General features: G+C 64.2%; 181 protein-coding genes, 3 tRNA genes and 1 pseudogene (2 of these 185 cut by a window edge). 110 read left to right on the top strand and 75 right to left on the bottom strand.

The annotated features are described in order from the left end of the window. Positions 1–394: the 5' portion of a PAS and helix-turn-helix domain-containing protein gene (locus PAN31108_RS02580; protein WP_150667313.1), read on the bottom strand. It extends 152 nt beyond the left edge of the window; 394 of the gene's 546 nt are visible here — the first part of the coding sequence; it begins with the start codon at positions 392–394; the stop codon falls past the left edge of the window. Positions 395–620: 226 nt separating this feature from the next. Between PAN31108_RS02580 and PAN31108_RS02575 the strand changes: the two genes are divergently transcribed. Continuing rightward, positions 621–1,319 carry a CoA transferase subunit A gene (locus PAN31108_RS02575; protein ID WP_150667312.1) on the top strand — a complete coding sequence of 233 codons (699 nt, stop codon included), beginning with the start codon at positions 621–623 and terminating at the stop codon, positions 1,317–1,319. Positions 1,320–1,342: 23 nt separating this feature from the next. Next, positions 1,343–1,981, top strand: a complete 639-nt coding sequence (locus tag PAN31108_RS02570) for a CoA transferase subunit B (protein WP_150667311.1) — start codon at positions 1,343–1,345, stop codon at positions 1,979–1,981. 181 nt (positions 1,982–2,162) lie between these two features. Here PAN31108_RS02570 and PAN31108_RS02565 read toward each other — a convergent pair whose 3' ends face one another. Further along, positions 2,163–2,954: a 3-hydroxybutyrate dehydrogenase gene (locus PAN31108_RS02565; RefSeq protein ID WP_150667310.1), complete on the bottom strand. Its 792-nt coding sequence runs from the start codon at positions 2,952–2,954 to the stop codon at positions 2,163–2,165. 162 nt (positions 2,955–3,116) lie between these two features. Here PAN31108_RS02565 and PAN31108_RS02560 point away from each other — a divergent pair, with 162 nt between their 5' ends. From PAN31108_RS02560 to PAN31108_RS02490, 15 genes are all read left to right on the top strand, one after another. Next, positions 3,117–3,995 carry an alpha/beta fold hydrolase gene (locus PAN31108_RS02560; protein WP_150667309.1) on the top strand — a complete coding sequence of 293 codons (879 nt, stop codon included), beginning with the start codon at positions 3,117–3,119 and terminating at the stop codon, positions 3,993–3,995. 66 nt (positions 3,996–4,061) lie between these two features. Beyond that, positions 4,062–4,418 (top strand): RidA family protein, encoded by a 357-nt coding sequence (locus PAN31108_RS02555; protein ID WP_039397700.1) that lies wholly within the window; start codon positions 4,062–4,064, stop codon positions 4,416–4,418. A 47-nt stretch (positions 4,419–4,465) separates the two neighbouring features. Continuing rightward, on the top strand, positions 4,466–6,736 hold the full coding sequence (locus PAN31108_RS02550) for a RelA/SpoT family protein (protein WP_174994811.1): 2,271 nt from the start codon (positions 4,466–4,468) through the stop codon (positions 6,734–6,736). A gap of 185 nt (positions 6,737–6,921) precedes the next feature. Continuing rightward, positions 6,922–6,998: transfer RNA gene (locus tag PAN31108_RS02545), tRNA-Val, on the top strand. A 237-nt stretch (positions 6,999–7,235) separates the two neighbouring features. Further along, positions 7,236–9,143 (top strand): threonine--tRNA ligase, encoded by a 1,908-nt coding sequence (gene thrS / locus PAN31108_RS02540; RefSeq protein ID WP_150667308.1) that lies wholly within the window; start codon positions 7,236–7,238, stop codon positions 9,141–9,143. Between the two features lie 52 nt (positions 9,144–9,195). After that, the gene (gene infC / locus PAN31108_RS02535) at positions 9,196–9,714 is read left to right on the top strand and encodes a translation initiation factor IF-3 (protein ID WP_370819560.1); all 519 of its coding nucleotides are present in this window, start codon (positions 9,196–9,198) and stop codon (positions 9,712–9,714) included. Positions 9,715–9,891: 177 nt separating this feature from the next. Continuing rightward, entirely contained in the window at positions 9,892–10,089 is a 198-nt protein-coding gene (rpmI, locus tag PAN31108_RS02530; RefSeq protein ID WP_010806049.1) for a 50S ribosomal protein L35, read from the top strand. Positions 10,090–10,114: 25 nt separating this feature from the next. Then, positions 10,115–10,474 (top strand): 50S ribosomal protein L20, encoded by a 360-nt coding sequence (gene rplT, locus PAN31108_RS02525; RefSeq protein WP_058378172.1) that lies wholly within the window; start codon positions 10,115–10,117, stop codon positions 10,472–10,474. 138 nt (positions 10,475–10,612) lie between these two features. Beyond that, positions 10,613–11,626: a phenylalanine--tRNA ligase subunit alpha gene (pheS, locus tag PAN31108_RS02520; RefSeq protein WP_069343921.1), complete on the top strand. Its 1,014-nt coding sequence runs from the start codon at positions 10,613–10,615 to the stop codon at positions 11,624–11,626. Between the two features lie 86 nt (positions 11,627–11,712). Beyond that, entirely contained in the window at positions 11,713–14,151 is a 2,439-nt protein-coding gene (pheT, locus tag PAN31108_RS02515; protein ID WP_150667306.1) for a phenylalanine--tRNA ligase subunit beta, read from the top strand. Between the two features lie 62 nt (positions 14,152–14,213). Then, positions 14,214–14,606: an integration host factor subunit alpha gene (locus PAN31108_RS02510; RefSeq protein ID WP_044456146.1), complete on the top strand. Its 393-nt coding sequence runs from the start codon at positions 14,214–14,216 to the stop codon at positions 14,604–14,606. A gap of 79 nt (positions 14,607–14,685) precedes the next feature. Beyond that, positions 14,686–15,096: a MerR family transcriptional regulator gene (locus PAN31108_RS02505; RefSeq protein ID WP_150667305.1), complete on the top strand. Its 411-nt coding sequence runs from the start codon at positions 14,686–14,688 to the stop codon at positions 15,094–15,096. Between the two features lie 305 nt (positions 15,097–15,401). After that, positions 15,402–17,672 (top strand): bifunctional diguanylate cyclase/phosphodiesterase, encoded by a 2,271-nt coding sequence (locus PAN31108_RS02500; RefSeq protein ID WP_246183728.1) that lies wholly within the window; start codon positions 15,402–15,404, stop codon positions 17,670–17,672. 465 nt (positions 17,673–18,137) lie between these two features. Beyond that, the gene (locus PAN31108_RS02495; RefSeq protein WP_150667304.1) at positions 18,138–19,721 is read left to right on the top strand and encodes a sensor domain-containing diguanylate cyclase; all 1,584 of its coding nucleotides are present in this window, start codon (positions 18,138–18,140) and stop codon (positions 19,719–19,721) included. A gap of 173 nt (positions 19,722–19,894) precedes the next feature. Further along, positions 19,895–20,149, top strand: a complete 255-nt coding sequence (locus PAN31108_RS02490; RefSeq protein WP_150667303.1) for a hypothetical protein — start codon at positions 19,895–19,897, stop codon at positions 20,147–20,149. Between the two features lie 138 nt (positions 20,150–20,287). Here the strand turns inward: PAN31108_RS02490 and PAN31108_RS02485 are convergent, their stop codons facing one another. The 4 genes from PAN31108_RS02485 to PAN31108_RS02470 all read right to left on the bottom strand — a co-directional run bounded on the left by PAN31108_RS02485 (position 20,288) and on the right by PAN31108_RS02470 (position 22,345). Beyond that, positions 20,288–20,470, bottom strand: a complete 183-nt coding sequence (locus PAN31108_RS02485; protein ID WP_150667434.1) for a rubredoxin — start codon at positions 20,468–20,470, stop codon at positions 20,288–20,290. Between the two features lie 198 nt (positions 20,471–20,668). Then, positions 20,669–20,995, bottom strand: a complete 327-nt coding sequence (locus tag PAN31108_RS02480) for a hypothetical protein (RefSeq protein ID WP_150667302.1) — start codon at positions 20,993–20,995, stop codon at positions 20,669–20,671. A gap of 453 nt (positions 20,996–21,448) precedes the next feature. Then, on the bottom strand, positions 21,449–21,769 hold the full coding sequence (locus PAN31108_RS02475) for a hypothetical protein (protein ID WP_150667301.1): 321 nt from the start codon (positions 21,767–21,769) through the stop codon (positions 21,449–21,451). Between the two features lie 93 nt (positions 21,770–21,862). Beyond that, entirely contained in the window at positions 21,863–22,345 is a 483-nt protein-coding gene (locus tag PAN31108_RS02470; RefSeq protein ID WP_150667300.1) for a hypothetical protein, read from the bottom strand. Between the two features lie 306 nt (positions 22,346–22,651). Between PAN31108_RS02470 and PAN31108_RS02465 the strand changes: the two genes are divergently transcribed. Beyond that, entirely contained in the window at positions 22,652–22,885 is a 234-nt protein-coding gene (locus tag PAN31108_RS02465) for a DUF3717 domain-containing protein (protein WP_150667299.1), read from the top strand. A gap of 10 nt (positions 22,886–22,895) precedes the next feature. Here PAN31108_RS02465 and PAN31108_RS02460 read toward each other — a convergent pair whose 3' ends face one another. From PAN31108_RS02460 to PAN31108_RS02430, 7 genes are all read right to left on the bottom strand, one after another. Next, on the bottom strand, positions 22,896–25,532 hold the full coding sequence (locus PAN31108_RS02460; protein ID WP_150667298.1) for a sensor domain-containing protein: 2,637 nt from the start codon (positions 25,530–25,532) through the stop codon (positions 22,896–22,898). A 228-nt stretch (positions 25,533–25,760) separates the two neighbouring features. Continuing rightward, the gene (locus PAN31108_RS02455; protein ID WP_150667297.1) at positions 25,761–25,979 is read right to left on the bottom strand and encodes an RNA-binding S4 domain-containing protein; all 219 of its coding nucleotides are present in this window, start codon (positions 25,977–25,979) and stop codon (positions 25,761–25,763) included. 65 nt (positions 25,980–26,044) lie between these two features. Then, complete coding sequence (locus PAN31108_RS02450; RefSeq protein WP_150667296.1) at positions 26,045–26,623, bottom strand: TMEM175 family protein; 579 nt, start codon at positions 26,621–26,623, stop codon at positions 26,045–26,047. A 62-nt stretch (positions 26,624–26,685) separates the two neighbouring features. Continuing rightward, positions 26,686–28,272, bottom strand: coding sequence for a GGDEF domain-containing protein (locus tag PAN31108_RS02445; protein ID WP_246183727.1), 1,587 nt, complete (start codon positions 28,270–28,272; stop codon positions 26,686–26,688). Next, positions 28,269–28,859 carry a flavin reductase family protein gene (locus PAN31108_RS02440; RefSeq protein ID WP_150667295.1) on the bottom strand — a complete coding sequence of 197 codons (591 nt, stop codon included), beginning with the start codon at positions 28,857–28,859 and terminating at the stop codon, positions 28,269–28,271. The genes PAN31108_RS02445 and PAN31108_RS02440 overlap by 4 nt, the downstream gene beginning before the upstream one ends. A gap of 719 nt (positions 28,860–29,578) precedes the next feature. Beyond that, positions 29,579–30,055 carry an OsmC family protein gene (locus PAN31108_RS02435; protein WP_150667294.1) on the bottom strand — a complete coding sequence of 159 codons (477 nt, stop codon included), beginning with the start codon at positions 30,053–30,055 and terminating at the stop codon, positions 29,579–29,581. Positions 30,056–30,098: 43 nt separating this feature from the next. Continuing rightward, a complete protein-coding gene (locus tag PAN31108_RS02430; RefSeq protein WP_150667293.1) occupies positions 30,099–30,977 on the bottom strand; it encodes an IclR family transcriptional regulator in 879 nt (292 codons plus the stop codon). A gap of 298 nt (positions 30,978–31,275) precedes the next feature. Between PAN31108_RS02430 and PAN31108_RS02425 the strand changes: the two genes are divergently transcribed. The 7 genes from PAN31108_RS02425 (at position 31,276) to PAN31108_RS02395 (ending at position 38,236) form a co-directional block, all read left to right on the top strand. Continuing rightward, positions 31,276–32,370, top strand: coding sequence for an ABC transporter ATP-binding protein (locus tag PAN31108_RS02425; RefSeq protein WP_150667292.1), 1,095 nt, complete (start codon positions 31,276–31,278; stop codon positions 32,368–32,370). After that, the gene (locus PAN31108_RS02420) at positions 32,363–33,268 is read left to right on the top strand and encodes an ABC transporter permease (RefSeq protein WP_150667291.1); all 906 of its coding nucleotides are present in this window, start codon (positions 32,363–32,365) and stop codon (positions 33,266–33,268) included. Before PAN31108_RS02425 ends, PAN31108_RS02420 begins: the two co-directional genes overlap by 8 nt. A 41-nt stretch (positions 33,269–33,309) precedes the next feature. Then, positions 33,310–34,104, top strand: coding sequence for an ABC transporter permease (locus PAN31108_RS02415; protein WP_150667290.1), 795 nt, complete (start codon positions 33,310–33,312; stop codon positions 34,102–34,104). Between the two features lie 23 nt (positions 34,105–34,127). After that, positions 34,128–34,526 (top strand): (2Fe-2S)-binding protein, encoded by a 399-nt coding sequence (locus PAN31108_RS02410; RefSeq protein ID WP_150667289.1) that lies wholly within the window; start codon positions 34,128–34,130, stop codon positions 34,524–34,526. After that, positions 34,519–35,970 carry an FAD/NAD(P)-dependent oxidoreductase gene (locus tag PAN31108_RS02405; RefSeq protein ID WP_150667288.1) on the top strand — a complete coding sequence of 484 codons (1,452 nt, stop codon included), beginning with the start codon at positions 34,519–34,521 and terminating at the stop codon, positions 35,968–35,970. The genes PAN31108_RS02410 and PAN31108_RS02405 overlap by 8 nt, the downstream gene beginning before the upstream one ends. Beyond that, the gene (locus PAN31108_RS02400; RefSeq protein ID WP_370819553.1) at positions 35,963–37,108 is read left to right on the top strand and encodes an NAD(P)/FAD-dependent oxidoreductase; all 1,146 of its coding nucleotides are present in this window, start codon (positions 35,963–35,965) and stop codon (positions 37,106–37,108) included. The genes PAN31108_RS02405 and PAN31108_RS02400 overlap by 8 nt, the downstream gene beginning before the upstream one ends. A gap of 81 nt (positions 37,109–37,189) precedes the next feature. Beyond that, complete coding sequence (locus PAN31108_RS02395) at positions 37,190–38,236, top strand: ABC transporter substrate-binding protein (protein ID WP_150667287.1); 1,047 nt, start codon at positions 37,190–37,192, stop codon at positions 38,234–38,236. A gap of 126 nt (positions 38,237–38,362) precedes the next feature. Here PAN31108_RS02395 and PAN31108_RS02390 read toward each other — a convergent pair whose 3' ends face one another. Beyond that, positions 38,363–38,749: a BLUF domain-containing protein gene (locus PAN31108_RS02390; RefSeq protein ID WP_150667286.1), complete on the bottom strand. Its 387-nt coding sequence runs from the start codon at positions 38,747–38,749 to the stop codon at positions 38,363–38,365. 197 nt (positions 38,750–38,946) lie between these two features. On the opposite strand from PAN31108_RS02390, the gene PAN31108_RS02385 reads away from it, so the two are divergent. The 3 genes from PAN31108_RS02385 to PAN31108_RS02375 all read left to right on the top strand — a co-directional run bounded on the left by PAN31108_RS02385 (position 38,947) and on the right by PAN31108_RS02375 (position 42,012). Then, entirely contained in the window at positions 38,947–39,714 is a 768-nt protein-coding gene (locus PAN31108_RS02385) for a YoaK family protein (protein ID WP_150667285.1), read from the top strand. Between the two features lie 35 nt (positions 39,715–39,749). Next, positions 39,750–41,327: a GGDEF domain-containing protein gene (locus PAN31108_RS02380; RefSeq protein WP_150667284.1), complete on the top strand. Its 1,578-nt coding sequence runs from the start codon at positions 39,750–39,752 to the stop codon at positions 41,325–41,327. A gap of 283 nt (positions 41,328–41,610) precedes the next feature. Next, the gene (locus PAN31108_RS02375; RefSeq protein ID WP_150667283.1) at positions 41,611–42,012 is read left to right on the top strand and encodes a hypothetical protein; all 402 of its coding nucleotides are present in this window, start codon (positions 41,611–41,613) and stop codon (positions 42,010–42,012) included. Between the two features lie 11 nt (positions 42,013–42,023). Here PAN31108_RS02375 and PAN31108_RS02370 read toward each other — a convergent pair whose 3' ends face one another. Next, complete coding sequence (locus tag PAN31108_RS02370) at positions 42,024–42,269, bottom strand: hypothetical protein (RefSeq protein WP_039402924.1); 246 nt, start codon at positions 42,267–42,269, stop codon at positions 42,024–42,026. A 218-nt stretch (positions 42,270–42,487) separates the two neighbouring features. Here PAN31108_RS02370 and PAN31108_RS02365 point away from each other — a divergent pair, with 218 nt between their 5' ends. The 4 genes from PAN31108_RS02365 to PAN31108_RS02350 all read left to right on the top strand — a co-directional run bounded on the left by PAN31108_RS02365 (position 42,488) and on the right by PAN31108_RS02350 (position 48,559). Beyond that, positions 42,488–44,494: a DUF2849 domain-containing protein gene (locus tag PAN31108_RS02365; protein ID WP_150667282.1), complete on the top strand. Its 2,007-nt coding sequence runs from the start codon at positions 42,488–42,490 to the stop codon at positions 44,492–44,494. Further along, positions 44,484–44,969, top strand: coding sequence for a DUF934 domain-containing protein (locus PAN31108_RS02360; protein WP_150667281.1), 486 nt, complete (start codon positions 44,484–44,486; stop codon positions 44,967–44,969). Before PAN31108_RS02365 ends, PAN31108_RS02360 begins: the two co-directional genes overlap by 11 nt. Before the next feature lie 359 nt (positions 44,970–45,328). Then, a complete protein-coding gene (locus PAN31108_RS02355; RefSeq protein WP_150667280.1) occupies positions 45,329–45,982 on the top strand; it encodes a methylamine utilization protein in 654 nt (217 codons plus the stop codon). A gap of 3 nt (positions 45,983–45,985) precedes the next feature. Further along, complete coding sequence (locus tag PAN31108_RS02350; protein ID WP_150667279.1) at positions 45,986–48,559, top strand: putative bifunctional diguanylate cyclase/phosphodiesterase; 2,574 nt, start codon at positions 45,986–45,988, stop codon at positions 48,557–48,559. Between the two features lie 11 nt (positions 48,560–48,570). Here PAN31108_RS02350 and PAN31108_RS02345 read toward each other — a convergent pair whose 3' ends face one another. The 3 genes from PAN31108_RS02345 to PAN31108_RS02335 all read right to left on the bottom strand — a co-directional run bounded on the left by PAN31108_RS02345 (position 48,571) and on the right by PAN31108_RS02335 (position 50,157). Beyond that, complete coding sequence (locus PAN31108_RS02345) at positions 48,571–49,659, bottom strand: hypothetical protein (protein ID WP_150667278.1); 1,089 nt, start codon at positions 49,657–49,659, stop codon at positions 48,571–48,573. Between the two features lie 140 nt (positions 49,660–49,799). Further along, positions 49,800–49,876 (bottom strand) — tRNA-Pro (locus PAN31108_RS02340). Between the two features lie 14 nt (positions 49,877–49,890). Further along, complete coding sequence (locus PAN31108_RS02335) at positions 49,891–50,157, bottom strand: hypothetical protein (RefSeq protein WP_150667277.1); 267 nt, start codon at positions 50,155–50,157, stop codon at positions 49,891–49,893. A gap of 19 nt (positions 50,158–50,176) precedes the next feature. Between PAN31108_RS02335 and PAN31108_RS02330 the strand changes: the two genes are divergently transcribed. After that, the gene (locus PAN31108_RS02330) at positions 50,177–51,865 is read left to right on the top strand and encodes an AMP-binding protein (protein ID WP_150667276.1); all 1,689 of its coding nucleotides are present in this window, start codon (positions 50,177–50,179) and stop codon (positions 51,863–51,865) included. Positions 51,866–52,009: 144 nt separating this feature from the next. Here PAN31108_RS02330 and PAN31108_RS02325 read toward each other — a convergent pair whose 3' ends face one another. Beyond that, the gene (locus tag PAN31108_RS02325) at positions 52,010–52,783 is read right to left on the bottom strand and encodes a sulfite exporter TauE/SafE family protein (RefSeq protein ID WP_150667275.1); all 774 of its coding nucleotides are present in this window, start codon (positions 52,781–52,783) and stop codon (positions 52,010–52,012) included. Positions 52,784–53,375: 592 nt separating this feature from the next. Here PAN31108_RS02325 and gshA point away from each other — a divergent pair. After that, positions 53,376–54,965, top strand: coding sequence for a glutamate--cysteine ligase (gshA, locus tag PAN31108_RS02320; protein ID WP_281350028.1), 1,590 nt, complete (start codon positions 53,376–53,378; stop codon positions 54,963–54,965). A gap of 102 nt (positions 54,966–55,067) precedes the next feature. Here the strand turns inward: gshA and PAN31108_RS02315 are convergent, their stop codons facing one another. From PAN31108_RS02315 to PAN31108_RS02295, 5 genes are all read right to left on the bottom strand, one after another. Beyond that, positions 55,068–55,391, bottom strand: a complete 324-nt coding sequence (locus PAN31108_RS02315; RefSeq protein ID WP_150667273.1) for an AzlD domain-containing protein — start codon at positions 55,389–55,391, stop codon at positions 55,068–55,070. After that, positions 55,388–56,200: an AzlC family ABC transporter permease gene (locus PAN31108_RS02310; protein ID WP_150667272.1), complete on the bottom strand. Its 813-nt coding sequence runs from the start codon at positions 56,198–56,200 to the stop codon at positions 55,388–55,390. The genes PAN31108_RS02315 and PAN31108_RS02310 overlap by 4 nt, the downstream gene beginning before the upstream one ends. A 204-nt stretch (positions 56,201–56,404) precedes the next feature. Continuing rightward, positions 56,405–58,945 (bottom strand): penicillin-binding protein 1A, encoded by a 2,541-nt coding sequence (locus tag PAN31108_RS02305; protein ID WP_246183726.1) that lies wholly within the window; start codon positions 58,943–58,945, stop codon positions 56,405–56,407. Between the two features lie 218 nt (positions 58,946–59,163). Beyond that, positions 59,164–59,796: a LysE family translocator gene (locus PAN31108_RS02300; protein WP_150667271.1), complete on the bottom strand. Its 633-nt coding sequence runs from the start codon at positions 59,794–59,796 to the stop codon at positions 59,164–59,166. Between the two features lie 119 nt (positions 59,797–59,915). Next, complete coding sequence (locus tag PAN31108_RS02295) at positions 59,916–60,314, bottom strand: hypothetical protein (RefSeq protein WP_306440127.1); 399 nt, start codon at positions 60,312–60,314, stop codon at positions 59,916–59,918. A gap of 242 nt (positions 60,315–60,556) precedes the next feature. Between PAN31108_RS02295 and PAN31108_RS27135 the strand changes: the two are divergent. The 10 genes and pseudogenes from PAN31108_RS27135 to PAN31108_RS02250 all read left to right on the top strand — a co-directional run. Next, positions 60,557–61,087, top strand: a pseudogene (locus PAN31108_RS27135) (Tar ligand binding domain-containing protein); the annotation flags it as partial. A gap of 12 nt (positions 61,088–61,099) precedes the next feature. Then, positions 61,100–62,179, top strand: coding sequence for a methyl-accepting chemotaxis protein (locus tag PAN31108_RS26960; RefSeq protein WP_370819559.1), 1,080 nt, complete (start codon positions 61,100–61,102; stop codon positions 62,177–62,179). Between the two features lie 263 nt (positions 62,180–62,442). Continuing rightward, complete coding sequence (locus PAN31108_RS02285) at positions 62,443–62,850, top strand: hypothetical protein (RefSeq protein WP_150667269.1); 408 nt, start codon at positions 62,443–62,445, stop codon at positions 62,848–62,850. Between the two features lie 608 nt (positions 62,851–63,458). Continuing rightward, a complete protein-coding gene (locus PAN31108_RS02280; protein WP_370819552.1) occupies positions 63,459–66,314 on the top strand; it encodes a 2-oxoglutarate dehydrogenase E1 component in 2,856 nt (951 codons plus the stop codon). 89 nt (positions 66,315–66,403) lie between these two features. Next, on the top strand, positions 66,404–67,672 hold the full coding sequence (odhB, locus tag PAN31108_RS02275) for a 2-oxoglutarate dehydrogenase complex dihydrolipoyllysine-residue succinyltransferase (RefSeq protein ID WP_150667267.1): 1,269 nt from the start codon (positions 66,404–66,406) through the stop codon (positions 67,670–67,672). Positions 67,673–67,766: 94 nt separating this feature from the next. Continuing rightward, on the top strand, positions 67,767–69,209 hold the full coding sequence (gene lpdA, locus PAN31108_RS02270; protein ID WP_150667266.1) for a dihydrolipoyl dehydrogenase: 1,443 nt from the start codon (positions 67,767–67,769) through the stop codon (positions 69,207–69,209). A 99-nt stretch (positions 69,210–69,308) separates the two neighbouring features. Further along, entirely contained in the window at positions 69,309–70,406 is a 1,098-nt protein-coding gene (zapE, locus tag PAN31108_RS02265) for a cell division protein ZapE (RefSeq protein ID WP_150667265.1), read from the top strand. A gap of 688 nt (positions 70,407–71,094) precedes the next feature. Beyond that, positions 71,095–71,706 (top strand): DUF2939 domain-containing protein, encoded by a 612-nt coding sequence (locus tag PAN31108_RS02260; RefSeq protein WP_174994809.1) that lies wholly within the window; start codon positions 71,095–71,097, stop codon positions 71,704–71,706. Between the two features lie 102 nt (positions 71,707–71,808). Next, positions 71,809–72,231, top strand: a complete 423-nt coding sequence (locus tag PAN31108_RS02255; RefSeq protein ID WP_150667263.1) for a DUF2147 domain-containing protein — start codon at positions 71,809–71,811, stop codon at positions 72,229–72,231. A gap of 255 nt (positions 72,232–72,486) precedes the next feature. Further along, positions 72,487–72,969: a DUF2147 domain-containing protein gene (locus PAN31108_RS02250; RefSeq protein ID WP_150667262.1), complete on the top strand. Its 483-nt coding sequence runs from the start codon at positions 72,487–72,489 to the stop codon at positions 72,967–72,969. Between the two features lie 84 nt (positions 72,970–73,053). On the opposite strand, the gene PAN31108_RS02245 is transcribed toward PAN31108_RS02250, so the two are convergent. From PAN31108_RS02245 to PAN31108_RS02220, 6 genes are all read right to left on the bottom strand, one after another. Then, positions 73,054–74,475 carry a Tle-like phospholipase domain-containing protein gene (locus PAN31108_RS02245; protein WP_174994808.1) on the bottom strand — a complete coding sequence of 474 codons (1,422 nt, stop codon included), beginning with the start codon at positions 74,473–74,475 and terminating at the stop codon, positions 73,054–73,056. A gap of 338 nt (positions 74,476–74,813) precedes the next feature. Next, positions 74,814–76,052 (bottom strand): collagen-like triple helix repeat-containing protein, encoded by a 1,239-nt coding sequence (locus PAN31108_RS02240; protein WP_150667260.1) that lies wholly within the window; start codon positions 76,050–76,052, stop codon positions 74,814–74,816. 87 nt (positions 76,053–76,139) lie between these two features. Continuing rightward, positions 76,140–76,892, bottom strand: coding sequence for a MarR family winged helix-turn-helix transcriptional regulator (locus PAN31108_RS02235; RefSeq protein ID WP_150667259.1), 753 nt, complete (start codon positions 76,890–76,892; stop codon positions 76,140–76,142). Positions 76,893–76,981: 89 nt separating this feature from the next. Then, entirely contained in the window at positions 76,982–78,190 is a 1,209-nt protein-coding gene (locus PAN31108_RS02230) for a collagen-like triple helix repeat-containing protein (protein WP_150667258.1), read from the bottom strand. A gap of 316 nt (positions 78,191–78,506) precedes the next feature. After that, positions 78,507–80,216, bottom strand: coding sequence for a collagen-like triple helix repeat-containing protein (locus tag PAN31108_RS02225; RefSeq protein WP_150667257.1), 1,710 nt, complete (start codon positions 80,214–80,216; stop codon positions 78,507–78,509). A gap of 27 nt (positions 80,217–80,243) precedes the next feature. Beyond that, positions 80,244–80,564, bottom strand: a complete 321-nt coding sequence (locus PAN31108_RS02220) for a hypothetical protein (RefSeq protein ID WP_150667256.1) — start codon at positions 80,562–80,564, stop codon at positions 80,244–80,246. A 938-nt stretch (positions 80,565–81,502) separates the two neighbouring features. Between PAN31108_RS02220 and PAN31108_RS02215 the strand changes: the two genes are divergently transcribed. The 16 genes from PAN31108_RS02215 (at position 81,503) to PAN31108_RS02140 (ending at position 99,898) form a co-directional block, all read left to right on the top strand. Beyond that, positions 81,503–81,688, top strand: coding sequence for a Flp family type IVb pilin (locus tag PAN31108_RS02215; RefSeq protein WP_150667255.1), 186 nt, complete (start codon positions 81,503–81,505; stop codon positions 81,686–81,688). 232 nt (positions 81,689–81,920) lie between these two features. Then, the gene (locus PAN31108_RS02210) at positions 81,921–82,121 is read left to right on the top strand and encodes a Flp family type IVb pilin (RefSeq protein ID WP_150667254.1); all 201 of its coding nucleotides are present in this window, start codon (positions 81,921–81,923) and stop codon (positions 82,119–82,121) included. A gap of 55 nt (positions 82,122–82,176) precedes the next feature. After that, positions 82,177–82,656 carry an A24 family peptidase gene (locus PAN31108_RS02205; protein WP_217426273.1) on the top strand — a complete coding sequence of 160 codons (480 nt, stop codon included), beginning with the start codon at positions 82,177–82,179 and terminating at the stop codon, positions 82,654–82,656. A gap of 183 nt (positions 82,657–82,839) precedes the next feature. After that, entirely contained in the window at positions 82,840–83,316 is a 477-nt protein-coding gene (locus PAN31108_RS02200; RefSeq protein WP_150667253.1) for a TadE/TadG family type IV pilus assembly protein, read from the top strand. A gap of 181 nt (positions 83,317–83,497) precedes the next feature. Then, entirely contained in the window at positions 83,498–84,529 is a 1,032-nt protein-coding gene (cpaB, locus tag PAN31108_RS02195) for a Flp pilus assembly protein CpaB (RefSeq protein ID WP_150667252.1), read from the top strand. 196 nt (positions 84,530–84,725) lie between these two features. Then, positions 84,726–86,060 carry a type II and III secretion system protein family protein gene (locus PAN31108_RS02190; RefSeq protein WP_174994807.1) on the top strand — a complete coding sequence of 445 codons (1,335 nt, stop codon included), beginning with the start codon at positions 84,726–84,728 and terminating at the stop codon, positions 86,058–86,060. A 142-nt stretch (positions 86,061–86,202) separates the two neighbouring features. Beyond that, positions 86,203–87,528: a CpaE/TadZ family protein gene (locus tag PAN31108_RS02185; protein WP_150667250.1), complete on the top strand. Its 1,326-nt coding sequence runs from the start codon at positions 86,203–86,205 to the stop codon at positions 87,526–87,528. Between the two features lies 1 nt (position 87,529). Next, positions 87,530–88,903 carry a TadA family conjugal transfer-associated ATPase gene (locus PAN31108_RS02180; RefSeq protein ID WP_150667249.1) on the top strand — a complete coding sequence of 458 codons (1,374 nt, stop codon included), beginning with the start codon at positions 87,530–87,532 and terminating at the stop codon, positions 88,901–88,903. After that, complete coding sequence (locus PAN31108_RS02175) at positions 88,900–89,823, top strand: type II secretion system F family protein (protein WP_150667248.1); 924 nt, start codon at positions 88,900–88,902, stop codon at positions 89,821–89,823. The genes PAN31108_RS02180 and PAN31108_RS02175 overlap by 4 nt, the downstream gene beginning before the upstream one ends. 46 nt (positions 89,824–89,869) lie before the next feature. After that, complete coding sequence (locus PAN31108_RS02170) at positions 89,870–90,910, top strand: type II secretion system F family protein (RefSeq protein WP_150667247.1); 1,041 nt, start codon at positions 89,870–89,872, stop codon at positions 90,908–90,910. Positions 90,911–90,912: 2 nt separating this feature from the next. Further along, entirely contained in the window at positions 90,913–92,031 is a 1,119-nt protein-coding gene (locus tag PAN31108_RS02165) for a tetratricopeptide repeat protein (protein WP_150667246.1), read from the top strand. 101 nt (positions 92,032–92,132) lie between these two features. Continuing rightward, entirely contained in the window at positions 92,133–92,753 is a 621-nt protein-coding gene (locus tag PAN31108_RS02160; protein ID WP_174994806.1) for a DUF3613 domain-containing protein, read from the top strand. A 6-nt stretch (positions 92,754–92,759) separates the two neighbouring features. After that, positions 92,760–94,886 carry a pilus assembly protein TadG-related protein gene (locus PAN31108_RS02155; RefSeq protein ID WP_150667244.1) on the top strand — a complete coding sequence of 709 codons (2,127 nt, stop codon included), beginning with the start codon at positions 92,760–92,762 and terminating at the stop codon, positions 94,884–94,886. 284 nt (positions 94,887–95,170) lie between these two features. Beyond that, a complete protein-coding gene (locus tag PAN31108_RS02150) occupies positions 95,171–96,574 on the top strand; it encodes a sigma 54-interacting transcriptional regulator (protein ID WP_150667243.1) in 1,404 nt (467 codons plus the stop codon). A gap of 343 nt (positions 96,575–96,917) precedes the next feature. After that, complete coding sequence (locus tag PAN31108_RS02145) at positions 96,918–97,643, top strand: DUF2968 domain-containing protein (RefSeq protein ID WP_150667242.1); 726 nt, start codon at positions 96,918–96,920, stop codon at positions 97,641–97,643. A gap of 362 nt (positions 97,644–98,005) precedes the next feature. Beyond that, positions 98,006–99,898 carry a potassium transporter Kup gene (locus PAN31108_RS02140; protein ID WP_174994805.1) on the top strand — a complete coding sequence of 631 codons (1,893 nt, stop codon included), beginning with the start codon at positions 98,006–98,008 and terminating at the stop codon, positions 99,896–99,898. A 172-nt stretch (positions 99,899–100,070) separates the two neighbouring features. Here PAN31108_RS02140 and PAN31108_RS02135 read toward each other — a convergent pair whose 3' ends face one another. Then, positions 100,071–100,817 (bottom strand): hypothetical protein, encoded by a 747-nt coding sequence (locus PAN31108_RS02135; protein ID WP_150667241.1) that lies wholly within the window; start codon positions 100,815–100,817, stop codon positions 100,071–100,073. Between the two features lie 228 nt (positions 100,818–101,045). Next, entirely contained in the window at positions 101,046–103,391 is a 2,346-nt protein-coding gene (locus PAN31108_RS02130; RefSeq protein WP_150667240.1) for a Tex family protein, read from the bottom strand. Between the two features lie 129 nt (positions 103,392–103,520). On the opposite strand from PAN31108_RS02130, the gene PAN31108_RS02125 reads away from it, so the two are divergent. From PAN31108_RS02125 to PAN31108_RS02115, 3 genes are all read left to right on the top strand, one after another. Continuing rightward, positions 103,521–104,402, top strand: coding sequence for a hypothetical protein (locus PAN31108_RS02125; RefSeq protein WP_150667239.1), 882 nt, complete (start codon positions 103,521–103,523; stop codon positions 104,400–104,402). A 64-nt stretch (positions 104,403–104,466) separates the two neighbouring features. Further along, complete coding sequence (locus PAN31108_RS02120) at positions 104,467–104,670, top strand: YdcH family protein (protein WP_044456085.1); 204 nt, start codon at positions 104,467–104,469, stop codon at positions 104,668–104,670. A 142-nt stretch (positions 104,671–104,812) separates the two neighbouring features. Further along, positions 104,813–107,053, top strand: coding sequence for an ATP-dependent DNA helicase (locus PAN31108_RS02115; protein ID WP_150667238.1), 2,241 nt, complete (start codon positions 104,813–104,815; stop codon positions 107,051–107,053). Positions 107,054–107,182: 129 nt separating this feature from the next. Here the strand turns inward: PAN31108_RS02115 and PAN31108_RS02110 are convergent, their stop codons facing one another. Both PAN31108_RS02110 and PAN31108_RS02105 read right to left on the bottom strand, forming a co-directional pair. Further along, entirely contained in the window at positions 107,183–107,902 is a 720-nt protein-coding gene (locus tag PAN31108_RS02110) for a glutamine amidotransferase (RefSeq protein ID WP_150667237.1), read from the bottom strand. Positions 107,903–108,057: 155 nt separating this feature from the next. Continuing rightward, positions 108,058–108,885 carry an outer membrane protein assembly factor BamD gene (locus tag PAN31108_RS02105; protein WP_150667236.1) on the bottom strand — a complete coding sequence of 276 codons (828 nt, stop codon included), beginning with the start codon at positions 108,883–108,885 and terminating at the stop codon, positions 108,058–108,060. A gap of 21 nt (positions 108,886–108,906) precedes the next feature. Here PAN31108_RS02105 and PAN31108_RS02100 point away from each other — a divergent pair, with 21 nt between their 5' ends. After that, positions 108,907–110,046, top strand: a complete 1,140-nt coding sequence (locus tag PAN31108_RS02100; protein WP_174994804.1) for an RluA family pseudouridine synthase — start codon at positions 108,907–108,909, stop codon at positions 110,044–110,046. Continuing rightward, a complete protein-coding gene (gene pgeF / locus PAN31108_RS02095; RefSeq protein ID WP_150667235.1) occupies positions 110,027–110,848 on the top strand; it encodes a peptidoglycan editing factor PgeF in 822 nt (273 codons plus the stop codon). Before PAN31108_RS02100 ends, pgeF begins: the two co-directional genes overlap by 20 nt. A gap of 187 nt (positions 110,849–111,035) precedes the next feature. On the opposite strand, the gene PAN31108_RS02090 is transcribed toward pgeF, so the two are convergent. Beyond that, positions 111,036–111,218, bottom strand: coding sequence for a hypothetical protein (locus PAN31108_RS02090; protein WP_150667234.1), 183 nt, complete (start codon positions 111,216–111,218; stop codon positions 111,036–111,038). A gap of 204 nt (positions 111,219–111,422) precedes the next feature. Between PAN31108_RS02090 and phaC the strand changes: the two genes are divergently transcribed. From phaC to PAN31108_RS02050, 8 genes are all read left to right on the top strand, one after another. After that, positions 111,423–113,273: a class I poly(R)-hydroxyalkanoic acid synthase gene (gene phaC / locus PAN31108_RS02085; RefSeq protein WP_246183725.1), complete on the top strand. Its 1,851-nt coding sequence runs from the start codon at positions 111,423–111,425 to the stop codon at positions 113,271–113,273. Positions 113,274–113,369: 96 nt separating this feature from the next. Next, complete coding sequence (locus tag PAN31108_RS02080) at positions 113,370–114,551, top strand: acetyl-CoA C-acetyltransferase (protein ID WP_150667233.1); 1,182 nt, start codon at positions 113,370–113,372, stop codon at positions 114,549–114,551. A gap of 195 nt (positions 114,552–114,746) precedes the next feature. After that, complete coding sequence (locus tag PAN31108_RS02075) at positions 114,747–115,487, top strand: 3-ketoacyl-ACP reductase (RefSeq protein WP_150667232.1); 741 nt, start codon at positions 114,747–114,749, stop codon at positions 115,485–115,487. A gap of 162 nt (positions 115,488–115,649) precedes the next feature. Next, the gene (gene phaR, locus PAN31108_RS02070) at positions 115,650–116,237 is read left to right on the top strand and encodes a polyhydroxyalkanoate synthesis repressor PhaR (protein ID WP_044456077.1); all 588 of its coding nucleotides are present in this window, start codon (positions 115,650–115,652) and stop codon (positions 116,235–116,237) included. A 253-nt stretch (positions 116,238–116,490) separates the two neighbouring features. Beyond that, the gene (gene rimO / locus PAN31108_RS02065) at positions 116,491–117,858 is read left to right on the top strand and encodes a 30S ribosomal protein S12 methylthiotransferase RimO (protein ID WP_150667231.1); all 1,368 of its coding nucleotides are present in this window, start codon (positions 116,491–116,493) and stop codon (positions 117,856–117,858) included. Between the two features lie 23 nt (positions 117,859–117,881). Then, entirely contained in the window at positions 117,882–118,802 is a 921-nt protein-coding gene (locus PAN31108_RS02060; protein ID WP_150667230.1) for a sugar kinase, read from the top strand. A 274-nt stretch (positions 118,803–119,076) separates the two neighbouring features. Further along, a complete protein-coding gene (gene bktB / locus PAN31108_RS02055) occupies positions 119,077–120,258 on the top strand; it encodes a beta-ketothiolase BktB (protein ID WP_150667229.1) in 1,182 nt (393 codons plus the stop codon). Positions 120,259–120,310: 52 nt separating this feature from the next. Further along, a complete protein-coding gene (locus tag PAN31108_RS02050; protein ID WP_150667228.1) occupies positions 120,311–121,528 on the top strand; it encodes a cystathionine beta-lyase in 1,218 nt (405 codons plus the stop codon). A 263-nt stretch (positions 121,529–121,791) separates the two neighbouring features. Here the strand turns inward: PAN31108_RS02050 and serB are convergent, their stop codons facing one another. Beyond that, positions 121,792–122,607, bottom strand: a complete 816-nt coding sequence (serB, locus tag PAN31108_RS02045; RefSeq protein ID WP_150667227.1) for a phosphoserine phosphatase SerB — start codon at positions 122,605–122,607, stop codon at positions 121,792–121,794. Positions 122,608–122,909: 302 nt separating this feature from the next. On the opposite strand from serB, the gene PAN31108_RS02040 reads away from it, so the two are divergent. Together PAN31108_RS02040 and PAN31108_RS02035 are read left to right on the top strand one after the other, a co-directional pair. Next, the gene (locus tag PAN31108_RS02040; protein WP_150667226.1) at positions 122,910–129,128 is read left to right on the top strand and encodes a hypothetical protein; all 6,219 of its coding nucleotides are present in this window, start codon (positions 122,910–122,912) and stop codon (positions 129,126–129,128) included. Between the two features lie 1,123 nt (positions 129,129–130,251). Next, entirely contained in the window at positions 130,252–135,459 is a 5,208-nt protein-coding gene (locus PAN31108_RS02035) for a hypothetical protein (RefSeq protein WP_150667225.1), read from the top strand. A 57-nt stretch (positions 135,460–135,516) separates the two neighbouring features. On the opposite strand, the gene PAN31108_RS02030 is transcribed toward PAN31108_RS02035, so the two are convergent. Beyond that, positions 135,517–136,569, bottom strand: coding sequence for a GlxA family transcriptional regulator (locus PAN31108_RS02030; RefSeq protein ID WP_150667224.1), 1,053 nt, complete (start codon positions 136,567–136,569; stop codon positions 135,517–135,519). A 59-nt stretch (positions 136,570–136,628) separates the two neighbouring features. After that, positions 136,629–137,204, bottom strand: a complete 576-nt coding sequence (locus PAN31108_RS02025) for a cysteine hydrolase family protein (RefSeq protein WP_150667223.1) — start codon at positions 137,202–137,204, stop codon at positions 136,629–136,631. Positions 137,205–137,536: 332 nt separating this feature from the next. Here PAN31108_RS02025 and PAN31108_RS02020 point away from each other — a divergent pair, with 332 nt between their 5' ends. Both PAN31108_RS02020 and PAN31108_RS02015 read left to right on the top strand, forming a co-directional pair. Then, positions 137,537–143,206, top strand: coding sequence for a hypothetical protein (locus PAN31108_RS02020; protein WP_150667222.1), 5,670 nt, complete (start codon positions 137,537–137,539; stop codon positions 143,204–143,206). Positions 143,207–143,285: 79 nt separating this feature from the next. Next, entirely contained in the window at positions 143,286–149,465 is a 6,180-nt protein-coding gene (locus PAN31108_RS02015) for a hypothetical protein (RefSeq protein WP_174994781.1), read from the top strand. Positions 149,466–149,489: 24 nt separating this feature from the next. Here PAN31108_RS02015 and PAN31108_RS02010 read toward each other — a convergent pair whose 3' ends face one another. From PAN31108_RS02010 to mfd, 5 genes are all read right to left on the bottom strand, one after another. Beyond that, the gene (locus tag PAN31108_RS02010) at positions 149,490–150,515 is read right to left on the bottom strand and encodes an ornithine cyclodeaminase family protein (RefSeq protein WP_150667220.1); all 1,026 of its coding nucleotides are present in this window, start codon (positions 150,513–150,515) and stop codon (positions 149,490–149,492) included. 112 nt (positions 150,516–150,627) lie between these two features. After that, complete coding sequence (locus PAN31108_RS02005; RefSeq protein WP_150667219.1) at positions 150,628–151,656, bottom strand: threonine/serine dehydratase family protein; 1,029 nt, start codon at positions 151,654–151,656, stop codon at positions 150,628–150,630. 88 nt (positions 151,657–151,744) lie between these two features. Then, positions 151,745–153,031, bottom strand: a complete 1,287-nt coding sequence (locus PAN31108_RS02000; protein ID WP_150667218.1) for an MFS transporter — start codon at positions 153,029–153,031, stop codon at positions 151,745–151,747. Positions 153,032–153,337: 306 nt separating this feature from the next. After that, positions 153,338–154,552, bottom strand: a complete 1,215-nt coding sequence (gene argE, locus PAN31108_RS01995; protein ID WP_150667217.1) for an acetylornithine deacetylase — start codon at positions 154,550–154,552, stop codon at positions 153,338–153,340. A gap of 314 nt (positions 154,553–154,866) precedes the next feature. After that, the gene (gene mfd, locus PAN31108_RS01990; protein ID WP_150667216.1) at positions 154,867–158,331 is read right to left on the bottom strand and encodes a transcription-repair coupling factor; all 3,465 of its coding nucleotides are present in this window, start codon (positions 158,329–158,331) and stop codon (positions 154,867–154,869) included. Between the two features lie 109 nt (positions 158,332–158,440). On the opposite strand from mfd, the gene ispD reads away from it, so the two are divergent. Both ispD and ispF read left to right on the top strand, forming a co-directional pair. After that, complete coding sequence (gene ispD, locus PAN31108_RS01985; RefSeq protein WP_150667215.1) at positions 158,441–159,172, top strand: 2-C-methyl-D-erythritol 4-phosphate cytidylyltransferase; 732 nt, start codon at positions 158,441–158,443, stop codon at positions 159,170–159,172. Positions 159,173–159,243: 71 nt separating this feature from the next. Further along, positions 159,244–159,774 carry a 2-C-methyl-D-erythritol 2,4-cyclodiphosphate synthase gene (gene ispF, locus PAN31108_RS01980; protein ID WP_150667214.1) on the top strand — a complete coding sequence of 177 codons (531 nt, stop codon included), beginning with the start codon at positions 159,244–159,246 and terminating at the stop codon, positions 159,772–159,774. A gap of 331 nt (positions 159,775–160,105) precedes the next feature. Here ispF and PAN31108_RS01975 read toward each other — a convergent pair whose 3' ends face one another. The 4 genes from PAN31108_RS01975 to ompR form a co-directional block, all read right to left on the bottom strand. After that, a complete protein-coding gene (locus tag PAN31108_RS01975; RefSeq protein WP_150667213.1) occupies positions 160,106–160,633 on the bottom strand; it encodes a carboxymuconolactone decarboxylase family protein in 528 nt (175 codons plus the stop codon). A 59-nt stretch (positions 160,634–160,692) separates the two neighbouring features. After that, positions 160,693–161,241: a peroxiredoxin gene (locus tag PAN31108_RS01970; RefSeq protein WP_150667212.1), complete on the bottom strand. Its 549-nt coding sequence runs from the start codon at positions 161,239–161,241 to the stop codon at positions 160,693–160,695. A gap of 241 nt (positions 161,242–161,482) precedes the next feature. After that, positions 161,483–162,823, bottom strand: coding sequence for an ATP-binding protein (locus tag PAN31108_RS01965; protein ID WP_150667211.1), 1,341 nt, complete (start codon positions 162,821–162,823; stop codon positions 161,483–161,485). A gap of 180 nt (positions 162,824–163,003) precedes the next feature. Beyond that, positions 163,004–163,729, bottom strand: coding sequence for an osmolarity response regulator transcription factor OmpR (gene ompR / locus PAN31108_RS01960; protein ID WP_010808867.1), 726 nt, complete (start codon positions 163,727–163,729; stop codon positions 163,004–163,006). Positions 163,730–163,897: 168 nt separating this feature from the next. On the opposite strand from ompR, the gene PAN31108_RS01955 reads away from it, so the two are divergent. From PAN31108_RS01955 to PAN31108_RS01945, 3 genes are all read left to right on the top strand, one after another. Next, positions 163,898–164,224, top strand: coding sequence for a hypothetical protein (locus PAN31108_RS01955; RefSeq protein ID WP_150667210.1), 327 nt, complete (start codon positions 163,898–163,900; stop codon positions 164,222–164,224). A gap of 276 nt (positions 164,225–164,500) precedes the next feature. Beyond that, positions 164,501–166,033, top strand: a complete 1,533-nt coding sequence (locus tag PAN31108_RS01950) for a DUF1800 domain-containing protein (protein WP_370819558.1) — start codon at positions 164,501–164,503, stop codon at positions 166,031–166,033. A gap of 40 nt (positions 166,034–166,073) precedes the next feature. Next, the gene (locus tag PAN31108_RS01945; RefSeq protein WP_150667208.1) at positions 166,074–167,300 is read left to right on the top strand and encodes a DUF1501 domain-containing protein; all 1,227 of its coding nucleotides are present in this window, start codon (positions 166,074–166,076) and stop codon (positions 167,298–167,300) included. 22 nt (positions 167,301–167,322) lie between these two features. Here PAN31108_RS01945 and PAN31108_RS01940 read toward each other — a convergent pair whose 3' ends face one another. After that, complete coding sequence (locus PAN31108_RS01940; RefSeq protein ID WP_150667207.1) at positions 167,323–168,207, bottom strand: squalene/phytoene synthase family protein; 885 nt, start codon at positions 168,205–168,207, stop codon at positions 167,323–167,325. Between the two features lie 294 nt (positions 168,208–168,501). Here PAN31108_RS01940 and PAN31108_RS01935 point away from each other — a divergent pair. From PAN31108_RS01935 to PAN31108_RS26265, 6 genes are all read left to right on the top strand, one after another. Continuing rightward, a tRNA-Leu gene (locus PAN31108_RS01935) sits at positions 168,502–168,588 on the top strand. 188 nt (positions 168,589–168,776) lie between these two features. After that, complete coding sequence (locus PAN31108_RS01930; RefSeq protein ID WP_150667206.1) at positions 168,777–169,001, top strand: hypothetical protein; 225 nt, start codon at positions 168,777–168,779, stop codon at positions 168,999–169,001. Between the two features lie 299 nt (positions 169,002–169,300). Next, positions 169,301–170,665, top strand: coding sequence for a HipA domain-containing protein (locus tag PAN31108_RS01925; protein WP_174994803.1), 1,365 nt, complete (start codon positions 169,301–169,303; stop codon positions 170,663–170,665). Positions 170,666–170,973: 308 nt separating this feature from the next. Further along, complete coding sequence (locus PAN31108_RS26270) at positions 170,974–171,123, top strand: hypothetical protein (protein ID WP_174994802.1); 150 nt, start codon at positions 170,974–170,976, stop codon at positions 171,121–171,123. Between the two features lie 173 nt (positions 171,124–171,296). Continuing rightward, entirely contained in the window at positions 171,297–171,476 is a 180-nt protein-coding gene (locus tag PAN31108_RS01920) for a hypothetical protein (protein ID WP_150667204.1), read from the top strand. 39 nt (positions 171,477–171,515) lie between these two features. Next, a complete protein-coding gene (locus tag PAN31108_RS26265; protein ID WP_174994801.1) occupies positions 171,516–171,689 on the top strand; it encodes a hypothetical protein in 174 nt (57 codons plus the stop codon). A 186-nt stretch (positions 171,690–171,875) separates the two neighbouring features. On the opposite strand, the gene ndhC is transcribed toward PAN31108_RS26265, so the two are convergent. Continuing rightward, positions 171,876–172,235: an NADH-quinone oxidoreductase subunit A gene (gene ndhC / locus PAN31108_RS01915; RefSeq protein ID WP_150667203.1), complete on the bottom strand. Its 360-nt coding sequence runs from the start codon at positions 172,233–172,235 to the stop codon at positions 171,876–171,878. Between the two features lie 103 nt (positions 172,236–172,338). Beyond that, on the bottom strand, positions 172,339–172,653 hold the full coding sequence (locus PAN31108_RS01910) for a DMT family transporter (protein WP_150667202.1): 315 nt from the start codon (positions 172,651–172,653) through the stop codon (positions 172,339–172,341). Between the two features lie 212 nt (positions 172,654–172,865). Here PAN31108_RS01910 and PAN31108_RS01905 point away from each other — a divergent pair, with 212 nt between their 5' ends. Together PAN31108_RS01905 and azu are read left to right on the top strand one after the other, a co-directional pair. Then, the gene (locus PAN31108_RS01905; protein ID WP_150667201.1) at positions 172,866–173,564 is read left to right on the top strand and encodes a hypothetical protein; all 699 of its coding nucleotides are present in this window, start codon (positions 172,866–172,868) and stop codon (positions 173,562–173,564) included. Between the two features lie 226 nt (positions 173,565–173,790). Then, a complete protein-coding gene (gene azu, locus PAN31108_RS01900; RefSeq protein ID WP_246183724.1) occupies positions 173,791–174,351 on the top strand; it encodes an azurin in 561 nt (186 codons plus the stop codon). A gap of 64 nt (positions 174,352–174,415) precedes the next feature. Here the strand turns inward: azu and PAN31108_RS01895 are convergent, their stop codons facing one another. Both PAN31108_RS01895 and PAN31108_RS01890 read right to left on the bottom strand, forming a co-directional pair. Continuing rightward, complete coding sequence (locus PAN31108_RS01895; RefSeq protein WP_150667200.1) at positions 174,416–175,573, bottom strand: hypothetical protein; 1,158 nt, start codon at positions 175,571–175,573, stop codon at positions 174,416–174,418. Positions 175,574–176,036: 463 nt separating this feature from the next. After that, positions 176,037–176,768 carry a winged helix-turn-helix transcriptional regulator gene (locus PAN31108_RS01890; RefSeq protein WP_150667199.1) on the bottom strand — a complete coding sequence of 244 codons (732 nt, stop codon included), beginning with the start codon at positions 176,766–176,768 and terminating at the stop codon, positions 176,037–176,039. A gap of 228 nt (positions 176,769–176,996) precedes the next feature. Here PAN31108_RS01890 and PAN31108_RS01885 point away from each other — a divergent pair, with 228 nt between their 5' ends. Further along, entirely contained in the window at positions 176,997–178,421 is a 1,425-nt protein-coding gene (locus tag PAN31108_RS01885; protein ID WP_174994800.1) for a helix-turn-helix transcriptional regulator, read from the top strand. After that, a complete protein-coding gene (gene sctC, locus PAN31108_RS01880) occupies positions 178,414–180,513 on the top strand; it encodes a type III secretion system outer membrane ring subunit SctC (RefSeq protein WP_150667197.1) in 2,100 nt (699 codons plus the stop codon). The genes PAN31108_RS01885 and sctC overlap by 8 nt, the downstream gene beginning before the upstream one ends. 88 nt (positions 180,514–180,601) lie before the next feature. Here sctC and PAN31108_RS01875 read toward each other — a convergent pair whose 3' ends face one another. Continuing rightward, entirely contained in the window at positions 180,602–180,877 is a 276-nt protein-coding gene (locus tag PAN31108_RS01875; protein WP_150667196.1) for a hypothetical protein, read from the bottom strand. A gap of 323 nt (positions 180,878–181,200) precedes the next feature. Between PAN31108_RS01875 and PAN31108_RS01870 the strand changes: the two genes are divergently transcribed. Both PAN31108_RS01870 and PAN31108_RS01865 read left to right on the top strand, forming a co-directional pair. Further along, complete coding sequence (locus PAN31108_RS01870; protein WP_174994799.1) at positions 181,201–183,537, top strand: HrpF/NolX family T3SS translocon protein; 2,337 nt, start codon at positions 181,201–181,203, stop codon at positions 183,535–183,537. Between the two features lie 397 nt (positions 183,538–183,934). Beyond that, positions 183,935–184,633 carry a response regulator transcription factor gene (locus tag PAN31108_RS01865; protein WP_150667194.1) on the top strand — a complete coding sequence of 233 codons (699 nt, stop codon included), beginning with the start codon at positions 183,935–183,937 and terminating at the stop codon, positions 184,631–184,633. A gap of 71 nt (positions 184,634–184,704) precedes the next feature. Here the strand turns inward: PAN31108_RS01865 and PAN31108_RS01860 are convergent, their stop codons facing one another. From PAN31108_RS01860 to sctU, 11 genes are all read right to left on the bottom strand, one after another. Continuing rightward, the gene (locus PAN31108_RS01860) at positions 184,705–185,160 is read right to left on the bottom strand and encodes a CesT family type III secretion system chaperone (RefSeq protein WP_150667193.1); all 456 of its coding nucleotides are present in this window, start codon (positions 185,158–185,160) and stop codon (positions 184,705–184,707) included. Between the two features lie 188 nt (positions 185,161–185,348). Further along, positions 185,349–185,555: a hypothetical protein gene (locus PAN31108_RS01855; protein ID WP_246183723.1), complete on the bottom strand. Its 207-nt coding sequence runs from the start codon at positions 185,553–185,555 to the stop codon at positions 185,349–185,351. 116 nt (positions 185,556–185,671) lie between these two features. Further along, positions 185,672–185,911 carry a hypothetical protein gene (locus tag PAN31108_RS01850; RefSeq protein WP_150667192.1) on the bottom strand — a complete coding sequence of 80 codons (240 nt, stop codon included), beginning with the start codon at positions 185,909–185,911 and terminating at the stop codon, positions 185,672–185,674. Between the two features lie 103 nt (positions 185,912–186,014). Then, positions 186,015–186,908, bottom strand: a complete 894-nt coding sequence (locus PAN31108_RS01845; protein WP_150667191.1) for a hypothetical protein — start codon at positions 186,906–186,908, stop codon at positions 186,015–186,017. 95 nt (positions 186,909–187,003) lie between these two features. After that, entirely contained in the window at positions 187,004–188,065 is a 1,062-nt protein-coding gene (locus PAN31108_RS01840) for a hypothetical protein (protein WP_150667190.1), read from the bottom strand. Next, positions 188,062–188,322, bottom strand: coding sequence for a type III secretion system export apparatus subunit SctS (gene sctS, locus PAN31108_RS01835; RefSeq protein ID WP_150667189.1), 261 nt, complete (start codon positions 188,320–188,322; stop codon positions 188,062–188,064). The genes PAN31108_RS01840 and sctS overlap by 4 nt, the downstream gene beginning before the upstream one ends. A gap of 4 nt (positions 188,323–188,326) precedes the next feature. Further along, a complete protein-coding gene (gene sctR, locus PAN31108_RS01830) occupies positions 188,327–188,971 on the bottom strand; it encodes a type III secretion system export apparatus subunit SctR (protein WP_150667188.1) in 645 nt (214 codons plus the stop codon). Further along, entirely contained in the window at positions 188,968–190,164 is a 1,197-nt protein-coding gene (sctQ, locus tag PAN31108_RS01825; RefSeq protein ID WP_150667187.1) for a type III secretion system cytoplasmic ring protein SctQ, read from the bottom strand. Before sctQ ends, sctR begins: the two co-directional genes overlap by 4 nt. Continuing rightward, positions 190,161–191,129, bottom strand: a complete 969-nt coding sequence (locus PAN31108_RS01820; protein WP_150667186.1) for a type III secretion HpaP family protein — start codon at positions 191,127–191,129, stop codon at positions 190,161–190,163. The genes sctQ and PAN31108_RS01820 overlap by 4 nt, the downstream gene beginning before the upstream one ends. A gap of 50 nt (positions 191,130–191,179) precedes the next feature. Next, positions 191,180–193,102, bottom strand: coding sequence for an FHIPEP family type III secretion protein (locus PAN31108_RS01815; protein WP_150667185.1), 1,923 nt, complete (start codon positions 193,100–193,102; stop codon positions 191,180–191,182). Between the two features lie 13 nt (positions 193,103–193,115). Then, positions 193,116–194,243, bottom strand: a complete 1,128-nt coding sequence (sctU, locus tag PAN31108_RS01810; protein ID WP_246183722.1) for a type III secretion system export apparatus subunit SctU — start codon at positions 194,241–194,243, stop codon at positions 193,116–193,118. 188 nt (positions 194,244–194,431) lie between these two features. On the opposite strand from sctU, the gene PAN31108_RS01805 reads away from it, so the two are divergent. Genes PAN31108_RS01805 through sctT form a run of 8 tightly spaced genes read left to right on the top strand, consistent with a single transcriptional unit; the run spans position 194,432 to position 200,582 of the window. Next, positions 194,432–194,890, top strand: coding sequence for an HrpB1 family type III secretion system apparatus protein (locus tag PAN31108_RS01805; protein ID WP_174994798.1), 459 nt, complete (start codon positions 194,432–194,434; stop codon positions 194,888–194,890). Between the two features lie 21 nt (positions 194,891–194,911). Further along, on the top strand, positions 194,912–195,379 hold the full coding sequence (locus PAN31108_RS01800; protein ID WP_150667183.1) for a hypothetical protein: 468 nt from the start codon (positions 194,912–194,914) through the stop codon (positions 195,377–195,379). A 31-nt stretch (positions 195,380–195,410) separates the two neighbouring features. Next, complete coding sequence (gene sctJ / locus PAN31108_RS01795; RefSeq protein ID WP_246183721.1) at positions 195,411–196,217, top strand: type III secretion system inner membrane ring lipoprotein SctJ; 807 nt, start codon at positions 195,411–195,413, stop codon at positions 196,215–196,217. A gap of 11 nt (positions 196,218–196,228) precedes the next feature. After that, positions 196,229–196,876 carry a type III secretion protein HrpB4 gene (locus tag PAN31108_RS01790; RefSeq protein ID WP_174994797.1) on the top strand — a complete coding sequence of 216 codons (648 nt, stop codon included), beginning with the start codon at positions 196,229–196,231 and terminating at the stop codon, positions 196,874–196,876. Continuing rightward, the gene (gene sctL / locus PAN31108_RS01785) at positions 196,873–197,790 is read left to right on the top strand and encodes a type III secretion system stator protein SctL (protein ID WP_150667180.1); all 918 of its coding nucleotides are present in this window, start codon (positions 196,873–196,875) and stop codon (positions 197,788–197,790) included. The genes PAN31108_RS01790 and sctL overlap by 4 nt, the downstream gene beginning before the upstream one ends. Next, entirely contained in the window at positions 197,787–199,130 is a 1,344-nt protein-coding gene (gene sctN, locus PAN31108_RS01780) for a type III secretion system ATPase SctN (RefSeq protein ID WP_150667179.1), read from the top strand. The genes sctL and sctN overlap by 4 nt, the downstream gene beginning before the upstream one ends. Before the next feature lie 3 nt (positions 199,131–199,133). Next, a complete protein-coding gene (locus PAN31108_RS01775) occupies positions 199,134–199,649 on the top strand; it encodes a hypothetical protein (RefSeq protein WP_150667178.1) in 516 nt (171 codons plus the stop codon). 48 nt (positions 199,650–199,697) lie between these two features. Then, complete coding sequence (sctT, locus tag PAN31108_RS01770; protein ID WP_150667177.1) at positions 199,698–200,582, top strand: type III secretion system export apparatus subunit SctT; 885 nt, start codon at positions 199,698–199,700, stop codon at positions 200,580–200,582. 100 nt (positions 200,583–200,682) lie between these two features. On the opposite strand, the gene PAN31108_RS01765 is transcribed toward sctT, so the two are convergent. Further along, the gene (locus PAN31108_RS01765; protein WP_150667176.1) at positions 200,683–204,738 is read right to left on the bottom strand and encodes an FUSC family protein; all 4,056 of its coding nucleotides are present in this window, start codon (positions 204,736–204,738) and stop codon (positions 200,683–200,685) included. A gap of 610 nt (positions 204,739–205,348) precedes the next feature. Between PAN31108_RS01765 and PAN31108_RS01760 the strand changes: the two genes are divergently transcribed. Beyond that, complete coding sequence (locus PAN31108_RS01760) at positions 205,349–206,212, top strand: phage tail tip lysozyme (RefSeq protein ID WP_150667175.1); 864 nt, start codon at positions 205,349–205,351, stop codon at positions 206,210–206,212. Between the two features lie 376 nt (positions 206,213–206,588). Then, positions 206,589–207,737, top strand: a complete 1,149-nt coding sequence (locus PAN31108_RS01755; RefSeq protein ID WP_246183743.1) for an ABC transporter substrate-binding protein — start codon at positions 206,589–206,591, stop codon at positions 207,735–207,737. Between the two features lie 103 nt (positions 207,738–207,840). On the opposite strand, the gene PAN31108_RS01750 is transcribed toward PAN31108_RS01755, so the two are convergent. Further along, positions 207,841–208,746 (bottom strand): LysR family transcriptional regulator, encoded by a 906-nt coding sequence (locus PAN31108_RS01750; RefSeq protein ID WP_150667173.1) that lies wholly within the window; start codon positions 208,744–208,746, stop codon positions 207,841–207,843. Positions 208,747–208,861: 115 nt separating this feature from the next. On the opposite strand from PAN31108_RS01750, the gene PAN31108_RS01745 reads away from it, so the two are divergent. Further along, the gene (locus PAN31108_RS01745; protein WP_150667172.1) at positions 208,862–210,439 is read left to right on the top strand and encodes an MFS transporter; all 1,578 of its coding nucleotides are present in this window, start codon (positions 208,862–208,864) and stop codon (positions 210,437–210,439) included. A 47-nt stretch (positions 210,440–210,486) separates the two neighbouring features. Here the strand turns inward: PAN31108_RS01745 and PAN31108_RS01740 are convergent, their stop codons facing one another. Together PAN31108_RS01740 and PAN31108_RS26260 are read right to left on the bottom strand one after the other, a co-directional pair. Beyond that, positions 210,487–212,649 (bottom strand): TonB-dependent receptor, encoded by a 2,163-nt coding sequence (locus tag PAN31108_RS01740; RefSeq protein WP_150667171.1) that lies wholly within the window; start codon positions 212,647–212,649, stop codon positions 210,487–210,489. A gap of 235 nt (positions 212,650–212,884) precedes the next feature. Then, on the bottom strand, positions 212,885–213,259 hold the full coding sequence (locus PAN31108_RS26260) for a DUF2946 domain-containing protein (RefSeq protein ID WP_174994796.1): 375 nt from the start codon (positions 213,257–213,259) through the stop codon (positions 212,885–212,887). A gap of 329 nt (positions 213,260–213,588) precedes the next feature. On the opposite strand from PAN31108_RS26260, the gene PAN31108_RS01730 reads away from it, so the two are divergent. Both PAN31108_RS01730 and map read left to right on the top strand, forming a co-directional pair. Then, entirely contained in the window at positions 213,589–213,843 is a 255-nt protein-coding gene (locus PAN31108_RS01730) for a ParD-like family protein (RefSeq protein WP_150667169.1), read from the top strand. Continuing rightward, a complete protein-coding gene (map, locus tag PAN31108_RS01725; RefSeq protein WP_150667168.1) occupies positions 213,843–214,682 on the top strand; it encodes a type I methionyl aminopeptidase in 840 nt (279 codons plus the stop codon). The genes PAN31108_RS01730 and map overlap by 1 nt, the downstream gene beginning before the upstream one ends. Positions 214,683–214,768: 86 nt before the next feature. Here the strand turns inward: map and PAN31108_RS01720 are convergent, their stop codons facing one another. From PAN31108_RS01720 to PAN31108_RS01690, 7 genes are all read right to left on the bottom strand, one after another. Continuing rightward, positions 214,769–215,596 (bottom strand): hypothetical protein, encoded by an 828-nt coding sequence (locus tag PAN31108_RS01720; RefSeq protein ID WP_150667167.1) that lies wholly within the window; start codon positions 215,594–215,596, stop codon positions 214,769–214,771. A 304-nt stretch (positions 215,597–215,900) separates the two neighbouring features. Then, a complete protein-coding gene (locus PAN31108_RS01715) occupies positions 215,901–217,034 on the bottom strand; it encodes an HPP family protein (protein ID WP_150667166.1) in 1,134 nt (377 codons plus the stop codon). Positions 217,035–217,582: 548 nt separating this feature from the next. Next, positions 217,583–218,026 carry an RcnB family protein gene (locus tag PAN31108_RS01710; RefSeq protein ID WP_150667165.1) on the bottom strand — a complete coding sequence of 148 codons (444 nt, stop codon included), beginning with the start codon at positions 218,024–218,026 and terminating at the stop codon, positions 217,583–217,585. Between the two features lie 505 nt (positions 218,027–218,531). Continuing rightward, positions 218,532–220,082 (bottom strand): efflux transporter outer membrane subunit, encoded by a 1,551-nt coding sequence (locus PAN31108_RS01705; RefSeq protein WP_150667164.1) that lies wholly within the window; start codon positions 220,080–220,082, stop codon positions 218,532–218,534. 12 nt (positions 220,083–220,094) lie between these two features. Next, complete coding sequence (locus tag PAN31108_RS01700) at positions 220,095–223,280, bottom strand: efflux RND transporter permease subunit (RefSeq protein ID WP_150667163.1); 3,186 nt, start codon at positions 223,278–223,280, stop codon at positions 220,095–220,097. Positions 223,281–223,381: 101 nt separating this feature from the next. After that, on the bottom strand, positions 223,382–224,701 hold the full coding sequence (locus PAN31108_RS01695; RefSeq protein ID WP_150667162.1) for an efflux RND transporter periplasmic adaptor subunit: 1,320 nt from the start codon (positions 224,699–224,701) through the stop codon (positions 223,382–223,384). 27 nt (positions 224,702–224,728) lie between these two features. Beyond that, positions 224,729–225,595 (bottom strand): alpha/beta hydrolase, encoded by an 867-nt coding sequence (locus PAN31108_RS01690; protein ID WP_150667161.1) that lies wholly within the window; start codon positions 225,593–225,595, stop codon positions 224,729–224,731. 309 nt (positions 225,596–225,904) lie between these two features. Between PAN31108_RS01690 and PAN31108_RS01685 the strand changes: the two genes are divergently transcribed. The 3 genes from PAN31108_RS01685 to PAN31108_RS01675 form a co-directional block, all read left to right on the top strand. After that, complete coding sequence (locus PAN31108_RS01685) at positions 225,905–226,921, top strand: LysR family transcriptional regulator (protein ID WP_150667160.1); 1,017 nt, start codon at positions 225,905–225,907, stop codon at positions 226,919–226,921. Positions 226,922–227,472: 551 nt separating this feature from the next. Beyond that, positions 227,473–228,963, top strand: coding sequence for a hypothetical protein (locus PAN31108_RS01680; protein WP_150667159.1), 1,491 nt, complete (start codon positions 227,473–227,475; stop codon positions 228,961–228,963). 155 nt (positions 228,964–229,118) lie between these two features. Further along, positions 229,119–230,686, top strand: the 5' portion of a protein-coding gene (locus PAN31108_RS01675) for a hypothetical protein (RefSeq protein WP_150667158.1). Its footprint extends 238 nt past the window's final position; the window shows 1,568 of its 1,806 coding nt (coding positions 1–1,568); it begins with the start codon at positions 229,119–229,121; the stop codon falls past the right edge of the window.

The following is a 230,686-nucleotide window of genomic DNA, read 5'->3' as shown; positions in this document are numbered from 1 at the left end:
CGATTTCGCGCTCGCGGGCGGTGAGGGCGACGGCGACGCGGCGCGTGGCCGAAATGTCCTCGAAAGTCCAGAGGCCGGCCGCATGCGGGTCATTCATGTCGAGCGAGCGGCCCGTGACGTGGCACCAGAACAATTCGCCGCTCGCGCGTCGCATGATGCGCTCGTCGGAATAAACGCCCTGCGTGCTCATGATCGGGGGAATGCGCTCGCCGATGCGTTCGAACTCTTTCGGCGACGGGTACAGCACCTGAAAGGATTGGCCGATCAGCGTCTCGTGGTCGTAACCGAAAATCTTGCCGAGTTGGCGGTTACAGTCCTCGATGATGCGCTGGCGAGAGATGACCAGACCGACGGGTGCGATGTGAAAAGCTGTCTGGTAGTCGAACGTCGGCATGGGGGAAGTACGATCCGGTCGGGTCACGTGCCGGTTCGCCGCGGGCTGCGGCCCGGCGCGCGGGAAGATATGTAATTTCACGTATTGTGCCCCATTTGCGCGGCACCGTAAGCTCTGTGATTGCATAAGGCGCGTGGGCCGCGGAGTTTTGCAGGTCGGCGCAAGCCTCGCAACGCGCGAGAGCGCGGCATAATTTCAATTCTCAACCGAGGGAAAGGGACAAACGATGAACAAGGTATACGCCAGCGCCAAGGAGGCGCTCGCCGGCGTCGTCGCAGACGGGCAAACGCTCGCCGTCGGTGGCTTCGGCCTGTGTGGCATTCCGGAGGCCCTGATCGCCGCGCTGCGCGACTCGGGCGTCAAGGGGCTCACCTGTATCAGCAATAACGCCGGTGTCGACGGCTTTGGCCTCGGACTGTTGCTCGAGACGCGTCAGATCAAGAAAATGATTTCGTCGTACGTTGGCGAGAACAAGGAGTTCGAGCGCCAATATCTGGCGGGCGAACTCGAGCTCGAATTCACCCCGCAAGGCACGCTGGCCGAGAAACTGCGCGCCGGCGGCGCAGGCATTCCGGCGTTCTTCACGAAAACCGGTGTGGGCACCGTCGTGGCCGAAGGCAAGGAAACGCGGGAGTTCGACGGCCAGACCTATGTCATGGAGCGCTCCCTGCGCGCCGACGTCGCGCTGGTGAAGGCCGCCAAGGCCGATCGCGCCGGTAACCTCGTGTTCAATCGCACTGCCCGTAACTTCAACCCGGTGGCCGCCATGGCCGGCAAGATCACCATCGTCGAAGTCGAGGAACTGGTCGAGACCGGTTCGATCGATCCGGACGATGTGCACCTGCCGGGGATCTTCGTTCAGCGTATCGTGCTGAACGCGCATCCGGAAAAACGCATCGAACAGCGCACGGTACGTGCCAAGTAAGCGCCGAGATCAAGGAGAAAACCATGGCATGGAATCGTGATGAAATGGCTGCGCGCGCTGCGCGCGAGCTCGAAGACGGCTTCTACGTGAACCTCGGCATCGGTTTGCCCACGCTGGTGGCGAACCATGTGCCGGAGGGAATGGAAGTCTGGCTGCAATCGGAGAACGGCTTGCTCGGTATCGGCCCGTTCCCGACGGAAGAGGAAGTCGACGCCGACATGATCAATGCGGGCAAGCAGACGGTGACGACGTTGCCTGGCTCGTCGATCTTTTCGTCGGCCGATTCGTTCGCGATGATTCGCGGCGGCCACATCAACCTGGCAATCCTCGGTGCAATGCAGGTCAGCGAAAAAGGCGATCTCGCGAACTGGATGATCCCGGGCAAGATGATCAAGGGCATGGGCGGTGCGATGGACCTCGTCGCAGGGGTGGGCCGCGTGGTCGTGCTCATGGAGCACGTCGCCAAGGGCGATGCCCACAAGATCCTCAAGGCTTGCGATCTGCCGTTGACGGGCGTTGGGGTGGTCAATCGCATTATCACTGACCTCGGCGTGATCGACGTGACCCCGGACGGCCTGAAGGTTATCGAACTGGCGCCGGGTGTGACGAAGGAAGACATTTCGCAGAAGACCGGCGCATCGCTGGACACGAGCGCCGTCTGAGGTTGTGCCGAGTGCCGCGCGCGTCTCTTGCGCTCGGCTCGTGGGTGCAGGGCGCCGCACCGACGGCTGGGGGGTGCCCAGGCCGTTGCGTCCGGCAACCTGTGCAAGAAGGAAGTTGGGCGGTGAAACGCAAAATGGGCGGGGAATTCCCCGCCCATTTTGTTTTGGCGATACGGCAGACTTATTGTGCCGCCCAGCCACCATCCATATTCCATGCGGCGCCACGCACCTGCGCTGCGGCTTCGCTGCACAGGAAAACTGCGAGGGCGCCGAGTTGCTCCGGCGTCACGAACTCGCCGGAGGGTTGCTTTTCGCCAAGCAGCGAGCGCTTCGCCTCATCGCCGGAAAGCTTGTCGCGCACGGCGCGGTCATCGACCTGCTTCTGCACGAGCGGTGTGAGCACGAAGCCCGGGCAGATGGCATTTGCCGTCACGCCGGTCTGCGCGTTCTCCAGCGCCGTGACCTTCGTCAATCCCACGATGCCGTGCTTTGCCGCAACATAGGCCGACTTGCCTGCTGAGCCCACGAGCCCATGCACCGACGCGATGTTGATGATGCGGCCCCAGTTGCGCGTGCGCATGCCGGGCAAAGCAAGTCGCGTGGTGTGAAAGGCGGAGGTCAGGTTGATGGCGATGATCGCGTCCCATTTGTCCGTCGGAAAATCCTGAATTTCCGCAACATGCTGAATGCCGGCATTGTTCACCAGGATATCCACGCCGCCGAACTCGGACTCGGCGTACTGCATCATCGCTTCGATCTCGCTCGCGCGACTCATGTCGGCGCCGTGATATCCGACCCGTGTGCCGGTGTGGCCAGCCTTTGCCGCGGCGGCGGAAATGGCCGCACGTGCGGCATCGGCGTCGCCGAAACCGTTGGTGATGAGCGTGGCGCCCTGGGCCGCGAGCGCTTGTGCCATGCCCAGACCGATGCCGCTGGTCGAGCCGGTCACGAGGGCGATTTTTCCTTTCAGCATTGCATCGTCTCCGTGCGGGAGGAAGGTGGGGATGAATACGAGGTCGATGAGCGCGGCCGCAAGTTGCGGCGCAACGTGACTCATGAGTGGCCTCATTCTAGCTTACGGTTTGCGGCAAGCGCGGTAGAATTCGGGTCTGGAAACCGATCCGATGAGCCTGCTATGCCGAGCCATGTGCCGCGTCTGTCGAACGTTCAGTGTCTGAGTCCTTCGGGGTTGCATCGCATGGCGTATGCGGAGTGGGGCGACCCGGACAATCCGCGAGTGCTCGTCTGCGTTCATGGTTTGACACGATGCGGGCGCGATTTTGACGCGCTGGCGAATGCGCTGGCGAACGACTACCGTGTTGTGTGTCCCGACGTCGTGGGGCGAGGGCAGTCGTCCTGGCTGGCGAATGCCGCCGGTTATGGGGTGCCGCAGTACGTCTCGGACATGGTGACGCTGATTGCACGTCTCGGTGTCGCGTCGGTGGACTGGTTCGGCACGTCGATGGGGGGACTCATCGGCATGGGCCTCGCAGGATTGCCGGAGTCGCCGATTCGCAATTTGCTGCTCAACGACGTGGGGCCGCATATCGACGCGGCGGCGCTCGCGCGTATCGGTCAATATGTCGGCATTCCGAAACGTTTCGCGTCATTGGACGAGGGCGCGGATTACCTTTGGTCGATCTCGTCGGCGTTCGGGCCGCATACGCGCGAGGCGTGGCTTGCCTTGAGCGAACCGTTGCTTAAGGCCGATGGCGATGGTTATGTGCTGCGTTACGATCCGTCCATCGGTGCGGCGTTCGCCGCAGTGACGCCCGAGGCCATCGCGGCCGGTGAGGCCATGCTCTGGGCGTCCCTTGCGGCGTTTTCGGGGCGCACGCTGATCGTGCGGGGTGAGCAGTCGGATCTGCTCTCGCGTACGACACTCGAACAAATGCTGGCGCACGCGCAGCATGCGCGTGCCGTTGAAATTCCCGGCGTGGGACACGCGCCGACGTTTGTGCATGCGGATCAGATCGAGATCGCGCGCCGGTTTTTTGACGGATACGCCGACTGATATTCGCCCTGATGGCGAAATACGGCGGCTTATCCGAAGTCGGAAGAATACGAGGAGTCTTACATCATGGCAGTACAACGTTTTTACGTCGAGAAGCGCTGGTCGGACATGGCCGTGCACAATGGCACCGTCTATCTGGCCGGTCAGACCCCGGACGACCGCTCGCAGGACATGGCGGGCCAGACGCGCCAGGTGCTCGCCCACATCGATCGCCTGCTCGGTGAAGCCAATAGCGACAAGTCGCTGATTCTGTCCTGCCAGATTTTTATCTCGGACATGAAGTACTTCGGCGAAATGAATCAGGTGTGGGATGAGTGGGTGCCGGCGGGTAACGCTCCCCCGCGCGCCACGGTGCAGGCGTTGCTCGCCGACCCTGCCATGCTTGTTGAAATCGTGGTCGTGGCAGCTCAGCGCGAGAGCTGAGTGCACGGCCCGCAACATCCGGGGCGCTGGTCGCCCCGTGTTCCGACATGAACCAACATCAAGCACCGACATCCACAGAGTCGCTCTCGACGCCGGGTGTGGGTGAAGCACCTTTGCCCGCGACGCTCGACGCCGCCCTCGCGTTCGCCGCAACGCTGTGCGGGGAAAACGTGCTCTCTTCCGGCGAGCCGATCATGGCGCATGCGCGCGGCATGATCGCGATTCTCGATACGCTGCGTGTCGACGAGGCGACGCATCAGGCGGCGGCGCTGTTCTCCGCCGTTGAATTTCTTCCGGACCCGCAGGCTACGCTCACGCAGAAGTTCGGTGCGGAGGTGGCTGCGCTCGTGATCGACGTGCGCAAGCTGCAACGTCTCTCTGGCGCGGGCGCTCGCGCGGCGCAGGCGATGCCGTCCGACGGGCGGGATCGCGATGCCTCCGCCGAACGAAAGTCTCAGGTCGAAGGCTTGCGCAAGATGTTGCTGGCATTTGCGCAGGACATCCGTGTCGTGATGATCCGGCTGGCGTCGCGTCTGCAATCGCTGCGTTGGTACGCCGCCGAGAAGAAGGCGCCGCCGGAAGACATGCCTCATGAGGTCCTCGAGATTTACGCACCCTTGGCGAACCGTCTCGGCATCTGGCAACTGAAGTGGGAACTCGAAGATCTCGCGTTCCGTTTTCTGGAGCCGGTCACATATAAGCAGATCGCCAAGCTGCTGGAGGAAAAGCGCGTCGAGCGCCAGACATTCATCGAAGGCGCGATTCAGCGGCTTCAGGACGAATTGGCGCGCGCCGGTGTGAAGGCCGAGGTGTCGGGGCGGCCGAAGCATATCTACAGCATCTGGAAGAAGATGCGAGGCAAGGCGGTCGATTTTGCCGAGCTTTACGATGTGCGCGCGTTTCGCGTGATCGTCGACGATATCAAGGATTGCTACACGGTATTGGGCATCGTCCATAACCTTTGGCAGCCGATTCCGAAAGAATTCGACGATTACATCTCGCGTCCGAAACCCAACGGTTATAAATCGCTGCATACGGTGGTGATCGGTGACGACGGGCGGGCGTTCGAAGTGCAGATCCGTACGCACGAAATGCACCACTTCGCCGAGTACGGCATTGCAGCGCACTGGCGCTATAAGGAAGCCGGGCAGCGCGGTTACGGTGGGGCGTTTTCGGCGAACGAGGCTTACGACGAGAAGATCGCGTGGCTGCGTCAGTTGCTCGCGTGGAAGGACGATGTCGCGGATACCGTCGGTGCCGAGGGCGCAGTGCAGCCTTGGGAGCAACTCAAGCGGGCGACCATCGATGACCATATCTATGTGTTAACGCCGCAAGCCCGCGTGATTTCGTTGCCGCAAGGCGCCACCCCGGTCGACTTTGCCTATCACCTGCACTCCGAGCTGGGGCATCGCTGCCGGGGCGCGCGAGTCGATGGCGCGATGGTGCCGCTCAACACGCCGCTGCAGAACGGGCAGACGGTCGAGATCGTCACCGTCAAGCAGGGCGGGCCGTCGCGGGATTGGCTCAATACGCAGTTGGGGTATTTGCAGAGCCATCGGGCGCGTCAGAAGGTGCGTCAGTGGTTCAATGCCATCGACCTCGAAGAAACGATCGCCCATGGTCGGACGCTGGTCGACAAAACGTTGCAGCGTGAAGGCAAGACGTCTGTCAACCTCGAAGAGTTGGCGACACGCCTCGGCTTTCGCACGCCGGATGACCTTTACGCCTCCATCGCGAAAGACGAATTCAGTCTGCGGCATGTCGAACAGGCGTTGTCGGGCAATCTGCCGGGCCCCGAGCCGCGTGATGAAGATACGCTCGTCGCGAAGAAGAGCCTCGACACGAGCGTGGTGCAAGGCGCGAAAAGCGGTGTGCTCGTGGTCGGTGTCGGCGCGTTGCTCACGCAACTGGCGAAGTGCTGCCGTCCTGCGCCGCCGGATCCGATCGTGGGGTTCGTCACGCGTGGCAAGGGTGTGTCGATTCACCGTCAGGATTGCAGCAGTTTTCAGGCGATGAAGGCGAGGGCGCCGGAGCGTGTGATTCAGACGGCGTGGTCGTCCGACGTGCTCGAAGGGCGCGGCGTTGCAGCGTATCCGGTGGACATTCAGATCGAAGCGACGGACCGGCAGGGATTGCTGCGGGACATCTCCGAAGTGTTCTCCCGCGAAAAGCTCAACGTAACGGGGGTGAGCACGCAGTCGCGCGGGTCGCAGGCGTTCATGCAATTTACCGTGGAAGTGCGGGACGGCGGGCAGTTGCAGCGAGCGTTGGCCCAACTGACCGGGGTCGCGGGCGTGGTGTCGTCGCGTCGACGATAGGTGGTGCGAGCGCTGGAGGGCGGTCGGTTGCGCCGAGATTTTGTCGCAGTCGACTGGCCTTGCCGGGCGCGTTCTCGTGGCGCAACGACGCGTGAAACCCTTGGCGCATGCGGTTTTTCATCGTCAGGCACAATAATCGCTTGGCGATGCGACGAAACCTTGCTAGAATCTTGTTCTCTTGCAGTAGGCTCGTAGCTCAGTTGGTTAGAGCACCACCTTGACATGGTGGGGGTCGTTGGTTCGAATCCAATCGAGCCTACCAACGAAATTTAATGCATTACAGTCCGCGAAACCCCGCAGACACAGGCGCTGGAAAACACTCATGTTGAAGACTGCCCGAACTTTCACAGTGGTGAAGGTGCGACGTTAAGTCGAGGGTGTTTTTCGTCTGGATGCAAGGAATGAAGAGACGGCCTCGACGACAGTCGAGGCCGTTTTTTTTCGTGGTTTGCCGCGTGGCGTTGGCCGCGCGTGACGTTTTTGCGCATGGGAGTGCGACATGATTTCGGTACGTTTGCCTGACGGTTCGCAACGCCAGTACGAAGCCCCGCTCACGGTGGCGCAAGTCGCCGGCTCGATCGGCACGGGTCTGGCCAAGGCGGCCCTCGCGGGTCGCGTTGACGGCAAGCTGGTCGATACGTCCTATCTGATCGAGCGCGACGTGAGTCTCGCCATCGTCACCGACAAGGATGCCGACGGTCTGGACATCATCCGCCATTCAACGGCCCACTTGCTGGCGTACGCCGTCAAGGAACTGTTCCCCGAAGCGCAAGTCACGATTGGCCCCGTCATCGAAAACGGCTTCTACTACGACTTCTCCTTCCATCGTGCGTTTACGCCGGAAGACCTCGAAGCCATCGAGAAGAAGATGCACGAACTCGCCAGGAAGGACGAGCCCGTCACGCGCGAAGTCATGTCGCGCGACGATGCTGTGCGCTTGTTCATGTCGATGGGCGAGAAGTACAAGGCCGAGATCATCGAATCGATTCCGGCGACGGACGAAATCGGCCTGTATCGCGAAGGCAAGTTCGTCGACCTGTGTCGCGGCCCGCACGTGCCCTCGACGGGCAAGCTCAAGGTCTTCAAGCTGATGAAGGTCGCTGGCGCCTACTGGCGCGGCGATGCGAAGAACGAGCAGTTGCAGCGCATTTACGGCACGGCCTGGACGAAGAAGGAAGATCAGGACGCCTATCTGCACATGCTCGAAGAGGCGGAAAAGCGTGATCACCGCAAGCTCGGCCGTGCGCTGGATTTCTTCCACATGCAGGAGGAGGCGCCGGGTCTCATCTTCTGGCACCCGAAGGGCTGGACGCTCTGGCAGCAGGTCGAGCAGTACATGCGTCGCGTCTACCGTAACAACGGTTATCAGGAAGTGAAGGGGCCGCAGATTCTCGACCGCTCGCTGTGGGAAAAGTCGGGGCACTGGCAGAACTACAAGGACAACATGTTCACGACGGAGTCGGAGAATCGCGCTTACGCGCTCAAGCCGATGAACTGTCCTGGGCACGTTCTGATTTTCAATTCGGCGCTGCATAGCTATCGCGACCTGCCGCTGCGTTATGGCGAGTTCGGTCAATGTCATCGCAATGAACCGTCGGGTGGTTTGCATGGGCTGATGCGCGTGCGCGGCTTCACGCAGGACGACGGTCATATCTTCTGTACGGAAGACCAGATTCTCGACGAGTGCGTGAACTACACGGCGCTGCTGCATTCCGTCTATAAGGATTTCGGCTTTACGGACATGATCTACAAGGTCGCTACGCGCCCTGAGCATCGCGTCGGTTCGGACGAAAACTGGGACAAGGCCGAATTTGCGCTGATGGAGTCGCTGCGCCGTTCGGGGTGCGAGTTCGAGATCGCTGTGGGCGACGGGGCGTTTTACGGTCCGAAGATCGAATACACGCTCAAGGATGCACTGGGTCGTCAGTGGCAATGTGGCACGATGCAGGTCGACTTCTCGATGCCGGAACGCCTGGATGCCGAGTACGTGGCCGAGGACAACAGCCGCAAGCGGCCGGTCATGCTTCACCGCGCCATTCTGGGTTCGCTCGAGCGTTTCATCGGGATTCTGATCGAGCACCATGCTGGTGCATTGCCGGTTTGGCTCGCGCCGGAACAGGTGATCGTGATGAATGTCTCGGAAAAAACGGCCGATTACGCCCAAGAAGTGACGAAAAAGTTGAAAGAACAAGGGCTTAGGGCTCGGAGCGATTTGCGCAACGAGAAAATTAGCTATAAAATACGCGAGCACTTCTTGCAGAAAGTTCCCTATCTCGTTGTAGTCGGGGACAAAGAGCAGGAGGGAAATACGGTAGCCGTGCGTGCCCGTGGCGGCGTGGATCTGGGTGTGATGCCCGTTGACGCGCTCATCGAACGTCTTGCGCAGGATTGCGCATCGTTCCAATAACGCCTGTCGGACAGCGCGGCTAAATTTTTGACTTTTTTCGAGGATAAGCAACATCGCTACCGATAAGTCGCATCGCATCAACGGCGAAATTACTGCGCCCGAGGTGCGTCTAAATGGCGTCGACAACGAGCCGCTCGGCATTGTGAAACTGGCAGAGGCTTTCCGTCTGTCCGAAGAGGCTGATGTCGATCTGGTGGAAATTGCACCGACCGCGAATCCGCCGGTTTGCCGTCTGATGGACTACGGCAAATTCAAGTATTCGGAACAAAAGAAAGCGCACGAGAACAAGCTGAAGCAGAAGGTCGTCCAGATCAAGGAAGTCAAATTCCGGCCTGGCACCGACGACGGTGACTACAACGTCAAGCTGCGCAATCTGAAGCGTTTCCTCGAAGACGGCGATAAGACCAAGATCACGCTGCGTTTCCGCGGTCGTGAGATGGCTCACCAGGAAATCGGCGCTCGTATGCTGGAACGTCTGAAGACCGATCTCGAAGAGTTCGGTCAGCCGGAACAGATGCCGAAGATGGAAGGCCGTCAGATGATCATGGTCATCGCGCCGAAGAAGAAATAAGGCCGTGGCGGTGTCGAATGACGCCGCCGGGCAGTAAGCATTGCCGCCGTAGCCCGCGAGGGGTGCGGTAGCGATACAGGGTGCAGTTCGGCCCTGACAATAAGTGGTCTCAGGTTCTGAAAGGGGCGCGATTTTGGCGTCACACCTGTGATCATGTTAAAAACCCTGGAGTTTTTCATGCCCAAGATGAAAACCAAGAGCGGTGCCAAGAAGCGCTTTCGCGTGCGTCCTGGCGGTACCGTCAAGCGTGGTCAGGCCTTCAAGCGTCACATTCTGACGAAGAAGACCACCAAGAATAAGCGTCACCTGCGCGGTGCCGTCGGCGTTCATGAGTCTGATCTGAACTCCGTACGCGCAATGCTGCCCTTCGCTTAAACCCCGACTTAGATAGGAGAGAAACATGCCTCGAGTCAAACGTGGGGTCACCGCACGGGCCCGCCATAAGAAAGTCATCGCAGCAGCCAAGGGTTTCCGCGGCCGCCGCAATAACGTCTTCCGCATCGCCAAGCAAGCGGTCATGCGCGCCGGGCAATACGCCTATCGCGATCGCCGCAACAAGAAGCGCGTGTTCCGCGCTTTGTGGATTGCGCGTATCAATGCAGGTGTGCGTCAGCACGGTATGACCTACAGCGTGTTCATCGCTGGTCTGAAGAAGGCCTCGATCGAACTCGACCGCAAGGTGCTGTCCGACATGGCCATCAACGACAAGCCGGCGTTTGCTGCGGTTGTCGCTCAGGTGAAAGCCGCCGTCGCAGCCTAAGCTGTAGTTAGCGCATCGCGCGTTTCATTGCGCGCCTTACGCCAAGAGGGGGCTCTCATCGGAGCCCCCTTTTGTTTTTCGCCTGCCTTTTTGCTTGAATTTGCGGCCTTCGGACCGCCTAACTTGAGTCTGTAGCATATGGATCTGGAACTTATCGTCAGCGAAGCGCAGCGTGCATTCGCCGCCGCTCCCGACGCCGCCGCACTGGAAAACGAGAAAGCCCGCTTTCTTGGCAAGACCGGTCAGCTGACCGAGTTGCTCAAGGGCCTCGGCAAGCTCGATCCCGAAGCGCGCAAGACCGAAGGCGCACGGATCAATGCGGCCAAGCAACAGATCGAAGGCGCATTGCAGGCGCGCCGTCAGGCCATGGCCGATGCGCTGCTCGATGCGCGCCTGTCCGCCGAGGCTATCGACGTCACGCTGCCCGGCCGAGGCCTGGGCGCTGGCAGCCTGCATCCCGTGCTTACCACCTGGGAGCGCGTCGAACAGATTTTCCGCTCCATTGGTTTCGATGTGGCCGACGGCCCCGAGATCGAGAGCGACTGGTTCAACTTCACTGCGTTGAACAGCCCGGAAAATCACCCGGCTCGTTCGATGCAGGACACCTTCTACGTCGAGGGCAATGACGACGCCGGCAAGCCGCTGCTGCTGCGCACGCATACCAGCCCGATGCAGGTGCGCTATGCCCGCATGAACAAGCCGCCGATCAAGGTGATCGCGCCGGGACGTACGTATCGCGTCGACTCCGATGCTACGCACTCGCCGATGTTCCACCAGGTCGAAGGGCTGTGGATTGCTGAGGACATCAGCTTTGCCGACCTGAAGGGCGTGTACACCGACTTCCTGCGCAAGTTCTTCGAGCGCGACGACATTCAGGTGCGTTTCCGCCCGTCTTACTTCCCGTTCACGGAGCCGTCCGCCGAGATCGACATGCAGTTCGAGACCGGCAAGAACGCCGGCAAGTGGCTCGAAATTTCGGGATCGGGCCAAGTGCACCCGACGGTGATCCGTAACATGGGGCTGGATCCGGAGCGCTATATCGGCTTTGCCTTCGGTTCGGGCCTGGAGCGTCTGACGATGTTGCGTTACGGCGTTCAGGATTTGCGCCTGTTCTACGAGAACGACCTGCGCTTCCTGCGCCAATTCATGTAATCGATACCGGTAGCCCCTGGCTGGCGCGCATCGCCGCTGCCGCCGGGCTGCCGGAAGTGAAGACTTAACTGCGAGCGAACTGATCCATGCAATTCTCTGAATCGTGGCTGCGTACCCTGGTCGACCCGGATTTGTCGACGGACGCGTTGGCGCACGCCCTGACGATGTCGGGGCTGGAAGTCGAAGAAACCGATCCGGTTGCCCCGCCGTTTACCGGGGTGGTCGTGGCCAAGGTGCTCGAAGTCGCCCGTCATCCGGATGCCGACCGTCTGAACGTGTGTCAGGTCGACGCCGGCACGGGGGAGACGCTCACCATCGTTTGCGGTGCGCCGAACGTCGCACCGGGAATCAAGGTGCCGTGTGCAACCGTCGGGGCGGCATTGCCCCCGGCGGAAGCGGGCGGTGCGCCGTTCCAGATCAAGATCGGCAAGCTGCGTGGCGTGCAGAGCTTCGGCATGCTGTGCTCGGCGCGTGAGCTGAAGCTCTCGGAAGACCACGCCGGTCTGATGATCCTGCCGGAAGACGCGCCGGTCGGCATGAACATCCGCGAGTATCTGGATCTCGACGACACGGTGTTTGTCGTCAAACTCACGCCGAACAAGGCAGACTGCCTGTCGGTGCTCGGCGTGGCGCGTGAAGTCTCCGCCATCACCGGCGCGCCGCTCAAGGCGTTGCCGGGGCAGGGCGCTCAGCCTGCCACCCTCTCGGACACGCTGCCTGTGCGCATCAGTTCGCCGGACGGTTGCGGACGCTTCGGTGGTCGCATCATCCGCAACGTGAATGCCGCAGCGCCGTCGCCGCGCTGGATGGTGGAGCGCCTCGAGCGCGCCGGTCAGCGCAGCATCTCGGCGCTGGTCGACATCACCAACTACGTGATGCTCGAACTGGGGCAGCCGTTGCACGTCTACGATCTGAACCGTCTGCAAGGCGGGATCGACGTGCGCTTCGGCCGTGCGGGTGAGACGCTCAAGCTGCTCAACGAGCAAACCGTAACGCTCGACGAGAGTACGCTGGCCATCACCGACGCCAGCGGCCCGATCGGCCTTGCCGGCATCATGGGCGGCGATTCGACCAAGGCGGGGCTCGAGACGCAGAACATCTTCCTGGAAGGTGCGTTCTTCTTCCCGCAGGCGATTCAGGGCCGTGCGCGCAAGTACAACTTCACGAGCGATGCATCGCACCGCTTCGAGCGTGGTGTCGACTTTGCCGGCAACGTGCGTGCCCTGGAGCGGGCAACGCAACTCGTGCTCGACATTTGCGGCGGTCAGGCCGGCCCGCTGGAAGACCAGGTTGCGAAGCTGCCCGAGCGTCAGCCTGTGAAGATGCGCGTGGCGCGTGCCGTCAAGATTCTGGGGGTGCCCGTCTCCGAAGCGGAGATGAGCGCCATCTTCACGCGCCTCGGACTGCCGTTCACGTTGCAGGACGGCGTGTTCGAAGTCACGCCGCCGTCTTACCGCTTCGACATCGAGATCGAAGAGGATCTGATCGAAGAGATTGCGCGTATTTACGGCTTCGATCGCATTCCGGCCAATCCGCCGGTAGCGGCGAGCGAAATGCGTCCGACGCAGGAAGGCCGTCGCTCGCAACACGCGGTGCGTCATGCCGTGGCGGCGCGCGACTATCACGAGACGGTCGGCTTCAGTTTTGTCGACGTCGAGTGGGAAGCCGACTTCGCCGGCAACGACAATCCGATCAAGCTCCTCAACCCGATCGCCAGCCATCTCGCTGTGATGCGTTCCACGCTCATCGGCAGCCTGATCGCGACGGCCCGTTACAACCTGAATCGCAAGGCATCGCGCGTTCGCGTGTTCGAAATCGGCCGGACTTATCACCGTGACAACACGGTTGCGTCGGGCGAGTTGAGCGTTGGCGGTTATCGTCAGCCGCTGAGCGTTGCTGCGCTGGCCTATGGCCCGGTGCTCGAAGAACAGTGGGGCGCCCCCGCACGTCAGGTTGACTTCTTCGACGTGAAGGGCGACCTCGAGGCATTGCTGGCCCCTCGTACGGCGCGTTTCGTCAAGGCCGAGCATCCGGCTTTGCATCCGGGACGCAGCGCTGCGATCGAAATCGACGGCAAGCGCGTCGGCTTCATTGGTGAACTCCACCCGCGCTGGCAGCAGAAGTATGACCTGCCGCAGGCGCCGGTCCTGTTCGAAATCGAAGCCGAGGCGCTGTTCGGTCGAGACGTGGCGAGCTACGAGGACATCTCGAAGTTCCCGCCGGTCACGCGGGACATCGCGCTCGTGGTCGATCAGTCGCAGCCGGTTCAGGTGTTGCTCGATGCCATGCTTGCCGCGCGTCAGGACGACCCGGCATGCAGTGTGGTGCAATCGGTGCGCTTGTTCGACGAGTTCCGGCCCAAGGCGGGTACGGCATCGGGCTCCTTGGGGGCGCAGGACAAAAGCGTGGCGTTTCGTGTTACTCTGCAAGACCCCTCGGGTACGTTGCAGGATGAGACGGTCCAGGGCGCCATTAACGCACTGGTACAACGGGTAGAAGGGTTCGGCGCACGTTTGCGCGCCTGAAGCCCAGTAAAAATCCGGGTGCGAGTGGGTTATCGCACTGTCATCGCCATCGCGTGGGACGTATGAACGAAATGAATCCTGGTGAATTTGAAGCCATGCTCGCGGCGCAGCGCATCGCGCTGGGCCGCAGCGAAGTGAACGAGGTCTCGACCGAAGCGCCGACGCTGACCAAGGCCGAACTGGCGGAGTTGCTGTTCGAGCACGTCGGTCTGAACAAGCGCGAAGCGAAGGATATGGTCGAAGCTTTCTTCGAATCGATTCGCGACGCGCTTGAGTCGGGCGACAGCGTCAAGCTGTCCGGCTTCGGTAACTTCCAGCTGCGTGACAAGCCGCAACGGCCGGGCCGGAATCCGAAGACCGGCGAAGCGATTCCGATTGCGGCGCGTCGTGTCGTCACCTTCCACGCCAGCCAGAAGCTCAAGTCGATGGTCGAGTCTGGTGTTCTGAGCAAGTAATTCCCGGCCGCCGCATTCTGTGGCGGCCGCTGGTTTTTCGTCCGCAATTTAACCGTCGTCCCATTCCGCTAACGCCGCGATGGATCACGTTGTCTTGCCGCCGATTCCCGCCAAGCGTTACTTCACCATTGGTGAGGTGAGCGAGCTATGTGGTGTCAAGCCGCATGTGCTGCGCTATTGGGAGCAAGAGTTCACGCAGCTGCGTCCGGTCAAGCGACGCGGCAACCGACGGTACTACCAACACCATGAAGTTCTGCTGATCCGGCGAATCCGGGAACTGCTTTACGAGCAGGGCTTCACCATCAATGGCGCTCGTAATCGTCTGGAGGCGGATACGCCGCGCGGTGCGCGCGCGTCAAGCGCTGCCAGTGCCCAGGCGAGCGGGGCGACGGCTTCCGCCGAGGCGATTGGGATCGCTGGTGAGGGCGCGCTCGACGTGGGCGATCTGCGTCGCCGCCTCGAGTCCGTCATCGATCTGCTCAAATCCTGAGCAGGCGCGGTCAAGCACGCTTCAGACTGCCGCAGAATTCGGGATTCTCCTAATGCGGCGGGCGCGCAAACTTCCGTAATCCGAGATAAGGCACGCCGCAAGGCGGGGCGGCGCTCGTCCGGCATGATGAACGCCATACATCCCTCGATTGAGAGGACTTGGAACGACTTCCGGGTGCGGGGGGATTGCCTTACACTTGCCGGAAACACCGACGTCAATCAGTGACGTCCCTTGGATCCTCTTAATAAACGGGCCAATATCGACCTTATCGCGCGGGGGCGCGAGGGCTGAAAGGATCTCGACCTATGGCGGAACCGAGCATGATGGGAGCGCGGCGCGGACGTTGGGCGACTTCCTATCGCTCGATCGTCGCTATCCTGATTTTCGGTCTCCTGATTCTGGTCCTCCTGTGGACGGCCGTGCTTTGGCGCATCTCCATCGAGTACCGGGCGATTTTGCGCGATACGGCGGCGTCGGCCGCCACTGTCTCGACGGCACTGGAACAGCAGACCTTGCGGGCCATTCGCCAGGTCGACCAGATCACCCGCTTCGTGAAGTATGAATACGAGCGTCGTCGCAGCGATTTCGATCTGAAGCAGACGCTCGCCGACGGCATCGTGTCCGAGCGTTTTATGGTGCTCGTGAGCGTGGTGGACGCCAAAGGCAACATCGTCGCCGCGACGATGCCAGCAAGCGCGGGTGTGAATATTGCCGATCGCGAGCATTTCCGCGTGCATCTCGACGACGAGAGCGACGGCCTGTTCATCAGCCACCCGGTCTTCGGCCGCCTCTCGCGAAAATGGGTGCTCCAGTTCAGCCGGCGTCTGAACAATCCCGACGGTACGTTCGCGGGCGTTGTCGTGGTGTCGCAGGAGCCGAGTTACTTCACCTCCGATTTCTATACGAACGCCGTGCTTGGGCAGTACAGTCAGATCGCAGTCATCGCGGACGATGGCGCCTTGCTCGCGCGCAGCACCGGCGCGAGCGTCGCCATCACCGGGACCGGGGAGTTGCCGCCGTTTACCGCCGAACAACGCAATTCCGGCGTGCAGCGCGATCCGATCGACGGCGTCGAGCGCATTGTGGCGTATCGGCATCTGCGCGATTATCCGCTCGCGGTTCAGGTCGGGCTGTCGCTCGACGAGGAGCTGTCCGAGTACCGTCACGTGGAACGCGTCTATCTCACCATGGCGACGTTCATTTCGGTGGCGCTCGTCGTGTTCTTCGCGCTCATCGCGTATCTGATGCAGCGTCTGATCGGACGGGATCAACAACTCACCCGGCTGATTTCCTACGATGCGCTCACGGGATTGCCGAATCGCTATGCGTTGATGGAGTCGCTTCGCCGGACGCTGGCGAACCCGGAACGGCTGGGCAAAGTGGCGTTGTTGCACATCGATCTCGACAACTTCAAGAGCGTGAACGATACGCTGGGCCATTCGCAGGGCGACGAAATCATCCGGCAGGTGTCTGAGCGGTTTATCCCTCGGATGCCCGCCGGGGCCATGCTCGCGCGCTTCGCCGGCGATGAGTTCATGGTGTTGCTCGAAGGCGATGGCGCGCCCGAGCAAGCCGAGCCGCTGGGCGAGACGTTGCTCGCCGCGCTCAAGGCGCCGATGGTGGCCGATGGCACCTCGTTTGCGCTGCACGCCAGTATCGGCGTGACTTTCTGGACGAAGCCGGAAGAAACCGAAGCGGATCTCATCAAGAAAGCGGATCTGGCGATGTATTCCGCCAAGGAAGCCGGCAAGAGCGTGGTGCGCGTCTACACGCAGCAGATGACTTATCAGGCGCATCAGTTGGTTGTCTGGGAGCGTCAGATGGAACAGGCGCTGGCCAACGGCGAGTTCTTTCTCGCATATCAGCCGATCATCTCGCTTGGCAGCGATTGTGTGTGCGGGATGGAGGCGCTGATTCGCTGGCGTCATCCGGAGCGCGGGGTTCTCAGTGCGGGCGAGTTCATCCCGCTGGCCGAGACGACCGGCCAGATTGTCGCCATCGGCGAATTTGCGCTGACGCAGGCGTGCCGTCAACTCGTCGCCTGGCGGGATACGCCGATGGGGTCGCTACGTCTGGCCGTCAACGTGTCGTCGGTGCAGTTCTGGCGCGGGGATATCGGTGAGCTGGTCGAGCGTCTCGTCAAAGAGTACGCGATCGAGCCGCATCGTCTGGAACTGGAAATCACCGAGTCGGTGATGGTCAAGAACCCGGCGCTCGTCGAGATGAAGATCGAGCAGTTCAAGCGCGCCGGATTGCGCATTGCGCTCGACGACTTCGGCACCGGCTATTCGTCGTTGTCCTATCTGACGCGTTTCCCGGTGGACACGCTGAAGGTCGACCGCTCGTTCGTGGAATCGATTCCCGATTCGTCACGCTCGTGCCTCATGATTTCGAACATCGTCAATATTGCACGCTCGCTCGGCATCGATCTGATCGTCGAAGGCGTGGAGAACGATCGGCAACTCGATTGGCTGCGTCACTTCGTTCCTCTGAGTGCACAAGGCTATTTATTTTCCCGTCCGGTGGAAATTGAACAGCTGGATTCGCTAATTGCCCGATTTGGCATTTGCCGATAAAGAAGAGGTAAATGATAAACCTAAAACAGCGCTAGTTAATACGTTAAATAGGTATTCGTAATATTTCCAATGTTCGACAGTTTTTCATGTAGCACGATCGTCGGAGTGCTATAGAATCACTTCGTTCTCGCAAGGCTTTTGAAGTTGTATGAACGGATGGCCGTCAGTCTCAACCGACAGCAGATCGGGGCAGGGGCGGCGGGCTGTCAACAGCCTGCAATTGTCGGGGTGAACAATTGTCTGGCAGCAGGGATCCGAAGGCGCGGGGCGCGACAAGCCGGGGATCGGAAACGAGGAAAAGTGTTTGACGCGCAGACCAGAACTGGCGGGAATTCGCTGGCATAACGAATGCCGGTCGTGACCAGAAGTGCTGTCCGGGGAAGTGACAGAAACGCGACTCGATTGAAGCGGATGCTTTGCCAACGTAATAAGTGAAAAATATTAGAACGAGCGTTTGATTTTCGGATGAGGATAAGGCATTGGCTTTATGCCGCCTGCGTCTCGGTCGGCGTGCTGGTCGCCTGTTGGATCGCAGCCGACCGCACGGCCACGTCACTGGTTGGGGATAAGCTCGCGCAAAGCGTCGACGCCGGGGAAACGGTGGCCGATCGCGTGGCTGACGGCATGGTGCACGCCATCAACACGGACTTGTCGATGGTCAGAGCGATCCCGTCAACGCTGGCCGAAGTGGATTTGCTGCGCGACGTGCTGCCTGCTTCGGGAAGTCCGGCGGTGAGCGCAGATGCCGTCGCACGCGCCAACGAGTTCCTGCACGGGGCCCAGGGCTACTTCGGCGTGGACCGTGTCTGGGTGATCAACGCCAGCGGCATTTGCGTGGCGGCGAGCAACTATCGCGATGCGCCGTCGCCCCTCGGACGATCCGTGGCGGGCATGCCGTACGTGACGCGCGCATTGCTCGGTGAGCGCTTCGAGGGCTACGCCTCCGGTTGGGAACAGCAGGCCTCCGGCCTGTACTTCAGCGCCCCGATCTATCGCGACGGCTTGCTGATCGGCGTGGTGATGACCAAGATCGGACTCACGCGTTTGCGTCATTGGGTCGGCAGCGGCGAGTCGTTCATTACCGATGGCAACGGCGTGGTCATCATGGCTAACGACCCGCGCTTCGAGAACCGTTTCATGCTCGACGGCAAGCTCGGGTCGCTCTCCGACGACGAGCGGCTCGCGTTGTACCAGCGTAACTATTTCGCGCGCATGCCGATCACCCAGTTCAAGCGTGCGCCGGGGCGCTCGAACGCCTGGGTGCCGCAGGAACTGCTCGACCGGATGTCCGAGTTCAAGGAACTGCGCAAGCCCTACGTCATTGCGTCGCGCCCGAGTTCGAGCAACGATCTGGTCGTCTACGCGGTGGAGCCCGTCGAGACCTGGGATGCGCTGACGCGTCAGCACGCCAAGGATCTGGCGTTGTGTTTCTTGCTGTATCTGGGCGGCGTCGTGATCGTGATGCTCGTGGGCTGGACGTTTTGGCGCGAGCGCGTGCAGCATCGCCAGATGCGTCAATCGAACGAGGAGTTGCGGGCGGCGAACAATCAACTCGCTTTCGAAGCCAGTTACGACGAACTGACGGGCAGCCTGACGCGTCGCTATTTCTTCCATCGCTTCGAGCAGTTGCTGGAGGCCGCGCAGCGCAAGAACGAGCCGATGAGTCTCATCGTGGCCGATCTGGATCACTTCAAGTCGATCAACGACACCTACGGACACGCCATCGGCGATCAGGTGCTGTGCCGGTTCGTGCTCGTGTGTTCGTCGACGCTGCGCGGCGACGATCTGATCGGCCGCATTGGCGGTGAGGAGTTTGCGATTCTGTTGCCGGGCGCGAGCGAGCGCGATGCGCTGCGTGTGGCTGACCGGATTCGTGAACGTTGCAAACGCGAATCGCTGGAAGGCAGCGAGCCGCCGCTGCGCTTCTCGTCCAGCTTCGGGATCACGGAGTGGCAGGAGACGGATTCGCCGATGAACATGGTCGAGCGCGCCGACATGGCTTTGTACCGCGCCAAGCGTGCCGGGCGCGATCGCTGCTGGGTCTTCTGACGCAATCGCCGGATGTCCGTCGCCGTTACCAATGTCACGTTTGGTAACCAAAGAGCGCACACCTTCACCGCATTTTGCGGGAACCTGCATGTCTAACCGATCACGCGGATCAAGCAGGCGTGGCGATTTTTCCGCCACGCCGGATCCGGCGGGTTCGTGCAGGAGACATCATCGTGAAACGCATACTCATGTTGGCGGGCGGCGCTGCCGTCGCCACGTTGCTGGGCGGCTGTGTGGCGGTGCCTTATGGGGCGCCCGCATACGGTGGCGGATATTACAGCGGATACGATTACGCTCCCGGGTATTACGCACCGGGTTATGCCGTGGCACCCGCGCCGGTGGTGACGTTCGGTGTATCGGGCGGTTACTACGGCGGCGGTTACTCGCGCGGATGGGGACGGGGACGTGGGTGGGGCTGGCACCACTAGCGAATGGACACTAACGGGCACTAACGCGTGGCGCGATGCCCTCTCGGCCAGTCGGACCGTCAGCGGCGCGACTCCGGGGGCGGCACCATGAGATCGCCCGGGGTTGCCGGCATCGCCGATGCGCCCGGGCGTCTCGCCTCAGAACTCCGACAGCGCGAAATCTTCCTTCGACACATCGCACTCCGGGCAGCGCCAGTCGGCGGGCACGTCAGCCCAGCGGGTGCCCGGGGCGAGGCCGTCATCCGGTGCGCCTTCGGCTTCGTTGTAGATCCAGCCGCAAATCAGGCAAATCCAGCTCTTGTATTCAGTCGGGGTGTCCAGCGTGGTGGTCATGATGTCGGCTCAACAGGGAAAACTTGGGCGACCCGCATTGTAAGGCACGCGCGCGACATCGTCCTGCTCGCGGACGTGCGCCCGCGCGCAAAGTTAATCCAGATCAATTGAGCGAGAGGTGGACGCCCGGGTGGCACAGTACGCTGCGGGCGGAGATGCGCCGGCGTGTCACCGGCGCGGCAGCCGTCACCAGTGAATCTGGTTGAGGAAGATCGGCGCCATCTGGGCCAGAGAGTTGAGCAGCGACATGGCGGTGTCGCGATGCGAGACTTCCTTCCACAGCCGGCTTTCCTTGACCACGCGATCGCGGTCTTCCGACGTTTGCACGTCGGGCTCGCGCAATCGTTTGATCAGGTCGATGACGGACGCACGGTCGACGGTTTCGGTGACCGAGTGTCGCGCGAGCAATTCGTCCAGATGGACGCGCTCGGTTTGCGTGGCCGATGCGTCGGCAGCATCCGGCCCGGGCGTTGTGGACGTGGCGTTGACGGACGGCTTGTCGGATTGGGTCATACGGGACGTTCTCCTCGCGAAGTGTCGCATGACTCCATCATAGGCCGTTTCGCCGGTGCTGCGAACCCTCGCGTGCACGCGTTTCCGGGCACTGGTCGCGCGGCTTGCCACGACTTACTGTGACTCGACCCGGGGCGTCTGCTGCGATGGCATGCATCTTGTCATGCCGCGTTGCCCGATGGTTGCCCCATGTCAAAGTCGTGACAAACATGCCCAAAAGCGGGGCATCGAGCAGGCAAGCGCAGCACAGAAGCCGGACGAAACGTCAAGCGCAATAAATTTGTCCAATGCTGACGCCGAAACGGGCAATCCTCTTGACAGCCTGTAACCACGGGCGTTTTGTGAGGGTGATGTGAGGTTATCCAGTGAGTTATCCACAGAAGTTGTGGGTAACTTCAGGGGGACGGTGCGAAGGGGACGACGATGTCAGCGCCGTGACTCGCATGTGAATTGTCATCGAAACAACGGGCGCAGCATGAGCAAGGCGAAGAACAGCGCGACGCCGACCGGCAACAGGCCCGTGAAGAAGGCGGGCCATGGCGCACGTGCGCGGCGTCGTGCACCGAACGACGAAATGAGGCCTGCGCAAAGGCACAGCACGCCGACGCCCCAAGTGGGATTGGGGCTCTTGAGTACCCAGGCGGCCGCCGCCAGCAGACCGATCCATGCAAGCGGTATGGCGCCGGGCGGTGGCGGTGCGACGTCGACGGCGGCTGGTTTGACAGGACGGGCTTGGTGGGCGGTGTCTCGAGGCTCGGGGGTGTTGGCGGACATGAGGATGCTTGACTTGAGAGAGGGTAGGCGTGTCTGAACGCGAAGCGCACGACACGCGAAAGCCGCAGCATAGCAAACGTGCTGCTCGATCGCTCAGGAAGCCATGCTGTGCAAGGCGAGTGCACCGAGGTGTCGAGGCGGTCTCGTCAAGACGCCGACCGGTGCGTCCACATGCCAGACGGCTGTCGCATCGATATCGCGTGTCGGCGCAAAGGCAGGGGGCGTCGCGCACCGGTTGTCGAGATCGACGTACCGCTTGCGCACGGGCTGGCCGACGTGAGCGTCTTGCGCCGGTGTCCGCCGCGACGTGCGCGTCGCGCCCACCGAAGCCTCTGGCGTCATCGGTTCGGTGCGAACGGCGACGCAGGGTTGGTGAAACGCATCGAGGGGTGTCGCCGTGGCGGGCGGTATCGATTGCACTTGTGCGTGCGGCAAAGCGCTCACGGCCAGCAGCCCGAACGCGAGAAGTGTCGCGAGCGCGAGGTGACGCCACGCGGCACGCCGGGCTCGATCGACGGCGTTCACCCGAGTGCGGCGAGACCCGGAGGTGTGCGGTATGACATGTCTCGGCGGCATGATGGGCTCCGTCGGGGCAATCGTTGAGAGGGCGTGCTGCGTCGATATCGACCGGTCCCTGTCCCCGACGCCGCGTTTTCCTCTGCCGAAAGCCAGTATCGTGCCGGTGTCGCTAAGTCCATGATTTTCATAGACTTAGCGACGTCCTGACGCGAGACGGAACAACGCCTCCCCCATCAGGTGTTGCAGTTCCGAAACGTGCGCCTGAGAATCGACGCATGCGCGATGCCCTCATGAGGCATTCTCAGACTCCCTGAATACTGTATATAATCACAGTATTCCTTCCACGGCGAGACAAGATATCCCATGAAAACCAACTACTCCATCGCCGATATCGAACAGGCGATCAACTACTGGACGAGCCATCAGGCCGCCGACAGCAATCTGTCGCTGTGCCCGTCGGCACGCGCGTTGGCGAATGTCTATGGCGAGATGATCTATCGCCGCGAGACGAGCGTCGCCGCAGACACGCTCAACGGCGAGCAAAGTCAGGCTATCGAGACGGCCCTGCATCAGATGGAATTGGGGCTCACGCCCTGAGCGGGCGCCGTCAGGACTGAACGGGATTGGGGGTGTGCCGACGGGCCGACCATTGTGCGAGCCAGTCTTCGAGATCGCCGGCCGATAAGGCGGGGGAGAACAGATACCCCTGCGCTACGCGATAGCCCTGTGCGACCAGCAGATCGCGCTGTGCTTCGACCTCGACCCCTTCGGCTACTACGGTGAGGTGCAGATTGCGGCCGATGCTGATAATGGCATTGGTCAGCGCGCGTACCGTTTCGTCGCGCGTGATGTCGTGCACGAAGCTGCGGTCGAGTTTCAGTTCCGAGACCGGCAGCCGTCTCAAGTATCCGAGGCTCGAATACCCGGTGCCAAAGTCGTCCATCGAGAGCCGCACGCCCATACTGTGGACTTCTTCGATGATGCGCAGCGTGCTCGGGTTGTGATCCATCAGCACGCTTTCCGTGATTTCGACGGCCAGACACGACGGCGGCAGCTCATGGTCGGCGAGCGCCTCGGCGATCGTGCGCGGCAGATCGTGGTCGTGGAAATTGGTCGGCGAGAGATTGACCGACACGTTACCGATGCCGATGCCGCGCCGACGCCAGTCCGCCAACTGGCGGCACGATTCGCGCAGCGTCCAGGTTCCGAGTTCTCCGATCAGTCCGCATTCCTCCGCAAGCGCGATGAAACGTGACGGCGGCACATCGCCATGCTGCGGATGTTGCCAGCGCGTGAGCGCTTCCGCGCCGTACACCGAGTCGTCGAGCAGATTGATCTGGGGCTGATAGAACAGTTGCAGCTTGCCCAGACGCAGGGCGTCGCGCATGGCGGTCTCGAGTTCGAGGCGCTCCTGCGCGTGGATGTTCATGTCCTCGTTGTAGAAGCGCACGCTGCCCGGGCTCGTCATCTTCGCCTGATACATCGCCATGTCGGCGTGTTGCAGGAGGATGTCGAACTCGCGGCCGTGATTCGGGAACAGGCTGATGCCGAAGCTGCCCGAGGGGACCAGCGTTACGCCGTCGATCTGGCAGGGCGCGGTGAGGGCGCTGCGCATGCGTTCGATGGCGATGTCGAGCCGCTCGGGGTCGCATTCGGTGAGCACGGCGACGAACTCGTCGCCCGAGAGTCGCGCGACGATGTCTGCGCCCCGCAGCGCCCGGCGCAGACGTTGCGCGATCGTGCGCAGCAGCACGTCGCCTGCCTGATGCCCGAGCGAATCGTTGACCTGCTTGAAGCGATCCAGATCGATGAAGATGACGGCCATGCGCGTGTTCAATTCCGTCGCGCTCGCAATGGCCTGTGCGGCAAGCACGCCGAGCATGCTGCGGTTGGGCAGGCCGGTCAGACTGTCCGAGAACGCCAACTGGCGAATGCGGGTGCGCGATTCGTCGCGCTCGAAAGCGAGCTTGCACAGGTGAACGCATACGTCGACGAGCCGCTCATGCAGCGCGTCCGGGCCGCGCGCCGTGCGGTAATAGAACGCGAGCACGCCCAGCACGCGGCCGTCGTTCGCAATGATCGGCATGGCCCACGACGCCGCCAGTCCGAACTCGGCCGCCATTTCGCGGAAGTCGGCCCAGCGCGGATCGGTCGCGATGTCGGTCACGATCACGGGCCGCGCGAGAAACGCTGCCGTCCCGCAGGTCCCCACATTCGGCCCGATGGCGACTCCATCGATCATCTGATGATATTGCGCGGGCAGGCTCGGCCCCGCTTGCGGACGCAAGTGGCCCTCGGCGTCCACACGCACGACCGAGGCCATGACCTCGGGGGCGATCTGCTCCAGTTCGCGGCATACGAGCGTGAGCACTTCCACGAGCGGCGCATCGCGCACCATCGCGGCCAGCGCCTTGTGCTGCAACACTTCCTGAATCTTCGATTGCGTGATGTCGGTGAACAGCGCCACGGCGTTCAAGAGCTTGCCGTGCGGATCCAGAATCGGGTTCGTCACGACCGAGACCCATAGCGGCTGCTGCTGTGCGGTGCGCACAAGGACTTCGCAGTGACAGCTCCCGCCGTCGCGTGCGGCGACCAGACACCCCGAGAGGGCTTGTCGGACGTCGACTGCGGCGGCGTCGTCCGCGAGCTCGTTCAGCGAGGCCTGCGCGAACGGGGCATGCGCCGACTTGCCGACGACTTCGTTCGCGGCATAACCGAGCATGCGCGTGAAGCCCGCATTGACATAGCAAACGCTGCCCTTGGCATCGGTGATGAGTACCGCGTTGTCCGTCTCGTCGACGCCGAGCGAGAGCAGATGCAGGCGGGCGTCGTCGGCGGCCTGACGCTCCACGCGGGCCGTCACGTCCACGGCGAACTTGATCACGTGCGTGAGCTTGCCGTCGTCGTCGAACACCGGGTTGTAGGTGGCTTCGAGCCAGAGGGCGGTGCCGTCACGGCGAAGGCGCCGGACCTGATCCGTGTGCGCGCGGCGCGTACTCACGACCTGAGCGAGGGCGTTGCCGCAAGTCGCATCGGCCGGATCGCACAGCATGGTGTGGCGCTTGCCGATCAGCGCATCGCGTGTGTACCCGAAGACACCGAGGAGTTTGTCGTTGACGTCGACGATGATGCCGTCGGGCGTGAGGGTGAGCATGCCCAGCGAGCGGTCGAGTGCTTCGAGCAACGCTTCGCGCCCCGGTGCCTGTGTGGCGCCTGCGGCGGAAGGTGAACGGGGCACGACCATCGCAAGGGCCTCCTCGGACGTCCTGTTGACATTGTCGGGTGTGACGGGGGCTGACACGCCAAAATCGCTTTCAAGTATAGCGACCTGCGCAGGCAGGCCCATATGGGAGAAACCGGGAGAGTGTCGAGCTACGACCCTGTTCCGGGGCAAGACGGCAAGCGCAAAACCGGGTCGCCTGACGGTGTTGCGCGGTCGCCGGGACGCTGCCCGGCAGTTCGGTCAGGGCGTTCAGGCCGCCTTGACGCGAATGCGAACCCCGTTCGCTGCGACGGTCTGACCTGCACGGATCTTGCAGGTCTTGCGTGTTTCCAACTGGCCGTCGACGGTGACTTCGCCGTTGGCGACCATGACCTTGCCTGCGCCGCCGGAGTCGACGACGCCGGTGAGCTTGAGCAAGTCGTTCAGGGCGACGAACTCGCCCGTCAATTCAAAAGTTACGTTTTGCATAGTGGAGCGGATACTACGTAAAAACCCGATGCGCGTCGACTGCGGCGGCGCGTCGGGGCAGGCGTTCACGACTCGATCACGTGTTCGAGACGGCGATCCGGGATCAACCAGACGGCGGCCATCAGCGCATACAACGCCAGCGAAACCGCCGGCACCACGAACGCCAGCCCGATGGCCACGGCGTACACCACGACCGAGAGCTTGCCCTTGTAGTCGTGCCCCAGCGCGGCGGCGAGCTTCTTGTTACCGCCGTCGTGCACGGCCAGCAGGGCGCGCGACAGGATGAAGTGGGCAATGGCCGCCATGCAAAGCACCACGCCGTAGAGTGCCGTCGGCCACGCGGTGAAGTGGTTGTCGCCGAGCCAGTGTGTCACGAACGGAATCAGCGACAACCAGAAAAGCAGATGCAGATTGGCCCAAAGCACGCCGCCGGAGACGCGCTGCGCCACCTGGAAAAGATGGTGATGGTTGTTCCAGTAAAGACCGACATAGACATAGCTGAGAATGTAGGTCAGGAACGTGGGCGCCACCGGCATGAGGTCGGCGAGTTCGCTGCCGTGCGGGGCTTTCATTTCCAGCACCATGATCGTGATGATGATGGCGATCACACCATCGCTGAAGGCTTCGAGCCGGCTCTTGCCCATGGTTTTCGTCTATTCGTTGACTCGCTTCATTGACTCGCCGATGCTTCGGTGCGGTCGGGCTGTCACAGCGCAGCCACGCGGTTGCGACCGGCTTGCTTGGCGGCATACAGCGCGCGGTCGGCGCGTTGCAGCAGTGTGCCGAAGTCGGTGTCGTCCGGGGTGATGCTGCCCACACCGATGCTCGCGGAAAAACGTACGGGACCGGTGGCGTTGTTCGGCCCTGGCACGCTGGCGCCGTTGACCGCCGCCAGAATGCGCTCGGCAGCCTGCGTGGCACGGTGTGCATCGGTTTCGGACAGCAATACGGCGAATTCTTCGCCGCCCAGACGGCCGATCACGGTACTTTTACGCAGCGTCGCCCGCAATACCAGCGTCAGCTCGACGATGACGCGATCGCCGATCGCATGGCCCCAGGTATCGTTGATGACCTTGAAATGATCGATATCGAGCATCAGCACCGACAGGCGGCGCTGCTGCGCGCGGGCGAGCGCGAACAGGCGTTCGGCCTGCATCAGAAAGGCGCGGCGGTTGAGCAGCCCCGTCAGGCCGTCGCGCATCGCCATGTCGCCGAGTACCCGATTCACCCGGCGCAGTTCGAGTTCGTCGACGACCAGCGAGGACAAGTCGGCAAGCAGGCCGCGCTTCTCTTCGTCGAGATCGCGGGGGCGGCGGTCGATAACGCACAACGTCCCCAGCCGATGCCCTTCGGGCGTGCGCAACGGCGCACCGGCATAGAAGCGGATGTTCGGGTCGCCCGTGACGAGCGGATTGTCGGCGAAGCGCCGGTCGGCACGGGCGTCCGGCACGACGAGCACGTCGTCGCCGAGAATCGCGTGCGCGCAGAAGGCCATCGAGCGCGGGGTTTGCGGGGCGTCGATGCCGCGCCGCGCCTTGAACCACTGGCGCGACTCGTCGAGCAACGAGATGAGCGAGATCGGCGCGCCCAGTATATGAGATGCCAGCCGCACGATCCGGTCGAACGCCGGCTCGGGCGGCGTGTCGAGAATCTCGTAGCGGCGCAGCGCCGCAAGGCGCTCCGCTTCGTCGAGACCCACGCCAGTCGAGCGGGTCAGCGAGGACGCCGCCTGGCGTTGCGGACTCAGGCGGGCGCGGTTGACATCGGGTGAATCGGCGTCGGATGCAGTCATGTCGCGACGGTAGGGCAAAGCCCAGCGGGTGGACGACAGCAGTGCCGACGACACAGATTCTGGCCGTGGATCCGGCAACTGCACGAAATGTTCGAAAGACTCGAGTGTTCCGAAAAGCACGTGTTGCTCGGGTTGCACGTCACGCTCGACGTGCTGGCGTACAAACGCCGGTTTCACGGAAGGCCCGGGTGTCGCACAAGGCGCGAGCGATTGGGCGCGCAGCCAGGTCGACTCCCGATCGAAAACATCCGTGACGCTATCGATTCTGCCGCGCCCGAAGTCGCTTGGCAATCGCGACGGCACCGCGCCTGCCGCACTGCCCTTGCTTTGGGTCATGCCCGCTGAGTCTCCGGCGCCGCCCAAGTCGCTGATGCCGTCAATGCCTTGCAGGTCGGCCGCGCCCGTCCGCCAGCGCGCGAGCGCGTGCTGCGCCGTTTGCGCGGCGTGTGCAATGTCGTCGGCGTCGTCCGTGGCGTGGGGCTTGGGCAGGGTGTGGCTCATGAGTGGGGGGTGGATGCGCTGTCGGGTTGGATTTCGAACGCTTCGCCGGTCTCGAAGAAGTTGCCGCCGGCGATATAGTGCAGGCTGCGCGAGACGCCGGGCTCGAACTGCCAGTGCCCGTTGCGAAACGCGCGCGGATCGGCCCATGCGGCCACGACTTCGCCGAGAAACAGGTCGTAGCGATCCTGATTGTGCGGCTCGGGAATCACGCGGCATTCCAGCCACGCCAGGCAGCCGTCGATCAGCGGGGCGGCAATGTGCGAGCCTGCGAAGGCCGTCACACCGGTGCCTTCGGCAAATTTGTCGGTGTCCCGTCCGGAGACCGAACCGACGGCCAGCGTCTCGCGGGCGATGCGGCGTGCGGGCACGTTCAGCGAAAACTCGCCTGAGGCTTCGACCAGTTCGCGCGTGAGCGTATTGCGGTCGATCACGACAGCGACCTTCGGCGGCGAGAAATCCAGCGGCATCGACCAGGCGGCCGCCATGACGTTGCGACGCCCCGCGTGAGCGCTGCCCACGAGGACGGTCGGGCCGTGATTGAGCAGACGGTAGGCTTTCGGGAGTTCGACGGGCAGGTGTTCGGTCATGGCAGGCAATCCGTGCAATCGAGAGGCATGGTATTGATCGAGCGGCTCATGATAGCGCGGCGGCGCAAGGGCGGGCCGTGCGCGCAACGAAGGCTGGCATGCAAACGGGGGGGCGCAAGCCCAATAGAAAAAAGGCGGCCCGCAGGGTTAGCTGCGGGCCGTGCAAACGGCACGGTGCGGGGAGCGCGTGCCGGATCAGATGTGAGCGCAGTATTTCATGCGTTCGTCCCAGTCCGGTCCCCGTCCGATCCTGTGTGCTTCCCTGTGCTTCACGCCGGATCCGATTGCCGCCGTCAGCGCCGCAGCGCGCGCGTCGAGCCCGGGATGCCTGATATCCCCGGCATCCCTGACGGCGCGCCACATCGGCCATATCCGCCATATCCGCCATATCCATTTCCTGCCCTTACGAATTGCGCCGCTCGGGACGTTGTCGCATTAAGATGCGCCAACGTCAAAATGGGAGTCCGTATGCGCAGGCTGATCGTCACTGCCTTGTTGGTCGGGGCGACAGGGATGCAGGGGTGTGCCACCTCGGTCCAAACGTTCTTGTTGGGCACCGCCGTCGGCGCTGCTGCCGTCGTTGGTGCGGCAGGGTGTTCGCTCGCCTGCCGCTAGCGCTGTGCGGCGTCTGTCGACGCCAATCGTCCGAGCCGCGTCCTGCGCGTGCCTGATCGGCGCGCCTTCCGGCACATCGCGAGCAAGCCTCGATCATGCCCCGATCACGCCCCGATTGTCCGGATCACCGGTTCGCAGTCGATGGGGAAATTGACCGAATTGGCGATGTAGCACTTCTCGTGCGCGGCGTGATGCAGGTGTTCTGCCAGTGCAGTATCGCCACCCGCGCGAATCGTGACGTGCGGACGCAGCACGATGCGCGTGAAGCGCCCCCCTGCGGCCGTCTCGATCATTGTGCCCAGTGCGTCGTCCCGGTACTGCTCGACCACGACGCCCGCTTCGGCGCACAGATGCAGATACCAGAGCTTATGGCAGGCGCTGGCCGACGCGACCAGCAGATCCTCGGGATTCCAGCGTGCCGCATCGCCGCGAAAAGCGGGGTCGGCCGAGCCGGGAATCGGTGGCTTGCCGTCTACGCGAATCTCATGATCGCGCCCGTATGCGCGATAGCCCGAGGTGCCGCTGCCCTGATTGCCGGTCCATTCCACATCGACACGGTACTCGTGTTCGCCTGATGTCATGACTTGTCTGCGTGCTTGTCTTGGTTGAGGGATCGCCGCCGTCTCAAGCCAGCGGTTCGGTCGTCAGTGCGCGCGTGAGACCGTGCATCGGGCGACGCATCGCGACATCGAAGGGATTGGTCTGCGGGCCGATCAGCTCGGCCTGACGCCGCAGCAATTCCACCACCATCGGCAGACGATCCTGCGACAGGCGCGCAGCCAGCGTGCCCACGCTCAGCGCGGCGACCGCGTGCCCGGTGCGATCGAACACCGGCACGGCGACCCCGGCCATGCCGTCGAGCACGCCGCTGTTGCTCCCGGCATACCCCAACTGGCGCACCCGTTCGATTTCGGTGCGCAGATAAACCTCGTCGAGCACCCCATAGCCGCGTAGTCGCGGCACGTTGAAGCGAATGATCTCCTCGCGCTCGGCTTCCGGCAGGAACGCCAGAATCGCAAGACTGCCCTGACCGACGCCCAACGCCACGCGTCCGCCGATATCGCCGGTAAACGAGCGGATGGGGAAGGGGCCTTCGCACATGTCGAGGCACACGGCGTCGAAACTGCTGCGCACGAGCAAAAAGATCGTGTCGCCAAGACTCGCGCAAAGTCGCAGCAGTGACGGGCGGCACAGCGTTCGCATGCCGCTCGGGTTGCCCGCCTGGGCGGCCATCGCGAAGAAGTCGATGCTTAGCCGGTAGAGCTTGGACGTCTCGTCCTGTTCTACCACCTGCTCGGCGATGAGGGCGTGAAGAATCCGGTGCACCGTGGCCTGGCTCAGGCCGACGGCCTTGGCGATGTGCGTGACGCGCTCGCCTTCGGGTTTGGCGGCGCCCAGTGCGCGAATGACGGCAAACGTGCGTTGCAAAATACCCGCACCGGCGGATTCTGCGGGCGAGGTGTCCTTCACGTCGGTTGTGCGTGGTGAATCAGAGGTGCTCATGGGGGTCTCTAGTATTCCGTCAAACGGAATATTAGCGTAAGCCAATATGGATTGAAAACTGGCATGGCACCGAGAAACCGGCAAAAACAACCAATAATCACCATAAATTAGGGATTATCCCGAGACGCTGACGCGAAACGAAAGCGGTTGTTCATCCGCCAAACATTCCGTGAAATGAAATAATATGAAAATTTATCTCATTTCGTGGAATCGTTATCTTGCGGCATGCAATTTGGCTCGCTACTGTTCGGTGCAATTGCATTTCATGTGGCGCGCGTGCGCCCCAAAGGTAGTGACCATGTCTTTTCTGACTTTGACGGATGTTTCCAAGACGTTTGGCGAGTTGAACGCTGTCTCGAACGTCAACCTCTCGGTGGAGAAAGGCGAGTTTGTCTCGCTGCTCGGGCCTTCGGGCTGCGGCAAAACCACCACGTTGCAGATGATCGCGGGCTTCGTCGAAGCCACCACCGGGCGCATTACGCTCGACGGGCGCGACATCACCAACATGCGGCCGAACAAGCGCGGGCTGGGCATCGTGTTCCAGAGCTACGCGCTGTTCCCGCACATGACGGTGGCGGACAACGTCGGCTTCGGTCTGGAAATGCGGGGTGTCGACAAGGCGGAGCGCAAGGACCGCATTCGCGAGGCGCTCGCACTGGTGCGGCTCGACGCCCTCGGCCATCGATTCCCGCGCGAACTCTCCGGTGGTCAGCGTCAACGTGTCGCGATCGCGCGTGCGGTGGTGATCGCGCCGCCCGTGCTGTTGCTCGACGAGCCGATGTCGAACCTCGACGCGAAGCTGCGCGAGGACATGCAGTTCGAGCTGCGCTCGATCCAGCGCAAGATCGGCACGACCACGATCATGGTCACGCACGACCAGTCCGAAGCGCTGTCGATCAGCGATCGCGTCGTGGTCATGGAGGCCGGTCGCATCACGCAGGTCGACACACCGTACCGGGCCTATGAGCGTCCGGAAACGCCGTTCGTCTCGCAGTTCATCGGCAAGGCGAATATGCTGGCAGGCCGTGTGGCGGCGCGCGACGGCGAGCATCTGCACATTGCGCTGGGCGCACAACTGACGCAGCGCACCGCACTCACGGATCTCTCTCCGCGCGACCGGAGCATGGCTGTGGGCGATGCCATCACCATGTGTCTGCGGCCTGAAAAGGTTCGCCTCTGCGCGCCCTCGGCGGGCCGTTTGTCGGCCACGGTGACGAGCCGTTTCTTCCTTGGCAGCCAGTGGCTGTATCGGGTGGACAGCGAACTGGGCGAAGTGCTCGTGTGCTGCCAGAACGAAGGCGGCGAGCCGTTGAACGAAGGGTCGCCGGTCGGTCTCGACTGGCATCCGGAATCGGTGCGCTTCGTTGCCGCAGGAGCTTGCACCCATGGCTGAGACCCTGCAAGTGCCGCACACGGACACCGCGCCCGCCGCGCGCGCGCCGTGGCAAGCCTATCTGCCGATGTGGGTGATGAGTGCGCCGGCCATGCTGCTGTTCGTGGCGTTGGTACTCATTCCGTTGCTGATGACGCTCGCGCTCACGTTTTATCAGTTCGATCCGGCAAGCGGTCCGATCGCGGCGTTCCAGTTCGAGAACTATAAGGAAGTGCTGTTCGACGCGTACTTCCACACGATCTTCCTGCGCACGTTCGGCATTTCGCTGACGGTGACGGCGATCTGCGCCGTGGTGGGCACGTTCGAGGCCTACGTGCTCTCGCGCATGGGCGATCCGTGGCGTTCGCTGTTTCTGCTGGTGATTCTCTCGCCGCTGCTCGTGTCCATCGTGGTGCGCGCGTTCGGCTGGAGCATGTTGCTGAGCTCCGGCGGCCTGATCAATCAGGCGTTCGGGCTGGTCGGCATGGGGCCGTTCAAGATGGAGTACACCAACTTCGCCATCGTCGTCGCGCTCTCGCACGTGATGCTGCCGTTCATGGTGATTCCGGTGTGGACATCGCTGCAACGTCTCGATCCGCAGACCGAGAACGCGGCGCTCTCGCTCATGGCGTCGCCCGCGACCACGTTGCGTCGCATCGTGCTGCCCCAACTGGTGCCCGGCATTCTCTCGGGCAGCCTGATGGTGTTCGGTCTGTCGGCCAGCGCCTTCGCGATTCCGAGCCTGCTGGGTGGCCGCCGTCTCAAGGTCGCCGCCACCGCCGTGTACGACCAGTTCCTGAGTTCGCTGAACTGGCCGCTCGGCGCGACCATCGCTGTCCTGCTGCTCGTGGCGAATCTGATCGTGATGCTGACGTACTACCGTCTGCTCGATCGCCGCTATTCGCGAAGCATGGGCTAAGGCCGTCCACGTCTGTCGCAGAAAAGAACACACTCGCCATCATGCGTAAAAACAGTCCCCTGGCGCTCGCGTTCCACACGCTCGTCATCCTCTTCGTGCTCGCCCCGATGATCATCGTGGTGCTGGTCGCGTTCACGCCGGAGCAAACGCTCTCGTTGCCCACGCGTGGTATTTCGCTGCGCTGGTTCCGCGCGATTCTCGACTATCCCGACTTCATCGAGTCGTTTTTCACCAGCCTGAAGCTCGCGTTCATCTCGGCCACGCTCTCGCTCGTGATCGCGTTGCCCGCCGCGCTGGCCATCGGCCGTTCACGCTTCCCGGGACGCAACTTCCTCAACGGTCTGCTGCTCTCGCCGCTGGTGATTCCGGGCCTCGTGCTCGGCATCGCGCTGCTGCGGTTCTTCGCGATGCTCGGTGTGACCGGCTCGTTCGGCGCGCTGATTTTCGCCCACATGATCATCGTGACGCCGTTCATCATGCGTCTCGTGCTCGCGTCGATCAGCGGTCTGGATCGCAGCGTCGAAAATGCAGCGGCCTCGCTGGGCGCCGGTTCATGGACGACGTTCCGCCGTGTGACCATGCCGATGATTCTGCCCGGCATTACCGGCGGCTGGCTGCTCGCGTTCATCAACAGCTTCGACGAACTCACCATGTCGGTCTTCCTCACGGCGCCGCAAACCGTCACGCTGCCGGTGCGCATGTACATGTACGCGACCGAATCGATCGATCCGATGATGGCGTCCGTCTCCGCGCTCGTCATTGCGGTGACGCTCGGCGCGATGCTGCTGCTCGACCGCATTTACGGCCTGAATCGCATTCTGATCGGCCAGCATTGAACGCGCGCTCACCGACGACTCCTATGTCCAGTTCTTCCCCATTCTCCCAATCGTCGCGCGCGGAAGGGCAGTCGGCCGGCCAGCCGCAGATGATGCGTCTGGCCGAGACCTCCCGCTCGACGGTCACGTTCTATATCGACGGCCAACCGGTGCAGGCGCTCGCGGGCGACACGCTGCTTACCGCCATCCTCACGTATCAGCGGCACGTGCGCATCAGCGAGTTCAGCGGCACGCCGCGTGCGGGCTTCTGCCTGATCGGCGCTTGTCAGGATTGCTGGGTGCGTTGCGAGACGCCGCCCGCCGGTGGTGGCGACGCCCAGCTCTCGCGGCTGCGTGCCTGCTCGACGACGGTGCAGGCGGGCATGCGTATCGTGACGCGCGCTGCCGACGTCGACGAAATCCACGGAGGCTCGCATGACTGAGCGCGCCGAAAGCCGCAACGCCGCCGATGGCACGAGCGTCGTGATCGTCGGCGCAGGCCCCGCAGGCATTCGTGCGGCGCAGACGCTCGTCGCGGCGGGGGTGCGTCCGGTGGTGCTCGACGAGAACATGCGCTGGGGCGGCCAGATCTACCGTCAGCCGCCTGCCGACGCAGGATTCGCGCGCAGCAAACAGGCGTTGTACGGCTTCGAAGCCGCCAAGGCCGACGCCGTCCACCACGCGATGGCGACGTTATTGCCGCACGTCGACTACCGTCCTGAAACCCTCGTGTGGGCCTGCGATCCGAAGCGGCTCCACACGATGCATGGCGGCCGCGAAACGGCGGTGCCGTTCAGCCATCTGATCATTGCCAGCGGGGCGACGGATCGCGTGCTTCCGTTGCCGGGCTGGACACTGCCGGGGGTATACACCCTCGGCGGCGCGCAGGTCGCGCTCAAGGCGCAGGGCTGTGCGATCGGCGAGCGCGTCGTGTTCGCCGGCACCGGACCCCTGCTGTACCTCGTGGCGTACCAATATGCGAAAGCCGGGGCGAACGTCGCTGCCGTGCTCGACACCAGCGCGTTCGTCGCGCAGGCAAAGGCCGCGCCGCGACTGCTCAATCAGCCATCGACGTTTGCCAAGGGCGTGTACTACGTGGGATGGCTGCGTGCACGCGGCGTGCGCATCGAAACCGGCGTGACGCTCGACGGCATCGACGGCGCCGCAGGCGTGCGCGCGATTCGCTGGCAGCGCCATGGCCGGGAGCATTCGCTCGAATGCAGCGCCGTGGGGCTGGGCTACGGCCTGCGTCCGGAAACGCAACTCGCCGATCTGGCCGGTTGCCGATTCGTCTTCGACGAACTCAACCGCTGCTGGCTGCCCGAGCGCGATGCGGCCGGCCGCAGTTCGCAGCCGGGGATTTATCTGGCAGGCGACGGCGCAGGCATTGCCGGCGCCGACGCCGCCGAACTCGCCGGACGCCGCGCCGCACTCGCGCTCATCGAAGACCTCGGCGTTGCTGCGCCCGTCATGCCGGATGCGCCCGACGCCGCCGCCATCGAGCGCAAGCTCGCGAGCATCCGGCGCTTTCGCGAAGGCATCGAGCGAGCGTTCGCCTTGCCCGACGATCCGGCCGTGCACTGGCCCGACGACATGCTCGTGTGCCGATGCGAAGAAGTCACCGCGCGCACGTTGCGTGACTGCGCCCGTCTGGACGGCGTGACCGAAATCAACCGCCTCAAGGCGCTCACGCGAGTGGGCATGGGCCGCTGTCAGGGCCGCATGTGTGGCGAAGCGGCGTGTCATGTGCTGGCTGAGGCGAGCGGGCAGACGCTGGCCCAGGTGGGACGTCTGCGTGCGCAGGCGCCGATCAAACCGATTCCGATTGCCCCGATGCTATTCGACGAGAATGTCGCCGTGATCCCCGAGGAGGCGCGCGATGAGTGAGGTGCGTAAGCCTTTGCATTACGACGTGGTGGTCGCCGGGGGCGGGTTGGTGGGCGCGTCGGCCGCGCGAGCGCTGGCCGAGCGTGGCCTGAAGGTCGCGCTGTTCGAGCGACGCTATTGCGGCGCGCAGGCCAGCGGTGTGAACTACGGCGGCGTGCGCTGCCAGGGGCGTTCCGAAGCACAATTGCCGCTCGCGATGCGCGCGCGCCGGATCTGGGATCGTCTGCCGGCGCTCATCGGGATCGACGGCGAATTCGTGCGCTCGGGCCACTTGCGTCTCGCGCGTCGCGAGAGCGATCTCGAACCGCTCGACCGGTGGTCCGCGATGGCCGCCAACTACGGGCTGTCGACCACCGTGTTCCGCGGGGCGGAGTTTCGTCGGCGCTTTCCATGGCTGGGCGACGGCGCCGTCGGCGGCTCGCTGTGCATGACCGACGGTCACGCGAACCCGCGTCTGGTCTCGCCGGCGTTCGCCCGCGCGGCACGCGCACTTGGCGCGCACGTGCGCGAACTCACCCCGATTACCTCGATCGCGCATGATGGTGTGCGCTTCCAACTGACGGCGCAGCCCGAAGCGGGCGACGCCCTGCATGTGAGCAGCGACTGGTTGCTCAATACGTCCGGCGCATGGGCGAATCACATCGCCGGCACGTTCGGCGAGCGCGTGCCGATGCATGCCATCTATCCGAACATGTGGGTGACGGAGCCGTTGCCGAAATTCGTCGGCCACAATCTCGGCGTCTACGGCGGCGGCGTATACGCGCGTCAGGTCGAGCGAGGCAATTGCGTGATCGGCGGGGGGCGCGGTACCGGCAACGGCGAATACGCCCAGCCGTCGGCCGACACCACGCGTGCAGTGATGCGCGAGGCGTGCGCCTTGCTCCCGGCGTTGCGCAACGCGTTGCTGATTCGCACCTGGAGCGGCGTGGAAGGCGAGACGCCCGACGACAACCCGATTATCGGCATGAGCCGCACGACACCGCGTCTGGTGCATGGCTTCGGCTTTTCGGGCGGCGGTTTTCTGCTGGCGCCCGGTGTCGGCGAAGTGCTGGCCGATCTGGTCACGCAGGGCGAGACGGCCACGCCGATCGGCGCCTTCGCCGTCGACCGGTTCGCGAAAGTCGGCGTGGCCGCTTGAGGAGCCCCGGACATGCCCGACGTTCAGCGTCCGTCCACAACTTACCTTCCTAATCCCCTGGAAAACGCAAGGAGAACCACGATGAAGCTATCCCGTAAGGTCGTCATGTGCGCTGCGGCGCTGGCATTAGGTGCGAGCAGCGCCGCCTGGTCGCAGTCCAAAACGCTTTACATCGGCATGAATGGCGGCCCGATGGAAAAGGCTTACACGAGCCAGATCTTCCCGGAATTCGAGAAGGCCAACAACGTGAAGGTCGTGGTGGTGCCGGGGACGTCGTCGGACGTGCTCGCCAAGCTGCTTGCCAACCGCAACAGCCCGCAAATGCATGTCGTGTTCCTGGACGACGGCGTGATGGCGCGCGCCATCGGCATGGGCGTGTGCCAGAAGCTCGACGATTCGCCCGTGCTCAAGGAGTTGCTGCCCTCGGCCCGTGTGAAGGACGACATGGGCGCCGGCGTGCAACTCGGCATGACCGGTATCGGCTATAACACCAAGCTCTTCAAGGACAAGGGCTGGGCCGCCCCGACGTCGTGGACCGACTTCGCCGATCCGAAGTACAAGGGCAAGGTCGTGTTCCAGTCGGCCTCGAGCAGCACCTTCGGTCTGCACGGTTTCCTCGCGCTGAACCGCATCTGGGGCGGCAGCGAGACGAACGTCGAGCCGGGCTTCACGAAGTGGGCGTCGACCGTCGGCCCGAACGTCGTCGAGTACATCCCGAACTCGGCCAAGCTCTCGGAAATGATCCAGACCGGTGAGGCCGCGATCTTCCCGCTGACCCCGACGGCCGTCAGCGATCTTCAGGACAAGGGCATCCAGGTCGGCTACGTCGCCCCCAAGGAAGGCGCCGTGCAGTTGCTCGTCGACCTGTGCGTCGTGAAGAACAGCCCGGATAACGCCATGGCGCAGAAGCTCGCGCAATACCTGCTCTCGGCCAAGGGACAGTCGCTGGCTGCCGCTGCCGGCGCCTATATCCCGACCAATTCGCAAGCGACCATTCCGCCGTCGATGCAAAAGCGTCTGGGCAAGCTCGACGACTTGACCAAGAATATCGCGACGGTCGATTGGGAGGCCATCAACCAGCGCCGCGCCCAGTGGGATCAGCGCTGGAACCGCCAGATCGAGCAGTGATAGTATGGGCTTGCGCCGCCACCTCGTCTAGTGCGCAGTGCAAGCCCCCGAACGAACGACGCCGGGCACCTTGGGGTGGCCCGGCGTCGTCGTTTCTGCGGTGTCGTGCGGTGAGGCGCGTTTCGGCTACATCACGTCGGCCTTCGCGGCGAGCCGGTGGAAGGCCCCGATCAACTGCTCATGATCGGTCGGCATCAGCAGCGCATGAGCGGGTTCGTCGAGCATCAGGTAGCCGAGGCCCCAGGAGGAGAAGGCGCCGAGTTGGCGCGGCGTGCCGTCGAGCAATACCTGAATCGCGCAATGGTGGCGCGACGCCTCGATGCGCGCACGGGCGTCGGCGATGGCGCGAGCCGGTCCTTCGATGTACTGATAGAAAGTCGTGCCGTCGTAGAGCAGCACGCCGGTCACGCCATGGGTGTCGTTGAAACCCCGGGAGTGAACGATGATTTTCGAGAGCGCGACCGGATCGAGATCCGGCAACGCCCGGCTAATGTATGCGTAGCACTCGCTCATTGTTTTTGGTCTCTCCCCCTCTAAGGCCCGATACCCGCCTTGACACGCCTTTAAGCGCCTTTAAGCGCCAGCGAATCGGAACGTCGGCACCTCGGCACCGCGGCACCCCGGCATCAGGGCGGTGCGATATTGACGTCGACTTTGCGTCACCGCGCATTAGAATACTCCAAGTGCGATGCCCGGGAAGCTCATTCGCCATGCCAATCAATTATCTACGCGGTTTCACCCAGCCGGTGCGCACGGACGCGGCGAACCGGCGTTTGGGGTGCTCGCTCGCGTTCGTGGCCGGGGCGGCCAACGCCGGCGGTTTTCTGGCCGTAGGTCAGTACACGTCGCACATGTCGGGCATCGTGGCGTCGCTGTCGGACAATCTCGTGCTCGGCGAAGTCTTGCTGGTGCTCGCCGGGTTGAGCGCTTTGCTCGCGTTTGTGCTGGGCGCGGCCACGTCGGCCGTGCTGATTCATTGGGGGCGGCGGCACCACACGCACAGCGAATACGCCGCGCCGCTCATGTTCGAGGCGGTGCTTCTGCTGACGTTCGGCATGATGGGGGCCAATCTCGAGGCGCACCGGCTGTTTTACGCGCCGGCGACCGTCGGCTTGCTGTGCTACGTGATGGGGTTGCAAAATGCGATCATCACCAAGATTTCCCGGGCGGAGATTCGTACCACGCACGTCACCGGTCTTGTCACCGACATCGGGATCGAGCTGGGCAAAATGGGCTACTGGAACCGGCCTGGCGTGGCGCAGGATTTGCCGCACGTGGCGGGCGACCGGCAGAAGCTGCGCCTGCTGTGCGCCTTGCTGGGCATGTTCTTTCTGGGTGGACTGGCGGGCGCGCTGGGCTTCAAATACTTGGGCTTCGTCGCCACGATTCCTCTGGCGGTCGTGTTGATCATGCTGGCCATCGTGCCGCTGCTTGACGATTTCTCGCATCACTCTCGCAATACAAGGCATCCTCATTAATCCACTGGTCGATTATCCCTGTCGGGCCATTCGCTATGACCACACCTTCGGGCATTCCCGGTTTGCGGCATTGGGTCGGAGAGCGGCTACGCGCGCTGTTCGATAAATTCGACGACTATCCGTCGATGATCGGCGTCATCGGCACCGCGATTGCCATCGCGATTCTGCTCGGCGTCTCGCTGCTGTTGCGTGCCGACCGGCAGGCGCGCTATGCGCACGCGCTCGAACGCGCGCAAAGCGTGGCGTCGGTGGTGGCCACGAGTCTGGGCGGCAATATCGCCATCTATGATGCCCTGCTCAAGGAGATGGTCCGCGAGGCCGAAGACCCCACGACGCCGTTGTTCCCGGAGCGCGTGCGCGATCGGGTGCGCTTTGGGCAGACGCTGAGCCGCGATTTCCTGGACGACGCCTACGTCGTCGACAAGACGGGGCAAATCGCGGCGCCGCTGGATGGGGCGCCGACCGTGACAGTGAACGTAGCCGACCGCGATTACTTCCGCTCGCACGCCGCCAGCCCGTCGCTCGGGCTATACATTTCGCAACCTTACGAGTCGCGCACCCACGGCGGCGTGCTCTCGGTGGCGCTCACACGGCGTATCTCGTCCCCCGACCATGCGTTCTCCGGCGTGGCGGTGCTGGCGTTGCGGCTCGACCACCTCGGCGCATTGGTGAGCGATGTCGATTCGGCCGATCTGCGTTCCATCGACGTGGTGGAAGAGAAGGGGACGGTGCTGGCCTGCGCGCCCTGTGCGGGGGCGCGGCCCGGCGCGCTTGTGACCTTGCCGGGCGATGCCGCGCGCAATGGCGACCTGACGGCGGCGCTGTCGTTTCCCCGGGGCATGGACGCTGCGGATTACCGATCGGTGCGCGTGCCGGGCGCGTCGATGTACGTCGTGGTCACGCCGTCGACACAGGCGCTCATGCGCGAGTGGCAACGACAGATGTGGATATTGAGTACGATTGCGATCGCATGCGCTGCAACGCTGATCGCCGGTTCCTGGCTGCTGGCGGCAGCGATCCGCACTCGGGTGAGCGCCGCGCAACGGCTCATGAGTCTGAGTGTGACCGACGGCCTCACCGGGCTGGCCAACCGTCGGGCGCTCGACACGAAACTTGCCGCCGAGTGGCGACGGGCGAAGCGCTCGGGCAGTCCGCTCTCGATTCTGTTCGTGGACATCGATCATTTCAAGCATTTCAACGACACTTACGGCCATTCGGTCGGCGACGACGTGCTGCGCGCCGTCGCCAAGAATATCGGGGGCCATGTGCGGCGCGACAGCGATATGGCGGCGCGCTACGGGGGCGAGGAGTTCGCGGTGGTGCTGCCCGATACCGATGCGCAGGCGGCCGCCGTGATGGCCGAGCAGGTGCGGCGCGACATCGAACGTCTGCACATCAATCACGTGGGGAGCGCCACGGGCATGGTGACGGTCAGCGTCGGCGCGGCGACCGGTGTGGCCGACGAGTGCGACAGCGCGCAGGCCATTCTCAAGGCGGCGGACGAGCAGCTTTTCGTCGCCAAGCAGAGCGGCCGTAATCGCATCAGCACGGTGGTGCTGCGGGCGAGTTCATCCGCCGGCGAGGCCCCGGACACCACGCCCACATCGACTTAGGAGACGCTGCCCGATGTCCAGGTGTCGGCCGCACGGATCCCATCACCCGCGCCATCGCGGATCTCTTCCCGGATCTTATGCAGGCAGGCGCGCGTGATCGCGTTGCACCGCCTGACGCGGCGATGCCATCGGATGACGCAATCGAATGCCCCCCGAGTCGTCACAGGCGCAGTGGCAACTGTGATGAATACAAGGCGACAATGCGCATGGCTGCTGAGACAATTCAGCTATCGACCGACATGCCTTGATTCGCCGACACCTGATTCGCCAAAGGGCAGCCAACATGAATCGCACTCCGTATCCGTACAGCATCCAATACAGCAACGCCTATCGCATCAGGTGTTTCGCGGCCTGTCTGTGCCTGGCCGGCACGCTGGTCTTTGGCCAGGCTCACGCCCAGTCGTATCTCGGCGCGGGCGATCTCGGCAGTATCCGTGAGTCGAACCAGACGCCTGCCGTGAGTCCCGCCGTGGCGGCGCTCGGGGGGCAGACCGCCGCCGTTACCGATGCGCACGGCGCGAGCGCCAGCATCAACCGCACGGCAAGCGAGCGCAACGGCGCATCCACCGGACCGAGCCCTCAGGAAGTGCTTGGGCAGCGTCGGGCGCTCGACACACGCGATATGCAGCATCCGCGCCAGACCCAAACGTTCGACAGCATCGCCCGGCCGTCCCGGCCGGAGTGAGGCGGCGAGCGTCAGTCGGCCATTGCGGGAATGGCGCCCTCCTGGAAGAGGACACGCGGCGCGTCCATCGTGCCGTCTTCTTCGTCGACCAGCACTTCGTAGGCGGCGATACCGGCGAATCCCGAGGCCATCGACTGCGCGATACGTACCGCGCCGAATTCCGTGCTCGCCTGACGCAGCTCGCCGGGTTGCAACACGCCGTCTTTGTTCTTGCGATATGGCACGACGATGAACTTGATGGATTTGGCGTCGCTCATGGTGTCCCTCTCGAGGAAGTTGAATGATGGGGAATGTAGCATGAGGACTGTATAAAAATACAGTGGTCGGAGACGATTTTTTGCCAAACAACATCCCGTAATGCCTACATAACTAGTCAATATTCGTATATTCCATCGCCTCTTGATAGCCTGTGGTTCTAATCGCGAATTGTTTCCCACCAACTCGCGACCAAAATGACAAGTATTGAGAGCATCGAATGAATGCAGGCAATCTGATTTCGGCGAACCGACTCAAAGACGGTCTGGTCGTCTGGCTGGACGAGCAACATCACTGGGTGGACGATCTGACGCAGGCGCACGTGTTTGATGCGGACGGTCTCGATCGGGCGCAAGCCGCCGCCAAGGCCTCTGTCACGGCCAATCTCGTTGTGGATCCTGTGCCGCGTCCGGCCGAAATCGGCGAGGCCGGCCCGGTGCCGGTGGACTTCCGGGAGCAACTGCGCTCGCGCGGCCCGTCGGTGCGAGAGGACCTCGGCAAGCAGGCAAGCGGCGAAGGCGTGCATGCGGCGCTTGCCGACGCGCCCGCGCTGAGCGTTGCCCCAGAACATGCCGGGATCTATCGCTACGATCCGTCGGAGCGCGAATACCTCAAGGACCGCGCAAAGGAGTTCGGCCAGCAAGTGGCTCGCCGCCTGAGCGGCGAACTGAGCGAAGACGACTTCAAGGTCTACCGTCTGATGAACGGCCTGTACCTGCAACTGCACGGTTACATGCTGCGTGTGGCGATCCCGTATGGCACATTGAGCGCGGTCCAGTTGCGTCAGCTCGCATTCGTGGCGAATCGCTACGACAAGGGGTACGGCCACTTCACCACGCGTCAGAACCTGCAATTCAACTGGCCGACGCTGACCGACTCGCCGGACATTCTGTCGGCGCTGGCGGATGTCGACCTGCACGCCATTCAGACGAGCGGCAACTGCATCCGCAACGTGACTACCGACCAGTTCGCCGGTGCGGCGAAGGACGAAGTGGTCGATCCGCGCGTGTACGCGGAAATTCTGCGTCAATGGTCGACGGACCATCCCGAATTCACCTATCTGCCGCGCAAGTTCAAGATCGCGATTACCGGCGGTCAGACGGACCGGGCCGCAGTGCGGTTTCATGACATCGGCATTCTGGCGCGCACGAACGAGCAGGGCGAAGTCGGGTTCCAGATTTATGCCGGTGGCGGTCTGGGCCGAACGCCGATCGTCGGCACGCTGGTGCGGGAGTGGTTGCCCGAGGCCGACCTGCTGCGCTTTGTCGAGGCGATTCTGCGCGTGTACAACGCGCTGGGCCGTCGCGACAACATTTACAAGGCGCGCATCAAGATCCTCATCAAGGAAATGCAGCCGGCGAAGTTCATCGAGATGATCGAAGAAGAGTTCGCCCGCATCGCTCAGACGCATCGTCCCCTGGCAGACGACGTCATCAAGGCAATCGGCGAGCGCTTCGTCGTGCCCGAATTCGCGACGCTGCCGGCGCAATCGAGCGTGTTTGCGCAGGCTTACGAAAGCGATATCGCCTTCAAGCACTGGGTTGACGCTTGCACGCATGAGCACAAGGTGCCGGGCTATATCAGCGCTGTCGTGTCGCTCAAGCCGGCCGCCGGTATTCCGGGCGACGCCAGCGCGCAGGAGATGCTCGTGCTGGCCGATCTGGCGGACCAGTATTCATTCAGCGAATTGCGCGTGACGCACGAGCAGAACCTCGTGCTGCCGCACGTCAGGCTCGACGATCTGTATGCGCTTTGGGCGCAATTGAAGGCTGCGGGACTGGCTACGCCGAACATCGGCCTGATCTCGGACGCCATCGCCTGCCCGGGGCTGGACTACTGCGCGCTCGCCAATGCACGATCGGTGCCGGTGGCGCAGCGTATCGCATTGCGCTTCACCGAAGCGCAGCAGCGCGACATCGGTCCGGTGACGCTCAACGTGTCCGGCTGCATCAACGCTTGCGCGCATCACCATGTGGCGCACATCGGGATTCTCGGGGTGGACAAGGCGGGCAAGGAAAACTATCAGATCACGCTGGGTGGCTCGGCGGACGACAACGCGGCCATTGGCAAGATTCTCGGCCCGGGCGTGTCGTACGAGGCGGTGCCCCAGGTGATCGAAAACATTCTCGAACGCTATCTGGAACTGCGTCACGAGGGTGAGCGCTTTATCGATACGCTGGGACGTGTCGGCGCGGAAGCATTCAAGGGAGCTTTGCATGTTGATTGATCGTAACGGACTGCCGGCCGAGGACGTCTGGACCTATCTTGGCGCAGATGCGCAATTCTCGCCGGACGCCGCGAACCCGATCCGTAGCGAAAGCGTGCTGCCGCTCGACGCATGGCTGGCCGCGAACGAGCAGGGCGTGGCGCCTGCGGGCATTCGTGTGCAGGGTCATGACGACCCCGAGCGCATTGCCGCGCTGCTGCCGCAACTCGAACTCGTCGTGATCGAATTCCCGAAGACGCGCGACGGCCGTGGCTTCACGCTGGCGAAGGTCCTGCGCGACAAATGGAATTTCCATGGCGCGATTCGCGCGGCTGGCCCGTTGCTGCCCGATCAGCTGGCGATGTTGTGGGCCTGCGGCTTCGACAGCCTGCTCTCGCCGTCAGAGGTGCCGACGGCGCGCTGGCGCGAGGCGGCACTTGCCGCCCAGGTCAGGGCGGGGCGTCCGCGCACGTTGCTGGCCCGGCTGACGGCCTGATCGGCGCCGTTCCCCCGGGCGTAGGGGGATTCGGGGGGAAAGCCAGCGGGAAAAGAAAGGCACAAACGCGTTTAGCGCGTTTGTGCCTTTTTCTTTGGATGTCTCTTTGGGCGCCGCTCCGCTGCCCCGACGATCGGGGCGCGTGGCAATGGCATCTTCCGGCGTTTGGTCATGCATTTGGATTGACGGGGCGTTGAACGGCAACGACGGGATGCCTGACGGATACTGCGGCGACGGCAAATTGCTTAACGATGTGTAGGAATATTTCGGGGGTGTGCGTCGTTATGGAGGGGAGAGCCGAAGCCGTGCGCGCCGCGTCGGCAAAGCAGTGAAGGCGCGTTTTACAGAGCAATAAGATCATGAACGCAACAAGACGTCTGTCGCTGCGCGCGCTCCGGTCGGGCGGGCGCCTGGCGGTGTTGGCGCTGGCCTTGTCCGGCGCGGCCGCCCGGGCTCAGGATTTTCAGGTGCGCGACGCCAAGGGCCTCGTGCTGAGCGATGCCGTGGTCTACCTCACCCCGGAAGACGGCAAAGTGCCTGCCGTGCGCCCTGCGCCGGCCTCCATCGTGCAGAACCACAAGCGGTTCATGCCGATGATCACCGTCGTGCAGAAAGGCGCGGCTATCGACTTTCCGAATCGGGACGACATCGCGCACGACGTCTATTCCCTCTCCGATGCGAAGCGCTTCGAGCTGAAGCTCTATCGCGGCGGATCCAAACAGGTGGTGTTCGACAAGCCGGGGGTAGTGACCATCGGCTGCAACATCCACGACATGATGATCGCGTATGTCGTGGTCGTGGACACGCCGTATTTCGCAAAGGCGGGCGACGACGGGCGCGGCGAGTTGCCGAAGGTGCCTGCCGGGCGTTACCGGGTCGCCGTGTGGCACCCGCGACTGGGCAATACCCCCGCGACCGTGGTGGGCACGTTTCGCTTGCCGGGTGACGCTTCCACCGCCGCGCCCGGCGCCGCGCCGCCGCTTTCCCTGACATTGCCGCTGCATGGGGAGTGAGGCGTGTCGTTCATTCCCGCAGTTCTGAGATGGCGCAGCAAAGCGGTTCGCCTCGGTGTGAGCCTTGGATGGTACCGCCTGCGCACGAAAATCACGCTGGTGTTCGTCGCGCTGATTCTGGTGGTGCTGGCCGTGATTCAGATGACGGCCAGCCGTGCGCTCAACGATGCATCGACCGCGCAACTCGACGAGCAACTCGCCGTCGGGCAGCGGGTGTTTTGCCGTGCGTTGCAGACCAAGGCGGACGAACTCACGCAGGTCGCGCAGGTGGTGACGGCCGACTTCGGTTTTCGTGAAGCGGTGGCGTTGCACGATCCGGTCACGATGCACTCCGCGTTGGAGAACGTGCGTGAGCGTGTGCATGCCGATGTGGCGTTACTTGTCGATCTGAATGGCGAGGTGATCGCCGATTCGCGCATTTCAGGCGTGCGGGGGGCCGTGAAGGCGGAGAGGCGCCTGGCGGGGGGCGGGCGTGAGCGGGGGGGAAGCGGTGGAAGGGATTTAAGGGAAGCAAGGGACGCAAGGGACCTAAAGGATCTGAGCGACTTGAGACGCGACGGCGCGGACCCGGCTCAGCCGCGAACGTCGCAAGGGCGGTTCGGGGGCAGGGCGGGGGCTTCGGCGTCGTCGATCGGCATGCTTGACGCACGCGCCTACGAGTTGGTGAGCGTGCCGGTCAAGGCGCCGCTGATCATCGGGTGGGTGACGATGGGGTTCTCGCTCGACGATGCGTTTGCGCGCGACATGCACGAGTTGTCCGGGCTCGAAGTGTCGTTGGTGCACCGGGGCGTGTCGGGGCAGTGGGAGGTCGTGGCGAGCTCGTTACACGCGTCGGACCGCGCCGCGTTGCAGGCGGCGCTCACGAACGGCCTCTTCCATATGACGGAGGACGCAGGCATGACGCGCGTCGCAGGATACGCGCTCAAAGTGGTGAATCTTTCGGGGGACGGTGCGCCTGTCGTGGCGGTGTTGCAGCGGTCGCTGACCGAGGCGGCGGGGCCGTTCCGTCAATTACGCTCGACGCTGTTGTGGCTGACGCTCGGCGGCATCGTGATCTCGATTCTCGGCGCTGCGCTGATCGCGCGTAGCGTGACGCGGCCATTGGCGTCGTTCGTGGATCTGGCGCGGCGTATCGGCAAGGGCGATTATGCCGCGGCGATCGACATACGGCGTCGCGACGAAACCGGCGATCTGGCCCGCGCGTTCGATTCGATGCGCAATGCGATTGCGCTGCGCGAGGAGCGGATCACGGAACTCGCGTATGTCGATACGCTGACCGGCTTGCCTAACCGGGCGGCCTTCAGTGAACGCATGCAGACGGATATCACGCAGGCTTATCAGGGCGGTGCGCCGTTTGCGGTCATTCTGATGGACATGGATCGCTTCAAGGATGTGAACGACACGCTGGGCCACCACGTGGGCGACCGTCTGCTGTGGGAGGCGGGGCATCGGTTGAGTACGGCTTTGAAAGACTCCGGGTATCTCGTCGCGAGACTCGGAGGCGACGAGTTCGCGATCCTCGTGCGCGGCGGCGATCAGGCGGCGGCGCATCGGTGTGCAACGCGTCTGGCGAGTGCGCTCGACGCGCCCATCGTTGTGGAGGGGCAAACGGTCGATGTCGGCGCGAGCTTTGGCATTGCCGTGTATCCGGATCATGGCGCTGACATGCATACGCTGCTGCGGCGTGCGGACCTGGCGATGTACGTGGCGAAGCGGTCGAATCTGGGTGTGGCCGTCTATGAGCCGGATACCGAGAGCCGCGACCGGGATCGGTTGTCCCTCATGAGCGATCTGCGCCATGCGATCGAGCATGGCGGGTTGTATCTGTGCTATCAGCCGCAGGTAGACCTGTCGGACGGACGCGCGGTACGGGTGGAGGCGCTGGTGCGGTGGCGTCATCCGAAGCGCGGCATCGTACCGCCGGCGGAATTCATTCCGTTTGCGGAGCAGACGGGGTTCATCCGCGTGATTTCGCGCTGGGTGGCGGCGGAGGCGGTCGCCGCGTGCGCGGCGTGGCATGCGCGGGGCGTGGTGGTCGGCATGTCGATCAACCTGTCGGCGCGCGATCTGGTCGATACCGACTTGCCCGACTATCTGAAGCGCGTGTTGCGCGAGCATGCGTTGCCGCCGCATTGGCTGTGCGTGGAGATCACGGAGAGCGCGTTGATGGACGATCCCGAGCAGGCGCTGATCACAATGCAGCGTTTGCACCGCATGGGGGTACGGATCGCGATCGACGACTTCGGCACGGGCTATTCGTCGCTGTCTTATCTGAAGCGCATGCCGGTCGAGGAAATCAAGATCGACCGCTCGTTCGTCAAGGGCATGGCGCATGAGCAGAACGACGCCCTGATCGTGCGCTCCACGATTGCGCTGGGTCACAGCATGGGCATTCGTATCGTGGCGGAGGGCATCGAGGATGCGGTGACGCTGGAGACGCTGCGAGCGCTGGGATGCGATTACGCCCAGGGTTATTTCCTGAGCAAGCCGTTGCCTGACAACGAGCTGGAGACATGGGCGCTGGCGTGGCAGGCGGAAAATGGGGAAAAAGGAGAGGTTTGCGTCAGGGGGGGCTGAGTCGCCGGCGATCAGCCTTTGCAGAGTTTGCGCAGCATTTCCGGGGTCAGCCGCCGGTCGGCGCAACGCAGGCCGGCGCCGGCGGCCGCTACGGCAGATAGCGTAATCTTGTCTTCCGCGCGGAGATGGTCGATATCAAGGGCGTGCGCGGGGATCGCGTACCACCATTGCACCCCCGTAATCTGATTACGACCGGCCTGCGCTTCGGTAAGCGGCGCGACCGGTGCGTGGATGAACGACGTCGTCTTTTGGGACAGGTGCATATAGATGCGCTTCTGGTCGTGAACACCGACGGCCTTGTTCTTCAGCGTATTCATATCCTTGCCGTTCTCGATCAGATGCAGCACCCCCGCGCTGTCGATATAGGAGACGTCGACATCCTTGTTCATCTCGCCTTTGTGCTCGTCGGTGTATTTCGAACCGCTGAAGACGACCTCGTCTTTCGCGAGCTCGTCGGGATGCACATGAAGAATGGCATCCAGCTCGGAGGTAATGCCCTGGAAGGAAAGCGGGATGCCTCCCTGTTTGCTGATGCCATAAAAGGCATCGAAGTATTGCCCGCCGCCGTCGAACGGGCTGTAGTCCGCGGGCTGGCCGGGCAAATCGCTGGTGATCATGCCGAGCGTCTTTCCGATGCCGACCCAGTCGTAAGGCAGGTTGAGTCGCCGGGCCTGGGCCAGTTTCTCGGCCTGCTGGAGAAATCTGGCGGCGGTTGCGGGGTCGAAGATTTCGACAAGCGCCAGTTTTCGACAGATCAACTGGGCCTTTTTGGTATCGACGATGCCGATGAAGGCAGCGGCAAACGGCACGAGGTTCCCGGTAAAGGCATCCCAGTCGCTTGTCCAGGCCTGCCGCGATGTCTTTAACGTGTAGGTGTTTATTTTCTCCAGAATCTTCGGTCGCTCGTCTTCTTCCCGTTTCGAGCGCACTTCGGATTTCGCTTTGCGGATCTCTGCGTTGATCGCGGCGAGCAGCGCCTTCATGTTGTGGAACTCTTGGGTTTTCCACGTTTCGTCCAGCAGCGTTGTCAGCGCTTCGGTGGAGAACCGGCGCGTGTAGTCCGCGACCTGCTTTGCGCCTGAGAACTCCGGGTTTTGCATCAGGACCAGGTAAGTTTGCTCGGCGAGTGTCGGGCGTTAAGTCGGGCGTTACCCCGGCCCAGAGGGATTGAGTTTGCCCGGCCGATTGCGCCATAACGAAAAAACCCGCACAGCCAAAGACTGTGCGGGTTTTTCAATTCTGGTCGGGGCGAGAGGATTTGAACCTCCGACCACCTGCACCCCATGCAGGTACGCTACCAGGCTGCGCTACGCCCCGTGAGAGATGCATCGTTAAGAAGCATCGCTCGAAAGAACGCGATTATAGCAGAGCTTTTTGCGAGAAAGATAGGGGACGTGCGCGTTAAGCGCATCTTTTTTTGTTCGCGTCGCTGCTGTGCGCATCAACTCATTGAATCGTCGCTGTTTTTCGCGAGTCCCCGGCTCGCCAATCGCTTCATCCGTGCCGTCTTGCCGCGCGATATCCCCATGATGGTTATCCCGAATGTCGAATTCGAAGGGCCTCACGATAATGGAAATCTGCCCATGTCCATTGCCCATCGAGGCTCGGAGGCAAGCGATGCCGCACACCCAGGGATTCGGCGACGCGCGTGACCTTCTGCTCGCGCAGCGCGCCCACTACGACGTGGCGTACCGTGATTTCCGCTGGCCAGTCCTTACCCGCTTCAATTGGGCGCTGGATTTCTTCGATCCCCAGGCAAAAGGCAACGACAATGCCGCCCTATGGATCGTCGAGGAGGACGCTCGCGAGGTGCGGCTGTCGTTCGCCGACATGTCGGCACGCTCCAATCGCGTCGCCAACTTCCTGCGCGACCGCGGCGTCGCCCGGGGTGATCGGGTGCTGCTCATGCTGCCCAATCAGGTGGAACTGTGGGATCTCATGCTCGCCTGCATGAAGCTCGGCGCCGTCATGATTCCCGCGACCACACTGCTTGCTGCAAACGATCTGGCCGATCGCCTCGAACGCGGACGCGTGCGTCATGTCGTCACCACGACGCGAGACGCGCCCAAGTTCGCCAATTTGCCCGGCGACTACGGACGCATTGCCGCGGGCGATCACCCGCCCGATGGCTGGATACCGCTCTCGCCCGCTTACGAGGCATCCGACGAGTTCCACCCCGAGGGCGTCACGCTCGCGACCGATCCGCTGCTGCTGTACTTCACGTCGGGTACGACGTCGCGCCCCAAGCTCGTGCTCCACACGCACCAGAGCTATCCCGTCGGCCATCTCGCTACGATGTACTGGATCGGCCTGCAGCCCGGCGACGTCCACTGGAACATCAGTTCGCCGGGATGGGCGAAGCACGCCTGGAGTTGCTTCTTCGCGCCGTGGAATGCCGGGGCCACCATCTTCATCTACAACTTCTCGCGCTTCGACGCCCGCGCCGCCCTTGAGACGGCGGCGCGCTGCGGCGTGACGACGCTGTGTGCGCCGCCGACCGTCTGGCGCATGATGATCCAGGAAGACCTGACCCGTCACGCCGTGAAGTTTCGTGAGCTCATCGGTGCGGGCGAGCCGCTCAATCCCGAGGTGATCGATCAGGTCAGACGCGCATGGAACATCACGATTCGGGACGGCTACGGGCAGACGGAAACCTGCTGCCAGATCGGTAACTCGCCGGGACAGGCCGTCAAGGCCGGCGCGATGGGACGGCCGATGCCGGGGTATCGCGTTGTCCTGCTCGATCCCGATGGCAACGAAGCCGACGAGGGCGAGGTCGCGCTGGTGCTCACGCCGCGCCCGACCGGTCTCATGCAAGGGTATGAGGACGATCCGGACAAGACTGCCGACGCCATGCGCGACGGTTACTACCACACCGGCGACGTCGCCATGCGTGACGAGCGTGGCTATTTCACCTACGTCGGCCGCGCCGACGATGTCTTCAAGGCGTCCGACTACCGTATCAGTCCCTTCGAACTCGAAAGCGAAATCATCAAACACCCGGCGGTGGCCGAAGCCGGTGTCGTGCCGAGCCCGGACCCGGTGAGGCTGGCCGTGCCGAAAGCCTTCGTCGCACTACGCACCGGCTTCGAGGCGAACGACAAACTCGCGCTCGACATTCTGCGTTTTTGCCGCGATCAACTCGCGCCGTACAAACGCATTCGCCGCATCGAATTCTGTGACTTGCCCAAGACGATCTCCGGCAAGATCCGACGTGTGGAACTGCGCCGCACGGAAGAGGGGCGCAGCCTCGAACTGCGCCGCGACAGGGAGTTCTGGGACGTCGACTTCGCGGATTTGAAATGACGTGAGGCGATCCGTCCTGCACAGCCTCGCTTCGCCGTCGGCCAGCGCGGCGCGATATGGCGTGCACAACGGGGCGGTCGTACCATGGCGCGACGCAACGTGGCGCCCCCCGGCAGGCCGGCACCCGACCCCGAACCTGGCACCTCAGCGCATGTGCTGAATCACCAACTCTGCGCCGAGCATGGCGAGGCCCACGAAGAAGCTGTTCCGAAACACCGGCGCACTCACGCGGTTTCGTACCCACTGCCCGAGAAACATCCCGCCCAGCGCCGGGGCCAGCGCCAGCAGCGAGACGCCGATCGCATGCCCATGGAAGACGCCGTCGCGCGCCAGCCCTGCCGCCAGCGCGATCGTCGAGACAGTGAACGACAAGCCCAGCGCCTGCACGAGGTCGTCCTTGTCCAGTTCGAGCGCCTGAAGGAAGGGCACGGCGGGGATTACGAAGACGCCGGTCGCCGCCGTCACCAGTCCCGTGATCACACCGATGCCGCCACCGAGCGCGCTCACTCGTGAGCGGGACCACGCTGCCGGCACATGCAAACGTATCGCCGCCAGCCCGAGCGCCGCATAAACCAGCAGCGCCACACCCAACGCCATGCCCGCCAGATCGCCGCCATTGGCGAGCCATCCGCCCCCCATCCAGGTGCCGATACAGATGCCGAGCAGCATCGGCCACAGACGTCTGGCCAGTGCAGCGAAGCGTGGGCCTGCCAGCAGTTGCCAGATGTTGGTGACGAGGGACGGCACGATGAGAAGGGCGGCGGCCTCGGCGGTCGGCATCGCGAGCCCGAGCAGGCCCACGGCGACCGTGGGCAGTCCCAGCCCGATCACGCCTTTGACGAAACCGGCCAGCAGGAAGGTCACGAGCCCCAGAGCAAGCAGGGGCATGAGATCGGTGAGGGATTGCGTATTTATCATGACGCCAGTATCGGTGAGCGTCGATACGCCGCCAATGCGGCTTTCGCGCAGGGCGACTCAGGCGAATACTGAGGCTCTCGTTGACGTCGGCGCGCCGCTCATCAAGACGCGTCGTTGCCGGTCGTCGCTGCTCGTCACATGCCGTCGCATGTCGTTGCATGTCGTTGCGTGGCATTGAGGTCGAAGTTGAAGCCGATGTCGGGACGGGCTCCCGCGTGCGGCGCGGATCCCGACATCGACCCGTCGTTCCGGAACCCGGGCCGAGGTGGCGTCCGACGCGGTTTGGCGTTTTCAGTTATGCTCAGGCCAAATTCGCGCCGTGCCGCGCATCGTGCGTGTCCTCCGGAGTCCAGATTCCGGCGGTCGTGCCGTTGCCGTCGGCACCCCGTAGACCTCCGTATGCCGTTCGCCGTCGAAGCCCACACCGATCGTGACACCGTCATGGCGGATGTCGCCGGCGATAGCCATGCCAAAGCACTGCGCTTGTCCAGAGGGATGGAAGTTGGAAAACCAGAATCGCCAGAATCGCCAGAATGGCCAGAATCGTCAAAACGAACCCACCGCTCACGCCGGCCAAACCGACGCTCACGCGTTGCTCGACCAGCGTCTGGCGCGCCTCATGCAGCCCGCGCACCGGGATCTGCTCGGTCAGGGGCTGTCGGGCATCGAACGTGAAACGCTGCGCGTCGAAGATAATGGTGCACTCGCCCTGACGCCGCACCCGCGTGCGCTCGGCTCCGCTCTGACCAACGACGAAATCACCACCGATTACTCGGAAGCCCTGCTCGAATTCATCACGCCGCCGCAACGCGACGCCGCCGACGTCATCGCCCGTCTGGACGAAATTCACCAGTTCGCTTACCGCAAGCTCGGCGCGGAACTGCTGTGGAGCGATTCGATGCCGCCCGCGTTGCCGCCGGAAGCGGTGATCCCGATCGCCGATTACGGCACGTCGCACATCGGCATGCTCAAGCATGTCTATCGTCGCGGTCTGGCGCTGCGCTACGGCAAGCCGATGCAATGCATCGCCGGCATTCACTACAACTTCTCGCTGGCCGAACCGGTGTGGGAATTGCTGCGTGAGGCCGAAGGGTCGAAAGAATCCGCGCGCGACTATCAGTCCGCGCGTTATGTCGCGCTCATTCGCAATTTCCGCCGTTACAGCTGGCTGCTGATGTATCTGTTCGGCGCGTCGCCGGTGCTGCACGCCGAGTTTCTGCGCGGGCGCGATCACGGCCTCGATACCTACGACGAAGGCACGCTCGGCCTGCCTTATGCGACCAGCCTGCGCATGAGCGATCTGGGGTACCAGAACAGCGCGCAGTCGGAAGTCTCGCCGTGCTACGACTGCCTACCGAGCTATATCGACGCCCTTACGCAAGCCGTCAGCCAGCCGCATCCGGCCTACGAGGCGCTCGGGACGAAGCGTGACGGCGAGTGGATTCAGCTCTCGACGAATCTGCTGCAAATCGAAAACGAGTTCTACGCGACGATCCGTCCGAAGCGCGTGACGTACAGCGGCGAGCGCCCGGTGCAGGCGCTGGCGCGTCGCGGTGTGCAGTACGTCGAAGTGCGCTGTATCGACATCGATCCGTTCCAGCCGGTCGGTATCGACGTCGACACGGCGCGCTTCATCGATGCTTTCCTGTTGTTCTGCGCGCTGGAGCACAGCCCGTCATGCTCGAACGCCGAGAACGTGGAAAATCGCGATAACTTCGCGCATGTCGTGAAAGAAGGTCGCAAGCCGGGACTGGTGCTGCATCGTGGCGGCGAGGCCATCACGTTGTTCGACTGGGCCGAAGCATTGCTCGATCGCATCGACCGCACGGCCGCTGCGTTCGACGCGCAACGCGGCGGCGCTCATTATGCGCATTCGATGGCGCTGCAACGCGCCAAGGTGCAGGATGTGTCGCTCACGCCGTCCGCACGCGTGATGGCCGCGCTCGAACCGCTGCGCGGCACGAAGGGCGGTGCGTTTCAGGCATTTGCGCTGGATCAGAGCCGGCGTCATGCACAGACGCTGCGCGATATGCCGCTCGATGCGGCCGTCGTCGATCATTTCGAGACGCTCGCCCGCAAGTCGCTCGACGCGCAGGCTGAACTCGAACGCACGCAAGTCGGTGACTTCGATGCCTTCGTGGCCGCCTATCGTGCAGGAACGCTCGGCACGGTGAGCGTCTGACGGACATGGCGTCGAGCGTCGATCGCGCCTGACGAGGCGTCCACGGTATCCACGAAGCTCGACATCAGGGAATGGAAAAAGCGCTCGCGAGGCGCTTTTTTCTTATCCGAGCACGCCCAGTTGCCAGCCGAAGAACACCGCCAGTCCGGCACCGATCGTCAGCAACGGGTGGCGCGTTGCGGCACACACCGCGATCGCGACGAGGGCTGCCACGAGTTGTGGATTGCGCCACGTCAATTCGAGTCCGTTGCCATGGGGCGCCAGGGTCATCGGCACGATGATTGCCGTGAGCACCGTGACCGGAACGAACGACAGCGCCTCACGCAACCACTCGGGAAAGCGCACGCGATCGCCAAGCACGAAGATGCTGGCTTTGACCGCGAAGGTCACTGCCGCCATGCCGAGAATGGCCAGTACATAGTTCATTGCGAGGCACCTGCGCACGCTTGCTCTGCCCGCAGATCGGGACGCTCGTTTGCCTCGGCGCGCTCGCTCGGTGCGCCGGTGTCGGACTCCGGGGGCGGACGCGCACCGTCGCGACGCCGCGCATGCAGCGCCAGCATGCCCGCCGCAATGCCGAGCGCGACGGCGACGAGCAACCCGAGCTTGTAAGGCAGCCCCCGGCACAGATACGCCGCTGCGCCCGCTACCACCGTCGCGACGGCCCACGGCAGGCGCGCCATTTGCGGCACGATGATCGCGATGAACGTCGCCACCATCGCGAAGTCGAGTCCCAACGTTTGCAAACGCGGGAATGCTGCGCCGAACAGCAGGCCGGCCAGCGTCCACGCTTGCCAGTTCACATACATCGAGAGGCCCGAACCGAGGAAGTACCAGTGCCCCATCGGGTCGGCGCGATGCCGGTGGAAGTGGCTGCTTGTGACGGCAAAGGTTTCGTCCGTCAGCAGGAATCCGAGCACGGCGCGCCAACGCCAGTTCAGATGCCTGACGTGCGGCAGCAGGTTGGCGGCGTACAGCATGTGACGCAGATTGACGATCAGCGTCGTTGCCCAAAGCACGACGTAACCCACGCCGGTTGCAAACAGCCCGGCAGCGATGAACTGGCTGGAACCGGCGAACACTGAGAGCGACATGAGCTGGCCGTGCCACAGCGCAAGCGGCGTCGTGGCAACCAGCGCGCCGAAGATCAGGCCGAACGGGGCCGCACCGACGATCATCGGTACGGTATCGCGAGCGCCTGCGGCAAAGCTTGCCGCGCGGGACAGAACCGGCATGGTGAAACGTTCCTGAGTTGGGCGCAGTGGGAATACGTCGAATCCGCAGGATAGCGGTTTGCGTCCCCTGGACGCTTGTACGTTCTTGCGCTCGGCACGATCTCAGGCGCGCATGCATGTAAAAAACGGCCGCCTGACAGGCGGCCGTTGCGAAAACGTATCGAGCGTGGATGGCGAAGGCGCTGATGTCCTCCTGCCGGGGCTTCAGGGATGCTTGAACATATCGAGAATACGCGCTTTCTCGCTGGCATCGGCGCCGCCGGGCGAGGGCGGCTGACCTGCGGCGGGCGGCGGTGACGCCGACGACGGCGAATTGTTACCGAAGAACGGCAGCGAGAAGCCGCCGCCGTTATCGTCGATACCGATGCTCGCGACGAAGCCGTTGCCCGGCAGTTTGTCGGATTCGTACAGTTCGCCATTCACGACGCTCACGCCCTCGGGCATCGGCATTTGCTGTTGCGGCACGCCGTTGAGCGCCACGCCCATGTACTTGAGCCAGACGGGCAGCGCCAGTTGCGCGCCGAACTCGCGGCTGCCCAGCGTTTTGGGCTGATCGAAGCCGAGCCATGCCACGGCGACGAGCGTGCGCTGATATCCGGCGAACCAGCCATCGACGGCGTCGTTCGTCGTGCCGGTCTTGCCGCCGATGTCGGTGCGCTTGAGCACGTTCGTGCCCGAACCGGTCCCGCGTTGCGCCACCGATTGCAGCAGGCTGTTCATGATGTACGCATTCGGTGCGGAGATGGCGCGGGCGGCATTGACGCCCGCAACGACCGGCGTGGCCTTGTTGAGCACGTTGCCGCGCGCATCGCGAATCTCGCTGATGAGATACGGCGCGACACGATAGCCGCCATTCGCAAACACGGCGTACGCGCCGGCCAGTTGCAGCGGCGTGGTCTGCCCTGCACCCAGCGCCATCGGCAGATACGGCGGTACCTTATCGGCATCGAAACCGAAACGCGTAGCGTAGTCCTGCGTGTACTGTGTGCCGGCGAATTGCAGCAGGCGAATCGCCACCAGATTCTTCGAGCGTTGCAAGCCTTCACGCACCGTCATCGGACCGCTGAAGGCGTCGTCGTCATGCGGATCCCACGCCTGACCACCGGTCTGTGCGGGCGGCAGATTCAGCGGCCCGTCCATCACCATCGTCGCCGGGCTCACGCCTTTCTCGATGGCTGCCGAGTAGACCACCGGTTTGAAGGTCGAACCCGGCTGACGCCATGCCTGCGTCGCACGATTGAACTTGCTCTGGTTGAAGTCGAACCCGCCGATGAGGGCTCGGATAGCGCCGTCGTCCGGCGACAGCGAGACGAGCGAGCCTTGCACTTCGGGCAACTGCGAGATGCGCCACTTGCCACGTGCGTCCTTCATCACGCGGATGATCGACCCGGGGCGGATACGCACCTTCTCGCTCGCCCTGGGCGACAACGCGGCGGCGGCGAAGCCGATGCCGTCGCCGTTGATGACGGCCGCATCGCCCGACAGCGGCACGGCGGTGACTTGCGACGCGCTCGCCGCCACGACCACAGCAGCGACCAGATCGCCGTTTTCCGGATGTTCCAGCAGCGTGTCTTCGATCAGTTGCTGACGATCGGGCATCGCCGCAGGCAGTTCGACAAAACCCTCGGGGCCGCGATAGGCGTGGCGGCGCTCGTAATCGAGCACGCCGGCACGCACCGCTTCATAAGCCGCTTGCTGCTTCTTGGAGTCGAGGGTCGTGATGACGGTCAGGCCGCGTGTGTAGGCGTCGTCCTTGTATTCGTCGTACACCGCCTGACGCACCATTTCGGCGACATATTCGGCGTGCACGTTGTACTCGTTGCCGGACGTGCGCGTGCGAATCGGCTCATGCAGCGCGTCTTCGTATTGATTGCGCGAGATGTAGCCCAGATCGAGCATGCGCTTGAGGATGTATTCCTGACGAATCTTCGCGCGCTTCGGATTGACGATCGGGTTGTAGGCGGACGGTGCTTTGGGCAGGCCGGCGAGCATGGCCGCCTCGCCGAGCGTGATGTCCTTGAGGTCCTTGCCGAAGTAGATGCGCGCCGCGCTGGCGAAGCCGTAGGCGCGTTGGCCCAGATAGATCTGGTTCATGTACAGCTCGAGAATCTTGTCCTTCGACAGCGCGGACTCGATCTTGTACGCCAGCAGCATTTCGTAAATCTTGCGGGTAGCCGTCTTCTCGCGCGAGAGGAAGAAGTTGCGGGCGACCTGCATGGTGATCGTGCTGGCGCCCTGTGCTGCGCCACCGTGCAGCACGTCGGAGACGCCGGCGCGCAGAATCCCGATGAAGTCGACGCCGCCGTGATCGTAGAAGCGATAGTCTTCGATGGCGAGGACCGCCTTCTTCATGACGTCCGGAATCTGGTCGATGGTCACCAGACTGCGGCGCTCTTCGCCGAATTCGCCGATCAGCACGTTATCGGCGGTATAGACCCGCAGCGGCACCTTGGGACGGTAGTCGGTGATGACGTCGAGCGGCGGCAGGTTCGGGCGCATGACGATCAGCGCATAGCCGACGATCAGCGCCGCGACGACCGCCAACCCTGCCAGCGTGGCAAAGACGACCGCAATCGTGCCGAATCCTCGCTGGCGCCCGTGGCGGCTGGCGCGACCGGGCCGATCGGGACCGAGAGGGAAAGGCGAGGCGGCGTGGGGCGACTGCGCCAGGTGGGGAATGACGGGGGACTTGCGGTGCGCGTGATGCGACGGCGCACGAGGCGGCAAACAATGCTTCAAGGACATACCCAACGAAAAATGCAGGATGGGAACAGGCCGGCCGGCCTAGCGCTGCGTGGATCCCCGCCGCGCGGCGAAATCGAAGCAGTATGCCACGGCCGGGGCGTCACCCTCCAAAAAAATGGGAGGGGTGCACGCGTAGCAGACTGCGAAGTATTAGAACGGCAGGTGGGGCCGGCGTTCGCCGGTCCCCCGAGAAATCCCGGTCGGCGGCGCGGTAACGCTCAGCGCCGGGCTTCCGTCGCCATGCGCACGGCCAGCGCGCCGAGCATCCCGCCCATGAGGTAGCGCTGAATGCGCAGCCAGGCAGGGCGTTGACCGAGGAATCGCGAAATGGCGCCTGCCGACAGCGCGATGGACGCGTTCACCACCACACTGCCGACGATCTGCGTGGCGCCGAGCGCCAGCGACTGCGTCAGCACGCTGCCATGCTCGGGGTGGACGAACTGCGGCAGCAGCGCGAGATAGAGCATCGCAATTTTCGGATTCAGCACCGAAGTCAGCAGGCCCATCATGAAAAGACGGCGATTGCTGTCCTTGGGCAGCGTACTGACCTCGAACGGCGAGCGGCCACCCGGCTTGAGCGCTTGCCATGACAGCCAGAGCAAATAGATCGCGCCGCCGAAGCGCAGCGCATCGTAGGCGAACGGTACGGCGAAGAGCAGGGCCGTGATACCGAACGCGGCGCACAGCATGTAAAAGACGAAAGCGAGCGCCACGCCGCCGAGGGAGACGAGCCCGGCGGCAGGACCCTGACACAGCGAACGCGAGACCAGATACATCATGTTCGGTCCCGGCGTCAGGGCCATGCCGATGGCGACCAGAGCAAAGGCGAGCCAGGTGGAGGTATCAGGCATTGTATGGATGTCCCGAACGCGCGAAGCGTTCGCGGTATTGGATAAGGAGAGGTTGCAAGATACCACGCCTGCAAGGGGCTCGCCGGCTCGCCGGAGCGGCGCAGTTACACGGTAGGAATTCAGCCCAGCCGTTTGAGAAAAACGGTCATTTCCTTCTCGGCTTGGCGATCGCCATGCGCCTGCGCGGCAGCGATGCCGCGCGTCCATGCTTCTCGCGCGCCGTCCGCGTCACCGGCGCCTTGCCGCGCCTTACCGAGGAGCTTCCAGGCCGCCGTATAAGCCGGGTCGAACGCCACACAGTGCGCCAGATGATCCGCGGCGATGGCGAAATGCTGCCCGTCGAGATAGGCCTTGCCCAGGCCGAAGCGCAGCAGCGCGTTGTCTTTGCCTGCGGCCAACAGTTTCTCAAGTCCCTCGATCATGATCCGAATATATTGCGTATATATATAAAAAACGTAATACGATCCCGTTGACTCCCGCAATTCGCGCACAGTGACTTGCTGTTTTTCCAGTGCCATTCCCACGCGCTTTCGTTTCGGTCCGCAGCACGTCGCTTTCCGACCTTCGCGCATGAGCGGCGACTGATATCCATCCATCTCGCGCGGATCGGCATTCTGACTCACGGGCACGTAAATCACGGGCACGTAAACCCGCAGGACGCTTAAGTCTGACGTGAGATACGCCGATGTGACAAGTATGAACGGCCCGGCAGAGGTCGGACAGGGTTGAGGTAGCCACCACGTAAGACGGAGACGACAGCATGTTTCGAAGCTTTTCGATCAAGGCGCGCCTGGGCATCACGATGGCGCTGTTGGCGGTGTTATTGATTTTGCTGGGCGCGTTGGGTATTGCCGGTATGACGCGTACCGGTAATGCGCTTCGCGAGACGTATGCCAATCACCTCGCCGCCACCGTCGAGCTGGGTAAAGATAACGCGACGCTGGCACGCACGCGCGCCATTCTCGATCGCGTGGTGCTGCATCCCGAATCGCCCGACGCCGACAAGATCGCCGCGCGCGCGCGCAGCATGATCAAGGAGGCGAACGCGGCATGGGTCGCCTATCAGGCACTGCCGCATGGCGCGGAGGAACAGCGCCTGGCGGACGACGTCGCCGCGCGTCGCGCGGTGTTCTTCGATCAGGGCATGGAGCCGATGCTCGCCGCAATCGACGCGCGCGATCGCACCGCCATGGACGACATCACCATGAACGTCCTGCCCAAGCATTACGCTGCGCTCACCACGGCGAGCGACGCGCTGGCCGCCTACAAGTTGAAGCTCGGGCGAGAGACTTACGAGGCGTCGATGGTGGAACTCGTGGCGTTTCGCTGGCTGAGCATCGGTGCGACGGTGCTGGGCGTGCTCATGGCCATCGCCTGCTACTTCTCGCTGCGCGGCGCGATCATGCGTCCCCTGAAAGAAGCGCTGACGCACTTCGAGCACATCTCTGCGGGGCAACTCGACAACCCGGTGCACGTACGCGGCAAGGACGAGATGTCGATGCTCATGCGCGGTCTGGAGACGATGCAGTCGCGCCTGGCCGACACGATTCGCGGCGTGCGGCATAGCTGCGAAACGATGGCGACGGCGACTGCGGAAATTTCGGCGGGCAATACCGACCTGTCGGCGCGTACCGAGCAGCAGGCGGCGTCGCTCGAGGAGACCGCGTCGTCGATGGAGCAGTTGACGGCCACGGTGAAGCAGAACGCCGACAACGCTCGGCAGGCAAGCCAACTGGCGGTGAACGCTTCGGATATCGCCGCGCGCGGTGGTCAGGTCGTGGCGCGCGTGGTGGACACGATGCAGGGCATCTCGGCGAGTTCGTCGCAGGTCGTGGACATTATCGCGGTCATCGACGGCATCGCATTCCAGACCAACATCCTGGCGCTGAACGCCGCCGTCGAAGCGGCGCGTGCGGGCGAGCAGGGACGCGGCTTCGCGGTGGTGGCAGGCGAGGTACGCACGCTGGCGCAGCGCAGCGCGACGGCGGCTCGCGAAATCAAGGCGCTGATCGAGGCATCGGCACAGAAGGTGGCGGACGGCTCGTCGCTCGTCACGGAAGCGGGCCGCACGATGGATGAAATCCTGCAAGCGGTGCAGCGCGTGACCGACATCATGGGCGAGATTTCGGCGGCGTCCGATGAGCAGAGCGGCGGCATCGAGCAGGTGAATCAGGCCGTCACGCAGATGGATGCCGTCACGCAGCAAAACGCGGCGCTCGTGGAGCAGGCGGCTGCGGCGGCCGCGTCGCTGGAGGATCAGACGAACGCGCTGCGGGAGGAAATGGCGCGTTTCCGGCTCGGGGAAGAAGGGGCGGCGTCGGGCGGAGCAAAGCGCCCGGCGTTGCATGCCGTAGACGGCGCCACGCTGTCGCTGGCTGCCTGAGCCTTCAGGGAATCCCGGTGAGTCTCGTCACACTCGGCTGGCGTGGCGCGCTGATCGCAAGCTGAGAGCGGGTTGGGGCAGACGGAGTGCAGGCAGCGTGCAGGCAGAGTACAGGAGGCGTGCTGGATGCGTGAGAGCTGAAAGGCGGGCGAGGGCGCAGCCGATAGGGCGGTCGGGACGGCATCGGATGGGCGTGTTCATGGCGGTGGCGTGCCGAACCGGGTACCATTGCCCATCTTTTGCTCAGTTGAGGATGTCGAAGTATGAATCGAGTGGCGCTGATGGCGACGATGGCAGTGCTGGCCGGCGTGATGGCCGGTTGTGGCCCGATCAATCAGATGAGCCGGCCCGATCCGGTGACGGGGCGACTGCTCGATCAAGGCACCGATGCCGATCGCTTCATGGTGCTCAACTGCATCTATCACGGCTGGGGTGAACTGTCGCGTAACGTCGACTCGACATCGTACGCACGTGACGGCTGGGACCGTGTGCGCGTGTATGCCGGACCGGACAAGGAGGGCAAGGCGACGTACAACCCGTACGTCGATATCGCACAGGGCGGCTTCGGCGCACGCATCCAATACTTCGAGACGCCCGGCAGCCATCTCTCCCGCGACTACGAAAAAACGGTCAAACGCTGCCTCGTACCTTACTCGGGAAGCACGGACTGACGCGAGACGACGTCTGCCGCGCAAGGTTCGGCAGATTCCGCAGACTGCCCGAGATTCATGCGGACAAAGCCTTGGCGTGCAGACGCCGGGGCTTTTTGTTTATCGGGAAGCGCCCGGCCAGACACCCAACACCATGGATGGTCGTCTTTAGAAATTAAAATAATAAAAACCAATTCTTATATATTTATTTTCCATATCAGTGTAAAGGGGCACGATAAAGGCGTGCACCCGACGTGCGCCCGACGCGTAACGGAAATACGCGGTAAGGGTGCGTGATGACGGCATGTTGTCGGGCAAATCGAGGGCAGGTGATGTGAAATCGGGGTCGGATGCGCGCATGATCGCAACGAGGCGACCGACCGTTCTGCACCTCGCATGCGGTGCGTTGCGACCCATGCGGCGGACACCCCGCAAGTCCCCGTACGACGGCTTTCCGGGGCGGTGATCGCCGGGAAAACGTGCTATGCTCCACGCCGTGATTGATCAGGTCCTTCCAAGCACCACTTGATTCTCGCAATCCGCTAATCGGTCAGGCCGTGTCGCGGAAGGTTTCGTAACCCGCTATTTCTCGAGACACTCGTAGAAAAGGTGAGCGCAAAATGAGTTTGATGGAACAATTCCAAGCGAACTCGTACCTCTTCGGCGGCAATGCCCCCTACGTCGAAGAACTGTACGAATCGTATCTTGATAATCCGGCTTCCGTGCCGGACAACTGGCGCCAGTATTTCGACGCGCTGCAAAACGTTCCCGCTGTTGATGGTTCCAACGCCAACGACGTGGCTCACGCCCCGATCGTGGAGTCGTTCGCCCAGCGCGCCAAGGCCAATGCCTTCGTGTCGCATGCCGGCGCGTCCGATCTGGCCGTTGCCCGCAAGCAGGTGCACGTGCAGTCGCTGGTCGCCGCCTACCGCTTTCTCGGCGCACGCTGGGCCAATCTGGACCCGCTCAAGCGCCAGGAACGTCCGGCCATTCCGGAACTGGAACCCGCGTTCTACGACCTGACCGAAGCCGACATGGACAGCGTGTACTCGGCCGAGAACACGTACTTCGGTTTCGAACAAGCCAGCCTGCGCGATCTGCTCAAGGCGCTGCGCGACACGTACTGCGGCTCGATCGGCGCCGAGTACATGTACATCAGCGATCCGGTGCAAAAGCGCTGGTGGCAGGAGCGTCTGGAGAAGGTGCGTGCTACGCCTAACTTCACCGCTGAAAAGAAGAAGCACATCCTCGAACGCCTGACGGCCGCTGAAGGTCTCGAGCGTTATCTGCATACCAAGTTCGTCGGCCAGAAGCGCTTCTCGCTCGAAGGCGGCGAATCGTTCATCGTGGCGATGGACGAACTCGTGCACCACGCCGGCGGCAAGGGCGTGCAGGAAATCGTGATCGGCATGGCCCACCGCGGCCGTCTGAACGTGCTGGTCAACACCCTCGGCAAGATGCCGTCGGACCTGTTCGCCGAATTCGAAGGCAAGCACGTCGACGACCTGCCGGCCGGTGACGTGAAGTACCACAAGGGCTTCTCGAGCGATGTCTCGACGACGGGGGGGCCGGTCCACCTGTCGCTCGCATTCAACCCGTCGCACCTCGAAATCGTGAACCCGGTGGTCGAAGGTTCGGCCAAGGCCCGTATGGACCGTCGCGGCGAAGCCGACGCGGCCAGCGTGCTGGCGGTGCAAGTGCACGGCGACGCCGCTTTCGCAGGTCAGGGCGTCGTGATGGAAACGCTGAACCTCGCGCAAACGCGCGGTTACGGCACGCATGGCACGGTGCACATCGTCATCAACAACCAGATCGGCTTCACCACGTCGGATCCGCGTGACGCCCGCTCGACGACGTACTGCTCGGACGTGGTCAAGATGATCGAAGCGCCGGTGCTGCACGTGAACGGCGACGATCCGGAAGCGGTCGTGCTGGCCATGCAACTGGCCCTCGAATTCCGTCAGGAATTCAAGAAGGATGCTGTGGTGGACATCGTTTGCTTCCGCAAACTGGGCCACAACGAGCAGGACACCCCGGCGGTGACGCAGCCGCTGATGTACAAGAAGATCGCTCAACACCCGGGCACGCGCGCGCTGTACGTCGAGAAGCTGGTCACGCAAGGCGTGATCACGGCCGAAGAAGGCGAAGGCTTCGTGAAGGCTTACCGTTCGGCCATGGACGACGGTCATCACACGGTCGATCCGGTGCTCTCGAACTACAAGAGCAAGTACGCCGTCGACTGGGTGCCGTTCCTGAACAAGAAGTACATCGACAAGGCCGATACGGCGGTGCCGCTCGCAGAAATCAAGCGACTGGCCGAGCGCATCACGACCATTCCGGAAAACTTCAAGGTCCACCCGCTCGTCGAGAAGGTCATCAACGACCGTCGCAAGATGGGTGTCGGCGAGCAGCCGCTCGACTGGGGGATGGGCGAGCATCTCGCGTTCGCTTCGCTGGTTGCATCGGGCTTTGCCGTGCGTCTGACCGGTCAGGATGCCGGCCGTGGCACGTTCACGCACCGTCACGCCGTGCTGCACGATCAGAACCGTGAGCGCTGGAACGACGGTACTTACACCCCGCTGCAACACGTGGCGGACGGTCAGGCCAACTTCACGGTGATCGACTCGGTGCTGTCCGAAGAGGCGGTGCTGGGCTTCGAATACGGTTATTCGACCGCCGAACCGAACACGATGGTGCTGTGGGAAGGCCAGTTCGGCGACTTCGCCAACGGTGCGCAGGTCGTGATCGACCAGTTCATCTCGAGCGGTGAAGTGAAGTGGGGCCGCGTGTCGGGCCTGACGATGCTGCTGCCGCACGGCTACGAAGGCCAGGGGCCGGAACACTCGTCCGCACGTATGGAGCGCTACCTGCAACTGTGCGCCGATACGAACATGGAAGTGGTGCAGCCGACCACGCCGGCACAGATTTTCCACGTGCTGCGTCGTCAGATGATCCGTCAGCAGCGCAAGCCGCTGATCGTGTTCACGCCGAAGTCGTTGCTGCGTCACAAGGAAGCCGTGAGCGATCTGTCGGAACTCGTCAAGGGCGGTTTCCAGACCGTCATCGGCGAAGCCGACGCCGCGATCGACGCCAACAAGGTCAAGCGCGTCATCGCCTGCTCGGGCCGCCTGTACTACGACCTGATTGCTCGCCGTCGTGAAGAGAAGTCGAACGACGTGGCGATCGTGCGTGTGGAACAGCTCTACCCGTTCCCGCACAAGGCGTTCGAGAACGAGCTGAAGAAGTACGAAAACCTCACCGAAGTGGTGTGGGCCCAGGACGAACCGCAAAACCAGGGTCCGTGGTTCTACATCGAGCACCACCTGCTCGAAGCCATGAGCGCCGGTCAGAAGCTGGCATACGCCGGTCGTCCGGCATCGGCCTCGCCTGCGGTGGGCTACTACGCCAAGCACTACGAACAGCTCAAGTCGCTGCTCGACGTCGCTTTCGGTCGCAGCCTGAAGAGCGCGACTGTGGTGCAGTAACCGGTTAGGTCTTACAGCGGTCGTCCTCCCCCAGGGACGGCCGCTGCCGTATTTCCGAATTGAACGTTTATCGAATCCAGGATCCAGAAATGGCCATTGTTGAAGTCAAAGTCCCCCAGTTTTCCGAGTCGGTTTCCGAAGGCACGCTGCTCGACTGGAAGAAGAAAGTCGGCGAAGCATTCGCTCAGGATGAAACCATCATTGAAGTCGAGACCGACAAGGTCGTGCTCGAAGTGCCGGCCCCGGCGGCTGGCGTGCTCGTCGAAGTGTCCGCCTCCGCCGGCGACACCGTGACGTCCGAACAAATCATCGCCAAGATCGACACCGAAGCCAAGGCAGGCGCCGCCGCGCCGGTCGCCGCCAAGCCGGCTGAAGCCGCTGCGCCGGCCGCCGCTGCCGCCCCGACCGCTGCCCCCGCAGCCGGTGGTGCTTCGGGCAATATCGCCAGCCCGGCCGCTGCCAAGGTGCTGGCCGAGAAGAACCTGTCGGCCGGCGACGTCGCCGGTTCGGGCCGCGACGGCCGCGTGACCAAGGGCGACGCCCTGGCCGCCGGCGCCAAGCCGGCCGCCGTGGCCGCTTCGTCGATCCCGGCGCCGGCGCAACGCGCCGCACTGCCGTCCGTCGCCGCCCCGACCGGCCGCGACCAGTCGCTCGAAGGCCGTCCGGAGCAGCGCGTGCCGATGTCGCGCCTGCGCGCCCGTATCGCCGAGCGCCTGCTGCAATCGCAACAGACCAACGCCATTCTGACCACGTTCAACGAGGTCAACATGAAGCCGGTGATGGATCTGCGCAACAAGTACAAGGACAAGTTCGAGAAGGAACACGGCGTCAAGCTGGGTTTCATGTCGTTCTTCGTCAAGGCCGCCGTGCACGCCCTCAAGAAATACCCGGCCGTGAACGCCTCGATCGACGGTAACGACATCGTCTACCACGGCTACTTCGACATCGGCATCGCCGTCGGCTCGCCGCGTGGTCTGGTGGTGCCGATCCTGCGCAATGCCGACCAGATGAGCCTGGCCGACATCGAAAAGAAGATCGCCGAGTACGGCAAGAAGGCTGCCGACGGCAAGCTGTCGATCGAAGAAATGACCGGCGGTACGTTCTCGATCTCGAACGGCGGTGTGTTCGGCTCGATGCTGTCGACCCCGATCATCAACCCGCCGCAGTCGGCCATTCTCGGCGTGCACGCCACGAAGGACCGCGCGGTCGTGGAAAACGGCGAGATCGTCATCCGCCCGATGAACTACCTCGCCATGAGCTACGACCACCGCATCATCGACGGTCGCGAAGCCGTGCTGAGCCTCGTCGCCATGAAGGAAGCGCTGGAAGATCCGGCGCGCCTGCTGCTCGACCTGTAAGCGTTAGCGCGCACTGCGCGGTGTCGACCGACCATGCATCGCGTGGTCGGCGCGCCGCGCCTCCCCCTGCCGTCAACCTTCACTGAGTCTCAAAATGGCAAACAAAGAATTTGATGTAGTCGTTATCGGCGCCGGCCCCGGCGGTTATATCGCCGCGATCCGTGCCGCTCAACTCGGTTTCACCGTCGCTTGCGTCGAAAAGTGGACCAACCCGGCCAGCAAGATGGTGCTGGGCGGCACGTGCCTGAACGTCGGTTGCATTCCGTCGAAGGCACTGCTCGCGTCGTCGGAAGAATTCGAAAAGGTCGGCCATCACCTGGCCGATCACGGTATCACCACGTCGGATGTCAAGATCGACATCGCCAAGATGCTCGCGCGCAAGCAAGGCATCGTCGACAAGATGACGGGCGGTATCGAGTACCTGTTCAAGAAGAACAAGATCACGTGGCTCCAGGGACACGGAAAATTCGTCGCCAAGAACGACGGCGGTTATCAGATCGACGTGAAGCCGAACGATTCGGAAAAACCGACGGAATCGTTCACTGCGAAGCACGTGATCATCGCGACGGGCTCGAAGGCGCGTCATTTGCCGGGCATGCCGGTCGACAACAAGCTCATCTCGGATAACGAAGGTGCGCTTTCGTTCGATACCGTGCCGAAGAAGCTGGGCGTGATCGGCGCCGGCGTGATCGGTCTGGAACTGGGCTCGGTGTGGCGCCGCCTCGGTGCCGAAGTCACCGTGCTCGAAGCCATGCCGGAATTCCTGGCCGCCGCCGATGCCGGTGTGGCCAAGGAAGCCGCCAAGCAGTTCAAGAAGCAAGGTCTGGACATCAACGTCGGTGTGAAGGTCGGCGAAGTGAAGACCGGCAAGAACAACGTCACGGTCAACTACACGGACAAGGACGGCAAGGAGCACTCGCTCGAAGTCGATCGCCTGATCGTGTCGGTCGGTCGCGTGCCGAACACGGACGATCTGGGCCTGGGCAACATCGGTCTGGCGACCGACGAGCGCGGTTTCATCCCCGTGGACGACCACTGCCGTACCAAGCTGCCGAACGTCTACGCGATCGGTGACGTGGTGCGTGGCCCGATGCTCGCGCACAAGGCCGAAGACGAAGGCGTGCTGGTTGCCGAAGTCATCGCCGGTCAGAAGCCGCACATCGACTACAACTGCATTCCGTGGGTGATCTACACCTCGCCGGAAATCGCATGGGTCGGCAAGACCGAGCAGCAACTGAAGGCCGAAGGCCGTGAGTTCAAGCCGGGTCAGTTCCCGTTCGCGGCCAATGGCCGTGCGCTGGGTATGGGCTCGTCGGACGGTTTCGTGAAGGTGTTGGCCGATGCCAAGACCGACGAAATCCTCGGCGTGCACGTGATCGGCCTGAACGCTTCGGACCTGATCGCCGAAGCGGTCGTGGCGATGGAGTTCAAGGCGGCGTCGGAAGACATCGGCCGTATCTGCCATCCGCACCCGTCGCTGTCGGAAGTGATGCGTGAAGCCGCCCTCGATGTCGAGAAGCGTGCACTGAACAAGTAAGCCGTCTTTCGCTTACCTGTATGAACAAAGGCGAGGCAACTCGCCTTTGTTTTTTCCCGATTTCCTATGCCCCCCGGCGCGGGCTCGTCGCCGCACTGCATGAACGTTCGCGAATACTACCAACAAGAATTGGCCGCGCGCGGCTACAAGCCCGACGAGGCGCAGGAGCGCGCCGTCGAGCGTTTGCAGAAATGCTACGACGAGTGGGCCGCCTACAAATCGAAGCGCTCGAACGCGCTCAAGAAGTGGCTCGTCCACCCGGACCTGCCCAAGGGCGTGTACCTGTGGGGCGGGGTGGGCCGTGGCAAGAGCTTCCTGATGGACAGTTTCTACTCGGTGGTGCCGTTGCAGCGCAAGACGCGCCTGCACTTCCACGAGTTCATGCGGGAGGTGCACCATCAGTTGCAGGCGCTCAAAGGGCTGCCCGATCCTCTGGATGAACTGGCCAAGCGGATTGCCAAGCGCTATCGCCTGATCTGTTTCGACGAGTTTCACGTGTCCGACGTGGCCGACGCCATGATCCTGCACCGCTTGCTGGCCGAACTGTTCAAGAACGGTGTGCAGTTCGTGATGACGTCGAACTACCGTCCCGATACGCTCTACCCGGACGGCCTGCACCGCGACCGCGTGTTGCCCGCCATTCGCTTGCTGGAAGACAAGCTCGACGTGCTCAACGTCGACGCCGGTATCGACTATCGCCGCCGTACGCTCGCGCAGGTGCAGGTGTATCACTATCCGCTGGGCAACGATGCGAACCGCGCCTTGCGTGCCGCGTTCAGCGAGATTGCTGGTGTACCCGACGAGAGCCCGCTGCTGCACATCGAGCAGCGCGAACTCAAGGCGCTGCGCCGTGCCGGGGGCGTTGTCTGGTTCGACTTCCATACGCTTTGCGGCGGCCCGCGCTCGCAGAACGATTACCTGGAACTGGCGAACCGCTTTCACACGGTGGTGCTCTCGGACGTGCCGAAGATGACGCCCCGTATGGCCTCGGAAGCGCGCCGGTTCACTTGGCTCGTTGACGTCTTCTACGATCACAAGGTCAAGTTGCTGATGTCGGCGGAAGTGCCCGCCGAGGCCCTGTACACGGAAGGGACGCTGGCCAACGAATTTACGCGGACGGTATCGCGTCTGGTGGAGATGCAGTCGCTGGAGTACCTCGAAGCGCCTCGACGGGTGGTGGATACGTCGCTCACCTGACGCCGCCCGCGCCATGCCGTTGCGGGCCGCTCCGACAGCCGGAAGGCGCCGGATGTGGCTCGCAAGCGCCCCGCAGAGCCGTCCGGGCGTGACGCCACTGCGGGTCTGACGCGGTTCGGCGCAGGCTATCGGCCACGGTCCCCGCGCCCTCGCTGGCGCGAGTCCGGAGAGGGTTGGGGTGGGGGCGGCGGCGGTTGGCGGCGCTCGCGGATATGGTTATAGATGTCACCGCGCAAATCCCCCTGTGGACGGACTTCCTGCGGCGGCTGCCGTGACGGTCCGGACCGTGCGCCGCCATGGTTGTCACCGCGTCCGCCCGGACGTTCGGCGCCCTGCGCGAACCAGCCCTGAAAGAATCGGTTGTTCGACGACGACTGAGCCGTCGCGCTCAAAGACGCGCCGGCCAGTATGACGGCACTTAGTATCCGGACAAGTCGGGTGTGACGCATGGTGCCACCTCCTTGTCGGTTGAACTGCCCTGAATTGCCGCCCGTCGTGAGCGCCGCACCGGCCGGATAGGCGGTGGGCCCGGGTCTGTCATGACAATCACGAACGATTGCGGCTACGCTTCGAGAGTAAGAGGGCGGCGACTTGTGTGCTGTAAAGATTTGTAAAGCAATGTAAGCCGATAGGGGCGTGTCGTCATACGTCGCCTACCATGCGCTGTTTCGAATATCGGAGTCTTGTAATGCGTAAGCTTTCTGTCCTGGTGGTAGCACTGGTCGTGGTCCTCGGTCTTCTCTTCGGAACGCCGTATTACACGTTGTGGCGGGCGCGCGACGCCGCTCAGGCCCGCGACGCCGCTACGCTATCGTCGTACGTCGACTACCCGGCGGTGCGCGACAGTCTGAAAACGAGCCTGCATGATCAGCTCTCGCGCCAGATGGATAAACAGCGCGGTAACGCGTTGGGTTCGCTGGCGCTGGCGCTCGGTGGATGGGTGTCGGATCGGGTGGTCGAGGCCTTGCTGACGCCTGAAGCCGTGGCCGCCATGCTGCGCGGCGACAGCACCGGTCTGCCGCCGGCGCCGGGGGCGCCCGCACCGAGCGATGTCGTGCCGCCGCAAGCCCAGGCAAGCGTACCGCCGGCCGCGCCCGCGTCGCAGGCGAACAGCGGCGCGGCGACCTCGTCCGAGGGCCAGCCGGCGCGCACGACGACGCGCACCGAGTTTCAGGACTTCGACCACTTCCTAGTGCACGTGTCGCGCAGCGATCGTCCCGAGCGGGTGGTGACGTTCACGCTCACGCGTCGTAACCTCGTGCAGTGGCGTCTGACCGCGATTGCGCTGCCGCCGCTGTAACGCCTGCCACGCTGGCGGGCTTCGCGCCATCCCTCGTATCGGATAGCAATCGTGAGTGCGATTTTCAATGCGGTGTCCTGGCGACGCCTGTGTGTAGCCGCCATGCTGACGGGCAACGCGCTCGTCGCCGTGGCGTCCGCGGATTTGTCGACGCCGCTCGGCGTGTGGCGCATCGTCGATGAAACCGGCGATCCGAAAGCGCTCATCACTCTCTCGGAGAAGGATGGCGAGATCGTCGGTGCGCTGACCAAGAGCCTCGGTCGGCCCGACGGTCTGGAGCGCCGCTGCAACGAATGCACGGACTGGCGCAAGGGGAAGAAGCTCCAGGGGCTGCAAATCATCCGGGGGCTGCGTAAGGACCCCGACAGCGATGAATACGTCGGCGGGAAAATTCTTGATCCCGACAGCGGCAGCGAGTACGGCTGCAAGATGCGTGTCGTCGACGGGGGGCGGAAGCTCGAAGTTCGAGGTTATTTCGGCATCTCCCTGCTGGGCCGCACGCAGACCTGGATTCGCGAGCCGTAACGGTCGTCTCCGGCGGGACGCGGCGCCACGGTGGTGGTCGTGCACGAAGGCGAGGGGCGAGAGGTCGAGAGGGCAGAGGCATTCGCCGGCCTGGCGCGGTCTGGCGCAGCCTAGAGGACTTCCTCAGCACGACGTCACGCCTTTGGCGTAATCTGCAAAGCGACTCGCGCGTGAAAGCCCGGCGCTTGCGATGGGCGCGTCGCGGCTACGGTGAGTCCTACGACAATCAATTCCGTATCTGGGAGGATGACAATCATGATGCAGATTTCGAACGCGATGTCGTGGCGACGTCTGGGCGCGCATGCGCTCGTCGCCGTGGCGCTGCTGGGTGGCGTGGCCAAGGCGGCGATGGCTGCCGACGAGAATTCGCCGGTCGGCGTGTGGAAGACGATCGACGACAGCACGGGCAAGCCGAAGGCGCTCGTCACGATCTCGGAGAAGGACGGCGAGTACGTGGGGGTGATCACGAAGGGGCTCGGGCAGAACGACGATCCCGAGCGTGTCTGCGACAAGTGCACGGACGCCCGCAAGGGGCAGAAGATGCTCGGCATGCAGATCATTCGCGGCATCAAGAAAGACGGCGACGAGTATTCGGGCGGCTACATTCTCGATCCGGAGAACGGCAAGGATTACAAGTGCAAGCTGACCGTGATCGACGGTGGCAAGAAGCTCGACGTTCGCGGCTTCATCGGCATCTCGCTGATCGGCCGCACGCAGACCTGGATTCGCGAGCAGTAAGCCGGCCACGCTTCTCGCCCGTCACGCAAAGACCCGGACGCCTCGCGCTCCGGGTCTTTTCGTTTGGGCCATGCCGCTGCGGTCTTAGCCCGTCGCGCGTTGCATGGGATGCGTTTCGTCGCGCGACAGGCGTTGCTTCGGCAGCCGATCGAACAGCGAATGGATCATCTGCACCATCGAGTGTTTTTCGATGGCGCCCCGAATGCCTGAAATACCGGAGATGCCCGAGGCCGTGGACGGGTCGTCGTCCGGAATCGGCAACGGGTGACGTCCCGCGCGGGGCTGCGCTGGCGTGGCGAGCGGCACGCCGATGCGTTCTCCCACCGGCCGGGGGAGCGCCATGCGTGTCAGCCAGCTCACCGCCTTGCGCACGAGCGGAATATGCAGCGCCAGCGACTCGGCGCCTTTCATGGCGTCCTGCACGATCGACAAGGCCTCGCCATGAATGTGGTAGGCCTTGACGCGTGTCGATGCCGGCGTGGCCGAATGCCGCGCTACGGTACGGTTGTGCAGGCCGGCGGTGTCGAACGTCAGCCCCTTCGAGCCGGGCACCACCGACGCTTGCGCCGACGCAAGCCCACCGCCGAGCGAGTGCCCGGTGAACACCAGTTTCGAGGGCGCATGCTCCATCGCCAACGACTTGGCCAGATTGATGGCTTCGTTGTATTGCGGTGTCTCGAGTCCGAGCGCTTGTCGGATGTTCTCCTTCCAGTCGACGCCCGAACGGCCCGCGACGCCCATCTCCGTACCCCGATTCGCCACGATGAGCCGATCACCGAGGGCGTCGGAGTAGACCGCGCCGAAGTAGCCGGACTGTCCCGATCCATTGTGGTCGAAGTGGCGCTGCCGTTGCACGCGGGAAGGCAGGATATGCGGCACGGCCTCATCGAAGTAGACATCGTGATTCACGAGGGCGGCCGTCATGACATTGCGTTGTTCGAGCAAGTCTGCCGGGGTGTTCCGCAGACCTTTCGCCTCGATCCACGCATCGATTTCATCAACGCGTCGGGCGATCGCCACCAGCATCGACGTCTCTTGCGCCGAGTCGTGGGCGACCTGTGTGCCGACGAGCGGTGTCATTTGCGTCAGCACGTTGCGGTAGACCGCCGCTTGCAGTCGGGCAAGCGCACATGACGCCGAATCGCAACCCGAACGACGCGGTTCCTGCGCCGTGAACGAGGGAAATTTTCGCACCGCGTCGCGCCATACCTGCGTGAGGTTCAACAGGCGGTCGTTCAGGGAAAGCGGCGGGTCGGGCGGCGGGGCGGTGTCGTGCGACGTGTGTGAGCCGAGGCGTTGCAGCGTGCGGCGCCATTGGTCCGCTGCGACACGGCGCTCAATGACGTGATCGGACCACTGGCGCGGTGTATCCGGGACGTGGGCGTCGGCGAGCGGCACCGGCCTCGCCGCATTGTCGGGCGGCGAGGCAGCGGGTTCGTTGGCGGCCGATGAGGTGAAGACAGACGAGGAGAGCGCGGGGTTCAGTGCGCCAGTCAATGTGTGCATGGGGGTCATGGTTGCCACGGTAAAGCGCCCCTGCGTGTCACAACCCCGGCTTGTGGCCAGCGCATGATGCAGCGCAGAGGCGAAGGCGAGCGATTCTGCGTGACGCCGTGACCTCCGGGAAATCAAGAATGGCTCATCCGGCGGGCGGGCATCGCTCATGCCTCGTGCCAGGTCACGACGTCACCGGCAACGACAGCGGTAACGACAGCGGCAGCGCAACAACGACAACGCCCGGGCAGTGTCGCTTCACTGTCCGGGCGTTGCCGTCCTGCGCCGCCGTCAGCGCTTATCCGCTGCCGACGGTCCCCCTCGCGATCTTCAGACTTGCATGATGTGTTTCACTTGCCGAGTCCCCCGAGCAAACCGGTGACGGGCGACAGCAGTCCACCGGCGCTGCCGGCGTTCCCCTGCCCGGTGCTCGCGAGCGACGTCAGTGGTGTCGTGACGGTGCTCAGCAGCGTGGTGACGGGCGCGAGCGGGTTGCCGGCGCCACTGGTCCCGCCCGTGGCGCTTGTCACACCGCCCAGCAAACCGGTGACGGGTCCCAACGGATTGCTGCCCGACGATCCCGATGCATTCGTCACGCCGCCGAGCAGCCCGGTGAGTGCGCCGAGCGCAGACGCGCCGCTGGTCGTGGTCGGTGTCACGGTCGTATTGCCGACGTTCGCCAGCACGTTGCCCAACGCGTTCGGCGTCGTGTTGCCGGTGTTGCCGGTGTTGCCGGAGAGCAGTCCCCCCGCACTGGCGACGGTGTTGCCCAGCGCCATCAGCGGATTGCCGAGACTGGCCACCACGGCGTTCGGCGCGCTCGACTTCACCTGTGCGCCGGTCGAGTTCAGCGCACCGCCCAGCGTACCGAGCACACCTGCCAGCGGTGCGCCGAGGCCGGTCGTGTTGCCGAGCGTCTGGGTGGAGGAGACGACGGTATTCGCGATCGGTGTGATGGCCGAAGAGAGGGCAGCGGTCGCCTGAACGACTTGCGGGCTGTTCAAGGCTTGCGTGAGCGCCTGACCGCCCGTCACGCCGCCCTGACCGACGGTCGTGACAACCTGTCCGAGCACGCCGGTGAGCGTGCCGACCGGCGTGCTCGCGAGCGGGCCGCTGTTGCCGATGCCTGCGACGCCGCTGCCGAGCGACTTCGCGGCGTTGCCGAGATCCGAGACCACCGTACCGGTGCTGGCGAGCGTGGTGCCAACGGGATTGGCGCCTGTCTTGCCAAGCTGACCGAGGCCGTCGCCCACGCCCTTGCCCAGATCCGTGACGGCATTGCCGGTTTGCGAAATCGCGCCGCCAACGCCTTGCGTGACCTGCGGCGACACCCCGGGAATCGTGGTGTCGGATACCTGATTGCCGACCGCGCTCACGACGGAGCCGACCGAACTGACCACACCGTTGCTTGTGGACGGGTTCGTCGGATGGTTCGGGTCATTCGGGTTCGTCGGCGTATTCGGATTGTTGGGGTTCGTCGGCGTGTCTCCCGTCGCGCCGCTGCCGCCGCCTGAACTGGAGCAGCCGGTGACGCCGATCACGCCGGCGATCAGGGCGGTGAGCAACGCGGGACGCAGAAAATTCGTCATGACATCTCTCCTCGATGGGGCGGCGCCCTGGCTATCACGCGGTGATGCCGAGATGCGCCCATGCGCGTGGGCGCACGTCGCCCGGATTCAAGTTTTGGAAGACGTGCCGCGTGCGTTCGAGACGAGACCGGCGATGTCCTGGTCGGCCTCGAAGCGCAGACGGAAGGTTTCGCTCTTGAGCGTGCGAATGCTTTGCACCAGAAAGTCGTGAATGGCGGCGAGTTCGCTGTGGTCGTACGCCGCACTCACTGCCGTGAGCTCCCGTGACACCGACGACAGGAATTGCTCGATTTGCGCGCAGCGTTCCTGAATCGGGTGAATCATCACCATGCGGCGGTCATGCGGGTTCTTCTCGCGCTCGACGAAGCCCGCGCGCTCCAGCCGGTCGATCACGGTGGTGATGCCGCCGGAACTCACGCCCATGAGTTCGGCGAGTTGTCCTGCGGTGATCGATTCGAGTTCGAGAATCAGATCGAGCGCGTTCAGATCGGTGACGTTCAGACCGAGCTGCTCGGCCAACGCCGCGTGATAGAGCGCGGTGTACACGGCGAGCCGGCGTCCGAGCGAGCGGACGATACCGGCGACGAGATCGTTACGGTTCGTGTGTCGGTCGTTCATGGTGCCGGGCGTTCCATTCGTCCCGTTCATCCCGTTCATCCCATGCGTTGCATGGGCGGGTGCGGATGCCGGGGCACCGGCGTCGGCGCCCTCCGTGTTGTGGCGGTGGCTGCTGGCGTAACCGTTGCCGGTATCGCGCATTGCGGAGGGTTCGGAGACTGGCGAGGCGGCGTCGCCATGACCGCGCATCAGAACGCCGGTGTCGGATATGAAGCGGGCCATGGCATCTCCTTATCGATTCTTGTGGGTTGTGGTGTGGCCGGCGCAGGGCGCGCCGTGCCACTTACCGCATGCGCGCATGCGCGCGTGCGTTACTTGCCGAGGCTCGCGACACTGCCGAGCAGGTTCGTCACCGGCGCGAGCAAGCCCACGCCGCTGCCGCTGCCCGTGCTACCACCTGCGCCGCTCGTCACACCCGAGAGCAGATTGGTGACGGGGGCGAGGGGGCTGCTGCTGCCGCCCGACGTGGCGCCGCCCAGACCGCCGAGCAGGCCCGTTACCGGCGCCAGCGGGCTGCTGCCGCCGGCCCCACCTACGCCACCGAGCAGACCGGTCACGGGGGCGAGCGGACCGCTGCCGCCACCCAGCAGGCCGCTAAGCGAGCCGAGCGGGCTCGCTGCGCCGCCGCCCGCCGCGGTCGTGCCGAGGTTGCCCAGGAGCGAACCGAACGAGTTCGCGCCGCCGGTCGATGTGGGGCCGTAGGTGATGCCGCCGAGCGTCGCGACGGTCTTGCCTGTGGCGTCCACGGTGTTGCCGAGCGCCTTCACGATGCCGTTGGACGACGAGCCGCCGATGGTCGTCCCGACGGTGCTGACCGCGCCTCCGGCGGCGACGATCACGTTGTTCAAGGTGCCGCCCAGCCCTGTGGTGTTGCCGATCGCGCGCGTCGTATCAGAAACGGAGTTCGTGAGCGGATTGATTGCTGACGAAAGTGTCGAAGTGACTTGCGTCACCGGCCCACCCGAGAAGGCCTGGCCAAGGACGGCGCTGCCGGCGATGCCGCCCTGGCCGACCGTCTTCACCACGTTGCCGAGGGCGCTGGTGATACTGTCGACCGGCGTATTGGCAAGCGGGCCGCTCTTGCCGATCCCCTGAATGCCGTCGCCGAGCGACACGCCTGCCTGACCGAGATGGTTGACTGCGGGTGCAAGGCCTGCGGCGGTGATGCCGACGACGTCCGCTGACGTGCCGGTCTTGCCAAGACCGTTGCTGACCGCGTTACCGACGTCGCTCACTGCCAGGCCGGTGTTCTTGAGCGCATTGCCCGTGCCTTGCGTTGCCTGAGACGAGAGCAGCGGAACCGGAGTTGCCGCGACCTGTTCACCCAGCGCGCTCACGACGTTACCGGCCGAACTCACGACACCGCCCGCGCCGCCGGCGGTCGTGCCCACGGCGTTCGGTGTGCCCGTCACACCGGTCGAGGTTGCGCCGCTGCCGCCGCCGCCACTGGAGCAACCGGTCAGTGCGATGGCTGCGATGGCGGCCGAGGCCAGAAGGGTGCGTTGAAGTGCGTTGCTCATGATGTCTATCTCCCTTGGTCGATTTGAATGTTGGCTGGCGGGGGACCGCTCGATGACGCCGTTCTGTACTGCTGTTTCGTGTTGGGACTGACTGTCCGGTACCGCTACTTCCATTTGAGAAACCGGGGCCGCTCGCTGTGATGCCGTTGAACGTATGCGGCGTGTTGGGTGAGCCGGATCCGGGCCGGCCCGGGCCGATGCGTGAGCATCGGAGCGAGGGCCGGATCGCGGCGGTCACAGGCGGGCGGCGGAATGGCGCGGGTCATGATCGTTGGCCGGTTCGTGTGCGAGGGCGTGATCGATGCAACTCGCCGGATTACTTCTTGCCGCCGCCGAGCAACCCGCCAAGCAGGCCGGTGACCGGAGCAAGCGGGCCGCCGTTGGCGTTACCGCTACCCGACGTCGCACCACCGACCGCACCCGTCACCGAGCCGAGCAGCGTGCCCACCGGGGTCAGGACATTGCCCGACGCCGAGGCGCCTGCACCTGCCGACGCGCCGCCCGAGCCTGCCGAGGCGCCTGCGCCGCCCGACAGGGAGCCGCCGATGCCGCCCGTCAGACCCGACACGACGTTCGTGACCGGGGCGAGCGGGTTGCTGCCCGAACCGCCGCCAGCGGCGCCGCCGAGGGCGGTCGTCAGACCGGAGACGAGATTCGTGACCGGGGCGAGCGGGTTGCTGCCGGAACCGCCACCAGCGGCGCCGCCGAGGGCGGTCGTCAGACCGGAGACGAGATTCGTGACCGGGGCGAGCGGGTTGCTGCCCGAACCGCCGCCGGCGGCACCGCCGAGGGTGGTCGTCAGACCGGAGACGAGATTCGTGACCGGGGCGAGCGGGTTGCCGCCCGAACCGCCGCCGGCGGCACCGCCGAGGGTGGTCGTCAGACCGGAGACGAGATTCGTGACCGGAGCGAGCGGACCGCTACCCGAACCCGTGCCGCCACCGATGACACCCGTCAGGCCGCCGAGGGCCGTGCTAAGCGGTGCGAGCGGGTTGGTGCTGCTCGGCGTGCCGTGAACGAGGCCACCGGCGCTTGCCACCGTGGCGCCCACCCCGGCAACGATGCCGCCGACATCGTTTGCGATCGGGTTGTTGATCTGGCCGCCGATCTTGGTACCCAAACCGACCAGCCCGCCGCCGACTTGCGCCAGCAGACCGGCAACCGGGGTACCCAGGCCCGTGGCGTTGCCCACGGTTTGCGTGGTGTTGGTCACGACCGTCGTGATCGGGGCGATGGTTTGCGACAGACCCGAGGTCAATTGCTGCACCGGGGCGGCATTGACCGCTTGCGTCAGACCCGTGCCGAGGGCGGCGCCTGCACTGCCGACCGCGCTCACGGTTCCGCCGAGCAGAGAGGTCACGCTGTTCACTGGCGCGATCTGGTTGAGTCCTGCGGTCTGACCGAGGCCTGCCACGGCGTTACCGAGTTGCTGACCTGCCTGACCGAGGTTGGTTACGGCACCCGTCACGCCGGTGAGCGTCGGATTGAGTACGTCTTTACCCGTACCGAGCTGGCCCAGCCCGTTCGTGAGGCCGTTACCGACCGACTGAACGGCGTCGCCGGTCTTCACCGCAGCGCCTGCCAGACCCGCTTGCGTTTGCGAGCTGACGACCGGCAGATCGGTGCTGCCCAGCGTCGTTCCCAGATTGCTGACGGTCTTGCCGACTTGCGTCACCACGCCCGTGCTTGCCGCCGCGGCGACGTTGCCGATCGGGTTGGCCGAGGCGCCGGTGCCACCGTTGCCATTGCCATTGCCGTTGCCGTTACCGTTACCGTTACCGTTACCGTTGCCATTCCCGTTGCCACCCGTACCGCCGGTGCCTCCCGTGCCGCCGTTGCCCGAACCGTCGGGCACGGTGCCGTCGCCCGAACCGCCGCCGCTGCCGGTGCCGGCGCTCGTGCCGCTGCCGCCACCGTCACCGAGGGAGCCGCTGGTACCGCCCGAGCCGGAGCTGGCGCAGCCGGTCATCGTGACGACGGCGAGAAGAACGGCGGAAGCGAGAAGGTTGCGTTGGATGTTGTTCATGATGGAGTCCTCTGGTCTTTGTCGTAATCAGGCGAGCACGTCTTGCGCCGCCAGGCGGTTATTCATGCGTTGTGCGATGAGTGCGAACAGGAGCGCATTGACGACTGCGCTTTCGGGGCCCGTCATCGCCTGGGCCGAATGCGTATTGCTGCTGCTACGGGCGTTTGCCACTTCAGCCGGTGTGGCGGTGGCGCGTACGCCACCGCCTTCTTCACCGCCCCTCCCTGGGCTTGCGCCTCTACGATCCGTGTCGGCCGCAGCGCTTTGCTGCTTCGCCGAGATGCGTTGACGCTCTGCCGAGATGGCTGCTGCGCCGTACATCGTTTGTTTTGTATTGCCAACGATCATGGTGTCCCTCGTGATCTTTAGCGTTGCGATGCAGGGATATCCGCAAGAGGTGTGCCAATCGATGATTCAGGGTTCGAATAAGTCTTCTAGTTTTTCCGTCAATCGGCTGAAAAGCCTGTATTTATTTGCGTTTCGGAAAACAAGAATCTTTCGAATCGAGAGATCGCTTTGGGTGAGGGAGAGGGAAAGTCAGGGTTAACGCCATCGGGAAATGGCGAATAACAGGGGGAATGGCGTTCCCGTTACGGGGTGCGTTACGGGTAACGTAACGTAACGATCACGTTGTCACGCAGCGAAATGCAAACGCCAATTAGTGGTCAAAGCCAGCGATACGTCGCGCACGCGGGCAATAGCAGCGCTGTGGGTGATTCGGGTAATGCCGGATCGAAGTCGATGCTGAGGAAGCCTTACTTTTATGCAAAAGCGAGCCGCCTCTTATCGAGGAATGGCAAACGGCAGGGGATCGGCGTGATGCCGGGCCTGCGGGGCTGGCACGGAACGGAAAGAATGGATGAATAATTATTTAAATACGCAATGAAGTCAGTGGAGTGGATTTCGCTAACGTGTGTGGCATCGCACCAATCATGGTTTTCCCTCGCACTCGCTGATTGGCTTAGTTTTGGAGTATTGTTCGATCAGCCGTGTAACGATTTTTTACAATCGCCCGGCTGATTGGAGGCAAGACTCTAGTTTTTGCGATTTAGTTTAAATTAGCATCAGAAAAAATAGTACGCCGCAGCAAAGGTTGTACCAACAGCCTGAGAAATATTGGCGTACAACGTAAAAGAGGTTCGTGAGCCTTATGCCGCAACGAGCCCGAGGCCAAAGTCAAGTGTTGATAAGCGATACGGCAGGACTGAATCGTCAGCCTTTAGGGGCGGTGTGATGTCCTGCTATTTGCCAACGGGCGCTCGCGCGCCTTTTTGAGGGAGGGTGATATGAAGCTCGGTAATCGTTTTCGACGGTTTGCGCGCGATGAGCGCGGTGTGACGGCACTCGAGTACGGCATCCTCGCCGCGATCGTGGCGGTGATCATCGGCGGTACCGTATATACCAACCTGGGCACGACGTTCGCTTCCGTGTTCTCGAAGATTCAGTCGGCGGTCACGGCGGCGGGTGCGTAACCAACAGACCTAACAGACCCAACAGACCGAACAGACCCAACAGACGTAAGGCTCGTCGGAAGACGTGACTCGGCAGGCGGACGTCAGCGGTCATAGATAAGTCGGCATACGTTCCTCGGGTCTGCGTGTGGTAGCGAGGAATCGTGCTGGCAAGTTGGGATAGTGGGGAAGGGCGTCTGTCGTTCGGATGTCATTCGGGGTAGTGGGGGCGGTATTCGCGAGGAAGCGAATCATGCAAGTCAATCGCGCAGGCAAGTCCGGACGACAGCTTCGACTGTTGCGGCAAAAGGGTGTGACCGCTCTGGAGTACGGCATTCTCGCAGCCATCGTGGCGGTGATCATTGGCGGCACGGTGTACACGAACATGAGCAGTGTGCTCTCGAGCGCATTCAGTTCGGTGACTTCGGCAGCCACGTCGGCCGCGTCGCGTTGAAACGCCGGGCTAACGCTCGGGCCTGTGTTGCACGGCTTCGGAGGCGAGACGCGCTGTGCTGATATTGTTGTGGTTGCTGTGCATGCCGATCGTGTTGACCGATCTGATCGCGCGGCGTATCCCGAACGTATGGCTGCTGTGTGTTGGCGTGCCGGCGCTGGGGTGGATCGGCTGGCAAACGTGGCATACCGGGCCTCGCGTGCTGTGGGTTCACGGTCTCGGTGCGTTGCTAGGATTGATCGTACTGCTACCGTTCTGGTGGCGCGGCGTGATGGCGGCAGGCGACGTGAAGTTGTTTGCGCTCATCGGACTGGTGGCCGGGTATCCGGCGCTGCTGCCGGTCTGGTGTCTGGCCAGTGTGGCGGCCGGGGTGCATGCGCTGGTGTTGTTGGTCGGACGGTTGAAAGGGCTGGCGCAATGGCGCGAGCGACTGACGGCCTCGACGGTGTGGCGACGAATTTTGCAGTGGCGGGCGGGGCGTGTGGGGTTGCCTTACGGGGCGTATCTCGCCGCAGCGGCGCTCGTCGTGAAGTAGGTGCGGTTCAGGCGTGAGGGCGCCGGTCGCACGCATGGCAAGCATCACGCGTGAAAGTCGTGACGAGTGCTGCCGAAGGCAGCGCCGTAATAATGGGAGGCGCGGGCGACGCCGCGCGAATTAGCAGGTTCATGCGTCGCCAGACACGGATAATGCGTGCCGTGCGCGACGGGGAGTATCGTCATGAAACGGTCTGGGGCACAGGCAAGGGCAGGGTCGCGATGCGCGGACATGCGCGGCGTCGCGGCACTGGAATTCATGCTCATCCTCATGATCCTGCTCCCAGCCTTCTACGTCGCCGTCGCTTTCTCTCTCAATATTCTTGCCCGACAGATGCTTACGCAGGCCGCCTCCGAAGCTGGCCGTGCGATGCTGCGCGCCGGCACGATGGCGCAGCGCCAGAGTTACGCCACGACAGCGATCAATACGACGTTGACGTGGCCGTCGGCCTCGGCGGTCACCGCTACCTTCCCGGCCGACGCCACGTATCCGTGCCCGGCTTCCGGCTCGGGGGCAGCCTCGCAATGCATCGTTCATGTGACGCTCACGCTCAACCAGCCGATGACCGTCAATTGGCCGGGGTTGGGCGCGCTGGTGCCCACAACTGTCGTCGGCACGGCAGCGGTCACGCTCGATACTTCGACGCTCGGCGGCAGTTGAGAGCCGGCGCTGATGACGGGGCGGGCGCGTTGGGACGATGAAAGCGTGAAACGGACGTTGCGAGGGTTGTGCAGGATCCGGACGTCAGGAATTCGAATTCGCGAAGTCGCTGGAGATTGACATGCCGCCGGTTCGCCGGCATCCCGCAAGTTGTGACTGAACGGCCGACAGGCCCCAAGCCATGAACAAAGCCACCAAGATTCTCGCTGCTGTGCTGGTTGTCGCCGGCGTGGTGCTGGCGCTCTTCGCGTTGCGATTGGGGACGGCGAACGCCCCTGCGCCGCAGACCACGCCTTCGGCGGTGACGCAGACGCTCACTCAGCGTTTCCCGGCCGTGGTGGCGGCCAGGGCATTGGCGCCCGGCAAGCCGATCACGGCCGAGGACGTCAAGATCGCGCAATTCGACAGCCCGACGCCGGCTGCCTTCAGCGTGCCGGCCGATGTCGTCGGTCGCGTGCCGCTCGTCGCGCTCGCCGCAGGGGTGCCCGTGACACAAAACGTGCTCGCCCGCGGGCTCGCGATGCAACTTGCGCCGGGCGAGCGCGCCGTCGCGCTTCCCGTCACCGAAACCGTCGGCGTCAGCAATCGCATTCGTCCGGGCGATTTCGTCGATGTCTTCTTCACGATGAAGACGAACCAGCCCGCAGGCAGCCCGACGGTCGGGTTGGTGGACGATACGCAGGCGCGCCTGCTCGCCTCGCGAGTGCGCGTGCTGACCTACGGCACGGCGTCGCTGGACGATGTGACACCGCCGCCTGCCACGCCCAGCGTCGCGTCGACGGTCGCCACCGCCGCGTCGAGCGCGCCGCCGCCTCAGCAACCTGCACAGCCGCCGATGCCCGCCACCTCCGCCGTGGTGGCCGTGCCCATCGAAGACGTCAACCGTCTCGTGCTCGGCGCCCAGCAGGGCAAGATCACCCTGGCGTTGCGCAATCCGGCCGACGACACCCAACCCGACACCTCGCTGTTCCCTGCGCCCCCGCCGGTGCTGGTGAGCAAGGCGGGGCTGACAGGCGACACCAGGGCGGCCCTCGAGTCACCTGAAAACCGCGCCTATGCCGGGATCGCCACGACGGGGCTCGCCGGCGAACCGCAGCGCCGGCCGGCGCTCGCCGCGCCGCGTGCACCTGGCGGTGGGGGCACTGGCGGGGGAAGTAACGGCGGCACGATCGAGATCGTGCGCGGCGCGGAGCGCTCCACTGCCGCGTATTAGTCAGCAGCGTGCAAGGCGCCCGCGAGACGCCGGGCGAACGAAGACGAAACGAATTGAGAGCATCGACACGCAGATCCAGTGACGTCCCGGCACGACGCCGAACCGGGCCACGCCACTCCACCGACACAGTGACCGATACAGCCACACCATGATCAGAAGCCAGGTTCGCACTGCCCGACGAGATGCCAGACGTGTCATGGGAATGTTGTTGTGCCTTGGGGCGTTGCTCGCGTGCGGCGCGAGCGTCGCGGTACGCATGGCCGAAGCCGCTGAGGTCGCGGCCGGCCCGGGGGCGCGCTCGCTGACGCTGGGGGTTCACGAGCAACGCGAACTGCAGATCGCCGGCACGCTGGAACGCGTGGCCGTCGCGGACCCGGAAATCGCGGATATCGTCGTCCTCAAGGGGTCGGGTGGGCGGCGCGGCTCGGTGCTGGTCGTTGGCAAGAAGGCGGGCACGACGCAGGTGTCGACATGGCCGCGCGGCGGCGAACCGACGCGCTGGGAAGTGCATGTGCAGGGCAGTCTGCAAGGCGCGCTCGGCGACACAGGCGGGGCCAGCGTCGATGCGCGCGGCAGCGCCGCGATCATCAAGGGCCACGCCGCCACGCTGGTGGAACACAGCGGCCTGCAAGCGGCAGCCGTCGATGCGACGGGCAAGGGCGGTGTCGTCGTCGATCGCTCCACCGTGGGCGACACGGGCGTCGTGCAGGTCGACGTCAAGATCGTGGAAGTGAACCGCAATATCCTGAATCAGTTGGGGGCGAGCTTCAGTGCATCGAAGAAGACGAGTTCAGGCAGCTTCGGCGTGAATTCGCAACTGGCGTCGGCCTTCGGTAGCGGCGGCACGTCCGTATCGAACTTCGGCTCGTTCTTCGGCTCCATTACGCGAGGTGCGTTCAACCTTTCGGCAGAGATCGATCTGTTGCAGACGAACGGGCTGGGCCGCGTACTCGCCGCGCCGACGCTGGTCGCGCTCTCGGGACAAAGCGCCAGCTTCCTCGCCGGCGGCGAGTTGCCGGTGCCGCAGTCCGGCGGGTTGGGCACGACCACAATCGTCTACAAGTCCTTCGGTGTGGGGTTGACCGTCACCCCGACGATCCTCTCGCCGAACCGAATTGCACTGAAGGTCGCGCCGGAGGCGTCCGACCTGGATTACACGAACGCCGTGGTGATCGCGTCGACACAGATTCCGGCGATCACCACACGTCGGGCCGATACGACGGTTGAACTCGGCGACGGCGAGAGTTTCATCATCGGTGGTCTGATTTCGCGTACTACGACCGCCGCCGTCGACAAAGTACCGCTGCTCGGCGATCTGCCGCTCATCGGCGCATTTTTTCGCAATCTGAAGTACAACAGTACCGAAAAGGAACTGGTGATCGTCGTGACGCCGCGCCTCGTCAAACCGGTTGCCCGGGACGTGGCCTTGCCGCTGCCGGGAGACACTCGCGAAAAGCGGCCGGGTCAAGTGTGGGGCGCGTATCTGATGGGGGTCGCGAGCGACAGCGAACTGCCGGGCTTCTCGAAGTAATGCCGATGCCGGATCGAGTGCAGACGAGGCAGACGAAGCGTCTGGGCGACGGCGAAGCGACACCGGGTGAAGCATCGGCGAGAAGCGGGATGGGGTGGTAAGGAGCGCACAAATGAACGCACCGACGCGAATACTGGACACCATGACTGAGTTGCATCGCTTTCTTTTTTGCAGTGCTCATGCCGGCCACGGACAGTGGCTTTCGGCGGCTTTGCGCGAAGAGGGCGTCGTGTTGCAAGAGGCCGGACGTCCGGCGCAGTTGCAGCAGCGCATCGGCGATCTCGACCCGCAGGTCGTGTTGCTGGACTTCTCGGGAGAGCCGACCGGTCACGCCGACGAGCCGCCCGACGGCGGGATTGCGCAGGCCGCGGAACTCGCGCAGATGCTCAAACGTATCGCGCCCAAGCTGCCGCTGGTGGCGGTCGGCTCGATGGTACGCGCCGACGGTATGAAAGCCGCGCTGCGCGCCGGCGTTCACGACTTCATCGACATGCATTCGACGCACGAGGAAGCCCTGGACGTCGTGCGCCGCGTGATCGACCACACCCCGACGGTGACGGCCGCGTCTGCACCCCAGCGGCACGGTCGCTTCGTCGTGCTGCTCGGCGCCCGTATCGGCGTGGGGTGCAGCACGCTCGCCGCGCATTTGTCGCAGCTCGGGCAGGAGATGTCCGTGGGGACGAGCGCGGAACGCGCGGAGCGGGCCGCCAAGGCAGCGAAAGCCGGCACCGCAGGCAAGGACGACAAGTTCGACAGCTCGCTGCTCGGCCACGTCGCGCTGCTCGATCTCGGCTTGCCGTCCGGCGACGGTCTGCTTTATCTCAACACGCAGAGCCAGTTCAGCTTCGCCGAGGCGGTGCAAAACCTGCGGCGCTTCGACGAAACGCTCGTCCATACGGCGGTGTCGCACGCGCCCAGCGGGCTGGCCGTGCTGCCGTTGCCGCTCGATCTGGGCGACATGCGCAGCGTGGCCGCAGCCGACGCGCTGGCGCTCACCGACCGTCTGCGCGCATTTTTCGATCTGATCATCGCCGATCTCGGCGGCTTCTCGAACCCGGCGTTCGTCGCCAGCCTCGTGCGTGCGGCCGACGAAGTGTGGCTCGTGGTCGACCAGAGCGTAGGCGCCATCGTCTCGCTGGCCTCGATGTTGCGGGACCTGGAGGAGAAAAGCGTGGAGCGCGATCACCTGCATCTCGTGCTCAACCGCTATGACCCACGCTACGGCATGGCGGCCGATCAGATCGCCAAGCGCTTCGACGTGCCGCTGCTCGCCACGTTGCCGGATCGTCCGCTCGCCATGCTCTCCGCGACCAATCAGGGCAAGCTGATCATCGATACCGCACGCAGCGACCCATACGTGCGCGCGCTGCAACCATTGGTGGAGCGGCTGCTCAGCGCTCACCATGCGGGGGGCGCGGCACAACGCCAATCGTCGAGCTGGCTGGGCCGATTCATGGGAAAGCACTGATATGACCGACTCCATCGAATTCGCCGACGACAAGCGCGCGTTCGCCAATTCACAGCAGTTTCAGGACATCAAGACCGCTGCGCACGAGCATCTGCTCGCGCGCATCGAGGAACTCGGCGCCGAATTCGGACGCTGGAGCCGTAGCGCGATTCAGCAGTTCGTCGATCTGGAGATGGACGGTTTCGTGCGCTTGCGTCGCATTCCGATCAACGAGGCGGAACTGCGTCAGATTTCCGATGCGCTGACCAAAGAACTCGCCGGGTTCGGCCCCATCGAGGACTTGCTGGCCGACGCGGCGGTCGAGGACATTCTGATCAACGGCTACAACGACGTGTATGTCTCGCGCCGCGGTGTGCTCGCGCGCGAAGCGTTGCGCTTCTCCGATAACCAGCATCTGCTGCGTATCGTGCGCCGCATTCTCGCGCCCATCGGCCGTCGTCTGGACGAATCGAATCCGATGGTCGACGCGCGCCTGCCCGACGGCGGACGTCTGAACGTCGTCATCGAACCGCTTGCGGTCGATGGCCCCGTCGTCTCCATTCGCAAGTTCCGCAAAGATCCGCTCAAGCCCTCCGATCTGCTCGCGCTCGGCAGCTTCAACGAGGAGATCTACACCTTGCTGGAAGCGGCGGTGCGCTCGCGCTGCAACATTCTGGTGTCGGGCGGTACGAGTTCGGGCAAGACATCGCTGCTCAACGCGCTGGCGAGCTTCATCCCGGCGACCGAGCGCGTGGTGACGGTCGAGGACACGGCCGAACTGTCGCTGAACCACCCGCATGTGGTGCGGCTGGAGTCGCGTCAGGGCGGTTTCGACGGCTCCGGCGAGGTGACGATTCGCGATCTGATTCGCAACAGTCTTCGTATGCGTCCGGACCGGATCATCGTGGGCGAAGTGCGCGGCTCGGAAGTGCTTGAAATGATGCAGGCGATGAACACCGGCCATGAAGGATCGATGGCGACGATTCACGCCAACTCGCCGCGTGAATGTCTCTATCGTCTGGAGATGCTGGCGGGCTTCGCCGGTTTTCAGGGCAGCGAGAGCAGTCTGCGCCGTCAGATTACGAGCGCGCTCGATTTCATCGTGCAGATCGGCCGCTTGTCGAACGGCCGGCGTCGCATTCTCTCGATCACCGAAGTCACCGGGGTTTCGGACACGGTGATCTCCACGCAGGAGTTGTTTCGCCACGAATCGGTCATCGGGCCGGACGGCGAAGAGAAGGACAAGTGGGTGTCGCTCGGGCTTCAGCCGCATTCGCCCAAGCTGCAACGTTTCAAGGAGCAATCGCGCAGTGCCGCCGCAGCCGCGCAGGCCCAGCAAGGCAACGTGCCGCCGGATTCGGGTGGCGGTGGTGGCTTCTTCGGACGCCGGCGATGAATCCCTTCGTGCTGTGGGCCGCCTGCATCGCGCTGCTGCTGGTCGCGGCAGGGCTGGAGCTTTGGCGCCGCACGCACCAGCGCGCGCGCGAGCAGGCGACGAGCGAGTTCCTCGAACGCCAACTCGCGCAGAACGCGCCGAGGTTTGCCGGGAGCGACACGACCGAAGCGCGTGCGCCGCGTCGCAAGTCGTTGCCTTGGGAGTTCTTCTTCGAGCGTGCGGGCGCGCAGACAGACGCCGCGTTCTACGCCATGTTGGTCGTCCCGGGCGTGTTGCTCACGTTCGGGTTCTGGGTTTGGCAGGGGCCGCTGTCGGCGATCGTGATTCTGATCGTCTACGCCGTCGGCGTGGTGCTCCGTTACTGGCTCAAGGCATCGCGGCGGCATCGCGACATTGTGCGTCAGTTACCGATTTTCCTCGACGGCATGGTGCGCATGCTGACCGTCGGCAACAGCTTGCCGTCGGCGTTCCAGTCGGCGGCGGGCAACGCGGACCTGCCGTTGCGGGAGTTGCTCGAGCGGGCAGTGCGCCAGGTGCAGGCGGGCGTCGAGCTGGACGTGGCGCTCAAACAGATCGCCCGCGTGTATCAGGTCGACGAGATCTATCTGTTCGCCTCGGTGGTCGATCTCTCGACACGCTTCGGCGGCCGCGCCGACCAGATTCTGGCGCGCATGTCGGGCTTCATGCGCGACCGCGAACAGGCGCAGGCGGAGTTGTTCGCGTTGTCGTCGGAGACGCGCATGTCGGCCTGGGTGCTGGCTGCGTTGCCGATCGTCGTGAGTGCGTTGTTGATGTTGCTCAACCCGAAATTCTTCGAGCCGATGTTCCAGGAGGGCGCCGGTCAGAGGTTGCTCGCGATCGGTCTGGGGCTGGAAGTCTTCGGTGGATTCGTGCTGTACCGGCTGGCCAAATCGCTTTGAGCGGCGCGTTGCGTCGTCGATATCGCGAAGCACAAGGATCTCGCACATGAACCTGTCGTCCCTGTCGGCTGATTCGCAAACGTGGATGATGCTCGGCCTGCTCATGGTCGCGGCAGGTCTGCTGCTGGCGGCATCGGCCATCTTGTTGCGCGCGATGCGCCAGGGACGCAGCGGCCGCATGATCGATCAGGTGCTGGCGAGCCGCCAGCAACAGGCGCTCGCGGCGCTGCGGGCCGCCACGGCGCCGGCCGGCCTGCGTCAGACCGGTGCGAATCGCGATGACGAATCGACGCAGACGACGGAGGGCCGCCAGCGGGGCTGGCGCTCGTTGCTCGATCGCGCGGCGGCGCTCGGCAAGCAATGGTCGGAGACGCGCCTCGGGCAGAGCCTGATCGCGGCGGAAGACCGCCTGCTGCTTGCGCAATGCGGTTACGACAGCGTGCGGGCCAAGTCGCTGTTCATCTTTTCGAGAGTGGCGCTGGCGCTCGTGCTGCCGTTGCTCGTGTGGCTGTGGTTTGCCGGCGACGGCGGCCTCGGCACGATACTGCGTCTGATCGGCGCGGCGGGAGCAGGATTGCTGGCGCCGAAGTTCTACGTCCAGCGCAAGGCGGGCCAGCGTCGTCGCGATCTGGTCGACGAACTGCCGCTGCTCATCGATTTGCTGCGTCTGTTGCAGGGCGTGGGCCTGTCGATGGACCAGAGCCTGTACGTGGTGGTTTCCGATTTTCGTGAGGTGCTGCCGATTCTGTCGAAGGAGTTCGAGGTCGCGAACCGGCAGTACGCTTCGGGGCGCGGCCGCGAGGCGTCGATGGGGCGGTTGCGCGAGGTCTACGATAACGACGACCTGCGTGCGCTCGTGCGGCTGATCGTGCAGGTCGAGCAGCACGGCGGCGCGGTGCAGGAACCGTTGCAACAATTCAGCGACCGCCTGCGCGAGCAGCGTCGTCAGACCATGAAGGAGCGCATCGGCAAACTCACGGTGAAGATGACGCTGGCCATGATGCTCACGCTGTTGCCGGCGCTGATGCTCGTGGTCGCGGGGCCCGCGATTCTGTCGCTGACCAAATCCATGGAGGCCATGAATTGACCATGCCGATCCAGACGCAAGACGTGCTGCCCCCGGTGCCTCGCAGCGCGAGACGGGAGCCTTTCGGGCCGGCTTCGCTGAAGCCGGCGCCGCGTACCAGGCTGTTGGCCGGGCTGTGTAACGGCCTATGCGCCGGGCTGAGCGTGGTGGTGCTGACCGGGTGCAGCAGTGGGCCGACGCTGGGCGGCTATGGTGCGCCGTCGGCTGCGGCCCTCATGCAGGCGCAGCAGAACGACGAGGAGCGCGCCAAGGCAGCCAAGCCCGATACGCGCGAGTTGTATCTGTCGATGATTCGCCAGTCGCAGGAGCAAGGGTCGTATTTCGCCTCGCTCGCCCACATCGAGCAGTTCCGGATTCAGTACGGCGCCGCGCCCGACGTCGACATTCTGCGCGCCGACGCGTTGCGCGAGACCGGGCAGCCGGAGCCGGCCGAGCAGGCCTATCGCGCGCTGCTGGGCAGCAACGAAGCGGCGGCCGCGTGGCACGGCATCGGGCTCGTGGCGGCGCAGCGAAAAGACTACGCGGGAGCCGCTCAGGCGCTTCGCGAGGCGGTGAACCGCGCGCCGACCGAGGCGTTTTATCTGAGCGATCTGGGCTTTGCCTTGCTTAATAACGGCGATGCGGCGGGCGCTCGCGTGCCGCTCGCGCAGGCGGCCGAACTCAAGCCGGACAGCCGCAAGGTGCTCAGCAATCTCGCGGTGTATCTGGTGGTGACGGGCGACCGCTCGCGCGCCGAAGACATGATGACCAGCGCCAAGATGCCGCAGGCCACACGCGACGCCATCAACAAGCTCGCTGCCGACATCCGGGCACATACCCAGGCGCGCAAACAGGCGGCGGACGCGGCGGCTGCACGCGCGGCGGCACAGGCGGCAGCGTCGCTGGTTCCGGCGGCGGCGCCGGTCGCGACGACGGTATCGCGTGCGGATGCGGCGGCCGGCGCGCCGGTCGTCGTGCGTCTCGCACCGGGTACGACGAACGCTGCGCAGCAAACGGCGGCGTCGCCAGCACCCGCACCGACGAAGGTGGCGACGTCGGATGCCAAGCTCGCGCGCGCGGGCGAGGCCACGCGTAGCGATATGCCGACGTCGATGCTCGATCGCTTCGCGCACTCGCAGTGAGGCGTGGCGGCGGCGTTGATCGCCGCCGAGCGCTCGCCTGCGTCGTCGGGGTCATGGCAGGACACGCGTTGCCAATCGCGCAACCTCAGGGAGATGGGATGATGGCAGGCCAGACACTTCAGGAAAAATCGGGCGCCCGGCTGGTGCCGGTACCCCGCACGCCCCGGTCCGCACGGTTCGCGCAGATCGGACTGGCCGTGTTCGCGCTCTGTAGCGGTGGGGCGGTGGCGCAAAGCAACACGCCGCTCACCGGGGCGATGGGCGGCGACGACGCGCGGGCCGTGGCATCGCCGTCGGCAACAACGTCGGTCACATCGTCTGTCACGCCGGCTCTCCAGCCATCTGTGCAGACGTTTGCGCAGGCGTCCGCCGTTGCCGGCACGAGCGGGCAGGCCCCGGTCGCGCAGGAGGCAGCGCGCACCCCGTCCAACGTCGTGCGTCGTACCGCGCCGCCGCGCGTCGGCGAACCCGCCCGCGACGGCATGCTGGGCGACGAAACCGAGGCATTGCTGGCGGTGCAGAGGAACAATCTCGCTGCCGGACCCGGGCTGCCGATGCTCGGTGCGACCGCATCGCGCGCCTACCGTCGTTATCTGGACAGCTTTAATTACCCGATCCCCGCATTCTTCGCGACGATGATCCAGAGTGACGGCGTAGGCGGCGGTGGCGGCGGTGGAGGTGGGGCTCCTGCAACATCGGCGGGGGCTGGCGCGAGCCAGTGATGCGTCATGAAAGCGCGTGCGCATGGGCGCTCAACGAAGACAGCGGCCGTCACGTCACCGGGCAGGGGTGAGCGGCGTTCGGGATGGCTCCCGGCGCGTCAGCGCGGCTCGGTGCCGATCCTCGCCTTCATCTTCCTGATCGTGGTGCTGATCCTGGCATTCGCGATCGATGCCGGCTATGCGTTCATGAAGCGACGCGATCTGCAACGCACGGCCGATATGGCGGCGCTCGCGGGCGCGCAAACGCTGCCGGGATGCGCCAACGCGACGTCGTACGACACCGTGGCGCGCGCGAACGTGACATCGAACCTCGGTAGCAACGTCACGGGGCTGACCGTCGCGACGTCGTGCGGCATCTGGACCACGTCGGCGGCGTCGTCGAGCACGCCCGGCACCTTTGTTGCGGCAACGTCTGCGAACGCGGCGAGCGGCAACGCCGTCTCGGTCACGCTTACGCTCGGTGTGCCGTCGTTCTTCCAACTGGCGGGCACACGCACGATTGCGGCCAATGCCATTGCGCGCAAAGCGCCTGCGGTCGTCACGTTCACCGTCGATTCCGGACTGCTGGCGCTCAACGCCAACAATTCGGTGCTCGCGCCGTTGCTCAGTTCGATCGGTATCACGCCGTCGCTGTACGTCGGCGCAGCGCAGCAGCTCGTGGGGGTGAACATCACGCCCAAGGGGCTGTTGCAGGCGCTGGGCGTGCCGGTGACGGGTGACGTCAGTGTCGCATCGCTCTCGGGCGTGGCCGCCGTGAAGAATCTCACGGTAGGCTCGTTGCTGAATGCGACGAATACGGCGCTCGCCACGCAGAACGGCGCGCTGTCCGTATCCGTCACCGCGATGAACAACCTCATCAACGTGTTCGCGAACAGCCCCGTGCTGAACTTGCCCGTCAACCTGCTCGGCACTGCGACGTCGCCCGGCGTCATCGCGAATATCGATGCCGCCGGGGTCGGCGCGGCGAACGCGCTGAGCGCAAATGTCGGCGTCTCCGATCTGATTACCGCCGCCGTGGTCGGGGCGAACGGCAATAACGCGGTCGCCGTTCCGTCGCTCTCGATTCTCGGCGGCACCGTGTCTGTCGTGGCGCGAGTGATCTCCCCGCCGCAGATCGGCGTGGGCGGGGTCGGTGCCACGGCGACGACCGCACAGGTGCGGTTGTTTCTGACGGTCAACTCGGCGGCGTCGTCGGCGGGGCCGCTCGCCGGAATTCTCAGTGCCGTGGGCACGCAACTGAATCTGCCGCTGGTGCTTGAAGTGGCCCAGTCGACCGCGACCGTGACGGCCCTGCAATGCGGCGCCACGCCATCGACCACGTTACAGGTCAACTCCGGATTGGTGAACGTGTGTGTGGGCGGCACCGCGCCAGGCGTCAACGTGCAGACCAACCCGGCGAGCTGCACCACGCTCATGACCCAGCGCACGAATATCGCGACGCTGCTCGGCCTCATCAACGTCGGGGCGAACGTCAACCTGTCGCTCGTGACGAACTCGCCCGCGCCGATCACCTTCACCGGCCCGTTCCCGCAGAAAGTCGGGCCGATCGGGTCGAGCGTGAATCTGAGTCAGATCGTGAGCGCATTGCTCACGGGCCTCTCGCTCGATGTGAGCGCAGGCGGAACGTCGACGTCGGGCACCATCGGCACCGGGCTGGTGAACAACGTGCCGTTCGCACTCGCCGGGTCGTCGATTTCCACAGTCAACGCTTTCCTGAGTACGGCCGCCGCCGGCTTGAAGACGACGACCAACGCGCTGGGCACGACGCTTGGCGGCGTGCTCTCGCTCAATCTGCCGCAGGTGGTGGGCGGCGTGGGGGGGCTGGTCACAGGACTCGTCAACACCCTGGGCGGCATCGTGACGGGGTTGCTCGGCGGCGTCTCCGATTTGCTGTGCAATCTGTCGGGCAACGCCAACCAGTGCCGCATCAATGCGGTCTCGGGCTCGATCGGGACCTCGGATATTTCACCGGTGCTCGGCAGTGTGCTGTACACCTTGCTCAATCCGCTGCTCACGCCGTTGAGCAACGTGCTCAACACCCTGCTGTCGTCGCTGGGTATCACGTTGGGCATGACGACGGTCACGGTGGACAGCATCAATTGTCAGAACGGGCTGGTGCAACTGGTGTATTAGCGGCGCCCGAACGCGGGTGAGGGCGCCGAGACTGCCGAGACTGTCGAGACGCAGCGGTGGTGATGCGCACGACGTTTCGGATGTCGCAGATGTCCTGGACGACACGGGTGTCACGGGTGTCGGGGGCGTGGCGGCGTCGCAGCGATCGAAGATGCCGGGCAAGAGGGAGTTGACGCAGCGCATGACGAACAAAACGATCAGTGATGCCCGAAATGGGGCCGGGCCAGCGCACTGAACTTCATCATGACGAACGCCGGGGGGCGTTCGCCAACGAGCGGATAAGCATGAAAAGCAAGCCAGTACGTGAAGATCTCGACGTGTACGTGTGGGAGGGCAAGTCGGATATTGCCGACCGTGTGTCCCACTGCCTCGCGAGCTTCGACATGGAAGTCATTCGCGCCGATGGCATCGACCTGTCGCGCGAGCGCACTCGTGCGCGTCCGTCCATCGCGGTCGTGAGCGTGTCCGTGATCGAGGGCGCGTCGACCAATGCGAACGAATGGCAGCTCGGCCACGGCATGCCGGTGATCTGGGTCGCGACAACCCCGCGCGAGAACGACGGACGGGTATTCCCGCCCGAGTACAGCAACATTCTCACGCTGGATTTCTCCGGTGCGGAACTGCGCACGCTCATCTTCAAACTCTCCGGCGCAATCGCCGAGGCCGATCAGGCGCCCACGCCGACCGACCCGCTCGTTGCGCAGTCGAGCGCCATGCTCGGCCTGCTTGCCGAGGTGGACGCTTTCGCCGATTGCGATTCGAACGTCCTGATCCATGGAGAGACCGGCGTGGGCAAGGAGCGCATCGCGCGTTTGCTGCACGACAAGCAGAGTCATTACGGGAAAGGGCCCTTTGTTGCAGTGAACTGCGGGGCGATTCCCGACGGCCTGTTCGAGTCCCACTTCTTCGGTCACGCCAAAGGTGCGTTCACGGGAGCGCTTTACTCGCACAAGGGCTATTTCGAACAGGCCAACGACGGCACGCTCTTTCTCGACGAAATCGGCGACTTGCCGCTGTACCAGCAGGTCAAGTTGCTTCGGGTGCTGGAAGACAGCGCGGTGACGCGCCTGGGGTCCGCGCAGCCCGTGAAGCTCGACTTCCGTCTGGTGGCGGCGACCAACAAGAACCTTAAGTCTATGGTGCGCGACGAATTGTTCCGTGCCGACCTGTTTTATCGTCTGGCGGTGATCGAGTTGCACATCCCCAGTCTTGAAGAGCGCGGGCCGGTCGACAAGCTGGCCGTTTTCACCGCGTATCTCGGCAAGGTCGTCGGCGATAGCGAGATCGGGGCGCAGGTGCCCGGCTGGCTGCGCGAACTGGTCGAGGGCGGGCTGTTTCCCGGGAATGTGCGTGAGATGCGCAATATTGCCGAGCGCGTGGGCATCATCTACCGGCAACTGGGCGGCTGGGACGAGCGCCGTATCCGACCGATCTTCGACGCCCTGTCGATGGGCTCGGTGGCGCGACCCGACGACGCCTCGCGCGGCGGCGGGCCGGGCGATCGCGAACGCGCCCGCTGGGATGCTACCGAGCGCGCGCGGATCGTCGCGGCGCTCGATGCGAACGGCTGGCGGCGGCAGGACACCGCCAATGCGCTGGGCATCAGCCGTAAGGTCCTGTGGGAAAAGATGCGCAAATATCAGATTCTCGGCAACGACTCGGAGCTGGCCAGCGAGTTCGAGGGATGAGCCCCGTCCCACGCGGGGTTGAACCCCACGCGTCGTGCGTGGGTAATATCTGGATGTGACTTTCAATGACGGGATTTTTCCGACAAGCAGTTTCCGCTCGGCGGAAGTCGGGGTCGCCTTGAGTTGCGCCGTATCAACAGATGAAATCACGGCGGCACAATAACGCATTCCCTGCTTGGAAGTGCGCGTCTCAATGGATAGAATTGGCGGCTATTGCGGGCATGCGGTTATCATTCCACAAATACGCAGGTATCAGATCCTCGGGACGGAGTCCGGGGTGGCGAATGAATGCGACGAATAAGGGTCGTGCAACGATCCGGTCGATAACAGGAAAACAGATCAGATGAAAATCAGTGATTGCCGGGGGCGGTTGTGGTGGGGCGTGGGGGTGGCATGCCTGGCAGCCTGGGGAACGTCAGCGATGGCTGCCGACGCGGTCCGTGATGTCACGGGGGCGACGTCCGCGCAAATTGCAGCTCCGGCAGTGCCTGCACAATCGGCTAACGCCCCGGCAGCGGCATCTGGCACGATCCAGGAACTGCGCGATCGCATTCAGAACAAGGAAGTCACCGAACTGCGCACGACCTACAACGGGCGTTATGGCGCAAGTCTGCTGTTCTACCCGCAAACGCTGGGTTACTACGTCGCCCTGTTCCACGAAGGCCAGTTCTGGCGCGTGGTCAAGCTCAATAATGAGAAGAAGGCCGAGGCCCTGTATGCCGACTTCGTGCATCAGACGCAGGTGCTCGCCGACGTCGAGATCAGCCGTATCAAGCTCGAAGCCCAGAAGGCGATGATCGAGCGTCAGTTGGCCGAGAGCGAAACGCGTCTGAACGCCGTGCAGAACGATCTTGCCATCCAGCGTCAGCAGGAGCAGGCACTCGCGCAGAACCAGCAGGCCGTACGTGAGCAGGCAGCGGCCCTCGAGACCGAGCGTAGCGCGGCGCGTATTCGCCTGAGCGACGTGCAGGGGCAGATCCGATCGCTGGAAGCGCAGCAGAACAGCGTCGATTCGGACCTCGTGCGTTCGGTCAAGGGGTCGTCGAAGAAGACCTCGCGCCGTCGCTAAGCCGATGGGCAGATGTCCCAATATGTGAGAAAGCCGCCTTCGGGCGGCTTTTTTCGTTTTGGGACGGTGCATCGCTACACGCAATTGACGAGGCTGTCGACTCGCGAATCGCGCATGCCCGGCATATGTCGCGCATTTGCAACTGGAAATGCGGTGCCGCTTGGGCAGGCCGCCGGGCATACGGGATGGGCAAAACCCTTGCGGTGCGGGACTGGTCACGGCGTCCGGCTCGTCATATCCTAGCGGAGCATGTCGTGTCACAGGCCCGGCGATCAGGAACTGCCCGGGCTGGCGAGGGAACCGGCGCCCAGTTAGAATAGCGCCCATTTTGTGCAGCGCAATAAAGCGATTACCCAAACCTTATGACGCAAAACATTCGACACGGGCAGCGCCCTCAGGCCATGCCCGCGCTCATGGTGGCGGCCATCGGCGTGGTCTTCGGCGATATCGGCACCAGCCCGCTCTATGCGCTCAAGGAATGTTTCGATCCGCAGCACGGCATTCCGTTTGATCAACAGGCCGTGTTCGGCATTATCTCGCTGCTCTTCTGGGCGTTGGTGATCGTCGTTTCCCTGAAATACGTCTTGTTCGTGATGCGCGCGGACAACCGCGGTGAAGGTGGGGTGCTCGCGCTCATGGCGCTTAGCCTGCGTAGTGTGAGGGCCGGCAGCCGATGGGCCTCCGTCCTGATGATGCTGGGGATGTTCGGCGCCTGCATGTTCTATGGCGATGCGGTCATTACCCCTGCCATCTCCGTGATGTCGGCGGTCGAGGGGCTGGAAATCGCTGCGCCGTCGCTCTCCCGGTTCGTGCTGCCGATCACGATCGTCATCCTGATCGTGCTCTTCTCGATGCAGAAGTCCGGCACCGCGAAGGTCGGACGCCTGTTCGGCCCGGTCATGGTGCTCTGGTTCATCATTCTCGGCGTGCTGGGCGTCTACAACATGGTGCTTGCCCCGGAGATCGTGAAGGCGATCAACCCGTACTACGGCATCCATTTCATCCGTACCCACGCGCTGCAAGCGTATATCGTGCTCGGTTCCGTGTTTCTCGTGCTGACCGGCGCCGAGGCGCTTTATGCGGATATGGGCCACTTCGGCATTCGTCCGATTCGTTTTGCCTGGTCGGTCCTCGTTTTCCCCGCGCTGGCGCTGAACTACTTCGGTCAGGGCGCGTTGCTGCTGTCGAATCCGAAGGCCATCGAGAACCCTTTCTTTCTGCTCGCGCCTGACTGGGCGCTGCTGCCGCTCGTGATCGTGGCGACGGCCGCGACCGTGATCGCGTCGCAAGCGGTGATCTCGGGGGCGTTTTCGCTCACGAGCCAGGCAATACAACTCGGCTACGTGCCGCGCATGAAGATTCTCCACACCTCGGATCGCGAGATCGGTCAGATCTACATGCCGGTGATCAACTGGTCGCTGCTGCTGGTCATCATCTGGATCGTGCTGGCGTTCAAGTCGTCGAGCAATCTGGCAGCGGCTTACGGCATTGCCGTGACGACGACGATGGTCATCACGACGATTCTCGCCTGCGTGGTCATGGTCAAGGTCTGGAACTGGAACAAGTTCCTCGTCGCACTCATCATCACGGGCTTCCTCGTGGTCGACTTCGCGTTCTTCGGTGCGAACCTGATCAAGGTCGAGGAGGGCGGTTGGCTGCCGCTGGCGCTGGGCGCATTCCTGTTCTTCATGCTGATGACGTGGCATAAAGGTCGCCAACTGCTGCGCGAGCGTACGGCCGCCGACGGGATTCCGCTGGGACCGTTCCTGCAAGGCCTGCTGGCGCATCCGCCACATCGCGTGGCGGGCACTGCCATCTACCTGACCGGGGGCAACACGCTGGTGCCGGTGAGTTTGCTGCACAACCTCAAACACAACCGTATCCTGCATGAACGCACGATCTTCCTGACGTTCCGGACGCTGGACGTGCCGTACGCCGAAGACGCCAGCCGCATCGAGGTCAAGGACCATTCGGGCGGGTTGTTCAGCGTGGTCGCGACGTTCGGCTTCAACGAAACGCCGGATGTGAAGGAAGTGCTTCATCTGCTCGAAGAGAAGACCGATATGCACTTCGAACTGATGGATACGTCTTTCTTCCTCGCGCGCGAGACGGTCGTGCCGACCAAGCTGCCGGGGATGTCCATCTGGCGCGAACGCCTGTTCGCATGGATGCATCAGAACGCCGCCAAACCGACCGACTTCTTCAGCATTCCCGCGAACCGCGTGGTCGAGCTGGGAACGAAGATCGAGATCTGACACACGCGCCCGCCACCGGTCTCAAGTCGCCAGGGCGGGCGTCATCCCATACTGCGTAGTGTGCGAAGCGTCTGTGCCCACTGAGACGTCGGCTCCCGCAGACATCTCATGCCGCGCCGACAGCGTCAGCGCTCACGCGCCCACGCATCTAAACCCTGAAACGCTTACACGCTTACGCGTTCGGCAAGGCGCTAGGGCTCTGTAGCAGCGCGTAGCAGACGAACCGTTCCCGATTGCCGAAGGCAGCCGTTCCCGTAGCCAACGACGTCATGACGTCATCGTCGATATTGACCGGATAGCGCCCCGTGTTGTGCCAGAGGTAGCCGCACGCCTCCTTGCCGTCGCCCGGCTTGTAGCTCCAGAAGGGCGAGGCATCGTCCTTGACGAAGAGCAGCGGATGTTGCGCATTCCAGAAGACGGCAATGCTGCGCGCTGAAATCTCGGGCGGCAGCAGGTCGTGACACGGCGGCGAGGACGGCTCGGATGTAACGTCTACCCAGGTGTCTGCCGAGCAGAAGGCCTGAATGTCGGCAAACAGGGCCGTGGCCGCGACATCGAAGTCGGGCGGGTAAAGCAAGTCGGCGGTCAATGCGTCGAGCAGGGATGACCTGTCGTTCGTCGCGCCCGTTGCGCCCAGCGCGTATCCGATGCTGTCCGCGCCCGCCTGCTGACAGGGGAAGGGGGTGATCAGCACGCCGTGGGAGAGCGCGAGTTCGAGCAGCGTCTTCGCCTGTCTTGCGACATGCGCCCGCGCGGCATGATTCGCCCCGAGGGTTTCGGCGTATTCGGCGAGCCCTGTGAAGGCCGCGCGCACGTTGCTTTCGCTCGGGGTGACGAGGGCCTCGCAGAAGCGCGTCATCGAATCGGCAGCGGTGGCCGTAGCCAGTGGCAATGCCTCGGTGCAAAGGTTGGCGATCATCGCGACTCCTCGGACGTGCGGCTCGCGAGCCATGCGGGCCGGCAAATATTCGGGATTGTGTGACCGTTGTGACACCCCACGCTTGCAGATTTGGTGCGTATGCGGTGGCGGAAAGACGAAAAAAAGCCCACTCGAAAGAATGGGCTTTTTCACATGGGCCGGAGGGGCGCCGGCGGCGCGTTGCGGCGGGGCGTGCTGCTCGCCGCGCCGCAGCGCCACATCCGCCGATCAGCGTTTGAGCTTCGCGAAGGCCGCCGCCATGGCGTTGACCGGTTCCGGTTCACGCTGACGTCCACCGCCGTTACCGCCACGTTGGCCGCCACCGCCGTTCCCGCCGCGCGGCGCGCCGCCACTGCTCGGACGGTCGCTGCTGCCCGCCACCGGCAGATCGTCGTTCAGACGCATGGTGAGCGAGATGCGCTGGCGACGCGGGTCGACTTCGAGCACCTTGACCTTCACGATGTCGCCGGCCTTCACGACTTCGTGCGGATCCTTGATGAACTTCGTCGACATGGCCGAGACGTGGACGAGGCCGTCCTGATGTACGCCGATGTCGATGAACGCGCCGAAGGCCGCGACGTTCGTCACCACGCCTTCGAGTTGCATGCCCGGCTTCAGGTCGGTCAGCTTCTCGACGCCTTCCTGGAACGTCGCCGTCTTGAACTCGGGACGCGGGTCGCGGCCCGGCTTTTCGAGTTCGGTCAGGATGTCCTTGACCGTCGGCAGACCGAAGCGTTCGTCGACGAACTCCGCCGGCGATACGCTGCGCACGACCGAGCCGTTACCCATCACGTCGCCGATCGACTTCTTGATCTTGGCGAGAATGCGCTCCACGACCGGATACGCTTCCGGGTGAACCGACGAACGGTCCAGCGGGTTGTCGCCACCGTTCACGCGCAGAAAGCCGGCCGCCTGCTCGAACGTTTTGTCGCCCAGGCGCGGCACCTTCTTCAGCGCCTCGCGGTTGGCAAACAGGCCGTTGCTGTCGCGGAAGTCCACGATGTTCTTCGCGAGCGTGCTGTTCAGACCCGACACGCGGGCGAGCAGCGGAGCGGACGCGGTGTTGACGTCCACGCCCACGGCGTTCACGCAATCTTCGACGACGGCGTCGAGCATGCGCGCCAGTTCACGTTGGTTCACGTCGTGCTGATACTGACCCACGCCGATGGCCTTCGGCTCGATCTTGACGAGTTCCGCCAGAGGATCTTGCAGACGGCGGGCGATCGAGACCGCGCCCCGCAGCGAGACGTCGAGTTCGGGAAATTCCTTCGCGGCGAATTCGGACGCCGAATACACCGATGCGCCAGCCTCGGACACCACGATCTTCTGGAGCTTCAGTTCCGGATGCCGCTTGATCAGTTCCAGCGCGAGCTTGTCCGTCTCACGCGACGCGGTGCCGTTGCCGATGCTCACGAGCTGGGCACCGGTTGCGGCGGCGATCTTCGAGAGGCGGGCGAGCGAGCCGTCCCAATCGCGACGCGGTTCGTGCGGATAGATGGTGTCGGTGCCCAGCAGCTTGCCGGTCGGATCGACCACCGCCACCTTCACGCCGGTGCGCAGGCCCGGGTCCAGGCCGATCACGCCCTTCGGGCCGGCCGGCGCAGCGAGCAGCAGCGCCTTGAGGTTGCGGGCAAACACGCGGATGGCTTCGCTCTCGGCGCTCTCGCGAATCTGCGTGAGCAGTTCCGATTCGAGGTGCGGCTGCACCTTCACGCGCCAGCACCAGCGGCAGACGTCCGCCAGCCATTTGTCGGCGGCGCGGTTCTGCTGGCGAATGCCGAAGTGTCCGGCGATCACGCCTTCGCATGGGTGCGGGATCTGCGCATCGAGTTCTTCGCCGAGGCCCAGCTTGACCATCAGGATGCCGAGATTGCGGCCTCGGAAGAGGGCGAGCGCGCGGTGCGACGGCACCGCAGCGATCGGCTCGGCGTAGTCGTAGTAATCGCGGAATTTCTCGCCTTCCTCGCTTTCCTTGCCTTCGACGACCTTCGACGACACGACACCCTGATGCCACAGGTAATCGCGCAACTTGCCGAGCAGCTCGGCCGTCTCGCCGAATTGTTCCGACAGGATGTCGCGGGCGCCGTCGAGCGCAGCCTTGATGTCCGCGACACCTTTCTCGGCGTCGACGAACTTGGCGGCTTCGACTTGCGGGTCGAGCGTCGGATCGGTGAGCAAGGCCTGTGCGAGCGGTTCGAGACCGGCTTCGCGGGCGATTTGCGCGCGGGTGCGGCGCTTCGGCTTGTAAGGGAGATAAAGGTCTTCGAGCGTCTGCTTCGTGTCGGCTGCGACGATGGCGGTGCGCAGTTCGTCCGTCAGCTTGCCTTGCTCCTCGATGCTCGCGAGAATCGCCGCGCGGCGATCTTCCAGTTCGCGCAGATACAGCAGGCGCTCTTCGAGCGTGCGCAGTTGCGTGTCATCGAGGTTATCGGTCACCTCCTTACGATAGCGAGCGATGAAGGGCACGGTGGCGCCTTCGTCCAGCAGTTGCACGGCGGCGGCGACCTGACGCGGCTGCACGCTGAGTTCGTCGGCGATGCGTTGAACGATCTGAAGGGCTACGTTTTGCGTCATGAGTGTTGCGAGTTACCCAAGTGCCAGAAGCGGGGCATTTTGCCATAAACCGCGGGCGCGTCCGGGCAGGCAATGCTAAAATTTGGCATCACTCTGCTCAACCTCATGATTTCCTTCGAAAAATTGTTTTTGCGATTGAATCTGCGTCGGCTTTCCAGCCGTCCGGCCCGCACGCGGATCGCCGCGGGCGCCGTATTGGGTATTGCGACGGCCGCCCTCGTGCCTGGCGCCGCGTTCGCACAGGGGTTGTCGGCCGTCGAGTCCGCCGGACGCACGACCGAGCAACTGCGCGTGCCGCTTGTGCCGTTCGATGCCACGGCCGACCGCACGCCGTCGTCCGCCAGCCGGGCCAGCGCCGCAGCGACCATGGCGCAGGAAGACAAGCCCGTTCCTTATGACGACAACCTCGATATGCACCCGGCCGAGAGCGATTTCGCCGGCCGCCGGGCGGTGCTCGATCGTCAGCGCGCCTGGGTCGATTACCGTTTCGAAGAGGCGAAGTACGAGTGCGCGTCGAAGTTCTTCGTGAACTACTGCATCGACAACGCCCGCGACGAGCAGCGCGAAGCGCTCAAGGCCATTCGCAGCCAGCGGCTGGTGCTGGAGGATCAGGAGCGCAAGGCGCGTGCGCAGGCGCGTGACGAGCGGCTTGCCGAGAAGCGTGCGCAAACCGCCGCCGAAGCGCCGCAGCGCGCCGCCGAGCGCGCACAGAATGTGGCCGATTATCGGGCCAAGCAGGCCGAATATCAGCAGCGAGTGACCGAGCGCACCGGGCAGGCCCCGCAGCGCGAGGCGAATGCCGAGTCGTACAATGCGAAGCAGGCCGCCCAGCAGCAGAAGCTCGACGAGGCCAAGGCCTCGGCGGCGCAGAAGGCGGCAGAGCGCGAAGAGAACGTGCGCAAGTACAACCAGAAACAGCAGGAAGCCATCGAGCGTCAGCAGAAGTCGGATGCGCGTCGCAACGAGTCGCAATCTGGCTCGCCGGCACAGAAGGCATTGCAAGGGCAGTAAGCGACGCATAACGACAGTTGGCGCCGAACCGGAATCACTTGAGAGTCGCAGGAGAGTTGCCACGATGCAGCACGATCTTCATTCCGTTGGACGTCGCATCATCGAATTGCAGATCGAACACCGCGATCTCGACTACCTGATCGACAAGCTACTGACGGAGCCGGCGTACGACGAACTTCAGGTCACCCGGCTCAAGAAGCGTCGTCTGAAGATCAAGGACACGATCACGCTGCTGCAAGTGCAGCAAACGCCGGACCAGCCCGCCTGAGCGGACGCGCCGGACCTTGAACCGGGAATTCGTGCGACGCCAGCGACAAGCGTCCTGACGTTCGCGCGGTCACTTTTTTCATTGCGGCGCTGCGAATCCCCCATGAGGCGATGCGCAGCGCCTTCGAGTTTTCAGAGCCGTTTTGACCGATTCCGCCGCCGCATCCAGCGATTCCACCGACCTCTCCCAAAGCCCCGACACGCCGACATTCCACGGACTCAAGCCGCTCGCACCCAAGCGTGAGCGAGAGTTGCAGGAAATCTTCGGAGACGGCGGCATGCTCGCGCGCGCCATCGACGGCTATCGTTCGCGGGAGCCGCAAACGGAGATGGCACGCGCCGTCGCTGCCGCGATGGACACGCACGATTCGCTGATCGCCGAGGCCGGCACGGGCACGGGCAAGACCTACGCGTACCTCGTGCCCGCCATGCTGTGGGGCGGCAAGACGATCATCTCGACCGGCACGAAGCATTTGCAGGATCAGATCTTCGCGCGCGACATCCCGACCGTGCGTAAGGCGCTCGCGGTGCCGGTCACGGTGGCCATGCTCAAAGGCCGTTCGAACTATCTGTGCCACTACTATCTGGAGCGCGCACAGCAGGAAGGGCGCTTCGCTTCGCGTCATGAGGCCGCGCAACTGCGCGAGATCACGACGTTCGCGCAGATTACGCATAGCGGCGACAAGGCGGAACTGGCCTCCGTGCCGGAAAACGCGCCGATCTGGGCGCAGGTGACGTCCACACGCGACAACTGTCTCGGACAGGATTGCCCGCGTTACAAGGACTGCTTCGTGATGCTTGCGCGCAAGGAAGCGCAGCAGGCCGACCTCGTGGTCGTCAATCACCACTTGTTCTTCGCAGACGTCATGCTGCGCGACACGGGGATGGCGGAACTGCTGCCGAGCGCAAACACGGTGATCTTCGACGAAGCGCATCAGTTGCCGGAGACAGCGACGCTTTTCTTCGGCGAGACGGTCTCCACCACGCAACTGCTCGAACTGGCGCGCGATTGCGTCGCGGAAGGCCTGATTCATGCGCGCGACGCCGCCGATTGGGTCAAACTCGGCGCGAATCTCGAGCGGGCGGCGCGCGACGTGCGTCTGACGTTCGGCCAGGACAACGTGCGGATGTCCGTCACGCAACTCCCGGACGATCACGAATTGTTCGGTGCGCTGGAGAGCGTCGATCTGGCGCTGCAAGACGTGATCGAAACGCTTCAGCATCAGGCGGAGCGCGCCGAAGCGCTGGGCGCATGTCTGCGTCGCGCATTGGAGTTGCACGAGCAACTGGAGCGCTGGCAGTTGGGGGTGACGCCGCCGACCCCCGGCGAGTCGCCGCTGCCGCTGCTCGATCCCGACGCTCCACGCGTGACCGACGGCAAGCGCGAAAAGGCGGCAAAGGCGGCAAAGGCGCGTGAAGCGGAAGCGGAAGCGGCGCGGCTGGCGGTGGAGGCTGCGGCGTCGGAGGCAGGGGCGAGCGGCGAAGGGAAATCGGAAAAAACCTATACGCCACCGGAGACGGTGCGTTGGATCGAGGTGTTCTCGCAGGCAGTGCAGTTGCATCAGACGCCGCTCTCGATCGCGCCAATCTTCGCAAAGCAGCGCGCGGGGGCGCCGCGCGCGTGGATCTTCACGTCGGCGACGCTCTCGGTGAAGGGCAACTTCATGCATTACGCCGCGCAGTTGGGACTCGATGCGGGCAAGTCGCTCACGCTGGCGAGCCCGTTCGATTATCAGAATCAGAGCCTGTTGTACGTGCCGCGCGGCTTGCCGCAGCCGTCGGCTCCCAACTTTACGGATGCCGTGCTCGACGCCGCGCTGCCGGTGCTCGAAGTCAGTGGCGGCCGGGCGTTCGTGCTGTGTACGACGTTGCGGGCGGTGAATCGGGCGGCGGAGCGTCTGCGCGACGAGTTCGAGCGTCGCGGCTGGCCCTATCCGCTGCTGGTGCAGGGCGAAGCAAGTCGCACCGAATTGCTCGATCGCTTCCGCGCGCTGGGCAACGCGGTGCTCATCGGCAGTCAGAGCTTCTGGGAGGGGGTCGACGTACGGGGCGAGGCGCTCTCGCTCGTCATCATCGACAAGTTGCCGTTCGCGCCACCCGACGATCCGGTGCTGGCTGCGCGTCTCGATGCGCTCACGAAGAAGGGGCTGAGTCCGTTTGCCGTGCACCAGTTGCCGCAGGCGGTGATCACGCTCAAGCAGGGGGCGGGGCGTTTGATTCGTTCGGAAGCCGACCGGGGCGTGCTGATGATTTGCGATCCGCGTCTCGTCGACAAGCCTTACGGGCGGCGAATCTGGCAGAGCCTGCCGCCGTTCAAGCGCACGCGGGAGTTGCCGATCGTGCGCGGTTTCTTCGACGAGATCGCGGCCGATGCGGGCGGTTGAGCCGGCGCTGAATTCGGCAGTTGATCCGGCAGTTGATCCAGCGGTTGCTCCCGGCGCGAACATTCTCCGGGGAGGAAATAGCCAGACGTCGGCGCGTCTGGCTATTTTCATGGTGCCGACCCGTCGTGATCAGCCGGGCATTGCATCCAGCCAGCGGCCGATGACGGCCGGAGCGACTTCCGACAGTCGCGCATGATGCTGCCGGGCATCGTTGCGTAATGCAACGGGATCGATCTTCGCGGCACCCAATTCGCAGGCGTGACCCACGAGCCACGATTCGATGCGTGCGGCGTCGGCTTCCAGGTGGCATTGCAGCCCCAACGCATGCGTACCGAGCGCGAAGGCCTGATTTTCACCGATGGCGGTGCGCGCCAGATGCACGGCGCCGGGCGGAATGTCGAACTGGTCGCCGTGCCAGTGAAGCACGCTCGCGTCGCCCAAGGCCGCCAGGGGCGACGATTGGCCCGCATCGGTAAGCGTCAGCGGGGCGTAGCCGATTTCCTTCACGCCCAGGGGGTACACCTTCGCGCCCAGGGCGCGCGCCATCAACTGAGCGCCCAGGCAGATGCCGAGAATCGGTTTGCCGGCGTCGAGGCGAGCCTTGACCAGTGCGAGTTCGTCCGCAACGAACGGATGCAACGCGTCGTCGAACGCGCCGATCGGACCGCCCAGCACCACGAGCAGATCGGGGGCGCGGGCGTCGATCGCACGCAGATCCGCGAGCGGCGCTTCCACGTACTCGATGGCGTAACCGCGCTGGGCGAAGTATGGCGCCAACGTGCCGAGGTCTTCGAAGTGGACATGGCGCAGGGCCAGCAGCGTCTTGCCGGGGGCGAGAGAAAGATTCACGAAACCAACTCCTGTTGAGGGGGCGTCAGGTCGTCAGGCGCCTGTGGGCCTTTCGGGCGGGCACGCGACGAGAGACGGAGACATCGGGACGAAAACAAAAAGCCCCCGCGTGCGCGAGGGCTTTTCGACGGATGGCATTGCACAACCGAGACGGCTTAGCGCCAGATCTGCCACCACGACTTCTTGTCGTTCGGGTTGTTGTCGATACGGCGGCCGACCGTCAGATAGCCGCTGTTCGGGTAGGTCTTCTCCATCACGCGGCGCGCGTCGTCACGCAATTCGGTCATGCCGAGTTTGTCGTACGACTTGATCATGATGCCGAGCGCGTCTTCGAGCGCCGGTGCCTGATCGTAGTCCTGCAACGCGCTCTGCGCGCGGTTCACGGCCGCGAGGTAAGCGCCGCGACGATAGTAATACTCGGCAGCGTGCACTTCGTGCGCGGCCATGGCGTTCACGGCGTAGCGCATGCGCAGGGCTGCGTCGTTCGCGTACTTGCTGTTCGGATAGTGCTCGACCAGATACTTGAAGCTGTCGTACGCCGCGCGAAGGGCTTTCGGATCGCGCTCGCTCAGATCCTGACCCGAGAAACGACCGAACAGGCCGAGGTCGTCGTTGAAGTTGATCAGGCCCTTGAGGTAATAGGCGTAATCGATCGACGGGCTGTCCGGATGCAGACGGATAAAGCGGTCGACGGCCGTGAGGGCCTGCGCCGGCTCATTGTCCTTGTAATAGGAATAGGCCGTATTGATCTGCGCTTGCTGGGCGTGCGGGCCGAACGGGTCGCGACCTTCGAGCAACTCGTAGTACTTGGCGGCCTTGGTGTAGTCGCCGCTGTCGAAGCTGTCTTTGGCTTCCGAGTATAATTTGTTCGTCGACCAGCTGGCCGTTTCGTCGACCTTCTCCGGCAGAATCCCGCAGGCGGCCATGCTGCCGACCACGATGGCGGCCAGCGTCAGATGTTTGACAAGTTTCAGGGCTTGCATGCTCGTTGGCTTCACTTCTCGATGACCCGTTCAATAGTGCCGGATTATAGCGTAACCGCCTCATTTGCCACGGAAAATGCGGAGGATTCGTCTGACGACGATCTCGACTCGCTTCCGCAGGCTTTCCCAAGTGCCGCCGATCACGCCCCCGCCGGGACGACTGCCGTCGTTTCGACGGCAACGCCGCTAATTGCCACGTTACCCGATTCGCTCGCCGGTGAGCGTCTGGACAAGGCGCTGGCGTCCTGTTTTCCCGAATATTCCCGTAGCCGTCTGCAGGCGTGGGTCGAAGACGGCCGCGTCACGCTCGACGGCGAAACCGCCAAAGTCCGCCAGAAAGTCGCGGGTGGCGAGGCGGTGGTCATCGCCCCTGCGGCCTTGCCGGAACAACTCGCGTTTGCGCCCGAACCGGTGCCGCTTTCCGTCGTCTATGAAGACGCGACGCTCGCCGTCCTCAACAAGCCGGCCGGCCTCGTCGTCCATCCGGCCGCAGGCAACTGGTCCGGCACGTTGCTCAACGGCTTGCTGCACCGCTACGGACAGGCGGCGGCCGACCTGCCACGCGCGGGCATCGTCCATCGGCTCGACAAGGAGACGTCCGGCCTGATGGTTGTGGCGCGTACCCTCGTGGCGCAGACCGATCTGGTGCGCCAGTTGCAGGCGCGCTCCGTCAAGCGGCATTACGCAGCGCTCGTGTGGGGACGTCCGCCACAGCGCACCGTTGTCGACGCACCGATCGGCCGCGACCCGCGCGAGCGCACTCGCATGGCCGTTGTGCAGGGGCAGGGCGGCAAGCCGGCGCGCACCCGTGTCGTGACGGTCGCCAGCGCAGAATGGGAAGATTCCCCGGTGTCGCTCGTCCTTTGTTCGCTCGATACGGGCCGCACGCACCAGATTCGCGTCCATCTTTCCCATCTTGGGCATTCGTTGCTGGGCGATCCGCTGTATAAACCCCGTCACAAGCGTCCGGCATTGCCGGGCGGTTTTTCGCGGCAGGCATTGCATGCGTGGCGACTCGGTCTGATTCATCCCGAGGACGACAGCGCCATGCACTGGCAAGCCCCGCTGCCTGACGATATGCGCGAACTCATGACCGCACTCGGTCTCGAATTCGACTTTACAACGCTCCCCGATTCGCTCGATGACTTCTTTCCTGCCTGATCAAGACACGATACCTGCGGACTGGATCGTCCCCGACTGGCCTGCCCCGGCGAATGTTCGCGCGGTATTCACCACGCGCGCGGGCGGTGTCAGTCAGGGTCCGCAAGCGACTTTCAATCTGGGTTTCAAGGCTGACGACGACCCCGAAGCCGTGCGGACCAACCGTGCGTTGCTGGCGGCGCGAACGGGTGTCGCGTCGGCGTGGGTGGCGCAGGTGCACGGCCCGCGCGTGGTCGATGCACAGGCGGCTCTCGATGCCGAGAATGCGGGCAACCCGCTGCAAGCCGACGCCAGCGCGACGAATGCCGCAGGACTGGCAAGTACGGTGATGGTGGCGGATTGTCTGCCGGTGCTGCTGTGCGATGCGCAGGGGCGGGCGGTGGCGGCCGCCCATGCGGGCTGGCGTGGGCTTTGCGCGGGGGTGCTCGAACAAACCGTGCAGGCGTTGCGCGCGCGTTTGCCGGAAGATGACGCCGATGCGCCGGTGATCGCGTGGCTCGGCCCCTGCATCGGGCCGACGGCGTTCGAAGTCGGACCGGAAGTGCGTGAGGCGTTTCTCGACGCCGCGACGCCGCAGACGCGTGAGGCAACGCAAGCCGCGTTCGTGCCGCATGGGGACCCCGATGCGGGCAAGTCGCTGGCGGACCTTTGTGCGCTGGCGCGGTTGCGACTGGCGCGGGAAGGGGTGACGAACGTCACGGGCGGGCGGTGGTGTACGGTCAGCGATCCGGCGCGCTTCTATTCCTATCGCCGCGATCGCACCACGGGTCGGATGGCGGCGCTCGTCTGGCGTCAGGCCTGAGCCTCGGAAGTCGCCCGGCCGATCGTATCGGCCTGGCTAGCGGCTCACCCGTCGATCACACCATCGGGCCATTCATCGGCCCACCCCTCGGCCCACCCCTTAAGCCCACGCATCGGCGGCCCCAAAGGCTAGTGTGCAACGCCGTCGATGTGCGATGGACCCCGTTGGGAGCGACGCTTACTGCGTGTCATCGCTTGTCATCACGTCTCATCGCGCGGGCGCGCCGAGCACGGCTGCCCGAGAGGTAGAGCACGAGCAGGGCGGGGCCGATGCCGCCGAACAGAAAGATCGCGATGCCCAGCCACACGGACGGTGCGGTGATGGCGACCATGCCAATAACGTAGAGCCAGCCGAGAAGAATAATGAGCATCGGGACAAACGCGCATTCAAAAATGGGGGCGGTAACGGGACAATCAGGAACAACGTGCCCGTGACGTTTCGCCGCAAAGATTGACACGCCTGCGCGCGCACGCAAGAATGCTTCACAGGCGGGGCGCATCGCTCATAAAGCGAAGCACGCCGCCGCGTTCCGGGCGCCGGCCCTGAACGCAACGGACGTGACACTCAGGCTACCATGAATCGCGCCAGTGCCAACTTCGATCCGGCCTCGTTTGCCGCCTCGTTTGCCCAGCAGTTTCCCTCCGCTTCGCTCTCCGCTCAGGACATGTCGCAGTGGTTCAAAGCCGCCCAACAAATGTTCGGCGCTTTGCCGGGGGCTGCCGGCCCGTCATCCTTCGCTGCGAATGGTGCAGCGGCCGCCGCGAATCCGTTCGCGGGGCTTTTCGATCTTTTCGGCAAGACGGGCACACTGCCGCAACCGACGTCCCTGCACGTCGATCCGGCACGACTGAACGCGCTTCAGTCGGATTACGCCCGAGAGTTTTCCGAACTTGTCGCCAGCTTCAATCAACCCGGTCTCGATAACGCGCCGCCGTTGGGCGACCGTCGTTTTGCCGGAGATGGCTGGCGTAATCCGTTCTATGCGTTACCCGCCGCGCTCTATTTGCTCAACGGCCGCTTTCTGATGCGCATGGCCGAAATGGTCGACGCCGATGCGAAAACGCGCGAGCGTATTCGTTTCGCCGTGGAGCAATGGGTAGCCGCGAGTTCGCCCGCAAACTTCATCGCTACCAACCCGGACGCGCAACAGCGTCTCGTGCAGACCCACGGCGACAGCCTGCTCGCCGGCATGCAACACCTGCTCGTGGACATGGGCAAAGGCAAGGTCTCGCAGACCGACGAAGCGGCTTTCGAAGTCGGCCGCAACGTGGCGACGACCGAAGGCGCGGTGGTCTTCGAGAACGACCTGATTCAGCTCATCCAGTACAAAGCGCTCACGCCCACGGTGCATCAGCGCCCGTTGCTCGTGGTGCCGCCGTGCATCAACAAGTACTACATTCTCGATCTTCAGCCCGAAAACTCGCTGGTCCGCTATGCCGTGGAGCAGGGGCATACCGTGTTTGTCGTGTCCTGGCGCAACCCGGATATGTCGCTCGCCCACAAAACGTGGGACGACTACGTGGGCGAAGGGCCGATCGCCGCCATCGACGTGGTGCGCGAGATCAGTGGCCAGTCGCAGATCAACGCGCTCGGCTTCTGCGTGGGCGGCACGCTGCTCGCCGCCGCGCTGGCCGTGCTGGCGGCGAAGGGGCAGAAAGGACGCAAGTCGCCGGTCGCGAGCGTGACGCTGCTCACCACGCTGCTGGACTTCTCCGATACCGGCGTCCTCGACGTTTTCGTCGACGAGCCGCATGTGCAGTTCCGCGAGCAGACGATCGGGGGCGGCCTCGGCCAGCCGCCGGGGCTCATGCGCGGTGTCGAGTTGGCCAACACGTTCTCTTTCCTGCGTCCGAACGACCTGGTCTGGAACTATGTGGTCGACAGTTATCTGAAGGGCAATGCGCCGCAGCCGTTCGACCTGCTTTACTGGAACGGCGACGGCACCAATCTGCCCGGTCCGATGTTCTGCTGGTATCTGCGTCATCTTTATTTGCAGAACGAACTGAAGCAACCCGGTGCGATCCGGACCTGCGGCGTTCCCGTGGATCTGGGGGCGATCGATGCGCCGGCCTATGTGTTCGGCTCGCGCGAAGATCACATCGTGCCCTGGACGTCGGCGTTCCGCTCGCTGCCGCTGTTGAGCGGCGAGCGCCGCTTCGTGCTTGGCGCGTCCGGCCATATCGCGGGTGTCGTCAATCCGCCGGTGAAAAAGAAACGCAGTTACTGGCGCAACGACGATGTCGGTGTCGAGGCGAGCGACTGGCTGGCGGGCGCGACAGAGCACCCGGGAAGTTGGTGGACCGACTGGAGTGAATGGCTCGCTGGCTATGCCGGAAAACGTGTTAAGGCGCAAAATGCGTATGGTAATGTTGCTTATGCACCCATCGAACCGGCGCCCGGTCGCTATGTGAAGGCGAAGGCCTGAACATAGCGCACCATGTTGTGAGTGGTCGTGCGAGTGGTGATCTGCGCGACGGGCATCCCCCCTGGTTCGAACCTATTGAAAAAAGAGGAATGAGACATGACGGATATCGTGATTGTGTCGGCTGCCCGTACGGCGGTCGGTAAGTTTGGCGGCTCGCTGGCCAAGGTGGCTGCGCCGGAACTGGGGGCGATCGTGATCGATGAAGTCCTCAAGCGCGCGAAGCTCAAGGGTGAGGACATCAGCGAAGTCATCATGGGGCAGGTGCTGACCGCCGGTTCGGGGCAGAACGTGGCGCGTCAGGCGTCGATCAAGGCCGGGTTGCCGACGATGGTGCCGGCCATGACGATCAACAAGGTGTGCGGCTCGGGGCTGAAGGCCGTGATGCTCGCCGCCAACGCGATCACCGCAGGCGAGGCCGACATCGTCGTGGCCGGCGGTCAGGAGAACATGAGCGCCGCACCGCACGTGTTGCCGGGCTCGCGCGACGGCTTCCGCATGGGCGACGCCAAGCTCATCGATTCGATGATCGTCGACGGTCTGTGGGACGTGTATAACCAGTACCACATGGGTATTACCGCGGAGAATGTCGCCAAGGAGTACGGCATTACGCGTGAGATGCAGGACGAGTTTGCCGCCGCGTCGCAGAACAAGGCTGAAGCTGCGCAAAAGGCGGGGCGCTTCGACGCGGAAATCGTGCCGGTGTCGATCCCGCAGCGCAAGGGCGATCCGGTCGTCTTCAAGACCGATGAGTTCGTGCGTCATGGCGTGAGCGCCGAGTCGCTCGCCGGGCTCAAGCCCGCCTTCTCGAAGGACGGCACCGTGACCGCCGCAAACGCCTCGGGTATCAACGACGGCGCCGCCGCCGTGGTCGTGATGTCGGCCAAGCGTGCCGAGCAACTGGGGCTTACGCCGCTCGCCCGGATCGTCGCGTACGCGAATGCCGGCGTCGATCCGTCGGTGATGGGCATTGGTCCGGTTCCGGCATCGCAGCGCTGTCTCTCGCGTGCGGGATGGAAGGCGAGCGATCTGGATCTGATGGAAATCAACGAAGCGTTCGCGGCGCAGGCACTGGCCGTGAACAAGCAGATGGGCTGGGACACCTCGAAGATCAACGTGAACGGCGGTGCGATCGCCATCGGTCACCCGATCGGGGCGTCTGGCTGCCGTATTCTCGTCACGCTGCTGCACGAAATGGCGCGTCGTGACGCACGTCGCGGTCTGGCGTCGCTGTGTATCGGCGGCGGTATGGGCGTGGCGCTGGCGGTGGAGCGCGTCTGACGCCCACTCGCGTTTCGCGTGGGTCATCAGAACCGCAGAAGAAGCAGTGCCGCCCGTGGGTGCAACGCGCACGGGCTCGCACTGAAATCAGTAGTCAGGAGACGAAAGGCACGCGCGGGAACGCGCGGCCTGCGCGTCGGTCAATCGGCAGTCGCAACAGGCGGCAATCAGCCGTTATTTTGGGGGAAGCGTTCCATGACTCAACGCATTGCATATGTGACAGGCGGGATGGGCGGTATCGGTACGTCCATTTGCCAGCGGCTGTACAAAGATGGCTTCAAAGTGGTAGCGGGCTGCGGCCCGAATTCGCCGCGCCGTGTGAAGTGGCTGGAAGATCAGAAGGCGTTGGGTTTCGATTTCGTCGCATCGGAAGGCAACGTCGGCGATTGGGAATCGACCAAGGCCGCGTTCGATAAGGTCAAGTCGGAGGTCGGTGAAGTCGACGTCCTGGTGAATAACGCCGGCATCACGCGCGACGTCGTTTTCCGTAAGATGACGCGCGAGGATTGGGACGCCGTCATCGACACCAACCTCACGAGCCTGTTCAACGTCACGAAGCAGGTGATCGAGGGCATGTGCGAGCGTGGCTGGGGCCGCATCATCAATATCTCGTCGGTGAACGGTCAGAAGGGGCAATTCGGTCAGACGAACTACTCGACGGCCAAGGCCGGCATTCACGGTTTCACCATGGCGCTGGCGCAGGAAGTGGCGACCAAGGGGGTGACGGTCAACACCGTGTCGCCGGGCTACATCGGAACGGATATGGTGCGCTCGATCCGTCAGGACGTGCTCGACAAGATCGTGGCGACGATCCCGGTCAAGCGTCTGGGCGAGCCGGGTGAGATCGGTTCGATCGTGGCGTGGCTGGCATCGGAAGATTCGGGCTTCTCGACGGGGGCGGATTTCTCGCTCAACGGCGGCCTGCATATGGGCTAAGCGGTGACGGGGCGAGTGCCGGTGCGGGCCGAAGCAGAGCACGGCGCCCCGTTGCGGGTTAGGGCTTTGCCGCATAGCAGCAAACGTCCTAGAATCGATAATATGTGATTAACCCCGACCGCCGGTCGGGGTAGTCCTTCAAAAATGCAGGAAACCCACCGCATGACCGCGAGCAAGAAGACTGACGAGCGCCTGATCAAAAAGTATCCGAACCGGCGTCTGTACGATACCCAAACCAGTACGTACATCACCCTTGCCGATGTGAAGCAACTGGTGCTCGAGACCGAGGAGTTCAAGGTCGTCGACGCCAAGACGGGCGAGGACCTGACCCGCAGCATCTTGCTGCAAATCATTCTGGAAGAGGAAACCGGCGGTGTGCCGATGTTCTCGAGCGCGATGCTCGCCCAGATCATCCGCTTCTACGGCCATGCGCTCCAGGGGATGATGGGCACGTACCTCGAGAAGAACATCCAGACTTTCATCGAGATTCAGAACAAGCTGGCCGATCAGTCGAAGGGCATCTACGAAGGTGCGGCCTTCAACCCGGACGTCTGGGCGCAGTTCATGAACATGCAGGCGCCGATGATGCAGGGCATGATGACCAACTACATCGAGCAATCGAAGAATCTGTTCGTGCAGATGCAGGAGCAGATGCAGAGCCAGGCGAAAAACATGTTCAGCACGTTCCCGTTTCCGGGTGGTCCGGGCGCGCCCGGTGCGCCGGGCCGGGATCCGAACAAGAAGCCCTGAGCAGACATTCCGGGATTTGACACTGCGGTGTGACATGGGGCGCACACCGCAGCGGCATTCCGCTCGCATTTCCCCTGTTTCGCGGTGACTTCCCTGCGTTGCCCAGTGCCGTCTTTCGGCGTGTCCGAACGATAGTTGGAACGAACCGGAGGCGATCAGGGTAAAATGCGCGGTTATTTGACGCAGTGCCAGGCCGCTCGCCGCGCATTGACGTTCGATCGTCACACGTATTCATTAGATCAGGATTCGCCCCATGTCCCGCCCATCGCCCGCCGGCACCCCCAAGGTCGGCTTCGTCTCGCTCGGCTGCCCCAAGGCGCTGGTCGACTCCGAGCAGATCCTGACCCAATTGCGTGCCGAAGGCTACGACATCGCCGGTACCTATGACGGTGCCGATCTCGTCGTGGTCAACACCTGCGGCTTCATCGACGACGCTGTTCAGGAAAGTCTCGACGCCATCGGCGAAGCGCTCGCCGAGAACGGCAAGGTGATCGTCACCGGCTGTCTGGGCGCGAAGAAGGACGCCGCCGGTCAGGACATCGTGAGCGCCGTGCACCCGAAGGTGCTGGCCGTGACCGGTCCGCACGCCGTGGGCGAGGTGATGAGCGCGGTGCACACGCACCTGCCGAAGCCGCACGACCCGTTCACCGATCTCGTGCCGCCGGCCGGCATCAAACTCACGCCGCGTCACTACGCCTATCTGAAGATCTCCGAAGGCTGCAACCATCGCTGCACGTTCTGCATCATCCCGTCCATGCGCGGCGATCTCGACTCGCGTCCAGTGGCGGAGGTCATGCTCGAAGCCGAGAATCTGTTCAAGGCCGGCGTAAAGGAACTGCTGGTGATCTCGCAGGACACCAGCGCCTACGGGGTGGATGTGAAGTACCGCACCGGCTTTTGGGCCGGACGTCCGCTCAAGACCCGCATGACCGAACTGGTCACGGCGCTGGGCGAATTGGCAAAGCAGTACGGCGCATGGGTGCGTCTGCATTACGTCTATCCGTATCCGCACGTCGACGAAATCATTCCCCTGATGGCCGAAGGGCACATCCTTCCGTATCTCGACGTGCCGCTGCAACACGCGCATCCGGACGTGCTCAAGCGCATGAAGCGTCCCGCCTCGGGCGAGAAGAATCTCGAACGCATTCAGGCATGGCGCAAGATGTGCCCGGACCTTACGATCCGCAGCACGTTCATCGCCGGCTTCCCGGGCGAGACGGAAGCCGAGTTCGAATACCTGCTGGACTTCCTGCGGGAAGCGGAACTCGATCGGGTGGGCTGCTTCGCCTATTCGCCGGTCGAGGGCGCGCGCGCCAACGAACTGCCCGGCGCGCTGCCGGACGAAGTGCGTGAAGCGCGTCGCGCCCGATTCATGGAAGTCGCGGAAGAAATTTCGGCCGAGCGCCAGCAGCGCAAGGTCGGCAAGACGATTCAGGTGATCGTCGACGAAATCAATCAGGACGGCGGCATCGCCCGCTCGGCCGCCGACGCGCCGGAAATCGACGGTCTCGTCTACATCGAACCTACGCCCAAGGCCGCGAAGCGCCTGAAGGTCGGTGAGTTCGTGAACGTCGAGGTGACGGGGGCCGACGGTCACGATCTGTGGGGCGAGGTGGTCTGATGACGCAAGGGGAGGCGAAAGCCATGCCGATACCGCAAGTGCTCGCGATGGGCGAGGCGATGGTCGAGTTCAACCAGTCGCCCTCTGACGCTCATCAGTATCTTCAGGGGTTCGGCGGCGACACGTCGAACTTCGCGATTGCCGCCCGCCGTCAGGGCGTGAGTACGGGGTTCGTGAGCGCCGTCGGCGACGATCTGTTCGGCCGCATGCTGCTCGATCTGTGGCGCGACGAGAACGTCGATACGCAGTATGTGCGTGTCGATGCGCAGGCGCCCACGGGCGTCTACTTCGTCTCGCACGACGAGAACGGGCACCATTTCGACTATCTGCGCGCCGGTTCCGCCGCGAGCCGTTATCGTGCGCAGGATCTGCCGCGCGAGGCGTTGGGCGGCGCCCAATTCCTGCATCTGTCCGGCATCAGCCTCGCCATCAGCGTCAATGCCTGCGACGCTGCCTTCGACGCGATGTCGAAAATCCGCGCAGCGGGCGGTCAGGTGTCCTTCGACACCAATCTGCGTCTCAAGCTGTGGCCGCTGGCCCGCGCCCGCGCCACGATGCGCGAAGCGTTCAGCCTCACCGACGTGTGCCTGCCGAGCTGGGACGATGTGACGGCCGTGACCGGCCTCGACGACCGCGACGCCATCCTCGACGAATTGCTCTCCCACGGTGTGAAGGTCGTAGCCCTGAAGTTGGGACGCGAGGGATGCTACGTGGCCACGCCCGAAGCGCGTCGCATCGTTGCACCGTATCCGGTGCAGGCGGTCGACGCCACGGGCGCCGGCGATTGCTTCGGCGGGGCGTTCGTCGCGCGTCTGGCGCTGGGCGACGATCCCTTCACGGCAGCGCGTTATGCCAACGTTTGTGCAGCCCTGTCGACCACCGGCTACGGTGCCGTCGCGCCGGTGCCATACGCCGAGCAGGTGCGCAAGCAACTGGCGGACTGACGTCCGCACAAGCGCGTCGGGGCGCGTTCAGTTCGCGCCCAGCCCACTTTCGGCCCACGTTCGCTCCGCGCCTGACAAGTGGGCGTTTCTCGTTCAGTTGGCGTTCATTTTGCGTTCATTTCGCGTGGGTGCCTCCTTCTGCCGGGCGGCGATGAAAACGATCGCTGCCCGCGCAAGCACGCATCATCGAAGTTTCCCTCCACTGAGCCAGCCATCGCGGTAACCCCCACGGCGCTATACTCGTTGCAAACCGATATCCACCTGGAGAAGAGACATGCAACGAGAGGTCGTGATCGTCAGCGGCGTACGCACCGCGATTGGTGATTTTGGCGGCAGCCTGAAGGATTTCGCGCCGACGCAGCTCGGCGCCATCGTCGCCCGCGAGGCCATGGCCCGCGCGGAGGTGAGCGGTGAGGACGTCGGACACGTCGTATTCGGCAACGTCATCCATACGGAACCCAAAGACATGTATCTGGCGCGCGTGGCCTCCATCGAGGCCGGCGTGAGTCAGCACGCGCCCGCGATGACGGTCAACCGGCTGTGCGGCTCCGGCCTGCAAGCCGTGGTGTCCGCCGCGCAGTCGATCCTGCTGGGCGACGCGGAGGTGGCGATGGCCGGCGGGGCGGAAAGCATGAGCCGCGCGCCTTACGTGATGCCGGGGGCTCGCTGGGGCACGCGCATGGGCGAATCGCGTCTCGTGGACATGATGCTCGGCGCGCTGCACGACCCGTTCGCGAACATCCACATGGGCGTGACGGCGGAGAATATCGCCAAGAAGTGGGGCATCACGCGCGAGGATCAGGATCGGCTGGCGGTGGAATCGCACCAGCGCGCTGCGCGCGCGATGGCGGCCGGCTACTTTACCGATCAGATCGTGCCGATCACGCTCAAGTCCAAGAAGGGCGATGTGGCCTTCACCACCGACGAGCATGTGCGCGCCGAAGTCAGTCTGGAGGACATGGCGAAACTGCGGCCCGTGTTCGAGAAGGACGGCACCGTCACTGCCGGTAATGCGTCCGGCCTGAACGATGCCGCCGCCGCGCTGATTCTGATGGAGCGCGCCGAGGCCGAGCGTCGTGGTGCAAAGCCGCTCGCGCGGCTGGTGAGCTACGCGCACGCCGGCGTCGACCCGAACTACATGGGGATCGGTCCGGTCCCGGCCTCACGCAAGGCGTTGGAGCGTGCGGGCCTCCAGGTCGGGGACATCGATGTGGTCGAAGCGAACGAAGCGTTTGCCGCGCAGGCGTGCGCCGTCACGCGCGACCTCGGTTTCGATCCGGCGAAGGTGAATCCGAACGGCTCGGGCATTTCGCTGGGCCATCCGATCGGCGCGACGGGCGCGCTCATCACCGTCAAAGCGCTGCATGAGTTGCAGCGCATCGGCGGCCGTTATGCGCTTGTCACCATGTGCATCGGCGGCGGTCAGGGCATTGCGGCCGTGTTCGAGCGCGTGTAAGTTACTGCCGGGGGCCGGCGTTGTTGCCGGCCCGAGTCTTTCCGGAGCCGTGATGACGCAAGACAACCGCAAGCCCCTCGACAAGCCGGAAGCCAACGGCTGGCACTGGCAAACCAATATTCTGCATACCGACACGCAGTTGCCCGCCGGTTTCTCGGCTATGCCGGTCCCGGTAGCGCGTGCGTCGACGGTAGTCTTCCCCGATCTGGCCGCGATGCGCGCGCTTGACTGGAAGAACGACAGTCAGTGGCGTTACGGCCTGCATGCCACGCCGACGTCCATGGAGTTGATGCGACGTCTGGCCGCGCTCGAAGGCGGCAAGCATTGCCTGTTGTTTCCCTCGGGCCTCGCCGCCATCTCGAACGTCTATTTCGGCCTCGTCAAGCAAGGCGACGACGTGCTGATCCCCGACAACGCGTACGGCCCGAATCGCGACCATGGCGACTGGCTCGCCGAGTCGTGGGGAATCACCGTGCGTTACTACGACCCGCTGATCGGCGAGGGCATCGGTGCGTTGATTCAGCCAAATACGAAGCTGATCTGGCTCGAAGCGCCGGGGTCGGTGACGATGGAAGTGCCCGACATTCCTGCGATTGCGCGTGTGGCGCGCGAGCGCGGCGTGCTCACGGCTATCGACAATACCTACTCCGCCGGTCTCGCGTTTCGTCCCTTCGATCATGGGGTCGATATCTCGGTGCAGGCGTTGACGAAATATCAGTCAGGCGGCAGCGACATCCTGATGGGGGGTGTCGTGACTATCGAGGACGAGATTCACCACCGTCTCAAGCAGGCGCGTATGCGCATGGGGGTGGGCGTGTCGGCCGACGATTGCAGTCTGGTGCTGCGAAGCTTGCCGAACATGCAGTTGCGCTTCGAGGCGCACGACCGCGCAGCCATGACGCTGGCGACCTGGCTGGGGACGCGTCACGAGATCGCGGCGGTGCTGCATCCGGCGTTCGAGGACTGCCCGGGGTATCAGTATTTCCGGCGCGATTTCACGGGCGCGGGCGGCCTGTTCTCCGTGGTGTTCGACGAGCGCTACACGCAAGCGCAGATCGACGCGTTCATCGAAGCGCTTCGCTTGTTCAAGATCGGTTTCAGCTGGGGCGGCGCGCACAGCCTCGTCGTGCCGTATCGCGTGCCGTCGATGCGTACGGCCACACCGTGGCCGCACAAAGGGGTGCTGGTGCGCTTTTACATGGGGCTGGAGGACGTACGCGATCTTCAGGCCGATATCGAGGCCAGCCTGAAGGCGCATCTCGGGGCTTGATGGCGCGGCCTGATCGGGCCGCCTGATCGCGCTGTTCGATCATTCGTTTCGATCACGCCATCCGAGCAGGCGGTGCACGCCGCCTGCACGAGCCCCCCAGCAAGACACTGCGGGTCTGTGAGGCGAGCGGCCCGTCACGCTGTGCGGCGTTGCGACCGCGTTCCTCGGGGCCGCCGGTCGTGCTGCGATACCCCAATCTCTCAACTTCTCAAGGCCCACGAAGGGCCGCGAAGGGCCGCGATGGCCCCGATGCCTTGAGGGACTCAGCGCCGGAACAACGACAGCAAAGCGTCCAGACCGGCGTGGTTGAACGCCACCGATGCTTTCTCCCGCACCACCGGCTTGGCCCGGAACGCCACCGACAGGCCGGCGATGGCCATCATCTGAAGATCGTTCGATCCGTCGCCCATCACGATCGCCTGCGCCGGCGTCGCGCCGAATTGCGCCGCGACCTCGGTGACGGTGCGCGCCTTCACTTCCGCATTGACGATCTCGCCCAGCACGCGGCCGGTCAGCTTGCCGTCGACGATTTCGAGCGTGTTCGCCCGCGTCACATCGAGATTCAGATGCGCCTTGAGGCGATCGGTGAAGAACGTGAAGCCGCCTGAGACCAGCAGCGTCCGAATGCCCAGCGCCTGCACGCCGCGCAGCATCGTCTCGGCGCCCGGCGAGAGTTGCAGACGCTCCTCGAAAACCTTCTCCAGCGCACTGGCGTCAAGCCCCTTGAGTAGCGCGACACGGCGGGTGAGGCTTTCGTTGAAGTCCTTGATTTCCCCGCGCATGGCGGCTTCGGTGATGGCGGAGACTTCCGCTTTCAGGCCGCAGTAATCCGCGATTTCGTCGATGCACTCGATCGTGATGAGCGTCGAATCCATGTCCATCGCGACCAGCTTGAAATCGGACAAGCGTCGTGCGCTATCGACGATAGCCACGTCGACGCCGTACTGCTGCGCGAGGGCATCGACGGCGCTTTGCAGCGCGGGCGTGACGACGACGTCGCGCACGCGCGCAACCCCGTGGGCGGTCTCAACGGCGTGGCTCGGGGCCAGGGCCTGAATCGCCGTCAGAGGCACCGGCAAACGCCCACCTGCCGATTGCGTTGCTGTGCCCGAGTCGGGACCGATGGGGGCATGGGGCCCCAATATGACGAGGTCGTGAGCCATCTGGAAATGTAAATAATCGACTGCGCAAATATCGTGCGCGGACGGCCCCATCGAGGGGCGCTGCGCACGAATGGAACCGCATTTTACAGGGTTGCGGATCCCGTAGCCGCTTTCCCAATGCCCTTGATTTGAGCGAAAAGTGAACTCGACGGTGTTGACGTCGGCGGGAGTATCAGCTCGCAGGGAGTCGATGCCTCTCGTTTTCAGCAGGAGTCCACATGCAAATCGCTTCGCAGTCAGGGTCATTGGCCCTCGCATGGCAATCGAGTCATGCGGCAACGTCATCCGAAACGCCGTCGCGAGGAGGGCAATCCGGGGCCGCTCCCGGCAATTCAACGTACGTGGCCGAGACCGGCGGCGACACGCAAATCGAAGACGTTCCGCAAGCCGCCCGTGTGTCGGCGGATCTCTTGGCCGCGCTGGCGGCGCTCGATTGGCGTGCGCGCGTGGTGCATGCGTTGGTCTGCACGCAGGATGGCGCATGGGGGCAGGTATCCTCGGCGCTCGCTTTTCATCTGCTGGATCGAAGAGACACGACGTGGCACCCGGCGATTCAGTGCGGCGTGCGCCTGCTCACGGGCTGGCTCGCCGACTCGCGCGGCATGTCGACCGGCGCGCCGCCAGCCGAAGTGCTCTACGATGGACAACGCTTCGGCATATGCCGCCAGGGGGGCGTCGAGTGGGCGGCGGCGTCCATGGCGTGCCACGGACTTTGGCATGCCTTGCTGGCGGGCGTCGAGGCCCGGCGCATGTCGGAGGTGGACCTCGGAGACCGCTCGATGTGGCGGGCGCTCATGTCGCGACTCGTGCTGTCGGATCCGGCGTGCGCCGTTGCGGCATGGCAGACGCAGCTTGCCGGTAACGCGCCGGAGTTTCGCGTGCCGGTTCCCGGCACGTTGCGCGATCTCCTGAGGACATGCGGAAGATTGCTCGCGACCGGCGCGGCGCTGGGCGTATCGAGCGGGTTCGCGAGCGGTGCGTTGTTCCCCGCCGGCTCGATCGTCCGGACCGACGGTGCCGCCCGCGCATCCGGAGGTAGCTTCGGTAGCTTCGGTAGCGCCGGCAGTGCTCAGCCGGGCCAAGGCATGTTGGCGACGCACATGCCGCTGGCCGTGGCGGCCGCAGCAGGCGTGCTGGAACTGGCGGCTGCGGTTCGCACGTATGCGGCGTTACCCGATGCGGAAAGTTCGAATGCGTTCCAGCGGGCTCAGTATCTGTCGGTATTGTCCTTTTTGCTGCCGTCGCTGCGGGCGTGTGAGTTACGCCAACTGGTCTTGCGGCTCGGGCCGCAGTTTGCCCGGCTCGATTTGTACGACGTCGCGTCTGCCGTCCAACGCCGCCTCGAGCGTGTCGATGCACGCGCGCCGCATCGCACACCTCAACAGATCATCGATCGCCTGAACGTCGGGCGTTTGTACCGCAAGGCACGCGAGCGCGAGCGCCAGGCGTTTCGCTTCGATCCGCCAGGGGCGGCCCAAGCGCTCGAAGCTGCGCTCCAAATGGCGTGCGCCATGGATATGCTGGCCCCGGGGGCGAACAGGATTCGGCAAGGACGGGAGCTTCGCCGCAGCGAGCGATGGGCGCGGTGGTGCGCGGAGCAGGACGCCGTAGCGCAGGCGCGGGCGCCGCTTGGCCTGACCGCGCGCGTCGACGAACCGTCTGCCCAGCGCAAGGCGTCGCCGATCGCCCGGACGTTCGTCATGAAGACCGACGATCTGCCGCTTCCCGACATGCACACCCGGGCCAACCGCACCATGCTCCGAGACATCGTCGAGCATCGCCTGCTCGTCGGGTTCGAGGCCGCGTCGGCGATGTCGTGGCGTGCGGAGGATTTCATGGCGCACGGAGCCGCGACGCCGGATGCGTCGGATGCCGCCGGCGCGGGCGCACCACCCGGGCACGCCCATCGGCTGGCAAACGCGGCGTTCCTGCCGGCGGCGTCGACCGCGCTGGGCGCCATGCTGGGTGTCCGGTCGCGCACGGGTTGGCTGTCCGGGCTGTTCACCGGGGTGGCCTCTCTGATCCTGCCGGGCGCATCGGCTCGCAAGAACCGGCCGATGCATCACGCGAAGCCTTTGCACGTCACCGACGCCCCTGCGCCGACTCCGCCGATGCGTCTCGTGCCGGGCGTCGAGTCCTCCGCGCTCGATCAGATGCTCCACATGATCGAGGCGACGGAGATCAGCCGGGCGCAAAACGTCTCGATCGACGGCTATGCGGGCCGTGCCCAGGCGCACCTGTGTCTCCAGATGGAGGCCGTATTGAATGGGATGCAGGGGGGAGCGGTTTCGTCAACCACACCCCGTACGAACGGCGCCGACGCCGCGCCCGTCAAGCCGACGATGCCCTGGGGCGGCGAGGTCGAGGTGACATTCCAGTTCTGGGGACGCTCTCCCGATCCCAGCCGTTTCACGATGGGCTGGGGTAGCCGGATGTCGCAGAACTTTACGATATTCGACATCGCCCTGGGGCATCACTTCCTGCGGGAATTCAGAACGCCGTCGGGGATCAGCGAAATCGTGTCGGTGGCGCCGGTCGATGCCGATCATGCAACGCTGCTCGCACGCGTCAACAACGACAACTTCCGCAAAGCCCTGCGTGGTTGTCTCGCGGACGAACTCAAGCGTCAGCAAAACAATCCACTGTTGATCGATGCGTACGAAGCGTACGTACGGAATGTGTTCACGGGGGTACTCGTCAACGCCACCAGCGACGCCTGGGAGCGTCAGTCGCCGCCGGGCGGTCGCGTGGGCGGCGCCCATCGCCCGTGGCATCCGTCGCGCGCCGGTTCCGGTCAGCGGCGGCGCTTCCGGGTGGGCTACGGTGCGGTTCGTCTGCTTGCCTATGACGGACAGATCGTGCCGGATCTGGTTTGCGTATCGCAGCCATCCGGCGGCGCGGTGGTGCTGATTTCGATTGCGCATGCCATGGCGTTTCACTGGAGCCCGACGGCCGAATCGACCGAGGCGTTTCAACGATTCATGCATTGCCATCTGTCGAAAATGCAGCGTCAGCATCTGGAGCGGTACGCGCGATGGAGTCCGCTCAGGTTCCGGATCGATACCGGGGTGCTGACCAACCGGCCATGCCGGGCGTCGCGTGCGGATAGCGGGCGCGAACCCATCGCGCAGCGGCCGTTGAATGCCACTGCGGAGTCGTACAGCCAGGTGTCGCTCAAGCCGGCATTCTCGTTTGTGTCGTGTCCGTCGCCGGAACGTGAGCTGTGGTTCGCGAAGGTCGCTCGCGCAGACGCCGATCGCGACCTGCTGATCGTCACCGACGAGATGCGCGACATGTTCCGGTCGAGCACCATGCGTCAGAAGGTGCTCGATGCCCTGAAGTTCAGCGGTCCCGCCACCGCAATGGCGTTCAACGGCACGGGCCAGGCCGGCGCCATCATGACACTGGCCTGTGAACTCGATCCCCACGGCGCGGCTTATGCGACGCTTGCCGACCGCGCTCAGCGTGCGGACCTGGACGAGCTCAGGCGGATTCAACGGGAGATGTCGGTGGCGGCGTCGGTGTCGTCGTTGTTTCGCAACCCGCATCTGCGACCGATCGATGCCGTTGCAGACTGGACGCTCGAAAATCTCGACAACATGCGCGAGATCTCGCGCTCGATCGACACTTTCATGACGTCGTGGCCCGAGGTCAGCCGCCGGCGGCAGAAATTCGCCGATGAGGTGGCATCCTTGCACTCGGGGGCGAAGGCAGGGGCAACGCCCGTCACGCAGCCGATATGGGTGGCATTGAGCGCCATCAAGTCGCGGCAGGGGCTTCGGACCGGTGGCGTGGCGACACAGCCGCTCTCGGTTCAGGACAAACAGGTCGATAGGTTTCTCGGAAGCGCTGCGGCGCAGGTGATCTCCAACGACCGGTTGTCGAGGATACCGCAGGGCTATTGCGTCGCCTTGATGTCGGCCGACGGCACGACAGGTTTCGCCGGGGTGACGAGCGGCGAGCGAACGATTCTCGGAGCGTTGGTCAACGACACCGGGGCCCCCGTGCCGTACGCCATCGACTGCATCGATATCGCCCAATTCACGTTTTTGGCAGACGGTCTGTGCCGCTATGGCGATCGTGAGGGCAAATTGTATGTCGAGCCGCTCACGGATCGGCTGCCGGTCTGGTCCGACAGCGCGAAGCGGATCGCGGCTCGCGCGAACTCGTCGCATGCCTTGCGGGCGACGTCGATGGGGACTTCGACCACACCGTTACCGGCGTCGCGCGATGGGGCGATGCCTGCCGGCGCGGGATGGTTCAAACCTCAACCCAACGCCGAGCATCTGGCGTCGCACATCCGGGGTAAGCGCGCCGCCGACCGGTGGACGACGTTTGTGGACGCCTGGTACGCGCAAGAAGGCCGCGTGAGCGCCGGGGCCGCGCTCGATGTCATGCGACGGAATGCGACGACGGCGCAATCGACAACTACCGCGCCACCGCCGCGTGTCGAGGCAGTGATCGGTCGGGAAGGTCGGGGCGCGCAGATGCCCTCAACACCCCCGACACCGACCCTACCCGCGCACGCGATCGCCGCGCACTGGAATACGGCCCCGGTCAAACACGCCCTCACGCAGTTCATCGCGCGCGTGCAGCGGGGGCTGCTGCTGTGGCACCTGCCGCAGATGTCGCCGACGCATGCCGCACTCGTGCTGAACGCGTTGAGGAAGACGGCCCCGTTCCGGTTGGTCACGGTCGACGCCGTGCGCCTGCCGGGCGTCGTGGGGCTGGGCGACGGGCCGTGCCGGGTGTTGTTTTCGCTGACGTCGGGCGAAGCGGTTGCGCTGGGCGTGGGGAGCGCGGTCGCAGAGGGGGCGCCAGAGCTGCCGCCGGCGGCGTCTGCGGCATCAGGCACGTCGGATGCATCGGCTGCGGCTTTGCGGGCGTTTCTTGCCCCGCATCGGCACGGCACGGGGCAAGCCATGCGTGTCGCGCTAGGGCCATCGCTGAGCGACGACGGGATCGATCCGATCATCGACGATCTTCTCGATCACGTGAGCGCCACCCGGCAGCGTAACCAGACGCTCGACGCGGGCATCGTCGATCTCGTCGGTCATGTCGCCCGGACGTTGTCGCCGCAGGACGCACGCGCGCTGCGCGCCACGCTCGGTGATGCGGCGCCGGACGCCGTGGAGCTGCGCGAGGAAGTCGTCTATCTGAACGAGGCGGTCGGGCATTCGCAAACCTCGCCCGGTCTGGGTTGGGCGTACGACATCGGCACGGCGATCCGCGAATTCTCCGACGACATCTTCCTGCGGTCGTCGGTGGGCGAGCGCGTTGACGAGGCGACGGCATTCGCGAGCGCGTTCGTCGATCGGATCAGGCAATGCCGCGTGCAGCACCGTGTGAGCCGCGATATCGCGAGTCTGATCGAATTCGGTATCGGCCGGCCGGACTTCGCCAGGGCCATGCTCGGCGCGGGGGTCGGACTCGACGACGGCAAGTTCGGCGCGGCGATGTCGGCGCTGCGTGCGCAGGTGCCCGGGCGTCCCGGCCTTTGCACGCGGCAACCGGCGGCGCTGCAACTTATCCCGTTACGCAGTGCAGAGGCGCTTGCCGGCGTGCCGCGCGGCCATCGGATATTGAGCCGACCGGCATCGGCCGAAAGTCGTCAGGCCGCGACGCACGACGCGCTCACGTACGACGACATGCTCAGTTTGGGCAACGGCCATATCGCCGAGGCGAGGGCGTTCGGAACGACCGGACATGCGGGTTTTCGTCTCGCGTGCGTCGATGTGACGCGCGACGATGCGAGTTTCAGGTGGTCCGACGAGCGAGGCGCATGGCATTGCCACGGTGTCGATGTCGATCTTTGGATGCAAAGCGATACGCCCGGCATCTACGCGGAGCCCGCCGCGCCCCGACTGCAAGCGGGCACGGTCAGCGCAGCGCAATGCGAGAGCGCGTTGCGCTCGCTCCCCGCCGTGAGCGCGTTACAGCCCGAACGGACCGGTTCGCGTGAACTGACGGTCGACGCACGGCTTGCGCTCATGGTCGAGGCCGTCGCGACGACATTACGGGACTACGGCGTCGCTGATATCCGTTATCGGATGATCGCGGCATGGTCGTCGCCCGATCAGTACAGGCCGAAGCTGTCGTTGGCGGTGACGGGAAAAGCGCTGGCGTCATGGGTCGAGGCAGGCAATGTCGATCGCGTGATCGCCGATGGCTTTCCGAGGCAAACGCTAGGCGACGCCTCGGGCATATCGAGCGACGCGCGGGTGATAAGCGAGGTCGATTGGCAGGCCCAGTACGCCGACCACGGGGCGAACCGGTGCATTAAGTACATCGACTTCGCGTCGTTGAACGACGCCCTCGACGCGGCGTGGGAAATCACGACGATGCCCGGTGCGTTGGCCGGAGACTTCAGGCCGCAAGGCGTGATGCTTCGGTTGCCCGAGTGGCGCACCGCCACCGGGACCCCTGCATTGACATAACGCCGTCCGGCAACACAGCGCGATTTCGCGGAGGGTGCCATGAGAGTCGACTCGGACAACGTGAGTGCGCGACGATGGTTCGAAAGATCGTCGCCTGCGGACCTGGCGGCGCAGGAGCGCCGCGCCTGGGAGCGGCGAGCCGGCGAGGCGACGGCGGTGTCGGGCATGGCTTGGCCGGTGCAGGCGGTCCACCGTTTGCTGTCGGTTCCCGAGTGCTGGGGAGAGATCGCCGCCAGGCTGGCATTGCACATGTTGGAGGCGCAAGACAGGGACGTCGGGGGCACCGCCCGGCCGCCGGAGATTTCGGTGGTGAATGTCATCGATCACCTCGCCGGATGTGTGACGTCGCCCGTGCAGCCTTGTCTGCGCGGCGAACCTTTGTCTCTGTGTTACACCGGCACGCGCTTCGGCGTGTGGATGCACGGCGATCCGTGCTGGGCGCCGCACGACGCCGTATTCGGCGGGTTGCCCCATGCCTTGATCGCCTCGGTGCAGCAGCGCGATCCTGCGTGTGTGGCGGCGATGGAGGTCGCCGCAATACAACGGTTGCCGGGGCAACTGGTCGTGCAATATCCCGAGCGCGCGGAGCGGGCATGGTGTGCGGTCATGGGCGGGGAGACGGCGCAGACGTTGCATGCTGCGTCCGGGCAGACGTCGCCGATCCATGCACTCGCGTGCAGCAGCGGGCTGCTCGTGGCCGGAGGTGTCGCCGCTTATGTCGGCAGTGCGCTGTCACCGGTGGTCGGTGCCGTCGCGGGAGGGTGTCTCGAAGCCGCAGCGCTGCGCTACGGTGTCAAGACATTGGCGGGCATGGGGGCGCACGACATATCGCGCGCGCACCATGAAGCGGCGCTGGCGTTGACCTTGCCGGAATTGGGGGTCGAGCATATCCGGGAGGTGATGCGAAAGCTCGGCGGGGCAGGGCAACGTCCGGACTTCTTTTATGTCATCGCCACGTTGCGCGCCGCACTGGCGACCCGGTCGGGATCTCGCACGACGGACGATGTCATTGCGGACTGGTCGGTGGAGGCGCTTGAGAACGCCGTCGCACGCGAAGCGCTCAGTCGGCCTGTGCGTTGGCGCGTGCGTGCGGGGCAGGCGCTGGAGTCGTTACCATCAGGGCGTGCTGACGCCCTGGGGCGGCCTGACGGAGGTTCGCGAAGCGTATGCGATTCGTCGGGCGCAGCGGTGGGACGCCGACATGCCATCGGCGACGGGCCAGCCGTTACGCCGGCTGAGATCGGCGAACGCCGCAAGCTCCGAGCGCACCGGGAGCGCGGTGCAAGCCCCCAGGTGTCGCCAGACCTATTCGCGCGGTGGCGTCATGGCCGCTGCGTCGTGCGACGTCGTCCCGGCGGGCCCGCACACGGCAGCGTCTGCCCAGACGCCGATACTGGACGCCGCCCTGCAAAGCGGCGCATGGTCGCTGGGGGCAATGCTTGGCCGACGACGTTGGGATATGGCCGTCGGGACTTCGGCCGGCTTCGCCGCGCTGAGCCTGTTCACGTTCGGGTACTTGCGCAGTCAAACCCTGAGGGGGGCCCTGAGGGGAACAGTGAAAGGGCCGTCGTGCGTCGCGTCGAACGAGGCGCGACGCGCAGCGCCTGTCGGTGCGCGACGGCCCCGTGGCGTCGCCGCCGACAACGACAGGCGCTCGGACGCGTGTGTGGCCACGGGGGGCAACGCCGCGCATGCGACACCGGCCTGTCCCACGCCGGTCGATCTGCGCGACACGCTGGATCTCGATCAGGTGCTGACATTGAGCGCATGGGTAGACTGGGACGTGACGCCGACGAGCTTTTACGCGCTCGGCACGCGGGCCGAGAAGTACAGCGGCGAAACGGCATCGAGCGTGTTGTCGGACTACGTATCCACCCACGGCGGACCTGCCGGCGATGCCCCGTGGGATGCACCGGTCAATGTGACATATCAGGAATCAGGGCACTTCTATCAATCCCACGGCCTCAGTGTCGGCCTTCGCGTCACGCGCGCGTTCACGCTGATGCAAATCGCGTTCGGTCATCACTATCTGCTCGAATCGCTGAAGATGGGCTTCACGAAGGTGGTATGCAACGTCGATACGAACGATCCGGCGGTCAAACCTTTTCTGAAAATCGTCGATAGCGATACGTTCCGCAACGCCCTGCACGCGCGCGATCTGGCGACCCTTCAGGCGCTAAGAGACGATCGGGCGGCCGCTGCCGCACATGCGATGTATGTCAGTGCCAGTGTGAGCACGATCCTGCTCCGCGCGCTTGCACAGGGCGTCACGATTTCTGTTGGAAAGGACAGTGCTTCGCCACGTGATCGGCTGGACCAGATCGCCCGGGCAGAGTTGAATCTGGTGACTTACCGCGGCGATGTGGTGGCCGGCCTGGTCGCCATTCGGGACACGCAGTCCGATCGTGCGCTGCTGATCTCCGTCAAGCGAGGGGTCTGTCTGGCGTGGAATTCTGCGGTCGAGCTCTCGGAGACCTTTCGCGACTTCGTACTCGAGCATTTGCCGATGCGAAGCGTGCTCAAAGTCAAAGGCTTCTTGCGGTGGAACGACGTCCAGTTCCGTTTCGCGTCGCCGCGGGCCGCTCAAAGGGGCCGTCAATTCGTGTCCGAGGTCAGTCACGATCTGCCCGCAAAACCGACACCGCTGCTATTCGTCGAGCCGCCGAGCATCCAGGCGGTTAGGCTACCGCAACACGCCAACCACGGTCAGCACGGTGTGTCGACGCTCACCATCATGCAATCCGGCTACTACGGCGGAACCTACGTGCCCGAGCTGGCATTCGTCTCGCGCGAGAATGTCTCGACGGCGCTGTGGCGTGCGGAGCTCAGCACCATGCGGTCCAATCTCGATTTGCAGGTCGTCACGGCGCAAGTGCGGCGCGCCCGCGACTGGGGGCAACTGACGACGGCGATGCTGCAAAGCGCGATGATTGCATTCCCGATACTGGGCGGCGCGCTCAAGGACACGATTCCGCTTCTCGCGTCCAATGCGTTCTTCAGAGCCGGTGCCACGGCATTGTCGATCGGCCATGTTGTCGCCGACACGCAAGCCGAACAGCACGCCACGCTCACCGAACTCAGGCGCATGCATGAGCGAATCAAGTTGTCGGCGGCGCTGCTACTGGTCAACCATTTACCCGGCGGCACGGAGCTAAGCAAAATCGTCAGAGCGATGTTGGGGTACGGCACGTCGGCAGCCAGCGTGTTGCTCAAGCGTCTGGAGCCGATCGCCGACCCCATCGCTACGCATGAAGGGGCGCGAATGTCTTTCGTGCAAAAGGCGCAGGCGTTGAAATCGTTGTCGGCGGCAAGCGCAACCCAGGACACGCCTTGGCGCGTCATCGACGGGATACGTCGCGAAGCGTTGGGCGCGAGCGATGCAACGGTGTCGATGCCCGGTGACGATGGACGGCACGACGTTCGAAACTTTCTGGGAGCGGCGTGCCTGCCGGTCAAGACGCTCGCCCAGCTGCGACAACTTCCGCCGGGCTACGCCATTGCATTCGTCTACCGGGGGCAGGAGGGGCAGGAGGGGCAGGAGAAGCAAGTGGGGCGGGGCGAGCGTCGCGACCGGCGTCCGGCCGCAGCGGGCATGTTCTATGCCGGCGTCACCTGTGGCAAGGGCGTCATTGTCGGGCGAAGCACCGACCAGGATATCCTGCTGCTCGGCACGGAACGGTTCGAATCGCTCGACTTCTACGGAGCGCACGAGGACCTGCTGGATTTTGCCGCCAACGGCACGGTGAGTTGCGAGGGAACGGCGCTCGACATCTTTGTCGATGCGTCGCTGCGAAAACGGCTGCCGGCGTTGCCTGAGGGCATCGAGGTGCCTGCGCTGCGTAAGCTCGCACCGGACCTCGCGAAGGGAGTGGGCGGTGTGTCCGAAGGCACGGTGTCGCCCCAAAGGCCCGGAAGACCCGGAAAGCCCGGAAAGCCCGAAAGGCCCCAGGGGGCCGAAATGCAAGCCATGCTGGAAATGCCCGGCCGGGATCCCTGGCACGCTGCGCGTGCGCGGGCCGAGCAGGCTTGGGACGAGGCGTCCGCGCCATGGCGACTGAAGCGTTGGGGCGAGTGGCCGGGTGTGGTCCGGGAAGATGCAACGGGTGTCACGACCGACGCCGACGCCGACGTCACGCTGCCGCGTGCGTCGCTCGGTGCGACACCGGAGCCTTCCATACCGCCGACGCCACCGACGCCACCCATGCCGCCGGTAATGACTTCCATGCCGTCGGGCACGTCTACGGCAACGCCAAACGTCACGATGCCGTTGCCGCAGGTGCCCGCCTTGGGAAGCGCCATCGACGCCCATTGGGAACTGGCCCCCTTCCAGTCGGCGTTGCGCTCGACATTGCAGGCGATCGAAACCGGGTTGCTGCTGTGGTATCTGCGAACGCAGGGTCACGTGTCGGCCATGCTGATCGTCAAGCGATTGACGGGAAATCTCACGCCATCGAGCGTGCAGACCTTCGGCGTGAGCGTGCCCGGCGTCGTCGCGCTGACCGACGGCCGAGATATGTTTGTGCTGTCGCTTCGCACCGGTCAGGCGCAATCGTGGTCTCATGATGAGCGCTATCGGAACCCCGCCGCAATGCGCGAATTCCTGCTCACGCATCTGAATCAGGCAGATGCCAACGATCTGTGGGATCTGCTTCATGACGGGCTCAAGCCGTCGGATCCCAGTCTCAGTCTGGTGGCGTGTCGGCTGTTCGACGGCGATTGGCGCAAGGCCGTCGCCCGATCGCTGTACGACTGGTTCTCGGGCGAGGCCTCATGCCTGTCGGGCAACCGGCAGGTGGGCCGTGTGCTGAAATGCCGAACGCCGGATCGCACCGACGACGACATGATCTATCTCGTCGGGCTTTCGGCGCGCATGCTCGACGAGGATGTGGGCTATGAACTGATGCAGGACGTTCGCCATGTGCTGAATCCGGCCGACTTGCCTCCTTCGGCCCAGACGGTTCGACGTCGCGACAGCGCGATTCGGGGGCAAAGTCCCCCGACACTGATGTTTGCGCACTACTTCGGCGCGTCGGTGCAGGCGTACGACCGGTGTGCGTTTCGCCGCAGCGCGTTGCATGCGGCGCCGGACGAGGCGAAGAAGACCGCCAGCGCGTGGCTCGCCCCAATCAGAGCGCGATTTGCTTCCTACGTCACGCACGGCGATATCGCCGATATGCTGGACACGGGCGTCGGTCATACGGCTTTCGGCAACGCATTGCGGCGCATGGGGGCGTTCAACGATTTCGGCGCATTCGGGGTCGTCGAGGCGATGGTGCGTGAGCACGAACACGAACACGGAAGCGCTCGCTTCGGTGAGGGCGCGCCATCGCGGCCGGCAATGGTCGAGATCACGCATCAGGATGCCATCGAGACAGTCGCCCCGGGGTATCCGCTACTGGTGCTGAGCAAGGGCGTGGGCGAAAACGCGCACACCGTGCGCTGCGATCTGATGAGCACGGGCGGCGGTTTCGCCGTGGGGTGGCTCGTCTCCGGCAATGGGGATCCGATCGACTGGTCCATGGCCTACAAGCGTTACGACCTGTCGCGCGACGGCCCCCGGCTTCGCTTCACCCGAAAAAACGGTTTCGCGCTCGCCGACGGAACGCGGGTAAGTGTCTGGGTCGACAGAAACGCACCGGGCATGATGTCCGATCGCTTGCCGCCGGATATGGAATCCGGCGAGTCGCCGGACGGTGAGTTGTTCAAAACGTTGAAAGACAACGCGATCGTGAAAAATGCGTTGCAGCGAAATCTGAACGATACGCCACTGGATTCGCAGTTCATCGTCAGGGATGTGCTTCCCGAGATCGTCGCGATAGCGAAGCGGCACCGCAAAGACGACGCCCGATCCTGCCTCGTCGATTTACGATACCGGGTGATCGCTGCGTGGGACAGCCCGTGGCAACGCGGCCCGAAACTGTCGGTGGCGGTCATCGGCAATCTCGTTGGCGTGAGACCCGGCCGGCAGACGACCGTCTACGCGCAGCCCGATCCGGTCGAATGCGCCAGGGTGTCTTCCCACGACCGAGAACGCCATCCGATCGTCATCGATCTGTTCGCGCCCCGGGTGCTCGGCGCGGGTAACGGCGTGTCGTCGGTCGGCTATGTGACGAGCGAGGCCGATTGGCGAGCGATTTACCGTGAGCATGCGGGGGAGCGTTGCATCAAGTATCGGGATTTCGACCTTCCCATGGCATTGCTCGCCGCCATCGACGCGTTTCGCAAGTCGCCGGGATTGTCGCCGTACGATGCGTGCCCTGATACCTATCTGGTCAATGTGCCGGACTGGCGTCGGTATCCCCAGCCGGGGTGGCACCCCGATCGTCCATGAGGGGCTTACAAAGGCACGTGAAATCGAGTGAAGTCAAGTATCGCGTCGGCGCCCACGTCATCCGGCGAGGCGTCGCGCGTGGCTCGGCGGCAAGGCATCGAACTTGTGCCAGACGCGTCGCAGGTGACGGCTCGATCCGAAGCCGGCGCGTTGTGCGATGTGTTCGATATCGAGATGGCTGTTGCCGAGCATTTCGCGCGCGAGCGCGATGCGCAGGCGGTGCAGATAGTCGATGGGCGCTACGCCGGCATGCTCGCGAAACAGTCGCGTCACGTGCCGCTCGCTCGTGCAGGCGATGGCCGCCATGGCAGGAAGCGTCCAGTCGTGGGCCGGGTCGGCGGCAATCGCATCTTGCACGCGGTGCAAGGCGGGATGCAGGTGATTGCGGCCTTCGAGCCACGGCGACAGTTGCGGGTCGGCCCCGGCGCGGCGGGCGTAGACGACCATCTGGCGAGCGACCGCCGCAGCGCATAGCGGAGTCGTGGCGTCGGCAATGAGCGTGAGCATCAGATCGAGCCCGGTCGTGACCCCGGCGCTCGTCCACACATTGCCGTCGCGCACGTACAGTCGGTTGTCGGCCACGCGCGCGCCGGGCGCGAGCGAGCGCAATTCGTCGCAACTGCCGTGATGCGTCGTGCAGGCCAGGGTATCGAGCAATCCGGCGCGTGCAGCGAGTAAGGCACCCGTGCAGATACACGCGAGTTGCTGCGTTGGGCGCACCACGCGCCGAAGCCACGCGATGGCGCGGGCTTCGGCGTCCGGCGCCACGTGGTGGATGTCGTCCCTCTCTTCCAACGGCGCGCTATGTGCGGCGCGTGCGCGCGACGGTGACGGCGACGGTGATGGTGACGGCAACGGCAAGGGGTTTTCGACGGTGCCCGTCACGACCACCCACGCGTCGTGCGGCACGGTGTCGGGCAGCGGGCCGAGCGGCGACAGGCGCAGGCCGATCGACGTGGCGACCGATGGCTGGGTACCGACGTAATGCAGCACGAAGCGCACGTCGTCCTGCTGATGATTGGCGATGCGCAACGCTTCGGCCGGCGCCGCAATGTCGAGGAGCAGCGCGTTCGGCATGACCAGCAGGTAGACCGGTTGGTGTCTCGGCATCGCGGGCATCGGCTCAGGAAGGGTTCGGACGGATTTGGACGGAAAGCATCAGCGCGACGTTACACCGCCGCGAGCGCTTCCTCAACTGTCACGACGCGCGCAAAGCGATCGACCAGCACGGTCTCCGTGCGCTCCTTCAATTCCGCCGTGGACAACACGCGCCCGCTGCGCGGATGCTGCATCGGGAACGTGAGCGTGGCTTCCGTCACGAAATCGACTTCGTAACCGGCGTCCGACGCGGCGCGCGTGGTCGTCTCGCAACATTGCTCGGTGCGAATGCCGGACACGATCAAACGCGTGATGCCGTGCTCCACCAGCCACGCGCCGAGGGTCGAGCCGGCCAGCGCGCTGTGCTTGACTTTGTCGACGGTGAAGGCAGGGTCGATGCGCAATTCCTCCAGCGTCCGCACGAAGCCGGTGTCGCGCGAGAACGCACCGCCCGCGATATGAAACACCTGCACGACAGGCACGCCGCGTGCGACGGCGCCGTCGATCAGGGCCTGTTGACGGTCGAAATACACGGCGAGATCGTCTTCGCGCCAATACGGGCGTTGACGGAAAGACTCCTGCGCGTCGATGACAAGCAGGGCGGTGCGAGACGTCGGGGTTTGCTGGGCTTGCGGGGCTTGTGACATGAGGGCGACTCCGTGGCGTAGGTGGCAGTGTTCAGATCTTACGCACGCCAACGACGTCCCGACAGCCCATGTGACGACCAGAATCGGACGGATTCGGACATTGCCTCGCGGTCGTGGCGAGGCTGTTCGATGGCGCGCGTGTGGCCGTTCAGGTGAGTTCCCAAACCTTCCGATCATGGGCGAATTATGACGGCGACGGCTGTCCGGGATACGGGACGATGAGGTGTACCCGTTAAATCTGGGAGGGAATCTTGGAGATCGGATCGCCACATCGGCCGTATGGTGACGCTCACGGGCAGGACGAGCGCGTGTCACACGGATCGGAATCATACGTGCTCAGGCAATTCGCGGCGCATGGGGACGCAGACCCCGCAGCGCTCAACGGATTGGATTGGCAGACGCAAATCGTCTATCGCGACATCATGACGCCCGGGTGCTGGGGGCCCGTCGCGGCGGCGCTCACCTGCGCGTTACTCAATATTCAGACCATTCAGACGACGTGCACGACGGCGCGAGGCGACGTGGTGCTCGAATCGTCGGCAGCGGCGATTTGCGAGACGTTGGCACGGGGTGTGACGGATATCGCGGGCGACTGGGTTCGGCAATTCGACGACGCGTGGCCGTTGTGTTTCGACGGACGCCGCTTCGGTGTCTGGCGCGACGGTTGTGCCGACTGGTCGCCGCAGACGCAGGGTTTCGGCGGGTTGTGTCACGCGTTGTGTGCGGCCGCATGGCGATGCGACATCGCGAGTGTCGAGGATGGGCAGGTTGCGCCGTTGGCGAGCGCTTTACCGGCGTTGATTCTGGGCACGCCCGGTGCCGCAGCGGCGGCATTGTCGGCCGTGCTGCATGACGCCAGGCCGGCGGCGAACGGCCGGCTGACGCCTGTGCAGGCGCTCGCGCTCGGCGGCACTTTGCTCGCAGGCGGCGCAGGCATGGCGCTGGCGTGGCCTGCGGCGCCGTGGCTGGCGGGCGCGATGGAAGCGGCTGCCGCCGGGATCATGCTGTGGGCGGCGCCACACGGGGTGGATTCGACGGAGCGCCTTCGCCTCTCGGCATGGTTCTCGAATGTGCTGCCCGAGTTGACGGTGACGCAGATCCATCGCCTTTGCGACCGGCTTCAGGGGTGCGATGCCCGGCTCAACGTCGTCGTTCTGGCGGCCACCCTCCAGTGCGCATTGCGCGACGGCTCGGCGCGCTCGGCCGACGACGCCATCGAGCAGTTGAAGGTTCGGGAGATCGAGCAGGTGGCGATCGACCGCGATTGTCGCGCGCAGTCGCTCGAACGGTTCACGCTGGCCGGCGCACTGGAAGCCGGTGTGTATTTGTTGCATGACGCGGGCTTGCTGGTGCGCTCGTCACAGGAAATCACGACCCGGCCGTCGTCGCTTCGCGTGGCCGACTGGTACGAGACGCTCGATCGCATGGATCGCGAGGTCTCTGCGCCATCCGACGCATGGGGCGGGGCGTGGGCCGCCACGCCACCGACCTATCGCACCGGGGCATGGCCAACCGCTTCGGACGAGTCGGCGGAGATACGAATTCCATTGGCATTGCCCGTTGCTGCACGGCGCGACCCGGGCGATCACGGCTACTTCGGCCCGCTGAAGCCTCCGCCGATTCGCGATGTCACGCCAACATCGGTCACGCCACCCCGTAACGCCACGACCGCCCCCATGGCGGATCCTGCGACGCTGATCGACGTTCGCGCGACGATGACGCTCGAACAGATGGTGACGCTGTCCGAATGGGTGGCGTGGGACAAGGACATTGGCGTTGCCTCGGCGCTGCGCAATTATCGGCAGCGCGCGTTGGCCTATACGAAGCGGCTCCTGCAAAACGGGTACGACACCTTTAACGACAAACCCAACGCAACGGAGGCGGTGGATTGGGACGCCCGCGTCGAAGTCGTCTATCAGGATGTGAGCTATTTGCTGGCCCCGGCGGGCGGGGCGGCGGGCGCCGGAATGCGCTCCCGGCTCACGTTTAGCCTGATGCAGATCGCCCTGGGGCATCACTACTACGAGGAGTCGTTATCGATCGGCGGATCCCGCACGGTGCAAGCGGTGCGGCTGTTGAATTCCGGCGCGGCGAACGCGACCTCCCGCACGCGGGCGCATCTGAACATCGTGAACACCGACGACTTTCGCTCGGCGCTGCATCGGCTCGACATGCGGCGCATCGACGAACTGAGTCGTTCGCCCGAAGCGATCGACGCGTTTACCCGGTACGTCAGATCGATCTTGCTGACAACGCATATGAAAGCCAGAACCCCCGGCCTGCCCGGCGCCGCGTTCTGGACATCGCCACATGTCTTTCTGCCGCCAGCGGAGCGACTGGAAGAATCGCTCAAGCTCGAGTTGATCCTGTTCCGGGGGGAGATCGTACCCGGCCTGGTGGCGATCCGGCATGAACAGAGTGCGACGGCGCTGTTGTTGTCGTTCAAGAAAAGGTCCTGGTACTGGTGGCGTCGGGAAGTCGAGTCGCGTCAGACATGGCGGGATTTCATGCGCGATCATTTGTCGATGCTCGATGCCGAACGGCTGAACGATCCGCTGCGCGTGAATGCCTTGCAGTTTGCGATCGGCCCGATTTGCCATCCGTTGAACGGGTGCGGCGCTCGGAAGTCGTCCGCCCCGCATCCGCTGGTTTTCCGCACCCCCCGGTTCAGTTCGATCTGGCGCGCGGACTTCGCGTTCGCCAGTCATCCCGCACCGGAAGCCGCGCTCTGGCACGCCGAAGTTCGCAGGATGCGTCAGGATCTCGACGTGCAGATCGTCACGCCGGCACTCAGGGCGAGACGAGACTGGCAGCAGTTCCGCAAAGCGATGGTGCAGAGCTGGCTGGCCTGGTTTCCCATTGCGAACGGCATGCTTCCGGCGTCGGCCGTGTTGCCGGACTGGACGTTCAGACTCGGTTGGGTGGGGGCCACCGTGGCGCAAGTCGCCATTTTGCTCGAGAGCGCCGAGACCGCGACGCTCAGCGAGTTGCGGGCGATCCACTCGGACATGGGGTTTGCCACCGTGCTCATGGCGATCAGTCAGGTCCCCGCAGCCAAACCCTTCATGAAGGCGGCGCGAACCGTGTCGATTGCCGGGACGACTGCGGCACGGCAGGCGATCGCGCACCTGACGAGATGGGTCAGTCTGGGCGGGACCGTGCCGGACGCACGTCTTCGACTGGCTGCGCGGGCGCGAGCGCTCACGCACGCGCGAGGGGCCCCGAAGTCGTCCAAGCAGCCATGGGTCGTCGTGAGCGAGTTGAAGTCCGAACTCGGGCTTGCGGACGCTGTGCCATCTCACAACGCCTCACAGACGCAAACCGTCTCTTCGACGGGTTTTCTCGGCCGCGGCGCACATCGCGTCCCGTCGTACGAGTTGTTGACGCGTCTGCCCGCGGGATACGCCGTGGCGCTTACCTGGGCCGATGGTCAGGTGGTGTATGCGGGGGTGACATGCGGTGTCGGGGCGATTGCCGGGCAGAGCGTGGACGACAATGTGATGCTGCTGCCGCACGGTGGCTTCGACATGCTCGACGTTCTCGGCGAGGACCGGGATTTGCTGACGTTTCAGTCAGACGGGCGGGTCATGTGCGATGGCTACGTGTTCGACATGTTGGTGGAATCGCTCGAAGACGCGATACCGGCGCTGGAAATGCGGCGGGACGAGTTGCTTAGTCTGCGGCGGGTACCGTACGACCGTCCCGCGAACGCTTCGACGACGCTTGCGCCCTGTCGGGACGGCGGCAACACACACGGCGTCGTGACCTCGACGCAGCAACAGCGCGAGCGCGCCGACCCGCACGCACCGAAGTGGGATGTCATGGTCCGGCAGTGGCGGGCGTTGCGCAGTGACGGCAGTGTGAATGCGACGCAGGCGATCGGGCCATGGCCTGCGGGTGCGACACCGGTGACTTTGGCAACGTCCACGACGTCCCCGACGTCCGAGGTGTCACGGAACGGCACGCGGGCGACAGAGCAAACGTCCGTCGTAGACCGGGGGGGGGCGTCGATTTCGGATGTGCCGATCTTGCGCGACTCGCTGGCCCGGCATTGGACCGACCGATTCGAGACCGCATTGGGCGAGGTGTTCGCGCGCGTGGAGACGGGGCTGTTGCTGTGGTATCTGGGGCGGATGCCGCCGGCCCAGCAGGGCATGATTCTGAAACGACTCCAGCAAAGCGCCCCGGTGGCGACGCTTCAGGCCGACGACATCGATATTCCCGGGGTCTGCGCCATGCGAGCCGAGCGCGCCTATCTGCTCGTCTCGTTGACGACGGGCGAGGTCCTTTACGGCGACGACGTCGCGCACATGGGCAGCGACCCTGGCATCAGGCAATTCCTGCGACGCCATCTGAGCAACGCCGATGCCGCATTTTTCGAGGCGTCATCTGCGCCCGGCACAACGCCATCGCCCGCCCATCTCCCGGTGGATATCGCATTTCAACACCCGGCGCATGGCTTTGCCGCGCTGGTCGAGCGCTCGCAACGCTGGATGACGGAGCAGATCACCTGCGCGCGCGAAGGGGCGCCGTACTGCGAGCCCGTGGCCCGCGATCACGATTTCGTGTATCTGGTCGCCGCCGCAGCACACCGCACCCCCGGCTCGAGTGTCGAGGCGCTGATCGATCTTGTCCGACGCAGCGAGTCGCCGGGCGATCGGGATGTCGTTCCCGTCGAGCATATTTTTCGCAGCGAGAACGCCACCGACTGGCGCGGCGCCCCTAGCTTGCCGTTTGCTTACTATCTGGGCGAGTCCGTGCGCGGCGTTGAGGCGCAACTGTTCTCCCGTTATTCCACAAAGGATGTCGCGCGCGCCGTCGCGCTGGTCTCCGGCCACATCGTGCAAAGCCGACAGCGCTATGCGGTTCGCGTCATCCATGACGATATCGCGGACCTCGTCGAATTCGGCGCCGGCGACGACCGGTTCGGTCTGGCCATGCTCGCATCGAGCGAACCCCTTCGCGCGGGCCGTTTCGGTCCGGCGCGCGCGGCGATTGGCGACGACGTGCTGCCGGGCATCGATGGCAGGCAAGGCGCTGACGAAGACGCACGTCAAATCCAGAGTGTGCGGGAGATGCGCGATCTGCCGGCGGGGTACGAGATTTTTTTGCGCAGCGACGCACCGATCGACGAGACGGAAAGTCGGGTGCACCACTCCATGCTGAGTCTGGGCGGCGGTGTGGTCGCGGGGTGGTTCCATGGCAACGACAGTGCGGCATCGCCCATGGCCTATCGACGTCTGGATTTGCTGTCCGAGAACGATTACCTGAATTTTACGAAGTCCGGCGTCGGGCTGACCGACGGGGCGCCCGTCGAATTGTGGATCGAGCCCGGGGCGCCCGGGGTGTTTTCGGAGACGGCTGCCGTGGCGCCGCGCAGTCTGCCTGTGAAAGACATCGGCATCTTGCTCGCGATGAAGGGCAATTCCCTGATCGATGCCGAGATTCAACGCAACTCGGTCGACGCGTATCGCGGTTTCGATGGCAACAAGCAGGCGTTGCTGGTGACGATGGCGCGTTTGCTGATGACCTTCGGCGTCGTGCGTATCAAATACCGCCTCGTGCTGAGCTGGTCGACGCCGGATCAGGTCATTCCGTCGATGTCGCTGACACTGACCGGCCAGACGCCGCACTCGATGTTCGCGAAGCAACTGCCGGCCCACGGCGCGGCGAAGACCGAGCGCATTGTCGTCGACCTCTTCATGAGTCGGCTGCTGGGTGGGGCTGTGTCGCGGGTGGGCGATGTGCAGAGTGAGGCGCAATGGTTCGCCACTTACCGGCAGCACGGTGGCAAGCAGTGCATCAAATACCGGGAGTTCGACAACATTCCGGACATCCTGTCCGCATTGCCCGAGTATGAGCAATTGCCCGGTGTCCGGCCCTACGACCATCGAGAGGGCGCGAAACTGATCCAGTATCCGGCGTGGCGGCAAGCGCCGTCGCCAGGGTGGCATCCGAATCGCCGCGTCGCCCGGCGCATAAGCGAGTTCCCAAACACCTGACCATGGGCGAAATATTGCGGTAACGGCCGACCTTGCCACGGGAACATCTGGCGTGCCCGTCACGTTCAGGAGGGACCCCATGGAGATCGGATCGCTAAGTTGGTCGAGTTGCGAGAGGCACACGGGCGCTGCGCCGCAGACGCGCCAGGCCGGGGAATCTCAGGTGCTCGCACGATTCGCGGCGCAAGCGCAAGGCGAACCCGTGGACATTCGCGCGCTGGACTGGCCGACGCGCATCGTTTATCGCAACATCGTGCGCGCCGCATACTGGGGGCCGGTGGCGGCGGCGCTCACCTGCCGATTGCTCGGCATCGACGGCGAGGTTGCCGCGACACAGGGCGGCGCGCCGCTCGGCACACACGCCACGGCAATTTGCGAGGCGTTGGCGCGCGGCGTGACGGACATCGGGGGCGACTGGATCCGGCAATTCGACGATGCCGTTCCGATGGCCTACGACGGGCGTCGCTTCGGTGTCTGGTGCGACGGTCATGCCGATTGGTCGCCCGAAGCGCAGCCGTTCGGCGGCTTGTGTCACGCGCTTTGCGCCGCCGCGTGGAATTGCAGGGTCGCGAGCGTCGAGGACACGCAAATCGCGCCGTTGCTCAGGGCCTTGCCGACGCTGATCGTTCGGTATCCGGAGGCGGCGCGTGCGTCGCTGGAAGGGGTGCTCAACGGCGGTCGGCCCATTGCGAAAGCCGGGCCGGGGGCGTTGTGCGCCCTGACGCTCGGTGGCGTCTTGCTCGCCGGCGGCGCGGGCGCGGCGTGGATGTGGCCCGCCGCACCGTGGTTGGCGGGGGTGATGGAGGCGGCGGCGGCGGGGGTGATGCTGAGCGCGGCGCCGCGCGGCCCGGATCCGACGGAGCGGGTTCGACTGGCCGCGTGGTTTTCCAACGTGCTGCCCGAACTGACCGCAGGTCAGATCCTGCGTCTTTGCGATCGGCTCCAGGGATGCGATGCCCGGCTTGACGTCGTGGCGCTGGTGGCCTGGCTGGAACGGTCGCTCACCGACGGCTCGGGACGCTCCCCCGACGCATTGATCGAGACGCTTCCCGTGCATGAGATGGTTCAGGCGGCGATGGTGCGCGATCGCGAGGCTCAGCCGTCGATGCGCTTCACGCCCGGGCACGCGCTGGAGGCCGGCATCCATCTTCTGCACGACGCGGGGCTGCTCGTGCGCGCGTCTCAGGAAATCACCACCCGACCCTATGCGGCGCGGCTCGCCGACTGGTACGCGTCTCTCGACGCCTGGGACCGTGACGCGCCCCGCAGGCTGCGCTTGCCGGCCAGTGCCGCCCAGCCGCCCGACATGAATCGCGGGATGCCGCCCGATCGGCGCGTCGCGTCACGCCCGGGCGTGTCGGAATCCCTCGGCGCGAATGCCGCTTTGCTGGTCGATGCCGGACTGAGCCTCGGCGCTTCCGTTGCCGGTGCGACATTGCGGCGCTTGCGCCAGGTCGGCACCGTCGCTACCGCGGCAGACACCTCCGTGGCGACGGCAATGGGCGGGGGACTGCTCACGGCGGCGCTGCTGCACATGCCACGGGTCAGCGGTGCGGCGACCCCGGCCAAGACTACGGACACCACCGCAACAACCACGGCCACCACCACGGCCACCACCACGGCCACCACCGCGGCCACCATCGAGGTCGATGCGCGTGCGTCGATGACGCTGGAGCAGATGGTGACGTTCGCCGAATGGGTGATGTGGGACAGCGGTATCCGCAACATCACGGAGTGGCGGAACTATCGTGAGCGTGCTGCCGCGTACACCAAGCGGCTGTTGCAGGACGGGTATGACGGTTTCGTCGGCCGTCTGAAAGGGAATGGCACCGCGGGCGAGGGTGGTGCGCGCGGCAAGGGGAGCAATCGCGGCAGTATCGGCAATAGCAGCAATAGCAGCACCCAACCCCCCCGCACGCGGGTGGACTGGGACGCCAAAGTCGACGTGGTCTATCAGGAGGCGGGATTCTTCGGTACGACCGCCAGTTTCGGCGCCGGCGTCAAATCGCGCCAACAGTTCAGCCTCTTGCAGATTGCGCTCGGACACCATTACTACGAAGAATTGATCGCCTCGGGCAGTGCGCGCACGGTACGCAGTGTCAGCGCGGCCAACACCCTCGATGCCAACGCGCAGACGGCCACGCAGGCGCTGTTGCAGACGATCGATACCGATGCGTTTCGCATGGCGCTTCACGAACTCGACCTCGCCCGAATCGACGCGCTGGGTCGCTCGACCGAGGCGTTCGACCTGTATGCCAAGTATGTCAAATCAAATGTGATTTCCATGATGCTTCACGCGAGAGAGTCGGAGGGCGGCGCGGCGAACTGGCGCTCGCCGGTCGTACCGCTGCCGCCGCCCGACGTCTTGCAGCAGGCGCTCGCACTTTGCGTCGTGACATTCAGAGGCAATGTCGTGCCGGGGCTGGTCGCATTGCGGCATGCGCCGAGCCGCACGGCGCTGCTTGTGTCCTTGCGGCGCCAGAGCACCCTCTGGTGGTGGCCGGAGGTCGAATCCTGCGAGATCTGGCGCGGGTTCATGCGCGATCATCTGCCCCTGCACGACGCCGAACTCCTGCGCAATCCGCTGCGCCTCGACGGCAATCAGTTCTCCATTGCCCCGGACTGCTGGTCGAGCGGCACCTGCGAGTCGTCGCTTTCCAGGACTGCGGATGTGTTGTCCCGAATCAGTCTGCGCCTGGCCGAGCTATGGCAGCCGGACTTCGCTTTCCTGGACGTGGCGTCCATCGAAAAGGCATTGTGGCACGCGGAAATTCGCCGCATGCGTCAGGATCTCGACATGCAGATCGTGACGCCTGCGTTGCGCGCGAAACGCGATTGGGCGCAGATACGCACGGCGATGATGCAGGGTGGGATGACGATGTTTCCCATCATCGGCGGTGCGCTCGGCGGGATGTTCAAGGGCGGCGCGAAGCACGTTGTCGACGCGGCGTTTCGCGTCAGCTCGCTGGGCTGTACCGCCATGTACCTTTCCGTGCTTTCGGAGTCGGCCGAACACGCCACGCTCAAGCAGTTGAGGGCTGCCAATACGAATACGAAGTTCGCCATGATCATGCTGACCGTGAATCAGGTGCCTGCGACAGAGCCGCTGGTGAAGGTGGGGCGCGCGTTGGCGGGCTATTTCACGCAGGCCGCGCGGCATCTCTTCGGGCAGGTCATGACACTCGCGCAGGCCGGGCAAGTGCAGCTCGGCAAGCGGGCGCTGCTTGCCCGTCAGGCCGAAGCGCTCGCGGCCCGGCGGGCGTCGCAGGGGGCAAACAGGAAGCCATGGCGGGTCGTGCGCGACATGATGGCGACGCTCGGCATGACCGACGGCGAGCCTGTCCTCCCGGAGGGGCAGTCGCAGGCGATCTCCGTGTCGGACTTTCTGGGGCGCGGTGCGCGCCGGGTCCTGTCGCCGGACCTGCTCACGCGACTGCCACCCGGCTTTCGGGTGGCGTTCGCCGGGCGTGACGATCAGGTTTTTTTCGTCGGCATCACCTGCGAGGACGGCAAGCTCGCCGGTTACAGCGACGACGACACCATCGCCCTGTTGCCGAACGGCAAGTTCGACATGCTCGATTTTCTTGGAGACGACCGCGACACGCTGTCGTTCGGCGCAGACGGCGAAGTCGAGTGCGATGGCGTGACGTTTCATGTGTGGGTCGAGTCGCTCAACGACGCGACGCCCGAAGTCCGGATGAACGCCGACGAACTCAGTCTTGCCCGCTCGCAGGTCCGTGCATGGATGGCAGCGTCGTCTGCTACCGGCATCGCCACGACGCCGCCGGCGCATGCGGATCCCGGCGCTGTCACCCACTCGCCGCCCGTCGCCGGGAACGACACCGATGACGCTAAGGATGCCGGCGACGTCGACGAGGCCGATGACGCCAAGGATGTCGATGAGGCCGCGTGGGCCGGCATGGTCGCGCAGTGGCGAGCGCGTTGGCGCGGTATGCCCGGCGAGTCGCCGCCGTCGCACGACGTCGTGCCGGCGACGACATCTGCCACGCGCACAACGCCGACGAGCGAAGGGGGGACCACGAGTCCCCGCCCGGGCGTGACGAGCGCGACGGTGAGGCAGCATTGGAGCCCTCGATTCACGAAGGCGCTGGAACATGTCCTGACGCGTGTGGAAGCGGGTTTGCTGCTTTGGCATTTCGCTCGCGTGCCGCCCGCACAGCAAGACATGATTCTCTCGCGGCTTCAGGGGAAATCGTCGGCGCACACGATCACGCTGGGCGGCATCGATGTGCCGGGCGTAGTCGCCATGTCGCACGGCAGCGCCCGGCTGCTGATTTCGCTGACGACCGCAGAGGCGTTGTGCTGGGAAGACACGACCGGTGCCGGAACGGCCGCCGACTTGCCGCGCTTCGTGCAGCGGCACCTGAGCGATGTCGATGCGGCAAGGCTGGCGTGCGCGTTGCTGGATGACGAGAAACGTCCGGTCGGGCCGTCGTCCTGTGTGCTGAACCTTCAACCGCAGCGGCATGTCATGACGGAACTGGTCGTGCGATCGCGGCAATGGGTGCTGGACCAGATCAAATGCGCACGGGGGGAGTCCGGCATTTGTCTGAGCGTCGAGCGAGACGACGATTTTCCGTATCTGATCGCCGCCGCAGGGCAGCACGCGCCGGGGCCGGACGGGCACGCCATCGTCGAACTGGTCAGGGCGCTTGCGACGCCGCAAGCGCGCGAGAGCGTGCCCCTTGAGCATATTTTCAGGGACGAGGCGGGCGGCGCTTGGATCGACGAAGCCGCCCACGAGGCAGGTGCAAAAGTGGGTGCAGAAGTGGATGCAAAAGCCGGCGAAGCAGTCGACGAGGCCGCCGACGAGCGCGCAACCGATAAGTCCACCGACGGCGCCCCCAACCGCGCCAACCGCGCCAACCGCGCCAACCGCGCCAACCGAGAATGGCGAGATCGTCCAAGCCTGCCCTATGCGTACTATCTGGGCGAGTCGATTTCCGATGCCGGTGCCGACGTGTTGGCGTCGGACGGCGCATCCGGCAGTCGTGAGGTGCTCGGGGGGCGGGTGATGACGCATGTCGCCCGAAGCCGCAAGGGTTACGCCATGTACGCCGTTCACGCGGCGCTTGCGGATCTGATCGGGTTCGGTGTCGGTCATGTGGAATTCGGCCGTCAGATGCAGAAATCGAACCGGGCGTTTCGTCGGGGCCGTTTCGCCCTGGCGCGAGAGGCGATCGGCAGGGAAGTGTTTCCAAGCGCTCTCGGCACCGTGTCGTTGCCGGCAGACAGTGAATATCGCCGTATCGATCTCGTCGCCGAAATGCGCGGCTTGGCGCCCGGCTACCGTATTCTCGTGAGTCGCAACGGCACGCTCGACGAAGCGAGGAGCGGCGTGCATTACGAAATGCTCAGTCTCGGCAACGGGACCGTTGCGGCGTGGTGCCGTGACGATGCGACCGACGCGTTTGCGGTGGCCTACCGTCGTCTCGATCTGCTCTCGGACAACGGGTGTCTGAATTTCACAGCGTCGGGCGCGACGCTTGCCGACGCCACCCCGGTGAGTCTCTGGGCCGAGCCGGGCACCCCGGGCGTGTTCGTCGATCCGTTGAGGAACGCGCCTTCCCACCGGCCCGTAAAGGACATCGGCATCTTGCGCGCGATGATCGGTGATAAGGCGGTCGAGGCGGAGATCCAACGCAACCCCGACCCCACGGTGACGGGCTTCGGGCGCGACAAGGCCGCGCTATTGCTCACGATGTCGAAGCGACTCGCGACATTCGGTGTGGTGCGTATCAAGTACCGTCTGGTGTTGCGCTGGTCGGGGCCGAATCAGCGGCTGCCGGTGATGTCATTGTCGCTGACCGGGCAAACGCCGCACAGGATGTTCGACGACGGGGCCCGCCCGATCGGAGAGGGGACACCTGAACGTTTCGTCGTCGATCTGTTCATGCGACGGTTACTCGGGCACGCCGTGTCGTCCGTGGGGGCGGTGCAAAACGAGGCCGACTGGCTGGCGACATATCGACGCCACGCGGGCGAGCGGTGCATCAAGTACCGGGAGTTCGACATCGTCCCCGATATCGTGGCCGCCGCACGTGAATATGAAGCGATTCCCGGTGTGGGACCGTACGACTGGCGTGAAGGCGGCTGGCTCGTCACCGCGCCGGCGTGGACGAACCGCAGTGCACCGGGCTGGCATCCCAACCGTCGTGTCGGGGGTATCGGACGTGTCGGCCCTATCGGGCCCACCGGGTCTATCGGTGCTATCGGGTCCCGATCAGCGCGTTCGTAGGACCCGGTGCACTTGCGATCGCGGTTACAGCTTCGCGCGCACGCCGCTGCCGGCGGTTTGCGCACGTTGATGTAGCGCCGCTGCGAGCGCCACGTCCTGCGCGCCCATGCCGAGCGATTTGAACAGCGTGACCGTGTCGGCGTCGGTGCGTCCCGGGTGAGCGCGAATGACCAGTTCGCCGAGTTCCGCGACGAGGTCGTCCGGGCCGATGCGCCCTTCGGCGGCCGCGGCCAGATAGTCGCCCGACTCGTTGAGCGTCGATTCCCGGCGGTCGACGAACAGTTGCGCACGCGCCATCAGCATCGTGTCCGCCTCGCGATGGCGCGGCGTGCTGCTGCCGACCAGATTCACGTGTGTGCCCGGCGCAATCCACTGCGCACGCAGTACGGGGTCCGTCGAGTTCGTGACCGTCACAACGATATCGGCGTCGCGTACGGCGGCTTCCACGCTCTCGGCGGCTTCCAGTGGGAAAGCGTAGTTGGGTTGTTCCTTGTCGACGAACGCTTGCGCCGTGGCGAGCGAGCGGCTGGCGACACGCACGTGTTGCAGTGGCCGCACGGCTGAGAGCGCTGCGAGCTGCCAGTGCGCCTGATGACCTGCCCCGACGAGCGCGAGTCGCGACGCATCGTGACGCGCGAGCAGGCGCGTCGCCAAACCTGTGACGGCGGCGGTGCGAATGCCGGTGATCTCGGCGGCGTTCATGACGGCCAGCAGTTCGCCTGTCTCCGCGCTCATCAGCAGGACACAGCCCTGATGCGGGTCCTTGCCCAGCGCGCTGTTGCCGGGAAAGAACGTGCCGACCTTCGCGCCGTAGACGCCCGCACCGCCGGCGGCACTGCCCAGAAACGCCGGCATCATGCCCAGCAACCCCTTGGCGCCTAGCGCTTGCGGCGGTCGAATGATCTGACGCAGCGGCAAGTGAATCTGTTCGCGCGCGAGCGCGGCGAACATGTCGGACATGACCGGGATCGCGTCGGCCACGGGCATCAGCGCGGCGACTTGCGCGGCGTCAAGCAGCAGAACGGAAGGGGATTCAGCGGAGGCGTCCATGCGTAATCCTTGTGAACGTGTCGGGCTGTCGCGCCACGAGTGCGCATCGTAAACGAAAACGCGACCGTCAGGTCGCGTCGATACATTACACGGCGTTAGTCACCGAGGTTGCTCAGCCGTTCGCCTCGGCGGCCAGGGCCGCCTCGATGTGACGGTTGAACGTCGCCGTGTCGGTGTTCGTCCCGCACAGCAGCACGCCCACGCGTTTGCCCATGAGTTTGTCGCGCAACGGCCCCATCAAGGCGGCGGTCGCGGCAGCACATGCCGGCTCCACGGCCAGTTTCAATTGACGGAACAGTGTGAGCATGCCCGCGCGCATCTGGTCGTCGGTGACGGTGACCAGTTCGTCGATATGGCGGCGGCAGAGCGTGTAGCCGTACAGCTCCGTGTGCGGCGCCATCAGACTGTCGGCAATACCGGTCATCGGCCCCATCTTGACCGGACCGCCTTGCGCGAAGCTTTGCGCCATGGCGTCGGCCCCGGCCGGCTCCACGCCGTACACCTTCACATGCGGGGCGAACAGCTTGATCGCGGTGGCCACGCCGGCGATCAGTCCGCCGCCCCCGACAGGTACGACCACGGCATCGAGATCCGGGGCTTGCCCGATCCATTCGTAGCCGAGCGTGGCCGTCCCCAGAATCGTGCGATATCCGTTGAACGGATGCACGAAATAGCGGCCTTCCTCCTGCTCCACACGCTTGACGATCTCGAACGCCTCGTGGACGTTCTCCGCCAGAATCAGGTCCGCGCCGTACTCGCGGCACAGCGACGAGCGCGCAGGGCTGGCGGTCTTGAGCATGACCGTCTTGGCGCCGATGCCCATCGCTTTCGCGGCGTAGGCGACGGCCACCGCGTGATTGCCTGCGGACACGCACGTCACGCCCGCCTTGCGCTGCGCGTCGTCGAGCGAGAGCAGGTTCGAGAAAGCGCCGCGCGCCTTGAACGTTCCCGAGGCTTGCAGCAGCTCGTACTTGAACGTTACCTCGGTGTCGCCGAGCGTCGGGAAATCGTTACGCGTGAAAACCGGTGTCTTGCGCGCGTAGGGTTTGAGCGTCTCGTACAGCGCAGCGATGGCGTCTTTCGTCGGCACCGGTTGGCCGTCGATGGTCTCGGCATGCAGCGCGGGGGTCGATTGCGTCACTTGAACTGTGTCTCCGGAATAATGAATGCGCATGAAATGCCGGGCAGGTGCGGGGGGCGACCCGCATGCGCTGCCCGGGACACCGAACTTAGCGCAGGCCCAGCTTGCGGCTGCGCAGCAGCGCGGTGATGCTGATGATTGCGGCGAAGATCAGGTAGAAGCTCGGGGCGAGTTTGTTGCCCGTCGCGCCGATCAGCCACGTGATGATAAACGGTGCGAAGCCGCCGAACACGGTCGCTGCGATGTTGTAGCCGAGTGAGAGGCCGGTCGTGCGCACCTGCACCGGGAACAGTTCCGTGAGCAGGGCGGGCAGGGCGCCGAAGTACGTCGTCATCAGCAGGCCCAGCACGATCTGGAACACCATCAGCGAGCCGAACGTCGGGTTTGCGTCCAGGAAGCGGAACATCGGGTAGACGAGCACCAGCAGCGCCACCGCAGCGGCAAGCATCGGCTTGATGCGGCCATGGGTGTCCGACCAGTGCCCGACAATGGGCGCGACGATCAGTTGCACGACCCCCGTAAGCAGCACCGCCGAGAACGCTGCCGAGGACGGCAGTCCCAGTTGCTTGACGGCGTATGTCGGCATATAGAGCACAAGGTACGTGGCGACGGTGGCCATCACGACCACGCCGATGGCGAGCAGCAAACGCTCCTTCTGGCTGGCAAACGTGTCGCGCAGCGGGCTTTGCGTGGGCTCGATATCGAGGAATTCGGGCGTCTCGTCCAGACGGCGTCGAATGTAGTACGCCACCGGGCCGATGAGCAGACCGAAGAAGAACGGCACGCGCCAGCCCCACGAGGCCATGGCCTCTGCCGACAGATTACCGGTGAGCAATGCCCCGAAGCCGGCGGCCAGCAGCGTGGTGAGGCCTTGCGAGGCGACTTGCCAGCTGGAGAAGAAGCCGCGACGCTGCGGGGCGTGCTCGGCCAGAAACGCCGTGGCGCTGCCAAACTCGCCGCCGGCCGAAAAGCCCTGCACCATACGCGCGATGACGATGCCCACGGGCGCGAGCACACCGATGGCCGAGTACGTCGGCATGATCGCGATGAGCAGCGTGCCGACCATCATCAGCAAAATCGATAGGGTGAGGGCGGCCTTGCGTCCTGCACGGTCGGCGTATGCGCCGATCACGATGGCGCCCAGCGGACGCATGAAGAACGACACCCCGAAGGTGCCCAGCGTGAGCAGCAACGAAACGGTATCGTTGCCCGTGGGGAAAAACAGCTTGGCGATGGTCACGGCGAAGAAGCCGTACACCACGAGATCGAACCACTCGAGCGCATTACCGATCGAGGCCGATACGATCACACGCCAGGCGTGCGGGGAAGTGCGGGCGAGGGGTGCCGCCGCGTTGGGGGATGCGCTTGCGCTCATGGGCGAGATCTCCAGAACCTGTCTGATGTACGTGCTTGTTATCTTGCGGATGAATGTCCTGTGCGCCTTTTTTAGGCGTCTGATACTGCGTCCTGCGTTGTACTTCCTGCCTCGTACTTTCTACTTCGTACTTCCTACCGCTTACTTCCTGTCTTCCACCGACTGCGGGCGAAGCCGCGCCACCGGGGCGGCAATGACTGCCGCGAAGTCAACGGGCCGCATCCGGCAAACGGAATACGGCCCGCGTAGCGTTGCGTCGCGTGAGATGGGCGTCCGGTCCGAAGCGATTCAGGCCGGACGTCACGATCAGGCGCCGACGGTGTTGCTGCGAATCAGCTTGCGCAGGAACGACTCGCACTGTGCAATCTGTTCGAGCGAGACGAATTCGTTGGGCTTGTGGGCCTGTTCGATGTTGCCCGGGCCGCACACGATCGACGGCACCCCGGCCAGTTGAAACTGTCCCGCTTCGGTGCCGTAAGCGACCTTGCGCTTGTCGGTGTCCTTCGTCAGGGCGCGCACCAGTTGGGTGATGGCGTCTTGCTCCGAGGCGTCCAGGGCCGGGGCCGCAGCGATCTTCTTGAACTCGATGCCGGCGTTCGGATGCTCCTTCTGCATCTTCGGCACCAGTTCGTTGACGGCGTATTCCTGAATGCGCTGGAAAATACCTTCTGCGTCCACGCCCGGCAGGTTGCGGTATTCGAAGACGAATTCGCACAGCGCCGGGATCGTGTTCAGGGCGATACCGCCCGAAATCGTGCCCGTTTGCGCCGTGGTGAACGGCACGTCGAACAGTTCGTCGAACGGGCCGTTCTGCTTGAAGTGATCGGCCAGATCGCGGATGTAGCAGATCAGGCGCGCCGCGTATTCGATGGCGTTCGAACCCTTCGGCGTGAGCGACGAGTGCGCCGCGTGACCGCGCACGCAGCACTGGTAGGCGTTGATGCCCTTGTGCGCGACGATTACGCGCATGCTCGTCGGCTCGCCGACGATACAGCCGTCCGGGCGGATGCCGCGCTCCCGCAGTTCGGCGAGCATTACCGGCGCGCCGACGCAGCCGATTTCTTCGTCGTACGAAAAAGCGAAGTGGAAGGGTGTCTTGAGCTTGGCGTCGCGCATCTCCGGCAGCATCGTCATGACCGAGCCGATGAAGCCCTTCATGTCGCACGTGCCGCGGCCATACAAGTTGCCGTCGCGCACGACCGGCTTGAACGGATCGGTGTCCCACGGCTGGCCGTCGACCGGCACCACGTCGGTATGACCCGAGAGGACGATGCCGCCTTGCGTGTTGCCGTCGGCGGCGGGCAGCGTGACGAAAAGGTTGGCCTTGCGCTGGGTGGCATCGAACGACAACCACGGCTCGACGCCGGCATGTTTGAGGCTGTCGCGCACCGTCTCGATCAGGCCGAGGTTCGATTCGCGGCTCGTGGTGTCGATGCTGACCAGCTTCGTGATCCAGTCGAGCGATGCCGGTTGAGCCTCGGTGGTGGCCTGCGGGGCGATAGCTTGGGAAGCGCTTGTCATTCGAATCTCCGTGAATCTTCCAGTCATACGTGTAATACGTCTCTTACGTATTGCTACTGGGAAATGTTACTCAAAAATAATTTAGAGGTAAAAGGTTGTGTGAACAACCATTCTTGCCTCGCGGGAAAGTGCGGCAGGAACGTGTGGCGGGAGCGCAGGGCGGGCACGCCGGGCGCGGCTTTGCCCGGACGTGCGCGAAAGGGGTAAGGAAACAATTGCTGCGTTGCACACGACGTTCGCCGGTTTCATTCGCTCGCCAGACCGATGGGGCGCGGCGATGTCGTGTGCATGGGATCTGTCGGGCCGGCACCGATTCAGGCGGCCTTCGCTCCCGGCGAACCGAGCGCGCGCAGCGTGTCCTTGATGGCGCGCACGCGGTCGGTCAGTTGCGCATGTTTGGCTTCGATGCGCAGCTTGTCCTGCCCGGCAAGTTTGACGTGCCGATGCTTCTGCACGAGCTCGATGATGCGCATCGGGTCGACGGCGGGCGTCGGCTCGAATTGCAGCGCAATGGCTTCCTCGCTCGCGTCGATCTTGACGATGCCCAGCGGCTTGGCCAGCAGACGCAGACGGTGCGTTTCGATGAGCGCTTGCGCTTGTTGCGGCAGCTTGCCGAAGCGGTCGACGAGTTCCTCCTGGATCGTGTCGATGGCATCGGTGTGCGTGCCGTTGGCCAGACGCTTGTACAGCGAGAGACGCTCCTGAACATCGCCGCAATAGTCGCTCGGCAGGATCGCGGGCACGTGCAGGTTGATCTCCGTGGTTGCGGCGAGCGGCGCCGTGAGATCGGGCTCGCGTCCCGCTTTCAGGGCGCTCACCGCGTCGGCCAACATGTCGGTGTACAACTGGAAGCCGATCTCGTGGATCTCGCCTGACTGCTTGTCGCCCAGCACTTCGCCGGCGCCGCGAATTTCCAGATCGTGCATCGCGAGGTAGAAGCCAGCGCCGAGTTCTTCCATCTGCTGAATGGCTTCGAGACGGCGCTGTGCCTGCTTGGTGAGCGATTTCGGGTCATGCACAAGCAGATAGGCGTACGCCTGGTGATGCGAGCGCCCGACACGGCCACGCAACTGGTGCAACTGCGCGAGGCCGAACTTGTCGGCGCGGTGCATCAGGATCGTGTTGGCCGTGGGCACGTCGATCCCTGTTTCGATGATGGTCGTGCACAGCAACACGTTGGCGCGCTGGGTCACGAAGTCGCGCATCACGCGTTCGAGATCGCGCTCGTGCATCTGACCGTGGGCGACGACGATGCGCGCTTCGGGCACCAGCGCTTCGAGTTGCGCCTTGCGGTTCTCGATCGTCTCCACCTCGTTGTGAAGGAAATACACTTGTCCGCCGCGTTTGAGTTCGCGCAGCATGGCTTCGCGAATCACGCCGTCTTCCTCGCGTCGCACGAACGTCTTGATCGCCAGACGCTTCTGAGGGGCGGTGGCGATCACCGAGAAGTCGCGCAGGCCTTCGAGCGCCATGCCCAGCGTACGGGGGATCGGCGTGGCGGTCAGCGTGAGCATGTCCACTTCGGCGCGCAGCGCTTTGAGGGCTTCTTTCTGACGGACGCCGAAGCGGTGCTCTTCGTCGATGATCACGAGGCCCAGCCGCTGGAACTGGATATCGTTCGAGAGCAGCTTGTGCGTGCCGATGACGATGTCGACCTGCCCCTCGTTGATGGCCTTCACGCTGGCGTTCACTTCCTTGGCCGTCTTGAAGCGGGAAAGTTCGGCGATGCGCACCGGCCAGTCGGCAAAGCGGTCGGAGAAGGTCTGTGCGTGTTGTTCGGCGAGCAGCGTGGTCGGCGCGAGAATCGCGACCTGCTTGCCGTCGAGTACGGCGATGAAGGCCGCGCGCAGGGCGACCTCGGTCTTGCCGAAGCCGACGTCGCCACACACCAGGCGGTCCATCGGGCGGCCACTGGTCATGTCGCCCATCACGGCGGCGATGGCCGCGGCCTGATCCGGGGTTTCTTCGAAGCCGAAGCTGTCCGCGAACTTCTCGTACTCACGCGGCGACAACGTGAAGGCGTAGCCCGAGCGCGCGGCGCGACGCGCATAGAGGTTGAGCAACTCGGCGGCGGTATCCCGGATCTGCTGGGCCGCCTTGCGCTTGGCCTTCTCCCACTGGCCGGAGCCCAGCGAGTGCAACGGGGCGGTGTCGGGGTCCGAGCCGCTGTAGCGCGAGATCAGATGCAACTGCGAGACCGGCACGTACAGCTTGCTGTCGCCCGAGTATTCGAGATGCAGGAATTCGGTCTCGCCCTCGCCGAGATCCATGCTCACCAGACCGTGATAGCGGCCGATGCCGTGCTGACTGTGTACGACCGGGTCGCCGACCTTCAATTCGGCGAGATCGCGCACCATCGAATCGACGGAGGTCGCCTGTTCCTGACGACGCTTGCCCGCCCGTCGTGCAAGCCCCTCGTACAGTTCGTTTTCGGTGACGAACGCGAGGTCTTCCGCCGGCAACAGGAAGCCGGCGGCCAGAGGCGCGACGCCGATGCAGAAGCGCTTGTCCGACGTCAGAAAGTCTTCGAGCGATTCGACGTTCGCGGGGCGCAGGTCGTTGTCGTGCAGCAGTTGCAGGAGCGTCTCGCGACGTCCGGCCGAGTCGGCGCACAGCAGCACGCGCGCGGGCGTGCGGGCGAGGTACGCGCGCAGGGCGGCGAGCGGGTCGTCTGCGCGACGGTTGACCGCCAGCGGCGGCAACGCAATGGCCCAGCTGCCGTCGCCGGGCGTGGGCAGCGTCAGGCGGGCGAACGGTTTGGCGAGCGTGAAGAAGTCCTGATCGAGCAGGAACAGTTGCTCGGGCGGCAATACGGGACGTTCGCGGTCATGCGACAGGAAGTTGTAGCGCTGACGCGTGTCGTTCCAGAAGCGGTTGATGGCCGCGTCGAGATCGCCGACGAACACGAGGTGCGCATCGGCCGGCAGGTAGTGAAAGAGCGTTGCCGTCTCTTCGAAGAACAGCGGCAGGTAATACTCGATGCCGGCGGAGGGCACGCCGCTGCCGATGTCCTTGTAGATCGGACTGCGGCTCGGGTCGCCTTCGAAGACTTCACGCCAGCGGCCACGGAAGGCCGTGCGTGCGGGCTCGTCGAAAGGGAATTCGCGACCGGGCAGCAGGCGGACTTCCTTCACCGGATAAAGGCTGCGCTGCGTATCGGGGTCGAACGCGCGAATGCTGTCGACCGTGTCGTCGAAGAGGTCGAGACGATACGGCAGCGCCGAGCCCATCGGGTAGAGATCGATCATGCCGCCGCGTACGCAGTATTCGCCGGGGCGCATCACCTGACTCACGTGCTCGTAGCCGGCGAGCGTCAGTTGCGACTTCAGACGCGCTCCGTCGAGGCGCTCGCCTTGCGTGAAGAAGAACGTGTAGGCCGCCATGAAGCTTGCCGGGGCCATGCGGTAGAGCGCCGTGGTGGCGGGCACCAGCACGATGTCGCAGCGCTTCTCGCCGAGATCGTGCAGCGTGGCCAGCCGCTCGGAGACCAGATCCTGGTGGGGCGAGAAGGTGTCGTAAGGGAGTGTTTCCCAATCGGGGAGCAGACGGACCCGGGCGTCGGGCGCGCACCACTTGAGTTCCTGCTGAAGGCGCAATGCGTCGGTGGCTTGCGCGCACACGACGGCCAGCAGCGGCAGGCGCTCGCGATTCTCTTCGAAGTAGCGGGCAATGAGCAGGGCGTCGCTCGATGCGTGCGAGCCGGGGAAAGCGTAGCGCTGTCCCGCTTTCACGAGCGGCACAGGCACGGTATTACGGGATAAGGCGTTGGCGGCGGACATAGGAAAAACGTTGCAGAAATGGCAAAGCACGGGGCTCCATCGGCATGGGGCCCCGTGACAGTCGGTGTCTATTATAAAATCCCTGCTTTCTCCTTACCTGCGTTTTATCGTGAGCGACCGACTTTTTGCCGTGATCCCGTGCGCCGGGGCCGGTGTACGCGCCGGGGCCGACGTGCCCAAGCAATACCGAAGCGTTGGCGGACGTCCCATGCTTCATTACGCGCTCGCGGCGTTCGACGCGTGTTCCGAGTTCGCGCAGACCGTACTGGTGCTTGCGCCTGACGACAATCACTTCGATGGACGACGTTTCGGCACGCTGCGTTTCGCGGTGCGCCGCTGTGGCGGGCCGTCGCGTCATGCGTCGGTGCTGGGCGGCCTTCAGGCGCTCACCGAGTTCGGCGCGCAGGACAGCGACTGGGTGCTCGTGCACGACGCTGCGCGTCCCGGCATCACGCCGGAGTTGATCCGCACGCTCGTTGGTGCGCTGCGCGACGATCCCGTCGGCGGTATTCTGGCGTTGCCTGTCGCGGATACGCTCAAGCGCGAGCAGACGGCGACCGGCAAGCGCGAGCTGACGGCCCTGGCCGCCATTGGGGCGACCGAGTCGCGCGATGGTCTGTGGCAGGCGCAGACCCCGCAGATGTTCCGTCTCGGCATGCTGCGTCACGCATTGGAAGATGCCCTCGCCGCCGGCGCCGAAGTTACGGACGAGGCCAGCGCCATCGAGCGCATCGGTCATGCGCCGAAGCTCGTGCGCGGCAGCCTGCGCAACTTCAAGGTGACGTATCCCGAAGACTTCGCGCTCGCCGAGGCATTTCTCGGCACGGCCAGGTCTGCCTGAGCGCTCGACCGTTCCGCACCGCCGGGTCCGACGGATCCGGCACATCGTATTTCCGCATCTGGCGATTCCACATGACTGAACAAGCTGTTTCCCCCGTCTCACTTGCCTCGCAGGTACCGTTCTCCAGGCTGCGTATCGGGCAGGGGTATGACGTGCACGCGCTCGTGCCGGGCCGTCCGCTCGTGATGGGCGGCGTGACGATTCCGTTCGAGCGCGGTCTGCTCGGCCACTCCGACGCCGACGTGCTGCTGCACGCGATTACCGACGCCGTGCTCGGCGCGGCGGCGCTGGGTGACATCGGCCGTCATTTCCCGGACACCGATCCGACCTTCAAGGGCGCGAACAGCGTCGTGCTGCTCAAGGAGGCAATGCGCCGCGTTCGCGAGCAGGGCTACGAGATCCTGAACGTCGATTGCACGGTGATTGCTCAGGCGCCCAAGCTCGCGCCGCACATCGCCGCGATGACGCAGTCCATTGCCGATGCGCTGGGCGTGAGCGTCGGTCAGGTCAACGTGAAGGCGAAGACGAACGAGAAGCTGGGCTACCTCGGCCGCCAGGAAGGGATCGAAGCGCAGGCGGCCGCATTGCTGATCGGTCGCTGAGCAGGCAAGTGCAGGGCGGCGGCGTGTGCCCCTCGCCCTGGGGGGCGAGCATGCAAAAACGGCGCTACCGGAAGCATCCGGCAGCGCCGTTTTGCTGGCTGGCTTCACGACGGCGGATCCCGTCGTCGAGCGGCCGGCCTGATTTGGCCGAAGTGGCCTGCATATGCCGAGCCGCCCGCGTCGCTTGGGGCGACTCGGACGGCTCTCGCGGCTCACTCGTCGCTTAAATGACTTAAATCACTTAAATCACTTGAGCCGCTTGAATCGCTTGAATCGCTTGAGTGGCTCAATCTGCGTCAGCCGCTGACGCCACTTGATTCATCTGACTCGCTTAAGCGGCCTCTGCTGCGATGACCTGAGCAGCGGCGTTGACGACTGCCGCGATACGGCCCACGTCACGCAATTGCGCGGTGCTCATGCCGTGTTCGGCGCTGAGCAGGTGCGCGTGCGACTTCACGCAGAAATGGCATTTGCCGACGATGGACGCCGCCAGTGCGTACATCTCGAAGCGACGCTGATCGACCCCGCCGCGCGTGGCGTAGCCGTTCATGCGCAACTGGGCTTTCTCGTTCTTGAGCTCGGCATTGTCGGCCATCTCGAGATACGGGTACCACGTGTTGTTCATACCCATGAGCGCGGCGGCGGTCAACGCGCCTTCAAGCTCTTCCGGGGCGAGCACGCCGGCTTCGCGGATCGCTTTGACGATCGGCTGGCTCTTGGCGGCGAAGGCCGCAGCCAGCGCCACACCCACGGCATCGTTGCCTTCGAGCGAGGAGCGGGCGATGGTGCCGTCGAGGTTGAGGCGGATGTCCTTGGCGTAGTCAGGAATCTGTTCCTTAATCGCAGTGAGGAATTCCATAAATTTCTCCTATTGCTTTGGGCTGAAAAAGCCCGCTTACGCGGGCTTCGAAACGACGCTTACAGCGTTGCACCGCCGACCGCGCGGTTGCACGGGCAGAGTTCGTCCGTTTGCAGGCCGTCCAGAATACGCAGCACTTCTTCCGGGTTACGGCCGACGTTCAGGTTGTTCACCGACACGTGCTGAATGACGTTGTCCGGGTCAACGATGAACGTTGCACGCAGTGCCACGCCTGCTGCCTTGTCACGCACGCCCAGTTGGTCGATCAGCGCACCGGTCGTGTCGCCGAACGCGTAGTGGTTCAGCTTGTTCAGGTCCTTGTGCTCGCGGCGCCATGCCAGCTTCACGAATTCGTTGTCGCCCGAACCGCCGAGCAGCACGGCATCGCGCTCTTCGAATGCCTTGGCCAGCTTGCCGAATTCCACGATTTCGGTCGGGCACACGAAGGTGAAGTCCTTCGGGTAGAAGTAAATGATCTTCCACTTGCCCGGGAACGAGGCTTCCGTGATCGTTTCGAAAGCCGACTGGCCGTTTTCTTCGTGGTTGTTGAAACCCGGCTTGGCAGCTTCGACCGAGAATGCTTCGAGTTTATCGCCGACAGTCTTCATCGATTACTCCTAAATTTAGTGCGGTTTATGTCGTGACGCCGCAGGGACATCGCAACTGGCAACTGACCGAGTTCACGCGCTCCCGGTCAACCAAAGCAGTATACGCTATCAATACTATGATAGCAATAGCTTTATTTTATGTGGGGGATAGCTAAAACAAATCCCGTCGATAGGATTTTGCGACATGGCGTGCCGCCAAACCTTGAGCATAGCCAAATTTTCGCCGCCTGGCATCAAACACTTATTTAGCAAGCGGAAATGACACGATGATTTCAAGCCCGGATCCCGGACGAACGTTACGCAGCGAGGCATGCCCTTTGTAGCGCGTTGCGATGCGCTGGACGATCGCCATGCCCAGGCCGGTGCCGTCCGCTTTCGTGCGCGCGGTGTCCACGCGATAGAACGGGCGGAAAACGAGGTGCAATTGTTCTTCGGGGATGCCGGGCCCGGTATCGCGCACGCGCATCTCCACGCGCTCTCCGAGGATTCGCGTGGTGATATGGACGTTGGCGATGTCGGTCCGGGCGTCGCGACCGTACTTGCGGGCGTTTTCGATCAGGTTCGTGAGCAGACGTTTCAGGTCTGTGCGCTCGGCGAGTACGGGGGCGGTATCGGCCAGCTCGACGCTCAGATTCAAATCTTCGCGCCCCTCGAAATTCGCGGCCGTATCGCGTGCGACTTCCGAAAGGTCGATGGATTGCGTCGTGCGCGAGGCGGGGCGGGCGTAGTCGAGGAAGCGGCCGATGATTTCGTCCATTTGCTCGATGTCGCTGATCATGTCGCGCTTGACCGTCTCGTCCGACGGGCTCATCTCCGTCTCCAGTCGCAGGCGCGCGAGCGGTGTGCGCAGATCGTGCGAGATGCCCGCGAGCATCAGCGCGCGGTCGGCCTCGAGCCGGTCGAGTTCCTGCACCATCTGGTTGAAACTGCGGTTGGCTTCGGCGGCTTCGCCCATGCCGCGCTCGGGCAGCGGTTCGGGGCGTTGTCCTTCGCCGATGGCGCGTGCGGCGTGCGCCAGTCTGGCGAACGGACGGTTCACCAGCGCGGTGATGAAGGCGGCGCCGATGAGCGAGAGCGCGAGGGCGAACGTCCCCCAACTGAAGAGCTGGAGGCCGGTGGCCGTGTCGATCCGGTCTTGTTCGATGGCGACCCAGTAATCGTCTTCGTCGATCTTGAAGCTGATCCACATGGCGGGAATCTCGTTGACCGCCGCGGCGATGACCGTGTCGGTGCCGAGTCGCCGCTGCACGTCGCGCACGATCAGGTCCTGCACCACACCGGCGCGCGGCTTCTCGACGGCGTCGGCCGGCTCACGGGGGTACACCCGAATGCCTTCGTTGCTTTCCAGATCCTGGAGCAATGCGCGTCGCAGGTCCGGCTCCGAGTAGAGCAGAGCGGTGCGGGTGAGCTTGACGATGGAGACGAGTTGCTGCGCGACGCGTTGCGCGCGCGGTTCGCGCTCGATGACGCGAAAGCTCTGATACCAGGCGGCAAGGCTGACGCCGATGAGCAGGGCGATGAGGAAAAAGGTACGCCAGAACAGACCGCCGAACAGCCCGCGTACCATCCGTATCGGATGCATGGGGTTGCTCCGTCTAATGCGTGGCTTGAGCGTGTCGGGACATTCGAAGCACGGCGGGGCGGGGGCTCGGGGAAACCACGTCGAACCGCATGGAAGACGATGAAACGCAAGACATGACGCCGGTGTGGGACAGCATGGCGACCGGCGTCGTTTCGAAGCGTGAGACGTGATGACGGCCGATCACGCGCCGCCGTCCGGGATAAATACGTAACCGAGGCCCCAGACCGTTTGAATGAAGCGAGGGCTGCCCGGATCCGGCTCGATGAGTTTGCGCAGGCGCGAGATCTGCACATCGAGGCTTCGGTCGAAGACTTCGTACTCACGCCCACGCGCAAGCTCCATGAGCTTTTCTCGCGAGAGCGGTTGACGCGGATGACGCGCGAACACCTTCAGCACGGAGAACTCACCCGTCGTGAGTGCGATTTCCTGACCGTTCTTCGTGAGCGTACGCGTAGCGAGGTTCAGGGCGAAGTCGCCGAACTCGAACGTCTCCATGGTTTCGCTGGGCGCGCCGGGCAATTCGGGCGGTGCCTGACGGCGCAGCACAGCGTGGATACGTGCGACAAGCTCGCGGGGATTGAACGGTTTCGGCAGGTAATCATCGGCGCCCATTTCGAGGCCGACGATTCGGTCGACATCCTCGCCTTTGGCCGTTAACATGATGATCGGCGTGCGATCGTTGGCGCCACGCAGGCGGCGACAAATCGAAAGACCGTCTTCACCGGGGAGCATCAGGTCCAGCACGAGCAGGTCGAAACGCTCGCGCACCCACAGCTTGTTCATAGCCGTCGCATTCTCGGCGACAAAGACATTGAAACCCTGTTCTCCGAGGTAACGACGAAGCAGGTCGCGCAGGCGCGGATCGTCGTCGACAACCAGAATTTTGGGAGAGTTTTTGTTTTCCATGCCACGTATCTTAGCCCGAAATGTTGCGAACTGAGGAGACCGCCAAAGCGGGTTACAAAGGGTTACACAATTTACCCTACGGCTTGTGCGCTGACCATAGGCAGTGGGTACACTTGCAGCCCTGCCAGGGCGAAAACAGCCGTATGGCATGAAGGACATACGCACAAGATGAGATGGGCTGCTGAGTTGACGCTACTGTTCGGGGGAATCATGCTCTGGGGACACCTGGGCGTGACCTATGCCCGTCCCGTAGCGCATTTCAGTACGCAGGCCCAGGGTGCGGGCGGGTCGCATGTGCAGCATGCCGCCCCCGCGCCGTCGCCGCGCAATCCGTCGAAGAAGGCGCCGCAGAACGATTCTCAGGCCGACCGTCGCAACGACGATCTCCCGAACCCGCCGCCGGGACGCCGTCCCAATGGGCATATGTCGCCGGAAGACCGGCGACTGCTGCGTCAACATATTCAAGACGCCGTGCGTGAACTCTACAGCCACTGATATGGGATACGACGCGCGCTTGCGCCCGTCCATGCCGATCCCACGCTTCCCTTGAAAACGCCAGTGATCCCTCTTTGACGCGAGCGTGCCATGAAGCCGAAACGACATCCGCCAGCTGCTGCCGACGCTGGCTTTTTTTGCGCCTTTGAAAAGCGGCATGTTTTCGGTGCGGTGGCCGCCGCCGGGTTTGTCTGGTGCATTGGTGCGCCCGCAGCACAAGCTGCCGATTCGCGTCTGCCGGACGGGAACCGGACTGCGCAACCCGGGCATGTCACGGTGCCGAAGTCCGCAAAACCGGGGGCTGACGTGCCGATACGTTCATCCCCCCGGTTGCCTCCATTGGCCCCATCGGCGTCATTAACGGCAGACGATGCCCGCTACCTGCTCACCCGAACCGGCTATGCACCGGATTCGCGCGAACTGGCGCCGTTCGTCGGGTTGACGCGAGCGCAGGCCGTCGACCGGCTGCTCTCGCAGACGCGCTGCACCGCAGTGACGCCGCCGCCCGTCTGGTCCGGCGAGCCGCCGCTCGACGGTGCGCCTGCCAGGACGAAGACGGCTGACGAGCGTCGCGAGGTGAACGAGCGACGCAATCGCATGGCGGCGTCGCTCTCGGCGTGGTGGGCGCAGGAGATGGCGACCACGCCGTCGCCGCTGACCGAGCGCATGACGATGTTCTGGCATAACCATTTCGTGTCCAGCGACGACAAGGTGCGTGAGCCGATTGTGCTGTACCGGCAGAATGTGCTGCTGAGGGCGAATGCGCTTGGCAACTTTGGGCAGATGCTGCACGACGTGTCGAAAGATCCGGCGATGCTCATCTATCTGGACGGGGCCGGAAGCCGCAAGGGGCGTCCGAACGAGAATTTTGCGCGCGAAGTCATGGAACTGTTCACGCTCGGTGAAGGGCATTACACCGAGCAGGACGTGCGCGAAGCGGCGCGCGCTTACACGGGCTGGAGCATCGACCGCGCGTCAATGACATATCTGTGGCGGGCCAATGTGCATGACACCGGCGCCAAGACCGTGTTGAATCAGACGGGCGACTTCGATGGGGATCAGGTGCTCGACATTTTGTTGGCGCGTCCCGAGACTGCGACGTTCGTCGTTGGCAAATTGTGGCGCGAGTTTGTCTCGCCGACTCCCGACCCGGCGCAGGTCGGACGGATCGCGAGTGCGTTTCGCGCGAGCGGCTACGACATCAAGGTGGCGATGCGCGCCTTGTTGCTCACGCCTGCTTTCTGGGACATGCAAACACGCGGTACGCTGGTGAAGTCGCCATCGGAGTTTGTGACGGACACCGTGCGGGCGTTCGATATCGGCTACGACGATCCGCAGATGCTGGCGCAGCAGATGCGAGTATTGGGGCAGGACCTGTTCCGTCCTCCGAATGTGAAGGGCTGGCCGGGCGGCGAGACGTGGATCGACAGCACCACGTTGCTGGCGCGCAAGCAGTTCGTCGAGCGGATGTTTCGGGCGACGGAGAATGCGAATGCGGGTGGTCCGTCGACGATGTTGTCGCCATCGATGTCGCAGATGCCGACGGCGCCGACACGTGAGCGTGTGCAGCGCGTGGCGCTTCGGCCGGGCCAGCCGATGCCGCGCACGGTGGCTGGCGTGCGCTTCGACCTGTCTCGCTGGTTGCAACCTTACGCGCTGGGCCCGGTCGATGTTCCTGACGAGGCGTCGCGCGAGGCGTTGCAGCGGAGCGTGTTGCCGTTTGCTCCGGCAGCGCCGCAGGCTGTCGGTGTGAGCAGCGCGGCCTATTTGCAGGCGTTGCTGATGGATCCGGCGTATCAACTGAAGTAACGCGATGCGGTGCGGCCAGGTGAGTCATGAGAGGTGAGAGATGCGACGACGTGATTTTCTGAGTTTCGCCGGTGGCCTCGGTGCCGCGTGGCTGACCCCGACGCCGGTGTTGGCGGCCACGCACAACCTGTCTGCGGGCGCACCGGGTATGGGGGGCAACTACGACAATCTGCTGATACTGATCGAATTGAAAGGGGGCAATGACGGGTTGAACACCGTCATCCCGTATGCTGATCCGATGTATCTGCGCTTGCGCCCGAATATTGGCGTCAAGCGTGAGCAGGTGGTGCAGTTGGACGAAGGCAGTGGTTTGCATCCGGAGATGCGGGCGTTGTTGCCGATGTGGCAGGCGAATGAGTTGGCGATCGTGCAGGGGGTGGGATATCCGCAGCCGAATCTGTCGCACTTCCGGTCGATCGAGATATGGAATACGGCGTCGCGCTCGGACGAGTATTTGCGAGACGGTTGGTTATCGCGCGCGTTCGCCGAGCAGGCGGTGCCCGCGGGGTTCGATGCGGACGGTGTGATCGTCGGAAGCGCGGAGCTTGGGCCGCTTGGCGGTGGCGCGCGGGCGGTAACGCTGACGAATCCTGCGCAGTTTTTGCGTGACGCGAATCTGGCGTCGGCCAATGCGGCGCAGGTGAGCAACCCGGCGTTGGCGCATGTGCTGCGGGTGGAGAACGATATCGTCAAGGCGGCGGACGGTTTGCGTCCCCGTCAGGGGCAGTATGTATTACGCACGCCGATGCCGCAGGGCGCGTTCGGGAATGTGGTGAAGACGGCGTTGCAGGTGGTGGCGGCGGCGGATTCGTCGGCGGGGGTGCCGCAGGCGGGGCGTGGCGTTGCGGTGTTGCGTCTGACGCTTAACGGCTTCGACACGCATCAGAACCAGCCGGGGCAGCAGGCGAATCTGTTGCGTCAGTTGTCGCAGGGGATGATGGCGTTGCGGGCGGGGTTGACGGAGCTGAATCGTTGGCGCTCGACGCTAATCGTGACGTATGCGGAGTTCGGGCGACGTCCGCGAGAGAACCAGAGTAGTGGGACGGATCACGGCACGGTTGCGCCGCACTTCATTGCGGGTGGGCGTGTGCGAGGCGGTTTGTACGGCGACGTGCCGAGACTGGATCAGTTGGACGGCAACGGCAACTTGCCGTTCGCGGTCGATTTCCGGGAGGTGTACGCCACGGTGCTGCAACGCTGGTGGGGATTGAACCCGCAATCCATCCTTGGCGGAGCGTTCAAGCCGTTGGACGTGTTGCGGGTTTGAGCGGGGCATTGGCGAATCTGTTTCAGCGGGCGCGCCAGGCCTTCCAGAATTTACGGAGTGGCGTGAGGTCGATGCGTTGGTGCAGGACTTGATAGTCGCTGGCGGCGACTTCATCCATCAGCGCCAGTTGCAGCGCCGCGAGGGCGAGTAGGGGGCGTTGTCGACGACGGTCGTGTTTGGGGATCGCGGCGGCGGCATCGGCGATCGCCTGACGGGCGCGTGCGTGCTGGAACTTCATCAGCTCGACGAAGGCGGGCGAATACTTGCCGTTCTGGAGATCGGCGGCGGTAACGCCAAAGCGCTGGAGTTCGTCGATGGGAAAGTAGACGTAGCCTGCACGCGCGTCGACGCCGGCGTCCGAGACGCGGCGGCCGAGTGTGATCGCGTGACCGAGGGTGCGTGCGCGGGCGGGGGTTTGCGGATCGTCGAAACCGTAGACATGCGACGCGAGTTCGGCGGGTGCGCCGCCGGCGGCGTCGCAATAATGGGTGAGTCCGGCGAAGTCGAGATAGCGCATCTGCGAGAGGTCCATCTCGGCGCCATGGAGGACGGCCTCGAATGCTTCGCGTGACAAATTGAGGCGTTTGACGACCGGGATGAGCGCTCGGGTGACGGGGTGAGCGGGATGGCTGGAGAAGAGCCGTGCGAGTTCCTGGCGCCACCAATCGAGTTTGGCGTGAGCGACGCCGGGGTCATGGACGGCTGAGTGAATATCGCCGATTTCCTGACAGAACGCGTGGACGGCGTAAGCGTCGTCGCGTTTTGACGGGGGCAGTTGGAGCAGGGCGTAGTAGAGCGCGGATCCGGGCGGGCCTGCTTTTTGGCGGCAGTAGGCATTGGCCTGAGCGGGGGAGCTATTGGCGCCGGTGGTGCCGGGAGTATCGTCGGCGGTCTCGTGGGGGTGCATGCGAATGGGGTATCGGTTTGGTCAGGTGCCCGGAAGCGGGTGCGCAGGCGCGCGGCGGGGCAACTGCCATGAATTGGTGCGAATTTTAGCATTGGGCGCGGGAGTGACGCGCGAGATGCCGGATGGTGGCGGAGAGATTGCCGGTCAATATCGGTTCGTGTAGAATGTGCGCCTGCTTTGACGCGTGCAGCGGGGCGGCGACAAGTCGCCCCTTTTCATGTCCGACAGGACACGTGCATGCCGTCGACCCGATGCCGGGCTGTCGCCTTCACCAAGTGCCGACACCCACGGGCTGCGAGGATGGCGAAATTGGTAGACGCACCAGGTTTAGGTCCTGACGCCCGAAAGGGTGTAGGGGTTCGAGTCCCCTTCCTCGCACCAACTCCCCGTTTTGGCATCGGTTCTGTAGGTCTTACTTCTTCCCGCAATATCTCGCAAATGACCGGCTGGTAAGGCAGGCCGGGATTTTTGCGTCGATTCCGATTGTTCGTAGTACGTCCCAAATCTCACCTCTTCCCACCTAAAATCGTGGCCGATCCCCCATTTTTTACCCGAGGATTACCCACGCAATGGCATCTATTCAAAAGGTGGCGAAGGGCTGGCGCGCGCAGGTGATGGTCGATGGTCCGCGCGATAGCCGGACGTTTGATACGAAGGCGGCCGCGATGGCCTGGAGCGCGCAGCGGGAGACGGAGCTGCGGTCGATTGCCAATGGCTCAGGAAGCAAGACGCTGACGGTTGGAGATGTGCTCAAGGAATATGAGCTGAAGGTGAGTCCTACCAAGCGGGGCTAGATGGGAGAAGCTGCGGCTGCCGTTGATTGGGAGCAGGGTGATCGGCGGGCGGAAGTTTGGGGATTTCAAGCTGGCGGATCTTCGTCCTAGTCATATAGCGGCTTGGCGGGACGCGCGGATGCGTGAAGTTTCCGGGGCGTCGACGTCGCGGGAAATGTCGCTGATGTCTTATGCGTTTCTCGTGACAAGATGCACTGGTGAACCGGGGGTAAGTTACGACCAAGGCATTGAATTTGCGCATATGCTATTCTTGAACTATTCATGATTTATTCATGCACTGGTTCATAGGTGAGGGTCGCGTGGCTGATCAATCTGTTCGAATTGAGGAAATTCGCCGTCTGCTAAGGCTTGGGCCGCGCAACGCGCAGGAACTGATGGCCGATTTGTCGATCAGCCAGCCGACCCTTTCGCGGACTATTCGTGAAGCTCCTGAACTATTCACGAGCTTTCGAATTTCGGGGGATCGCACGCCCAAGTACGGAGCGCTGCGTCAGCTTCCTGGCGGGTTGTCCCCACGTCAGACCGTCTATCGCATCTCAACTGACGGCGCGATTGCGCCGTGTGCCCGAGTCGAGTTTATGACTGGCGGGGCGACGCTCGAACTCGCAGATTCTCGGAATACGCTCTACGAAGGCTTGCCTCCGCATATGACGTTCGCTACCCCGTCGGGCTTTCTGGGACGGCAGGTTGCGCGAGCCGTCGCCTTGGAAATGCAGTTTCCGGAGAGTCTCAGGGATTGGAGCGACGATCATCGTGTCGCGTATCTCTTCACTCGCGGGCTGAATCTTCCCGGCGATTTAGTCTACGGCGACGCGTCATTGGAGAGGGAGATGGCGTTCCGTCGGTTGCAACCAATACCTTCAGCGCAGAAGCTTGACCACTACCAGGACATGGCGAATCAGCTCAAGGATGCTTCCTATGGCTCCAGTGCTGGCGGCGAGCAACCCAAGTTTCTTTCGCTGACCGAAGACGTCGGCCATGTGATCGTGAAGTTTGCGAAGCGTGGAAGTCGCATGGCGGATCTTCTCTCGCTTGAACATCTTGCCCTTCAGTCGCTAAGTATCGCGACGGTGTCGTCCGCTTCGACCAGTCTTCTTGCGACCGATAGCTATACCTTTCTGGAGGTACAACGGTTCGACCGCATCGGACGCTTCGGCCGCATCGGGATGCTGTCGGCGGGGGCGATTGACGATGAGTACTTCGGGAAGCGAAACACCTGGTCTGAGTTCGCGACGAGATGTGAGCAAGCGAGATATCTCTCGGCAAGCGAAGCGGAAAAGATCCACGTCATGGCGGCATTCAGCGAACTTATCGGGAACGGCGACAGGCACTTCGAGAACATTTCTTTGCTCTTGAACGAGCGAGGCGGGTTTGATCGCGTGGCTCCCGCGTACGACATCCTACCGATGAACTACGCACCGGTAGGCGCGGGCATCGATCCGGACCTTTCGCCCATAACCCCCAAGATCGGAACAATTGGCGCAAAGCCAAACGTTTGGGGTAGGGCATATCCCGCTGCGAAGACATTCTGGGAACGTGTGCAGCAAGGCGATTGTTCGCTGCCGATCCCGAACGAGTTTAAGGATCTCGCGACGAAGAACCTCGCTGTTGCGAAAGACTTTGTCGCCCCGCTAATTCCTGCCGAAGCGAAGCGCGCCGATTGAGTGTCTAACATGTCCAGTCGGTGACAGTCCGACTGGACCCGCTAACGCGCCTTCGGGCAGATCATGATTTTGGTTCCCCCAATTCCAGCGACAATCTCGGACGTTTTTTCTCGGCATCCAAATGGGCGGGGTGTCGGCCGACGCTGTGTGCGTGTCGGGGCCATCGTTGCGGGGAATCAAGGGGCGGCGCAATGTCGCCCTGTGAGGTCTGGTGCGCTTGCGAGGGGAGCGCCCTCCGAGCGGTAAAATGGTGGCCTGATGGCGCAGGCACGCCATCCATTTCACGACTGTCAGGAGACCCATCGCAAATGCGCAAATTCTCATTCCTGCTTCTCGCCAGCACAGTGCTGCTCGCAAGTTGCGCTGTGTACATTCCTGACGATGGTCCGCATGGTGGTCGCGGCGGCCCCGGTAACGGGTTCTGCCCGCCGGGGCAAGCGAAGAAGGGCAATTGCTGACACTAGCGGTACCGTGGACCTCGGGCTGGCGCGCGCTTTGCGCGTCGGAAGTGCTTTCTCTTTCTTTTGCGCGCCGCGATTTGCGGCGCGCCTGCCAGACTTCCCGCCGTCCGCGCCTGGGGTTGACCGCTCCCACCATGCCGAGAACCTCTCGACAGCGACGCGACAGGACGTTGAAGTCGACCGCCCCCGAAAGCATCAGCGAGGAAAGCTACGAGCGGATCCACCTCGCGCCGCCGGAGCAGCGGCCGACGGCGATCTTCAATGCGAACCGGGCGCGTGTCCGGCACGCGCTGAGCAAGCTGGCTTACGAGCCGATCGTGCAGATGTATCCGAGAAGGGTTGGTTCGTAGCACAGCCCAACGTCGCGCGGGCATGGGATGTGCCGAGGCGTGCCGCACGCGCCTGAAGGAATCGTTCGGGCGCTTGCGGGCAAGGACGGCGAGAAGCCCGCCGAAATCATGCTGGAATACCTCGGCCACATCGAGCATTCGCCGGATCGGGGCGCCGTGCCGCAAGCGGGAGGCGTGAAGCCGGAAGCCGGAAGGGAGAAGAGGGCGGAGTGAAGAGGGAAGCCGCAAGAGGCCGATCTAGAAGCCATGTGCACCGGCGTGGCATGGCAGCAGGGGCGCATCGACCGAAGCGCGAGGCAGTACGGTTCCCGCAAACGTTGTGTGACTGGCGCGACGAATCTCGTATCGGCACGATGGGCATTTGCCTAGCCGTAAGGGCGAGGGAGCGGTACGCCGCGCCTACTCCCACTCGAACGCCTTCTTCTTCCACTCATATGCGAAACCGAGGACCAGCACGCCCAGAAACGCGATCATGGCGATGAGGCTGACCATGCCCGCTTCACGAAGCGACACGGCCCACGGGATGGTGAAGGCCAGTTCGATGTCGAAAATGATGAAAAATATTGCGACACGATAAAAGCGCACGTCGAACTGTTTGCGCGCGTCGCCGAACGCGTTGAAGCCGCATTCGTAGGGGGAACCTTTGGCGTCGTCCGGCCGGTCCGGACGTATGGGTTTGGCAACGACCAGCAAGCCCGCGCCGATAAGCAAGGCAACGACGAGAAAGAGAAGGACCGGATAGTATTCGGAGACGTCCATCGAGCGACCACGTTAGGGAAATGCAGGCCGGCTGGGGCGCACGCAAAACGAGCATCGCGCAATCGCCTCGCCGGTCGGATAAACCATGAGAAGGGACTGCGTTTTACGATGAGAGTTTCATCAGAACCAGTCCGCTGACGATCAGCACGGCGGCGGCAACGCGCGCGACGCTCACGAGTTCGCCGAGCATGACGATACCGACGACGAACGCGCCGACGGCGCCGATGCCGGTCCAGATCGTGTAGGCCGTGCCTAGCGGAAGGGATTTCATGGAAACCGACAGCAAACCGAAGCTGGCGGCCATCGTCACGAATGTGACAAGAGAAGGGAGCGGTTTCGTGAAGCCGGCAGACTGCTTCATCGTATACGCCCAAAGTACTTCGAGTACACCTGCGAGCATCAGATAGATCCAGGCCATAAGGCTCTCCGTAAAAGAGCCGGGCCGTCCCGGAATGTATCGTCCGCAGGTGAGGTCGTCCTCACGCCCGACACTATACGATTTCACGCGATTCTGCGCAATCTCTCCACGATTTATCCTCAATTGACCGGTAGCATCGATGGCGACAGGTGATCGGAGGTGTCATCGGCATGTTGCGGATGCGTCTCGCACCCAGCGTTGTCGGAGCAGGAATGGCGCACCCCGGAAGTCAGGACATGCGCGACGCCATCGAACGGCTCGCCGCTGCGATGGACAAGTCCCGCAAAGAACTCGAAAGTCTGGCCAGACGAGATGTGGCGCTACGCGCCCGATATCGCACCTCCGTCGCTCGTGTCGCCGAACGCGCCATCCCTGACCTTCGTCGCGGCACGCTAGATCAACTGATCGCCGAACACCACCATTTCGTCGACGCCGTCGTGGTCGACGTCTTCGTCAAAAACGGCTTGCTCGCCCGCGTGCTCTGCACACGTCGCTACTCGGATTCGCTTGCGGCGCTGCGAGACAGTTTCGCCGACTACATCGGACGCTCGGGCGCAGCGCCGTTCGCGTCGGCGCGCGCGGAAATCTCCGCCATCGAAGCATTGATGGTGCGTGCGAGAGAAGAGGAGGTCGATGCCGCCGGGGTACTCGCCGGCATGCGCAGCATTCTCGCCAACGACGTGCCCATCCCGGGCGAACTCGTACCCGACATCCGACTCGTTTGCCGTGCCCGTTCCAGGAAGACGGGCACGACGTCGACAACTGCCCGTCGCCCGGACGCGCTCGGCAACGCACCGCGTGCCGAGCGTGAGGCGCGTGACGAGCGCGAGGCGTGCGGTACCGACGCTTCCGAACTTTCCGGTATCCCGCACAGCGTGCGCCAGTTCGCACTATCGATGGCCGTCGTCTGACACCGGCAGTCGCCGGGGCGCAGTCGCGCGGCAATACAAACCAATACAAATCTCCGGACGATCAACAAACTCCCAATGCAATTGGGCGATATCGTCGCAGACGGGTGTGGTTCGGTTGTGATTGATTCGCATTCCGATTTTTGCGTTCCCATGCATTGCCATGCGTTGCAACGCAGACGCACCCGTCAGCAGATTCGCTAATGCCTTCGTTTTGTTTGGAGAGATCGTGTTGTCGGCAAAATCCCAGTTCCCAAGCATGCGCTCGCGTGTGCTCAACGTCGCATGCCTTGCCTGTCTTTACCTCCCTGTCGCCGCTCTCGCACAGGGGGCGGATCACGCCGACATGTCGGCGATGTCGCCAGCTCCCGAGGCGCTTACGGCCGTAGCGAAAGCGGTCGGTGACGCCTGCCAAATCGATGTGCAGGGCCGCCCCGGGAAACAGTTCTCACCTGCGCACATCAGCGTGCCGTCGAGTTGCAAGACACTGACCGTGCAACTGATCCATACCGGGAAGAAGCCCAAGGCTGCGGCCGGACATAACTGGGTGCTGGTGCGCGCCGACGACATTCAGGCCACGGTTGCCGATGGTCTCGCCGCGGGGGCGGAGAACGACTGGGTCAAGCCCGGTGACGACCGTGTGATTGCCAAAACGGCCATGATCGGCGGCGGGCAGCGCACATCGGTCACGTTCGATGTGTCGGCACTCTCGCGCGGTACCGACTATACGTACTACTGCTCATTCCCCGCTCACGCGGCGATGATGCGCGGGGCGTTGTCCATCGACTGACCTCGCTGACCTCGCTGACCTTACTATTATCGCTTTTGCCGCTCGCGCAGTACGCCCGACCCCATCATGTAAGGCTGGTCAGACTGCGCAGCGCCTCGCCCAGAGCCGTACGTGCCTTGTGGAAGGCGCGTGCAACTTCGAGATGTAGTTGTCCGATGTGGCTTTGCTGAAAGTCCGGCACGGACGAGGCTTCCGGCGTGTCGTGATGCGACGGGGGCGGCGCCTGATGCTGCATTTGCGGCGCAACGCCGAGGCGATACGGATCTTCCTCGGCATAGGGCGGCGGCGTGTCTTCCGGCGCAGCGGTGGGCGAGGCTGTGCCAGGATGTTGCGCGTTGCCTCCGGTATAGGGCGGCGGCACGTCCGCCGGTTCAGGCGTCGGCGCTACGTCGCAAACCGCTTCGAAATGCCCGCCGTGATCGATGACCAGGACGGTTTTTGCGTTGGCAAATCCGGAGTCGATACGGTCCCGGATCAGATGCCCGCCGACCATCGACAGTACCTCGACGTTGAGCTTGGGCTTCACGGACGGATCGCTGTTGATAAGGTGGACAAATTGCTTTGCCGCTGCACCGCCCGCGCTCAGCGGCTCGTCGGGTTTCGCGTCCGTGCCTGGCGTCGATACGAGGATGTCGCGGAAGTGATCGGCGAGCATTGCATGCTGCGAACGATCAAGCCCTTCGACATGTTCCAGCACAGAGAGCATGAAGCAGTTGTTGATGCCGTTCGGTGTGCGTCCGTCGTTGGGCACGATGCGCATACCGTGTTCCGCAATGGCCTCTCGCAATGGGCCGGTATGCGAACGCGTCGCCATCACTTCTTCGAGAAACTTGAGTTTGCCTTCGTTTCCCATGGCCAGATAAGGCGCTTTGAGTTCATCGGGCAAAGCCTCGAAATCGAACTCGGCTTCCATACGCGCGGTGATCGTCAACTCCGACGGCAGGCTCGACAACATGGCCTCGATACGGCTCTCGCGCATCGCGAACGCCAGTTGTGCCGCTTCCTCCTGCGCATTGTGCGGAGTAGGAATGTCTTCATGTCCTTCCATGGCGCTCTCGCGCATCGCGAGCGCCAGCTGCGCCGCTTCCTCGTGCGCATTGCGCGGTTCGGGAATGGCTTCGTGCCCTTCGATGGCGCTCTCGCGCATTGCAAGCGCCAGTTGCTCCGCTTCCTCCTGCGCATCGCGTGGCACGGGAATGATGCCGAGCCCTTGACGTGGCATGAACGAAGGCTGCGCACCCCCCTGGGCAAACCCGTGCGCCGGCATGGCGAAGCGCGCCGAGGGTCGAGACGACAACTGTGGCGGTTGCGACAAGGGTCTGCGTCGTGGGGTGGCGTGCGCGATATCGCCAGATGCCGAGAGCGTCGCCGATCGCGCGCTCAGTCCGCTCAATGGGTTGGGGCGTGACGGAGGCGTCGGCTGCGATGGCGGTGCGCCCACGCCGGGCGATGGCGACGGATGCCTGCTCGCGCCCGTAATGACGGACGTTAACGTGGGCGGCAGGGCGCGCGGCAATCTTGGCGGCATGGCGATCTCACTGAGCGTCGGGACATGCGGAAAGCGCACGGCTCATTGCCGCGCGCCGGCCGACATCAGGTGATATTCGGCCCCGCGGTATCCGAAGCGTAACCGCGCGGCAGTGATGACGCGCATGTGGACTTCGCCATTGCACACAACGTTTCGGTCAGGCCGGTGCAAAACTCCCGGTGTTGCGTTGCGCGGGTTCGACGCGCTGCCCCTGCCGCTCCAGCGTGTATCCACCGCCGTAGACCGTGCGTAACGTGAGCCCGTGGTCGCCCCGCAATCCGAGCCGGTTGCGCAGCTTGTAGACATGCTGCTCGATGCTGCGTCCCACAACGCCCTCGTCGTTTGCCCAGATGGCTCCCGCGATCTCCTGGCGGCTGATGCGCACTTCCGGCTGACTGAAGAAGAGCCACGCCACCGCGAATTCGCGAGCGGTGAGCACCACCTCCACGCCTTGCACGGTCACGGTATCGCGCCCCCGGTCGACGACATAGGCGCCAATTTCCAGAATGTCGCTGCTACGCGCTGCGGTAGCGCTGGCACGGCGCTGCATGGCCAGACTGAGACGAACATGCAACTCGTTGACGTCCAGCGGGTACATAACGACATCATCGCATCCAGAGCGAAATGCGAAATCCAGCATCCACGCGGGCGTTGCCATACTGATGACCGGCACGCCCTCGCTGCGACCACCTCGGCGTCGGGCGAGCACGCGTTGCATGTCGCCCGGCCCCAACGAAGCATCGACGAGAATCGCGCAGTAGCTCGCAGACAAAGCGGCAGCGGCATATTGCTCGGCGTCGGTGAAGTGGTGGCACGCGCCGTCGACTTCAAAGCTGTTGCGAACGGCTTCATAAAGCGCAAAGTCTCGCGTCAAGATTGCAAACTTCATCGGATTTTCCAATTGCCAACCATTTTAAATGCCTGATGTCTCTGGTCAGGTCGTAGTCCTTTGATTGAAAAACACTTGAAGACGAACGTTGAAAAGTGAAGATTTCGCATCAGATTGTTGAGAATTTCCGGACGTCGGGGGATTTACTTTTTGAGTCACCCCCCAACTCAACAGAAGGCGAAAGCCATGAACGTTCGGATCTACTTCGCTTTGATCTCCAGCGCGCGTATGCGCGAGACGCTGCCGCGCAGCGCGGAAGCCCTTCTCTCGGGCGATTGGCCTCGGGCCTATGCCGCCGTGTGCGGCGTGGCGGATCACGAGGAGAAGCAACTTCAGGACATGAGCGGCGCGAATCTCTGCGCGCTCGCCGATATCCAGGCGCTGCGCGAACTCGACGAGGAAGCCGAACAGAGCTACGCGCGCGCCCAGCGCAGCTGCCGCGCCGGCGGTGATGCGCTGCGTCTGATGTCCGCGCGCAATGCCGGCTGGCAGGCGCTGCTGCGTGATCGCTTCGCGGTGGCGCGCAATTGCTTCGTGAGCATCGTGCGCGATCGCGCGACAGATGCCGAACAGGAGATTGAAGCGCGTGTTGGCCTTGCCATCGTTGAGCATCGGCTGGGCCGCCCGCATGCCGCGATGCAGGTCCTTCTCAGAGCCGACCGATCGGTCGGTGATTTAAATCCGATTTGGCGATCGATTATTTCGTTACTTATCTCCGACATAACGCTTCATACCCGAATTCGCCGCTCTTCCGCATTATCCGATCACGTATTCTGGCAATCCGCGTGGTTAAGTGCGGAACCGTTGTCGGCGTCAATGCAGGATAATGATTCCGTTAACGGGAATGAATTGTCGCCCATCAATTCCGTTTCTGTCGAGGTGGATGGCGTACTTGCACGTAGGTATCGTTCCTACATGCGCCATCTTCGCGAGTTGGCCGACGGCGCACGCAGTCAGGTCGAAGCGCTCAACGAACTGCTCCAGACGATGCGCGGCTGCGGCAGTCCGCAGATGGTGATGCACATGAAGCTCAATGTCGTGCTGGCGGCCTTCGCCGGTGGTCAGGGAGACCTGGCGTTGCGGCTGTACGACACCAACTGCGCGCGCAGCATCCAGACCGCCGCGCGCCACTCGGACCTCGAATGGCTTTATGTCAACGCCAAGCTTGCGTTTCAGCGCGGGCAGGTGCATCAGAGTATGTCGCTCTACACGACCTACACGTTGCAGGCGCTGCATTGCCTGCGCACGCAAATCGTGCCGGCGCGCAGTCTCGATCCGCAGGCCGATGCGGCGCAACTCGCCCGTGGCGACGACATCGCCGCGCGCCTGCCGGCGAAGTATCGCAAGGCCTACCGCTACATCGTCGAGCACATCGCGCACAGCGAACTGACGACGCGTGAAGTGGCTGCGCAGGTCAACGTCACCGAACGTGCGCTGCAAATGGTGTTCAAGCGCTCGTTGGGCATGTCGCCCGGCGCGTTGATCCGAAAGCTTCGCCTCGAGGGGATTCGCAGCGATCTGATGGACGACGCGAGCGTGACCGGCTCTGTGCTGGGGACCGCCAACCGTTGGGGCGTGACCAGCCGCTCGGCGCTGGTCAAGAGCTACCGCAAGCAGTTCGACGAATCGCCGTCGGAGACGATCAATGCATAAGTGCGCACGCCGGCTGTTCGAATGCTGCGCGGCAAGTGTGTTGATGGCGGTGTCCGTGAGCGCGGCCGCAGCGATCATTCCGTGGCGAACCACGATGATCGACTATGCGGCCGAGCACAAGGACATACGGGACGCCATTCGGGACATCGGCGCCAGCAGCGGTGTGGCCGTCTGGGTCTCGCCGAAGGTGCAGGGCAGTGTGACGGGGCGTTTTCACGCCAGCCCCCAGCAATTGCTGGAGCGGCTGTCCAGCACCTTCGGGTTCATCTGGTACTTCGACGGCTCCGTGCTGCGACTGTATTCTCCGGACGAAATCGTTAGCACCACGATCGGCACGGGGGCGGCGCAACCCGGCGAGTTGCGCCGTACGCTCGACCGGCTCGGGATCGCCGATCCCCGCTTTCCGGTACGGTACGACGACGATGCGCATGCGGCGCTGGTCTCCGGTCCGCCGAACTTCGTCGAACTGGTCGCGAACGCAGCGAAACTCGTCGACCAGAGTCATTCGCAGTCGCAGGATCGACAGGTGGTGAGGGTCTTCCCGTTGCGATATGCATGGGCGGCGGATCACGTCATCAATCTGGACGGCGAGTCGATTTCGGTGCTGGGCGTGGCCTCGATTCTGCGCAGTCTCTACGATGCGCAGACGCCGGTGGCCCGTACTGCGCAAGGCAATCGCTCGGACGCCAAGCGCATGACCAATGCGGCGGCGGGCGCCAATGGCCCGAGTGCACCGCGTCGCGACACGCCCGCTTCGGGACCGGGCGGATGGACGACCGGTCTGCCAGGGTTGCTCGGCACACCGGGCGCTGCCGCGCCGACGACGCCGTTGCCGCCGGGCATGCCCGGTTCGCTGCCCGCCGGCAACTATGGTGGCAATGCGGCGAACGCGGCGAACTACCCCTCGCCGACTGCCGGGGCGCCGGCGAACACGCAGAGCGACGTCACCGGATTCGACAGTCCGATCGTGCGCCCCGACCCGCGCACCAACGCGGTACTCGTGAGGGCGCGGCCCGACGCCATGCCGGCGTTCGAGGCGTTGATTGCGTCGTTGGATACGCGTCCGGCCGTCATCGAGATCGATGCGAGCATCATCCAGATCTCCGACTCGGCGCTGGAGTCGCTCGGCATCGACTGGCGGTTTCATAACAGTCATTTCGACTTCGAGACGGGCAGCGGCCTGAATCAGCAGGCGGGTTTCCCCGACTCCATCAACCCGCAGGGCTTCGGCAACCCGAACGTCTCCGGGCAGACCAGCGTGCTGGCAACGCCGGTGGGGGGCGTTTTCACGGCGGTGCTCGGCAACACGGGGCGTTATCTGCTCTCGCGTATCAACGCGCTCGCGCAAACCGATCAGGCCACCATCAACGCCAGTCCGAAGGTCGCCACGCTCGATAACGTGGAAGCGTTGATGGACAGCAAGAAGACGTTCTATGTGCCGGTGCCGGGCTATCAGTCGTCGGATCTGTACAGCATTTCCGCCGGGGTCACGCTGCGGGTACTGCCAACGGTCGTGAAAGAGGGTGATGCGTCGCACATTCGCCTGAGCGTGCATATCGAAGACGGCAAGGTGACGAGCGATCAGGTCGGCACGTTGCCTGTCGTGACGAACAGCACGATCGACACGCAAGCGCTGATCAACGAGGGACAGAGTCTGCTGATCGCCGGTTATGCGGTCGATGCCAGCGAGAAGCAAGGTTCGGGCGTGCCGTTCCTCTCGAAGATTCCCTGGATCGGCGGCCTGTTCAAGTACAGCAACGATTCCTCGAAGAAGATGCAGCGTCTTTTCCTCCTGACGCCGCGCATCATCACGCCGCAAGGCTCGCTTGAGGAGGCCGCGCGTACGGCTGAAGCCGATAAGCTGCGTGCGGCGTCGTTGCAGCGTGCGGTGCAGAGCGGTCTCGAGGACGGTCGTCGAGGTCTCGATGCTGCCGCGTCCGCGGCCGGCGCCGCAGCGGCTCGCGTGCCGCCGGTGGTCGTCGCGCCACGCGATCCGGCCTCGGATGCGGTGACGCCGGTCGGGTTGCCGACCGATGCTCCTACCAGTTTGCCCGCCAGTTCGGTGGGTACGGTGCCGCTACCGGTTCGTTGAACCGGTCGGGTAACGACGCGTCGGTCCGTGACCTGCTGGCCACGGACCGACGTGTTAATGCCGGTCTCTCAACATCAGGCGACATCGATCAGCCGTCGTTGTTCTCCGCCTTGAGTTGAGCGGCCCACTTCTTGCCGCTACTCAGCATCTGCTGACCGAGTTGAATCATCATCTGATCGAGTGCCTGCGACACTTCGCTATTGCCGCCCCCCGATTTGCCACCCAAGGGCGGAATATCCATGCCGGAGTCGTTGGGCTTGCCGCCATGCGCGCCGCTCGGGCCATGGTGACTGCCCGACGGGCCATGCGGTTCCGGCGGTGCGGAGTGATGCGTTGACGAAGGGTGATTTCCCGAAATTCTCACGGTGACTCCTTACAGGGGACGTGGAGGAGGTTGCAGCGTAGCCTTCTGCCGGGCAATCGATGCGCCGGAGGCGAAGCAGCGCGGCGCATAGCGAAGGGGGCTCTCATCGCAAATGCCCGCTGGTCAGTATTCCTATCAAGTAGGTTCCGTGAAACCTCGCCGGCTTTCTTCACCTTTCGTCGGGGCGTCGCAAAGTTCGCATTCCCGCCGTGAACACAAAAATGCGCTTCCGATAATCGCATCAGGCCGCCAGGTGCGCAGTGGGTGTATTGCGGGTCCGGCGAGATCGGTGTGACGTCACGATACGGTGAAAAACGATGAACATGCGTGTAGGAACAAGTTCTCCGGCGCTGGCCGGACTGGAGTCGGCGCTCGAAGGAGCGCAGGACGCCGTCAAGGACCTCGAGACCGAAATCTCCGGGATGCTGGGCGGTGCTGCGGGGCGGATAGGTCTGCCGCAGTCGCGTCTGGTCAATGCTGGCCCGGGAGGCGCGGAAAACCTTCAGCCGAAGCCGGGGCAACTCGAACACTTCGGTATTGGTCTGGTCGTGCCCAATGGCGCGAAAGGCGCCGCCACGCCGGCTGCGCGCACGAAAGTGACCGAATCCAAAGAGGCTGAGGGCGGTACCGGGGCGTCGGGGGCGTCGGATGCCGACGGCGACGACGACACCGTGAAGGACGAAAACGGCAAGCCGATTCCGATGTTCACGGCCGATGGCTTCTACAACCCTGCTTACGCGCAGGCCAAGATCGCGTCGATTAAGGCGCCGCCCAGCGACGGGCATGGCGACGCCGGCGATGACGACGATGACAAATCGTTCGGCAAGGCGGCACGTACGCTCGATGCGTGGATGAGCACCAGCCCCAACATGCAGGGCAAGGGCGTGAGCGTGTCCGATCTGAAAGACATTGCGAACGGCACCGGTGTCGGCGCAGGCGCCCCGGACGACGTGAAGCAGGCCGCCAAAGCGATGCTGGCCGACGGCGGCGAGCGTTTCACGAAAGAGATCGCGGGCAAGGGCGGCGTCGCGCACCAGAACAACTTCGCGGACTATGTGGTCGCCGATCACGACACACCGCTCTCCGACGAAGAGATTCAGACGCTTGCTGTGCTGGCGCGCCATGAGGACGCCGTCAAGGGCAGCACGGGCGACATGATCAACAAGATCAACGACCCGAACACGCCGCCCGATCTGAAAGCGGCGCTGCAACAGTTCGCCTCGGACCCGATCCTTCAGCAAAAACTCGATGCCGGCAAGACCGGTAAGCGCGACGGCCATTACGCAGGACAGGACGTGCAGGCGCTCATCTCGCAGCACCCTGAAGTGCAGGCGTACATGCAGCAGCAAGCCGAGACGTTCACGCACAACTACATTCCGTCGGACGACACGAGCGGCAATGCCCAGCCGCGCGACATGACCGCGGACGATGCGCAGCACGAACTGTTCAAGTACTCCGACTATCTGCCGAAGAACATCTCGCAGCAGACGTTGCAGGACATCGTCAACGGCACCGGCGGCGAAGGCAAGATGCCGCCGCAGGTGATCGCCGCCGCCAAGTACTACCTCGACCATCCGGGGCAATGGCAGGCCATCGCCGGCACGGGCGGCTCGATCAAGCGCGGCGATCTGCTGAACAACATTTCGCATGGCGTGCATCTGACGGCAGACGAAACGCAAACGATCCAGACGATCCAGAACAATAGCAGCGCGTTTTTCGGCAAGGGCGACTTGACGCGCGACAAGCTCAAGTCGATCGCCAACGATTCGAGCCAGAGCGACGCGGTGCGCAAGGCCGCGCAGAAGATGCTGGACGATCCGGCCCTCTTCGGCATGCTCGACAACGCCACGCACGGCAACAACGGCTCGGCCCGCCACGCTGCCGACGATGGGCATATCTCGAAAAGCGACGTGAGCAACTTCGTCAAGAATTCGAAGACGTGGGGGCAGACGCCGCCGCCCACTCCGCCTGCGCATAAGCCGACCACCGAAGCCGACAAGGCTGCCGTGGCTGCGATGCAGGCCGGCGCTATGGATCAGCCGGCCATCAAGAAGGAGAAGGGCGGCGCGCTTCAGAACATCGGCCAGAAGATTCTGCATGCGTTCTCGAAGATCCTTGAGGTCTTCTCCACGGTCTTGAGTTTCCTCGGCAAGATTCCGGGCATCGGCCCGCTGTTCTCGGCGGCGTCGATGGCGGCCGAAGCCGTTTCCGGTCAGTTGAACGTGGCGGCCGTGGCGGCAGGTGGCGGCAGCAAGGCCGACATTCTCAAGGCGGAACGCGATGCGGCCATCGGTCTGGGCTCGGCGGCGGTCGGTCTCATTGCGCCGGGGATGGGCAAGGCCGTGATGAAGGGCATCGTCAAGGGCGTGGAAACGGGGGTGACGGCAGCGGCCGAGGCGGGGGCGAAGGCGGCGAGTACGGCAGTCAACGCCGGCACGCGCGCAGCCGAAGCCGGGGCCGGCGCCGCCGTCGAGGCGGGCACGCGGGGGGCGGAATCTACCGCCGGCCGCGCCTTCACCTTTGCGGGGCACACGGTCGATCGCAGTGCCGTGACCGACGCCTTGAAGGACGGCGTGAAAGACACCGTCAAGGACAACGTTAAGGAACAGGTCGAGAACCAGGTCTACGCCGCAATTACCGGCCAGAACCAGAACAGCTGACCGGTGTGGGGGGGCGGGCGCGGAGCCCGCCCCCCCATCGGCGGCATCCCCCTTTTGGGGTATTGCCCGGCGCTCTGCCGGGCAATACGCCCCAAGTGGGGGCTTTGTAATGTGACGTAATATGACAGGCCGGTGAGATTTGGAATTTCTCCGGTTAGCTCAGGCAGACTGCGATGGTCCGCCTCGAAAGAGGAGTCCGAATCAACCCTTCGGACTCGCGTATTTGGAACCGATACCCGTCGTCCCAAGACTTCACCCGAGGTCGGCACGCTGCGATCAAAGCGCGGCGTCCCGTGCTGACTGCCGAATAAGCGCCGCAAGAGAGCGCGAACGACCCGGCAGACCCAGCAAATTTTTTCGCCGGGGCAGTTTGACTTGGGGGGTGATTGTGGTCATCGTGTTACTGACACAGAGCAAGACGCTGCGCGCTGTCGTCGCAGCGCTCGAACAGGGTTCGTGCGATTGTCGAGTTGTCGATTTCGACGATCGTATCGAGCTGATTCGTTATCTTTCTTTGCGTGCGAATGCCGATCTGGTCGTCATCGACGCCGATACCGACGCGCAAGCCATCCCTTTCCTGGCCACATGGCGCGCTTGCCATGCCCGCCACGACTTACCGATTCTCGTCACCGGACAATACCTCAGCGCGACGGTGATGCGCGACGCCCTTGCGAGCGGCGTGGACGATATCGTCGCCGGCGCACTGTCGCTCGACGAGTTGCAGGCACGTGCGCAGCGTTGCGTGGCGCGCCGGCGCATGCACGAGCTGGAATCGACGGTCATCGAATACGGTGGCTACCGCTTCGACAAGGCAAAGTGCAGTTGCACGCGTGAAGGATGCCTTATCCACCTCACCACGTACGAGTTCGCCATGGCGTGGCTGTTCTTCTCGCATCCCGGCGCGGTCCTGAGCCGACCGAGAATCTCCGAGAAGATCTGGGGCGAGGAGGCGAGCGCGCGCGAGCCGAGTGCGCTCACGCGTCATATCAATCAGTTGCGTCGCAAGCTGGGGCTCTCGGGCGGTGGACCGGTGGCGTTGCGCGCGGTTTACGCGTCCGGCTACCGGCTCGACGGGCCGCGCGACGTCAGGCACTGATACCGACGCCAGCGCGCCGGTCCGGGCAATGGACGCCAATGTCGGTGCGCATGCGGGGTACGGGCGCGCGGTCACGCCCGAATCCACTGATACTCACCACTCGCGATCTGGTCGAACATGTCGTCCGATGACTGAAGGATGTTGTCCTGCCAGTATCGGCCATGTTCGACGTAGTGATCGAGCAGTTCGCAGAGATAGCCGCCGTTCACGTCATGTCCGAGCGGCACGCGCACGACCAGAATGATGCCGCCGGTGCTGGGATTCACGCCGAGCTGCGCCTGATCCTGCGCATACACCGTGAGGTTTGCCTCCAGCATGAGGCGATAGATGCGCAACGTCCGGCCGCCGCTCACGATGCCGTATTCGAAGTCGAGATAGATCGCATCGGGATCCTGCTCGAAGAAGTCCACCGCTACCTCGAACTCGTTGACGTTCAGGCGACCGGCCTGAACGATGCCGTTCACGTCCGGAATCTCCAGCAGCGTGCAGAGTTCTGCGAGCAGTTCGTTGCGGCGTTCCAGGCTCATCGGATCGGCGAAGGCGTCGTCCGCCCGCAGGATTCAGGCGTAAATGACGACATTGGAGTGGGTGGCGAAAGCCGTTGCCGGCAAAGTCGGGCATTACAACGAAAGCGCGGACGCCCGAGGCGTCCGCACAGCACTGCGATGGGGCGTTGGCGCGCAACTTGTGGCCGCGCAGCCGGATATCGCCCCGATTAGCCCTGCGTCAGGCTCTTCATGTTCTTGGGGCCCGCTTCACGCAGCTGAGCGTACGTGGTGGCCAGGTTGATCTGGTTTTCGGCTTCGGCAGCGGCGTTGATCTGGGCGATCGTGCCTGCCGTATCCATGCCGACGTTACCGGCGGCCGATGCGGCGTTGCCTGCTGCTGCGCCAATGTTCATGCCAGTGCTGAATTTGCTCATGGTAAAACTCCTCTTTCGACTCGAACCGAACAATAGTGAGATTGCCGGCTTACCCGCCGGTAGGGTGCTACTCCGTTGACCGATGACGCGCAAGCCACGCGTCACCCTCGAAAACCTTACATGCCGCGCAACTTGTTACAGATGGTCGCGGCAGCGATCAGTCCGTCGGCCACCATATGGCCTTCGTTGCGCTGAAGCGGCTCTGCGCAGCGCACCGATGCCTGCGTGACCGTCTGCGCCACTTCGCGCAGCGTCGCGACACTGTTCTCGATGCGCGCGTCGAGCGGGTTCGCCGCCACGATATCGTTGATATTGTCCAGGGCTGCGCCGACTTCCGGCGTAATCGCTTCAAACATATTCGTACTCCTAAATCGTGAGGACTGCTTTTCCGGTTTTCGCCGCCAGCTATCCGCGCCGAAAAACCAGCTTGTCTTGCCAACGCCGCACGGACTTGCGCCGCTACTGTGCGTTGAGCGAAAAACGCTTTGTCCCGTCGGTCTGTTCGACGTACTGCACGCCGGCCGAGTCGAGCATCGCGCTCACGTTCCGCAGCGGAACTTCGCTCGCGCTCAGCGACGTTTCGATGCCGGCGATCGCACCTGCATAATCTCTCTGCACCTGCGCCAGCCGCGCCGTCGTGCGATTCATATCGACCACAGCGCCTGTCACGCGGAACTGTCCATTGCCGACATACGCCACACTCACGCCGCTCTCACCCAACAGTGCGCGGATATCTTCCGCGACCTGCGCGGCCACGATGACCCGCATATCGACACCTTCCGCATCGAGCTTCGAGAGCCGATGACTCAGCGACGATGCCTGTTCCGCCGTCGGGACTACACCCTTGACCACCAGTCGCCGCCCCTGACGCTGCACGCTCAGATCGTGTAGCGACAGCGCGTCGACAGCCTGTTTCACTGCATCGAGCGAGGCGTCGGCCGACACCGGCCTCACGCTGGCCTCGGGGGCGGCGAGGGCTCTCCCATCGCGTACGCCGAACCACGTCAGACCACCTGCACTCAATACCACCACCGCCATGGCCAGCGACACATTGCGCCACCCGCGACGTCCGTCATTTTGCCGCGGCGACGGTTCGCTGATCGGAGCATCGCCGCCGCTCGCCGCCGTGCCATGCACGCTGGCGAAGTGCTGCTGAAGCAATACGGCGTCTGCGGGCCACACGTCGTTATCGGCACCGAGGCAGAAAACGATGTCGCCGAACTGCACCGGCACTTTCTCTTGTAGCGGGATCGTCTGCGGCGAGCCGTTCGCGGCCGTCAGCGTCAACCACATCGATCCGTCGCCCGGCAACGTTAGCGTACCGTCCGGGCCGGGCCAGTCGCTGATCTGCACGTCTGCCTGCTCGCTGCAACCGATTGCCGTCCTGCTTGCAAACAAATTTATCTGAGCCCCTGCGTGTATTCCGGTAAGAATCCGAATTCTTTGGGTCATTTGCGAAGTCCTTCGGAAGCGGGAAGACGCTCACGCGTCGAGGCCTGGAAACGCGCCTGACGAATGCCGCGTTGCGATGCACGCACCGGCGCGGCAAGGCCGAGCATCATGAGGGGAAGCAGCAACAGAAAGGAATCCTGATGATCGGGTCCCGACGCTTTGTTGCCCGACGGCACCTGGCGGATCGCTTCGACCAGCGTATGCCTGACCGCGCGCAATGTGGCGTAGCGCCGCGAGGCGGGGCCCTCTGCGACAGGCATGGCGAGCGCCCGGGAGATGATGCGGGTCGCCTCCATCAACGCCTCGCCCGGCGTCGACGTGTGGCGAGCGGCGCGATACCGGTTGCCGAGCGCGAGGAGTTCTTTCGCGGCGAAAGCGCTGATGTCCTCTTGCGACGCTGGCTGCACGAACGTGTCGACGCTCGCCGCGTGCGTCATGCGGGCAAGTTCGCTCGGGCTGAGTTTGAGCGTGCGGGCGAAGGTCGGCGCGCCACGTGCCGTCTGTGCAGAGGGTCCGGCCTGTGCCGCAGATTTCGTCGCCGCCTGCGACGACGCGGACAATTGTTCCGTGGCCTGACGCATCGTTCGCAACGAGGCTTCGCGACGATTGTCGCGCTCGCGATCCTTCTGGTCGCGTTCGTTGCCGCTGTCGCGTGCGCTGACCTGCACGATGAGACGCTCCAGCGCCTGCTCCTGCGCTTCGAGGGCCTCCCATCGCAGCGCTTCGACCTCATCGGACGAGTCCGCCTCCTTCGGCGATTCCGGATCCGTGTCGGCTGCCGCCGCCCGCCGCTGCATCTTGCGGCGATGCGTGGACGGATGGTGCTGGGCGAGTTGATGCAGTTCTTCGAGCAGTTCGTGCGCGTCCGGCGTATGGGCAGGATCGTGCGCGCCGCGTCCGCGCCGCCTCGACGTATTGTTCGTCGAGGTGGCGTGATGGTGATGATGGTGGTGGTGCGCGCCGGATGTCGCGGGCGATGACGTGCCGGACGCCGACGTATCGTCAGGCGTTGTGACGGAAATCGGCGGCAGGCCGGGCAGGTTCGAGATCACCTTCATGCGAACACCACATTCAGAATGGATTTGGCGAAGGCCACGACCGTCGAGGCCCCCCACGATGCCGTCGCCAGAATTACCACGGTAACGACGATCAGCTTGGCGACCTGCGAGATACTCGCGTCCTGCAGCGACGTCACGGCCTGAATGAACGAGATGAACAGCCCGGCGAAGGCCGCAGTGAGCACCGGGGGCAGGGAGACGAGCAGGCAGATGGTCAGTGCGCCCGTCGTCAGCTGGACAATGTTCTCGTAATCCATCGCATCACTTGTAGGTGGAGATCAGGCCATGCAACAACACGGACCAGCCGTCGAGCACGACGAAGAGCAATAGCTTGAAGGGGATCGATACGTTCGTGGGCGTGACCTGTGACAAGCCGAGCGCGATGAGCACGTTCGCGATGATCAGGTCGACGACGATGAACATCAGGTAGAGCAGAAAACCGATCTTGAAAGACGCCGTGAGTTCGCTCGTCATGAACGCCGGGCCGAGTACGATCAGGTCGTCCTGACCGAGCTTGTCGGCGAGCGCGGCGGGCCAGATTTCGTGGGCGGAGCGCAGGAAGAACGCCTTGTCGCGCTCGCTCGCGTGCTTCGACAGGAACTGGCGCATCGGCTCGCGTGCCGCGTCGAACACCTGCACGGCGTTCGTGCCGCCGTCCGCCGCAAGATCGTTCGTGCCCTTGAACGCCGTCATGCCGATAGGCGCCATGATGAAGCACGACAGAATCAGTGCGATGCCGTTGGTGACGGTCGAGGGGGGCACCTGCTGCGCGCCGAGCGCGTTGCGTAGCAGACCGAGCACGATCACGATCTTCGTGTAGGACGTCACCACCATCGCCACGAACGGCAGCAGCCCCAGCGCCAGGAGCGTGACAAGCAGCGAGGCGAAATTGAGACTGGTATTCATGCCTCACAGTCCATCTGTGTAATCTGCACGCCGAGATGCTCGCCGATGGCGATGAGTTCGCCGTAGCCCACGGTCTGTCCGTGCACGCTCAGGCGCACTTGCGCATTGGCGGCGGCGTTCGGCAGTTCCAGCAAGTAGCCCGGTTGCATGCGGGCGATATCGGCGAGCGGCAGGTCGAGCGTGCCGATTTCGAGATGCAGCGGCACGACCAGGCCGGCGAGCGCATGGCCCGAAGCGACGGTGCTCTCAGGGCGATCTTCCGCCGCGGCCGCGGCAGTCGGCATCGCTTCTGACTCGATGTCGCGATCGCTATCGTCCGAATAGGGCAGGGGATCCCGCTGGGCGGCTGACGCTTCGTGCATGTCGAATTCCCCGGACATGTCGTCGGCGGCATTCCAGTCCGGCAGGTCGGCGTTGAAATCGGTGGTCATGGCAAAGGGGGACGTTAAGGTGAGGGAAGCGCCGAGGCGCGTCGCGTACGCGACCCAGCCGCTGCCTTCCGAGGGATTCGAATCGGGCAGCCACACGGCGACGGGCGCAGGACTCAGCGTGTCGACCGGCAGCGGGTCGTGCCAGCCGAACAGCACGTCGCCGGCACGCAGCGAGGCGAGCAGGGAAAGCGCGACTTTCTGGCGTGACAGGCACAGCCGGCAGGGCACACGTAGTGCATCGATGGCGTGTGAAAGGTCGGCGCGCACCGGCGCTTGAGCGAGTTCGACGCCGCAGAGCGCATCGGTGAAGCTATCGTCGACCGACTCGATTGCGCCCGTCACTTCGCCGTCTCGCGTGGCGAAGGGCAACGCACCGTCCGTCAACGGCGAGTCGTCCCACTCGCAATCGCGCACGGCAAGCCCGGCAATGCCGGATCGGCGAAGCGCGGCAAGGTGGACGTCGAGATAGAGATTGAAGAGCAGGCGGGCGCGCAGCGGGTCGGGATCGCGCACGATGGCGGCCAACGCCGGTGCGCGCGAGAGGTCAAGGCGTAGCCGCGCCTGGCCTACCGAACTGGCGAGCACGATGCGGGCAAGCGCGCCCGTCGTGAGCGACGCCGCGCCGTAGCGCACCTGCAAGCCGTAGGTCGCGTCGCGCAACAGCCAGCGCGCCACACGGGCGAGCGCGGGGCGATAGCGCCGCAGCGGCAGCGGCAGCGGTGCGGGCGTGAGGCGATCGTGCAGAGACGGCGTCGGGTTCATGATGCGAATCGGTGGCTGCCGGCGAGTGTTTCGCCGTTAAGGCTGACCGTCACGGCGCGGCCGGTGCGACGGAAAACACGCTGTGCCAGCGCCGTCGCCTGATCCGAGAGTAGTGCGACCGACTGGCGGTGCGATGTCTCGAAGCGAAGCGATAGGGCACCGCCCGAAAGTTGAAGTTGCAGGCGCGTATCCGGCAGGACCGAAGGATCCAGCGTCACTACGATTTCGCGTGGCGCGGCGGCAGAGCTTTGCGCAATCGTGTGCGCGGATGTCGTGCGATGCGACGCCAGCGCCTGCGCGACCGTGTCGACGATGGCATGCAGCGCCGGTGCGGCGACACGTTGCACTGCGCGCCCGGCCTGCCCCCCCGCAGCCGTCTCGTCGACGCGCTCCGGTACGGGCCGGTCGTCGAAGCGCTGCCGATGGTCCGACATCGGAAACAGGCCCTGCGGCGCGTCGATGAGCGCACGCGTTGTCTCCTCGTCATGGGCGTCAGCGTCCTGAGACGCCGACAACGCCGATGCCCCCGATGGCGCCGATGCCCCGGACGCGCCGCTGCGACGTGTCGGCGTGCGGTGGTGATGGGGCCGAGGGTGCACAGTGCCGGGCGGGGCGTCGGCAGAAGCCATCATGCGCTCGCGTGCGTCGCTCGGTATCCACGACAGTGTCTCGTCGGCAGGATGGCCGGACGACGCGCCGTCATGTTCGCCGGCGCGCTTTTCGTCGTTCAACGTCTCGTCGGTCTTCTCGCCGACCGCGCCGTAGACCGACTCGCCCGCATTCTCCTGCTCCCGGGCTGCGTCGTCGGGCGTCTGTGCGTCGCGTCGTCCAAGTCCGCGACGCGCCAGCGACTGCCGGAACCGCTCGGCGGTGTCGACATCGGCGGCGGGCAGTTCGGACGCGTTGCGCTCGTCCTGAGCGGGGGCATGGAGGATCGCGCCCTGAAGTCGTATCCGTTGGTTCATGAGGGGTCGTCTCCCGAGCGTTCCGGTGTTCCGGCGGTCTCGTGCGTCGTTCAGATCGACAACTGGCCGATCATGCGTAAGTCGACTTCGCCGTTGAGTTCCTGAAACGAGTACACGTTCATCCAGTGGAAGCGCTTTTCGATCAGGCGGCGGAAATAGCGACGGATGTCGGCCGCAGTCACCACGGCCAGATTCTCGGGCGGCGTATCGGTCGCCAGTTCGGCGAGGCGTCGCACGATCGCCTCGATGAGATGGGGTTCGAGCGTGAGGAAGTTGCCGGCCGGCGTGGGCTTGATGGCCTGCCGGATGGTCTGCTCCAGCGCCTGATCGAGCACGATAGCGGGCAGGCGGCCTTGCCCCTGCGCGGCGCGGTGCGCGATCATCCGGCCCAGATCGCTGCGCACGTACTCCGTGAGCATGATCAGATCTTTTTCCTTCGGCCCCCATGCCACCAGACTTTCCATGATGGCGCGAATGTCGCGGATGGGCACCTGCTCTTCGAGCAGGCGGCGCAGCACTTCTGCGATACGCTGCACCGGTGCGGCCTTTTGTACTTCCGTCACCAGATTGGGATAGTCGGGCGTGGCGCGCTCCATGATCCATTGCGTTTCCTGAACGCCGATGAACAGGCGCGCTTCGCGCCGCAGCATCGTCACCACGCACTTGCTGATCTGCACCTCGCGCGAGTCGGCGGAGGTGGCGACGCAGACGTCGCGCGCGACAGGCACATCGTGAATGAGCACTTCGAACTCGTCTTCCGCGAAGCTTTCATCGGCCCAGAACACGATGCCGGGGAAGGGCAGGCCGAGTTCGTCGGTGACGGCGCGACGGCCTTTCTCGAAGGCTTCGTTCAGCACGGTACTGTCGATCTGCGTGGCGAGCGATACGGAGAGCTTGACGGCGAGCGGTGCGGCGAACGACGGCGCATGTCGCAGCATGTTGCCCGCGAGTTTTTTCGCGCCTTCGCGTTGCAACGAGGTGAGCGCTTCACCGTCGCTGCGGGCATTGCGTTGCAGGTGAGCGCGCACCGCACGCCCGCCGATGAAGATGGCGGAGGCGAGCACGAGGAAGATCGTCGACGGAAAGCCCGGCACAAGCGCGAAGCCGCACAGCAGGATCGACGCTGTCCACAGGGCGCGCGGGCTCGTCGAGAGTTGCGCGGCGATTTCCATACCCAGCGAGCGCGGCTTTTCGTGATCGTTGGCCACACGCGTGATCATCACGCCGGCGGCCACGGAAATGAGCAGCGACGGGATCTGCGAGACCATCGCATCGCCGATGGACAGCACGGCAAAGCGCGACGCCGCCTCGCCGGCGGTCATGCCGTGGTACGTCACACCGATCACGATGCCGGCCACAATGTTGACCATGGTGATGACGAGCCCCGCAATGGCGTCGCCCTTGACGAACTTCATCGCACCGTCCATGCCGCCGTGCAACTGACTCTCGACGGCGAGCAACGCGCGGAGTTTGCGCGCCTCTTCGCCGGTGAGGTTCCCGGCGCGCACGTCGGCGTCGATACTCATCTGCTTGCCCGGCATGGCGTCGAGCGTGAATCGCGCACCGACTTCGGCCACACGCTCCGAGCCTTTGGCGATCACGATGAACTGCACCGTCGTGATGATCAGGAACACGACCAGGCCAACCACGAGGTTGCCGCCGACGACCAGTTCGCCGAAGCTCTCGATGATGTGTCCCGCATCGGCGTGAAGCAGAATCGACTTGGTCGAGGCAATGTTCAGCGACAGTCGCAGCAGTGTCGTGAACAGCAGCAGCGATGGGAACGAGGACAGCGAGGTCGCGCTGGGGACATACATGGTCGCCGTGAGAAGCACCACGCTGAGCGTAATGTTCACCGACAGCAGCATGTCGATGAGCAGCGTGGGCAACGGCAGGATCATGAGGGCGACCACTGCCACGATGAGGGCGGCGATGGCGACTTCGCCGGAATAGCGATGGACGTTGGCTTTCATGGCGGCTTGAACCTCAGGCGGGCAGACCGGAACCACCGGACTGTGGCAACTGGCTGACCCAGATCAGCACTTCGGCAACGGCGTCGAACAGCGGGTCGGGCACGGCGTCTCCGAGCGGAACTTCGTAGAGCGCGCGCGCCAGGGGCGGCGCAGGCACGATCGGCACCCCGATGGCTTCGGCATGGGCGCGCATGCGCAGCGCTTCGTCGTCGAGTCCTTTGGCGATCACGCGCGGCAGCCCGTGCTCCTCGGGCGCATAGCGAATCGCCACGGCGTAATGCGTCGGATTTACGACGAGCGCGTTCGCTTGCGAGAGCGGAGCCTTCGGCGGTTCCTCGAGCAATTCCTTGGCAAAGGCCTTGCGCTTGTGCTTGATCTCCGGATCGCCTTCGGATTCCTTGCTCTCGCGCTTGATTTCGTCTTTGGTCATGCGGTGATCGCGAATGAACAGCCAGCGCTGGATGCCGTAGTCGGCCACACCGAGCAGCAGTGTGATGAAGCCGCCCACAGCCATGAAGCGACACAGCAGCGTCCAGGCGATGCTTGCAGCGGCGAACGTCGATTGGTACACCAGACCCGCCGCAGCCGGCATCAGCAGCCACGTCACCTTGTAGAGCACGGCCACGAGCACCACGGCTTTGATCGTCATCTTGATCAGGTCGATGAACGAGCGCAGCGAGAACATGCGCTTGAGGCCGGCGCCGGGGTTGATGGCGTCGAACTTCGGCGTGAGCGGCTTGAAAGTGACGTTCACGCCGATCTGGGCGACCAAACCGATGATCGGCACCAGAAAGGCGAGGGCGAGCATGGGCAGCAGGACCCATGCGGCCTGAATGCCGATGACGCGCATGGCGTCGAAAATGTCGTAGCCCTGTGAACTGAGGTGGCCGACGTCGAACGCGATCAGGAACATTTGACGCAAGTGATCGCCCTGGAAACCGGGGGCGAAGTCGAGCACGGCGGCGCCCGCGAGAAAGAGCAGGGCCGCGGGAAGGTCGGTGCTCTTGGGCGACTCCCCGTCCTTTTTGGCCTGCTCTAGCTTTTTCTCTGTGGGCTCTTCGGTCTTTTCGTCGGACATGAGCGCGATGTTGGTCGATGCGCTGCGGTCGTCGTAAACGCAATGCGAAGTCGCGATGCGCATCGCGAAACGTCCGCTGAGGCAAATGTGAAGGCGCATGCGAGCGGCCATGGGGATTCGCACCGGGCGACGATTGTTCGCATTAGGCCCCATCGCATGACGGGTGGCGCGGCTATCGTGGGTGACATAAGGCCGGCGTGCACGGTGTGCGTGTAGCGTCGGCGTGGTATCTACCACCCACGGAGGCGAGCGTGCTCGAACTGACGTCCTGTCCGGACAACCTGGTATCCGGTCTCATCGAACTGCTCGTGACGAGCGTTAACAAGGAATATCTGAACGAGGCCGAACGTCTGCTCGCAGCGCTGCACGTGATGCGCCCGCGCTTTCGCGAGCTGCACGTGTACGACGTCTGGCTGCTGATGGGCCGCAAGAAGTACACCGAGGCGACGCAACTGTTGCGCGAGCTGGAGAATCAGCAGCTTCGCTCGCCGTATGGCGCCTATGTGAGCGCGCTCACCGCGATCTGCCTTTTCTCGTTGCGCGATCCTTCGTGGCGTATTTACGCCAACGAAGTGCTTGCTCGCAACGAAGATACGGAATCGGTCAATCTCGTGAGCCTGCTCATGGGCAAGCGCAAGGAAGCCGAGCCGTCGGCGACCACCACCGGCGACATTTCGCCGTTCGCCACCATGCATTTCATGCGCGCCTGATCGCGCCGAGCGAGGGAGTTCATGGCCATCATGTCTGTGAAGCCGGTGCCGCCCGTGACCGCATTGGCCGCCCAAAGCGCCGTGACGGCAGTCGGCCCCGGCGCGGGGCTGGGGGCGGTGCCGGGCACAATGCCTGCCGGAGCCCAGGGCCCGGCGGCGTCGATGCCGCCCCCGGCGTCCGTCGACGCCGAGGCGCGTTTTCGTCAGTCGATGGCGAATGCCTCGCTTGAGCGTCCGAGCAACGTGGGCGGCGCGCACACGTCCATCGCGGCGCAGATGGTGGCCAGTCAGGACGATGCAGTCAACCGTGTCTCGGCCGACGTCGCGCACTTTCAGGCAGAAGCCGGCGAGATGGACACGCGGGAACTGACGGCGAATATGGTCCGTCTGCAATTCGAAATGGCGGAGACGATGGCCCGCATCGAGTTGGGTGTGGGCTTCGCGCAGGGCGGGAAAGGCGCCGTGCAGAACCTGATGAAGAACCAGTGACATGACGCGAGCCGTGGCGCCCCGTGGGTGCGTGAAGTGGAAAGTTCTGGCGTTAGCGCTGGTGTTGCTGCTCGCGGGATGCAACAAGCAGTTGTATTCGCAGTTGAGCGAGAGCGACGCCGACGACATGCTCACCGTGTTGTATGAGCAGGGCATTCGTTCGGACAAGCAGTCGCCGGACAACGGCAAGTCGTGGACCGTGAGCGTGGCGGAAGACGATTTCGCGGCTGCCGTTCAGGTGCTGCACGCGCACGGATTGCCGCACGACAAGTACGCCAACCTCGGCGAAATGTTCAAGAAGGACGGGCTGATTTCCACGCCCACGGAAGAACGCGTGCGTTTCATTTACGGCGTGTCGCAGCAGTTGTCGGCAATGCTCTCGCGTATCGACGGTGTGTCGTACGCGAGTGTCCAGATCGTGCTGCCGAACAACGATCCGCTGTCGTCTGTCGTCAAGCCGTCGTCTGCGGCCGTCTTCATTACTTATCGGCCGAATACCGACGTCGCCTCGCTCACGCCCAACATCAAGAATCTGGTGATGCATAGCGTCGAAGGCCTGACGTACGAAAACGTCAGCGTGACATTCGTGCCGGCAGCCCAGGCAAATGCGGGCAATATGCGTCGTCGCGAGAGCGGCGGGCTGCCCGCGTGGGCGCTCGCGGCGCTTGCGGGTGTGGTGCTGGCAGGGCTCGGCGTGGCGGGGTTCGTGATGCGCAAGCGGATCGCCGGTTTGTTGGGGGCAAAGTTCGGCGCGAAGCGTGCCGGAAACGATGACACGGCCGCGCCGGAGGATATCGACGGCGCCACGGCAGCGCCCGGCGCGTCCACGCAGTCATGAGCGGGCAGCGTATGTCAGCGCCAACGGGGTCGATGAACACGATGAGCGCGATGTCGGCGGCAGACGTCCCCATCGAGGTGCTGCTGGACGCGCTGAGACGTTTCGAGCAATGTTTGCGCGGTGTTGCCCAGGATGTCACATCCCGCCTGTCGTCGCCGACACGGCCCGTGCCGCCGGGACCCGGCGCATGGCGCAGTGTCGCTGCGCTGACGAGCGTGTCTCCGGCAACGTTCCTGTCGCCCGCCGCCCGGCTGGCCGTGTGCGACGAACCGCTGCTCTTGCGCGTGTTGGCGATGCGCGCGCTGTATGCGCGAGGCGCGCTGGTGCGGCGTTGCGTCGATCGGGAGCGGCTGTTGACGTTGCGTGCCGCGGTGGGCCGAGAGGCGTTCACGCGTCTGCTCGCTGTCGCGCCCGTGCATGGCGTCAGCGAGCCGGACTGGCCTGCCGACGTGACGTCGCAAACGCTGGTCGCCGACGGCTTATCGCGCCTGCGCCACCCGGGTGGCATCGACGATCCGTCGTTGATGCCATTGCTGTCGTTGCGTCTTGCCCGGTTCGATGGGGTGCCCGTCCACGAGATGCCCGGTCACGCGGAACTTGCGCGCGAGACCACGCGTTTTTTTGTAGACCTGCCTTCACTTCTGCCTGAATTCGTATGATCGTCTGGCTCAATCCTTCGTCTCACGACGCGCCGCGCATCGGGCTGCGTCAGCGCGTGTTGCGTCGGGAGCAGATTGCGCGCGTGGTGGATCTCGATTCGGCGCTCGCGCAGGCGCAGGCCCTGCTTGCACAAGCCCGTCAGGAGGCTGACGCACTCGTTGCGAGCGCCCGGGCTGCCGCCGAGCAGATCGACGAAGCAGCTCGCGAGCGCTTCGCGCAGGCCGAGGCGGGCGGATACGAAGCGGGCTTCGCACAGGGTATCGAGGCGGCGCATGCATCGATGCATGCGCGTGTCGAAGATCGTCAGGCGGCGATGCAGCAAATGGGCGAACGTCTGGCCGGCGTGGTGTGCCGCGCCGTCGAACAGATGGTCGGCGACGCCGGGCGCGAAGTACGTATGCGCACGGTACTGGCGACCCTGCATCGCATGATCGACGAGCATACGCATCTGGTATTGCGCGTGCATCCGGATGACGTCGACATGGCGCGCAGCGCACTCGACGAGATGGCGGCCGCGACGGATTGGCGCGGCGGTTTCGATGTCATGCCCGACGACGCCGCGCAACCGGGCGACTGCCGGTGCGAATGGGACGACGGCATTCTCGACGCCAGCCTGTCGATCCAGCTGGACGCGTTGCGGCAAGCGCTCGGATATGCGGTCGAGCGCATGACGCTGTCCCACCCCGCCGAGTCCACTGCGTCTGCCGAGCCTGCCGACTCCGACGACTCCGACGACTCCGACGACTCCGACGACTCCGCCGACCTCGCGGTCGATCCGGCCTGGCACACCGACCGTGCGGAGGTCGCTGAGGCCACTGGGTTTGCCGCAGGCGTGGCGGCGGTCGAGATTCCCGAGGTTGTCGAGTTTGCCGATTTTGACGAGGATGCCCTGGCGGCGCATGACCACGCATGACCGAAACGCGCACTTTTCCCGACGCCCCGCCCATCGACCGCTGGTTCGGCGATGCGGTCGACGCATTGCCGTTCGGCAGGCGCTTCGGCAAGATCGCGGAGGTCGCGGGCACGCTGATTCAGGTCACGGGCCTCGACGCCTGTCTCGGGGAACTCTGCACACTGCTGGACAAGGACGGTACCGTGCGCCAGCGGGCGGAGGTCGTGGGTTTCAGCCGCGACCGGCTGCTGCTCGCGCCGTTCGGCAACATGATCGGCCTGTCGCGCGAGACGCGCGTCGCCGGCACCGGCAAGCCGCTCTCGGTCGGGGTGGGTGACGCGTTGCTGGGCCGCGTGATCGACGGACTGGGCGAGCCTATCGACGGGCTCGGTCCCTTGCGCGTGACGGAATCCATCTCCATTCACGCCAACGCGCCGGACCCGATGCACCGGCGCATGATCGATACGCCCATCGCGACCGGCGTACGCGCCATCGACGGTCTGACGACGTTCGGCGAAGGTCAGCGCGTCGGCATTTTCGCACCGGCCGGTGTCGGCAAGAGTACGTTGCTGGGCATGCTCGCGCGCGGCACTGACGCCGACATCAGCGTGATCGTGCTGATCGGGGAGCGCGGCCGCGAAGTGCGCGAATTCATCGAGCTGACGCTCGGCCCGGAAGGCATGCGTCGCTCGGTGGTCGTTTGTGCGACGTCGGACCGCTCGTCCATCGAGCGCGCGAAGGCCGCTTACGTGGGCACGGCCGTCGCCGAATACTTCCGCGACCGGGGACTGCGTGTGCTGATGATGATGGATTCACTCACGCGCTTTGCCCGCGCGCAGCGTGAAATCGGGCTCGCGGCAGGGGAGCCGCCGACGCGTCGTGGCTATCCGCCATCGATCTTCGCCGAATTGCCGCGTCTGCTCGAACGCGCCGGCATGGGCAGTACCGGCTCGATCACCGCGCTCTATACGGTGCTGGCCGAAGACGAGTCCGGCAGCGATCCGGTGACGGAAGAAGTCCGGGGTATTCTCGACGGCCACCTGATTCTGTCTCGCGACATTGCGGCGCGCAACCGCTATCCGGCCATCGACATCCTCAACAGCCTGAGCCGCGTGATGTCGCTGGTGGCGCACCCCGATCATCAGACCGGGGCCGGGCACATGCGCAAGCTGCTCGCGCGGTACAACGAGATCGAAACGCTGTTGCAGGTCGGTGAGTACGCTTCCGGCGCCGATCCGCTCAGCGACGAAGCGCTTGCGCATCACGATGCGCTCGAAGCGTTTCTGGGACAGCGTGTCGACGATCTCGCGCCGTTCGAGGAGACGCTCGCGACCGTCGCGCAATACGCGTACGGGGAGTAAGCCATGGCCGCCAGCCTGCGCGCCTGGTCGACGGTCGTTCGGGTCAAGACGCGTCACTGCGAGCGTGCACAGGCGGCGGTTGCCGAGGCGTCCGCCGTCTTGGCGAATGCGCAGGAAGCGGCCGCAGCGGCCGACGCCCAACGCGACGCCGCCGAAGCCACGCTGGAGAACACCCGGGCCGTGTGGGCAGCCTCGATCCGCGACAATCCCGTGTTCTCGCCCGAAGACTGGCTGCGTCACGACCTGCTGCTCAAGGACCAGGTCGCGGTGCTCGAACAGGCGGCGCAGCAATGCTCGCATGCGCAGGACCGCGTAGCGTCGGCGCAATCCGGGGTGACGACGGCGCAGCAAGGGCTCAGGCGCGCCGAAGCCTCGCGCGACGCCTGTATCGACGCACGCAATGCCATGGTGCGCGAAGCCGCGCTCGCCGCAGAAATGGCGATGGACGACGAGAGCGGCGAAGTGGCCGCCGCTCGCATCTATCGCGCCCGCCAACGCGCGCGCGCGTCGCGCGCCTGACCGTTTTTCGGCGCCCACGCCACGCTCGCGCCCCCCACTTCGCACGCCATGCTCGATCTGACGTCCTTCTTCACCGCGCTCCAAACGCTCCATTCGAATGTGGAGGGCTTGCTGTTCATGATCGCGTTGTCGAGCATCCGCATTCTCGTGCTCTTTCTCGTGCTGCCGCCAACCGGCTCACAGGCCATTCCCGGACTGGCGCGTGCGGGGATGGTCTATTTGCTGACGGGTTTCATTGCGGCGGGGCAGTCGCCCGAAGACTTCGACAGCCTGCCCGCCGGCATGCTCTTGCTGCTCACGCTCAAGGAAAGCCTGATCGGCTTGCTGATCGGTTACGCGAGTGCGTCGATCTTCTGGATTGCGCAGAGCGCGGGCGTGATCATCGACGACCTCACCGGCTTCAACAACGTGCAGATGACCAACCCACAGCTGGGCGATCAAAGCACGCCGGTGTCGAATCTGTTGCTGCAACTCGCCAGCACGCTCTTCTACGTGGCGGGCGGCATGCCCGTTGTCCTCGGTGTCGTGTTTGCCTCGTTCCGCTGGTGGCCCCTCGCGTCCACATTGCCGGATTTTCAGACGCGGGCGATCGAGCTGGCGATTACGACGGGCGGCGGCGTGACGGATACGGCGGTGCGTCTGGCCACGCCGATCATGCTTGCGCTGGTGCTGGTGGACGTCGGGCTCGGAATCGTCGCGCGCGCGGCCGGGAAGCTGGAGCCGTCCTCGCTCAGTCAGCCCGTGCGAGGCTTCATCGGTGTATTGATGCTGGCGACCATGACGCTCGCGGTGGCGGATCAGGTGCGTGACGCATTGCACCTGCACGGGTTCTCCGAATTGATGCAGAACCTGTCGACGCCGGTCGGGGCGGCAGGCACGGGCGGCGCAGGCGCCGAGGGCAGTGGCGCAGTGGCGGCGCAGGCGACGCATTGACTGCGTCTGCGTGGCCGCCGCACGTACCTGCGACACGCCCCCAGGCACCTCAACCGACCTCAACCGCACGCTGCCCCGCCAGCGTCGGCCCCGGGGGCGATTAGGCGGGAGGGAACTGCGCCAGCGTTTGCTGACCTTCGGCGGTGCGCGTCGTCTGCATGCGGATGACCGTGCGAACCCCGAATGCGTGCTGGTCCTTCACGCGCTTGCGCACCGTGAGTCGGCTCCCGTGCCACGCGCCAGGCATTTGCAATACGGCATCGATATCGTTACGGGCCTGGTTGGCCGTCGCATGGTCGCCCCGCGCCTCGGCCTGTTGGGCGAGCGCGCGCAGGTTGTCGACCCACGGACCGATGTGCGGCGACAGGCTGTAGTTGATCTGGAAATGGCACAGCTTGTTGTCTTTGTCGATCTCTCGCACCGCCGACTCGAACGCTTCGAGCTGCGCCGCCGCCCGCATGCGGTTCGTCGGCGTATTCTTCTCGCCCGTCTCGTCGGGCGTCATCTTCGAGACGGCCTGACGCAGCCAGCTTTCCCGGTTGGCCGAAATTTCCGCGAGCATGTCGCGGGCCGTGGCGTGGTAGCGATCGAGGTCGGCGTCGAACTTCCCGTCGACCTGAAAGGCGCTGATTTCCTTGCGATCCATGTGCCAATACATGTCGCGCGTCACCGAAACGCCCAGCGGCAGGGACTGTGTGAGAACGGAGGCGTCGCTTCCTTTGATTTTGGCGGTCTGGTTGGCGATCGGCGAGAACCCGACAGCGGCCCCCGCGGTGATACGCTGCTGGGCGTTCACCCCTTGCGCATTGATCTGCACGCCGCCGCCGGTCTCCATGCGGTGCGAGCGCGCCTTGTCGTGCTCGCCGGCGACCGAGACTTCCAGTCCGAGCGTCTGCGTCGCCTTCCCATGCGTTTTGCGTTTGATGGCCGGCAGCGTGGCTGCCGCGCGCACGGTCGTGGTATCCGAGCGGCCGTTTTCGAGCAGCTCGACGATGGAGATCGTGGGGTGGCGCGCGAAGATCGCTTCGAGCGGATTGGCGTATGCAGGTCCTTGCCTGGGCTTGAGCGTGTCCCATTGCAGCGTGCTGTGGATCACGTCGAGCATTTCGTTGCGCGTCTTGTCGTCGTTCTTCGGGGTACGGGGCTCACGCAGAACGGTCGCCTGCGTGAGCGTTCGTGACGTCGCGAACCTTGCCGTGACAGTGCCTTGCGCCGATACCGGACCGTGGATCGTGCCGCCGACGGCCGCACCGATGGTCGTCTCTGCGGCTTTCGTCTGCACCTGCCCGATGGAGACTTCGAGACTCAGCGTGTTCATCGCGATCTGCAACGACGCCTCGCTCGAGACCGACGCCTCGGCGCCGAACACCGGCGTGACGACCGCAGGCGAGACGGCTACGGGCAGCTTCGGCAGCCCGCCGCCGAGCGTGCCGCCGCCGGCCAGACGGATGCGATGGCCGCTGCGAAAGCCTTCCACATAGCTGCTGAGCAGCATCTCGACGCCGGTCTTATCAGCGAGTTTGCCCGTGCGCACGTAATCGAGGGCCGCCTTTTCGAGGATGGCGCTGTCACGCTTGTCGGAGACGTCGGCGTTCGCTTTGCCCGCGTCTTCGTCGCCGGCATCGGGCGCTTTGGGTGGCACGATATCGGCGAGCGACTGGTTGATCGTTGCCATCGCTTCATATGCCGAGCGATGCTCGTCGAACAAGGCGAAGAAGGCCTCCGGCAGCGCGATCATCGGTGCTTTGCCTGACATCGGGGCGCCGTGCTTCGGTGCGCCCGGTGCGCCATCGGCTTTCGTCGCGGCCTTGTGTGCGCTGAGCACGCGACGTTTGACGGCCGCCAGATCGTGAGGCCCGAGCGCGACTTCCGACAAATGAACGCCTTTGGTCTCCAACTGCTTGAGATGGGCGACGATGCATTTGGCGACGAGCACCGTCTCTTTGGCTTCGGGCGCAAGCGGCTGCGCGTGCGCTTCGACCAGTTGTGCTTCGGCGGTCTCGATCTTGCGCCGCACCGCGCGATCGAGCGTGAGCGCCGGATGACTCAGACCGATGTGCTCGCCCAGATGATTGGCGGTTCGGATCGTAGCGGCGCGAAACGGGGTCTTTTCGCTGAGCGGCGAAACCTTGCGCCACACCTTGACCCAAACCGGTACCTGGGGACGTTGCTGCGGCGAGGCGTTGGCGTTCGCATGCATCACCCAGTCTTCCGAGGCCTTGTGAATCCGCGCGTTGTGCAAGGCATACGCCGAACCGGCCGCGTTACTGGTGTAGCCGTTGCGCACGGCATGGTAAGCGGCGAGCGCGACATCGTCGTGCCGGACTGCGGTGTCGCCGCCACGGGCTGCGAGTTTGGCGGCGGCCACGTCGCAGGCTTTGCCGAGCCACGCCGTGACGTCTGCGTCCGCAGCGTCGCCATGGCGCGCGGCCCGGGCATCGTCGGCTGCCCAGAACACGCGCAGCGCCGTGTGCGTTTCCTTGTCCGGAGCGGTATCGCCGTCTTCGCTCAGGCAATGAATCAGATCGGCGCCACGCGGCAGTCGGGACAACGCCCGGCACAGCTCGCGCACGTCGTTGGTGGTCTGACCGGAGGCCCCGTCGGCCCGAGTCCAGTAGGCCGCCGGGCGCGCCGCCATCGCGCTCAGTGCGCGCACCGCGCGTTCGCCGCGCGCGCTGTCGTGTGCTGCATCGTGCGCCGCGTCGTCCACTGTGCCGCCCAGCGCGGCGTGAAGCGCGTTCGAGACGACTTCGGCAATGCCGTGGTCGGGCATAGGCGCGGAGGTCTGGTCGCGCAGGCGCGCGGCCATCGTCTGGAGCAACGGCGCGATTCTGGCCTGCGTTTCGGGCGAGAACCGGGACGTATTGGCCGCCCCGATCTTTGCGATGTGCTCGTTCAGCGTCTTGATCGCGTCGTCGTTGTCCGGTCGTTTGTCGGTGGGTTTCTTCAGCGACGGGACGTCGCGCCGTAGCGCGTCGATCTGCCCGGCGAGCCGCTCGGCCTGATGCGCATCGCGAACGACCTGGCTTCGCGACGCGAGCAGCGTCTCCAGTTCCCCCATCTTCTGCGTGATGGCGAGGTCGAGATCGCCGTGATCGGCCTCGATGCGTGCGACGATCGACATCGCACGCTCATAGCTCGTTTGCGCCGTTTGCAACCGATCGAGCAGCGTTCTTGCATGAGGCGACGCGTCTGCGCCTTCGCGCAGCCCCCGTGGGGCGGCAACGGAGGTGTCTGCCGGTAACGTCGCGATTTTCCGGCTAAGACGATCGACTTCGGTTTCGGCTCTCGCGGCCTGCTCACGCGCCGCATCGGCCTGTCGGGCCAGCGCCATGAGGTGACGCACGGCGTCGCCCCCGGCTTGCATCGCGGTTTTGATGTCGTCGAGCTTGCCCGGGGTTTCCTGCCGACATTGGTCGACCTGACGCGAGAAGTCCCCGATCCGGTCGAGCGCGAAGGCCGTGTGCGCCTGCGTTTCCTGCTCGTGGAAGTTGATGGACGCGATCATCAGGGCTTCCGGACCATGCAGGGTGCGGTGCAGGGCGCTGGCGGCCGCGTCGCGATGGACGTTGGCGAGCGCAAGCGCGTCACGCGCTTGCGCCACGGCGGCCTCGGTCGCGACGACTTGGGGCGTGCCGGGCGCTGTGCCCAGGCGAACTTCCCGTTCATGGGCTTGCATTGCCGCGCTCAGCGTCTGTTGCGCCGTTTTCACGCGAGCGAGCGCCGTATCGAGGTCGCCCTGCAACCGGTCGATGCGCTCGATGAGTGTTTTGACGGAGGCCGGCACCGTTCCCGTATGCGGTTCGACGGCAGTGGGCTTCGAGGCGCCCGACGGCGGACGGCCGACGTCGTTCACATGCTGAACATTGAGTCGCGCAATGTTGCGCGTCGGACCGGCCGACAGGAACGGAAACATGCGCACCAGCCGTTGCCGGGCAGGCGATGGGGCTGGCCTTGCCCAGACTTCGATCTCGGATTTTGCGAGACTCTCGTGCATGTGTTGCGCCAGCGAGAGCAGTGCGCCGGGGTTCAGATCCGGGTCGCCGGGTAGTTTGGCGGGCGTAGCGGCGGGGCCCGTGGGGCGATGGCGGGTGAGGGTTGTGCCTGTCACCCCCGGCTGAATGACCACGGCGCGGGCGAACAGCTTCGATTGCATGCGAGACAGCAGCGATTTGTCGCCCGACGGGGCCGCGCAGGCCACCGGGGCGCGAGCGGGAAGCGTCGCAACAGGGGCGTCGAACTGACGTGGTACCGGTTGGGCAGCACCCGGACTACCGCTTCCCGAAACGGCAGGCCCGCCTGTCCGGGGGGGCTGCGTCGATGTGGATTGCGAGGGCAGGCGTTTTAACATCAGGGTACTCCAAGCGACACGTGGTAGGCGTCTCGCGCTTTGCCGGCGGTTTCTCGTCCGGTCTGGTTATGCGTGCTACAGCGGCGATCGCTGATGAAATCGATACTGCATATCGTCTTTTACGATTAGGAATCCTAGGCGAAGCGATGTGCGCAATTACGAAAAGAATTGAGATTCACGTTCGGGAATTCGCTTTTTTCGCCATCGATACAGATTTCTTTGGGCGAGTCCATTTGGCTGGATCAACATCGTCTGGCAGGACACTGAGGTTGCACAAGTTTCCCTCCGGCGTGCCTGCACAACATCGTTTAACGCGTTTCTACTTCGTCTTGCAAGGCCCACGATCATGATAAATGTGAGTTCATCGGCAGCCCATGCTGCCACTTCGCCGCTCTCAAATGACGACCTTTCCGGTTTGTCCCAGGACATTTCGCATCTCGAGGAGGACATCAAGAAGTTGATGCAGGAGATGATGGTGCTGCTGCAACGGGCAATGTCCAACCAGTCGGACGATGGCGGTCCTTCCCCCGTCGGCGGTGCGGGCGGGCCGCAAACGCGTCTGGCCGCGCCGCCAGATGACGGCGGTGTGGATGCCGGTGGTGATGGCGGTAATGTCGATGACGGTGGCGATGTCGACGATGGTGGGGACGTGGACGATGGCGGTGACGTTGGCGGTGCCGATGACGATAACGACACCGACAACACGCCGGGTACACCGGAGAACACGGGCGCTGGCGCCGTCGGCGACTCGGGTGGTCAGCGTGGCGCCGAGGGGCTCAGCGGCAAGGCGAGCACGCGCCCGTTGAGCGAGAGCGAAAGCCGCAACATGGCGAAAGCGCTCGTCAACTATTTCATGGACCAGCTCCACTTGCCCAGGCACGCCGCCGAAGGCATGGTCGCCAGTCTGTACCACGAGAGCGCGGGCCTGAACGCCAACATTTCGCAAGGCGAGGCTGGCGCGGACCACTTCCGCGGTCTCGACAGCTCGTTCCATGCCGACGACAACCAAAGCGGCTTTGGTATGGGGCAATGGAGCGGTACGCGTCTCGAGGGGCTCAAGGCGTTGGCAGCAAAGACCGGCAACGATGTCGGCAGCCCCCTGAACGCCGCCCAGTTCATCGTGCAGGAAATGAAGGGGCCCTACAGCAACGCGCTCAACGCATTGCGTAATACGAAGTCGGCGGAAGAGGCCACGGAAGTGTTTACGCGGATGTACGAGCAACCGAGCGATCCGCAGATGGCGTCACGTATTGCGAATCTGCGCTTCGTTCAGGGTTGACGCGGCGTAGCAAGGCATTGCAAGGCCGAGTGAGGCGATGGCAAGTGGCGAACGGTGCTGGCGGCGAACGCCGGCGCCGTTCGCCACCATCGCCGCCATCTCCTGCATCGCCATGGAATCCGCATCGGCAAATGTGCATATCGCGCCGTGCGGTATTGCCTGATAAAACTTCGCATGAGTCCTAAAACGAAGCGATGTGAATGTCGCGTCCCTCGTGCTTGCTAAGCTTGCGCCCCGCGAGCCTGATTCAGCCTGGGTCATCTGCCCCGGCGCCAGCCCCCCAAACTTCGCTGCGCTGCTTCGCCTGACGCTCGCCGGGCGGCGTCGCTTCTCGTCACATCCTATGAAATTTCCCGCGTTGTCTCGCACTGCCGTCATGCTCGGATGCAGTGCCTTTTTGCTCGGCCTGCATGCGCCGCTCGCTTCCGCCGAGATCAAGGTCGGGGTCAGCCTCTCGACGACTGGCCCGGCGGCGTCCATCGGTATTCCGGAGAAGAACACCATTGCGCTGCTGCCCCGGCGCATCGGCAACGAACCTGTGACCTACATCGTGCTCGACGACGGGAGCGATCCGACGCAGGCCGTCGCCAATGTGCGCAAGTTTGTCTCCGAGGACCATGTGGACGCGATTTTCGGCTCGACGACCGTACCGAGTTCGCTGGCGATGTCGGCGGTGGCCGCCGAATCGCATACGCCGATGATCTCCCTGGCGGCCGGCACCGCCATCGTCGAGCCGGTCGACGACAAGCGGCGCTGGATCTTCAAGACGCCGCAAAACGATGCCCTGATGGCCGACGCCGTGACCGAATACATGGCGAGCCAAAAGGTGAAGACGGTGGCGTTCATCGGGTTCAGCGATGCGTACGGCGAAGGCTGGTACACCTCGTTCTCGAAGTCGGCGCAGGCGCGCGGCATCAAGATCGTCGCGAACGAACGTTATGCACGCACGGATACCTCGGTGACGGGGCAGGTGCTGCGCATGGTGGCCAGCCACGCGGATGCGGTGCTCGTCGCCGGCGCCGGAACGCCCGCCGTGCTGCCGCAGAAAACCCTTAAGGAGCGCGGCTACAAAGGCGTGATCTATCAGACGCACGGCGTGACGAACAACGATTTCCTGCGTCTGTGCGGTGCGGATTGCGAAGGGACCCTGCTGCCTGCCGGCCCGTTGCTGGTCGTGGACGATCTCCCGCAGTCCAACCCGGTATATGCGTCGGCTCAGCAATACAAGCGGATCTATGAGAAGGCCTACGGGGCGGGTTCGGTGTCGCCGTTCGGCGCGAACGGCTGGGATGCCGGTCTGCTGCTGCAAAACGCGGTGATGAGCGCACTCAAGACCGCCAAGCCCGGTACCGAAGCGTTCCGCGCCGCGTTGCGCGACGGTCTGGAAAACGTGCGTGAAGTCGCGGGATCGCAGGGCATCTTCAACATGAGCCCGACCGATCATGCGGGCCTCGACGCACGCGCGCGCGTGATGCTAAAGATCGAGCACGCGCAGTGGCGGGTGGCGCAACCTGCCCATCAGTAAGCGTGTCCCCATGCGCCCGGACGAGAGACGTCCGGGCGCTCGCGCCATCGTTTTGCGTCGGTCGGTTCTCGTGCGCTTGCCGACAGCGCGGACTATCGTCCCGTCAACCGATCTTCAGCTTCGGAATCTCCACGCTCAGCGCGTCGATGGCGCACCGTGTCTTTGACGGCAGATAAGGCGTTTTCGGCCACACGACGTGAATCGCCTGTGGACGCACGCCGCACCGCTCGCGCACCGCGACGAGATGGCCGGCGGCCACGTGCCTCTCTAGCAGCCAGCACGGCAGATATACCAGTCCCAATCCTGCAATGCCGGCGTCCGCAATGGCCTGTACGTCGTCGAGGCTCAACTGGCGGGTGATTTGCAGTTCCTGTTCGCCGCCGTCCTCACGCAGGATTCGCCATTTCGACGTCGCGCCGTCGCTCGAATACGAGATCGCCGTGTGCCCTGCGAAGTCGTCTGCCGAGACGGGCATGCCGTACCGGGCGAGATATGACGGCGATGCTCCGATACTCAAGTACTGCGTGCCCAGGCGCCGCGCGTCGAGCGTCGTGCGATCGCGCAACTCGCCGATGCGTACCGCAAGATCGATGTTCTCCTCGATGAGATCGACGGCCCGGTCGGAAAACGAGATGTCGATTTGCAGCTTCGGGTACTGGCGCGCCAGGCCGAACAACACCGGCGCCACACATTGATGACCGAACGCGATCGGCACGCTCACGCGCAACCGGCCGCGCGGCTCGGCAAGACCGCTCTCGACCTCGGCGGCGCCGGCGTCGAGTTCGGCCAGCGCCCTGACGCATCGCTCGTAGTAGATGCGCCCGGCCTCCGTGAGCGTGTGGCTGCGCGTCGTGCGATGCAGCAGGCGTACCCCCAGTCGCGCTTCCAGGCGCGAAATCACCTTGCCGATGGCCGAGCGCGTCAGGTGCATGCGCTCGGCGGCGAGCGTAAAGCTGCCGGCTTCGATGACCTGTACTAAGACCGCAACACCGTCGAGTTTGTTCGTCATAGGGCGTCTCGATTCGATTGGTTCCCAAGAGGCGCGTATTGCGGGAAGAAATGTCGGTAATCGGGAATTTGATTCCCGATATATTACCTCCGACTTCATTCTTTTTTGCGCTCCCATGACATTTCCTCGCGTCCCTCAGAACGCGATGGCGCTCGCCGCCATCTGCCTGACGTCGCTGATGTTCGGTCTCGAAATCTCCAGTGTCCCGACAGTCCTTGCCACCCTCGAAGGCGTGCTTCACGCCGACTTCAAGGACATTCAATGGATCATGAACGCTTACACGCTCGCGTGTACGACCGTATTGATGGCGACGGGAACGCTCGCCGATCGCTTCGGACGCCGGCGCGTGTATGTGATCAGTATCGTGGCCTTCGGACTGACGTCGCTCGCCTGTGGCCTGGCGCAGAGCGCGCCGGTGCTGATCGTGAGTCGCTTCCTGCAGGGCATGGGCGGTGGCGCGATGCTGATTTGTCAGGTCGCGTTGCTCTCACATCAATTTCGTGAAGGGCGTGAGCGCAGCAAGGCGTTCGGTGCATGGGGCATCATCTTCGGCATCGGACTCGGTTTCGGCCCGATCGTTGGCGGCATGATCGTTGCGGTGGCCGACTGGCAGTGGGTTTTTCTCGTTCATGCGGTGCTTGCGATCGTTGCGCTCGGTTTGGTGTTCGTCGGTGTGCAGGAGTCTCGGGATCCGCACGCGAATGACCTCGACTTGCCAGGCGTCGTCACGCTGTCGCTGGCGACGTTCGGTCTGGTGTACCTCATTACGCAAGGACCCGACCTGGGGATGGGCAGTCCTCAGACGTTGGGCATCGCGGCCGCCACACTGGCTTGTTTCCTCGCATTTCTCCTGGTCGAGACGCGTAGCCCCCGTCCGATGTTCGATTTCTCGGTGTTCCGGATTCGCCGCTTCGCCGGGGCCATGTTCGGCTCGATGGGCATGAACTTCAGCTACTGGGCGTTCATGATTTACCTGCCGATCTACTTTCAGGGGGCGCTGGGATATTCGAGCGTGGAGGCCGGTTGGTCGCTGTTGGCTTATACGCTCCCGACGCTGGTCGTGCCGCCCGTTGCCGAGCGGCTTTCGCAGCGCTTCGATGCGCGCCGGGTGATCCCGCTGGGGTTGTTCACCATCGGCCTGGGTTTCCTGCTGATGAAGCTCGGTTCGGGCATGGCGCACGCCAGTTGGCTCACGATGCTGCCGGGCTGCGTACTCTGTGGCGCAGGACTCGGACTGACGAATACGCCGGTCACCAATACGGCGACGGGTGCCGTGTCAACCCATCGGGCGGGCATGGCCTCCGGCATCGATATGAGTGCGCGACTGATCAGTCTGGCCATCAACATCGCGCTGATGGGCTTCATTTTGCTCAAGGGCGTCCATACCTATCTGACGAGTGCGCTGCCGGGCATCCTCGACGCGCCGTCGTTGCGCGCGCTCGCGGAGAGGGTCGCCGCAGGCAGTTTCGATGCCATTGTCGATGCCATGGCGCTTGCGGGCCCGCAAGGGCAGGTCGTGCAAGCCACGCATGTTGCCGATGTGGCCCGTGACGCGCTGGTGCACGGCTTCGGATGGGTGATGCTGTACGGCGTCGTCGGGGCGTGGTCGATGGCGTTGATGAGCGTAATCGCCTTCGGTCGCGGCGAGCGCGAGTGTGACGCAGTGTGCGCCGTGACCGAAAACGCAGGCTGACCGGTGCCGCCGCGCACGCCCGCCCTCGCCGACTCGTGCGGGGGGGCTCAGAACCGGTAAAGCATCGCCAGTTCGGCGCGACGGTCGTTGCCCAGCAGCCACTGCGTGTTGTTGTAGTAAGCCGTTTGCACGTAATGGCGGTTGAAGACGTTGTAGAGGCGGCCGGTGAGCGTAAGGTCGCGTCGCGGCTGCCAGGCGAGCGCCAGATCGACCGTGGTGTAGGACGGCAGGGTCAGCGTGTTCGCCGTATCCGCGTAGCGTTTGCCCACGTACTTCAGCCCACCGCTTGCGGTCCAGGCCTGAGCGAAGCGCCAGCGCATCCAAAGGTTCGCCATCTGTTGCGGCACGTTGACCGGCACGTTGCCTGCCCGCGAGACCGACGCGCCGGCTGCGCTTTCATCGAACCGATCGTATTTGGCGCGCAGCCACGTACCGTTCGCGTCGATGCGCACGTCGCGGGTCAGTTGCGCGCCGAGCGTCAGTTCCACCCCGCGCGACGATTGCTGGCCGACCTGCAAACTGAGCGACGGATTGAGCGGATCGACCGACAGCAGGTTGTTTTTTACGATACGGTAGACGGACAGCGTGCCGTCGACGCGGCCGTCGAGCCAGTCCTGTTTCACGCCGAGTTCGATCTGCTTGCCCGTCGCCAGATCGAACTTCGCTTTGGCCGGCGTGAGCATGAGCAATGCGCTCACCGGGTCGGCCGCGACCGCGTATTGCCCGTATACCGTGGTGTCGGCCGTCACGTCGTAGACGGTGCCCACGCGCCAGCCGGTGTAACCGAGGTCTTTGGAGAAGGCGCTGCCCGCAACGAGGTCGTCGCGGTGGATGCTCGCATGGTCGTAGCGCACGCCGCCGATCACCGACCAGCGCGACGTGATCTTAAGACGGTTCTCCGCGAAGAACGCGTATTGATTCGCCTGCGAGCGGTATTTCGGATACGTGCCGGCCACGTTCACGAAGTTGCCCGGATCGGGGTTGTCGAGATCCACGAACGACGTGCCGGCATAGGGCGAGTTGTTGGTGTGCCGGAACGTCGTGTGGTTGAACTCGAAGCCCGCCGAGACGGCGTTTTCCATGCCGAAGAGATGTCCCTTGAGCGTCGCGGCCGTCACGTTGCCGATCTGCGCCTGATCGTGGAGTATCTCGGTGTAGCTGCTGCGCCGGACCTGTCCGGACGACGGCACGTAGGTGTAGTCCTCGGCATCTTTCCAGTGTCGCTTGCTCTTCATGCGGTAAAGCGTGCTGGTGACGACGATCTCGTCCGTCGGCCGCCACGATGCCGCCAGCGTCGTCCAACTGTCCCGGTAGGTGATGAGCGAATCGCCCACGTTGTAGTTCTTCCGATACGTGGCCGGATCGAGACGGCCGCCGACCAGCGGTACGCCGAAGTACTGCATCGGGTGTTGGTTGCCTTCGGCCAGTGAGGCCGTCACGGACAAGCGCGGTGTGAAGTCGTAGTGGATCGCGGCGGAGAACGACGCATTGCGCGAGTCGCCCCGATCGACCCAGTTGTTGGAGCGATTGGCGCTCGCGTCGAACCGGTAGGCGAGTTTGTCGGTGATGGCGCCGCCGCTGCCGATGGCCGCGCGTCCCGTCTTTTCCGTCCCGATGCCGAGTTGGACCTCGTTTTCGATCGGCGTTTGCTCGGGCTTTTTCGGGACGATGTTGATCACGCCGCCGATGGCGCCCTCGCCATAGATGACGGACGCAGGACCACGAAGGACTTCGATGCGTTCCACGGACCAGGTGTCGAAAGGGAAGGTCACGCCGATGGCGCCGTAAGGGCGAACGCCGTCGTAGAGCTGCGTGACCGAGGCGCTGCCGACGAAACCGCGCGCGCCGAGTTCCGAGCCGCCGTTGCCGGGGTGCGGCGACGCGTTGATGCCGGTCGCGCGGCTGACGGCGTCGACAATGCTCGCATCGCCGCGCTCCGCCAATTGCCGATGGTCGATGACGTCGACGCTCGCAGGCGTTTCCTTGATCGACAGACCGAGACGGCTACCGGTCTGTATCGGGTCATCGAGCGGTTTGACGGTGTCCCCCCGCACCTGCGTGGCCGGCAGTTGAACGTTCTGCGAAGGTGCGCCGTTGGTGATGGTGGTGCTGGCGGTGACGGTGGTGCTGGTGTCGGTGGCGTGCGCGAAGGCGCACAGCGAGCCAATGGCCGCCGCGACGGCGGTGCGCATCGGGAATGACGTTTTCATGACGCTGTCTGGATTTATCGTTATCGGGGCGCGCGCGAGCGCCTGCCGTGCAGTGGTGCGCAAGCGTGTGCAAGCCGTCGCCCTGGAGGGGCGCCAGCAAGGTTCGAGGCAATGCGTGTGAGCGATGCGGGACGGCCGTATGCGTCGGACATGCACGCTCGCGCCGGAACATCGCCATCGATCGAAATGGGCGACAGGCGTGGCGGGCTGTCAGGGGCGCGACGGCCGATGCGGGTCAGATCGAGGGCGGAGCGCGGGAGGGCGGCGTGAGACGTAGCGGGGTGCCGACGTCGGTCAATGTCGGCGACGGCGCAAGGCGCGTGCCGCCGAGGCGGGTGTCGACGAGCGCGAACGATGCGGGAGGCAGCGCAGGGCTGTGCGCGAGCAGCGAACAATAGCCGCAGGCGGCGCTGGCCGCATGGGAGATCGGCGTGTGCCGACTCTGGGCGGCCGTTTCATCCAGGCTGGTACAGAAGGCGCCGGACAGCGCGTCGTCGACGGACGACGGGTGTGCGCGCAGATACTGGCTGATCAGCGGTGCGCAAAGCAACATCCACATGGCGGCGAGGCCGACCCATGCGATGCGCTTGCTGCGAGACCATACCGGCATGTTCGGGGCACGCGGCGACAAACCGCGTTCGTGAAGGCGAGCCCGGATGCTATCACGCACGCGCACGCGGCAATTCGCCGCCATCGTCAATTTCGCGATGAATGCGACGCCTTGCGGCAATTTGTCGCGACGGGCGACTCGACCGGGGCCGCTGCGCCCCGCATCACCCGGTCGGGGGGGCGAGGGTGCGGCGTGTCGTTGCGTCTGCGTGCCATGCATCATCGGTTGACGGCGAGCCGTTGACGAGGCACCGCAGACGGGGGAAGACAATTCAGGGCAAGGCTGGTAATATACGTTTCGTAGCTATTTCGCATATAAAGGCCTGCATCATGGGTATCGTCAAAATATCGGAGCAAATGCATGAGGCGCTGCGCAACACCAGCGGCGCACTCAGCCGCTCCATCAACGCGCAAGCCGAGCATTGGCTGCGCGTCGGCATGCTCGCCGAGTTGAATCCCACGATGAGTTACGGCGAGATTTGCCGCCGACTCATCGAGTCCGAGGGCGGGCCGGTCGGAGAGGCCGGGACCGTCGTTTCTCCAGCAACCGGTGCACCCGTCACCGTATTGAACAAGGTGGCGTAATGGTGCGCGAAAACGTTGTGATCCGCTCGAAAGAAGAAGTTGCCCTGTCGCGTCGCGCCGGGGAGATGGCCGCACAGGTGCTCGCGATGATCGGCGAGCACGTGAGACCCGGCGTCACGACCGATGCGCTCGATCGTCTCTGCCACGACTTCATCGTCGACGAGCTGAAGGCGATTCCCGCCAACATCGGTTATCACGGGTATCCGAAGACGGTGTGTGCGTCGGTCAATCATGTTGTCTGCCACGGTATTCCGGGCGACAAGAAACTGCACGACGGCGATATCGTGAACATCGACGTCGCGCTGATCAAGGACGGCTGGTACGGCGATACGAGCCGCATGTATTACGCCGGCAAGCCGAGCATTCTGGCCAGGCGTCTGGTCGATACGACGTACGAAGCGATGCTCGCGGGCATTCGCGCGGTGCGACCGGGGGCGACGCTCGGCGACGTCGGCTACGCGATCCAGACGGTGGCGCATCGCGAGGGCTTCAGCATCGTGCGCGACTACTGCGGGCACGGCATCGGCACCACGTACCACGACGACCCGCAGGTGTTGCATTACGGTCGTCCGGGCACGGGCCTGGCGCTGCGTCCCGGCATGATCTTCACCATCGAGCCGATGGTCAACGTCGGCAAGCCGGATACGAGGCAACTCGCCGATGGCTGGACGGTCGTCACGCGCGACCGCTCGCTCTCGGCACAGTGGGAGCACATGGTCGCCGTCACGGAGACAGGATTCCAGGTGCTCACGCAGTGGCCGGACGGGCTCGGGGAGTATGCGCGTTATGGTGCGCTCGATGCGAGCGAAGGGGCGGTGGCGACGGTGAATGCCGCCTGACCGACGATGCCCGGAAGCGGGTTGATGTCGCGGTTGATGGACGTGAAACGGGGCGCAGCGCATGCGCCCCGTTTTGCGTGGATCGCCTACAAACCGTCCGGGGCGTCCTCGAAGACGAGTAACTGATCGGCGTAGCGGTGATAGAGCCAGCCGAGCACGGCGCAAGCGACGGCGAGATAAATGACCGAGATCACGGCTTGCAGAATGAGCGAGGCCAGCACGGCGACCGTCACCTGAGGCATGAGCTTCAGGATGACCTGCACAATGGCAAATGCGATCAATCCGCCGATGATCAGCGGGATGAGGGTCGCGATCGAGGTGCCGAACATCGACCAGAAATGGCCCCGCGAGTCAAGCCACGCCGAGCGCCAGCGTTTGCTGCGCCCTGCGGCGATCTGAGGAAAGATCAGAGAAATACGCACCAGCAGAAAGAGCGTTACACACACGAGCAACGCGAGAAGCGTGGCCGCAAACGCTCGTGAACTGCCCTGTCCGACCAGGCGCATACCAAAGACCCCGGCGGGAATGGCGATGATGAGCGCGATCCACCAGACGATGGCGACCTGAAACGACGTCGCGACGTAGCGTCGCACACCGCGATCGAGCCAGGAGGCGTGTCGGGCGGCGTCCGGTCCGAGTACGACATAACGAAGAACATGCACGGCAAGTATCGCCAGGGCGCACAGATTCACGAAGCTGACGGCCAGCGACAGCAACGAAATCTGGAATCGGAACAAGGCGGGGGAACTGCTTTGCGATGCGGTCAGTGCCAGTTGTCGAAACGAAACGCCCAGCGCCGACGTGATAAGCAAGACCACCGTAATCGACAGACATAGCAGCGGCCGATTGCGTAACGCGTTGAGGCCGTCGATCCATGCGCCTTTGAAACACTGCGTGAACGTTATCGGTTCCATGTTTCCCCCTGAGCGGATATCGCTTCGTTGATCGAAGCTGTACGACATGGTGCGTTACAACGCCGCCATTCTTGCAGATCGGCATAAGGCTGACAATCGCGCATGTGCCCGTTGCCGTCGATGTCGGGGCAGGGCGACGGGCAGGGCGACGTGCAGGGCGACGTGCAGGGCGACGTGCAGGGCGACGGGCAGGGCGGCCCAGGAAGGGATGCAACGGGATCCGGTGCAAAGGTCGCGTGCAGCGAGAGCGCCGGTCGGCGACGCCGATCTCGATCTCGCCCGACGCCTGCGCCTACGCCTACGCCTACGCCGTCATGACCCTGCGAAGCACTTCGGCGTGCGTGACGACGCCAACGAGCCGGGCAGCGTCGTCGAGCACGGGCAGGGTGCCGTGGCGTTGCGCGACGAGCAGCGGCACCAGTTCGGAGAGCGGCATGCCGGCGGTCGCCGACTTGAGATCGCCCTGCATGAGATCGCGTATCGCGGGGCGTTGTCCCGCGCCTAACGATGTGCCCAACGATGCGGTGAAGCGCGGCCAGCGCTGGCCGCGTGCGCGTCGGGCGTGCAGGTCGTGACGCGTTACCAGTCCGATGACGCGCGCATCGCCATCGACGACCGGCAAGGCGTCCAGCCCATGCCGCTGCAACAGACGCCATGCGGCCGGCGCTTCGTCGTGCGCCTGCACCTTCGCTAGCGGCGGGCCCATGACGTCCGCCGCCGTCAATTCGCGCGCACGTCGTGCATAAGCTTCACGCTGCGTGTCGCGCAGCAGGCTGACCAGATCGTCCGCAGAAATGTCGAGCAGTTCACTGCGACGGGCGAGAGCCTTTTCGGCGTCGGCCGTCGTGACCGGCATCGCCTGCGCATCGACCGGGCGCGCCGGCGCGTGCGCGCGCACGGCATGAGGGTAACGGTGGCCGGTGATCGCGTGATAGGCGATGGCGCAACCGAGCAACATGACCGACTGCAAGGCGATCGGCGTCAGCACGAAACCGTAACCGAGCGCATGGACGGACGGGCCGCCGAGCACCGCCGTGAGGGCGACGGCCCCTGAGGGCGGGTGCACGCAGCGCAGCGTAAACATCAACGCGACGGAGACGCCCACGGCGGCGGCGGCGGCGACGACCGGTGTCGGGATCAACATGGCGCACGTCACCCCGACGACGGCCGCAACGAGATTGCCGCCGAGCATCGACCACGGTTGTGCGAGAGGACTGGCGGGAACACCGAACAGCAGAACGGCCGACGCGCCCATCGGCGCGACCAGCCAGGGGACGTATGTCGTTGGGCCGAGCCACCAGAGCATCAGGCCGCCGGTCAGGCCGATGCCGCACAGCGCGCCGATGCCCGCGCGAAGCCGCTCGCGCACCTGCACCGCCGCCACGGCGGGCAGAAAACCCGCCATCCAATCGCGCACATCGCGTCGTGTCATTGCCATGTCGTCCCGCTCCATCGGCCGCACCGTCTTGGGGCGACGTCTTGATATTTTGCGCATGATATATCGTATATCGATGAATTGGGAGAGCGGGAGCGCGTGATTTTAATGCTGCGTCGCAGCGAACGCCGCGCTTGCATCCCACTGGTATGAACGCCGTGCACCAAAGTGAGGAAAACGAGACATTTCGGCCGTGTTTGTCGTATTGGTCGTATTGGTGGTATTGCGCGAATGCGAATGGGTGAGCAGCGGCGTGAAGCAAACTGATCGGGCCAGGGTGCGCGATGGCGATCCGAGCGGCCGGAGCGGCCCGCGTGGCCCGCGTGGCGGCGGCGCAGGGCAGGGGCGCCGAGGTCGGCGGACGCGTCGGGATGTCTTGGGATGTCTCAGGCTGTCAGGAAAGGACAGCGAGACGACCGCGAGATGATGGCAAGAGAGGGCAAAGAGAATGCGGCAGAGCGTTGCACCCTGCCGCATGGCTGGCGAGTCGGCGGAACTTCGGGACGCCGGAGAAACGCGTGGGCGTCTGCCGCCCATCCGCTCATCGGTTCTCAGTGCCCGCCTACGATCTGGACGATGACGCCCGAGCCGTTGACCAGCAGGAAGTCGCCGCCCACGCCAACCCAGTGGTGGCCGCGCTTGGGGGCGTCGAGATGGTATTGGCGGTAGTCGTCGACGCGGTACTGGGCGTCACGATATTGCTGCGGCACGCGATCACCCTTGCGCCATTCGGGGTGTTGCCATGAAGTATCGTTGCCCTGACCGCCGGGGCCGCCGGGGCCGCCGGGGCCACCTTGCGCCCGCGGCGGCGGGCCATTGTGATGCCCCTTCTGCGGGCCGTGACCCGGAGGGCTGCCGTGCGGACCGCCCGGTTGGTGCCCAGGCGGACCGCCCGGTCCTCCCTCGGGAGGCGGGCCGCCCTGCGCGAGCGCGAGAGAGGAGGAAACCGCCAGACCGGCGGCAACGCAAAGCGACAGTGTCTTGCGCATCTTCATTATGTGCACTCCTTATCGTAGGGCCCGCCGGGACGACGGACCGCACTTGGGGGAAGCATTCGAGATGACTTGCCAGCAACGGTCGTCGCTGTCGTGCCGCTCGCATCGCACAACTTGCCCGAGCCGCACGAACCCTGGCCGCAGGCGCGCGACACGCGTGACGCGTGAGCGAAGACCGTGCGTCCATCCTACCATCGTCTGCCAAAAAAAAAGCCCGGACGAGCCCGGCGTCTTTTGACGCCGGACAGGTACCGGGCAAGCAGGGACGCAGGGAGGAAACCTGCGACGACGGCGCTGTCACGCGACGCGTGAGGCGCATCGAGACCGGCGGCACGCCAGGCGCGCGTCGGGGGCGGGTCGGCGCGTCTCTCGTCTTGGGGTACGAGCGCGGCCGCCGGTTCGATGCATCCATGCTGGCGTGGTGTCCCCGGGGGCGAACACCACGCCGGTCGCAGCGCAGTCGATGCGACTCAGTTCAATTCAGTCCATCTCAGTCCAACGTGAATCAGCGTGCGGCGACTGTCGCACCCGAGGCGTTCGCCGTGGGCGCGGTTGTCGCGTCGGCCGGCGCCACCGGCGACTTGGGCAAATCGCCCCAGCCACCGCCAAGCGCGCGGATCAGGTTGACGGTGGATACCGCCTGTGCACCGGCCAGTTGCACCGCGCTGCGTTGCGTCTGCAACACCGTGCGCTCGGCATCGATGACATCCAGATAGGCGATCGAGCCCTCCTGGTACTGCGTGCGCGAGAGCTGCGCGGCGCGACTCGATGCCTTGACGGCGTCGTCCTGCGCACGCGTTTGCTGATCGAGCAGACGCAGGTTCGACAGGTTGTCCTCGACTTCCTGGAACGCCACGAGCACTTGCTGACGATAGTTCGCGACATCCTCTTCGTACTGCGCGCGGGCACGCGACAAATTACCGCTGCGCGCGCCGCCGTCGAAGATCGGCATCGAGAGCAGGCCGCCGACCACCGGGCCGAGCAGGAAGGTGCGGCTCGACCAGTTGAACAGATCGCCCAGCGTGGCGGCTTCGAATCCGCCCGAGCCGGTGAGCGACAGCGACGGGAAGAAGGCGGCTTTCGCTACACCGATCCGCGCGTTTGCGGCGGCCATGGCGCGCTCGGCCGCTGCGATGTCCGGACGACGCTCCAGCAGCGCCGACGGCAGACCCGCGGGCACGCGGACTGTCACCGGCGCCAGCGGCGAGGGGGCGAACGTGAACTCGGCCGGCGTCTTGCCCAGCAGAATCGCCAGGCTGTGCTCGGACGCCGCACGCAGGCGGGCTACGGCGAGTGCATCGGACTGCGCCGTGGCCAGTTCGGCCTTGGCGCGCGCCACGTCCAGCTCGCCGATATCGCCTTCGGTAAAGCGCCGCTGCACCAGCTTCAGCGCCTCTTCGCGCAGCTTCACCGTTTGCGTGTACAGCGCCTGTTCGGCGTCGAGTTCGCGCAGGTTGAAGTAGTTCTGTGCGACGTCCGCTTGCAGCGCGAGCTGTACCGAGCGATACAGCGCTTCGCTTTGCTCGGCGTCTGCACGGGCGGCGGCGACGTTATCCGACACACGGCCGAACAGGTCGACTTCGTAACCGACGCTTGCCTGCGCACGCCACAGCGTGTACGGCGCGATGTTCGTGCCGTCCGGCTGCAACTGCGACGCCGGCGAGATCTTCTGGCGCGTGGGCCCGAACCCGGCATCGAGCGTGGGGAAGAGCGCGGCACGTGCCTGACGCTGTATGCCGCGCGCTTGCTGCACGCGGGCGGCGGCGGCCTTCAGGTTCTGGTTGGCGGCCAGCGCGTCGTCTTCGAGCTTGTCGAGCGCGGCGTCGCCGAACACCTTCCACCATTCGCCGCGCGCCACGGCTTCGGACGGCTCGGCCGTCTTCCACGTGCCGGCCTCGCTGGCGGGCAGGGCAGCTTCCTTGAAGGCCGTGGGCGTGCCCTTGTCGCTCACCTTCGGCACTTCGTACGTGGGGGCCATCGAGCAACCCGCCACCACCAGCAAGGTGGCGAGCAAGCCCGAGACGCCCAGACTACGTTTGATCCATTGCGATTGCATGATTGGCATCCTTCAGACTTCGGCCTTGACGTTGGCGGGCATGGTCGACGCGTGCGCACTGTGCAGCGGCTTTTTGCCCGCCAGCGTACGGAGCAGCACGTAGAACACCGGCGTCAGGATCAGACCGAAACCGGTCACACCGATCATGCCGAAGAACACGGCCACACCCATCGCGTGACGCATTTCCGAACCGGCACCGGTCGACGTCACCAGCGGCACCACACCCATGATGAACGCGATGGAGGTCATCAGAATCGGGCGCAGACGCAGACGGCTGGCTTCGATAGCGGCCGCGATGGCCGTGCGTCCCTGCATTTCCAGTTCCCGGGCGAATTCCACGATCAGAATCGCGTTCTTCGCTGAAAGCCCCACAAGCACCATCAAACCGATCTGCGTGAAGATGTTGTTATCCCCTCGCGTGAGCCACACACCGAACAGGGCGGACATGATGCTCATCGGCACGATCATGATCACGGCCAGCGGCAGCGTCAGGCTTTCGTACTGTGCGGCGAGCACCAGGAACACCAGCAGCACCGAGATCGGGAACACCCACAGCGCGGAGTCGCCCGCGAGGATTTGCTGATACGTCAGGTCCGTCCATTCGAACTTCACACCGCGCGGCAGCGTCTCGGCCGCGATGCGCTCCACCGCCGCTTGCGCCTGACCCGACGAGTAGCCGGGGGCCGGACCGCCGTTGATGTCGGCAGCGGTGTAGCCGTTATAGCGAACCACCATTTCCGGACCGTAGGTCGGCGAGACCTTGACCAGCGACGAGAGCGGCACCATGTCGCCATTGGTGTTACGCGTCTTGAGCAGGCCGATGTCGTCGGCGTGCGCACGATACGGCGCGTCGGCTTGCACACGGACCTGATACACGCGGCCGAACTTGTTGAAGTCGTTCACATACAGCGAGCCGAGGTAGATCTGCATGGTGTCGAACACGTCGGTGATCGGCACACCCAGTTGCTTTGCCTTCACGCGGTCGAGGTCGACGTTCAGCTGCGGCACGTTGATCTGGTACGACGAGAACGTGGGCCCCAGTTCCTTCGTCTGCGACGCCTTCTTGATGAACGCCTGCGTGGCGTCGTTCAGGGCTTCGTAACCGAGCGCGCCGCGGTCTTCCACTTGCAGCTTGAAGCCGCCGAGCGTTCCCAGACCCAGCACCGGCGGAGGCGGGAACACGGCAATGAACGAATCCTTGTTCTTCGCGTATTCGCCATTGAGCTTCGCGGCGATGGCACCGGCCGAGAGCGACTTGTCCTTGCGTTCGCTGAACGGCTTGAGCGTGACGAACACGATCCCCGCAGACGACGAGTTGGTGAAGCCGTTGACCGACAGCCCCGGGAAGGCCACGGCGTTCTTCACGCCAGGGGTCTTCAGCGCGATTTCCGACATGTCGCGGATCACCTTGTCGGTGCGATCGAGCGATGCGCCGTTGGGCAATTGCGCGAAGGCGATCAGATATTCCTTGTCCTGCGCCGGCACGAAACCACCCGGCACGACCTTGCCCAGCAGCACCGTGATACCGAGCAGCACCGCGAAGATCGCCATCATCACGGCCTTGCGACCGATCACGCGGGTCACGCCGTGACCGTACTTTTCCGAGCCGCGATGGAACACGCGGTTGAACAGGTTGAAGAAGCCGCCCAGATAACGGTTCATCTGACGCGTGAGCCAGTCCGGCTTGGCGTGATGGTCCTTGAGCAGCAGCGCGGCCATGGCCGGCGACAGCGTGAGCGAGTTGAAGGCCGAGATCACCGTCGAGATGGCGATGGTCATGGCGAACTGCTTGTAGAACTGGCCCGTCAGGCCCGACATGAACGCGAGCGGCACGAACACGGCCACCAGCGTGAGCGCAATCGCGATGATCGGACCGCTCACTTCCCGCATGGCCTGATACGTCGCTTCCTTCGGCGAGAGGCCGGCGGCGATGTTGCGTTCGACGTTCTCGACCACCACGATGGCGTCGTCCACCACGATACCGATGGCCAGCACCATCCCGAACAGCGACAACGCATTGATCGAGTAGCCGAAGCCGAGCAGCAGGGCGAACGTGCCCACGATCGAGACCGGCACGGCGAGCAGCGGGATGATCGACGCGCGCCAGGTTTGCAGGAACACGATCACCACGATCACCACCAGTGCGATGGCTTCGAGCAGCGTGTGTACGACCGCCTCGATCGACGAGCGAACGAACTGCGTCGGGTCATACGCGATGCGGTATTCCACGCCCGGGGGCATGTCCTTTTGCAGGTCGACCATGGCGGCACGGACATCGTCCGAGATTTGCAGCGAGTTCGCACCCGGCGACTGGTTGATACCCAGACCGATGGCCGGCTTGTTGTCGAGCAACGAGCGCAGGCTGTACGACGAGGCGTCGAGTTGCACTCGGGCAACGTCGCTCAGGTGCGTGACGGCGCCGTCCGGCGAGGTCTTCAGGATGATGTCGCGGAACTCTTCTTCCGTGTTCAGGCGACCGCGCGTGTTCACGTTCAGTTGCAACGGGGTGTTCGGGCCGGCCGGCGTCGCGCCGATCACACCGGCGGCGACCTGCACGTTCTGTTCGCGAATGGCCTTCACGACGTCAGACGCGGTCAGACCCCGCTGCGCCACCTTGGCCGGGTCGAGCCAGACACGCATCGAGTAGTCGCCGGCGCCCCACATCTGCACTTCGCCCACGCCCTTGATACGCGAGAGGCGATCCTTGACGTTGATGAGCGCGTAGTTGCGCAGGTACGTCATGTCGTAACGGTCGTTCGGCGAGATCAGGTGCACCACCATCGTAAGCGTGGGCGAGGACTTGATCGTCGTCACACCGAGACGCTGCACGTCGTCGGGCAGGCGCGGCAGCGCTTGCGAGACGCGGTTCTGCACGAGTTGCTGCGCCTTGTCCGGGTCGGTGCCCAGACGGAAGGTGACCGTCGTGGTGAGGTTGCCGTCGCTATTGGCCTGCGACTGCATGTAGAGCATGTTTTCCACGCCGTTGATCTGCTCTTCGAGCGGAGACGCAACGGTCTCGGCGATCACCTTCGGGTTCGCGCCGGGGTATTGAGCGTGCACGACGACCGACGGCGGCACCACTTCCGGGTATTCCGAAATCGGCAACTGGAACACGGCGATCAGGCCGGCCAGCAGCGTGAGGACCGAAAGCACGCCCGCGAAGATGGGCCGGTCGATAAAGAATTTTGAGATATTCATGACGAAACTCTGGGGTGTCGTTCAGCGTGCGATGTTGCTGTGTGCCTGCACGCGCATGTCGGGCATCGGACGCAATGACAGCACGACGAACGTGGCGGGCATTACGAACGCGAAGCGGTTTTGGCCGCCGCGACCGATTGGGTCTTGCTGCCGTTGTGCGAAGTTTTCTGCGTAGCGTTTGCGTCGTTGGCCGCCGGTGCCGCAGCCTTGGCGGCATCGTCCGCGCCGGTGGCGGCCACCGCCGTCGGTGCGACGTCGCGGGCATCGCCCGTGTCGCCCGCCATCTTCACGACCTTCGGCGTGACGGCGTCGCCCGGGCGCACGCGCTGCAGACCGTTCACGATGATGCGTTCGCCGTCCTTCAGCCCGCCGGCGATTTCCACCAGCCCGCCGTGGCGCTCGCCCAACTGCACCTCGCGGTACTGCGCCTTGTTGGCCTGATCGACCACCATCACGTATTTCTTGCTCTGATCGGTGCCGACGGCGGCTTCGTCCACGAGCAGCGCCGGGTGCGGCTCGCCGCCACCGACGCGAATCCGTGCATAGAGACCCGGCACGAGCGCGCCGTCGGCGTTGTCGAAGCGCGCGCGAACGCGGATCGTGCCGGACGTGGTGTCGAAGCGGTTATCCACGGAGTACACCGTGCCCTTGCGCGAGTAACCCGACTCGTTGGCGAGGCCCAGGTCGACCGGCACGGCGCCCGGTTTGGCGGTGTCGCGCGAGAGGTAGCGCAGGTAGGTCTGTTCATCGACATCGAACGCCGCATAGATCGGCGAGACCGACACCACCGTGGTCAGCGCGGGCGATTGCGCACCCGCCGACACCGTGTTGCCGACGGTGATCTCCGCGCGCGAGACGCGCCCGGCCACCGGCGCCACGATCTGCGTGTAGCCGAGGTTGATGCGGGCGGTTTCCAGCGCGGCCTGCGCGGCCTTCACGTTGGCGACGGCTTCGCGAGCGGCGTTTTCCTTCTGGTCGAAGTCCTTCTTCGCGATGGCGTTATCCGCGATCAGGCGCTGCGCGCGGGCGAGGTCGGTACTGGTAAAGACGTCGCGCGCCTGCGCAGACGCGAGTTGCGCGGCGGCGCGATCGACTTCGGCGGCGTACGGACGCGGATCGATGGTGAAGAGGGCGTCACCCTTCTTCACGAGCTGGCCGTCCTTGAAATGCACGGCGGTGATGGTGCCCGACACGAGCGGCTTGATATCGACGCGGTCGACGGCGTCGAGCCGGCCCGAGTAGCTTTGCCAGTCGGTCACCGTGCGCGACAGGACATTGGCGACGTCGACCTCTACGGTGGGCATCACTTGCGCGGTGGGTGTGCTGGCGTCAACGCGCACGACGGTGAGCGTGCCGATGGCGAGCAGCGCGGCCGTGGCGGCAGCGGCAATAAGTACGGGTTTGCGAGCGAGGGTGGTCATTTTTCAAATCTCCGGGATCGGATGGACTCACTGGGTAGAGCCGGTGGCGGGCGGCGCCAGCCGACGTGTCAGGAACGTGGCCACTTCCCGCAGTGCTGCGGGCAGCGCGGCCAGACCGTAATGGGACGCGCTGCGATGGCGCGTGACCTGCGTCGGCACGCCGGCCGCGATCAGCTCGGCAGCATATTTTTCAGCTTCGACGTGCAGCAGGTCGTGTTCGGCGGATGCGATCAGCGTGGGCGGCAGGCCCGCGAGACGACGGGATTCGAGCGGCGCGGCGTACGGATGCAGACGCTGCGTGGCATGCGGCAGATAGGCGCGGTAGCAACGGGCGCACTCGCTTGCCTCGATGTCGCTGGGCGTGCGGCCATCGGCCAGACGCGTCATGCTGGGGTCGAGCAGCGGGGCGAGCAGCGCTTGCGCCGAAATGACGACTTCGCCGCGATCGCGGGCAATCATGGTGAGGGCCGTCGCGATGTTGCCGCCCGCGTCGTGGCCGGTGACGGCCAGACGGCGCGGACTGGCGCCGTAACGGCGAGCATGGCGTTGCAGCCAGAGCGCGGCGCACCAGGCGTCTTCCGGCGCGGCGGGAAACGGGTGCTCGGGCGCGAGCGAGTAACCGACCGAGACGACCAGCGCCGGAATATTGAGCGCCAGGAAACGAGCGGCTGCGTCGCCGTCGTCGAGCGAACCCCGGCAGAACCCCCCGCCGTGGAAATACAGTACGGCGGGCAAATGGGCTTCAAGCGGCACCACGACGCCCGGCTGCCCGACAGACTCGGCGGGCGTGCCGGCGGCGGCGCCCACCGGCCGGTACAGGCGCAGCGTCACGGGGGCGATGTGCCCCTCGATGCTCACCTCTTCGATGCGCAGTCCGTCGTCGGTGCGCAACATCGGACCGCCCGATCCCGGCGACCCCGATTTTCCCGCTTGGCCCGATTTCGACTTGGCGTTGGTTGACATATGGCTTTGGGCTCGCGCGAGCGATACCCCTCTGATGACATTCGATGGAGCGAAGTCTAGAGGCCACGGACATTGGGATAAACGCCTATAATTTGGCAACACTGTTCGGCCAGCTCGACTAATCCGTCTCAGCCTTATGGGCGTTGGCTTATGCGTCCGGCCCATAAGGATATGCGTCGGCAATGAGGCGACTTTTCGTCGGGCCCGCCAGGGAAACGGTGTCTTCAATGGGGAAATATCATGGATCGCTTGCAAGCGATGCAGGTCTTCACGCGGGTGGTCGAGGCGAACAGCTTCTCGCGTGCCGCCGACAATCTCGGGTTGCCGCGCACCTCGGTGACCACGATCATTCAGAACCTGGAGTCGCATCTGGGGACCCGTTTGCTTCAGCGAACGACCCGGCGATTGAATCTCACGCCCGACGGTGCCGCCTATTACGAGCGGTGCCTGCGCATCCTCGCCGACATCGAGGAGACGGAGTCTTCGTTCCGGGAGAGCAGTCAGCGCGTGCGCGGCAAGTTGCGCGTGGATATGCCGGGCTCACTCGGCAAGCTCGTGGTGTTGCCGCAAATGTGCAAGTTTCGCGACCGCTATCCCGAGATCGAACTGATGATCGGCATGGGCGACAAGCCCGTCGATCTGATTCAGGAAGGGGTCGACTGCGTGCTGCGCGTGGGCACGCTTCAGGATTCGAGCCTCGTGGCGCGCCGGGTCGGCCTGTTCCAGAGCCTGACATGCGCGTCGCCGGCCTATCTGGAGCGCATGGGCATGCCGCATACGCTGGACGATTTGCAGCGGCACACGGCGGTGCACTACTTCTCGAGCCGCACGGGCCGGGTCATCGAAGAGCAGTTCGTGGTGGACGGCAAGGAAATCGAAATCCACATGCAGGGCACGGTCGCGGTCAACGACGCCGAGGCATACCTCCAACTGGGACTGGCCGGCGTGGGGACGGTGCAACTGGCGCGCTTCATGGCGTTGCCGTACCTGCAATCGGGGCAACTGGTGGAGATCCTGCACCAATGGAAACCGCCGCCCATGCCGATTTCGGCCGTCTATCCGCATAACCGGCATTTGTCGCCTAAGGTGCGGGTATTTGTCGACTTCATCGCGGAAATCTTCGAGCGCTGTCCGTTGTTGCAAGGCCTCGACGAGACTGCGGGGGAATGCAAGCCGACCGTGGCCGCCGCCGAAGATGGCGACCATCGCTGGGCGACGTACGGCACGGAAATGGCGCCGCAAGAAGTCGTGGTTTGAGCGATTTCTGCACGCGTGTGAAAAGGCCCAATGGGAGACTTGGGCCTTTTCTTCACGTAGCGGGCGTGGAAATGACCGTGCCCGCCGGATTCGACCATGACGTTATCGACGACCCGCCGCCAGTGCCTGGCGACCATCCTTCCATTTGCCGGCGTTTGCCGGCTCACCTCCGAGACGGTTTCCCGCGTCGCCTTCGTCGGCGCCGACACCGCACGCACCGCCGGAGCGCGGTATTGCGGAGGACGTTCGACGACGTCGAATGTGCCTGCGCTGCGGGGGCTGCAATGATTTCGGGGGCGCTCGACGCCCTCAGAGGCGCACTTCACCCCTGCCGCACATTAGAGTCGCCATCGGCGGAGTTCACGCATGCGATGGAGGTCTTGCAAGAGCGCCTGCAAACCTGTTCTGCGGGTTCTGCGCAACTCGACGATGCGATCCATCGTGTCGAGAAAGCATTTTGCAAAGGGGAGGGGCGTAAGGCGATCAAGCAATGCTTTACGCGGGATGTCGATCACACCACGTTCGTCCGGCGTCTCGTCCGAAATCACATCATGACGACCGAAACGGGCCTGACCCATGCGCTCAGGACGCACGAGTATTACCAGTTGGATCGTCAGGCACGAGGGTTGATCAACGCGTTGCGACCCGAGGTGCGCGCGGAGATCGTGAGGCGCTGGGCGCAAGCCGAAGGCACATCGGTGCATGTGACCGAGGGGAAGTTCATTGCGCTCGACATACCGGGCACGGATTTCCGCATTTCGCTCATGGGCGGCGGCTTGTCGGAAAAAGGGCTCAACCTTTCGCAGCAGGAGGCGACACAGCTTCTGCTTGCCCGACCGGAGGGTGAGCCGCCCGGCAGCACGTTGCTGCAAATGCTCCCGGGGCTTCCGCAGGACCATGCGCCCGCCGACTACCACCTGATCGGCGCGGCCATCGGCGCGGACGGCAGCCTCTTGCCCGGCGTGGACCCGGATGCGGCTTACGCCCTTGCGGCGCCCGCGCACGACAAGGTTTTCAACAACAGCGGCGACGTGTCGTTGCGAGAGCGGTTCGCCCGCTTTTTCAGCCGGGTCGGCGATAACCGGCGTGCTGCGCAATCGCGCGAGATCGTGGCGACGATCCGGGCCGAGATGCGGCCCGCCGAGAACATGGAGAACGGCGAAGTTGCGCGCGAGGGCCTGACGACGATCGGTGAGGTTCGCAGATTCAATCAGATGGGGGTTGCCGAGAATCGGCGCTGGGCGGGCTTTCACTATGCGCGGGCCAACGAGCCGCGCATGGCCGCGAGCCAGTATCTGAAGTCCGCCGCAAGTTTTGCCGGTGTGGGCGACCAGGTGATGGCGGCGCGAATGTACGCCAGTGCGCTCGAAAAAATGGCGACGTTCGATGTGTTTCCGAAAGTCGGCAACGTGCTTACCCAGGCGATCGAAGGATACAAAAGCGATGTCGACGGTGCGTCGCGGATCAGTGCACGTTGCGCCGACGCATTCGTTGCGCGCGGCCTCTACGTGAGCGCCGCAATGATCCACGAGCTCGCCGCCGAGGCGCTCGATGCGGTAGGGGCGGGGCCTGCGAGTACGCTTGCGACATCGCATCGCGAAATGGCGCGCACATATTTCGCGAGCGTCGGATTGTCGAGCGAGGACCGGGATTTTGCCGCGATGATCCGCACCGCGATCGACGCGAATCTCGAGGCACTGGCCTCGGACGACGGATTGCAGCGGCAAGGGTATGCCATTCGCTTCGAAGACAAGTGCGACTTCATCTCGGCGGAGGAATTCGACGTTCAGTCGCCGACCGAGTGGGTGTTGTTGCGCCGGGGCAAAGCCAGCGACGCCAAACACGTATATGACTTGATGACGGATGCGTCGCGGCAACGGCTGCTCGAGACCAAAAATAGCCGGCATCCCTACCGTCAGGATCCATTATCGGCGTCCGATTTCATCGACGATGTGGCCGCGCTCGACATGCTTTTGTCACCGGCGACGAAGGACCGCGCGTCGGCGGACGCGTCCGAGGACATCGAGTCGACCGATCTGTAACGCGTTGCAGCGCCCGCCCGGCCGACGCCGGGCGCGGCACGCCGGCCACCCTCCGAGAAGTGGCAGGCTGAGCGATTTGTGCACGCCGGTGAACCGGGGCAATGGGACACTGGCGTATCGCTATGCGTTGCAAGGTCGTGGGGGCGGGAAATGCGATGAATTCGGTGGCCCTGTTGTCGGTAAATCATTCGGCGATCCGGTGTCGAAGCGTCGACACGCCGGAGGAAGCACTGGCGTGCGCCATGCGCGAGTTCAAGCAGAGCGTGCATACCTGCTCACCGGGATCCGCAGCGCTTTACGAGGCCGGCGATCGGCTCGAGGGTGTGGCGAAAACCCTTGGATGGACAGTCATCAGGCGCTGCTTTCGCCCCGACGTGGATCGCGATCAGACGGTCACGCGGCTCGTGTTGAATCACTTCTCCACACTGCCCGGCGGACTTCAGTGCGCGCTGCACAATCGCAAACCTGACGAACTGGACGGGCACGCCGAGACATTGTTCGGGACGTTGTCGTCGAGCGTTCGCGACGAAATCGTTCGACGCTGGTCGCAGCCCTCGGAAACCTCGCTTTATCTGACCGAGGCGAAGCTTCTCGCCGTCGATCTTCCCGGGACGGGCTTCCGTTGCGCGATGATGGCGGGCGGACTGTCGCCTCGCGGCCTGAATCTGACGCAGCGCGAAGCGACGCAATTGCTTCTCGCGCGTGTCGAAGGAACCTCGGCGGGCACGACGTTGCTTCGCCTGCTGCCGGATATTTCGAAGACCCACGCCGCGCCCACTTACCATTTGCTCAGCGCCGTCATCGGCTCCGACGGCAGTCTGACGCCCGACCTTCATGCCGACGAGATCTACGTGCTCGCCGTCGGCGTGCACGATGCGGTGCGGCGTGAAAACCTGCGACTGGATTTCAGCGAAACGCTGGCGAGATTTTTCCATCGGATGGGGGACGCGCGTCGGGCCGGCGAGGCGCGTCAACGCGCGGCCACGATGGAGGGCGCGATCGCCATGCGCACGATACTTCGCATTGCCGGGGCCTCCGAAGGCCACCGCGCGCCCTTGGAAGACGATCTGCGCGTCCATCAGATCGGCGCCGGCAAGCAGCGGCAGTTGGCGGCGTTTCATTACGATTGCGCCGCGCAACCCCGACTGGCGGCGCAGGAATATCTCGCGTCCGCCAAACATTTCGCCGAAGCCGGGGAGCTTGCGATCGCGGCTTGTCTCTATGCGTCGGCAGCCGAAAAATTGGCGCAGATCGAGAGTTTCGCCGTGGTGAAACACGCGCTCGACGGCGCGGCCAGGAGTTACGGGGTCGATCACGATCCACTGTGCAGGATTTGCCGGCGCTGCGCCGAGGCGTTCGCCGCGCGGGGGCTCGCGCATAGCGAGGCCATGACACACCAACTGGCGGCGGCCTATCTGCGCGCGATTCGGCACCGGCATGGCGATAGCGACGTTCTGGCCGGGCACGAGGCGGTGCATCTGAGTCTCGCGCAGCGATATCTGGACGCCACGGCGCCGCGAATGAGGCAGGGGGCAACGCCTGCGCTGATCCGGGCGGCGATCGCGCAACACCTTGACGAACTGAGTTCGGCAGACGGCCTGAAGCTAAAAACCTGCGTCATTCATTTCGACGGCAGGTCCGATCCGTTCTCGTTCGACGAGTTCAATGAGTTCGGCGAGTTCAATGAGTTCGGCGAACATGCGCCACTGGAGTGGTTGCTGTT

The sequence above is a fragment of the Pandoraea anhela genome, from assembly GCF_902459655.1.
GTDB classification, from domain to species: domain Bacteria; phylum Pseudomonadota; class Gammaproteobacteria; order Burkholderiales; family Burkholderiaceae; genus Pandoraea; species Pandoraea anhela.
Note: the sequence above shows the minus strand (reverse complement) of the source record. Positions and strands in the feature narration are given on the sequence as shown.

Excerpts from the sequence above, each read along its gene's own strand:
- PAN31108_RS02575 (WP_150667312.1), top strand. The coding sequence starts at position 621 with ATGAACAAGGTATACGCCAGCGCCAAGGAGGCGCTCGCCGGCGTCGTC.
- PAN31108_RS02570 (WP_150667311.1), top strand. The coding sequence starts at position 1,343 with ATGGCATGGAATCGTGATGAAATGGCTGCGCGCGCTGCGCGCGAGCTC.
- PAN31108_RS02565 (WP_150667310.1), bottom strand. The coding sequence starts at position 2,954 with ATGCTGAAAGGAAAAATCGCCCTCGTGACCGGCTCGACCAGCGGCATC.
- PAN31108_RS02560 (WP_150667309.1), top strand. The coding sequence starts at position 3,117 with ATGCCGAGCCATGTGCCGCGTCTGTCGAACGTTCAGTGTCTGAGTCCT.
- PAN31108_RS02555 (WP_039397700.1), top strand. The coding sequence starts at position 4,062 with ATGGCAGTACAACGTTTTTACGTCGAGAAGCGCTGGTCGGACATGGCC.
- PAN31108_RS02550 (WP_174994811.1), top strand. The coding sequence starts at position 4,466 with ATGAACCAACATCAAGCACCGACATCCACAGAGTCGCTCTCGACGCCG.
- thrS (WP_150667308.1), top strand. The coding sequence starts at position 7,236 with ATGATTTCGGTACGTTTGCCTGACGGTTCGCAACGCCAGTACGAAGCC.
- rpmI (WP_010806049.1), top strand. The coding sequence starts at position 9,892 with ATGCCCAAGATGAAAACCAAGAGCGGTGCCAAGAAGCGCTTTCGCGTG.
- rplT (WP_058378172.1), top strand. The coding sequence starts at position 10,115 with ATGCCTCGAGTCAAACGTGGGGTCACCGCACGGGCCCGCCATAAGAAA.
- pheS (WP_069343921.1), top strand. The coding sequence starts at position 10,613 with ATGGATCTGGAACTTATCGTCAGCGAAGCGCAGCGTGCATTCGCCGCC.
- pheT (WP_150667306.1), top strand. The coding sequence starts at position 11,713 with ATGCAATTCTCTGAATCGTGGCTGCGTACCCTGGTCGACCCGGATTTG.
- PAN31108_RS02510 (WP_044456146.1), top strand. The coding sequence starts at position 14,214 with ATGAACGAAATGAATCCTGGTGAATTTGAAGCCATGCTCGCGGCGCAG.
- PAN31108_RS02505 (WP_150667305.1), top strand. The coding sequence starts at position 14,686 with ATGGATCACGTTGTCTTGCCGCCGATTCCCGCCAAGCGTTACTTCACC.
- PAN31108_RS02500 (WP_246183728.1), top strand. The coding sequence starts at position 15,402 with ATGGCGGAACCGAGCATGATGGGAGCGCGGCGCGGACGTTGGGCGACT.
- PAN31108_RS02495 (WP_150667304.1), top strand. The coding sequence starts at position 18,138 with ATGAGGATAAGGCATTGGCTTTATGCCGCCTGCGTCTCGGTCGGCGTG.
- PAN31108_RS02480 (WP_150667302.1), bottom strand. The coding sequence starts at position 20,995 with ATGACCCAATCCGACAAGCCGTCCGTCAACGCCACGTCCACAACGCCC.
- PAN31108_RS02475 (WP_150667301.1), bottom strand. The coding sequence starts at position 21,769 with ATGTCCGCCAACACCCCCGAGCCTCGAGACACCGCCCACCAAGCCCGT.
- PAN31108_RS02470 (WP_150667300.1), bottom strand. The coding sequence starts at position 22,345 with ATGCCGCCGAGACATGTCATACCGCACACCTCCGGGTCTCGCCGCACT.
- PAN31108_RS02465 (WP_150667299.1), top strand. The coding sequence starts at position 22,652 with ATGAAAACCAACTACTCCATCGCCGATATCGAACAGGCGATCAACTAC.
- PAN31108_RS02460 (WP_150667298.1), bottom strand. The coding sequence starts at position 25,532 with ATGGTCGTGCCCCGTTCACCTTCCGCCGCAGGCGCCACACAGGCACCG.
- PAN31108_RS02455 (WP_150667297.1), bottom strand. The coding sequence starts at position 25,979 with ATGCAAAACGTAACTTTTGAATTGACGGGCGAGTTCGTCGCCCTGAAC.
- PAN31108_RS02450 (WP_150667296.1), bottom strand. The coding sequence starts at position 26,623 with ATGGGCAAGAGCCGGCTCGAAGCCTTCAGCGATGGTGTGATCGCCATC.
- PAN31108_RS02445 (WP_246183727.1), bottom strand. The coding sequence starts at position 28,272 with ATGAGCCACACCCTGCCCAAGCCCCACGCCACGGACGACGCCGACGAC.
- PAN31108_RS02440 (WP_150667295.1), bottom strand. The coding sequence starts at position 28,859 with ATGACCGAACACCTGCCCGTCGAACTCCCGAAAGCCTACCGTCTGCTC.
- PAN31108_RS02435 (WP_150667294.1), bottom strand. The coding sequence starts at position 30,055 with ATGACATCAGGCGAACACGAGTACCGTGTCGATGTGGAATGGACCGGC.
- PAN31108_RS02430 (WP_150667293.1), bottom strand. The coding sequence starts at position 30,977 with ATGAGCACCTCTGATTCACCACGCACAACCGACGTGAAGGACACCTCG.
- PAN31108_RS02425 (WP_150667292.1), top strand. The coding sequence starts at position 31,276 with ATGTCTTTTCTGACTTTGACGGATGTTTCCAAGACGTTTGGCGAGTTG.
- PAN31108_RS02420 (WP_150667291.1), top strand. The coding sequence starts at position 32,363 with ATGGCTGAGACCCTGCAAGTGCCGCACACGGACACCGCGCCCGCCGCG.
- PAN31108_RS02415 (WP_150667290.1), top strand. The coding sequence starts at position 33,310 with ATGCGTAAAAACAGTCCCCTGGCGCTCGCGTTCCACACGCTCGTCATC.
- PAN31108_RS02410 (WP_150667289.1), top strand. The coding sequence starts at position 34,128 with ATGTCCAGTTCTTCCCCATTCTCCCAATCGTCGCGCGCGGAAGGGCAG.
- PAN31108_RS02405 (WP_150667288.1), top strand. The coding sequence starts at position 34,519 with ATGACTGAGCGCGCCGAAAGCCGCAACGCCGCCGATGGCACGAGCGTC.
- PAN31108_RS02400 (WP_370819553.1), top strand. The coding sequence starts at position 35,963 with ATGAGTGAGGTGCGTAAGCCTTTGCATTACGACGTGGTGGTCGCCGGG.
- PAN31108_RS02395 (WP_150667287.1), top strand. The coding sequence starts at position 37,190 with ATGAAGCTATCCCGTAAGGTCGTCATGTGCGCTGCGGCGCTGGCATTA.
- PAN31108_RS02390 (WP_150667286.1), bottom strand. The coding sequence starts at position 38,749 with ATGAGCGAGTGCTACGCATACATTAGCCGGGCGTTGCCGGATCTCGAT.
- PAN31108_RS02385 (WP_150667285.1), top strand. The coding sequence starts at position 38,947 with ATGCCAATCAATTATCTACGCGGTTTCACCCAGCCGGTGCGCACGGAC.
- PAN31108_RS02380 (WP_150667284.1), top strand. The coding sequence starts at position 39,750 with ATGACCACACCTTCGGGCATTCCCGGTTTGCGGCATTGGGTCGGAGAG.
- PAN31108_RS02375 (WP_150667283.1), top strand. The coding sequence starts at position 41,611 with ATGAATCGCACTCCGTATCCGTACAGCATCCAATACAGCAACGCCTAT.
- PAN31108_RS02370 (WP_039402924.1), bottom strand. The coding sequence starts at position 42,269 with ATGAGCGACGCCAAATCCATCAAGTTCATCGTCGTGCCATATCGCAAG.
- PAN31108_RS02365 (WP_150667282.1), top strand. The coding sequence starts at position 42,488 with ATGAATGCAGGCAATCTGATTTCGGCGAACCGACTCAAAGACGGTCTG.
- PAN31108_RS02360 (WP_150667281.1), top strand. The coding sequence starts at position 44,484 with ATGTTGATTGATCGTAACGGACTGCCGGCCGAGGACGTCTGGACCTAT.
- PAN31108_RS02355 (WP_150667280.1), top strand. The coding sequence starts at position 45,329 with ATGAACGCAACAAGACGTCTGTCGCTGCGCGCGCTCCGGTCGGGCGGG.
- PAN31108_RS02345 (WP_150667278.1), bottom strand. The coding sequence starts at position 49,659 with ATGCAAAACCCGGAGTTCTCAGGCGCAAAGCAGGTCGCGGACTACACG.
- PAN31108_RS02335 (WP_150667277.1), bottom strand. The coding sequence starts at position 50,157 with ATGGGCAATGGACATGGGCAGATTTCCATTATCGTGAGGCCCTTCGAA.
- PAN31108_RS02330 (WP_150667276.1), top strand. The coding sequence starts at position 50,177 with ATGCCGCACACCCAGGGATTCGGCGACGCGCGTGACCTTCTGCTCGCG.
- PAN31108_RS02325 (WP_150667275.1), bottom strand. The coding sequence starts at position 52,783 with ATGATAAATACGCAATCCCTCACCGATCTCATGCCCCTGCTTGCTCTG.
- PAN31108_RS02315 (WP_150667273.1), bottom strand. The coding sequence starts at position 55,391 with ATGAACTATGTACTGGCCATTCTCGGCATGGCGGCAGTGACCTTCGCG.
- PAN31108_RS02310 (WP_150667272.1), bottom strand. The coding sequence starts at position 56,200 with ATGCCGGTTCTGTCCCGCGCGGCAAGCTTTGCCGCAGGCGCTCGCGAT.
- PAN31108_RS02305 (WP_246183726.1), bottom strand. The coding sequence starts at position 58,945 with ATGTCCTTGAAGCATTGTTTGCCGCCTCGTGCGCCGTCGCATCACGCG.
- PAN31108_RS02300 (WP_150667271.1), bottom strand. The coding sequence starts at position 59,796 with ATGCCTGATACCTCCACCTGGCTCGCCTTTGCTCTGGTCGCCATCGGC.
- PAN31108_RS02295 (WP_306440127.1), bottom strand. The coding sequence starts at position 60,314 with ATGGCACTGGAAAAACAGCAAGTCACTGTGCGCGAATTGCGGGAGTCA.
- PAN31108_RS26960 (WP_370819559.1), top strand. The coding sequence starts at position 61,100 with ATGGTGGAACTCGTGGCGTTTCGCTGGCTGAGCATCGGTGCGACGGTG.
- PAN31108_RS02285 (WP_150667269.1), top strand. The coding sequence starts at position 62,443 with ATGAATCGAGTGGCGCTGATGGCGACGATGGCAGTGCTGGCCGGCGTG.
- PAN31108_RS02280 (WP_370819552.1), top strand. The coding sequence starts at position 63,459 with ATGGAACAATTCCAAGCGAACTCGTACCTCTTCGGCGGCAATGCCCCC.
- odhB (WP_150667267.1), top strand. The coding sequence starts at position 66,404 with ATGGCCATTGTTGAAGTCAAAGTCCCCCAGTTTTCCGAGTCGGTTTCC.
- lpdA (WP_150667266.1), top strand. The coding sequence starts at position 67,767 with ATGGCAAACAAAGAATTTGATGTAGTCGTTATCGGCGCCGGCCCCGGC.
- zapE (WP_150667265.1), top strand. The coding sequence starts at position 69,309 with ATGAACGTTCGCGAATACTACCAACAAGAATTGGCCGCGCGCGGCTAC.
- PAN31108_RS02260 (WP_174994809.1), top strand. The coding sequence starts at position 71,095 with ATGCGTAAGCTTTCTGTCCTGGTGGTAGCACTGGTCGTGGTCCTCGGT.
- PAN31108_RS02255 (WP_150667263.1), top strand. The coding sequence starts at position 71,809 with ATGCTGACGGGCAACGCGCTCGTCGCCGTGGCGTCCGCGGATTTGTCG.
- PAN31108_RS02250 (WP_150667262.1), top strand. The coding sequence starts at position 72,487 with ATGATGCAGATTTCGAACGCGATGTCGTGGCGACGTCTGGGCGCGCAT.
- PAN31108_RS02245 (WP_174994808.1), bottom strand. The coding sequence starts at position 74,475 with ATGCACACATTGACTGGCGCACTGAACCCCGCGCTCTCCTCGTCTGTC.
- PAN31108_RS02240 (WP_150667260.1), bottom strand. The coding sequence starts at position 76,052 with ATGACGAATTTTCTGCGTCCCGCGTTGCTCACCGCCCTGATCGCCGGC.
- PAN31108_RS02235 (WP_150667259.1), bottom strand. The coding sequence starts at position 76,892 with ATGGCCCGCTTCATATCCGACACCGGCGTTCTGATGCGCGGTCATGGC.
- PAN31108_RS02230 (WP_150667258.1), bottom strand. The coding sequence starts at position 78,190 with ATGAGCAACGCACTTCAACGCACCCTTCTGGCCTCGGCCGCCATCGCA.
- PAN31108_RS02225 (WP_150667257.1), bottom strand. The coding sequence starts at position 80,216 with ATGAACAACATCCAACGCAACCTTCTCGCTTCCGCCGTTCTTCTCGCC.
- PAN31108_RS02220 (WP_150667256.1), bottom strand. The coding sequence starts at position 80,564 with ATGATCGTTGGCAATACAAAACAAACGATGTACGGCGCAGCAGCCATC.
- PAN31108_RS02215 (WP_150667255.1), top strand. The coding sequence starts at position 81,503 with ATGAAGCTCGGTAATCGTTTTCGACGGTTTGCGCGCGATGAGCGCGGT.
- PAN31108_RS02210 (WP_150667254.1), top strand. The coding sequence starts at position 81,921 with ATGCAAGTCAATCGCGCAGGCAAGTCCGGACGACAGCTTCGACTGTTG.
- PAN31108_RS02200 (WP_150667253.1), top strand. The coding sequence starts at position 82,840 with ATGAAACGGTCTGGGGCACAGGCAAGGGCAGGGTCGCGATGCGCGGAC.
- cpaB (WP_150667252.1), top strand. The coding sequence starts at position 83,498 with ATGAACAAAGCCACCAAGATTCTCGCTGCTGTGCTGGTTGTCGCCGGC.
- PAN31108_RS02190 (WP_174994807.1), top strand. The coding sequence starts at position 84,726 with ATGGGAATGTTGTTGTGCCTTGGGGCGTTGCTCGCGTGCGGCGCGAGC.
- PAN31108_RS02185 (WP_150667250.1), top strand. The coding sequence starts at position 86,203 with ATGACTGAGTTGCATCGCTTTCTTTTTTGCAGTGCTCATGCCGGCCAC.
- PAN31108_RS02180 (WP_150667249.1), top strand. The coding sequence starts at position 87,530 with ATGACCGACTCCATCGAATTCGCCGACGACAAGCGCGCGTTCGCCAAT.
- PAN31108_RS02175 (WP_150667248.1), top strand. The coding sequence starts at position 88,900 with ATGAATCCCTTCGTGCTGTGGGCCGCCTGCATCGCGCTGCTGCTGGTC.
- PAN31108_RS02170 (WP_150667247.1), top strand. The coding sequence starts at position 89,870 with ATGAACCTGTCGTCCCTGTCGGCTGATTCGCAAACGTGGATGATGCTC.
- PAN31108_RS02165 (WP_150667246.1), top strand. The coding sequence starts at position 90,913 with ATGCCGATCCAGACGCAAGACGTGCTGCCCCCGGTGCCTCGCAGCGCG.
- PAN31108_RS02160 (WP_174994806.1), top strand. The coding sequence starts at position 92,133 with ATGGCAGGCCAGACACTTCAGGAAAAATCGGGCGCCCGGCTGGTGCCG.
- PAN31108_RS02155 (WP_150667244.1), top strand. The coding sequence starts at position 92,760 with ATGAAAGCGCGTGCGCATGGGCGCTCAACGAAGACAGCGGCCGTCACG.
- PAN31108_RS02150 (WP_150667243.1), top strand. The coding sequence starts at position 95,171 with ATGAAAAGCAAGCCAGTACGTGAAGATCTCGACGTGTACGTGTGGGAG.
- PAN31108_RS02145 (WP_150667242.1), top strand. The coding sequence starts at position 96,918 with ATGAAAATCAGTGATTGCCGGGGGCGGTTGTGGTGGGGCGTGGGGGTG.
- PAN31108_RS02140 (WP_174994805.1), top strand. The coding sequence starts at position 98,006 with ATGACGCAAAACATTCGACACGGGCAGCGCCCTCAGGCCATGCCCGCG.
- PAN31108_RS02135 (WP_150667241.1), bottom strand. The coding sequence starts at position 100,817 with ATGATCGCCAACCTTTGCACCGAGGCATTGCCACTGGCTACGGCCACC.
- PAN31108_RS02130 (WP_150667240.1), bottom strand. The coding sequence starts at position 103,391 with ATGACGCAAAACGTAGCCCTTCAGATCGTTCAACGCATCGCCGACGAA.
- PAN31108_RS02120 (WP_044456085.1), top strand. The coding sequence starts at position 104,467 with ATGCAGCACGATCTTCATTCCGTTGGACGTCGCATCATCGAATTGCAG.
- PAN31108_RS02105 (WP_150667236.1), bottom strand. The coding sequence starts at position 108,885 with ATGCAAGCCCTGAAACTTGTCAAACATCTGACGCTGGCCGCCATCGTG.
- PAN31108_RS02100 (WP_174994804.1), top strand. The coding sequence starts at position 108,907 with ATGACCCGTTCAATAGTGCCGGATTATAGCGTAACCGCCTCATTTGCC.
- pgeF (WP_150667235.1), top strand. The coding sequence starts at position 110,027 with ATGACTTCTTTCCTGCCTGATCAAGACACGATACCTGCGGACTGGATC.
- PAN31108_RS02090 (WP_150667234.1), bottom strand. The coding sequence starts at position 111,218 with ATGCTCATTATTCTTCTCGGCTGGCTCTACGTTATTGGCATGGTCGCC.
- phaC (WP_246183725.1), top strand. The coding sequence starts at position 111,423 with ATGAATCGCGCCAGTGCCAACTTCGATCCGGCCTCGTTTGCCGCCTCG.
- PAN31108_RS02080 (WP_150667233.1), top strand. The coding sequence starts at position 113,370 with ATGACGGATATCGTGATTGTGTCGGCTGCCCGTACGGCGGTCGGTAAG.
- PAN31108_RS02075 (WP_150667232.1), top strand. The coding sequence starts at position 114,747 with ATGACTCAACGCATTGCATATGTGACAGGCGGGATGGGCGGTATCGGT.
- phaR (WP_044456077.1), top strand. The coding sequence starts at position 115,650 with ATGACCGCGAGCAAGAAGACTGACGAGCGCCTGATCAAAAAGTATCCG.
- rimO (WP_150667231.1), top strand. The coding sequence starts at position 116,491 with ATGTCCCGCCCATCGCCCGCCGGCACCCCCAAGGTCGGCTTCGTCTCG.
- PAN31108_RS02060 (WP_150667230.1), top strand. The coding sequence starts at position 117,882 with ATGCCGATACCGCAAGTGCTCGCGATGGGCGAGGCGATGGTCGAGTTC.
- bktB (WP_150667229.1), top strand. The coding sequence starts at position 119,077 with ATGCAACGAGAGGTCGTGATCGTCAGCGGCGTACGCACCGCGATTGGT.
- PAN31108_RS02050 (WP_150667228.1), top strand. The coding sequence starts at position 120,311 with ATGACGCAAGACAACCGCAAGCCCCTCGACAAGCCGGAAGCCAACGGC.
- PAN31108_RS02040 (WP_150667226.1), top strand. The coding sequence starts at position 122,910 with ATGCAAATCGCTTCGCAGTCAGGGTCATTGGCCCTCGCATGGCAATCG.
- PAN31108_RS02030 (WP_150667224.1), bottom strand. The coding sequence starts at position 136,569 with ATGCCGAGACACCAACCGGTCTACCTGCTGGTCATGCCGAACGCGCTG.
- PAN31108_RS02025 (WP_150667223.1), bottom strand. The coding sequence starts at position 137,204 with ATGTCACAAGCCCCGCAAGCCCAGCAAACCCCGACGTCTCGCACCGCC.
- PAN31108_RS02015 (WP_174994781.1), top strand. The coding sequence starts at position 143,286 with ATGGAGATCGGATCGCTAAGTTGGTCGAGTTGCGAGAGGCACACGGGC.
- PAN31108_RS02010 (WP_150667220.1), bottom strand. The coding sequence starts at position 150,515 with ATGGACGCCTCCGCTGAATCCCCTTCCGTTCTGCTGCTTGACGCCGCG.
- PAN31108_RS02000 (WP_150667218.1), bottom strand. The coding sequence starts at position 153,031 with ATGAGCGCAAGCGCATCCCCCAACGCGGCGGCACCCCTCGCCCGCACT.
- argE (WP_150667217.1), bottom strand. The coding sequence starts at position 154,552 with ATGACAAGCGCTTCCCAAGCTATCGCCCCGCAGGCCACCACCGAGGCT.
- mfd (WP_150667216.1), bottom strand. The coding sequence starts at position 158,331 with ATGTCCGCCGCCAACGCCTTATCCCGTAATACCGTGCCTGTGCCGCTC.
- ispF (WP_150667214.1), top strand. The coding sequence starts at position 159,244 with ATGACTGAACAAGCTGTTTCCCCCGTCTCACTTGCCTCGCAGGTACCG.
- PAN31108_RS01975 (WP_150667213.1), bottom strand. The coding sequence starts at position 160,633 with ATGGAATTCCTCACTGCGATTAAGGAACAGATTCCTGACTACGCCAAG.
- PAN31108_RS01970 (WP_150667212.1), bottom strand. The coding sequence starts at position 161,241 with ATGAAGACTGTCGGCGATAAACTCGAAGCATTCTCGGTCGAAGCTGCC.
- PAN31108_RS01965 (WP_150667211.1), bottom strand. The coding sequence starts at position 162,823 with ATGCATCCGATACGGATGGTACGCGGGCTGTTCGGCGGTCTGTTCTGG.
- ompR (WP_010808867.1), bottom strand. The coding sequence starts at position 163,729 with ATGGAAAACAAAAACTCTCCCAAAATTCTGGTTGTCGACGACGATCCG.
- PAN31108_RS01955 (WP_150667210.1), top strand. The coding sequence starts at position 163,898 with ATGAGATGGGCTGCTGAGTTGACGCTACTGTTCGGGGGAATCATGCTC.
- PAN31108_RS01945 (WP_150667208.1), top strand. The coding sequence starts at position 166,074 with ATGCGACGACGTGATTTTCTGAGTTTCGCCGGTGGCCTCGGTGCCGCG.
- PAN31108_RS01940 (WP_150667207.1), bottom strand. The coding sequence starts at position 168,207 with ATGCACCCCCACGAGACCGCCGACGATACTCCCGGCACCACCGGCGCC.
- PAN31108_RS01930 (WP_150667206.1), top strand. The coding sequence starts at position 168,777 with ATGGCATCTATTCAAAAGGTGGCGAAGGGCTGGCGCGCGCAGGTGATG.
- PAN31108_RS26270 (WP_174994802.1), top strand. The coding sequence starts at position 170,974 with ATGCGCAAATTCTCATTCCTGCTTCTCGCCAGCACAGTGCTGCTCGCA.
- ndhC (WP_150667203.1), bottom strand. The coding sequence starts at position 172,235 with ATGGACGTCTCCGAATACTATCCGGTCCTTCTCTTTCTCGTCGTTGCC.
- PAN31108_RS01910 (WP_150667202.1), bottom strand. The coding sequence starts at position 172,653 with ATGGCCTGGATCTATCTGATGCTCGCAGGTGTACTCGAAGTACTTTGG.
- PAN31108_RS01905 (WP_150667201.1), top strand. The coding sequence starts at position 172,866 with ATGGCGCACCCCGGAAGTCAGGACATGCGCGACGCCATCGAACGGCTC.
- PAN31108_RS01895 (WP_150667200.1), bottom strand. The coding sequence starts at position 175,573 with ATGCCACGTCAAGGGCTCGGCATCATTCCCGTGCCACGCGATGCGCAG.
- PAN31108_RS01890 (WP_150667199.1), bottom strand. The coding sequence starts at position 176,768 with ATGAAGTTTGCAATCTTGACGCGAGACTTTGCGCTTTATGAAGCCGTT.
- PAN31108_RS01885 (WP_174994800.1), top strand. The coding sequence starts at position 176,997 with ATGCGCGAGACGCTGCCGCGCAGCGCGGAAGCCCTTCTCTCGGGCGAT.
- sctC (WP_150667197.1), top strand. The coding sequence starts at position 178,414 with ATGCATAAGTGCGCACGCCGGCTGTTCGAATGCTGCGCGGCAAGTGTG.
- PAN31108_RS01870 (WP_174994799.1), top strand. The coding sequence starts at position 181,201 with ATGCGTGTAGGAACAAGTTCTCCGGCGCTGGCCGGACTGGAGTCGGCG.
- PAN31108_RS01860 (WP_150667193.1), bottom strand. The coding sequence starts at position 185,160 with ATGAGCCTGGAACGCCGCAACGAACTGCTCGCAGAACTCTGCACGCTG.
- PAN31108_RS01855 (WP_246183723.1), bottom strand. The coding sequence starts at position 185,555 with ATGAGCAAATTCAGCACTGGCATGAACATTGGCGCAGCAGCAGGCAAC.
- PAN31108_RS01850 (WP_150667192.1), bottom strand. The coding sequence starts at position 185,911 with ATGTTTGAAGCGATTACGCCGGAAGTCGGCGCAGCCCTGGACAATATC.
- PAN31108_RS01840 (WP_150667190.1), bottom strand. The coding sequence starts at position 188,065 with ATGAAGGTGATCTCGAACCTGCCCGGCCTGCCGCCGATTTCCGTCACA.
- sctS (WP_150667189.1), bottom strand. The coding sequence starts at position 188,322 with ATGGATTACGAGAACATTGTCCAGCTGACGACGGGCGCACTGACCATC.
- sctR (WP_150667188.1), bottom strand. The coding sequence starts at position 188,971 with ATGAATACCAGTCTCAATTTCGCCTCGCTGCTTGTCACGCTCCTGGCG.
- sctQ (WP_150667187.1), bottom strand. The coding sequence starts at position 190,164 with ATGAACCCGACGCCGTCTCTGCACGATCGCCTCACGCCCGCACCGCTG.
- PAN31108_RS01820 (WP_150667186.1), bottom strand. The coding sequence starts at position 191,129 with ATGAACCAACGGATACGACTTCAGGGCGCGATCCTCCATGCCCCCGCT.
- PAN31108_RS01815 (WP_150667185.1), bottom strand. The coding sequence starts at position 193,102 with ATGAAAGCCAACGTCCATCGCTATTCCGGCGAAGTCGCCATCGCCGCC.
- sctU (WP_246183722.1), bottom strand. The coding sequence starts at position 194,243 with ATGCGCATCGCGACTTCGCATTGCGTTTACGACGACCGCAGCGCATCG.
- PAN31108_RS01800 (WP_150667183.1), top strand. The coding sequence starts at position 194,912 with ATGGCCATCATGTCTGTGAAGCCGGTGCCGCCCGTGACCGCATTGGCC.
- PAN31108_RS01790 (WP_174994797.1), top strand. The coding sequence starts at position 196,229 with ATGTCAGCGCCAACGGGGTCGATGAACACGATGAGCGCGATGTCGGCG.
- sctL (WP_150667180.1), top strand. The coding sequence starts at position 196,873 with ATGATCGTCTGGCTCAATCCTTCGTCTCACGACGCGCCGCGCATCGGG.
- sctN (WP_150667179.1), top strand. The coding sequence starts at position 197,787 with ATGACCGAAACGCGCACTTTTCCCGACGCCCCGCCCATCGACCGCTGG.
- PAN31108_RS01775 (WP_150667178.1), top strand. The coding sequence starts at position 199,134 with ATGGCCGCCAGCCTGCGCGCCTGGTCGACGGTCGTTCGGGTCAAGACG.
- sctT (WP_150667177.1), top strand. The coding sequence starts at position 199,698 with ATGCTCGATCTGACGTCCTTCTTCACCGCGCTCCAAACGCTCCATTCG.
- PAN31108_RS01765 (WP_150667176.1), bottom strand. The coding sequence starts at position 204,738 with ATGCAATCGAAGCTGTTCGCCCGCGCCGTGGTCATTCAGCCGGGGGTG.
- PAN31108_RS01755 (WP_246183743.1), top strand. The coding sequence starts at position 206,589 with ATGCTCGGATGCAGTGCCTTTTTGCTCGGCCTGCATGCGCCGCTCGCT.
- PAN31108_RS01750 (WP_150667173.1), bottom strand. The coding sequence starts at position 208,746 with ATGACGAACAAACTCGACGGTGTTGCGGTCTTAGTACAGGTCATCGAA.
- PAN31108_RS01745 (WP_150667172.1), top strand. The coding sequence starts at position 208,862 with ATGACATTTCCTCGCGTCCCTCAGAACGCGATGGCGCTCGCCGCCATC.
- PAN31108_RS01740 (WP_150667171.1), bottom strand. The coding sequence starts at position 212,649 with ATGAAAACGTCATTCCCGATGCGCACCGCCGTCGCGGCGGCCATTGGC.
- PAN31108_RS26260 (WP_174994796.1), bottom strand. The coding sequence starts at position 213,259 with ATGCCGGTATGGTCTCGCAGCAAGCGCATCGCATGGGTCGGCCTCGCC.
- PAN31108_RS01730 (WP_150667169.1), top strand. The coding sequence starts at position 213,589 with ATGGGTATCGTCAAAATATCGGAGCAAATGCATGAGGCGCTGCGCAAC.
- map (WP_150667168.1), top strand. The coding sequence starts at position 213,843 with ATGGTGCGCGAAAACGTTGTGATCCGCTCGAAAGAAGAAGTTGCCCTG.
- PAN31108_RS01720 (WP_150667167.1), bottom strand. The coding sequence starts at position 215,596 with ATGGAACCGATAACGTTCACGCAGTGTTTCAAAGGCGCATGGATCGAC.
- PAN31108_RS01715 (WP_150667166.1), bottom strand. The coding sequence starts at position 217,034 with ATGGCAATGACACGACGCGATGTGCGCGATTGGATGGCGGGTTTTCTG.
- PAN31108_RS01710 (WP_150667165.1), bottom strand. The coding sequence starts at position 218,026 with ATGAAGATGCGCAAGACACTGTCGCTTTGCGTTGCCGCCGGTCTGGCG.
- PAN31108_RS01705 (WP_150667164.1), bottom strand. The coding sequence starts at position 220,082 with ATGCAATCGCAATGGATCAAACGTAGTCTGGGCGTCTCGGGCTTGCTC.
- PAN31108_RS01700 (WP_150667163.1), bottom strand. The coding sequence starts at position 223,280 with ATGAATATCTCAAAATTCTTTATCGACCGGCCCATCTTCGCGGGCGTG.
- PAN31108_RS01695 (WP_150667162.1), bottom strand. The coding sequence starts at position 224,701 with ATGACCACCCTCGCTCGCAAACCCGTACTTATTGCCGCTGCCGCCACG.
- PAN31108_RS01690 (WP_150667161.1), bottom strand. The coding sequence starts at position 225,595 with ATGTTGCGCACCGACGACGGACTGCGCATCGAAGAGGTGAGCATCGAG.
- PAN31108_RS01685 (WP_150667160.1), top strand. The coding sequence starts at position 225,905 with ATGGATCGCTTGCAAGCGATGCAGGTCTTCACGCGGGTGGTCGAGGCG.
- PAN31108_RS01680 (WP_150667159.1), top strand. The coding sequence starts at position 227,473 with ATGACGACCGAAACGGGCCTGACCCATGCGCTCAGGACGCACGAGTAT.